Source organism: Cellulomonas sp. P1_C4, from assembly GCF_056406355.1.
Genome location: NZ_JBFUAI010000004.1, coordinates 56,582 through 219,366, shown reverse-complemented (window position 1 = coordinate 219,366; position 162,785 = coordinate 56,582). Strand labels below are relative to the sequence as shown.

Genomic DNA, 162,785 nt, shown 5'->3' with positions numbered 1-162,785 from the left:
TCCTCGCACCGACCATCGGCGCCCAGCTGCTGCTGGTGGGCTCGTGGCGGCTGATCTTCGTGTTCCTCGCCAGCACCGGCGCGATCCTGCTGGTGGTCGCCGCCTTCACGCTGCGCGAGTCGCTGCCCGTGGAGCTCCGTCGGACCGGGGGCACCACCGCGGCGCTGCGCACCTACCGCGACCTGCTCACACCTCGTCCGGCGTCGCAGCCACCAGCACGAGCGCGGTGCCGCCGGTGACCGGGTCGCGGCGCTCGAGGGTCCTGTCCCCTGCCGCGGGGACGCTCCGACCTGCGACGTAGTGCTCTGCGAGCCGCTGTCGCGAAGGCCGGTCGCGCCGGACGGCGGCAGTGGATGACGCGGCGAGAGTCATGGCGACAGCTCCGTTCCTTCGGCGGAGAAGCGGTTCAACGTGCGGCTCTCGGAGAAGTGCTTCACAGTGGCGAGCAGAAGGCGCCGAGAACCGAGCACCACTCATCGTGTGCAGAACACGCACGACTCTGGACCACCGATGAGAGGCCCGCCACTCATGCGCGTCCTGGGCATCAACGCGATCTATCACGACCCTTCTGCCGCACTCGTCGTCGACGGCCACGTGGTCGCCGCCGCCGAGGAGGAGCGGTTCAGCCGCCGCAAGCACGGCAAACGACCCGTGCCGTTCTCGGCCTGGGAGCTGCCCGAGCTGTCGATGCGGTGGTGCCTGGCCGAGGCCGGTCTGCGGCCCGCGGACCTCGACGCCGTGGCGTACGGGTGGGACCCCGCCCTCGCCAAGAACGCCGAGGACCTGGGGCTCGACGACCCGTGGGACCACCTGCGCACCACCTACGCCGAGCGCGTGCCCGGGTTCCTGACGAGCGCCCTGCCGGGCATCGACCCGTCGATCGTGCGGTACGTCCCCCACCACGTGGCTCACGCCGCGTCGGCGGCCCTCGCGTCCCCGTTCGACGAGAGCAGCGTCCTGGTCCTCGACGGCCGGGGCGAGCGGGCCTCCCACCTGGCGGGCCGCTACACCGGTGGGCGCCTCGAGATCTTCACCACGCAGGAGCTCCCGAGCTCGCTCGGCCTCGTCTACGAGTCGCTCACCGAGCACCTCGGATTCCTGCGCTCCAGCGACGAGTACAAGGTCATGGCGCTCGCGTCCTACGGGAAGCCGGCGTTCCTCGACGACCTGCGGCCGCTGATCTACGCGACGGGCGACGGCGGCTTCGTGGCCGAGGCACCCGACTGGGAGCGGTGGGCGCCGCGCCGGGTCGACGACGGCACGTGGGGCGGCGAGCACGCGGACCTGGCGTGCTCCGTCCAGGCCCGCCTGGAGGAGGTCCTCGTCGACCTCGCGCGGTGGTTGCACGAGCGTACGGGCGACCGGGTCCTCACCATGGCGGGCGGCATCGCGCTCAACTGCGTGGCCAACTCGCGGATCTGGCGCGAGAGCGGGTTCGAGGAGGTCTGGGTGCAGCCCGCGTCGGGCGACGCCGGGACGGCGCTCGGGGCGGCCATGCAGCTCGCCGCCGAGCTCGGCGACACCCCGCAGCCCATGCCGGGCGCCGCGCTCGGCCGGTCCTGGAGCGACGACGCCCTCGCCGACTGGCTCCGCGCGGCGGCCGTGCCGTTCAGCACCCCCGCCGACCTGGCGGGCGAGGTGGCCGACGTGCTCGCCGACGACGGGGTCGTGGCCTGGTTCGACGGGCGCAGCGAGTTCGGGCCGCGCGCCCTCGGGCACCGCTCGCTGCTGGCCCACCCCGGCCACGCCGAGAACCTGGAGCGGCTCAACGACGTGAAGGGGCGCGAGCAGTTCCGCCCGGTGGCCCCGATGGTCCTGCTCGACCAGGCGCCCGAGCTCTTCTCCGGCGGTCCCGTGCCCAGCCCGTACATGCTGTTCGTGCACGACGTCGACCCGACGTGGCGAAGTCGCATCCCCGCAGCCGTGCACGTCGACGGGACCGCCCGCATCCAGACCGTGGACCCCGCGACGCAGCCGCGCCTCGGCGCGACGATCGAGGCGTTCCGGGAGCGCACCGGCCTGCCGGTGGTGATCAACACCAGTCTCAACACCGCGGKCCGGCCCATGGTCGACGACCCGCGGGACGCGCTCGAGCTCTTCGGCTCGGCGCCCGTCGACCTCCTGGTGCTCGGCCCGCACCTCGTGCGTCGCGCGGAGCTCTTCCGGACGACCCGATGACCGGGACCCCGTCGTGGTCGGTCGTCGTGCCCACCGTGGGCCGCCCGTCGCTCGACGTGCTCCTGACCAGCCTTGCCGGGCAGGACTGGGCCGCCGCCGGCACCCAGCCGTCGGTCGTCGTCGTCTGCGACGACCGACCCCTGGCGTCCACGCTCCCGCTGGTCCTGCCGGACCTGCCGTGGCCGAGCCGGGTAGTCAGGACGGGCGGCCGAGGGCCGGCGGCCGCACGGAACGCCGGCTGGCGCAGCACCGACACGGCGTGGGTGGCGTTCCTCGACGACGACGTGGTGCTGCCCCCCGGCTGGGCGTCCGCGCTCGCCGACGACCTGCGCGCGGTGGCTCCTGACGTCGCCGGCACCCAGGCCCGCCTGCGCGTGCCCCTGCCGCCCGACCGTCGACCCACCGACTGGGAGCGCAACACCGCCGGGCTCGAGCACGCCCGGTGGGCCACCGCCGACATGGCGTTCCGACGCTCGGCGCTGCAGGAGGTGGAGGGGTTCGACGAGCGGTTCCCGCGCGCCTACCGCGAGGACGCCGACCTCGCGCTGCGCCTGCGGCAGGCGGGCTGGCGGCTGGTCGTCGGGTCGCGGACCACGCACCACCCGGTCCGCCCAGCCGACGACCGGGTGAGCGTCCGCGTGCAGGCGGGGGCCCAGGACGACGCGCTCATGCGCGCCCTGCACGGCCGGGCCTGGCGCGAGCTCGCCGGTACCGGTCGGGGCCGCTTCCCCTGGCATGTCGCGACGGTCGTGGCCGCCGGGACCGGCCTCGTGGCGGCGGTTGGCGGGCGCCGTCGGACGGCCGCCGCCGGGCTCGGCGCGTGGGCGCTGCTCACCGCCGACTTCGCCCGTCGCCGCATCGCCCCCGGCCCCGGGCCTGGTGAGCCGGGCGCGCTCGCCGAGTGGCGGCGCATGGCGTGGACCAGCGCCGTCATCCCGTTCGTGGCGGTGCGCCACCGTGTGCGCGGGACCATCACGCACCGACGTGCGACCCCCTGGCGCCCCGCGACGCGGGCGGTCCTCTTCGACCGCGACGGGACGCTCGTCCACGACGTGCCGTACAACGGCGACCCCGACCGCGTCGATCCGGTTGCCAAGGCGGACGAGGCGCTGGCCGCCCTTCGCGCGGCGCACCTGGCCGTCGGCCTGGTCACCAACCAGTCCGGCGTCGCGCGTGGTCTGCTCAGCCGGGGCCAGGTCGACGCCGTGAACGATCGGGTGGCCGAGCTGGTCGGGGCGTTCGACACCGTCCAGGTGTGCCCGCACGGGCCAGAGGCTGGGTGCGCGTGCCGGAAGCCGGCCGGCGGGATGGTGCTCCGCGCCGCGGAGGAACTGGGGATCGCGCCGTGGGAGTGCGCCGTGGTCGGCGACATCGGCGCGGACGTGGACGCCGCCCGGGCGGCCGGCGCGCGGGCCGTGCTCGTGCCCACCGAGGCGACGCGTCCCGAGGAGATCCGGTCCGCCGAGCTGGTGGCCGCCAACCTGCGCGAGGCGGTCACCCTCCTCGTCCCGGGGCGTGCGCGATGAGCGGCGTGCTCGCGGTGCGGCTCGACTCGGACGGCGACGTGCTGATCACGGGTCCGGCGGTGCGCGCCCTCGGCGCGCTCGGCGACGTGGACCTGCTCGTGTCGCCGGCCGGGCGGCAGGCGGCGGCCCTGCTGCCGGCGGTGCGGGACGTCGCGGTGTTCGACGCGCCGTGGAGCGGCCTGTCCCCCGCGCCCGTGGACGCGGCCGAGATCTCGGAGCTGGTGGGACGGCTCAGCGCCGCGCAGTACGAGCGGGCCGTCGTGTTCACGTCGTTCCACCAGAGCCCGCTCCCCATGGCGCTGGTGCTGCGGCTCGCCGGCCTGCCCTTCATCGCCGCCACCAGCGAGGACTACCCCGGCACCCTGCTCGACGTCCGGCACCGCCGACCCGACGGCCTGCACGAGGTCGAGGCCGCGCTCTCGCTCGCGCGCGCCGCGGGCGGCTCGCTGCCGCCGGGAGACGACGGCCGACCGGCCGTCCGGGYGCCGCTGCCGGACGTCAGCAGGCTGGTCCCCMGCGCGCGGTACGTCGTCGTGCACCCGGGCGCGTCCGTGCCGTCGCKCGCGCCGACGCAGGACCAGGCGCGCGAGATCGTCACGGGCCTGGCCGACGCCGGGTGGGCCGTCCTCGTCACCGGCGGACCCACCGAGACCGGCCTCACCGCCGACGTCGCCGGGGCCTCGCCCGCCGCCGTCGACCTCGGTGGCCGCACGAGCCTGGCCGAGCTGGCCGGCGTGCTGGCCGGCGCGGACGCCGTCGTCGTCGGCAACACCGGACCCGCCCACCTGGCATCGGCGGTCGGCACGCCCGTCGTCTCCCTGTTCTCCCCGGTGGTGCCCGCCGACCGCTGGGCGCCGTTCGGCGTGCCGCACGTGCTGCTCGGCGACCAGGCCGCCGCGTGCGCCGGGACCCGGGCACGCGTCTGCCCGGTCCCCGGCCACCCGTGCCTGACGTCGGTGACCACGGCGCAGGTCGTCGCCGCCGTCGACGCGCTGGCCCGGGCCTCCCGCGAGGAGGTCGTCGCATGAGGGTGCTCGTCTGGCACGTGCACGGCTCGTGGATGACCTCCTTCGTCCAGGGTCCCGACGACTACGTGGTGCCCGTGGACGCCGCCCGGTCGCCGGACGGCCTCGGGCGGGCGAGAACGTGGGACTGGCCGGCGTCCGCGCGCGAGGTGCCGCTGGAGCGCCTGCGCGACGAACCGGTCGACGTCGTCGTGCTGCAGCGGCCGCGTGACCTCGAGCTGGTCGAACGCTGGACCGGCCGGCGCCCCGGTGTCGACCTTCCGGCCGTGTACCTGGAGCACAACACCCCGGCGGGTCCGGCTGCGGCGACGCCGCACCTTCTGGCCGACCGGTCCGACATCGTGGTGGCCCACGTCTCCGACTTCAACGCCCTGATGTGGGACAGCGGGCGGGCCCCGACGGCCGTCATCGACCACGGCATCCCCGACCCCGGCTACCGGTACACCGGTGAGCGCGCGCGGGTCGCGGCGGTGGTGAACGAGCCGGTGCGGCGCTGGCGCGTGGCGGGGACGGACCTGCTGCTCGACGTCGCCTCGCGGGTGCCCGTGGAGGTCTACGGGATGGGCGTCGCGGGGCTGGCGGAGCACGCGGCCGACCTGGCGCCGTTCCTCCACGACGACGTCCCGCAGCACCGGCTGCACGACGACCTCGCCGGCGCGCGCGCCTACCTGCACCCGTTCCGCTGGACCAGCCTGGGCCTCTCGCTCATCGAGGCGATGACCCTCGGCATGCCGGTGCTCGCCGTCGCGTCCACGGCCGCCCCCGAGGCGGTGCCGCCCGAGGCCGGCGTGGTGAGCGCGCGGCCMGACCGGTTGGTGGACGCGGCGCGCCGCTGGCTGCACGAGCCCGAGGACGCGCGGGCGCACGGCCTCGCGGCGCGGGAGCACGCGCTGCGGGTGTTCGGCCTCGACCGGTTCCTGTCCGACTGGCAATCCCTGCTCAAGGAGGTGACGCGATGAGGATCGCGATGGTGTCCGAGCACGCAAGCCCTCTCGCCACGCTCGGTGGCGTGGACGCGGGTGGACAGAACGTCCACGTCGCCGCGCTCGCCGCAGCCCTGGCTCGCGGCGGCCACCAGGTCGACGTCTACACCCGGCGCGACGACCGCCACCAGCCGGAGTGCGTCGAGCTCGTGCCCGGCGTCACGGTCGTGCACGTCCCGGCCGGTCCGGCCCGACCCGTCCCCAAGGACGAGCTCGTGCCGTACATGCCGGCGTTCGGCGACCTGCTCGCGGAGCACTGGAGCGGACAGCGGGCGCCGGACGTGGCGCACGCGCACTTCTGGATGTCGGGGATGGCGGCCCTCCAGGCCGCCGCCGTGACAGGCACACCGGTCGCGCAGACGTTCCACGCGCTGGGATCGGTGAAGCGCCGGTACCAGGGCGACAAGGACACGAGCCCGGCTGGGCGCATCGCGACCGAGTCCTCGATCGGGCGGCGCGTCGACGTCGTCGTCGCCACCTGCTCGGACGAGGTGGCCGAGCTCGTCAGGCTCGGTGTGCCGACCGGCAAGGTCCGGGTGGTGCCCTGCGGCGTCGACGTCGAGCACTTCCGTCCGAGTGGCCAGGTCGCCGACCTTCCCCGGCGTGCCCGCTACCGCCTGCTCGGCATCGGGCGGCTGGTGGAGCGCAAGGGGCTCGAGACCGTGGTCGACGCGCTCACCGAGCTGCCCGACGCGGAGCTCGTCGTCGCGGGCGGCCCGGCGGCCGACGGGCTCGGCGCGGATGCCGAGGCCCGACGGCTGCTCGCCCTGGCGTCGTCGCGCGGTGTGCGCGACCGGCTCCGGCTGGTCGGACGCGTCGACCACGACGACCTGCCGGCGCTGGTGCGCTCGGCCGACGTCGTCGTCGCGACGCCCTGGTACGAGCCCTTCGGGATCGTGCCCATCGAGGCCGCCGCCTGCGGGGTTCCCGTCGTCGGCTCGGCGGTCGGGGGCCTGCTCGACACCGTGCAGGACGGTCGGACCGGGCTGCTCGTCCCGCCGCGCGACCCTGGTGCCCTGGCCGCCGCCCTGCGGTCCCTGCTCGACGACGCCGAGCGCCGCGCCGAGTTCGGCGCCGCCGCTCGGAGGCGCGCCGTCTCCCGGTACGGCTGGGATCGGGTCGCCGCGCAGACCGAGCTCGTCTACCGCACCATGACGCACCGCAGGGTGCTCTCGGAGGTGGCGGTCGGATGAGCGGCACCGGATGGCTCGAGGAGCACCTGGCCGAGCTGGCGGACTCGCTCGGGGCGGTCGAGGACCAGGCCGCCCTGGTCGACCGGTGGGGTCAGCAGCTGGCCGAGCGGTTGGTGGCCGGCGGTCGGCTGCTCGCGGCCGGGAACGGCGGCAGCGCGGCCGAGGCGCAGCACCTCACCGCCGAGCTGGTGGGGCGGTTCGTGGCCGAGCGGCGGCCCTACTCGGCGATCGCGCTGTGCGCGGAGACCTCGAGCCTCACCGCGATCGTCAACGACTACGGCGCCGACGAGATGTTCGCGCGGCAGGTCGAGGCGCACGGCCGCGCCGAGGACGTGCTGGTGCTCCTGTCGACCTCGGGACGCAGCCCGAACGTCCTGGCGGCTGCCGAGCGCGGCCGGAGCCTGGGCATGCGCGTGTGGGGGCTCACCGGTCCCGGTCCCAACCCGCTGGCGGAGGCGTGCGACGAGGCCGTCTGTGTCCCGGCCGCGTCGACGGCCGGCGTCCAGGCCGTGCACCTGGTCCTCGTCCATGCGCTGTGCGCGGCGGTCGACGCGCACCTCGACCGCCTGGAGCACGGCGAGCCCGCGGTGGACGGCACGCCCGACGACCGCCCGCACGTCGTGGTGGTCGGGGACACCGTGCTGGACCGCGACGTGGACGGCAGGACCGAGCGGCTCTGCCCGGACGCGCCGGCGCCCGTCCTCGACGTGACAGCCACGCACGACTCCCCGGGCGGGGCCGGCCTCGCCGCGCTGCTCTGCGCGGCGAGTGGCGCGCGGGTCACGCTGATCACGCCGCTGGCGTCCGACGCCGACGGCAGGTCCCTGCTGCGCGACCTGCGGCAGGACGTCGACGTCCTCGCGCTCGGTCACGACGGCCCGACGCGTCGGAAGGTGCGGGTGCGCAGCGACGGCCACTCGCTCGTGCGCGTCGACGACGGCGGACCGGGCAGTCCGACGGCACTGGCCGAGGACCGGGTCCGCGCAGTCCTGGCGTCGGCCGACGCCGTCCTCGTCGCGGACTACGGCGCGGGCGTCACCCGAGACCCCCGCCTCCGGGAGCTGCTCGCGGACGCCGCCGGGCGCCGCCCCGTGGTGTGGGACCCGCACCCGCGCGGCGGGCCGCCGGTCCCCGGAGCCACGCTGGTCACCCCCAACCTCGCCGAGGCCCGGCTCGCCGCGCCGGTGGACGCGTCGCCCGACGCCCTCGCCCAGGCCCTGCGGTCCGCCTGGGACGCGCGGGCCGTGGCGGTGACCGCCGGGGCGCAGGGCGCGTTCCTCGCCACGTCCGGCGACGAGCCGTCGTTCGTGCCGGCGAGCCCGGCCCGGGGCGGCGACACGTGCGGCGCCGGCGACCGGTTCGCCGCCACGGCGGCCGTGTCCCTGGCCCGCGGTGGGCTCGTCTCGGCGGCGGTGGGCGCGGCGGTCGCCGAGGCGTCGGCGTGGGTGGCCGCCGGTGGCGCCGAGGCGTTCCGGACGCGGCGTCGAAGCGCACCGCCCGAGCAGCCCTCCGCGCCGCCCGAGGAGGACGTCGCCACCCTGGCCGCACGGCTGCGGATGGGCGGCCGGACGCTCGTCGCCACCGGCGGGTGCTTCGACATCGTGCACGCGGGTCACGTCGCGACGCTCCAGGCGGCCCGCCGGCTCGGCGACGCGCTMGTCGTGGTGATGAACTCCGACGACTCCGTCCGTCGCCTCAAGGGCGCCGGTCGACCCGTGGTCGGCGCCGCGGACCGTGCGCGCGTGCTCGAGGCCCTGGACTGCGTCGACGCCGTCGTCGTCTTCGACGAGGACGACCCGCGCGCGGTGCTGGCGGCCCTGCGGCCCGACGTCTGGGCGAAGGGCGGCGACTACGGCGGCCGACCCCTGCCCGAGAGCGAGGTCGTGCGGTCCGCAGGGGGCCGCGTGGTCCTGCTGCCCTACCTGGACGGGCGGTCCACGTCGTCCATCATCGAGCGGACGGGCCGCGCCCGGACGCCTGTGCCCGAGGAGGTCGCATGACCGACACGTCGACAAGACCGTTCACCATCGAGACCCGGCGGCTCGGCACCGTCGTCGTCACCGGCGGCGCGAGCGGCCTCGGGGCCGCGGTCGTCGATGCCGTGGCCGCGGCCGGCGGGACGCCCGCCGTCCTCGACCGGGTGCCGCCGCGCGACGGGGTCGCCTACGTCCTGGTGGACCTGTCGGACTCGACCGCGGCCGCCCGCGCGGTCGAGGAGCTGGTCGACCAGGTGGGCGCGCCGAGCGGTCTGGTGACCRCGGCCGGTACCGACGCGTGCGGGCCGCTCGACCAGATCGACACCGAGACGTGGGAGCGCGTCGTGCGCGTCAACCTCTTCGGCACGGTCGCCGTCGTGCGCGCCTGCCTGCCCCACCTGGAGCAGACGCGGGGCACGGTCGTGACGGTGGCGTCGACGCTGGCGCTGCGCGGGATGAGCGACGCCACCGCCTACTGCGCGTCCAAGTTCGCCGTCCGCGGCTTCACGCACGCCCTCGCGGCCGAGCTCGCCGGCCGCGTCGGCGTCACGCTGCTCATCCCGGGCGGCATGCGCACACCGTTCTTCGACGGCCGCAGCGAGCAGTACCGGCCCGGACCGGACGCACAGCTCAACGACCCGGCCGCCACCGCGGGGGCCGTGCTCACCGCCCTCACCCAGCCGGTGGGCAGCGAGATCCGGGAGATGCTCGTGATGTCGTCCGGGGAGAGCTCCTGGCCGTGACCGGCGACGTGCTGGTGCTGCGMGCGCTCGGGCTGGGCGACGCGGTGACCGGCATCGCGCCCCTGCGCGGCGTGCGGCGGGCGTGGCCGGACCGGCGCCTGTGGCTGGCCGCGCCCGAGGCGGTCGGGCGCTGGCTGCAGGGCCTCGGGCTCGTCGACGAGGTCGTCGTGACCGCCGGTCTCGACGAGCCGCTGGCGTGGGGCCGCCGCGGGCACGTCGCCGTCAACCTGCACGGGCGCGGGCCGCAGAGCCACGCCCTGCTGCGTGCCACCCGTCMCGACCGTCTGGTGGCGTTCGCCGCGGTGGACCACCCCGACGGCCCGGCGTGGCGAGCCGACGAGCACGAGGTCGACCGGTGGTGCCGCCTGGTCCGCTCCGCGGGAGGCCGGTGCGAGCGCGCGGACCTGCGCGTGGACGTCGGCGTCGATGACCGGTCCGACGAGGTGCTGCTGCACCCGGGCGCCGCCTCCGCGGCACGTCGCTGGCCGCCCGGCCGGTGGGCCGCCCTGGCCCGGACCCTCGCGTCCGACGGAGCGCGCGTGACCCTGACGGCAGGACCGGACGAGCAGCACCTGTGCGCACGGATCCGCGCCCTCGCAGGCCCGGGCGTCGAGGTCGCGGGAGTGCTGCCGCTCGCCGACCTGGTCCGCCGGGTCGCGGCGGCGCGGTTGCTCGTCTGCGGCGACACCGGCGTCGCCCACCTGGCCACGGCGACCGCCACACCGTCCGTGCTGCTGTTCGGGCCGGTGCCGCCGAGCCGGTGGGGACCCGCGATCGACCTCGACGTGCACGCCGTCCTGTGGCACGGCGACGGGCTCCCGGCCGGCGACCCCCACGGCACCAGCATCGATCTCGCCCTGGACGCGATCGGTACGGACGAGGTGGTCGCCGCCGTCGACCGCCTGCTGAGCGTGCGGTCAGGCTGAGATGCTCTCGGCCTGACGGAACCACCGGACGGTCCGATCGAGCCCCTCGGCCCACGGGACCTCGGGCGCCCAGCCCAGCTCCCGGGACGCCAGCGACGTGTCCGGACGCCGCACCTCGGGGTCGTCCACCGGGCGGCCCACGAAGGTGATCCCCGACCGGGAACCCGTCGCGGCCAGCACGTCCTGCGCGATCTGGAGGACGGTGAGCTCGGTCGGGTTGCCGATGTTCATCGGCCCGGTGTGGCCGTGCGCCGCGAGCGCGAGGATCCCGCGCACGAGGTCGTCCACGTAGCAGACCGACCGCGTCTGGCTCCCGTCACCCGCCACGGTGACCGGCTCCCCGGCCAGCGCCTGCCGGATGAACGTGGGGATCGCGCGCCCGTCGTGCGGGCGCATCCGGGGACCGTAGGTGTTGAAGATCCGCACGATCGCCGTGTCGACGCCGTGGGTCGTGCGGTAGGCGGTGGTGAGCGCCTCCCCGTACCGCTTCGCCTCGTCGTAGACCCCGCGCGGACCCACGGGGTTCACGTGACCCCAGTAGTCCTCGGGCTGGGGGTGCACCTGCGGGTCGCCGTACACCTCAGACGTGGAGGCGAGCACGAACCGCGCGCCCTTCTCCTTGGCCAGGCCGAGCGCGTGACCGGTACCGATCGAGCCCACCTTCAGCGTCTCGATGGGCAGCTGCAGGTAGTCGACCGGAGACGCCGGCGACGCGAAGTGCAGCACCAGGTCCACCGGGCCCGGCACGTGCACGAAGTCGGTGACGTCGCAGCGGACCAGCCGGAACCCGCGCCGGTCCATCAGGTGCGCGACGTTCGAGGGCGCGCCCGTGAGAAAGCTGTCCAGGCAGACCACCTCGGCCCCACGGTCCAGGAGCTCGGTGCACAGGTGGCTCCCGAGGAAGCCTGCCCCGCCGGTGACGACGACGCGTCCCCGGGTCGGGTCGGACGAGGTGGGTCGGTTCACGGCGGTCGGCATGGGCACGCGTCCCCTCGTCGGGATCGTCCGCGTCGTCGGCCCCGTCTTCGCCGGCTGGTGGTTCCTGGGACAGTCCTACCGCCCTTTGCGGCAGCCCGCGCGCCGAGCCGGCTCCTCCGGGTTGCGACCGCCAGGACACGAATCAGCGTGGATATCGGTCAAGCAAGGGGTGGCGCCAGGCGCCCGATGGGTGAGCGCCGGCTCACCGCCCAGCCGGCCCGGCTCGTGTGGCACGTCCGACGCCACGTCCCTACGCTGACCTCCGGTCGAGCCGTGGCCGCTGACGACTCACGAAGGCGCGCGGCGATGACAGACTCGATCACGAAGCCCTCTGTGGACGACCCGACCGAAGGCCCCGGGCCCCGACGGGTCCTGGTGACCGGTGCCGACTCGGGCATCGGCAAGGCGTGCGCGGTCGCCCTCGCCGACGAGGCCGAGCACGTAGCGGTGACGTGGCACGCCGACGAGGACGGCGCGCGGCGCACCGCCGAGGAGATCGCCGCGCACGGTGCCACGGCGCACGTCCTGCACCTCGACCTGACGGACCCGACCACGGCGCCCGGCGTCGTCGACGACGCGGTGCGCGCGATGGGCGGGCTGGACGCGGTCGTGATCAACGCGGGGACCGGCACGGCCACTCCCCTGCTCGACGTCACGTGGGAGCAGTGGCGCGACGTCCTCGCCGTCGACCTGGACGGCGCGTTCCTGTGCCTGCAGCGCGGCGCGCGGCACCTCGTCGACCAGGGCACGGGTGGCCGCATCGTCGCGATCACCAGCGTGCACGAACACGCGCCGCGGGTGGGATCCGCACCGTACTGCGCGGCCAAGGGCGGCCTCGGCCTGCTGGTCAAGGTCGCCGCGCTCGAGCTCGCCGAGCACGGGATCACCGTGAACGCGGTGGCTCCCGGCGAGATCGCCACCCCGATGACCGGTCAGGAGGACGAGTCGGTCCTCGAGGGCAAGGAGCGGCCCGGAATCCCGCTCGGCCGTCCGGGCGACGCGCGCGAGATCGCCGCCGTCGTGCGCCTGCTGTGCCGCCCCGACGGCGGCTACGTCACGGGCGCGTCGTGGGCGGTCGACGGCGGCATGCTCACCATGGGCCCGATGGCGGGGTCGCACCTGCGGTCCGACGACTGGCGCCGACCGTGAGCGCCGCGTGAGCGCGACCCTCGAGGACGCCGCCCGGCGGGTGCTGGGGCCCGGTGCGCAGCTGCGGGACGTCCAGTCGGACGCCCTGCGCGGGCTGGCGGGCCACGACACGATGCTGGTGGCGCGCAGCGGCGCCGGCAAGACCGCGGTGTACGCCATCGCGACGCTCATGACGGGCCGGCTGACCGTCGTCGTCTCGCCGCTGCTCGCCCTGCAGCGCGATCAGGTCGACGCCCTGGCCGCGGCGGGCCTGCGCGCGGACGCCGTCAGCTCCGCCGTGTCGCCGGCACGGCGCCGAGCGGCGCTGGAGGACGCCGCGGAGGGCAGGCTCGACGTGCTCCTCCTGGCCCCCGAGCAGCTGGTCCGGGCCCAGGTTGCCGAGGCCCTGGCCCGAGGCGACGTGGGCCTCGTCGTGGTCGACGAGGCGCACTGCGTGAGCGAGTGGGGCCACGACTTCCGACCCGACTACATGGCCGTCGCCGAGACCGTCCGCCGGCTCGGGTCTCCCCGGCTCTTGGCCCTGACCGCGACCGCGTCCCCGCGCGTCCGCGCCGAGATCGTCGAGCGGCTGGGCATGCGCGACGCCCGCGTCCTCGTCCGCGACGCCGACCGCCCCAACATCTGGCTCGGCGTGCACCACGCACCGACTACCCGCGACCGGGACGACCTCGTCGTCCGCGCCGCCCTCGCCGAGGACGGAGCCGCGCTCGTCTACGCGCGCACCCACGGCCACGCCGACGCCTTGGCCAGAGCGCTTACCGAGGCGGGACGGCCGTGCGACGCGTACCACGCGGGCCGCGCCGCCAAGGTGCGGGAGAAGCTCCAGGACGCCTTCCTGGGCGGCCGCGCGGACACCCTCGTCGCGACGAGTGCGTTCGGCATGGGCGTCGACCGTGCCGACGTCCGCCTCGTCCTGCACGCCGGCCTGCCGCCGTCGCTCGACTCCTACTACCAGGAGGTCGGCCGAGCCGGTCGCGACGGCATGCCCGCGCGTGCCGTCGGTGCCGTGCTCCCGGGCGAGGTGGGCCTGAACCGCTTCCTCAGCTCCGCCGCCGGCCCGCGACCGGCGTCCGCCCGCGCGGTGCTGCGAGCCGTCGCCCGGGGCGCGACGACGCGGGCGGACGTGATGGCCGCGACCGGCCTGGCGCCGCGCACCGTCTCCCGGACGCTCGCCGCGCTGGTGGACGTCACGGCGCTGGACGCCGACGAGGGCGGGTACCGCCCCGGAGCGGTCGAGGAGGGCGCCGTGCTGCGCGCGCTGCGCGACCGGCGCGTCCGGCGGCAGGCGCTCGACCGGTCGCGCGTGGAGATGGTGCAGACGTACGCCGACTCGTCCGACTGCCGGCGACGCCTGCTCCTGGAGCTGCTGGGCGAGTCGCACCCGGACCGGTGCGGCGCGTGCGACAGCTGCGATGCCGGGACGAGCATCGACGTGCTCGACGCCCGGCTGCGGGGCGGCCAGCCGGTGGTCCATGCCGAGTGGGGGCCGGGCACGGTGAGCGCCGTCGAGGCCGACCGGGTCACCGTGCTCTTCGACGACCGCGGCTACGTCACGCTCGACACCGCCATCTCGCTCGACTCCGGGCTCCTCGTGCCGGGCTGACACCCGCCGAGCGGCTCGTCGTCGCGCGGTCCGACGTCGAGGTTGCGCAGGGCCGGCCGTCAGGTGGCGCCCGCACTCAGGCCTGGATGAGCGGGCCGTGCGCGTCGGGGTTGTCGGGGTCCTGGATCGCCGGCGGCGCGTTCGGCGGCTCCTTGTCGGGGATCCCGTCGAGCTCGTCCGGCAGGTCCGGGACGTCGTCCCGGGCCGGTGACTTGTCGTCCATGGCTGTCCCTTCGCGTGCTGTCGTGATCGTCGTGGTCGGGGATCTGTTCTCGATCGTGATCGTTGCTGCTCTGCTCGCTCAGAGCTGGAGCCGCACCCCTGCCTCGTGGGGCACGGCGACGAGCTGGCGCTCGGCGTCGCCCTCGAGAGCGGCCGCGCCCGGGCCGCGTCGGAGCAGCGGGAGCACGGTGCGGTGCTGCACGTCCTCGAGCTCGAAGGCCAGCGCGGCGTACAGCGCGAGCACGGCCAGTGCGATGCCCGTCCAGCCGGCGAGCTGCGTCCACGCGGCAGACCCGGTCAGCTGCACGACGCCGGTGAAGGCGAAGCGCACGGCGCTGAGGCCCATGACGGCGGCGGCGACGAGCTTGCCGGACGCGGACACCGCGGGCACGAGCATCGCCGCGGCCGCTGCCAGCAGGAGGACGCCGAGACCCGGCGAGTGCGCACCAGGAGCGGCCTGGACGGTCGTGACGCAGACCGCCGCCCACGTGCCGGCCAGCACGCCCATCCCAGTGCCGGCGACCGGATCCCGAGCAAGGAACCCGAGGACGCTGGCGAGCAGCTGGACCGGCACCGTGAACACCAGGACGCCGAGCGCGACGACCGCCCCCTGGTCCGCGGGGACCCAGCCGAGCTGCACGGCGGCGAACCCGGTGGTGGCCACAACCAGCCCGAGGAACCCCAGAGGCAGCGGCGTGCCCACGGGCCGCAGCACGACCCGGACACGGCTGCTGTCGACCGCGCTCATCGCAGGGTGGACCTGGCCTTCGTCGCCGTGGTCTGCACCGCGCGCAGGCCGCGCGAGCCGAGCGTCGGTCCGTCCTGCTGGCCCTCGACGCGCTCTGCGAGCCGGCGGGCGATCGACGCGACGACGGGGAGCAGGACGACGACCAGGACGAGGACCCGCAGTCGGCGGAAGAGCAGGAACCACATCGGTGCCTCCGAGGATCGGTCAGCCACCGACGCGCCTTCCCGACGTCGACCTCCATCGTCGGCCCGACCCGGCGCCGACGCACGTCGACGCGATCAGTCGCGCACGATCTGCGCAGCCGACTCCTTGCGCTTGGCGCGCAGCCACGTCACCTGGCGACGGTTCTGCGGGGCGCAGAGCTCCACGAGCTCCAGGAGCCCGTCGTCCCGGCGTGCCTTCGCCGCCTGGCCGAGCACGTCCCAGTCGGTGGCGAGCCCGCACGCCGTGCCGTAGACGTCGCGCAGGTCGGCCAGGAGGGCGGCGCCGGGATCGTCGCGCGCCAGCGACGGCGCGGAGACGTCGGGCAGGCGGAGGTCCGCGTGCTCGGCCAGGGCGGCCGCGTGGTCCTGCGACCAGCGGGCCAGGTCGCGCGCCACGAAGTGCACGTCCTGCTCGGCCCGGTGGGCGTCGGCCAGGGCGACCAGCCGGGCGGCGAGGTCCGCCTCCGCGTTCGCCATCTGCTCGAGCAGCCGCGCGATCTTCATGGCGTGCTCCCCTCGGGAAGGACCTCGTCGACCTCCGCCGCGGGACCGCCGCGGGTGGCCGGCACGCCGGGCACGACCGGGGCGGACGCCGTCGTGGTCGGCGCGGGGGCGCTCCGCCCGCCGCCGTCGGCGACCTTGCGCACCCGCGCCGCGCCCGACTTGAACAGCGGCTGCTTGGACACCGCGTCCCACTCGGTGGGGGTCAGCTCGTTGGCGGCGCGCCCGGCGTCGTCGGGACCGGAGCCCGACGGCGTGTCCCAGTATCCGTAGTGGAACGGCAGGAACACGACGCCCGGGCGGATCCCGGTGACCCGGACGCGCGCCTGGACGCTCCCGCGTGGCGTCGTGATCTCCGCCAGGTCGCCCTCCGCCAACGACAGCGCAGCGGCGTCGGGCGCCGCGAGCTCGACCCAGACGTCCGGTGCCGCCGCCTGCAGCTGGGGCGCGCGGCCCGTCTTGGTCCTCGTGTGGAAGTGGTACAGCGTCYGGCCCGTGAGCAGGGCGAACGGGTAGTCGCCGCCGGGTTCCTCGTGCGGCGGCCGGTACTCCGCACCCTTGAGCATCGCCTTCCCGTGCGGGTTGGTCGCGCGGTACTCGCTCGCCTCCACCGGCGCTCCCGTGACCAGGTCACGACCGTAGGTCTCGCACCGGTCGGGGTCGGCCCAGAACTCGCCGTCGGCGTAGAGACGCTCGGTGCCGCCGGGCTGCTCCGGGGTGCACGGCCACTGCACCCCGCCCGAGCCCCGGAGCGCCGCGTAGGAGAGCCCGCTGTAGTCGCACAGGCGACCGGCGCTGCACCGCTTCCAGGCCTCGAACGCCTCCTCGGGCGTGCGCCAGGGCACGAGCGGTGCACCGTCCCGGTCGACCAGCCCGAGGCGGTCGGCCAGGTCGACGAAGATCTCGAGGTCGGAGCGCGCCTCCCMCGGCGGGTCGGCGGCACGCTCCGAGAGGTGGACCGTGCGGTCGGCGTTGGTGAACGTCCCCGTCTTCTCGGCCCACGCGGCGGCCGGCAGCACCACGTCCGCCAGCTGCGCGGTCTCGGTGAGGAAGATGTCCTGCACCACCAGGAACAGCCCGTCCCCCGAGAGCACCGACCGGATCCGCGGCAGCTCGGGCAGCGACACCGCCGGGTTGGTCGCCTGGACCCACAGCATGCCGATCGAGCCTTGCTCGGCGTAGCGGAAGATCTGCATCGCGTGGGTGGGCGGCGAGTGGTGCGGGATCGCCGTGGTGTCCACGTTCCACACGTGCGCCAGCTGGGCCACGTGCTCGGAGTTCGCCCAGTTGCGGAACCCCGACAGGTCCCCGTCGGCGCCGCACTCCCGGGTGTTCTGCGCGGTGGGCTGCCCGTTCATCTGCAGCAGGCCGCAGCCGGGTCGGCCGAGCATCCCCCGCAGCAGGTGCACGTTGTTGACCTGCACGGCCGCCGCCGTGGCCTGGTTCGACTGGTAGAAGCCCTGCAGCACCGTGGAGAGCAGACGCTCGGCGGTGCCCAGCAGGCGGGCGCCCGCGCGCAGGTCGTCGACGTCCACCCCGCAGATCTCGGCCGCGCGTTCCGCCGGGTAGTCCTGCACGATCGCCTGCAGGTCCTCGAACCCGACCGTGTGCGCCGCGACGTACGCCGGGTCGATCCAGTCGTTCAGCAGAAGCTCGTGCAGCAGCCCGTTCATCAGCGCCAGGTTGGTCCCCGGTCGAGGAGCCAGGTGGACCGTGGCAGCACGCGCGACCGGCGTCGGGCGAGGGTCGACGCACAGGATCGCGGGCGGCCGGGGTCCGGCGAGCCGGTCGAGGATCCGCGACCACAGCACCGTCTGCGTCTCGGCCACGTTGTGCCCGTAGAGCGCGATGACGTCGGCGTGGTCGACGTCGGTGTACGACCCCGGCTGGCCGTCGCAGCCGAACGACTCCTTGAGCGCCTCGGCGGCCGTCGCGGTGCACAGCCGCGTGTTGCCGTCCAGGTGCGCGGTGCCGATGCCGCCCCGCGCCACCACGGCGAGCGTGTAGTACTCCTCGAGGAACAGCTGGCCCGACGTGTAGAAGCCGATGCTGCTCGGCCCGTGCTCGTCGAGCAGGTGCCGGGTCCGGGCGACCACGCGCCCCATCGCCTCGTCCCACGAGGCCTCGACCAGCCGGCCACCCTCCCGGACCAGCGGGCGGGTCAGCCGGTCGGGCGAGTGGTTGGCCTGCCACCCGAACAGGTCCTTCGGGCCGAGCCGCCCGTGGTTCACCCGGTCCTCGGCGCGGCCCCGCACCCCGACGATGCGCCCGTCCCGCACCGCGATGTCCAGCCCGTCGCCGTTGGAGTGCAGCACGGACGCGCTCTGCACCCAGGCGTCCACCTGGTCGCCCGTGGTCCCCTCCTCGAGGAACCTGTCCACCCGCACGGGCCAGGCGTCGCCGGCGCCGTACGGCGTGCGGGCTCCCCACGGCTCCGCGATCCGGTCGCGCGACACGTCGGGGCCGCCCCTCAGAAGACGGGTTTTCCGCCGGTGACCCCGATGACGGTCCCCGACACGTACGACGCGGTCGAGCTGGCCGCGAGGAACACGAAGGCGGGGGCGACCTCGGCGGGCTGTCCGGCCCTGCCCAGCGGGGTGTCGGAGCCGAACTTCTCGATCTTCGCCTCCGGCTGGGTGGCGGGCTGCAGCGGGGTCCAGATGGGCCCCGGCGCAACGGCGTTGACGCGGATGCCGCGCGGCCCGAGCTCGCCGGCCAGGTTCACCGTGAAGTTGTTGATCGCCGCCTTGGTCGAGGCGTAGTCGAGCAGCGACTCCGACGGCTGGTACGCCTGGATCGAGGACACGTTGATGATCGACCCGCCCGCCTCGAGGTGCTCGAGCGCCGTCTGCGTGACCCAGAACAGCGCGTAGAGGTTGGTCTTGAAGGTGCGGTCCAGGTCCTCCGTCGTGATGTCCGCGACAGACTCGCGCCGCGCCCACTGGTAGCCGGCGTTGTTCACGAGGATGTCCAGGCCGCCCAGCTCCGAGGCGGCGCGGTCCGCCGCGCCACGCGCCTCGTCCTCGTTGCGCAGGTCCGCCGCGATGAGCACGCACCGCCGCCCCGCGCGCTCGACCCACTCCGCCGTCTCGTCGGCGTCGGGCTTCTCCTCGGGCAGGAAGACGATGGCGACGTCCGCGTCCTCGCGGGCGTACGCGATGGCGACCGCCCGGCCGATGCCGGAGTCACCACCGGTGATCAGCGCCTTGCGGCCGGCCAGGAGGCCCGAGCCCTGATAGCTCGACTCGCCGTGGTCGGGCGCCGGGCGCATCGGGTCGGTGAGGCCGGGAGGCTGCTGCTGCTGGGCGGGGAACTGCTCGTCGGACTCGGACATGCGGGGCTCCTCGGTGGGTGCGAGCCGTCGACCGCCGACCTTCTTCAGCCCGTCGAGCCTCTCACCGGGCCGCCCGGCGCACCACCGCAGGGTCAGCGCTGCTGAGCGGCGCGGAGCACGTCGCGCGCCGCCTCCGTGAGGTGCGACCCGTTCGCCGACGAGCGTCGCAGCAGCTCGTCGTAGGCCTCGGCCATGTCGAGCGACAGCTGGAACGCGAGCACACCCTTCGCCTGCTCGACGACCACTCGCCCCGCGAGCGCCTCCGTGATGCGCTGGGCGAGCTCGTCGTCCTTCAGGCCGAGCGGCTGGACGATGGCCAGGGTCGCCAGGTCGGCGAAGCTCTGGGCCAGCAGCCGGGCGGCCGGGCTGAGCTCCTGCTCGGCGGCCGAGAAGAGGTTGAGCCCCCCGATGACGTGGTTGCGCCAGTGCATCGGGAAGGCGTGCACCGTGAGGAAGCCCTCGTCGACGATCTTGCGGCCCACCTGCCCCCAGCGCTCCACGATCTGAGCGGCACCGACGGCGTCCACGGTCTGCCCGTCGCGGGCCGCGTCGACGCACGGCCCGGCCACGTGCTGCGCCTGGTAGAGCTCGAGCTCGACGGCACGGTGCGAGGTGGCGCTGAGCAGCTCGAAGTCGCCCTCGCCCGTCCGCACGAGCAGGGCTGCGGCGTTCGCGGGCACCAGCTCGGCGCAGTCCTGCACCAGGCGCGCGAGCAGGCCCGTGACCTCGTGCTCACCGACGAGCGCGCTCGCCACGTCCGCGAGCGCCTGCGCCGACGTCCGTGCAGTCATGCGTCACCGTTTCCCGAGCCGTCGTCCATGGCCTCGCTGTGCGAGTCGCCCTGGTCCGTGTGTGTGAAGCCGAGCCGCCGCTCGACGACCTCCGCGGCGATCAGATCCAGGGTCGTCTCCTCGGCGTAGGCGTGCGCGCGCAGGATCGCGAGGGCGTCCTCGGGGCCGACCGCGAGCTGGGCGACGATCATGCCCGTCGCCTGGTGGACCCGGGCGCGGTCCGACCACGCGGCGAAGCGCCCTTCGACGCCGCCCCAGCGTTCGTCGAGGAGGGCCGCCCCCACGGCGTCCACGAGGAACTGCGCGTCGTCCAGGCTCTGCTCGAGCCCGCCGTCCGCCCGGTACAGGGTCACCACGCCGATCGTGCTCCCGCCGGGGTGCATCGGGATGGCCCAGACCGTCAACGGGCCCGCGATGTCGCCGGCCAGCTCGGTGAACATCGGGAAGGGGCCGCCGCGGTCGCCGTCGACGTGGGTGACCACGGTCCGTCCCTCGCGGAAGGCGTCCTGCCCCGGTCCCTCCCCGAGGACGTCCTGCAGGTCCTCGATGCGTGCGGACGTGCCGTTGGACGTGCTGACGGTGAGCCGCTCGGGCCGGGTGGACGAGAGCGTGATGGCGCCCCCGTCGGCGCCGAGGATCTCCACGCAGGCACGGCACAGGCGCACGGGGAGCGGGAGGTCGGGCGGACTCGCCGCGAGCGAGCCGGCGAGGCGCGCGAGCACGGCGCTCCGGTTGCTCACGGGCTGACCTCCTTCGCGCGCGCACGCCTGCTCCTGGCCCCATCATCCTCCCCGCGTGGAGCCGGCATCGGCGGAGCGCACCGTCGCGCCGGCGCGGAATCTGCACATTTCAGACGAACGGAACAGGGTGCTGTCACCCACGTTCGGTTCTACGCTCTTGACAAGAGCGAGACGGCGACGTAGCGGATCCTCTCCTGGGTTCAGGAGGGAGCCCACGACCGGGGGATCTCTCGTCGCCGGCGGGTGAGGAGGGACGATGACCGCACCGACGACCCGGGCGGGTCGCTTCCGGTTCACGCCGACCGCCGACCGGTGGTGGTGGTCGGACGAGATGTTCCGCATCCACGGCATGGAGCCCGGAGACGTGGTGCCGACCCGGGGACTGTTCCTGTCGCACGTCCACCCGGCCGACCGGCCGAAGGTCGCCGAGGCGATCGAGCCGCGCGGCGACCTCGAGGCGCGCAGCTGCGAGTACCGGCTGGTCGACCTGTCGGGCGTGGAGCGCCAGGTGCTGCTCGCACTGGCGCACGAGGGTCCCGGCGGCTCGGTGGGGAGCTCCGGCTTCCTCGTGGACTCCACCGGCTCGCGTGAGGCGGCCGTGGCCTGCCGGGTCAACGAGCAGCTCGACGTCGCCCTGGCCTCGCACGCCGTGATCGACCAGGCCAAGGGCGTCCTCATGCTCACCTACGGCGTCGACAGCGACAGCGCCTTCGCCATGCTGCGCGCGAGCTCGCAGCAGCACAACGTGCGCCTGCGACAGCTGGCCGCCGACGTCGTGTCGGCCGTCGAGTGCGGCCTGCCGCCGCGTGCGCGCGAGTGCGTCGACGAGTCGGTGGGCGCGGTGCTGGCGGGCGCTCGCGCCCCACGGTCGCCGTCGGGCGGCGTCGCGCCGCTCGGTCTGCACATGGAGKGCCACGCCGACGTGCCGACACTGCGCGTGGAGGGCTGCGTCGACGTCTCCACCGGGGACCAGCTAACGTCGGCGATCGCGATGCTGGTGCTGCGGGGACGTGAGGGTGGGCGGGCCGTCGTGGACCTGCAGCGCGTCCATCGCGTCAGCCCGGCCCTGGCCGAGGTCCTCACGACGGCGCTCCGGCGTGCGGCCGAGCAGGGCGTGGTGCTGACGGTCGTGGGCGGGCGGCCGCTCCCTCTCGCGCACGCCGGCGCTGTTCCCCGACCTGCGGGCGTGCGGGGCTGACGTCACTCGGGCGGGAGATGCAGCTCGCGCAGGATGCGCCTGGCGACGTCACCCAGGGCGAGGTGCTCCTGCGTGCTCTCCGCCCGGAGCATCGCGAGCGCCTGGGCAGCGCTGCAGTCGTGCTGCGCCATGGTCGCACCGACGGATCCGCGCGTCCCACTCGACGTGGCGACCCGCGGTGCCTTGGCGCGCCAGTGCGACGAGCCGTCGCCGCGCGCCTCGACCCGGTCCAGGTGGGTCATGAAGTCGGGCAGGTGGGTGAGGTCCGCCCAGTAGGCGAACACCTCGTCGATCGGTCGACGGACGGTGATCGCGGCATGCAGTGTCACGAGCTGCTCCTCGTGCCGACGGGCTCAGCCGCTCCTTGGCCGTCCTGCCGAGCGTGCGCCTGGGGACGGTGCCGCGCCACCGACGCGCGTCGTGCGTGGGCGAGCGAGCGCCCCTACGCTCGGGCCGTGCTCCAGCGCGGCGGATGGCGTCCGGCGGTCTGGCTCGCGGTCTGCGTCGTGGCCGTGGGCGGCTGCGGCGCGGCCCGGCCCGGTGCCACGGCGGCGGACGCCACGGTCGAGACGTTCTACCGCGCGGTCTCCGCCGACGACGGAACCGGTGCATGCGCCGTCCTCGCGCCGTCCACCGTCGAGAACCTGGAGGACGACGCCGACGAGCCCTGTGCCGAGGCCGTCCTGGACGGCGACGTGGGCGAGACCCTCACCGCGCGCGCCCAGGACCCCGGCGACCCGTCGGCGCGGGTCGCCGGCCGAGCGGCGCAGGTGACGCTCGCGACGGACGTGCTCTTCCTGACCGTCTCAGGCGACCACTGGCTCGTCACGGCCGCCGGGTGCGACGCCCGGCCCGACCGGCCCTACGACTGCGTGCTGGAGGGTTCGTGATGATGAAGCTGCTGTTCTGGACCTGTCTCGGCGGGGTGCTGCTGGGCCTGGGGTACTTCATGGCACTCGGGGTGCTGCACCGATGAGGCGACTGCGCGAGAACAGCCTGACGCTCTTCTTCGGCGCCATCTTCGTCGCGGCCCTGGTGGGTCAGGCCGTCTCCGGCGTCGCCCTGACGAACGAGGAGCAGGTGAGCGCCGGACTCGACCCGATCACGATCGGCGAGTACGTCACCACCTCGCAGTTCGCCGTGGACGTCACCGAGAACTGGCAGTCGGAGTTCCTCCAGTTCCTGCTCTACATCGTCGCGACCGTCTTCCTCCTGCAGCGCGGCTCGCCCGAGTCGAAGAAGCTCGACGAGGCCGGCCGGGAGAGCGACGAGGACCAGTTGGTCGCCGAGCACTCCACCGACGACTCCCCGGCCTGGGCGCGGGTCCGCGGGTGGCGACTGTCGGTGTACTCGCGGTCGCTCGGCCTGGTGATGGGGACGATCTTCCTGCTGTCGTGGCTCACCCAGTCCGTCACCGGGTCCGTCGCCTACTCCGAGGAGCAGATGCGCGACCTGGCGGACCCGGTCAGCTGGCCGCAGTACCTGCTGCTGCCCGACTTCTGGAGCAGGACGCTGCAGAACTGGCAGTCCGAGTTCCTCGCCGTCGCCAGCATGGTCGTGCTGTCCATCTACCTGCGCGAACGCGGTTCACCGGAGTCCAAGCCGGTCGGCAGCCCGCACGACGCCACCGGGGTCGAAGGCTGACCACCAGCGGGTGATCCGGGCGGGCGGACCCGCGTCCGGGTGGCGTGCGTCCCTCTTCCGGCTTAACGTCAAAAGCACCGGTCGGAAGGCTCGACCGGTTGACCGTCGCCCCGGCACAGACACGTCGCCGGGCACGGGACGGGTGACGCGCCGATGCGCTCCCGAACCCGTGCAGACGGTTGCGCGACAGAAGGTTCGCGCCCCTGCCGATCCCCGCCCGCAGCGTCTTCGCCGCTGCGGAGATCTTGTGCACCCCTCGCACGACACCCGAGAAGAGGCCGACACCATGAGCGACGACTACACCAGCAGCTATCCCGGCGACCAGAGCGGCACCGGCACCTTCGGCAGCACGGACGGCGACCAGCTGGGCGGCGCCGTCACCTTCAGCACGACGGACGCGGGCCAGCGGACCACCGGGACGACCAGTACCGGATCCGCCGGCACCACCAGCACCACCGGATCGGGCAGTACCGCCGACACCGCCAAGGAGCAGGCCGCCAATCTCAAGGACCAGGCCGCGGGGGCCGGTGGGCACCTGCTCGACGAGGCGAAGGGCGAGGCCGCCGCCGTGACCGACGAGGCGCGCCGCCAGCTCGGCGACCTCTGGTCGCAGACCCGCGACGAGATCTCCGCACAGGTGGGCACCCAGCAGAACCGGCTCGCCGGCGGACTGACGTCGTTCGCCACGCAGCTCAACCAGATGGCCGACGCACCTACCGAGCGCAACCTCGCGACGGACGTCGTCCGCGAGGTCGGCGACCGGGCGGACGCCCTGGGTCGCTGGCTCCAGGATCACGGTCCGGACGAGGTGCTCGACGAGGTGCGTCACTTCGCACGACGTCGTCCCGGCACCTTCCTGCTGGTCGCCGCAGGAGCCGGCGTGGTGCTCGGCCGCCTCACCCGCGGGCTGAAGGACGCGCCGTCCACGCCGTCGAGGCCGTCGGTCCGGACGCAGCCGACGGAGTCCCTGCCCGTCTACCAGGACGTCGTCGAGGAGCGCCCCCGGTTCACCGACGAGCTCGCGACCCCGGTGCCCAGCTCGAGCACGTGGGAGCAGCGATGAGCGACTCGTGGGACGCCCCGCCGCGCCAGTCGGTCGGTGACCTGCTCGGTGACGTCACCCGCGACATCTCGACGCTGCTGCGCCAGGAGGTCGAGCTGGCCAAGGCCGAGGTCCGGGAGTCCGCCAAGCAGGCCGCCAAGGGCGGGTCCCTGTACGCCGGTGCGGCGGTCGCCGGGCACTTCGTCCTGCTGTTCCTCTCGGTCGCCCTGTGGTGGGCCCTCGGCGACGCGCTGGACTCGCTGGCGTGGTCGGCCGTGATCGTGGCCGTCCTGTGGGCGGTGATCGGTGCGGTGCTGGCCGCACGTGGCCGCGCCGAGTCCAAGCGCGTGGCCGGCCTGCCGCAGACCACCGACACCGTCAAGAAGATCCCCAACGCCCTGCAAGGACACGAGGAGAAGAACTCATGAGCACCCATCCCGATCAGATCCGCGCCGACATCGAGCGCACCCGCGCCGAGCTCAGCTCGGACGTCGACGCCCTCAGCGACAAGGTCAGCCCGACCCAGGCCGCTCAGCGCCAGGCCGAGAAGGTCCGCACGAAGGTCGCCGACGTCAAGGACCGCGTCATGGGCGGCGTCTCGAGCGGTGCGAACACCGCCGGGTGGGCCACGTCCAGCGTGGGCGACAAGGGCTCCGAACTGCCGCACGCCGCGGCCGACAAGACCCGCGGCAACCCGTTGGCGGCCGGCCTGGTCGCGTTCGGCGCGGGATGGCTGATCTCCTCGCTGCTGCCCAGCACCCGGCAGGAGCAGCAGCTCGCCCAGTCGGCCAAGGACCAGGCCGCGCCCCTGGTCCAGGAGGCCAAGGAGGCCGCCCAGGGCGTGGCGGAGAACCTGCGCCAGCCCGCCCAGGACGCCGCCGCCGCGGTCAAGGATCGGGCCACGGAGGCCGGCGCCACGCTCCGCGACGAGGGCCGCTCGACCGCCGAGGACCTGCGCGCGCAGGCCAGCGGCGCCACCGAGACGGTCAACGGGGCGCACGACCAGTCCGTCGGCTACTAGGAACCCTCGCGGCGGGGCACAGCGCGGTGCCCCGCCGCGTGGTCGCAGTGCACCGACCACGAGCGGAGGACACGTCGATGACGCACGACACCCGCAGCACGCGCAGCACCGAGAAGGCCACCGCCCCGGCTCCCGAAGACCCGCGCAAGCCGGACTCGCCCGACGACATCACCAAGCGGTCCTGGCAGTACGTCGCCCGCAAGACACTGCGGGAGTTCGGCCACGACCAGTGCACCGACCTGGCCGCCGCGCTCACCTACTACGCGGTCCTTGCGATCGCCCCAGCCCTGTTGGCCGTCATCTCGGTGCTCGGCCTGGTGGGAGACCCGCAGAAGATGGTCGGCGACGTCCTCAAGATCGCCGGCGACGTCGGCGTCTCGTCCGTCGACGACACCCTGAAGCCGATCCTGACCCAGCTGACCGAGGCGCCCGCGGCCGGCTTCGCGCTCGTCCTCGGGCTGGTGCTGGCGCTGTGGTCGGCCTCCGGCTACGTCGCCGCGTTCAGCCGCGGCATGAACCGSRTCTACGAGATCGACGAGGGCCGCCCGATCTGGAAGCTGCGCCCCGTCCTGCTCCTCGTCACCGTGATCCTCGTCGTGCTCGCGGTGGCGATCGTCGTGGCCGTGGTCCTGTCCGGCGGCATCGCGCGKTCGGTCGGCGCCTCGATCGGGCTCAGCGACGTGACGGTCACCGTGTGGAACATCGTGAAGTGGCCGGTGATCGTCGCCCTCGTCGTCGTCGCGATCGCGGTCCTCTACTACGCGACCCCGAACGTGCGGCAGCCCAAGTTCCGCTGGATCAGCGTCGGCGCGATCGTCGCGCTCGTCGTGTGGGTGGTCGCCTCGCTCGGGTTCGGGTTCTACGTCGGCCACTTCTCCAGCTACGACAAGACGTACGGCTCCCTGGCCGGCGTCATCGTGTTCCTGCTCTGGCTGTGGATCACCAACCTGGCTCTCCTGTTCGGCGCGGAGCTCGACGCCGAGGTCGAGCGCGGACGCCAGCTACAGGGCGGCATCGAGGCCGAGAAGACCATCCAGCTCCCGCCGCGCGACACCCGCGCGAGCGAGAAGAAGCAGGCCAAGCAGGAGGAGGACGAGCGGATCGGCCGCGCCCTACGCGAGTCGCGCGGGTCGGACGACGAGCAGAACGCCTGACGAACGAGATTGAGCGCCGTACGGTTTGTCCCCCCTACGGACGAGGACAGTCACGACCAAGGCCAGGACGGTCCGACCGATGGCGATCGGCCACGGACCGCGGGCACCCGTCGAGGCGGCGCGGTGGTCAGGCGCGGGACCGGCTGCGGCCCACAAGCCAGCCGATGAGGCTGATGACGAGCAGTGCGATGCCGATCCACAGCAGTACCTTCGCCGCTGTCACGGCAACGCCGAGAACGATCATCACGACACCAACGATGATCAAGATCAGCCAGAGTGCCATGGGAGCATCTCCTCCTCGGGGCTCGGCCTGGAGCGTGAAGCAACCGGCCGGCGCGCCCTCGGGCCCAGGGTCACGTCTCTGAAACCCTGGACCGAGCGTCCCACCGAGTCGGGCACCGCGCGAGCGGACGCACGCAGAAGACCGGTCCCCCACCCCACGATCGGCCAGCACGTCCAGGACGGTCCGCGGCGAACACCCGATCGCCCTGGTGACTGTCGCCATCAGCGTGCCGGCTCCGCCGGGTCCCGGACGACCGTGCCGTACAGGTGCAGGTGGGATCCGCAGATCGCGGTGGATGCGACTCACACGATCGCGTCGTCCGGCGCCTCGATGCGCAGGTCCGGGACGGTCTCGACCCGGACGTCCTCGCGTCCTTGCCACGTGAGTGGTCGCACGTCGGTCCTCCTGGTCGTCAGTAGGGCGATGTCTCTGCACCTGACACGAATCGTGGCTCCCGCGTCCGGCACCGCGACCCGGCCGGTGCCGGCCGCGCTCAGTGCCCTCGGACGGTTCGATGCGGGAACGTCAGGCGAGCGCGTCGATCCGGGCCATCTCCTCGGCCGTGAGCTCGAACCCCAGCACGTCGAGGTTGGCGGCGATCCGGTCCCGGTCGGTCGACTTGGGGATCACGACGACCTCGTGCTGCACGTGCCAGCGGATCACCACCTGAGCGGCCGTGACGTCGTGCGCCGCGGCCGCGTCGGCCAGGGCTGGGGCGCGCAGGTCGGAGCGCTTCAACGGGCTGTAGCCCTCGACGACGATCCCCCGCTCGCGGTGCGCGGCGAGCAGTTCCGGGTCGTGGTCCGCCGGGCTGTACGGGATCTGGTTCACGGCGGGCGCTTCGCCGGTCGCGTCGATCAGCTCGTCGATCTGCGCGATCGAGTAGTTCGAGACGCCGATCGAGCGGACCAGTCCGTCGTCCCGGGCCGCACGGAACGCGTCCCATGTCCGCGGTGCTGGGGCGCCGCCGGGCGGCCAGTGGATGAGCCAGAGGTCCAGGTGGTCGAGATGGAGCGCGACCAGTGACTCGGTGAGCGTCTGCCGTTCGCGCCCGACGCGTTCGGGCGGGAGCTTGGTGGTGACGAAGACGTCGTCGCGGTCGATGCCGACCGTGGCGAGCGCGCGTCCGACCTCTGCTTCGTTGCGGTACATGGTGGCGGTGTCGATGTGGCGGTAGCTCAGCTGCAGCGCCGTGCTGACGGCTCGCTCGGCCGCACCACCTCCGGCCTGCCAGGTGCCAAGACCGACCACGGGTATCGCCCCGCCCGGCAACCTCAGCCTGGGCACGTCGACGTGGATCATCGACCCATGATGCGTCGCCGTGCTCCGGGGCGCGAGCGAACCCGGGACGCACGCGACCAGTTGCGCCGATCGGTCGGCCGGATACCGTGAATCTCGGTCGAGCAGCGGGCCGGCATGCAGGGCGCAGCGCCACGCGCGGGTTGCCCTCACGACGGACGGCACCGGAGCACATCGATGACTGCACGACCGCATCACCAGGTGAACGAGCCCCCTGGACCGCTGGTCGAGGGACGCGGTGACGGCACGTCGGCCGCCATCGCCCCCGCAGGCGACCGCCCGATCGCCGACGGACCGGCCGGCTCGTGAACGGGCCCGACCGCGCACGCAGCGGTGCACAGGAGCTGATCCTCGTCCGCCACGGCGAGAGCGTGGGCAACGTCGCAGCGACCGTCGCCGAGAGGGCAGGACGCGAGGAGCTCGAGCTCGAGACGCGCGACGCTGACACCCCCCTGTCGTCGCTCGGCGAGCAGCAGGCAGCCGCACTCGGGGCATGGCTCGTCGAGCGGGGCGCGCAGGACGGTCCCGAGGTGGTCTGGTGCTCGCCGTACGTGCGTGCCGTGCAGACCGCGACGATCGCGCTGCGTGCTGCCGGCTCCGAGCTGTCCGTGCGCGAGGACGAGCGACTGCGCGACCGCGAGCTCGGCATCCTCGACCGACTCACGACGACAGGTGTCGACGCCCGTTTCCCGGCCGAGAGCGCACGACGACGGCACCTCGGCAAGTTCTACTACCGGCCTCCGGGTGGGGAGTCGTGGGCCGACCTCGTGCTCCGGGTACGGGCGTTCCTCGCAGACCTCGACCGGGTCGAGGACGGGCGCCGCGTGCTCGTCGTCGCGCACGACGCGGTGATCATGTCCGTCCGCTACGTGTGCGAGAGCCTGTCGGAGCGGGAGGTGCTCGACCTCGCCCGCCATGCCCCGGTGCGCAACGCCGCCGTCACCCGCCTGGTCCGCGGCGCGAACGGCTGGCAGGCGCGCGAGGTCAACGAGGACGAGCATCTGGTCCGGCAGGACACGCCCGTCACCCTGCACGCCGGGGACCGCGATGCCCTCCCGCACTGAGACCMTCACGCCGGCGGTGCTGCGCGACTGGCCGCTGCCCGCGCCGGGGAGCTCGAAGTACTCCCGGGGAGAGGTCGCCGTCGTCGGCGGCGCTCGGTCGTCGCCCGGCGCGGCGCTGCTGGCGGGCACGTCCGCGCTGCGTGCGGGAGCCGGCCGACTGACGATCGCCGTGGCGCGAACGGTCGCCGTCCAGCTGGCGGTCGCGCTCCCCGAGGCGGGCGTGCACGGACTTCCCGAGACCGAGTCCGGCGCCCCGGACGGCACGGGCACCGAGATGCTCGACGACGATCTCGCCGCGGCCGATGCCGTGCTCGTCGGTCCCGGGCTCGACGACGCCGACCGGACGGTCGACCTCCTGCGTGCGATCACACCGCGCATCAGCAGGAAGGCACAGGTGCTGCTCGACGCCTTCGCCCTCGGCGTCCTGCCCCGGGTCACCGAGGTTGCCGAGCCCCTCGCCGGTCGCCTGGTGCTCACGCCCAACGCGACCGAGGCGGCGTTCCTGCTCGGGGTCGACGAGGCCGGGGACGACGCTCCCCGCCGCATCGCGGAGAAGTTCGGGGCCGTCGTGGCTTGTCGGGGCACGATCGCCGCACCGGACGGCCGCTCGTGGCAGATGGCGACGGGATCGCCCGGGCTGGCCACGTCGGGCAGCGGCGACGTCCTCGCGGGCGTCCTCGTCGGCCTGCTCGCCCGAGGCGCCGACGCCGAACAGGCGGCCTGCTGGGCAACCCATCTGCACGCCGCCGCAGGCGATCGTCTGGCAGTGCGTGTCGGGCGCGTCGGGTACCTGGCGCGCGAGCTCGTCGACGAGATCCCGGCACTCCTGACCGAGCTGTCTGCGTAGCCCCTCAGCCAGGCCGGCAGAACTCGCTGACCCGGTCCCGAGCTATCGGCTCCTGTGGCTGCCCGCGGTCGCGCGAGCGCCACGCGGATCACGCGTAGCGATCCATCCGCCCGCCAGGGTTTCTCCGACGGAGTGGGCGCCGACGACGAGATGCATGGGCACGCGGTGAGCGGCGCTACGACGTTTGGCGGCCGCTAGTGCGAATCGCGCGACGCCCCCGACGCTGTCGAGGCCTTGGACGTCGACCATCACGCCGTCGCGGTCCCCTGCGAGCATGAGCTTGTTCAATGCGGCGGTCAGCTCGCCCACGGTCGCCAGGTCGACCCGGCCCGTGACGCGCAGCGTCGGGATGTCCGCCTGCGTGTCGAACGACAGACTCACGGACCGACCCCCGGACCAGGGGAACGGGAATTGGGCATCGTCGAGGACGGCCAGGAACGTCTCGTCCACCAGCGCGCGCACCTGGGTGCCGAGACCGCCGGCGCACTGCAGGGCGGTGATCAGCCTCTCAGCGAGCGTGCGAAGCCGGACGTTGCGCTGCTGCGAGGCCCACCGCAAGAGCTGAAACGCACTCTCGCTGTCGACGCCGTAGACAGCCATGAGGGCGCCCTTGGCCTGGTCGATGGCGGCGTGCGATTCCAGCGCGAGCTGAAGTTCGGCGTTCACCCCGTGGGCGACCGCTTGACGGACCCGTTCGGTGTCATTGATGAGGAACCCCCGCACCGTTCCCGTCTCATCGACCGGGCTCAGTGCGAGCAGGACTTCCTTCGTCTCACCGGTGAGGTCGATCAGGCGGTAGGCACACACGGCCGGCTCGCCGGCGGTCAAGGTGCCGTCGAGCACGGCCTCGACGCCGCACCGATCCTCAGGATGGACATGGCTCACGAACAAGGCCCGCGTGGGTACGACTTCGCCGGGTGACATCCCGTGCAGCGCGAACATCCCGTCCGACCAGGACCATCGAGGTGCACTTGGGGAGAAGCCGAACTGGCCGACAGTCATCGTCGTTGAGGTAGTCACAAGGTCCTCCGGCACGTTCACACGTGGGCGGGTCACCGCGGCAGGCTTGACACTGAACCTGTGGCGATCCGCCAGGTCGGCCAGTGACCGAACCGACCAGTGCGGTTTGTGTGCCGAAAGACTAGGCCGACCCGAGGCCGCCTGCACCCGCTAAACCGCCACGCACCGAATGCCGTACCGAAGGTTGACCGCCGGTCGCGCGACCCGCGTCAGCGTCGCCTCAACGCCTACCTCGAGACACTCGCCGCCAACAGCTACACGCTGCACAACCACCGTCGGCCAGATAGAACTGAGAGATGCCGACAGTTCACGGCGAGGTCGAGTCGACGTACGAGGCGGACGGTGCGTTCGACGTGCCGAGCCTCGTCGCGCTGTTCGGGACGGCGCGCGGCACGAAGGATGCTCCTGCGGACGACGGGACCCCCTGGGCAGAGGGCGAAGCGGTAGAGCACCAGCTCAGCGCGACGTATTACGACACAGCCGAGCTCGACCTGTTGGCCGCAGGGACGTTCTCCAGATCGTCCGTCGCGGGCGGCGAGTCCTTCGGTTCATCGCGCGGCAGCCCGTCGGGCTCGTCGAGCAGATCGGGGACTTCGCGGAGCACGCGACAGCGCACACCCTCGGCGCGCCCGAGGCCGCTTTGCCGGTCAACGCGGGCGTCTTGACCTCCGAGCTCGGCCGCTCGACAACTGCCAGGTCGCCAACAGGTCCTCAGGCGGGGCGCTAGTTTCAATCCATGATGGGCCAGACGGAGGTGCCCGCTGGCGGGGGCCACGTGACCGTCCGCGTCGCCGACTTCGACGAGCACTCAGCTCCCCCGATCCCGACCGGCGATGAGCTCGGTCGGTTCGTTGTGGTGCTGCGACGCCAGGACGGTAGGCCCGTTCGCGTCACCACGGCGGACGGCGGACTCCTTGGGCACCTACCAATGGAGTGGAGCTGCGCCCTCGACTACGAGCTCGCCCGATGCGCGAGCAAGGGGCTCGAAGCCACGGCGCGTGCGTCGATAGCCGGGCCTCGGGACGAGCGGGATCTGTTCGTCTTGCTCGCGTGGCCCGGCCTTCGTCCTGGCCGCTAGCGCTTGTGCACGTCGGCGTCATCGAGCCCGCCGGGCCCGCCACCAGGACCTCGATGCTGTCCTGGGCGGTCGGAGCCCAGACCCGCTTCTTCGAAGAGCGGTCGGGGCTCTGTCGCCGAGGTCCGCAACCTTCGTGAGGCACTACGCCGCGAGATCAACAGTCGCGCTCGGGCGCTCCCGGGCCGCGTCAAGGACGAGGTGGCTCACAAGCTGGCGCTCGTTGCGTCGGAACTTGCGACAACGCGATCCGCCACGGGCGGCCGTCGAGCGCGATCCTCGGACGCGTGCCGTGACCACGTACGGCGGCCTCGTCACAAAGCCGGCGCAGTGCATCCACGACGGCAGCGCCCGAACCCAGCACCAGCGCTTCGACTCGATAGAAGACGCGCACTCGGCCCTGATCGGATTCCACTCGGTACTCGCGGTCGACAAACAGGACCTTCCTGACATGTACTAAGCGTGACACGCATGGCCTGCATGGGATGCATACATATTTGGCGCAGTCGGACCGAGACGCTGACAACGATGTCAATCGCACCGGCCGAATGTCGCCCACAGATACGGACGGGCAGCGACCGAGCGATGCTCCGTCCGACAGCAATCCTGTTGTCAGAGAGGACAACCGATGCTCAGCTCCTTGATCCCCCGACGCGGACCGGCGCGCCCCTCAGCGTCTCGTCTCGCCGTCTGCGCTGGGGCCGCCACGATCGCCCTGCTGGTCGGCGGCGTCGTCGTCCCGGGCGCAGCTTCTGCGGACCCCGCCGCAGATGTGCAGTCCCCCCCGACCGCGGCGGACGCACCATGGACGAAGACGGTCACGTGGCTAGTGTCCCAGCTCACGGTCGCTGAAAAGACGTCGCTGGTTCGCGGCACCACCGACCCTGACCCGCACGGCCAGGCGGGCTACCTGCCTGGTGTCGCGCGGCTCGGCATCCCGGAGATGCGCCACGTCGACGCCCTCGGCATCAACGTATACGCCGACGCAACCGGCCTACCCAGCCGCATCGGTCTCGCATCCTCGTTCGATCGGTCGGCCTACTCGACGCTCGGTGAGATCGTGGGCCAGGAGGGTCGCGCCCTCGACACGGACGTGATCTACGGCCCGCAGGTCGACATGTCCCGGTACCCGTCTTGGACGCGCAACCTGACGACCAACGGTGAAGACGCGTACGTGTCGGCACAGTTCGCTGCGACCGAGATCAACGGCATCCAGAGCCAGGGCCTCCTCGCGCAGGTCAAGCACGTGTCGATGTACAACGGTCAGGACCAGACCGTGCCGTCGTTGGTCAGCTCGCAGGCGGCGCACGAGCTGTACCTCAAGCCCGCGCAGGCGGCCATCGAGGACGGCGGCGTCAGCTCGATGATGTGCTCCTACGCCACGTTCCGCATCGTCGGTGAGCAGCCGGCCCCGCAGTTCTCCTGCAGCAACACGAACTTGCTCACCAACATCGTCAAGGGCCAGTTCGGGCTGAAGGGGTTCATCACCTCCGACTACTTCGCCGCGTCGAAGGCGACGTCCGACCTCATCGCCGGCATGGACCAGGAGTTCATCAGCCAGAGCCTCACGGCCGCCAAGCTGACGCCGCTCGTGACCGTCACGTCCTCGACGTACGACCCCGCCTACGCGAACGCGTTGGACAACGCGATCGCCCGGGCGATCTACGAGATGGAGCGCTTCGGTCTGCTGGACAACAGCAAGATCCCCGCCGCCTACCAGTCGGACGTCCCCCAGCACGGTGACGTGAGCTCGACATTCAACGGGACCCCGGTCGACAAGACCGCCGGCTCCGCCGTCGCGCTCAAGCTCGCCGAGGAGTCCGCCGTCCTGCTCAAGAACGACGCCAACACGCTGCCGCTCGCGACGGGCAGCAAGGTCGCCGTCGTCGGCCCGACGGGCTACCTGATGCCCTCGGCACCCGGTGGCGAGCGCTCGCGTGGCTTCGGTGACCGCAACAACTACACCCCGGTCAAGGCGATCAAGGCGGCGAACGGCACGAGCAACGTGCTCGCGGCGCCCGGGATCGACTGGATCGGCACGACGGTGCCGGCCGCCAACCTGAAGCAGGACGCGGCGGGCACCCTCGCCGGCCTGGTCCGTACGACCACGACCAGCGACGCGGTCCCGGTGGTCACGACCTCGACCGACACGATCGTGGACGGCAACCAGACGAACCTGGTCAAGGGCTACCGGTACTCCTGGACGGGCTACATCAACGTCCCGACGACGGACACATACACGCTGTACCTGCAGCGCCCGTACGGCACGGACTCCGGGGTGACCACCGCGTACAACAACGGGGTCCGCCCGGCCGCGGCCGGCACGGTTTCCCTGGCGGTCGACGGCACGACCAGGACGCTGGCTTCGCCGGCGTCGACGATCCTGCAGAACGACTTCCCGGACGGCCAGCTCGCGTCCAACGGGCAGTACCTCGGCAAGGACAACACCGGCGTCACGCTCGCGGGCCTGACCGCCGGTCTGCACCAGGTCACGTTCACCTACAGCCCGACGGCCAACTCCGCGCAGGCGCCGACGCTGCGCTTCGCGTGGGCGCCGCTCGCGGCGAACACCGCAGCGGCGGTCACTGCCGCCCAGACGGCCGACAAGACCGTCATCTTCGTCGGCTCAAACAACGCCGGCTCGGGTCCGAGCTCGTCGAGCTCCGCCGGTCTGTCGGTCATCCCACAGGACCAGATCGACCTGATCAACGCGGTCGCGCCTGCTGCTCACGCAGCGGGTCACAAGGTCGTCATCGTGCTCAACGCCGGTGCCGCCGTCGCGATGCCGTGGGCCAGCCAGGCCGACGCCATCCTCAACATGTGGTACCCGGGCCAGGAGGGTGGCACCGCAACCGCCAACCTCTTGTACGGCACGGCGAACCCGTCGGGCAAGCTGCCGATCACCTTCCCGGTGGATGACGCCCACACCATGTACACCGATTTCCCGGAGCGCACCACCGCCACCGTCAGCGGTGACGACCAGACGGTGTCCTCGTTCAAGTGGACCGAGGGTGTCAACGTCGGCTACCGCTGGTACACCAACCCGGCAGTGAACGTGAACAACTACCAGCCGCAGTACGCCTTCGGTTTCGGCCTGTCCTACACCTCGTTCGCATACTCGGGGCTGTCGGCCAAGGTCACGGCCGACAGCGGCCTGGACGTCACGTTCACGGTCGCGAACACCGGCGCCAAGGCGGGCGCAGATGCTCCTCAGGTTTACCTGGGCGCCTCACCCGATCTCGCCCCGCCGGTATACGACTCCAACGGGCTCGTGATCAGCGGGTTCGAGCAGTCGGCACAGAAGCTCGTCCAGTTCGACCGCGTCCAGCTCGAGCCGGGCGCTTCCAAGACCCTCACGCTGCACGTCGACCCGCAGGACGTCTCCGGGTGGGACACCGTCGCGCAGAACTGGGTCGTCGGTACGGGCAGCCGGACCATCAGCCTGGGCGCGGCGTCCAACGACATCAAGCTCACGGTCACCAAGAACGTGACGTCGTCGAACGTGGCACCTGAGATCACGACCGACATCGCCGCGACCTCCTCGGTCGCGGTCGGTGCGAACCTGACCCTGACGGCGGCGGCCTCCGGTTCGCCGGCCCCGACCGTGCAGTGGCAGAAGAGCACGGACGGCACGACCTGGAACGACATCGCCGGCGCAACGTCCCCGACCTACACGCTCACGGGCGCGGTGGCCGCGGACAACGGAATCCAGATCCGGGCCGTCTTCGAGAACGACCTCGGTCAGGCCACGACCACGGTCACCACCGTCTCGGTGACGCGGGCCGCGCTCAGCGCCCCCGTGCTCTCACTGACAACCGGTGTGGTCGTCGTCAACGCGCAGAACTACACCAAGGGCACGGTCGGTATCACCTGGACGGCGTCCGCCCCGGCGGCGTCGCTCAAGGAGTACCAGATCCTCGACGGGAGCACGGTCCTCCAGACCGTCGCCGCCTCGTCGACCTCGGCAACCCTGGTTCTCGCGGCGGGCACGCACACGCTCAGCGTGAAGGCGATCCCGGTCGACGCCCTGGTCATCGGTGGGGCGAAGACGTCGGCCAGCCAGGTCGTCATCGTCGACCAGACGCCACCCTCGACCACGGTCGTCCGTCCGGCGGGCAAGGCGAAGAACTGGACCGCCATCGGCGGCCAGTCGGTCGACACGGCCTCCGGCGCCGCAACCGTCACGGCCTACTTCGTCGAACAGCGAGGCTCGAACTACTACTACTATACGGGCTCCGTGTGGTCGAAGGGCACGAGCCAGTCCGACGCGGCCGCCAAGGCCAAGCGCATCACAGTCCAGGTCTCCTCGACCGGTACCTGGAACGTCCCCGTCACGGACATCAACGCCGAGAACCTCTCGGTCTCTTTCAGCGGCACCGATAAGGTCGGCAACACCTCGCCGGTCGTCACGGTGGTCTGGTCCGTGAAGTAGGCAGTTCCACCAGCACGAGTGCCCTGTCCCCGCTTCTGAGGGACAGGGCACTCGTGCGTGCCGTCGGCGTCCAGCAATTCGGACCGATACACGCCGATGCTGGATCCGTCGGCGCGGGGCGGTCGCCAGTTCCGTAGAGGACGTCTAGCGCACTCAGGGAGACTTCGACACGTCGGACACCAGCGCGCCCCGCACCCCTGAAGACTCAGCTCCGCGCCCTTGCTGTCGAGCAGCCCGATCCGTCCCTCCGGCATGATCCGTGCGGTCTCCGACCCCTCGACTACGTCGAAGGAGTCGGTCGCGTTGGAGATGGTGTACCGACCCGACTCCTTCGTCGGAGCGCTCGTCACCGGGCCGAAGAACACCGTGGTGCGGCCCGCATCCGGATGCAGGACCCGTCGTGCTCGAAGCCCCCAGCGCGCGCGACGTACCTCCCGGCAGTCAGGGTGGCGTAGGTCGGATCATCGTCGAGGTAATCCGACCCCACCTCGACGATCGGCCCAGGATCTGCGCATCCGGGCGGGGCTCGCCGAGTCCGCGGCGACGGGCTGCCCCTCATACCAGGGACCGTGGGAGCCCATCGGGGCCGCCCTCGCCGACGGTGCACACGTCAACCAGCGGGCAGCCGTTGGTCGGGCTCACGACCGACGACGTCGCCGCGTGGGAGACGCCGGATAGTCCCCGAGTCCGAATCGAGCCGTTCGGGTACGCCCGAACTCTCAGAGAGCACCTCGGACGACCGGCTCTTCGCGAAGTTCCGAGGTGCCCGTGTCGACCTCACGGGACGCCTTCAAGCGTGGAATCGCCAGCGCCACGACGAGCCCGACAGCAACGCAGCCCGCCAGAGCGAAGTACCCGTTCCGGTAGCTGGCATCGGTGTAGAACTGCGTCCCGTCCATCACGGTGCCCGAAGCGTTCAGCGCCGTGAACATGATCTGTGCAGACATGGCGGTGAAGACGCCCTGCAGGAGGGTGGCCATCCCGTTGGCCATCGCCTGCTCCTCCTGCGAGACGGCGGCCATGATCATGACAGGAACGCAGGACATCACCATCCCAGCCCCGAGTGCCGTGACCCCGCCGGTCAGGATGATCTGCAGCGCGCCGTGGTGGAAGAGGMCCTGCACCACCATGCCGGCGATGATGAGCGACGCACCACCGATGAACGGGAGCTTGGGGCTGATTCGGCGTGTCACGAACCCGGTGACGATCCCGGTGGCGAACATCAGCACACCGCCAGGGATCGCGACGAGACCACTCTTCGTCCCGCTCCAGCCCAGACCGTCCGAGACACCGGGAATCGATGGGTACAACGTGATGACGATGACCATCGTCGTGGCGGCGAAGATCGTCCCGAGCACGATCGATCCCGATGAGAGCACGGTGGCGACGCTCCGGCGGCCGAGCATGTGCACATCGACGAGCGGATCCACAGCGCGACGCTCGACGCGCACGAACAGGATGACCGCCACAGCGATGGCAGCGACCGAGCCGAGCGTCCTCAGGCTGGTCCAGCCCCACTCCCCTGCCCGCTCGATGACGTAGGCGAGGCCTGCGACCGACGCACCGATGAGGAGTCCACCGGCCCAGTCCAGCTGGCCACGCTTCGGACGGCCCGGCGTCGTGGGGACGAAGAGCCACACCAGCGCGAGGCCGACCGCCGTGATCCCGGCGAGGAACCACAGCGCACCCCGGAAGCCAACCGCGTCGAGCAGCGCGCCCGCGATGAGGGGGCACAGGGCGACGACGAAGCCGACGCTGGAACCGATGGTCCCGGAGACGGGTCCCACCAGCCGCGGCGGGAACACCTCTCGCACGGTGGCGAACACCAGCGCGACGATCGGCGCGTAGCAGGCGGCGAGGCCTCGGCCGATCAACAAGACCTGGAAGTTCGGGGCGAGAGCGACGATCACGTCACCGGCAAGGCCAATGGCGATGATGACGAGCATGACCTTCTTCTTGCCATGGATGTCGCCGAGCTTCGCGGCGAACGGCGTCAAGACCGTGCCAACGATCGAATAGATGAGGATGAACCACGCGATATGGACGGTCTGGAAGTGCTGGGCGATCGCGGCCTGCGACATCGAGGTCATCACGCCGGCGACCGTCATGATCTGCGCCGGCCACAGGAGCGCGAGGACGAGAACGGCGGCGCGGGCGCCCATGCGCTGCGGCGCATCTCCTGAGACGCGCGCGATGTCGGGCACGGATGGCATTGGTGACGAACTCAAGGCATGTCCTCTCAAATGCGACTCCGGGCTTCCCAAGCACGGTGCCGAAATCGCGTGACTATCGAAGGGTAGAAGTGGGGCGCGTGGCGACGCGAGGTCAGAGGCGGGCTGAGAAACTGTGGAGGCCGCCGGTGACCTCCGTGCGGTAGCCGTCAGGCAGAACCACGTCGGCAGTGACCCCTTCTGGCAGGCTGAGATCGAGGTCGAACCGTCCGTCGGCAACGCTCCACTGGACGCCCACGGGGCCCGCCGGTGTCTCGCGTTCGGCCTCAACGTGGTCCAGGCCAGGTCCCGGCACTGGCTCGATCCGCACGCGGCGGAAGCCGGCCTCGGCGGGGCGGATCCCCGCGACCACCTGGAACACCCAGTCCGCGACAGCGCCGAGCGCGTAGTGGTTGAAGCTCGTCATGTCGCCCGCATTGATGGACCCGTCGGGGAGCATGGAGTCCCATCGCTCCCACACCGTGGTCGCGCCCATCGTCGCGGGGTAGAGCCACGAAGGGCAGCGCTCTTCAAGGAGCAGGCGGTAGGCCTCGGCGACGTGGCCGGTCTCCGAGAGAGCCCACGTGACGTACGGCGTGCCTGCGAACCCCGTCGAGACGAGGAAATCTCGTTCGCGAACGATCTCCGCCAGCCTGCGTCCCGCGATCGCGCGTTGATCGCCTTCGAGCACCCCGAAGGCGATGGCGAGGGCGTACACGGTCGCACAGTCCGACCGAATCCGGCCCTGTTCCACGTAGTGCGTCACGAAGGCAGCGCGCGTGCGGGATGCGAGCGCGGCCCACCGTTCCTCGTCAGCCGCTCTCCCGAGCAGTCGCGCCGCCTGGCCGGCGAACGACGCGCTGCGGAACAGGCAGGCCGTTGCCACGACGCCTCGGTCGGCCTTGCTCATCCACGGCTGGTCTGGTGGTCCGTCGGGGTCGAGCCAGTCGCCCAGCTGAATTCCCGCGTCCCACAACCCGGTCTCGGAGACCGCAGACTCAACGGACTCTAGGTGCATGGCGATGAGCGGGTAGTGCCTGGCCAGTCGGTCGATGTCGCCGTAGGCGTTCCACAGGGCCTGCGGGACCCAGACCGCAGCGTCACCCCAGATCGCGGTGGCGCCGGGCCGGGGGAAGGTCGGTGGCAGGTCGGCCTTCTTGAGGATGTCCGGCACCGTGAGCGGGACGACGCCCTTCTCGCTGGCGCGCGACTCCGCCTCGACGTCCGCGAGCCACACGTGCAATAAGTCGGCGACATCGAACTGCGTCGCCGCCGTCGCGGCGTACACGGCTATGTCGCCAGTCCAGCCGAGCCGTTCGTCGCGCTGTGGGCAGTCCGTCGGGATGCCGAGGAAGTTCCCACGCTGGCCCCAGACGGAGTTGAGCATGAACCGGTCGAGCAGGACGTGCGAGCTGCTGAACTTGCTCGTGCGACGGATCCGGGAGTGGACTACCACGGCTTCGAGGGAGTCGAGCGACAACGCCCCTGGCCAACCTGTCACCTCGGCGTAGCGGAAGCCGTGGAACGTGAAGGTCGGCTCGAACTGGTCGTCGCCACCCGACAGCACGAACGTGTCAGTCGACGTCGCGGCGCGCAGCGGCCGGGTTGCGAGCTCACCGTGCTCGAGAACCTCGGCGTGACGGAGCGTGATCTCGGCACCCTCAGGACCTTGCACGGTGGAACGCACCCAGCCGACGAGGTTCTGGCCGAAGTCGACGAGCGTGCGCCCAGAGGGGGACTCCCAGATTCGCTGCGGTCGCAGGGACTCGTGTCGGATGACGTCCGGCCCCTCCTGGACGACGAGGGTGTGACGGTCGAACGGAACCCCCCGGACGGCGAGCGGCTCACGGGTCGCGCGCAGCCGGGCGTCGATGCGCTGGCCTCGGTAGAGCGAGTTCTCGGTGGTAGCGGAGCGGTGACCGACCCACGACGGGTTCGTCGAGACGCACTGCACGTGCCCGTCGTCGAAGGTGATCTCGAGAACGCCGATGACGCCGATGTCGGGGCCGTAGTCCACCTTCGCACCGTCGAATCCGAGCTCCCCCCGGAACCAGCCATTACCCAGCTCGAACGCAACCTCGACTTGTTGGCCCCCACTGGCGATGAGGTCGGTGACGTCGACATCCTGTACCGCGAGCCGCCACTCGTAGGCGCTCCATCCCGGGCTGAGGACGGCCTCGGACACCGGTTTGTCGCCGATCCGTGCTTCATATACGCCACACGCGGTCGAGGCGAGACGGGCGGAGCGCACTGCGGCCGCCGGCTGCTCGAGGGCGACAAGAGTGCTGACCACGACGGCGGCGGCCTTCGGCGCATCGGCTGTGATCATGTCTGCGTCGGCGAGCAGACATACCGCCGACGGCGGGGCGAGCGTGGGCATGGATCTCCTCGAGTTTGCGGTCCGGGTGCGCTCGGGGACGCGGGTGCTAGAGCCCCGCGTCCCAGTAGCCGCAGAACGGGTCGACGGGGCTTCGGCCGATGAAAGGGGCGTCCCCGACGAGGCGCTCGACGACCGCGCGGATGGTGGCCGGGTTCCCGGCGTACGCATTGACGTAGGTCTTGACGCGCGGCACGTCCTGGAGGTGGAAGGGGTTCGCGACCGACACGACGAGCGTGGGAACCTCGTGCGTGTAGCGCGGGAGGTTGGCGGCGGTCCAGAACGTCCACTCGAGTCGCGCTGTCGCGGCATTCGACGTTGGGGGCACGTCCGCCACGTAGATCACGGCGTCGAACCCCTCGACGAGCTCCGTGCCGGTGACGGCGCCCGCGGTACCGACGGGCTGGAACATCGTGGCCTCCCGCGGAGGGTCGTCATGAAGTGTGGCTGTGAACCCCCGCTCGCCCAGTTCCTTGCACAGCAGCTCCGCCGGCGTCGTCGTGGGAAGCGCGCCACCTCGCAGCGAGTAGACCAGGATGCGGGGTCGCTCCTCGGGCCTCAACGGAAGAAGGCCGGCCTCGAGGTCCTTCACGAGCGTGATCGCTGCACCGGCCTGCTCCATGGCCCACCGCTCGTGCGTTCCGCGGTCGATCTGGTCGAGCGAGTCCGGCACGAGCTCGGCAATGTCCATGGCATGCAGTCCGAGGGCTGCCTTGAGTGCCAGCACGCGCGTGACTGCCTGGTCGAGCCGGTCCGCTGTCACGACACCGGCGTGGAGGCCAGCCCGCATGTGCGCGAGATCCTGTGCGTAGTCCTGGGTGAACAGGAACATGTCGCAACCGGCGGCGATCGACTGTGGGACGGCTTGAGCCCGAGGCATGGACATCTGCATGCCTCCCATCAGCGTCGCGTCGGTCACGACGAGCCCGTTGAACCCGAGGTTGCCGCGAAGCAGGTCGGTGGTGATCTCGGGTGCAAGGCTCGCGGGAAGGATGTCCTCGTCGGCGATGCCAGGGCGCAGGACCCGGGAGTAGGCGGGAAGGGCGATGTGCGCCGCCATCAGCGTCAGCGCACCGGCCTCGATCATGGCCTTGTACACGGTCCCGAACGACGCATCCCAGTCCGGCACACTCATCGTGTTGACGGTCGTCACCACGTGCTGGTCACGGTCGTCGACGCCGTCGCCGGGCCAGTGCTTGACCGATGCGGCCACGCCGTTGGACTGCAGCCCTTCGACGAAGGCCGTGCCCATCCGCGCGACCCGCTCGGTCGAGTCGCCGAAGCCGCGGTTGAGGACGATGGGGTTGCGCCAGTTCGTCTGGATGTCGACGATGGGCGAGAACGCCCAGTTCACGCCCAGCGCGCGGCCCTGCACGGCGCAGACCTCACCCATCCGCCGCGCGTGCTCAGCGTCATCCGTCGCCGCCGCCTGGAGTGGCGATCCCATCGATGTCGCGTCGAACGCGACGCCATTCGCTCCTGCCTCGAGGTTGGCCGCGATGAGCAGCGGGACCCGCGCGCGTCCCTGGACAAGTGCGTTGAACTGCACCACTTCGCTGCTCATCGAGGGCCGCCGCATGTAGCCGCCGGGCTCCGCGACCTCGAAGTCGGCGTCGGCCTGCTCCAGGGTGGCGGGTTCGGCGAGCAGGCAGAAGAGCTGCCCCAGTTTCGCGTCCTCGTCCATCGCCGCGAGCGTGTCGTGCACCCAGCCCTGGGCTGCTGCATCGAGGTGAAAGGGTGCGTCGCCGAGTCGTACGGAGCCATGGCCAGCCGAGTCGATCTTCACCGAGTCGGCTCTGGACGCGCCCGCCACGGGAGACGTGAACGTCACTCCACGCTCCTCGAGCTGGCCGGCCTCGGCCAGCCCACCCAGGACCGTGTCGGCGCCCTGGAGCGCGTCAGGATCGCCGATGCCGACGACCACCATCCCCGCGGCGCGGGCACCAGCGATTCCGGCAAGAGCGTCCTCGAACACCACACAGTCGGCCGCGGCGACCCCCAGCAGCTCGGCTGCTGCGTCGAAGACCGCAGGGTCGGGCTTCGACTGCGTGACGGTGTTGCCGTCGACGACCGCGTCGAACAGGTCAGCGATGCCCAGTCGTTCCAGTACGCGGGGTGCGTTCCGGCTCGCCGAGGCGAGCGCGATGGGGATCCCGTGCCCGCGCAGCGAGCGCAGGAGAGCCTCCGCGCCAGGGAGCAGGTCGGAAGGCGTCAGTTCCTCGATCGACTCGACGTACTGGGCGTTCTTCAGGTCGGCGAGGCGAGCAGCTTCCACCTCGTCGATATCGAGCCCTCCGATCCCGAGGACCACCCGCAACGCGTCGGCGCGACCGACCCCCTTGAGGAGTTCCTCGTGCTCGTCGGCGAGCGCAAAGCCGAGCTCGGCTGCGATGGAGCGCCAGGCAGCGAAGTGGTGGGCGGCGGTGTCGACGAGGACTCCGTCGAGGTCGAAGATCGCGGCGTGGGCCGTCATCGGTGTGCTCCTTCGAACGCATGATTGCTGCGGCGGTCGTCGAGACCGCCGTACGGGGTGATGTCAGAGGGACGCTTGGAGGTCTGCTTCGTGCTGGGCGGCGAGCACCCGGTGTCGATCGGCCCGGTGCTGCGCCTGACGACGAGGGTGCGGCAACGGCGCCGCCATGAGCAGACGTTGGGTGTACGGGTGCTCCGGTCGGGCCGTGACGTCGTCGCAGTCGCCGCTCTCGACGATCGCGCCGCGGTACATCACCGCCACCCGGTGGCTCAGCTGCCGTACGACAGCGAGGTCGTGCGTCACGAACAGGTAAGCGACGCCGGTTCGCTCCTGGATCTCGATGAACAGGTCGAGGACTCGGCGCTGGGTCGTCACATCGAGGGCCGACACGGGCTCGTCGCACACGATCAGCGACGGTTCGAGCGCCAGCGCCCGGGCGATCGCGATCCGCTGGCGCTGTCCGCCCGAGAACTCGTTCGGGTAGCGCCCGAGCGAGTCGCTCGGCATGTGCACGGCGTCGAGCAGGTCCGTGACCCGGGTGCGCGCCGCGGCCCCCGACTCGCCGTGGGCGCGTAACGGCTCGGTCAGCGTCTGTTCGATGGTGAGGTTCGGGTTCAGTGACGTGTACGGATCCTGGAACACGACCTGAATGTCACGAGCCAGCTCGCGTCTGTCTTGGCGGCTCGCGTTGGTGATGTCACGACCGCGGAAGCGCACGGTTCCGCCCGTGATGGGAGCCAGCCCGAGGATCGCGCGCCCGAGTGTCGTCTTGCCCGAGCCCGACTCCCCGACGAGACCCACGGTCTCACCCGGCTGGATCTCGAGGGAGATGCCCTTGAGCACGGACTTCGGAGCGGCGCGGACTCCCCGTTGGGGGTAGGCGACCTCGAGGTCAGCGACCTTCAGCAGTGGCTCGCTCATCGGGAGCTCCTCTCGGGGGCGGACTCGAGCGACGGACGGACCGTGTCGTCGAGAATCGATGTCAGCAGCGACTTTGTGTACTCGTCCTGAGGTGCGTCGAAGACGTCCTCCACAGACCCGCACTCGACGAGCCGTCCGTTCCGCATGACCGCGACCCGATCGCAGATGTCCGCGACGACGCCGAAGTTGTGAGTGACGACGATCATCGCCATCTGGCGCTCGGCCTGAAGGTCACGCAGGACGTCGAGCACCTCGGCCTGGACGGTGACGTCGAGTGCTGTCGTTGGCTCGTCCGCGATGAGGACGTCGGGCTCGGTGGCGATCGCGCCGGCGATGAGGACGCGCTGGGCCATGCCACCCGAGACCTGGTGCGGGTAGGCGCGCATCACGGACTCGGGGTCGGCGATGCCCACGCGGGCGAGCAGCTCCACCGCGCGCTTCCGGGCGTCAGCCGCGCTCAACCCGATCACCTTTCGCAGGGGTTCCATGAGCTGGTAGCCGATCGTGAACGACGGGTCCAGGTTCGACATCGGCTCTTGCGGGATGTAGGCGACCGTGCGGCCACGCTCACGCGCACGGTCTGCTTGCGAGGCGATCCGCCCTCCCAGCGCGATGTGCCCGGCGCTGACGCGTCCGCCACCAGGGAGGACGTCGAGGATCGCGAAGGCCGTCTGCGTCTTGCCGGACCCTGACTCGCCGACGAGCCCCAGCACCTCGCCGGGGCGGACGTCGAAGCTCACGTCGGCGACGACGACCTTGGGCGCCTCGCCCGGGACGACGTACGAGACCTCAAGGCCGCGCACGCTGAGCGCGGCCTCCGGGTCGAACGGGACGGACGCCGTCGCGGACGGTGCCGTCGCGCGGCTACGCCGCGACGACGACGACCGCTCGAGCGCATCGCGCAGCGCGTTCGCGAACAAGGTGAGTGCGATGCTGATCAGCGCGATCGTGATGGCTGGCCACACGAGGAGCAGCGGTTGGCGGTAGATGGCTTGGAAACCGTCATTGAGCATCCCGCCCCAGGTGATGAGATCCCGGTCCCCGAGCCCGAGGAACTCGAGCCCGGCTTGGATCCCGATCGCGACGCCTGCGATCCCCGCGGCCTGGATGATCACAGGTGCACGGACGACGGACAGGATGTGTCGGCCGATGATGCGTACGTCTGAGAGCCCCGAGATCCGCGCGGCGTCGACGTAGAGCTCATTGCGGACGCCGGAGACCGTCGCGAACGTCAGCCGGTAGAAGGCCGGCGACACGATGACACCGAAGATGACCATCGCCCACCACATGCTCGGACCGATCACGGTGCGGGCGGCAAGCAGCACCACCATCGCGGGCATAGCCATCAGGAGCGACGCGACATAGGAGAACGACGTCTCGCGGAACCCCCGGTAATACCCGGCGACGAGACCCGAGGTCACGCCGATGACGGAAGAGACTGCGAGGACGATGAGCGCGCCGAGGAGGCTGTATCGCGTGGCGATGAGGAGCCGGGAGAGCACGTCGCGGCCGGACGGGTCGGTGCCGAGAAGGTGCTCTGCACTCGGCGGGAGCAGGATGCTCTGAAGATCGGCTGCATAGGCGTCGCCAGGCGTGATCCACGGGCCGATCACCGCGATCGCGATATATGCCGCGATCACGACTGTGGCGGCGAGGCCGAGCGGCTGACGACGCACCACCCGGAGGAGCGAAGGCCGTCGTCCCACGCTCTGCGGCACGGGAGCTGGGAGCGGAGTCGTCATCAGAGTCGAACCTTCGGGTTGAGCCAGGCCTGCACGAGGTCGATGAGAAGGTTGAGCACCACGACCAGAGCCACCGTGACGACGACGATGCCCATGATCACCGGCACGTCGCCGCTCAGCGTGGAGGAGACAGTGAGCTTGCCGAGGCCCGGCAGCGAGAAGATCTGCTCGATGACGATCGCGCCACCGAGCATGCCGACGAACATGAGAGCGAGCACATTGAGCGCCGGTCCGCCGGCATTCCGCAGCACGTGGCGGAAGATGATGGTCCGCGAGTCGAGCCCGCGACACTCCAGCGTGCGAACGTAGTCCTTGCGCTGTTCGTCGAGCATCGACCCGCGCACCTGCTGTGCGACGGCTGCGACACCTGCGACGGCCAGAGCGGCAATAGGCAGTGTGGCGGTGGCGAGCCAGCCGGTGATCGAATCGTTCGGCGCGACGTAGCCGGTCGGCCGGAACCAGCCGAGCTTGACCGCGAACACGAGCACGAACACGAGGGCGACGAGAAAGCCCGGGACGGCCGCGCCGACCAGAGACGCGACCTGCACGCTTCGGTCTGTCCAACCGCCGCGCGTCGCTGCGAGCGATCCCAGTGCGACCGCGAGAACACCGGAGACGAGGACGGCTACGGTCACGAGGGTCAACGTGACGGCTGTGCGGCCGGCCAGGACTGCAGAGACTGGGGCGTTCGACGCCCATGAGGTCCCGAAGTCGCCCGTGAGCGCCGAGCTGAGCCAGTCCCAGTAGCGGGTGAGCAATGGTTGGTCCAGGCCGAGCTGCACCGTCTTCGCAGCGACCTGCTGATCGGTCGCGGTCGCGCCGAGCAGGTTGCGCGCAACGTCCCCGCCACTCACGTAGAGCAGGACGAAGGCGGCGGACGAGATGACGAAGAGGAGAGAGACGCCCGCGCCTAGGCGTACTGCGATGAATCGACCCACGGGTAACTCCAAGACGGGTGCGGAGGGTTGTGCCTTGGTCGCGGATGACGGAGGGACGCTGCCCGGTCGGGGTGGCGCCCCTCCGTCCGCACGTCAGGACTTCGGAGTGATGTTCCAGAGGTACGGGAAGCTGTTTCCGACCTGCACCGTGACGTCAGTCGAGGCGTCCGTGAAAAACGTGGTGATGTTCCGGAACCACGGGTCGAACCACGCCTGGTCCACCAGATAGGCATTCAGTTCCGAGGCAGCCTTCGCGGACTCCTCGGGCGTACCCGTCTGGATCGTCTGGCCCCAGGCCGCGACCTTCTCGTCGGGCTGGTGCATGGGATTCCACGGAGCGTTCTGCGCGGCAACGAGGTTGTACGTCGCCCACTCGCTGCCCGGCTGCTCGAGACGGAATGCGGCGATCGGGTACGAGCCCGAGAGGAGCGAGCCCACGTAGGCCTGCGGTGCGACATCGACGAAGTTCGCCGTGATGCCCACCTCCGCCAGCTGCTGGCCGACAAGGTCGAAGGTCGCGGGCGGGACGAAGGAGACGGTCGGGAAGGTGATCTCCACACCATCGGCGTACCCCGCCTCGGCGAGCAGCGCGCGAGCCTTGTCCGGGTCGTAGGGGTAGGCGTCGTCGAGATCGGCGTCGAAACCGGGTGTGTCCGGCCCGAAGACCTGCGTGGTCAGGTCTCCGCGTCCGCCGGAGAGGCCTTTCAGGATGCCGGCCTTGTCGACCGCGTAGTTGATCGCCTGGCGCACCCGGACGTCGCCCATCGCCGGGCTCAGGTCGCCGGCACGGTCGAACAGCAGCAGCCCCTGCCAGTCGTTCGAGTACTCGTGTGCCGTGTATCCGGCACCCTTGATCTGATCGAACCCGTCATCGCCTGCGTACAGAGCGGCGTTCAGCTGGCCGCCGAGCAGGGCGTTCTGCATCGACACCGAGTCGTCGAAGACCGTCATGTCGACCTCGTCGTAGTGCTGGTACTCGGGCGCCCAGTAGTCCTTGTTTGCCGTGAAGACGTACTTGGAATCGGTGACGGTGCGAGCGGCGTCGAGGACGTAGGGACCGGTGCCGATCGGGTTGGGGTCGTCGAAGGACGCGGGAGACTCCTGGTAGCCGGCGGCACGCGACAGGTTCACCAGCAGTGACGGGTCGGGAGCCGAAAGTGTGATCTGGAGCGTGGCCGCATCCACGGCCTTGGCGTCAGTGACGCCTGCCAGCCAGTTCGCGTTCTCGGCCGAGCCGTCGCGGAAGCGCAGCACGTTCTGTGCCGCCACGGAGGCGTCGAACTTCGTGCCGTCGGTGAAGGAGACGTCGTCGCGCAGCTTCAGCGTGAGGACGGTGTTGGTGTCGTCGTAGGTCCACTCGGTGGCGAGGCTCGGCTGAAGCTCGTTGGTCGGGGTCGCGCGGACCAGGGTGTCGTAGACGGCCTGCCCGTAGGGGGCCTTGGTCGAGAAGGACATGTTCGCCGCGACGAGACCACCCTGTCCCGGTGCGTCCACCATGCCGAGGTTCAGCAGCGGCGCGTGGGACGACCCCTCGCTGGCTCCAGCGGTTGAGTTCCCGGACGCGTCGTCGGCCGGTGAGCAGCCCATGAGGCTGCCGAGCGTCAACGCGCTGGCAGCGGCGATCAGTACCGAGCTCTTGCGAAACCTCATCGTTTCCCCAATCCAGAACAGAGCGACGGCATCGGCGCCGTCCGGAGGACCCTAGCACCAAAACTGAGTGGGTAGTTAGTTTTGGCCTCTCGCGGGCCGTGATCGACGGGTGAAGGTGCTAACGTCGCTGGCCATGACCCCCAGCACCGCCGTACGCGGCAGCTACGCGAAGTCCGCCGAACGTCGTCGGGACATCGTGGACGCAGCCTTCGAAGTCTTCGCCGCAAACGGCTACACCAACGGCTCGCTGCGGGAGATCGCCGCTCGCGTCGGTCTGAGCCAGGCGGGCGTGCTGTTCCACTTCAGCTCGAAGACCGAGCTGCTCGCCGCTGTACTCGAGCAGCGAGACGCGCGCAGCAGGGAGGTCTTCGCCCGTGTGACGCAGCCGGGAATCGGCCAGTTGCGCGCGTTCCTCGAGATCGTGCGGATAAACACGCTGCAGCCCGGAATGATCGAGCTCTACGCGATCCTCTCCGCAGAAGGCACGACAGATGGCCATCCGGCACACGCGTACTTTCGCGACCGCTACCGCCTGATCACCGAGATGGCGAAAGAGTCGTTCGTCGCGATGCGCGAGGAGGGCATCCTGCGTGCCGGCGTCGAGCCCGGCCACGCCGCACGCTCCATGCTGGCTGTCGTCGACGGCTTGCAGTTCCAGTGGCTGTACGACCCGGAAAACGTCGACCTGCACGCCGAGGTCCGCGCCCACATGCAGTCCTTGGTCACGGTGCCGCTCTAGCAAAGCTGACAGCCCAGTCAGTTTTCGGCTCAGGATCCGCCCCGTCGACCGCTCTCGGTTTGTCCCCCTCCGACGCCGGGAGCGCCACGGGGCGGCCGCGGTGGGGATGGCGATGCCGGAGCTCCGGAGAGCGCGCCCAGGGCACGGTGGTCGGCGCGCCGGACAAGACGTCGGGTGGAGCGCGCCCACCCGATCGTCAGCCTCAAGCTCGGCGCCGCCCTTGATCCTGACGGGACAGCTCTCCATCCGTTTCATCCGAGTGCGACCTGGTATGGACACACCGAACGCCACCAGCTGGTGCGAGCGCACCTCGGATCCGGAAGTGGCACGGTCGACTCGCTCCCTCGTCAGCGAGTCCCTGACCAACCGCGCGCTCACGACGCTTGCGTCAGGACAGGATTACCGACCAAGGGGATGCCGCGTGCGGAGCTCGCCGTGCACTGCCCGAGTCCGTGGACTCGGGCAGTGCACGGCGTTTTGGCTGCTCCGAGCGCATGACACCGTCGGTCAGTGCACCTGGTCCTCCCGTTCCCGCCGCAGACGGATCGCCATGTACGGCTTCCCTGGCAACGGCACAAGGACGTGGCCCTCGTGCAAGCCTGGAATGGGTTCGACGGTCATGTCCCAGGTGTCGATGACGTCCACGCGGAAGCGACCGGCGGGCAAGAAGACGTTCCGGTAACGCGGTCGCGAGAACCCGGTGTATCCGACGAGGTACTCACCGGGCACACCACCCCACCGCATGTCCCACTCGGACGGGCATGGATCCATGACCCCCGTGGGTGACTCAGAGACGATCTGCTCGAGGAACGCGATCCTTGCCGGGCTTGATCCGGTGAGATCCCCGCCCTTCGACCACCACAACTCGTCACGGTCGTTGAGGTACGTCTCGCCGTGGCCGACATAGCCCCCGCGGACGGCGCCCTCCCAGAACCTGCGCACCAGCTCTTCGCCCGTCAGGTTGCCCCAGCCGTGCTCTAGGTCGCCCTCGTAGCCGCACTCGTCGATCACGACCGGCTTACCCCATCGAGTGCGCCACTCGTCGGTGTTCTCTGCCGTCAGGTACACATCGATGCGCTGCAGCGAGCTGTGCGTGATCCAAGGACGCGTCAGGTCGTAGAAGTCGAAGCAGTTGTGGATCGACAGCAGGTGGCCGTGGGGGTCCTCCGCCTGCACGACCTGTGCCAGGCGCTCCCAATCTTCGACGGTCTTGGTGACGACCAAGTCGTACTCGTTGGCCAAGGACCACCAGACGTTGCCATAGGCCGCCAACCGCCGCACGGTGTAGGCGACGACACGGTCGTCGACTGCCTGACCCATGTCGGCGAAGCCCCACCGGTCATAGGCGTGGAAGAGGATCAGGTCGGCCTGCACCCCGAGCGCCGCAAGCTGCGCGATACGGGACTCGAGAGCGTGGAAGGACGCAACATCGAACCGTGTGAAGTCGAACCCGTCCCCCGACCGCAGAAACGGGAATCGCTCGGGCTCCTCCGTGTTGAAGAGGTACGACTTTGGCATCAAGCACATGCGGACCTTTGTGAACGGCGATGCGGCGAGTGTCGCGAGGGTTCGCTCCTGGGTCTCAGCCGGCTGGTGCGTCCACGCGTAGGCGGTTGTCCCCCATGGTCGGTGGCGAGTGCCGTCCGCATGCAGGAAGTGGAATCCATCAGCGCGCACGGGACCGTGTTCGCCTGGCGTCGGCGGTCCGACGACGACCTCTCCCTCGATGCCGTGCAGAGAGCGGGCAGTGGATCCGGTCGTGAAACGCCACGTGCCCTCCTGCTCGGCGAGCATGCGGATCCGGTACACCCCGTCACCGTCGTAGAACCCTCCGACCCGCACTTCGCGGTCGCCGCACAGGAAAGTGGCCCAGAGGTCCACGTCAACGAACGGGTTGCCGTGCGACGGCCCATGCAGCTCGATCTCCACGACACCCCACCTCGGCGTCGGGCCGGGCGGCAGGCACGTCGCAGACGCGTGCGGGACCTCAACGCCTTCGTAGCCCGGGTCGGGTTCAATCCGCGGGGCATACACCTTGGGTGTGACGACGTGCTCAATGGCCGCCAGCTCCGCCCACAGCTTGGCCGTGAGCTCGGCGTCGTCCCGGAGCGCAGGGATCGTTCCGGCAATCACGAACAGCGGGTAGCCCGCAAGTTGTCCGGCTTGAGGGGTAGCGACGAAGCCCGGCAGGTATCGGTCGAGAACGGCGCGGGCGGCTGCGTTCTCGAGGGCCTCGCCGAAGCGGGTGGTGGGATTGAGCAAGGCACTGCCTCCTGGGTCGCGATTCTGGTTCAACCGTTGCTCGAAGCGTCTGCGCTGAGAGCCAGCTTGAGTCGGTCGGCGGCGCCTACCAACGCCTCCGCTTCGGGCACACGCGCCGCCACGGACATCCGTTCAGCGCTCAGGCCCCGGGTGCGACCACGAATGGATCTCGAGCACGCAGTCGCAGTCGTCGGCGACTAGGCCGACGTAGTGCGGCATGGGACCCGGCAGTCCGGCGCGTCCGAGCCCCTATCGGTAGCGCAGGAGCCTCCTGGTACATCGTCGTCACTTGAGGCGGACCCGAACTGGCGTCAGTAGGTCGGGATCCGTTGAACGAAAGGTTATCACGCGCTAACACTTCGCTGCCGAAACCCGAGTCCGCACGCCTCGCCGTCTGCGCTGCTCTTCGGGCTMGCCCCTACATACGCCCTGGCGAAGGTCGCGCGGCAGGTCCTCGTCAGACCGCCAGGACGCCGGTTCGGGCGGACCGTGCAAGAGTCATCGGCGCGAGCAGCACTGTCTCCGGCCATGCCGGTGTGCCCGCGTCACGGCACTGCGGCCAGTACGGCGAAGTTCGTCGTGCGAGGGGAGCGTGCACTCAATAGCGAATCGCGAACGGTTACTCGTCGTTCACTGTTCATGGACAACCACTCGATGGAATACTCCAGCCATGACAGCCCCGATCGCCGACAAGGGGACGGCGCCACGCGCAACGCGCGGGCCCTACCGCAACGGCGTGCGCACCCGGCAGCAGGTTCTGGACACCGCGGTACTGGTCTTCGGCCAGTACGGATATGCCGGCGGCTCCCTTCGCAGGATCGCAGAGATCGTCGGGGTGTCGACGCCGGCTCTTATCCGCCTCTTCGGTAGCAAGGAAGGCCTCTTCGAGGCAGTGCTCGAGCAGTCCGACCGCCTCAACAACAACGAGGTCGGCGGGAATTCACGCGGGCTCGAGTACCTACGACGCTGGGCCGATGTCGTCACAGCCAACGTGCAGAACCGCGGCATGGTGGAGCTTCTGCTCACGGTCGCGACCGAGGCATCGAACCCTGATCACCCGGCTCGGCCGTTCATCACGCGGCGCTATCGCTATGTCATCACGGGACTCTCCGCGGAGTTGCGGTACGCCAGCGACGCTGGGGAGATCAAGCCCATGACCGACGCGGAGATTGATGCCGAGGCGAGGGGCATTGCGGCACTGATGGACGGCCTCGAGTTGCAGTGGCTACTCGACGAGAGTGTCGATCTCGTGGCTCTGTGGCAGCACCACTTCGCACTGCTGGTCACACGTTGGCACGCAGTAGACGCCGAAGTGACGAGGAGCCGTAGTGGCCGCATTACGCCTGTCTCACTGGCTTGAGACGAGAACGGCCTGGCTCTGATCGAGAGGCTGGGGTGTCATTGGGTGCGCGTAGCTGCGCCCGCGCCTGGACGCCGAACGGTCCCCGGATTGCGTTACGCGACGGACGTCGCTGATCGCAAAGACCGACGTACGGGTCCATGGCCGATTCCCGTCTCGGTGAGTCCCCCGCCCGCGAACGAACCGGCCGTAGAGGACGAGATGGGCTGAAGCGCCACGACCCTGGACCGCTCACGGCGGACAACCGCGAGCGTGCACCCCGACGACGCGGGCCCGTCACCACGGCGGACAAGCCAGTGGCGCCATCGGCCTCGTCGTGTCCGCAATGAGCAGTTGACAGGTCGCGAAACCTCCGCGAACATGAGCCTCGCCTCCAAATTCAGCGTCGAATATTAATGCGAGGAGAAACAGATGACCCTTCCCACCACCAGGTCGCACACGAGCCGCTGGCGCCGAGCAGGCGCAGCCATAGCGGTGGCGTGCTGTGTCGGCCTTGCCGGCGCCACGACCGCCCAGGCGGCCCCAGGCAGCGACGGACAGACGCAGAATGGGCTCGCTGACAAGCCCAGGACTGTCGTCACGACAGACATGGAGCAGGACGACCTTGCGTCGCTGATCCGGTACCTCTTCTACACGAACGACATCGACACACAGGGCATCGTGTACTCGAGCGGGCGATACCACTGGGCCGGTGATGGGAAGGGCACGACGTTCTTCCTGCCAGGCCGGGAGTACAGCACCCCGCAGACGTCGTGGCGGTGGACCGGCAACACCACCATCCAGGACATCGTCCTGCCGGCCTATGCGAAGGTCTACCCGAACCTGCACCGTCAGGACGCCGGCTACCCCTCTCCCAAGGCGCTGCTTGCCACCGTCAAGCTGGGCAACGTGGACTTCGAGGGAGAGATGAGCCACGACACCGAAGGCTCTGACCTCATCAAGGGGCTGCTGCTGGACAACGATCCCAGGGCGCTCTACCTGCAGGCATGGGGCGGTACCAATACGATCGCCCGGGCCCTCAAGAGCATCGAAGAGCAGTACTCCGGCACCGCCGACTGGACGCAGATCCAGCAGAAGGTCACGACAAAGGCGGTCATCCTCGCCTCTGGCTTCCAGGACCAGACCTACCAGGACTACATCTCCAAGGCGTGGCCCCAGATCAAGGTCGAGCAGCTGTCCGCGGGCTACGCGACGTGGGGCTACAACTGCGCCCGAGGGACAGCAGGGAACACGCGGGGTCTCCCCGCAGATCGCGTCTACTTCTCCGGCAGCTGGATCAAGGCCAACATCCAGGTCGGTCCCCTGGGTTCGCTCTATCGGTCTTGGCTCGATGGCCAGGCGATGCCCGGTGACCAGCTCGACATCTTCGGCATTCCGGCGTTGGCACCCTCCGGCTGGTGCAAGCCCCTGGCGCCGTATGACTTCCTGTCCGAGGGTGACAACGTGGCGTACATGCCCCTCATGGACACCGGGATCGACGTCCCCGGCGATCCCACCCTCGGAAGCTGGGGAGGACGCGCAGTACAGGTGACCTCCTCGCCGAACCTGTGGACCCAGGTTCCCACGGAGCTCGACGCGTCCGGAACGGCTGTTCGCAACTTCACCACGCTGCGCTGGGCAGCCGCCGTGCAGAACGACTTTGCGAACCGAGTCAAGTGGAGCCTGGAGCCGACGAAGCGACCGGATGCAAATCACGCACCACGCGTGGCGATTCTCGCTCACAACCAGGTCGCCGTAACTCCTGGCGAGACCGTCACCCTGCGAGGGAAGGCGACTGACACTGATCACGACGCACTGTCTCTCCAGTGGTGGCAGTACCGCGAGGAGGGCACCTACCCCGGTTCCGTCAGTGTCGATGCACCCACGGCGGAAACGACGACGGTCACGATCCCGGCGGATGCGCAGCCGGGCCAGACCCTGTCCTTCATCTTCCAGGCGACCGATGACGGACAGTTCCCGCTCACTCGATACTCCCGGATCATCCTCGAGGTGAGTTAAGCACGTTCCGATGCGGGGGCCGCCGTCTCTTGTGGACCCGGCCCCCGCTTTCGTGCGCCGGGTGATCGAGGCGTCGCACTGGACTCGGGACGGTGCATCGGTGACAGGCAGCAGAGCGGAGGGCTTGACCGCCCGGTCGTGGGGCGGCGGCGCGCGGCAGGACGGCTGCGGTCGTTCGTTGAGACAATCCGAGTCGCCGCAACCCTCGAGCGCCGTTGCCTACGGGTTCCGTCGATGGATCAGGTCCCCCGCACTCGGTGCGCGGGCACCACGCCAACCCGTGGAGGTGCGGAGCGGCTGCCGCACGCTCACCGCGCCGCCCGATTGGGAGCAGCTGCGCCCGAAACACCTCCACGACGGAGGCCCCCACCACATCTCTGGAGTACCTGTCGTCACGGACGACAGCAGTCCGGCACGGCACCACGTGGCGCGAGCGGGGTTGCGGCGTGTGCGGCTCAACCGCTCGGTTCATGGAGGGGACTGCACGGGCGCCGGGTGACACCTGTCCACGGAGCGCGCTGGCCGGCCCGGCGAACGACGTCAAGACGTCGGCCCCGGCGGAGTTCGACATCCGCCGGGGCCGATCGCGTCGTGAAGGTGTCGAAGACCCTGCCGCACTCCATGAACAGCGACTATGCGCCGAGTCGATGTGAGAACTGCGACCCTCTGAGCCCAGCCCCACGGTAAGTAGCCAGCCTCAGACATCTTGTCGCGATGCAGGTGTCACCGTCGTCCGGCGTTCCAGCCGATCACCCCTTGACGGCGCCAGAAAGCGCTCCCTGCACGAAGTAGCGCTGGAACAGCAGGTACACGATCACGACAGGGATGGCGGACATGATGATGAACGCGTTCAAGGGCCCGTACTCGGTTCCGTGCTGGCTCGAGAAACTTTGTACGGCCAGGGGGATCGTGTAGTTGTTCTGCGACCGCAAGAGAGTCGTAGCCATGGCGTACTCGTTCCAGGTTCCGACGAAGTCCAGGATGAACAGTGCAGCGAGCGCGGGCTTTGCGAGCGGTAGGACTACCTGAAAGAACACGCGGAATGTCGACGCGCCGTCCATTCGGGCCGACTCCTCAAGCTCATCTGGGATCGCGCGAAAGAAGCCGTACAGGATGAAGACCGCGTAGGGGATTCCGAAAGCCAGGTACGGCAGCACCAGACCTGGCAACGAGTCCAGGAGCCCGAGCTTCAGCATCGTGTTGAACATCGGCCCGAGAGCGACCTGGATCGGGACCATCGAGCCGATGGCGATGACCAGCAGAACGATCCGATGACCCTTGAACCGCAGGCGGGCGATCGCGAAGGCAGTCGCCGCCGCCAAGAGGAGACCGATCGGGACCTTGACGATGGCCACGAGCAGGCTGTTCATGCCTGTCCTGGCAAGGTCACCCGTTATCCAGGCATCGTGGTAGTTGGCCCAGTTCCAATTCGTCGGAAGTGACCATGGCTCGGTCTGTGCGATATCCGCATTTGTCTTCACCGATGTCAGGAAGATCAGCAGGAACGGCACGAACCAGAGAAGCGTTGTCACCACCAAAGCAACCCAGAGAGCGATGCGTGTGAAGTCGCGGGCTGGCGTCGTGCGCTTTCCACCGGTGGCGCGACTGCTGTGCAGATCATCCGGGATGAACGCTGGTGTTGCGACCTGATCGCTCACTTGTCATCTCCCTTCATGGACCAGGAAAGGTACGGGACCACGAGGACCAATGACACGATGAGAAGTACGGTCGCGACCGCACCGCCACCACCGAAGTTGTGGTTGATAAATGACTGTGTGTAGGACCATAGAGCGAGGACCTGCGTCGACTGAGCGGGACCTCCACCAGTCATCCCCACAACGAGGTCGAAGACCTTCAATGAATTGATGATCGTGAGGATCACCACAACGACAGTCGTGGGACGCAATGCTGGCAGGGTGACGTTGCGGAACACTTGCCACGCACTGGCGCCGTCCATTCTGGCGGCATCCAGTAGCTCCTGCGACACGGACTGTAGACCGGCCAGGAACAAGACCATGGGGAATCCGACTGCCTGCCACACCGACGCGACGAATACCGAGTAGAGCGCAATCTTCGGATCCCCGAGCCACGCTTGAGTCCAGGAATCAAGACTGAGCGCCTTCAGTGTCTGGTTCACCAGACCGAGAGTCGGGTTGTAGATCCATCGCCACATCGCGGCGACGGTGATGGAGGCGAATACGGCTGGAATGTATATCACGGAGCGCATCGCGTTGCGCCCGGCAATCTTGCGGTTGAGGCCGAGCGCGAGAACGAGTCCGAGGACCATCGGGATCAGCAGGGACAGCGTGACCCAGATCAACGAATTGGTGAAGGCCTTCCAGAAGACCGGGTCTTGCGTGAACAGCCGCTTGTAGTTCTGCAGTCCAACGAATTCAGGCGTCTCAGTTCGAAAGCCTGACCACTTGTAGAACGACAGGCGGACGGACTCGATCATCGGGTACGCGATGAAGTAGCCGTACAGTGCCACCGCCGGCACCAGGTACGGCAGCGCGGCCAAGAAGGGACGCTTCTTTCGGGAACGGGCGGCCGGCTTCACTGCGTTCTGCTCGCCCGTCCGGCTGAGGACTGTCATGTGAACTCCTTGACGCGCCCTGGGGGCGGGGCGTTCCCGCCCCTCCCCCAGGGCTGCTCGGCTCAGTTGTTGGCGTCACGCCACTTCTGGAATTCGCCGCCTGCCTTCGCAGGGTCCAGATCGCCAGTCAGGACCGAGTTCTGGACTCGCCAGTACTCGGTGGTCTCGGCCGTCGAGAAGTTCTGGTCGTTGTTGACGAACAGACCCTTGGAGTCGCCGATGATGCCCTGCCAGTCCGACCCGAGCGGGGCGTCCGCGGCAGGTGTGACGTCCGGGTTGACTGAGATCGACGAGAACGCCGTGCCCAGGTCCTTCTGGCCATCGGCCGACACCATGTAGTCGAGGAACTTCGCGGCATCGTCCGGCGTCTTGGCGTTGGGCGTCAGGTACAGGAGCTCACCGAAACCATAGGTTCGGCCGGTACCTGTGGGGAACGTGAAGATTCCCATGTCGTCCTTGTTGAGGCCCCCGTCGATGGCCATGGGGCCGAACCAGTCGCCCTCGATCGTCATCGCAGCCTGACCCGAGTAGAACAGCTGCGAGGAGTCGTCGTTGCTGATCCCCATGAAGCCGTCGTTCAGGTAGTTCTTGCCCCACTTCTGCAGCTCGGTGAAGGCTTCAGTCACGCAGGGCTCGGTGCCCCAGTCGCCGTCGCCCGTGGTGAGGTCGTCGGCCGTCTTCGCCCCGCACTTGGTCTCGATGAGGTTGTCGAGAAGGCGCATCACGTGCCAGTTCACCGTTCCACCGAACTCCATCGGCGTGATGCCAGCGTCCTTGAGCTTCTCCGCGGCGGCCACCAGTTCGTCGTACGTTGTCGGCACCGCCGTGATGCCAGCCTGCTCGAACAGGGCCTTGTTGTAGTACACGGCCTCGGTCGCCTGGATGAAGGGGACGCCGTGGTGTCCGCCGTACTGCGTGGCGTTGGTCAACGCGGGCGGCGTGAGCTCCTTTTCCCAGCCGTACTGGTCGTAGTACTTCGAGATGTCAACGCTCTCCCCGGCCTTGACCAGCTCGCCACCCAGGCCCGGACCGCCCCAGTAGCGATAGATGTCCGGCCCCGTGTCGGTTCCGGTGGCCTGGCGCAGGGCATCCTTGTGCGCGTCGGTCGATCGCTCCTGCGTGTCGATCTTGATCGACGGATTCTTCGCCTCGAACCCCTTCACGAGCGCGTCCCACGCTGTCTTCTGCGCGTCCTGCTGGGTCAGGGTCCAGACAGTCACAGTGGAACCGCCGTCGGCGTTGCCGGTGGAATTGTCACTGCCGCCGCCGCCGCTGCAGGCAGCGAGTCCGAGCGCCACAGCTCCGACTCCCGCCATCATTGCCATCGCCTTGTTGTTCAGCACCTTTGCCTCCGTGTGCGTTGGGACTTGCGGGGGGATCAGACGTGCCGAGGTTCGGACGCGTCGGTGTTGACGAGCTGCGCTGCCTGCCAGCGGGAGAACTCGTCCAGCTTGAGAAAGAAGTCTTCGAACATGAGCCGCACGTCGAGCTGCGTGTAGATGCGCATGGGGCGCGAGTCGATGACCGGGCAGTAGGTGCCATCGGAAGCGATCTGTGGCGTCGGACGCTCCACGTAGTGCGACGACGAGGCGTCAGGTTCGAATGTCGAACGCAGGGCGGTGAGCAGCACCAGAGGCGAGTCACCGAGCGCATAGGACTCGGAGACCTCAAGCCCGTGGGCGTGCACGCGACGCTGTTCGTCGTCGATCTCGCCGTAGAGATAGGCGCCAAGCGCACCCCTCGAGGCCGTTCGCAGCCGCAGCTCGACGTCACTCACCAGGCACTGGCGGTAGGCGTTGCGCGGAACCTGCCAGATCGTCATGTCGCTGGCACCGAAGATGACCTGCGCTGCGGGGAGGTCGATCAGCAGGTTGTACTCGATAGGCATCGCGTTCGCCGGAGGAACGGCTAGGCCGTCGTGCTCGGGACCGCCGATCCAGATGAGCGTGATCCTGCTCGCGATGCGCGGCTCGAGCAGGTACGCGGAGGCCAAGTCCGTGAGCCCGCCGCCGGCCGCGTAGAAGAGGGGCGTCGTCACGTCATCCCGCATCGCCTCGGCGATGATCGCTTCCGCCGCGGCGGACTCCTGCGGAGTGCTCCTGTCCACGAGCGCGTCAGAGGCGCCCTGCCGAATTCGATCCACCGATTCGAGCCCCATCCGAGCGAACAGGTCGACGGCAACGGCATAGGCGTTCGCGGCGGTATCGGGCCCCAGGTCGAGAAAGTCTCCTGGACGAAGGTGCGACGCGACCACAAGGGGGATCTCGACCGCTGGCGAGAGCACGTGGTGGACGAGCTGAAACAGGTCGTCGGGATCCCCCGAGAAGTCGTTGTCGACGATTACTCGTGATCTGGGGGCCGGGAACGGTCGACCTCTCCACGGCGTCTCGCCGAGGCGCCAGCGCCCAGAATCCGGGATGCCGTAGTCGTGCTCGCCCGCCGGGACGCGCGTCACAGGGCAACCTGCCGATCGATACCGGCAGAAGTTTGGATGGCGCAGCCGGCCTGTGTCACGGGACCTCCATTGGCTCCGGTGAATGATCATGCAAGCACGAATACATCGGTAGGTTATCGTTAACCTACGAGGGCGGCAAGCGCCGTCATCACTCCTAGGCCAGATAGCATCCGAATCGTGACCTCGTCCCGCTCAGACACAGCAAGGCCCTCCATGGCGGATGTAGGCAGGGCCGCCCGGGTGTCCGCTCAGACGGTCTCGCGGTACTTCACGGGGACCGGGTACGTCAGCACTGAGACGCGCGCCCGTATCAAGGCAGCGATCGACGAGCTCGGATATCGGCCCAACTCCGCGGCGCGCACCTTGCGCTCCAACCGCACAGGCACGATCGGCGTCCTCACGATCGGTCCTCTCTACTACGGGGGCGCGACGATCATCACGGGACTGGCCGATGCAGCTCTCGGCGCGCGGTTCCCCCTGGTGATCTCTCACCTCGGCATCGACATGAACGACCCGCGGTTGCGCACTGAGATGCACCGGGCCCTGGACGCGTTCCTGTCGGCTCGCGTTGATGGACTCATCGTCTCGACGCCGTTCCTCGGCACTGAAGACCTGCTCGACCACATCTGGGAGACGATGCCGATGGTGACCATCTCCGGCCGCCCTCGAGACAGCACGGACACGGTTGACATCGACTCGCACGCAGCGGGACTGCTCGCCACCCGGCACCTGATCGAGCAGGGCCATCGTCGGATCCAACACATTGCCGGCCCAGCTGACCGCAACGAGGCGTACGAACGGACCCGCGGCTACCTGGACGCCCTCGCAGAGGCAGGGCTCGAGCCGCTCCCGATCGCGCGCGGCGACTGGTCGTCCGACTCCGGCCATGCACTCGGGCTGACCCTCGACCCTGCCGACTTCACAGCCGTCTTCGCGGGCAACGATGAAATGGCTCTCGGCTTCATGGCGGCTCTACGCCGGCGCGGCCGCGTTGCTCCCGACGACTACTCGATCGTCGGTGTGGACGACATGCCAGATGCCCGCTGGATCGATCCACCCCTGTCCTCGCTCTTCATGGACTTCTCTGCACTCGGCCGCGAAGCGTTCCACATGGTGCTTCGGCGCATGAACACCGGAGAGCGGCAACCTCGGCTGGTCATTGCGCCTGTCCTCGTCGCACGCGAGTCTGTGAGGCATCTCGCCCCGCCGCTAGCGCGAGACGCAGCGAACTGACCGCTGGGGACGGCAGGAGCCCAGGGGCATGACGGACGGCGCCCCAACGAGCCGAGCGATTCCACCGACGCGCCGAACCCAAACGCGCGGGAATGGACCTGTCTCGGTCGCCGAGCCTATGCCGGTGACGCGCCCCACGCGTCGCAGCAAGGCATGGCCCCGCCGTCCACACTGCCTGTGGCACGGCTCGGGCCTCCGGTCACGATAGGTCGCTAAGGAGGGCGGTCGCCGTCTCCGTGTCTGTCACCAGGACGGTGATCCATCCACCCAGCAGGGCCGCTCGGATCGACGCATGCTTCTCCCGGCCGCCAGCGACAGCGATCCGTCGCGGCACGCCCTTGAGGCGGAGCTCGTCGATCCCCATGACTCGGCTGTCGATCCCCGACGTCACGGTCGCACCGTCGGCCCCGTAGAACCGCAGGCAGACGTCGCCGACTGCGCCGACGTCGAGCAGGTGCTGCTGGTCCGCAGCCGAGAGTGCATTCCCGCTGTCGCGCAGGAGAGGTGAGGGGGCCAGCGCACCGATCCCGACCAGCACGAGCGTCAGCCGCTCCCACAACTTGATCACGTCCGTCACGGACGCGTCCGCCGAGAGAGCGTCTCGTGCCTGAGCGGTGCCCAGCATCCCCGGGGTCGGCATGAAGACAGGTACCGCTCCGGTGCTAGCGGCGAACGTCCCGAGCAACCTCGTGGCTTCGAGCTGGACACGCGGGTCGCCGATCCCTCCCACGATCTGGACGACGGTGTCGACCACCGGCTCGTTGAAGGGGCGCAGCGACTCCACCGTTGCGAGCAGGGAGGCCGACCACGACGAGATCCCGACGGTGTCGCCACCGGTGAGCGTGGTCTGGAGGTACGAGCCGGCGGCGGCACCCAGTGCCGGCGTCACTTCTTCGACATTGCCGGTGACATCGACGATCACGGCTTCGCCCAGCCCGTATGCCGCCTGAAGCGCATCCTCGAGCTCGGGGTAGACGCCGCTGGGCGGCAGCACGGTGGTCCTCACGACACCGACCTCCGTCGCGAACTTGAGCAATCGAGAAATCCGCGACGGCGAGAGGTGGAGCGCGACGGCGACCTCAGCTTGCGTCAGGCCACGCTCGTAATAGAGCAGCGCGACCTTGGTCGCGAGCCGCAGACGCACGTCGTCGGCGCCGTGTAGGACACCGGTTGATATGTCCGCCACGTGGCCCTCCGCTTGAAGCGTTGTGGTTCGTCTCCTGTGTCGCCTCGCAACCGCTCCCGCGGGCACGTCGCCGATGTCGCAGCGGACGTGCCCGCGAGGACACGCGTCAGTCGAGCAGTGAGTGCGCGGCGGCAGCGATCCCGGAGGCGCTGATCCCGAAGTGGTCGAGCAGCCACTGGACCGAGCCGGTCGGGGCGAAGGCGTCGTCGACGCCCACCATCCGCATGTGCGCCGGGTGGTGCCGGGCGAGGAACTCGGCGACTGCGCCGCCGAGACCGCTCACGAGTGCCTCCTCGACGGTGACGATGCCCTTGGTCTCAGAAGCCGCTGCGAGGAGCGCCTCCTTGTCGAGCGGCTTGATCGTCGGCATCGCCAGGACGCGCGCGTCGATACCTTGCGCTTCCAACAGCTCAGCTGCTTCGAGCGCCCGCGAGACGACCGTGCCTGTGGCGACCAGCGTGACGTCACCACCTTCCCTGAGCGTGGTGGCCCGTCCAGGGACGAACGTGTACCCGTCCGGGTTGACGTCCGGGACGCCCATGCGGCTGACGCGTACGAACACCGGGCCGTCGTGCGTCGCCGCCCAGCGAATGACCTGCCGAGTCTCCTCGGGGTCCGCGGGGACGACGATGGTCAAGCCGGGAATGGTCCGCAGCCACGCGAGATCTTCGATGGAGTGGTGAGTCGGACCCAGCTCCCCATAGGCCATGCCGGGGCTCTGCCCGACGAGAACGATGTGGCTCTGCGAGTACGCGGCGTCGACCTTGATCTGCTCCATGGCCCGAGCGGTCAGGAAGCACGCCGCGGCCGAAACGAAGGGAACCTTGCCACCGTTCGCAAGACCCGCCCCGACACCCACCATGTCCTGCTCGGCGATACCGACGTTGATGAGCCGCTCCGGGAAGCGGTCCTGGAACGGACCGAGCTTGCTGGAACCGACTGAGTCGTTGACGACTGCGACGACTCGCTCGTCCTGCTCAGCCAGCTCGACCAGGGTCTCTACCCAGGCATCTCTGCAGTCGTGCAGGGCGACCGCCGTTGCTGCCGTGGTCATCTCTGTGCCTCCAGTTCGGCGAGGGCCTGCTCGACCTGGTCCGCAGACGGGACCTTGTGGTGCCAGGCGACGTTGTCGGACATGAACGAGATCGGGTGGCCCTTGTGCGTGTGAGCGATCACGGCAGTCGGCTTGCCCGAGGCCGCGGGAACTGCAGCGAAGACGTCGACGAGAGCGCCATGGTCGTGGCCGTCGACCTCCACAACCTCCAGGCCGAACGCCGCGAGCTTGTCTGCGAGCGGCTCGAGGTCATTCGTGTCCGCGACCTTGGCTCCCTGCTGCAGACGGTTGCGGTCCACGACCACGCACAGGTGCTCGAGCCTGTGGTTCCCGGCCGTCATCAGGGCCTCCCAGTTGGAGCCCTCCTGCAGCTCGCCGTCTCCGACAACCACGAACGTGCGCCGGTCGGAGCGGTCGAGCTTGCCGGCGAACGTTGTCCCGACCGCGATCGGGAGGCCGTGCCCGAGCGGACCGGTGCTGGCCTCGACCGCGTCGATCTTCGTGCGTGCCGGGTGCCCGTTCAGCTGGGACATCGGCTGCATGAAGGTGTGGAGCTGCTCCGGGGGCAAGAACCCAGCGGTAGCAAGCGTGGTGTACAGCGCTGCCGCTGCGTGCCCCTTGGACAGTATGAACCGGTCGCGGTCCGGGTCCTCGAGACGTTCGGGCGACACGTTCATCGAGTGCAGGTACAAGGTCACCAGGATGTCGATGACCGAGAACTCACCGCCGATGTGGCCGAGCCCGGACGCACGGACCATCTGGATGTCGCACTGCCGGACTGCTCGGGCCGCATCAGTGAGGTGGGCGACGATCTCCTCTCGAGAGGCGCCGGCTGCCGTCCGGCCGAAGACTCGAAGGTCTTCGATCGGGACTGCGGTGACCTCGGGAACGAGGTCCTCTTCGACGGTCATGCCTCTCCCCTCATGCTGCTGAACAGAGCTTCCTGGACGAGCTTCTGGGCGCCCATCGCGTCCTGACGCGCCTGCGCAGCGCGCAGCGCGTCGATGTCGAGCTCGTCGAGTGCCCGGTGGATCGCCTTGAGGAACCGGATCGAGAGCTTGGCCGCCTCGACCGTGTCCTCGCGGAACGGGAACTGGTCCAGCTGCCACACGCCCTGCCAGTTGTTGATCTTGAGCGTGTAGAAGAACTCGAAGACCTCGACCGGGTGCACGGTGCCGACGACCATGTCGTCGTCCCAGCCGCGCAGGTTGTCGTTGACGTCCATGGCCCACAGCAGGCCGTGGTCGATCAGGAGCTGGGCGGACGCCGAGGGAGACTCGCCGCCGAACAGTGCGTGTCCGAAGTCGAGCAGGACGCCGACGTTGTCGACGCCCATCGCCTGGATTCCGAGGGTCGTCTTGGCGGCCGAGTCCCAGAACATCTTGTTGCGCGGCTCGCGCGGCTTGTACTCGATCACCATCTTGATGTCGGAGTTGGCCTGCGCGAGCTCACGCATGCCGGACACGGCAAGGTCCCACTGCGCCTTGTGGTCGACCTGGAACGGATAGTCCCAGCCGTCCTGGCCGGGCCAGACCTTCAGGTACTTGGCGTCCAGGGCCCGCACGACGTCGGCGGCCTCGTTGAGGAACTCGAGCAGGTCGGCCCGGACAGAGGCGTCCGGGTTCGTGAACGCCCCCTTCGAGTACTTGCGCATGTAGATCTCGGGGGTGACGCCGATGGCTCGCAGGCCGTGGGCCTTGAGTGCCGCCGCGACGTCGTCGACCGTGACGCCCTCGGTGAACGGGTAGGGCACGTCGACCCACGAGAGGTCGCCGACCTGCCCGGCTCGGTCAATCTGCTCGAGGGTGCTAACAGGCGGCGCATACCCGTCGGTGGCGTACCGATCTACGTACGAGGCAAAGTGCCACAGGCCGGCACCGAACTCGGGAGGCTGGGAAGGCATTTCTATTCAACTCCGATCATCGATGCAACGAGTATGCCACGGCGGGACAGCTCGACGCCACCGTGGTGGTGGCGGGGCCGGCCGAGCCGAGATCGGCTCAGCCGGCCCGCGACTGTCAGCTGCTGAGAGCGAAGGAGGTGTACTTGTCGACGTTGGAGGCGTCGATCAGCGTGCAGTCGATCGACTGCTTCTCGTCCTTGCCGGTGCTGCCCGTGCGGATGTACTCGTCGGCCTGCTCGACCGCCATCGCGGCGATGTCCACGGCCGGCTGCAGGCCCGTGGCGAGCAGCGTCCCGGACTTGATCGCCGCTGCGGCGTCGGGGCTGCCGTCGAAGCCGGCGATGATGACCTTTCCGGTCAGCCCTGCAGCATCCACCGCGGCCACAGCACCGAGGGCCATCGTGTCGTTGCCCGCGATGATGCCCTGGATGTTCGGGTCCTTCTGGAGGAGCGTCTCGACCTTCGTGAAGGCCTCCTGCTGGTCCCAGTTCGCGGTCTCCTGCGTGGTCATCTTCATGTCGGGGTACTGGTCCATGACCGCGTGGTACGCGTCGGAGCGGACGCCGGCGTTGGTGTCCGTGGCCTTGCCGGTCAGCTCGATGTAGTTGCCCTTGCCGTTCATTGCCTTCACGAAGGCTTCGCCGACGAGGCCGGCGCCCTGGGCGTTGTTCGACACGATCTGTGCCTTTGCCAGCCCGGTCTGGTTGATCTCACGGTCGATGAGGAACACCGGGATACCGGCATCGGTCGCCTTCTGTACGGCACCGATCGTCACGTCCGCGCCGGCGTTGTCAAGGACGATAGCCTTGGCGCCGTTCGAGATCGCCGTGTCGATCAGCTGGCTCTGCTTGTTCGGGTCGTCGTCGTGCGAGTCGGACTGTGCCGTGTATCCCAGCTCCTTGGCCTTGGCGACGGCACCGTCGGCCTCAGCCTTGAAGAAGACGTTGTCGTGGGACGGGGTGATCACCGCGATCAGGCCACCCGCTTCCCCACCAGCACTTTCGGACGCGGAGGCACTGGGGGCCGCCGAGTCGTCGTCGGACGAGCTGGAACAGGCGGCAAGCGCCATAGCCGAGACCGCGGCGATGAGCACCGCGCCATAGCGGAGATTGCGTCGCATCGAAATTCCTCCTGAGAGTTGGATCCAGCAGTTGTCAGTTGGTGCTGGGCTGTGCCGCCGCCAGTTCGCGCTTCACGCTCTGAGCGGCGACGGCTGCCGCTCGAGCGTTCTTCAACCTCTGCTGACCCTGGTCGAGGATCACGGCGAGGATGATGACCACGCCCTTGATGACCGTCTGCCAGAACGTGGAGACGCCAACCATGACGAGTCCGTCAGAGAGGAAGCCGATGACGAAGGCGCCGATGAGGGCGCCTTTCACGGTGCCTCGGCCGCCGGCCAGAGAGGCACCGCCGATGACGACCGCAGCGATGGCGTTGAGCTCGAACGTGTTGCCGGTCTGCGGTGCAGCCGACGTGAGCTCAGACGCGATGATCAGGCCGGCTGTCGCGGCGCACACGCCGGAGATGATGTAGACGCGCATCTTGACCGACTTGACCGGCACACCCGCCAGCTGTGCCGCGCGCTCGTTGCCGCCCGTCGCGTACAGGTGACGGCCGAACGGCGTGCGGGTGATCAGGACCCAGATGACGACCGCGAAGAGCACCATGATCCAGATCGCCGTCGGGACGCCCAGCGGCCGGGACACGCCGAGGAACGAGAACCCGGTGTTGCCGGTCGCGGGGTCGCCCTGCAGCCGCGGGAACGTCGAGCCGTCGGAGATCAGCAAGGCTGCCCCTCGGGCTATGTACAGCGTCCCGAGCGTCGCTATGAACGGTGCGACGTTGAACCTGGTCACCAGCACGCCGTTTAGCGTGCCGACCAGCGCGCCGACCGCGAGCGAGACGAGGATGACGACCCACACCGCCGGGTAGGCGGTGACGTCGAAGATCGACAGCTGCCAGCCTTGCAGCATCACGCCGGCGACCACCCCCGACAGCCCCACGATCGAGCCGATCGACAGGTCGATCCCGCCCGTGATGATCACGAGCAGCATGCCGAGAGCGAGGATCGCGTTGAACGCGACGTGCTTGGTCATCGTGATCAAGTTCGTCGGCGTCAGGAACGCGTCCGACAGGAACGAGAAGATGATGACCAGGACGATCAGCGCCACGAAGGCCCGCTGGTCGAGCAGGAACTCACCGATCCCGCGCTTGGAGGCCTGCGCGTCCGAGGGCGAAGCAGCCTGTTCTTTGGTGGTAGTGGTCGCCATCTCAGTTGTCCTCAGAGCTCGTCGGGGCGTCGGTCTGGATGCGGGCTGTCGCGCCCGCCGAGTCGTCGGGAACGCTGGCGTCGGAGTACGCCATCAGCTGCTCACGATCGGTCGTGCGGGGATCGAGCTCGGCGCTGATGCGCCCCCGCGACATGACCAAGATCCGGTCACAGGCGTGCAGCACCTCGCTGACCTCGCTCGTCGCGAACAGCACGCCGATGCCGTTCCGAGCCTCCTGCGCCATAAGCGCGAAGATGTCGGCCTTCGCGCCGACGTCGATGCCTCGGGTCGGCTCGTCCAGGACGAGCAGCCTGGGCCTGGTGAGCAGCGCCCGCCCGATGACGACCTTCTGCTGGTTGCCGCCGGACAGCGAACCGATCGGCGCGTCCTGGCTGGCTGCCTTGACGCGCACCTGCTTGGACACGTCGTCGACCGCCGACCGTTCCTCGCCACGCTTGATGAACGCACCCGAGACGAAGTGGCTCACCGCGGCGAGGGCCATGTTGCGGCCCACCGAGAGGGCCTGGACGAGGCCGTCGCGCTGCCGGTCCTCTGGCACGAGCACGAGACCGGCGTCGATCCGCTGCGCGACCGAAGCATGCGTCAGGTCGACGTCACCGAGGACGACGCTGCCTCCGAGAGCATGGTTGCGCCCGGCCAACGACTCGAGCAGTTCCGTGCGCCCCGCACCCATCAGTCCATAGACGCCGACGACCTCGCCCGCGTGCACCGTGAACGTCACACCGCGAACCGCCAGTCGCTCGGGCGCATCAGGATCGGCCACGATCAGGTTGTCGACCTCGAGGAGCGGTTCACCCGGGTCGTGGCTCATCGGCGCGAAGAGTGCGCTCTCGTCGCGACCAACCATCTGAGCGACGATCCACTTGAGGTCCACGTCGGCCATCGGCGCCTGGGCGACGACGTTGCCGTCGCGCAGCACGACCGCGGTATCGGCCAGCTCGAGGCACTCGTCGAGGTGGTGCGAGATGTAGATGATCGAGACCCCGCGAGCCGTCAGCTCGCGGATCACCCGAAACAGGACACGGACCTCGGTCGCAGACAGGGCCGACGTCGGCTCGTCCATGATCAGCACGCGCGTCTCCTCCGACAGTGCGCGCGCGATCTCGATCAGCTGCTGCTGCCCGAGGCGCAGGTCGCCGACGAGCGTCGTCGGTTCGAGCGGCTCCTCGAGGTGCTCGAGCAAGGCCTTTGTCGCGGCCTTCTGCGCAGCGAAGTCGACGAACATGCCCTTCTTCATCTCGCGCCCGGCGAAGATGTTGTCCGCGATCGACAGGTTCCCGCAGAGGTTGAGCTCCTGGTGGATGATCGCCACACCGTGCGACACGGCGTCCGCGGGTGACTCGAACGAGACGGGTTCGCCGTCGAGCTCGATCGTGCCCATGGTGGGCTGCTCGACCCCCGCGAGGATCTTCATGAGGGTCGACTTGCCGGCGCCGTTCTCACCGATCAGTGCGGTCACATGGCCCCGGCGCACCTCGAAGTCCACCCCACGCAGCGCATGCGTGCCGCCGTAGACCTTGGCGACTCCTCGCGCCCGCATCACGATGTCCTCGTCGACCACCGTGGTGGCACTCACGGCTGGACCTCGATCTTGACCGGGTAGATGGTGACGTGGGTGATGTCGCCGCCGGTCGTGGACGTCCAGGTGAACGCACCCGTGACGTCGATCGTCTTGCCCACCAGCGTCGGCGCATCGAGGTCGCCGTAAACGCTCTCGACGGCGCGGTTGTTCAGCTCGATGGCGACCTTCTGGAACTCGGTCTGGTTTTTGAAGTCACCGAAGGCCAGGTCCGTGCCCGCATCACGCAGCGCGGTGTTGGAGCCGAGCGGCGGAATCGCGACCCCGACAGTGATCCCCTCAGGCATCCCCTCGACCTGCAGCCCGATCTCCCCGAACTCGCCTTCGACGACGACGCCCGTGACGTTCGTCGCGAAGCCCCACGGCTTGCCCTCGGCCTCACGCTTGCCGAACTTCTTGCCGGCGGCGTCCGCGTCGGCCACCAAGGCGACCACGAGGGTGTCGAGGGGCTGCGCGTTCTCGATGATCGTCGGGACGACCACGGATTCGTAGTTGAGGTCCGCGTACTCGGCGGCGGTGTCGGCCGGCTGCGCGATCGAGCTGGTGGAGACGAAGGTCGTGCTCGCCACCGCTGCGACCGCCACGACGACGCCCACCGCACTCCAGATCACGGTCCGCCGACGCCACCAGGGCGCCTTCGTTGTGGCTGCTTTCTCGGGCATGCCTCTCCTTTGAGTTGCTGCTTGCTGCGTCGAGGTCGATCAGTCCTGAGCTGCGAGCCCCCGTGATCTGGCGACTGCTCGGACCCAGGCCCTTCGCGTTGGACCGAGGTCGCTCGACTCGGGGTCAAAACGGGTGGCGGGCTGTGCGGCATCGACGTGGTGGCCGAGCGTGCGTCGGGCGAGCGCCGCGGCACCGAGCGCGGAGGCCTCGGGCGCATCGCCCACCAGCACCGGTCGAGCGAGCAGGTCGGCCTGGATCTGCATCAGCAGAGGAGAGCGGGTGGCGCCGCCATCGGCCCGAAGGGCGTCGATGTGTACCAGGCCGTCGGACTCGATTGCCTCGACCACGTCGACGACCTGGTGGGCGACCGCGTCCAGCGCGGCCCGCGCCAGGTGCGCCCTGGTCGTCCCAGCCGTCACGCCGAGCAGCACGCCATCAGCGGAACGGTCCCAGTACGGTGCGCCGAGTCCGGAGAATGCCGGCACGAAGGAAACGCCGTCCGCATCGACGACCCCACCGGCGAGATCAGTCAGGTAGGCGCCACCGGATGCGCCCTCGGGCACGCCCAGCATCGTTGCCATCCAGTCCAGCGCAGAGCCCGCCGCGATGATGTTGCCCTCCCGGGCATACGTCGGCGAGCCCTCGATGTGCCAGGCGAGTGTCGTGGCGATCCCGGTCGCTCTGCCCTTGCTCGTCGCGACCGGTGCCATGACCGATGAACCGGTGCCAAATGTTGCCTTGCCAGTGCCCGGCTCCAGGCACCCCTGTTGGTACATCGCCGCGTGTGAGTCGGCCATCACCGCCAACACCGGCAGACCGACCAGCAGCGGGGTTCCCGGTCGCGTGCGACCGAAGCCCGCGTCCGATCCGCGAACCTCACCAAGGGCGCTCGCCGGGATCCCGAACAGGTCGAGCAGCTGGGGCTCCCACGAGCAGGACTCGAGATCGAGGAGCAAGGTGCGGGCCGCGTTTCCCATCTCGGTGAGGTGCTCACCTGTGAGCGACCAGATCAGCCACGAGTCGACGGTCCCCACCGCGATGTCCCGGATGTCTACTCCGGCGGCCCGCGCCTGGTCGAGCGCGGCGCGCATCTTCGGGGCGGAGAACATCGCGTCGAGCGACAAGCCGGTCCGTGTGCGCACGACCTGCGCGACATCCGGGCCGGAGGATGCGAGGTCAACGCACCACGCTGCGGTGCGGGCATCTTGCCAGCCGAGCACTGGGCCGAGGGGCTCGCCGGTCTGCTTGTTCCAGCACACCACCGACTCGCGCTGGTTGGAGATCGAGATCCCTTCGAGCGCGATCGAGTCGGTGACCCGTAGGCACTCGAGCGCCGCGGCGAACGTAGCGTCGCGCAGCTGGGCGGCGTCCTGCTCGACGAACCCCGGCGCTGGGAAGGAGATGCCGACGGGACGCGAGGCGGACGACAAGACGGCCCCGCTCGCGGAGTCAACAAGCAGGGCCTTGGTGTTCGTAGTCCCCTGGTCCAGCGCAAGGACGGCGCCACGACCGGCGGGCCGCATTGGGGCCTGCGTGCTGTGCTGGTTCATGCGTGCATATCCATTCCGCTCTGAATGAAGTAGCCCCAACCGTAAGAACGGGGGGCCCCGATGTCAACTACGGTTACCAAATCGTGTCAAAGGAGACCCCCATGCCTCACGACGTCGTCGTCGTCGGATCGATCAACGTGGACCTGATCGTGCAGGTCACACGCCATCCGCTCCCCGGTGAGACGGTTCTCGGTCGCGAGGGCGTCACTCTGCCCGGGGGCAAGGGAGCCAATCAGGCCGTCGCGGCGGCGCGGTTAGGTGCGTCGGTCGCGATGGTCGGGGCTGTCGGGTCCGATGCACACGCAGCTACCGCCCTGTCCGGGTTGCGTGAGGCCGGTGTCGGCCTGGATCACGTACGTCAGGTGGAGGGAGCCACCGGCCTGGCGGTCGTCACGCTCTCGGCCGACTCGCACAACTCGATCATCGTGATCCCCGGCGCGAACGGTGCTGTCACCCCCCAGATCGTCGACGAGGCCGAGGAGCTGCTGGTCCAGGCAAAGGTGTGTGTTCTACAGGCCGAGATCCCCTTACCGACGGTGATCCATGCTGCGGCACTCGCACACCGCCACGGCAGCCGTGTTCTTCTCAACGTCGCTCCGGCATCGAGGCTGCCTCACGAGACGCTTCGCCTGGCCGATCCCCTGGTCGTGAACGAGCACGAGGCCGCAGCGCTGCTCGGTCATCCCGTCCATCGGCCGCAGGACGCGGTCCTCGAGCTCGCCGAATTGGGCGTCTCTTCGGTGATCATCACCCTCGGCGCTTCGGGCGTCACGGGGTACGACCGGGGCTCGACGTGGTCCCACCCCGCTCGTCTCGTCGAGGCGCGTGACTCCACAGGTGCCGGCGACGCATTCGTTGGTGCACTAGCGGCCGAGATCTCGAAGGGGTCCGCGCTCGACTCGGCTGCCCTCTGGGCGACGAGGGTCGCCGCAGCGTCCGTGACGCGCCTGGGGGCTCAGGCGTCCTACCCCTGGGCGGGCGACTCATTGCCTTAACGCGGAGCGGCGTTCGCGCGTTTGTTGGGGCGCCGGACCGAAAGCGGTCGGGGTTCACATGCCGCGCGGCAGTGGAGTCCTTCTGGAGATGCCCGCTGAGGTGCTGGAGGGGAGCGACGGTCGCCCTAGAAGGGCACCCCGCATCGCAGGACCACATTCGCGTACGGAGTGTCCTCGCCGGTCCGGACCACCAGGCTCGCCTCGGAAACCATCCGCTTCAGCACGTGGTGCGGCACTCGGTCCACGGTCACCTCGAGCCGGCTCTCGATCCATCGCTCAGGCGCGCTACCCGCCACCTCTTCGCTGATCCAGGCATGTTCGACGACCAGCTCGGCAAGCAGAGCGTCGAGAACCACGTTGAAGCGCGGCTGGCCGTACACGAGCGCGAGGTCGACGACCCTGACACCGGTGGGGATCGGCAGGCCCGCGTCGGCCACCACGACGAGATCCGTGTGGCCGAGACGCGCGACGTGACCCGCCAGATCGCCGTGGATGATTCCGCTCCGCTTCATCTCGGGCGTCCCTTCGGTTCGGGTGACGGTCCGCGACAAGCCTGGGTCGCACGATCGTGCTCGTCGTGCGCGCTGTCAGGCTTCAGCAAGTCGGGTAGCTGTGTCGACGTCGGTGACCAGCACGTTCAGCCATCCACCGCGCACGGCACCCAGGATCGCCCCGTGCTTGCGTTCACCACCGGCGACTCCGATGCGCCGCGGAATTGTTCGGAATTGCTCAGGACCGATACCGACGACCCGATCGTCGAACCCTGACTTGACGACGGACCCGTGTGAATCGAAGTAGCGAAGGCAGATGTCCCCGACGGCGCTCGCTGCCCGCAGCTCGTCCTGGTCCCGCTCGGCCACTGAGTTGCCCGACTCAAGTAGCAGGCGAGAGGGTTTTAGTGACCCGATCCCGACGAGCGCAGTCGTCAGACCACTCCAGGAATCGATCACTGCTGACACAGCCGGGTCGTCGACAAGGACCCGGCGAGCCGAGGCCGAGCCGAGAACCCCTGGCGCCGGCATGAAGACCGGCTCAGCTCCGGTCGCATCAGCGAGCTGGCTGAGGAGGCGGGACGCCTGGACCTGAACCCGCGACTCGCCCACACCCCCGACGATCTGGATGACCTGGTCGACGACTCGACCAGAGGAACGCCTCATGGCGGAGGCGGCCGCAAGGAGAGTCGCCGACCACGACGAGATACCAACCACCTCACCGCCCGTGAGGGTCGCCTCGAGATACGTCGCCAATGCGGACCCGAGAGCCGCTGTGATCTCGGCATCGTCGCCCGACACATCAACGACGACCGCCTCCAGCAAGTCGAACTTGCGCTCGAGCTGCGTCTCAAGGTCGGTGTGTACGCCGGTCGGAACGGTGACGATCGTGCGCACGATGCCGACCTCAGCGGCGCGGGACAGCAGTCGGGAGACCTTCGACTGCGAGACGTGGAGCTCCTCAGCGATCTCGGTCTGTCTCGCCCCACGCTCGTAGTACATGAGCGCGATCTTGGCCATCAGGCGAGTCTGATCGCCCGGGCCCGCCGACCCGCGGGCGGCACCCGCCCTCCCGGAACTGCTACTCATTGAGAACCCTTCGAACCCCACCCGCTGCGACGGCTGGAAGCCGCCGACGGAGCGTATCGCGTCGATGCTTGCGAGCACCCCATCTCGCCAGGTCAAGCGTCACGCACGTACGCGTGCGGACCATCTAGCGAGCCCGGGATCGATCCGCCCCCTTTCCCGTGCGAGACTCCGGTCTCGTGGTTATTCGACGCATCGCGACAGAGGCTCGGCGCGAGCGCCCAGTCGGTCCTGCCAGGGTCGAGGCAGCGATTGCCGCGGTGCAGCAAGGGCGCTCAGTTGTTGTCACCGACCACCCGGGCAGAGAAGACGAGGGCGACCTCGTCATGGCCGCTGCGCACGTCCGACCGGCCGACATTGCGTTCATGATGTCCAACTGCCGAGGGTTGATCTGCGTCCCTCTAACAGCCGATCGCGCGCGCGAACTCATGTTGCCCCCGATGGTCGACCGGAACACGGAAGCACTCCGGACCGCCTTCAGCGTCTCGGTCGATGCGGCCGAGGGCGTCACCACGGGAATCTCCGCCGAGGACCGCGCTCGCACGGTTCAACTCCTCGCGAGTCCCGCTACGACAGCTGATGACCTTGTGCGGCCGGGCCACATCTTTCCCCTGATCGGCGTCGGCGGCGGTGTCCTGGAACGCCCGGGCCACACGGAGGCGGCACTCGATCTCGCGATACTTGCGGGCCTGCCGCCCGTCGGTGTCATCTGTGAGATCGCAGACCGCTACGGCGAGATGCTCCGGGGCGAACGGCTTCGCCGCTTCTCCCGACGTCACTCACTGCCCCAGATCTCCATCGACGAGCTCGCGGCGTACCTCCGCAGTCGGTAGCCGGGTCCGCCGCCCGACCAACGTAGACGTGGACAGGCTTGGACGACGGTCACGATCCTCCAGCAGGCGCAAGCGGTTCTGTCTGGGATGTGGATCCGTACTGCCCGGAGGGCAGCAGGCCCAGCCTCGGCTCCGGGGGCTGCCGGCTATTGCAGCGTCACGATCCGATGGGTGTGCGTGACGCGCGCAGCATGGTCAGCCCGACGAGCGCCGCAAGTACCGCGACCACTCCCACCGCCGTGGCAAGCCCGCCCGCGAGCGCGGTGAGCGCACCCATGATGAGCGGCGTGAGGAACTGACCCCCGAAGAACGCGGACTGCCACAGTCCCGTGGACCGGCCGCGCTCCTCGAAGCGCACGGTGGACAGTGCCCATGTCACCAGCGAGGGCAGGAGCAGTCCGGCGCCGGCTGACGCGATGACGGCGCCGACTACCACTGCGGGCAGGCCGTCGACCAGTCCGATGATCTGCTGATGAGCCGCAGCATCAGGCTTGATACGTCGAGCCGAAGTCGTCCGACCGGCGCCAGATCTGCCCCAGCGCCAGCCGGATCTCCTGCGGTGCGTCGCCGATGTCACCTCCGCTGCCGAGGCCCACTGCTGCCCACCAGAGAAGGCGCGAGCGACCAGGGACGCTCGCCCGCAACGGTGTCGGCCGACCGTCCAGATCAGGCAGGCACTCACTCCACGCCGTCGGCGGCAAGTCTCGCCACTCGACGTCTAGATGGATCGACGTGTGCTGCGCGAGGTTGCGCAGCGCCTGAGGGGGCAACGTCGCGGTGTAGGCCTCGATCTCGTCGCGTTCCCGTAGCGAGGACCAGATCGGCTCGTAGACGCCAGACGCCGCGAACTCGGTCCGCCGGGTAGTTGCGCGCGCGTCCAGGGCCACGTGCGCCACGAGTCGGCGCCTCGACCACTCGGTGACGGCAGACGGCGACGTCGAGCTCGTCGTCGCTCAGGGCGCGAAGCAGACGGGCGTAGTAGGCCTGCGCGGTCCGACCCTCCTGAGCGCTCGACATTGGCGCCGTATCCGACTGGATCCCCGAGCGCGCTTCGTGATGCTCGATAGAGCGCGGCCACTCCGTGATCACTCTCGGTGGGCCAGTCCGAGGCCCTCTCCCTCGGCCTCTGGGACCGGCCGCGTCGCGTCTTGATGGCTGGCTGTGCACACCCCTCCGTGACGGCGCCCGTCGCCCACAGACTCAATCCCTCGGGACCGAGATCAGAGCGGGGGGAGCGATCGTCGAGACGGCGCAGATCGCCTGTGCCCAAGTCGGAGCGGCGCCTGCGGGGCCACCAACCAGCTGACCGACCTGGCGACGTCCCCAGCGCGCAACCACTCATGGCGCTCCGAACGTGGATCGTCTTGGTCGTCCCGCCAAGCCACCATGACGTGCGTGGGCGTCCATCGCACCGCACGAGCGGGTCGCCACTCCTCGGCACCGTCCGACCAGACCACCCGCGCAATCACCGGGACGTCGCCCTGCGGCCGCATCGGCACGTGCTTGGGCAACTCCCTGCTCGACACCTCACGCCGACCGACACCGCTCACGGACGCAGCGTATCGAACACCTGTGCGACTCCCGCCATCGCTCAAAGGTCGCATCGCCGTGACCGCGAAACTGCGCTGGATGGCACCCGCAGGAGGAGGCTCGGCCCGGCCAAAGGGATCGCGCCGCGCACGTCGACCCGCGTTCGGGGAGCCTCGTGTCCACCGAGGTCCGGACCAATCCGCGGGCATCCAGCCGCCGCTCTTGCCCACATGTTGCCCACATCAACGCCAGAGGCCCTTTCGCTCCGCGGAGCGAAAGGGCCTCTGACCTGCAACTTCATTTGTAGCGGGGGCAGGATTTGAACCTGCGACCTCTGGGTTATGAGCCCAGCGAGCTACCGAGCTGCTCCACCCCGCGTCGGTGAGTACAACTTACCCCACGCCCCAGGGCCGACCAAATCGCGGACCCCCTGATCGGCGGTGGCGTACGTCACCACCGCCGATCGGGGGCACGGTCACTGGGCGAGTCGCGCCTCGGCGTCGACGGCGTTCTGCACGGCGGTCTCGAGCCGCTTCTGCGCGTCGCCGTAGGCCCCGAAGTCGCCGATCGCGAGGGCGGCCTGGCTCTCGGAGATGGCCTGCTTGGCCTGCTGCAGCGCGCGGTCGAGGTCGGCGCGGGCGGTCGCATCCGTGCCCGTGTCGGTCGGCGCCGGCGCGGGCGTCTCCGTCCCGGTGGGCGGCGGTGCGGTGCCCGTGTCCGGTGGCGTGCCGGCGTCGGGCGAGGTGCCCGCGTCGCCGGCGTCCGCCCCGGAGTCGCCGCCGAACACCTGGTCGAGGGCGCCGTCGAGCGTGTCCGCGAACCCGATGTCGTCGCCGAACGCCACGAGCACGCGCTGCAGCAGCGGGAACGTGGTCCCCGCCCGGGCCTGGACGTACACCGGCTGCACGTAGAGCAGCCCGCCGCCCATGGGCAGGGTGAGCAGGTTGCCGCGCACCACCTGGGAGTCGCCACGGCCGAGGATGTTGAGCTCGTTGGACACGGTCGGGTCGGCGACGAAGTTGTTGTTCACCTGGCCGGGACCGGGCACGGTCGAGTCGCGTGGCAGCTCGAGCAGGCGCATCTTGCCGTAGTCCGCCGAGGGTTTCCCGGCCTCGCTGCCCGCGTCCGCGTCGACCGCGAGATACCCCGTCAGCACGTTGCGCGCGTTGGTGCCGGTCGGGATGAACGTCGACATCAGCGAGAAGCTGGCCGCGTCCTGGTCCGGCATCTTGAGCGTCAGGTAGTACGGCGGCTGCTGCACGGCGACGCTGCTGGTGGGGTCGTTCGGGTTGGCCCAGAAGTCGTTGCCTGAGAAGAACTGGCCGGCGTCGGTCACGTGGTACCGGGCCAGGAGGAACCGCTGCACCTTGAACAGGTCCTCGGGGTAGCGGATGTGGCTCATGAGGTCACCGTCGATCGACGACAGCGGCTCGAGCGTCGACGGGAACGTGCGGTTCCACGCCTTGAGGATCGGGTCCTCGGCGTCCCACGCGTAGAGGGTGACCGAGCCGTCGTAGGCGTCGACCGTGGCCTTCACCGAGTTGCGGATGTAGTTCACGGTCTTGGGCTGCAGCGCCTGGACGGTCTCGGAGGACTCGGTGAGGGAGTCCGTCGTCGCCTCGTCCAGCGGGCGCGACGCCGAGTACGGGTACTGGTCGGACGTCGTGTAGCCGTCGACGATCCACTTGACGCGGCCGTCGACGACCGCCGGGTACACCCGGCCGTCGAGCGTCAGGTAGGGGGCGACCTTCTGGACGCGCTCACGCGGGTCGCGGTCGTAGAGGATCTGCGAGTCGCTGGTCACGCGGTCGGAGAACACGATCTGCTCCGAGCCGAACTTCAGGGCGTACAGCAGCTTGGTGAGCGGGTTGCCGATCGTCGGACCGGCGGACACCGTCTGCGTCGGGAACGTGCTGTTCACCGCGCCGCCGGAGGCGTCGTCCGGGTAGTCCAGCTCCCACGGCTTCGTGCCCTCGGGCGCACCGACGATCGAGTACGCGGGGGCCTTGGGGCTGAAGTAGATGCGCGGCTCGTACTCGCCCATCGAGCCCTCCGACGGGATGCCACCCTCCCAGAAGGCCGGCGCACCGCGGACGGCGGTGGTGTTGCCGTAGGCGGCGACGACGCCGAAGCCGTGCGTGTACACCGTGGAGTCGTTGGTCCAGTTGCGCTGCTGGGCGTCGAGGCCCTCGAGCGACAGCTCGCGCACGGCGATCACCGTGTCGCGGCTCTGGCCGTCGATCGTGTACCGGTCGACCGAGAGCGAGTCCGGGAAGTCGTAGAACGCGCGGATCTGCTCGAGCTGCTTGAACGACGGGCTGACGATCTGCGGGTCGAGCAACCGGATCGACGCCGTGGTGTCGGCGTCGGCCCGCAGCGCGCCGGCCTCGGCCGTGACCTTGGCGTCGTAGTCGGTCTTCTCGACGTCGTCGAGGCCGTAGGCGTCGAGCGTGGCGCCGATGTTGCGCTGGATGTAGTCGGCCTCCGCGTCCTGCTGGTTCGGCTGCACCTGGAAGCGCTGCACGACCGCGGGGTAGATGCCGCCGACGGCGATCGCGGCGACGACCATGAGGCCGACCCCGATGGCCGGCAGACGCCAGTTGCCGCGGACCGCGGTGACGATGAACATCGCGGCGACGAAGATCGCGATGCCCGCCAGGATCGCCTTCGACGGGATGACGGCGTGCACGTCGGTGAACGAGGCGCCCGCGAACTTCTGGTCGCGCTTCGTGTTCATGAGGATCGAGTACCGGTCGAGCCAGTAGCTCGCGGCGATGAGCAGCATGAGCACCGCGGCGATGATCGACAGGTGCACGCGAGCAGCACGCGTGGTGCGCGGCGCTCCCCCGCGCGGACCCCCCACGCGCAGGCCGCCGTAGAGGTACTGCGTGGCGAGCGCGCCGATGCCCGCGAGGACCGTGACGGCGATGAGGAACGAGACGACGAACCGCAGGCCCGGCAGCGTGAACAGGTAGAAGCCCAGGTCGATGCCGTACTGCGGGTCGGTCTTGCCGACGGGCGCCCCGTGCATCCACAGCTGGATCGTCTGCCACTGCTGCGACGCCGCGGCACCGGCGAACAGGCCGAGCACGGCGGGTCCGACGATCATCACCAGGCGCCGCAGCGGCTCGATCGCCTCGCGATACTGGTCGAGGTTCGCCTGCTCCTGCGTCGACGGCGCGTACACGGGCCGGGACCGGTACCCGAAGCTAAGGCTCCAGAACACCGCCCCGGCCATCACCACGAACCCCAGCACGAACAGGATGGCGCGGGTGCCCCACTCGGTCGCGATCACGTTGGTGAAGCCGAGCTGCCGGTACCAGAGCACCTCCGTCCACACCTGGGCGAGGATCAGCACGAGGATGACGATGGCCCCGAGGACGATCAGCGTCGGGGCGAGCGCCCCGCGGCGCCGCCGTGGCGCGGTGCGGGGTCGGGGCGGGCTTCCGAAGGTCACGGCGTGGCGGTCCTCGTCGTCGGCAACAGGGTGGACACGGTCGCGGACCGCGCCGAGTGCCGCGCACAAGACGCACACCACTCGCACGCTGAACGTGCCGGTCGAGGCACAGGTTCCCACACGGATGCGACGATGAGGCCGTGGCTGTGAACCCTGTGAACCCCCTGAACCCCGTGGCGTCTGCCTCCCCCGCACTCACCGCCCTGGCGGACTCCGTCCGGGAGATCGAGCACCACGTCGCGGCCGCGGGCTGGGACGGCCCGGTGCGCGTGTTCGCGCTGGTCCGCACGCAGGCGATGCTGACCACGGAGCCCGGCCTGGCTGCGCAGCTGGATCCCGCCGTGCTCGCCGCGGCCCGCGCGGAGCCGTGGCACCTCACCTCGGTCGAGCAGGAGGAGCTGCCGGAGGCGCCCGACCTCGAGACCCTGCTGGCCGGCCTCTCGTGGCCGGCGACGGTCGACGGCATGGCCGTCACGGTCGAGCGCGTGGTCCTGCCGCCCGCCGCCGAGGAGGCCATGCCGCAGGACACCGACGCGGCCCTGGACTACCTGCTCGGCCACCCCGAGCGCCAGGACGTGCGGCTCGTCGTGGGCGCGCTGCGCGACGGACCCTCGTGGTGCGCGGTCCGCACGCGCGCGAACGACACCGACGAGCAGGTCGGCCAGGGCCCGGACCTCGTGCCGGGGCTCGTCGCCGCGGTGCGCACGACCCTCGAGTAGCCGCTACCTCGTGCAGGTGGGCAGGTCAGCGGCGGTCCCCGCGCCGATCGCGGTGATGGCCTCGCGGGCCTCGTGCAGGGTCGAGATGCGCACCACCCGCAGCCCGTCCGGGACGTGCCCGACGACCTCGTCGCAGTTGGACGCCGGCGCGAGGAACCAGGTGGCACCGTCCCGGTCCGCCCCGGCGAGCTTCTGCCGGATGCCACCGATCGGCCCCACCTCGCCCGTGACGTCGATGGTCCCGGTCCCGGCGATGTCCTTGCCCTTCGCCTCGTCCTCGGGGGTCATCTTGTCGACGATCCCCAGCGCGAACATCGTGCCGGCGCTCGGGCCGCCGATGTCGTCGATGCTGATGGTCACGTCGACCGGCAGGTCGAAGGTCGGGTCGATGTAGACGCCGATCTGCGCACCGCCGTCGTCCTTGGTGGCGGTGACGATCGGCACGTCGACGGCCTGGCCGTGCCGGCGGACCGTCAGCGTGACCGTCGACCCGGGCTCGACCGCGTCGAGCAGCTCGATCAGACCCTGGTAGTCGGGCACCGGGGTGCCGTCGAGCGCGACGATGACGTCACCCTCCTCGACCTTGCCCGCCGCGTCGGTGCCCTCGACCGTGCCGGCGACGACGAGCGTGGCCGGCACCTCGTAGCCCAGCTCCGTGAGCGCGGCGACCGTCGCGTTCTCCTGCGACGACACCATCTCGGCGGTGTTCGACTTGTCGATCTCGTCCTGCGTCTGGTCGGGCGGGTACAGCAGCTCGACCGGCTGCACGACGACCGACTTCGAGAGCCAGCCCTGCAGCACGCCCACCACGCTGGAGGGGAAGCCGGGGCCGCCGGTGCCCGAGACCGTCGTGAGGCGCAGCTCGCCGGTCGAGTCATAGGTCTCGGCGCCGGAGATCTGGATGAGCGGCGTGCCGTCGTGCTCGCCCAGCACGTCGCGCGTCGGGCCGGGGCTGTTCACCGCGTAGGGCACCGGCAGCACGACCAGGAGGGCCAGGAGCAGCGCCGTGACCAGCATGCCGGCCGACAGCATGATCGATCGCGGACTGACGCGCTCGGGCTCGGCCAGGACCTCGTCGGAGCCGTCGAACGGGGAGGGGGGCTGGTCCAGCACGCCCACATCATCCCTTGCCGGGCTCATGGTCGACGACGCGCCGCCCGCGCCTGACGCCACACCGCGGCGGTGCCGATGAGCGCGACGGCCGCCCCCGCCGCGCCGAGCGCCGCGGCGTCGCGCGTGCCCACCCGCCGCCCGGCCACCGCCAGCCGACCCTGCACGCCCTCGAGCAGCACGTCGAGGCAGGCCGCGCTGGACCACCTGGGCTCCCAGCCCGCGGCCCGCAGCCGGTCGGCCGCGACGGTCCACGGATAGACGACGAACGCGAGCTCCGACGCCGGCGCCGGCAGCACGCCGACCCGGTGCAGCCGCTCGGCGGTGCCGAACGCCGTGGCCGCCGCCAGCTCGATCCGGCGCATCCCGGCCGCCGCCTCGACGTCTCCGGGCTCGAGCACGTCGGCCGCCCCCACGGTCAGCACGCCCGCCAGCGCGTGCTCCACCGCGAACCTCGCCGCCCCGGCGAGATCGTCGACGTGGACGAACTGCCACTGGCGGGACACCCCACGGACGGTCAGCAGCCGCGGCGCCTCGAAGTGGCGCGTGACGAACGTGTCGACGCCCGCGCCGACGACGGCCGCCGGCCGCAGCACGGTGACCCGTGGGGCTGTGCGGCGGCTGCCTCGCGCCAGCACCGCCTCGGCGGCGAGCAGGTCGCCGACCAGGCCGTCGCGGGYGGCCTCGTCGGCGGAGGGTAGCGGGTCGGCGTCCTGGATGACCGGCCGGTCCGGCCACGCCCCGTACACGACCGCCGACGAGATGGCCACGACGTGCCGCGCCCCGACGGCCCGCGCGGCGGCGAGCCCTCGCTGGGTGTGCGCGACGATCGCCGCCTCCCGCTCGCGTCGGCTCCTCACGGCGGACGCGACCAGGTCCCCCGGGTGCGCGACGAGCACGACGACCGTCGCTCCCGTGAGCACGTCGGCCGGGTCCTCCGCCGGCACCTCCTCGACGCTCCGCACCTGGCCGCCCCAGGCCGCGGCGATCGCGGCCGCGATCGGTCCGCGGCCGACGACGACGACGTCGTCGGCACGCTCCGGTGCCGTCGGGCGCCTGCTGCGCCCTGAGCGAATCTGCTCGCCCACCATCCCTCGTTCCTGTGCTGCGCGGTTACCGTGGTCCGCAGCCGGCCCTATCGTCGCAGGAGGTCCCCGTGAGCCCCGACAACTCCGCTGTCCCCGGAGCCGATGGTGGCGTGCCCGCCTGGGAACAGGTGATGCGCGCGATGCTGGGTGACAGCGCCGACGACGCGATCCGCGAGCTGCAGGAGCGCGGGTTCGACCCCGCCGCCATGGCCGCGGCCTCGGGCCTTCCCGACGACCCCGCCGCGCTCCAGCAGGTGTTCGCGCAGGTCCAGGCGTTGTTGTCCGCCTCGGGGGACGACCCCGTCAACTGGCAGATGGCCCACGATCTGGCCCGCCAGCAGGCCGCCGCCGGGGGCGACCCGTCGCTCACGACGGCGCAGACCCGGCAGGTGCTCGACGCGCTCGCCGTCGCCGAGCTCTGGCTCGACGCGGCCACGGATCTCCCGCCGTCGACCGGTGCCGCGCGCGCCTGGAGCCGGGCGGAGTGGGTCGAGGCGACCCTGCCGACCTGGCGGACGCTCACCGAGCCCGTCGCGTCGTCGCTGTCGATCGCCCTGGTCGGCGCGCTCGGCGGGGCCCTCTCGGGCGAGTCGGACGAGCAGCTCGCGCTCCCCGGCGGCATCGAGCCCGGCCAGCTGCTGCGCCAGCTGGGGTCCGCGGTGTTCGGCATGCAGGTCGGCCAGGCCGCAGGCACCCTCGCGCACGAGGTGTTCGGCACCACCGACATCGGCCTCCCCCTGCTGGACCGGCCCGCGCCGGCGCTCGTCGCGGCCAACGTGGACGCCTTCGCCGAGGGTCTCGATGCGCCCGCCGAGGAGGTCCGCCTCTTCCTCGCGCTCCGCGAGGCCGCTGCCACCCGGCTGTTCACCCACGTGCCCTGGCTGCGGTCGCACCTCCTGGCCACGGTCGAGACCTACGCGCGCGGCATCACCATCGACGCCGACCAGCTCGAGGAGGCCGTCCGGTCGATCGACGTCACCGACACCGCGGCGCTCCAGCAGGCGCTGTCCGGCGGCGTCTTCGCGCCGCACACGACGCCCGCCCAGGTCGCCGCGCTCGAGCGGCTGGAGACGGCCCTCGCCCTCGTCGAGGGCTGGGTCGACGAGGTCACCGCCACCGCCGCGCTCCCCCACCTGCCGCACACCATGGCCCTGCGCGAGATGATCCGCCGCCGTCGCGCCGCGGGCGGGCCCGCCGAGCAGACGTTCGCCAACCTCGTCGGCCTCGAGCTGCGGCCGCGCCGCCTCCGGGATGCCGCGGCGCTGTGGGCGCAGATCGGCCGCGACAGGGGCCCGGCCGCCCGCGACGCCGTCTGGGACCACCCCGACCTGCTGCCCGGGACCGAGGACCTCGACGACCCGTCCGGCTACGCCGCCCGCCGCGCGACGGCTGTCGACGACGCCGCCGAGGTCGACCGCGCCCTCGCTGAGATCCTGGGCGAGGACCCGGACGCCGGCCCGACGGCCCCATAGGGCGTCAGCCCGAGCTCGTCGGTCCCGCGCCGCTCAGTGGTCGGCGTCGGAGCCGACGTCGCCGAACCCGTGGTCCCGCGCCGCTGTGCGGATCCGACGGTCGCCGAGCCCGTAGACCCCCGCGCCGCTCAACGGTCTCGGTCGGCGTCCACGCGCCGAACCCGTGGCCCCGCCGCTGTGCGGATCCGACGGTCAGCGAGCCCGTAGACCCCCGCGCCGCTCAGCGGTCTCGGTCGGAGTCCACGTCGCCGAGCTCGAGCTCGAGCTGGCCGATCGCGTCGTCGTCGGCCGAGAGATCGTCCGTCGCGGGATCGTCGCCAGCCAGCTCCTCGGCCGTCAGCTCGTCGGTGAGGACGTCCTCCGGCTCCTCGAGGCCGCCGTCGTCGACCTCGTCCGCCGGGACGTCGGCACCCGGTTCCCCGTCGGACTCCTCGGGCTGGGACGCGCCCCGCTCCGCGGCATAGGCGTACCCCTCGAGGAACCCTCGCGCGCGCGCCGTGCGCGGATAGCCGTCCAGCTCGGCCCAGAAGTCCGGGCCGTGCCCGGCGTGCAGCAGGTGCGCGAGCTCGTGCAGGAGCACGTAGTCGAGCACCCACCTCGGCATGCCGCGGACGCGGTCGGAGATCCGGATGGTTCCGTCCGACGGCGTGCACGACCCCCACCGACGGCCCTGGTTGCTGGACCAGCGCACGCTGGTGGGCCGCGCCCGCCCGGCGAGATACCGGGCCGAGAGCTCGGCGGCGCGCGACGAGAGCTCGTCGTCGGACGGTCGACGGCGCCGTTCCTGGGTGTCGAGCCGGGCGAGCATGCGCCGCACCCACTCGTTCTCCTGCGCCCGCGTGAACCGCGCCGGGATGGCCACGATGGTCCGGTCGCCCTCGCGCCAGGCCGTCACCGTGCGCACGCGCTTGCGCGAGCGACGGATCTCGACCTGCGACAGGTCCTGCGTGGGCTGCACAGGTGCACGGTAGCGCGGGCCGCCGACGCACTCCGGTTCACCCATCGCCGCACGGCGCGTCCTGCACGATTCCGCGGGCTGTGGGCGGCTCGACTACTACTGTGTAGGTCGCGCGGGCGTTGTTGCACCACCACGCCCGGCCGCCGGCCGGCGGTTCCCCGGTCCGGTGCACGACACCGAGGGAGGGCCCCATGGCCGAGACGTATGCAGGCGAGTTCTACTGCGTGAAGTGCAAGGAGAAGCGCGAGGCCGAGGGCGACGTCGTGATCTCGGAATCCGGTCGAAGGATGGCCAAGGCCACCTGTCCGGTGTGCGGCACGAAGCTCAACCGGATCCTCGGCAAGGCCTGAGCCCACCAGCACCGCCACGGGGCACCGTCCGCCAGGACGGTGCCCTTCGGCATGCCCGGCGCCTGTGGACGACTCCCATCGGGGAGCGCGGCACGCTGCCAGAGTGACCGACATGCGACTGCGAGCCGGGCTGCGGGTGCTGCGCCGCACCGCCACCGAGGTCCAGGTGGGCACGGACCCGCGCTGGGCCGTCCGGCTGCCGGACCTCACGCGCGCCGAGACGGAGCTCCTGCTCGGGGTCGACTCGCGCACGGACCTCGCCGGGCTCGACGTCGTCGCGGCCGGCGTCGGTGTGGACCCGGCCCGGGTGCGGCACATCGTCGGCACCCTGGCGGCCGCCGGTCTCACCGAGGACCTGCCGCGACGACCGCTGCTGCGGGGTCCGGCGGCCGCCGACGCGGAGGTGTGGTCCCTGCTGCGCGCGGAAGGCGACGGCCCCGGCCTCGTGCGCGGGCKCGCGGACCGGGTGGTCGGGGTGCTCGGGCTCGGGCCCACCGGGCTGGGGATCGCGGTCGGGCTCGCGGCGGGCGGCGTCGGGACCGTGCTCGTCGACGACGGGCGACCGGTGCGTTCGACCGACGTCGGCGTGTGCGGATACCGGTGGTCCGACGTCGGATCGGTCCGCGAGCATGTGGCCGCCCGGCTCGTGCGCGACGTCGCCCCGCACGCGGCGACCGTGTCGGACCGCCGCCCCGATGCCGTGGTGCTCGTCGAGGACCGGGTCGCCGACCCGCTGCGCGGCCCGGTGCTGGTCGCGGGCTCCACGGCCCACCTCTCGGTCGTCGTGCGCGAGGCCGACATCGTCGTCGGCCCGTTCGTCGTCCCCGGAGCGGGACCGTGCCTGCGGTGCCTCGACCTGCACCGCGCCGACGCCGACGCCGCGTGGCCGTCGCTCACGGAACAGCTGCGTGCCGACCGGGTGGTCCCGGGCGAGGCCGGCGCCGTCTCCGCGGTCTGCGCGGGGATCGGCGCCGCGGCGGTGCTGGCGCACCTCGACCGCGAGCCGGGACTGGCACCGGGCGCCACCTACGAGGTCGGCCTGCCGGACGCGATCCCCCGCAGACGCACGTGGGCGGTGCACCCCGAGTGTGGGTGCACCGCCCTCCCGGCGTCGCTGGTGGGCGCGCAGGGACGTGTCACGGCCGGCTGAGTCGCGATCAGGCCGCCGGGACCGCGTTCTTTCGTGGGCGACCACGACCGCGCTTGGTCGCGACCACCACACCGCCGACGAACACCTCGCCACCCCAGACGCCCCAGGGCTCCGCGCGCTCGATGGCGCCGGCCAGGCAGCCCTCGATCAGCGGGCACTCGCGGCACAGGGCCTTGGCCCGCTCCACGTCTGCGGTCCGCTCGGCGAACCACAGCTCGGGGTCGCCCGCCCGGCACGGGATGAAGTCGGCGACCATCTGGTCGAAGGTCTGGCGGTCGTCAGTCGCCGAAGTGCTGTCGGTGAGGGGCCATGGACCGGATCCGCCGTGGTTCACCGTGTCGAGCAGCGTCGTGAGCCGCACGATGTCCTCCTGATGTCCTTGCTGGTGAGGGTGTTGCGTCGGTGCCGGACCGAACGCCCACCCGTCCACCCGACTCATCGGGAGAAACAGAAAGGCCGCGGGTCCGAGTTCGGACTCCGCGGCCTGAGGCCCTCTGTGGAGGGTCAGATCATGGGAGTCCGGATCAGGTGCTGACGGGGATCGGTCGCCGTACGACGCTTCGCAAGGCCCCCCGTGAGCTCCAGGGCGCTGCCGCCGATGGGCGCAGCGATCCCCTGGGACCGGAACGAGACGGGTGCGACGAGTCGCGGGAGGAACGCATAAGCGTTCGGCGTCGCGATCATCGTGATGCTCTCCATCAGTGCACCCACCCCCTCTCCGGCTCGGACCCTCGCAGTTTCTGCGCGATCCCTCTACAAGGACGTCGCCCACCCTAGGACAGGCGCAGAAACGCGGACAACCGATTTAACGAAGATTCGTCGACGAATTTCTGCCAAGCCGATTCAGGCTCACCGCGCGGGTGCCTGAAGCGCCGCCCGCACGGTCGCCAGGACGTCCTCACCGATGCCTGCGAGCGTCGTCGGCCCCACCCCGCGGACCGTGCCCAGCTCCTCGAGCGTGCCCGGGCAGCGCTCGGCGATGGCCCGGATGGTCGCCGTCGTCAGCACCGATGCGGGCTGCCGACGTACCTCAGCCGCGTGGGCGTCGCGCCAGACGGTGAGTCGGTCCACCACCTCCTGCTGGCGGTCGTCGAGCTCGCGTCGCGGGCCGGTGGGCCGGCGGCGCTCGTCGGGCCACAGGTCGGTGAGGAAGCGCGACACGCCTCGGCTGGCACGGGCGCGCGGGTGGCGGGCTCGCGAGTACGACAGCTGGAGGTGCTCGCGCGCTCGCGTGATGCCGACGTAGAGCAGGCGCCGCTCCTCGGCCACGGCCGCATCGGTCTGCGCCTGGACCGTCGGGAGCAGCCCGTCGGAGAGCCCGACCAGGAAGACCGCGTCCCACTCCAGTCCCTTGGCGGCGTGCAACGACGCGAGCGTCACGCCCTCGACCGTCGGCGCGTGCTGGGCGGCGGCCCGCTCGTCGAGCTCCGCGACGAGGTCGGACACCGTCGGCTCGCCCCCTCCCGCGGTGGGGGCCGCGGCCAGCGAGTCGGCGAGGGTGACCAGGGCCTGCAGCGCGTCCCAGCGCTCCCGGGAGGCACCGCGGCCCTCCGGCGGGGAGTCCGTCCAGCCGGCGCTGCGCAGGATGTCGCGCACCGACTCGGGCATCGGCACCCCCGGGTCGGCGGCCCGCGCGCCGCCGCGCAGCAGCACCATCGCCTTGCGCACGTCCGCGCGAGCGAAGAACCGGGCGTTGCCTCGGACCTGGTACGCGATGCCGTGGTCGGCGAGCGCCGCCTCGAAGGCCTCCGACTGCACGTTGGTCCGGAACAGTACGGCGATGTCGGCGGGCGACACCCCGCGCCGCACCAAGTCGGCGATGCCCTGCACGACGCCGGCGGCCTCCGCGTCGTCGTCCGGGTAGGCCACGTAGGAGACGTCCGGACCGTCGGGGCGCTGGGCGCGCAGCGCGAGCGGGGCGGGGCCGCCCGCCTTGCGCGCGGCGTCCATCACGTGGTTGGCGAGACCCACCACCTGGGGCGTGGAGCGGTAGTCGCGGACCAGCTCCACCGTCGTCGCCCGGGGGTACGTGGCAGTGAACGAGGTGAGGTGGTGGGCCGTCGCGCCGGCGAACGAGTAGATGGTCTGGCTCGGGTCGCCGACGACGCAGAGCTCCTGCCGGCCGCCCAGCCACTGGTCGAGCAGGTACTGCTGCAGCGGGCTGACGTCCTGATACTCGTCGACGACGAAGTGCTGGTACTGCTCGCGGACCGACTCGGCGACGTCGCGGCGCTCGGCCAGCATGGCCGCCAGCAGGAGCAGCACGTCCTCGAAGTCGATGACGCCCTGCTGGTCCTTGGCCGACTCGTACGCCGCCATCAGCCGCGCGACCGACTGCGGGTCGACGCCGCCGGGGCCGGGGCGGTCCGTCGCAGCCGCCGCCTTGGCGTAGTCGTCGGCGGTGACCAGCGAGACCTTGGCCCACTCGATCTCCGAGGCCAGGTCCCGCACGCTCTCCCGGTCCGTCTCGAGGCCCACCAGCGTCGCGGCGTGGGCCACCAGCTTGACCTTCTGCTCGAGGATGCGCGGCGGGGGGCCGCCCACGACCTTGGGCCAGAAGAAGCCGAGCTGGCGCAGCGCCGCGGCGTGGAAGGTCCGGGCCTGGACGCCCGACGCACCGAGCAGCCGCAGCCGGGTGCGCATCTCCCCGGCCGCACGGGCCGTGAAGGTCACCGCGAGGACGTTGGCGGGTCGGTACGCACCGACCTGGATGCCGTAGGCGATGCGGTGCGTGATCGCCCGGGTCTTTCCCGTGCCCGCCCCGGCGAGCACGCGCACGGGTCCGCGCAGGGTGGTCGCGACGGCGCGCTGCTCGGGGTCGAGCGCATCGAGGAGGGCTTCGGCGGACATCGGGCACAGTCTCGCAGCCCCCGCCCACAGCTCGTGCGCCCCTGTGCGCCTCGGGTACCGTCACCCGTCCGCGCGACCTCGGGAAGAGACCGGGCCGCGCGGGCGTTCACCCCGTGGGCGACGATCTCGCCCCGATGACCAGACGAGCGACCGAGGACCGATGACCACGCAGACCCTGCCCGACGCCGGCACCATCACGATGTACTCCACGACGTGGTGCGGGTACTGCCGCCGTCTCAAGACGCAGCTGGACTCGGCGGGCATCGGCTACACCGAGGTCAACATCGAGGAGCACCCCGACGCAGCGTCGCTGGTCGAGTCCCTCAACGGCGGCAACCAGACGGTGCCCACCGTCGTGTTCCCCGACGGGTCCGCCGCGACGAACCCGTCGCTCGCGCAGGTGCGCGACCGGCTCGTCTGACCCTCAGAGCGGTCCGCCGAACCACTCCTCCACCAGGGCGCGGGCTATCGACGCCCGCCCCGGCGGGATGACCTCGCCCGACTGCACCGCGGCGGCGAGCTCGTCGCGGGAGAACCACCGGGCGTCGGTGAGCTCGAGGCCGTCCACGGTTACCTCCGTCGACTCCGCCGTGGCGCGGAAGCCGACCATGAGCGACGCCGGGAACGGCCACGGCTGGCTGCCGCGATAGCTGACATCCCCGACGAGCACGCCTGCCTCCTCCGCCACCTCGCGCCGCACGGCGTGCTCGAGCGACTCCCCCGCCTCGACGAACCCGGCGAGCGTCGACCACCGGCCCGGCGCCCAGTGCGCCGCGTGCCCCAGCAGCAGCCGGTCGTGGGCGTCGACGACGGCCATGATCACCGCCGGGTCCGTGCGCGGGTAGTGCTCCGACTCGTCGACGACGCACACCCGCGTCCAGCCCGACTGGCGCACCCGCGTCTCGGCACCGCACCGCGGGCAGCGAGGATGCCGCGCGTGCCACGAGTCGAGCGCGACGGCCGTGGTCGCGAGGCCCGCCTCCTGCGCGGTCAGCCCGGCGCCGATGTCGCGCAGGGAGACCCAGCTCAGCCCGTCGGGCAGGAGCGGCTCCGGGCTCGGGTTCGGGGTGGACGGCGCGGCGTGGACAAGGACGTCGGCCGCGTCACCGACGCGCGGGGCGGGTCGCCGCTCCGGAACCCGCCGGGCCAGGAACACCTCGCCGGCGTCGGAACGCCCGAGCAGCAACCAGTCCCCGGGGTGCGGGAGGAGCGCGGCGACGTCCCCGGGCGAGAGGAGCGCCACCCGCGGTTCCGGGGTGGCGACGACCGCGCCGTCGCAGACGAGGAGCACGCGGGTCGCCTCGTCGGCGAGGGCCCGGGGCACCGCGTCGTCGTCGCCGCGCAGCAGTGCGGCTCGGTCGACACCGGCGCGGGACAGCGGAAGGTCATCCGAAACGATCACGCGGTCACGGTACGCGGAGGCCCGTTTCTGGACGATTCGGGCGGAGACACGCCGCGCCGCTCGGCCAGGAGCGCCCGGTGGCCCGCCTATCCTTGGCGCGTGGTCCGATCCCCTCTCGCCCTGGCCGCGCTGGCGACCGTCGCCGTCCCGGGACTCGATGCCTTCGACGTCCGACGGCCCGCCCAGCCCGGGTCCGACTTCGACACGGCTGTCGTCATCGACGCCCACCGCAACCGGTGGGTCGTCCGCGCGCCCCAGCACGCCGCCGCCGGCGCGGCGCTCGAGGCCGAGGTCGTCCTGCTCTCCGGGCTGGCCGATCAGGTCGAGCGCGGCAAGCTCCCGTTCGCCGTCCCCGCACCCGTCGGCTTCGCGCACCTGCCCGAGGGCGGGCGCGCGGCCGTGCACGCGGAGATCCCCGGCGAGCCCCTCCGTCTCGAGCGGCTCGTGCCCGGCCCTGGCCTCGCCGCCGCGCTCGGCCGCGCGATCGCCGCCGTGCACGAGCTGCCGACCGGCCTCGTCGAGGACGCCGGCCTGCCCGTGTACGACGCGGGCGAGTACCGCAAGCGCCGTCAGGCCGAGGTCGACGAGGCCGCCCGCACCGGCAAGGTGCCGCCCGCGCTGCTGCGGCGCTGGGAGGAGCGGCTGGAGGACGTCGCGCTCTGGCGCTTCCGGCCCACCGTCGTGCACGGCGACCTCACCAGCGACCGGGTGCTCGCCGCCGGGGACGACATCACCGGCATCCTGCACTGGGGCGACGTCTGCGTCGCGGACCCGGCCGACGACCTGGCCTGGCTGCTCGTCGCGGCGGCGCCCGACGTGACCGACTCGATCATGGAGGCGTACCAGCTGCGCCGGACCGAGCTCACCGACCCGCACCTCGCCGACCGCGCCCTCCTCGCCGGTGAGCTCGCGCTCGCGCGGTGGCTGCTCTACGGCGTGCGCAGCCAGGACGACGAGATCATCGACGACGCGGTGGCGATGCTCGACGACCTCGACGCCCACACCCGCCAGGACGCCGAGGCTACCTCGCTGCTCGCGTGACCGACCGGACCGTCGCGTGGGGCGGCCTGCACAACGCGCGCGACCTCGGCGGGCTGCCCGCCGGGACGTCGACGACTCGGTTCGGGCGCCTCTATCGCGCGCCACGCCTCGACGGTCTCGACCAGCAGGGCTGGGACGAGCTGCTCGACGCCGGGGTGCGCACGATCATCGACCTGCGCAACCCGCACGAGATCCTTCCCCTCGCGCTTCCCGCGGCTGTGACGCGGTACCACCGGCCCGTCGAGGTGTGGGACGACGCCGACTTCATGGCGCGGTGGCGCGCCGCGCTGAACTCGCCCGTCTACTACCGCGCGAACCTCGACGCCTGGCCGCACCTGGTGGTCGACGTCGTCCGGACGGTCGCCGACGCGCCCGAGGGCGCCGTCGTGATCCACTGCTCCGCCGGCCGGGACCGGACGGGGCTGGTCACCGCGCTGCTGCTCTCGCTGGTCGGCGTGCCGCTCGACGCCATCGTCGACGACTACGTGCGCAGCGTGGTCGCCATGGACGCGTTCGCGGCGGCCGGGCACGGCGACGAGGCGCCGCGGACCGCCGACGAGCTGACCGCGTGGCTCGCGGACGTGACCGGTCACCTGCGCGCGCTGCTGGAGGATCTCGACGTCGCCGACTACCTCACGAGCAACGGCCTGACGGACTCGGAGCTCACGCGGGTCCGGGCGCGGCTGCTCGACTGAGGCCCCGGCGCGAGCGCGTCCAAAGGCTCGCCGCCGCTTCTGACGAGCTGCCCGCCCTCGCGCACGACGTGGGGTCGGACTGCTCGTCGTCCGCTGACGCTTGGTTCGCACCTCTCAGTCAGCGTCGAACAGCGTGGGAGCCGCCGTCGGTGCCGCACGGCGAGCCGGTGCCGCGTTCGCCGTCTCCCAGTCGGGGCGACGACGTCCTTGAGGATTCGTCCGGGGGCCGCGCCGGTTGGGTCGGGGATCGTGGACCGGACCCGCCGCCTGCACCCCGTCCGCCGTGGTCGCCGAACGCAGCAGGGCAGTGATCTCGGCCTCGTCGAGCAGCCGCTCGGGGTACACGGTGACCCCCGCGCCGACGTAGCAGAACGCCGCCCGCACCCGGTCAACGGGGGTCCCGGTCCAGCGCGACCAGGCGAGCCGGTAGACGGCCAGCTGGAGCTCGCGGGAGGCCCGGGCGGCGTCGTCCTTCGGCGGGGCGCCGGTCTTCCAGTCCACGACGACGACACCGCCCGCGTCCGCACCGTCCGCGTCCGCACCGTCCGCCTCCGTACCGATCGTGTCCGGGAACACCGCGTCGATGCGGGAGCGCAGCACGTAGCCGTCGACCGAGATCTCGATGTCCACCTCGACCGCGACCGGCGACCGGTTCGCCCACTCCGTGGCCAGGAACGCTTCCCGCAGCGCCTGCTCGTCCAGGTCCAGCGACGCGTCGTCGTCGTCGGCACCGGGCAGGGCGTCGACGTCCACCAACGAGGCGCTGCCGTACCAGCCCTCGACCCACGCATGGAAGCGAGTGCCCCGGCGTGCCTGCGGGGACGGCTCGGCGGGCACCGGGCGGCGCAGGTGCTGGGCGAACTCGGCGGGGTCGCCCTCCAGGCGCACGAGCGCGGAGGCCGACAGGTGCGCGGGGAGCTCGACCTCGCCCGACGGCGTGCGTGCGCGCTCGCGCTCGGCGAGCAGGCGCTCGGCCAGCACCTCCCACGGGTGCTGCGGGTCGTCGCCCGCGACGCTGCCGATGTCGGCCACGCCCTCGATCTGGTTGGTTGAGCCGGAGGAGATTGACGCCGTCGGCACAGTCGAAGCCTCTGGTCGCACCGTCCCTGTCGGCACCGCGGTCGGCGGCACCGCGGTCGGCGGCACCGCGGTCGGCGGCACCGTGGTCGGCGGCACTGTGGTCTTCAGCGCCGCCGGCCTAGCCATCGCCGCTCGGACCAGCTCCGCGGCGGCCTCGACGTGCGGGCGACGCGTCGAGCCCGTCTCCGCGCCGAACGGGTCTGCGGGCCAGGTCGCCGTCAGGGTCAGCGATGCCCGGGGGTTGGTTCCTCCGTCGTCGGGCGCGGACTCCCAGCCTCCGGTCTCCACGAGGCCCGCCTCCGCCAGCTCGGTGAGGAAGGTGGAGACCTTGCGCACCCGCGTGCCGTCGCCCCACCACGCCGCGGTGAGCAAGAGGTCGGAGCGGGCGCGCGTCAGGGCGACGTACGCGAGGCGTCGCTCCTCGGCCACCTCGTGGTCGCCGGCGTCGAGCACGAAGCGCTTGCGGCGCTCCTCGAGGTCCTTGGGGTCCGCCGCGCCGGCGTACTCGAACGCGGGCAGGTCGTGCCGGTCGCCGCGCAGCGGGTAGGGCAGGGAGCCGAGCCCGGTCAGCCACGCGGAGTCCTTGGGGCCGTCCTTGCCCTGGGTCGGCGTTGCCGGCAGGCCGCCGTCGACCAGCCCGGCGACCGCGACGACGTCCCACTCCAGGCCCTTCGCCGCGTGCACGGTGATGAGCTGGACGGCGTCGGGGTCTGGCTCGGAGACCGGCATGTCCAGGCCGTTCTCGCGCGTGTCGGCGGCCTCGAGCCACGCCAGGAAGCCCCCCAGGTTGGGGTGGTCGGCGGACCGCGCGAACTCCACGGCCACGTCGCGGAACGCGTCGAGCTGCGCGCGCGCCCGGCCCGGTGACGTCCGCGCGCGTGCGGCGACCTCGATGTCGAGGCCGAGGAGTCGCTCCGCCTCGGCGACCAGCTCCGGCACCGACAGGTAGGTGTGGCCCCGGAGCACGCGGAGGGTCGACGCCAGCTCTCCCAGCCGCGTCCGACCGACGGCGCTGAGGGTCCGGCCGCCGCGGCTGGTCCAGCCGTCGGCCGGCAGCTCGGTGATCGCGTCGAGCGCGTCCACGATGCTGCGCTCGTCGACGGCGTCGGCCTCGACGACGACGTTGTCCACCGCCACCGGTCCGCCGTGGTCGGACGTCGTGCCGTCAGCCGTCGCGGTCGGGTCCGCGTACCCCCGGGCGCGTGACCGGCCGTCGTGCCGGGCAGCCAGCTCGCCGGACCACGCCGCCAGGGCGTGCAGGTCGGCCGCACCGAGCCGCGTCCGTGCACCCGTGAGCAGCCGCATGAGGGCGTCGCCGCGGGACGGGTCGTGCGCCGTCTGCAGCAGGGCCACCAGGTCGACCACCTCAGGCGCCGAGAGCAGCCCGCCGAGGCCGACGACCTCGACGGGCAGCCCCGCGTCGCGTAGGGCACGCCGGAGCGGCTCGAACTGGGACCTCTTGCGGCACAGCACCGCCGCGGTGACCCGCTCGCGTCCGGGGCCGGCCGGTTGCCACCGGTCGCGGACGAACTGGGCGACCGCGCGTGCCTCGTCCTCGAGCGTCTCGGCGACGTGCGCGCGCACCCGACCCTCGCCCGCGCCCGGCCGGGAGGCCAGCACCGGCACCGCGACGCGGGTGGTCGAGGCGCGCAGGGGGGCCGCCACGTGGTTCGCCGCCGCGAGGATCAGCCGGTCGTTGCGCCACGAGGTCGACAGCTGGTGGACGTCCGCCGGTGCGCGCGTGCCGTCGTCGCGCACCTGCGCGAACGACGTCGGGAAGCCCTCGAGCCCCCCGGCGCTCGCGCCGCGCCAGCCGTAGATCGACTGGTTCGGGTCCCCGACGGCCGTCACCGGGTGCCCCCCGCCGAACAGGGCGCCGAGGAGGGTCAGCTGGGCGTAGGACGTGTCCTGGTACTCGTCGAGCAGCACGACGCGGAACCGCTGCCGCTCGCCGGCACCGACCTCGGGCACGTCGAGCGCCAGCCGCGCGGCCAGGGCCACCTGGTCGCCGAAGTCGATCGCGTCGCCCGCGCGCTTGCGCGTCCGGTACTCGGCGACGAGGTCGAGCACCCGGACCCGCTCCCCCAGCGACCGCAGCAGCTTCTTGACCTCGGCATAGGGCTCACGCGCCGGCTCGCCCGCGGGCGTCGCGGCGATCGCCTCGAGGATGCCCTCGACCCCGGCGCGCGCACCGGCGGCGTCGAGCAGGTGCTCGTCCAGCCCGCCCGACAGGGTCAGCACCGCCTCGATCACCGTCGAGGTCGCGGCATCGGTGTCGAGGTCGTCGCTCCACGCCTCGACGACCTCGCTGGCCAGCTGCCACTGCGCGGCCTCGCCCAGCAGCCGCGCGGACGGGTCGAGACCCAGCCGCAGGGCGTGGTCGGCGACGAGGGACGCCGCGTAGGAGTTGTACGTCGAGATCGTCGGCCGGGACAGGCCGGCGAGCGCGTCCCCGCGTCCGGGGTCGACGGTGCCGTGCAGGACGACGCCCTCCGCCGCGGCGGCGCGCGCCAGCGTCCGCAGCCGCCGGCGCACCCGCTCGGCCAGCTCGCCCGCCGCCTTGCGCGTGAACGTCAGGCCGAGCACCTGGTCGGGTTCGACGATGCCGTTGGCCAGCAGCCACACCACCCGCGCGGCCATGGTCTCGGTCTTGCCGGAGCCGGCGCCCGCGACGACGAGGGAGGGCCCGAGCGGCGCCTCGATGACGAGCCGCTGCTCGGCGGTCGGCGGGGGCTGGCCGACGAGGGCGGCGATCTGCGCCGCCGAGAGGACGCCGGTCATGCGACCACCTGCCCGCCCTCGCCGCGGACCGGGCACGAACGCCGGACCGGGCACCGGTCGCACAGGTCGTTGGCGGTCGCCTCGAACGTGGACGCCGCCATGCGGTCGGCCACCTGGTCCACCATGGTCCGCGCCCAGCTGGGTCCGTCGACCTCCGGACCGAGCGGCTCCTGCGTCCGCAGCACGGCCGACGCCCCGGTGCCGAGGAAGACCAGCTGCGCGCCGCCGGAGGTCGCGCCGTCGGGCAGCCCGTCGAACGCGCCCGCGTCCACGGCCAGCTGGTAGGCGCCGAGCTGCGGGTTCTCGGCGGTCTTGCTCACGCTGGGCGGGCTCGCCCCGGTCTTCAGGTCGACCACGCGCACCACGGGACCCGTCTGGCCGGCGGTACCGTCGTTCACGAGCTCGATCCGGTCGGCCGAGCCGCGCAGGGTCGCCCGGTCGGTGTCGACCGAGAACGCACCCTCGACCAGCAGCGGCTCACCGGCGGTGCGCAGGTACACGGCGAGCCGATGCACCATGGCGTCCGCCTTGCGGCGCGTGGCCAGCGCCGGCCACCCGGCGCCCAGCCCCAGCTCGCCCCAGCGCTTGTCCAGGGCCTCCGACAGCTCCGCCTCGGTGCCGCGCGGGTGCTCCTGGGCGATCGCGTGCAGCAACGTGCCCAGGCTCTGGCCGCCGCTGCTCGACGCCGTGCCGCCCGCCGCCTCGAGGGCCCAGCGCAGCGCGCACCGCTGCGCGGTCTCGACCTTCGACGGCGAGACCGGCACGCGCTCGTCGTCCGCCCACAGCGGGGCGTGGCTGGACGGTGCCGCGAGGCCGTACCACTGCGCGGGGTCCGCACCGGGCACACCGGCGGCCGCCAGCCGCGCGAGCGTGCTCGCCGCCACGGGATCCGGCTCGGCGCCGTCCAGGGCGGCCTGCTCCAGGTGCGCGCGCAGCTGCGCGACCAGCCCGCGCAGGTCGAGCGGAGCCGGGACCGCGGTCCGGCGCGGGTCGACCTCGTCGTCCGACGGGTCCACCAGGTCGAGGAACGGTGACGGCTGGTGGTCCGCGTCGTCCACCGCGGTGACCACCAGCGAGCGGCGCGCGCGCGAGCACGCGACCACGAACGAGCGCAGCTCGTCGGCCAGCACGGCCTCGCGCGCCGCGGCGGCGTCGAAGCCCGCCGCCCCCACGCGTCCAGCCACCACGTCCACCAGCGCCTGGGCGCCCAGCAGCGAGTCGCGCAGCCGCAGGTCGGGCCACGACCCCTCCTGCACGCCCGCAACGACGACGACGTCCCACTCCCGCCCGGCCGCGCCGGCCGGGGTCAGCACCTGCACGGACGCGCGGCGGGCGCGTGCCGCGAGCGAGTCMGACGGCAGGTCCTGCGCCTGCAGCCAGTCGACGAACGCCGCCGGTGTCGAGCGCGGCATGCGGTCCACGAACGTCTCGGCCGCGCGGAACAACGCCAGCACGGCGTCCAGGTCGCGGTCCGCGCGCTCCCCCGCGGCGCCACCGGCAAGCGCCGAGCGACGCCACGGCTCGGCCTGGTCGGCGGCGTGCCACAGCGCCCAGAGCACGGTCTGGGCGTCGGCACCCGGGATCGCGGCGGCGCGGCGCCCCTCGGCGAGCACCCGGGCCAGCCGAGCGATGGGTCGGGCGGCGGCGGGGACCTGCTCGTCGGACCCCAGCGCCTCGACGAGCAGCGCATCGCTGGTGCGCCCGCCGCCCTGGGCGAGCTCCTGCGCGCGCAACGCCCGGCGGACGCGCCGCAGGCCGACCGTGTCGAGACCACCCAGCGGCGAGCACGCCAGACGCGCGGCCGCCGTGGCGTCGAGCTCCACCGCACCGACGCAGACCCGCATCGCGTCGAGCAACGGCCGGACCGCGGGCTCCTCGCGCAGCGGAACGTCGCTGCCCAGCACGCTGACCGGCACGGACGCGCCCGCCAAGGCTCGTCGCAGCGCCGTGACCTGGGCGCCCGACCGCGCGACGACCGCCATCTCGCTCCACGGAACCCCGCGCTCGACGTGGGCGCTGCGCAGCGTGTGCGCGACGAACGCCGCCTCCTGCGCGGTGCTGGGCAGGATCGCGGCGCGCGCCTCGCCCTCGCCGGAGCCACCGGGCTCCGCGCGCCGGTGCTGCACAGCGCCGACCGCACCCACCCGTTCCGCGATCCGCCCGACCACCGCGCGCAGGGCGGCGTCGTGCCGCCACGCCGTCCGCAGCACGACCGTGCGCGCACCGAGCTCGCCCGGGCCCGGGCCGTCGACGCCCGCCCGGCCCACCAGCGACGGCGTCGCGCCGCGGAACGTCTGCACCGCCGCGTCGGGGTCCGCCAGCAGCACCACGCGGGCTCCGTCGTCGGCCAGCGCCCGCAGCAGGCGGGCCGTGGCCGACGTGCTCTCCTGGTGGTCGTCGACGACGACGAGCCGCCACCGCGGACGGACCGCACCCGGGACCTCGACGTCCCACGACGCGAGGGCCTGGGCGGCCTCATCGACGACGACCGCCGGGTCGAGCCGGGCGCCGAGGTCGGGGGTGCCCGTGCGCAGCTGGACGACGTCCAGGTACTCCTCGTACAGCCGGGCGGCGCTGGCCCAGGCCGGCCGGCCGTGCACGTCCGCGAGCGCGGCGAGCTCGACCGGGGTCAGGCCGCGCTCGGCGGCACGCATCAGCAGGTCGCGCAGCTCGTCGCGGAACGGGCGCAGGCCGAGCACGTCCGGGCGCACCTCGGGCGGCCACGCGAGCGGCACGCCCTCGCCGGCCGCGTGGCCGGCCAGCAGATCACCGATCAGCAGGTCCTGCTCGGCACCGGACACGAGCGTCGGGGCCGGCTCGCCCAGCAGCGAGGCCCGCGCGCGCAGGATCGAGAACGCCGCGGCCGCCGCGGTCTGCACCAGCGGCCGGCCCGAGGTCCGGCGGAGCCGCGCCGACAGCCGGTCCCGCAGGTCCGCCGCCGCGCGACGCCCCGACGCCAGGACGAGCACGTCCTCCGCCGAGAGCCCGTGCTCCACCGCGGCCACGACCGCCTCGAGCGCGACCGTCGTCTTGCCGGTGCCGGGGGCGCCGAGGACGAGCAGCGCCCGGTCCGACGTGGCCGCCACGGCCGCGACGACCTCGGCCTGCTCGGCGTCCAGCGCGACGAGGGCGCCGGGTCCGGCGGCCGGGACGTCCGCGAACGCCGGGCGCACGAGGCGCAGGGCGGTCGTGGAGGTGGTCACGCGGAAGATCCCATCACGAGCCACCGACACCGCCGCGCACGACCCGCTGCCGGAGGTCACGTCACGGAGAACGGCTCAGAACGTGGTCAGAACGTGGTCACGGGGTGGTCAGGGGAACGGCCACGCGTTCGGCACGCACGGGGCCGCCCGGTAGGACTGCTGCTGCATGACCGGGGCCACCTGACCGGCCCCGGGGCACCGCTCGTGCGCGTGGCCGAGCAGGTGTCCCACCTCGTGGTTGACCAGGTACTGCCGGTACAGCGTCTTGTCCGCGGCGAACTCGTCGGTCGCCTCGACCCACCGCCGAAGGTTCAGTGCGGCGTGACCGGCCCGTCCGCAGGACACCTCGCCGTCGGTCCGCAGCGGCGCGCAGAGGGCGTCGATCGTCGTCGGCGAGGCCAGCAGCACCCGCATCTCGGCATCGCCGTCCGTGCGCGCGAACGACAGCGACCCGTCGGCGCCCCAGCTGCGCTGGTCGTTGAGCGTGGCCATCACGGTCGCGGCGAACAGCGCCCCGTCCACCGCCAGGCCGTCCTCGACCTCGACGCGCACGGTCCGGACGGTGCCGACGCCCGGCCCGGGGTCGCTGCCCGCGACCACCGTGAACGTGCCGGCGGCCGACTCGGGCACGTCCGAGGACAGCAGCCCCGCGGCGACGTCCTGCGCGGTCAGCCCCGGGGGCAGGGCGAACACGGTGGGCGGAGGCTCCGTGGGAAGCATGCCGAGCGGCGCCTCCACCGGGTCCGCGAGGGCCGGCTGGCGGCCCCCGGACATCCGGCTCTGCGACCCGTCGCGGTCGAGCAGCTCGGCGTCGGGCGCACCGGTCGACGCCGGGCCGGACGAGTCCCCGAGGACCGTGTCGAGCATCGCGCCCGCGTGCGGCGAGCCGGTGGTCCACCACGCCCCGCCCGCGCCGAGCACGAGTCCGACGACGACCGCCGCGACCGCTGCGAGCACGGACGCCAGGCTCCGGCGCGCCCGGTGGGGTCGACGAGGACGAGCTGGCGAGCGTCTGCGCGCACGCCCTCGTCCCTGGCCCGTCGGGCGCGCACGCGGAGCCGTCACCCGGTCATCGTCGCACTCCTGACACATCCCGTCGCTACCATGCCGGAATGACGGACGGGACGGACGACTCGACCCCGAGGGCGCGCAGCCCCCGGATGGCGCGCGACGAGCGTCGCGCCCAGGTCCTGCGGATGGCCCAGGAGCTCTTCTCCACCGAGGGCTTCCACCACGTCTCGATGGACGACATCGCCGACCGCGCCGAGGTCAGCAAGCCGGTCCTCTACCGCCACTTCCCGTCGAAGCTGGACCTCTACCTCGCGGTGGTCGACCAGAACGGCGCGGACCTGCTCGTCGCCGTCGACACGGCCGTCTCGGGCATCGAGCAGGGGCCGGTGCGCAGGGGCGACGGCCGCGACGTCATCGCCGCGATCGTCAAGGCGTACATCATGTTCGTCGAGGGCGCAGGAGAGTCGTCCGCGCTGCTGTTCGAGTCCGACGTCACGCACGACGCCGACGTGCGCGCCCGGGTCGAGCACGCGTCCTCGGAAGCCGCACGCCGCATTGCCGTGGTGCTGTCGCAGGTCACGGCGTTGTCGATCGACGACGCGGGAATGCTGGCCGTCTCGCTCATCGCCATGGCGCAGGGCGCCGCCACCCACCGGCTGCGCCAGCCGACTGACGTCGGACCCGAGCGCACCGTCGAGCTGGTCTCCCAGCTGGCGTGGGGCGGGGTGTCCGCGCTGATCCGGCCCGACTTCGAGTACGAGGACGCCTAGGATCGGACGACGTGCCACGGCCCACCGGGCTGATCGAGGCGCGGGAGGACCCCGAGAACCACAGCGTGGAGTAAGGACGTGAAGGAGATGACGGTGGAGATCACCATCGGCGTGCAGAACCTGCCTCGGGAGATCAACCTGGAGTCCGACCAGACGCCGGACGAGGTCGCCGCCGCCGTGGCAGCCGCCCTGAGCGGCCGGCCGGCCCTGGAGCTGGTGGACGTGCGTGGCCGCCGGGTCATCGTGCCGACGGCGAGCCTCGGCTACGTCGAGATCGGCTCCGAGTCGAAGGGTCGCGTCGGCTTCGGCAACATCTGACGACGCAGCAGAGAGCCCCGCACGGAACTTCCGTGCGGGGCTCTGTCGTGCTCAGGCGGTGAGGCCCAACCGGCCCATCCGGCGCGTGTGCTGCGCGGTGAGCTCGCCGAAGAGCTTGGTCGGGGGGTTCGGCGGCGCGGCGTCCGCGGTGCCGGCGGAGCCCTGGGCGACCAGCCGCACGAGGGCCGGCCGCTGCACGAGCAGCCGCTGGACCACCCCGAGGGCCTCCCCGACGAGGCGCCGGCCCCACAGCGCGAGCCGCGCGGTCAGCACGCCGTCGGCGGATCCCGCAGCGTCCAGCTCCGCCACGGCGAGCTCGGCGTGCGAGGCGTCGTCGAGGACCTCCAGCACGACCGCGCGCGAGCCCTCGTCGAGACCCTCCGCGGCCAGCCGGCAGAAGTCGTCGGCCACGCCGTAGCCGACGTAGGCCTTGAGCAGGCGCTCCCACCACGAGCTGGGCTGCGTGCGGGCGTCGAAGTCGTCGAGCACGTCGTGGTACTGGCGCACCGCGGACACCGGGTCGCCGCCGATCGCCGTGATGCGGGCCAGGACGCGGTCGCGCCGCTCGACCGCGGCGGCGGCGAAGCGGCTCAGCTCCAGGCTCTGCTCGATGGTCGGGGCGAGCGACGCGTCCGCGGCGAGGCGGGCGAACGCGACGTGCTCGAGCTGCGCGACCAGGCCGAGGAGCTCGACGGCGTCGTCGTGCTCGAGCGTGCCGACGGCGGGAATGGCCTCGACACCGGTCCGTGCGTGCGTCGTCGTCATCCGAGGATCGTAGCCCCGGCGGGGCAGCGACCGGCCTGCGGGAGCGGTCGGATAGACTGTGCAGGTAATTCGGTTGCCCGGTCGTCTCGGTTCTCCTTCTCGTTCGACGATCACCCCTTTTCTCGCGCAGCCCCGGACCCGTCCGGAAGACGCGCGCGAGTCGACTTGCACGATCGGCTGCCGGCCAACCCGCGTGGTGATCTCCGCTGTCGCCCGGGACGCTCCGACACCCGTCGGCCCCGGCAGCGCGCGGCCCACCACCCTTCGCAGTGAAGAGTCCTCGTGACCACCACCGACGAGACGCCGGAGCAGGTCTCTGCTCTGGCCGAGCCCATGACCCGTCCCCTGAAGAACACCTGGTCCTCCGTGCAGGCGGTGGAGGCCTCGTTCGCGGACTTCGACGTCCGCCCCGAGATCGTCCAGGCGCTGGCCGACGCCGGCATCACGCACCCGTTCCCCATCCAGGCGATGACCCTGCCGGTCGCGCTGTCGGGCCACGACATCATCGGTCAGGCCAAGACCGGCACCGGCAAGACCCTCGGCTTCGGCGTCCCGCTGCTGCACCGCGTCGTGGCGCCCGGCGAGGAGGGCTACGAGCAGCTCGCCCACCCCGGCAAGCCGCAGGCGCTCGTCGTCGTCCCCACCCGCGAGCTCGCGGTGCAGGTGGCCGGCGACCTCGCCACGGCGAGCTCCCGCCGGTCCGTGCGCGTGCTGCAGGTCTACGGCGGCCGCGCCTACGAGCCGCAGATCGCCGCGCTGAACAGCGGCGTCGACGTGGTCGTCGGCACGCCCGGCCGCATGATCGACCTGCTCAAGCAGAAGCACCTCGACCTCTCGCACGTGAAGGCGGTCGTGCTCGACGAGGCCGACGAGATGCTCGACCTGGGCTTCCTGCCCGACGTCGAGACGCTGCTGGCCGCCACCCCGGCGAGCCGCCACACGATGCTGTTCTCGGCCACGATGCCGGGCGCCGTCGTCGCGATGGCGCGCCGCTACATGACGCAGCCGACGCACATCCGCGCCGCGGACCCGGACGACGACGGCCAGACCGTCAAGAACATCAAGCAGGTCGTCTACCGCGCGCACGCCCTGGACAAGGTCGAGATGCTCGCCCGCATCCTCCAGGCGCGCGACCGCGGCCTGACCATCGTCTTCGCCMGCACCAAGCGCACCGCCGCCAAGGTGGCCGACGACCTGGTCGAGCGCGGCTTCGCGGCCGGCGCGCTGCACGGCGACCTGGGCCAGGGCGCCCGCGAGCAGGCCCTGCGCGCGTTCCGGCACGGCAAGGTCGACGTCCTCGTCGCCACCGACGTCGCCGCGCGCGGCATCGACGTCGAGGCCGTCACGCACGTCATCAACTACCAGTGCCCCGAGGACGAGAAGACCTACCTGCACCGCACCGGCCGCACCGGCCGCGCGGGCGCCAAGGKCACCGCCGTCACGTTCGTCGACTGGGACGACATCCCGCGCTGGGGTCTCATCGACAAGGCGCTCGGCCTGGGCATCCCGGCGCCGATCGAGTCCTACTCCAGCTCCCCGCACGTGTACGAGGACCTGGACATCCCGGCCGGCACCAAGGGCCGCCTGCCCAAGGCGCAGCAGACCCGCGAGGGCCTGGGCGCCGAGAAGCTCGAGGACCTGGGCGAGACCGGCAAGCGCGGTGGGGGCCGCCCCGCCGGCGGCTCGCACTCCGACGCGATCCGTGGCAACCGCTCCGGTGACTCGCGTCGGGGCGACGCCCGCACCAGCTCGGCGCCGCGCAGCTCCGGCCCGCAGACCGAGCGTCCCGCCGACGAGTCGGGCGAGGCCCGCGAGGGCGGCAGCCGTCGTCGTCGCGGCGGCCGCGGTCGCGGTCGCGGCGAGGGTGGGGTCGAGAACGCGAACCCGTCCCCGGAGGGCGGCGCGACCGTCGAGCAGGGCACCGAGGGCGCGGGAACCGGCACCAGCCGCCGCAGCCGCAACCGTCGTCGCACGCGCAGCGGCGAGGCGTCCGAGGGCGGCGCGGCGCAGGCGTCGGCCACCGAGGGCTGACCCAGACACACCGAACGGGGTGCGGGCTCGAGCCCGCGCCCCGTTCGTCGTCTACGCAGCCTTGATGAACGCCTCCACCGCGTCGGCGACGAGCTGGACGGCGATCGCGGCGAGCAGGAGCCCCGCGATCCGCGTGACCAGGATGGTGCCGGAGTCGCCGAGGATGCGGTGGATGACGTTGGCGAACCGCATCGCCAGGTAGAGCGCGAGGTGCACCGCGACGACGCCGAGCGCGATGGCCACCCAGTCGGCGACGGTCTTGTCGGACTGCTGGACGAACACCATGGTGGCGACGATGGCGCCGGGGCCGGCCAGCAGCGGCGTGCCCAGCGGCACCAGGGCGACGTTGACCTTGCCGTTCCCGGACGGCTGAGGCTCCTCCATCTTGCCGGTGAGCAGCTCCATCGCGATGAGCAGCAGGAGAAGGCCGCCCGACGCCTGCAGCGCGGGCAGGGTGATGTGCATGTAGTTGAGCAGCGACTGCCCGAACAGGGCGAACGCCACGATGACGCCGAGCGCCACGAGGATGGCCTGGCGCGCGGCCCGGTTGCGCTGGTGACGGGTCATCGCGCCCGTGAGCCCGAGGAAGATGGGCACCACGCCGGGTGGGTCCATGATCACGAACAGCGTGATGAAGACGGACGCGAACAGGTACGCGTCGAACACGTTGCTCACGGCCGCACCACCGTCGTCGTCCCCTGGTCCTCGATCGCCGCGAGCACCTCGGGCGCGGTGAGGTTCTCGCCCAGCCGGTTGGCCTTGCCCTCGCCGTGGTAGTCGCTCGAGCCCGTGACCAGCAGCCCCAGGCGCTCCGCGATCGCGGTGAGCCGGGTGCGCTGGGCGGGCGAGTGGTCGCGGTGCTGCACCTCGATGCCGGCCAGACCTGCCGCGGCGAGGCGGTCGAAGACGCGGTCCGGCACGATGTGACCGCGGGCGTCGGCGCCCGGGTGCGCGAAGACGGGGACGCCGCCGGCGGCCCGGATCGCGCGCACGGCGTCGGGACCGTCGGGGGCGTAGTGGGGCACGTGGTACGGACCGTTCGACGCCAGCAGGTGCGAGAACGCGGTGTCGCGGTCGGGCACGACGCCGCGCGCGACCAGGGCGTCGGCGATGTGCGGGCGGCCGACGACGACCGCGTCGCGGGACTGCGCGAGGACGTCCTCCCAGGTGATCGGCACGTCGACCGCCAGGAGCTCGACGATCTGCCGCGCGCGGTTCAGGCGGGCGTCGCGCGTGCGGTCGAGCTCGTCCGTGAGCGCGGGGTGCGTCGGATCCTGCAGGTAGGACAGCAGGTGGATGCTGATGCCGTCCGCTCGGGCGGAGACCTCGGTCCCGCGCACCAGCGCGATGCCGTGCTGCGTCGCAGCGGCCGTTGCCTGCGCCCACCCCGCCGTCGTGTCGTGGTCGGTCAGGGCGACGACGTCGAGCCCGGCGGCCGCCGCGGCCGCCACCACCTGCGCGGGTGCCTCGGTCCCGTCCGACGCCGTCGAGTGGGTGTGGAGGTCGATGCGCACGGCCTCACGGTAGTGGGCGTCGATGGGAGGATGACGCCATGAGTGAGGACCAGACGCCCGAAGCCGCCCCCGCCCAGCCGCTCGCCGACCGCGGGAGCAACAGGTCGCAGCGACCGGGATCCCCGGAGTTCGTCCGGTGGATCACGTCCGGCTGGGGCGCGCGCCCGTCGTCCACCCTCGAGCGCAGCCCGGCGGCCGACCACACCGCCGCCCGCCGCTCGGCGCTGTCCGCGCGGTTCCCCGGCGACCGCCTGGTGATCCCGGCGGGCACGTTCCGCGTCCGCTCCAACGACACGGACTACCGCTTCCGCCCGCACTCCGCGTTCGCGCACCTCACCGGCCTGGGCGTCGAGCAGGAGCCCGACGCGGTGCTCGTGCTGCACCCGGTCGCGGACGGCACGGGCGACGACGGCAGCGGTCACAAGGCCGTCCTCTACATCCGCCCGCTGGCCGGCCGCGACACGGTCGAGTTCTTCTCGGACTCCCGGTACGGCGAGTTCTGGGTGGGCGCGCGCCCGACCCTCGAGGACCTTGAGGCGCTCACGGGCATCGCGACGGCGCACGTCGACGACCTGCGCGACGGGGTAGCCAAGGACGTCGGTGAGGACGGCGTGCAGGTGCGCCTGGTGGCCGACGTCGACAAGGCCATCGACGACCTGGTCGAGGAGATCCGCGCGACCGAGGCCGCGGGCGAGCGCGACGAGCGGCTGGCCGAGGCGCTGAGCGAGCTGCGGCTGGTCAAGGACGCGTACGAGATCGAGCAGATGCGCCTCGCCGTCGACACCACGATCGACGGCTTCGAGAAGATCGTCCGCGCCCTGCCGCAGGCCATCGCGCACCAGCGCGGCGAGCGCGTGATCGAGGGGACGTTCGTCGGGCACGCGCGCCAGGAGGGCAACGCGGTCGGCTACGAGACCATCGCCGCGTCGGGCGAGCACGCGACCACGCTGCACTGGACCGACAACGACGGCCAGGTGCGGGCGGGCGAGCTCGTGCTGATCGACGCGGGCGTCGAGGTCGACTCCCTCTACACGGCCGACGTCACGCGCACCCTGCCCGTGGACGGCACGTTCACCGAGGTGCAGCGCCGCGTGTACCAGGCGGTGCTCGACGCCGCCGACGCGGGCTTCGCGGCCGCCGTGCCGGGCGCCCGGTTCCGGGACGTGCACGACGCCGCCATGAAGGTCATCGCCGAGCGCCTGGCCGAGTGGGGGCTGCTGCCGGTGAGCGCGCAGGAGGCGCTGCTGCCCGAGAACCAGCACCACCGCCGCTGGATGGTGCACGGCACCAGCCACCACCTGGGCCTCGACGTGCACGACTGCGCGGTGGCGCGCGCCGAGCTGTACATCGACGGGGTGCTGGAGCCGGGCATGGTGTTCACCATCGAGCCGGGCCTGTACTTCAAGTCGGACGACCTGCTGGTCCCCGAGGAGTACCGCGGCATCGGCGTGCGGATCGAGGACGACGTCCTGGTCACCGCCGACGGCAACGAGAACCTGTCGGCGGCGCTGCCGCGCGAGGTCGACGCCATCGAGGCGTGGATGGCGGGACTGCTCGACGGCTGACGTGTCGATCTGGTCTGCCTGTCGGCGTCACTCCTGCGAGGAGGGACATCACCGACACAGGAGGCAGACATGGATCCGAACCTCGCACTGTTGTTCTCGAGGGCCGCGACGCTCGCCGAGGTGCACAGCGCACTGCCCGGCGCACCGCAGGTCGAGCCGGCACCGACGCGTCGCGAGCGCCGGGCCGAGCGGCTCAGGGCGCGGTCGGCGGCCCGCTCGGCGGCACAGGCGGCCCGAGCCGGTCGGCAGGCGGTCCGCTCGGCGGAGCAGGTGGTGCGGGCGGCCCGACCGGAGGGACGGTCGGGGAGCCCCACGGCTGGGACCCCGCACCCGGCGGGTACGTTGCCGACGGATCCGAGGGACTTGTGGTGGTGAGCGGTGCGGGTGGCCGCGCGGGCCAGCCGGACTGCACGCCGCCGATCTCGCGCAGCAGCTCGCGCGCCTTGTTCGCCTGCTCGGCCAGGCACAGCACGGCGTAGGACGACGCGACGATCTGGCTGGTCGAGGTGAAGTCCCGCCGCCCGCGCGAGAACGAGTACGTGATCACGGAGAACAGCAGGCCGAACGCGCCACCGATGAAGATCGCGGGCACGAGCGGGCTCTGTGCCTCCGGCGCGGAGAACAGGCTGAGCAGCAGGCCGACGAAGAGGCCGAACCAGGCCCCCGACAGGAACCCGCCGAGTGCCGCCCGGGGGTAGGACAGCCGCCCGGTGACTCGTTCGACCATCCGCAGGTCGGTGCCGACGATCGTCACCATCTGCACCGCGAAGGCCTTGTCGGCCAGGTGGTCGACGGCCTTCTGCGCCTCGAGGTACGTGGCGTAGGCGGCGACGGTCTCGCCCTGGGGTGGCGTGGGCGTGCGCGGCGGGCGGGCATTGCCGGAGAACGACATGCCGCGATCCTCTCCCAGCGGCGGGAGGATCGCCAGGGTCGGGCGGCCGGCAGGTGACGCTCAGCCGAACAACCGGCGGGGCGGCGGCCGTCGAGCGGGGCCCGGTCTAGGCTGACCGACGTGAGCAGCGTCGGGACCAGGGTGTTCGTCGCGCGCCTTGCCGGGACCAACGTGTTCGACCCCCTCGGTGACCAGGTGGGACGAGTGCGCGACGTCGTCGTGCTGGTGCGTCCCAAAGGGCTGCCCCGGGCCGTCGGGCTCGTCGTCGAGGTGGCGGCCCGCCGGCGGGTGTTCCTCCCGCTCACGCGGGTGACCTCCATCGACTCCGGGCAGGTCATCTCGACCGGCCTGGTGAACATGCGCCGGTTCGAGCAGCGCGCGTTCGAGACCGTCGCCGTCGGCGAGCTGCTGGACCGCACCGTGGAGTTCGTCGACGGCTCCGGGTCCGCGGTCATCGAGGACGTCGCCATCGAGCTGCAGCGCAACGGCGACTGGGTGATCTCGAAGGTCTTCGTGCGCCGGCTGCCCGCGGCCGGGCGGGGCATCCTGCGCCGGCGCGGCGAGACGCTGCTGGTGTCCGTCGACGAGATCACGGGACTCGGTCAGGCGTCGGCCGCACAAGGCGCCGAGCTGATGCTCGCGCAGTACGAGGACCTCAAGCCGGCCGACCTCGCCGACGTCCTGCACGACCTCGGGCTCACGCGCCGGCTCGAGGTGGCCAGCGCGCTGGACAACGAACGCCTGGCCGACGTGCTCGAGGAGCTGCCCGAGGACGACCAGGTCGGCATCCTGCAGGGTCTGGCCCGCACGCGCGCCGCCGACGTCCTCGAGGCCATGCAGCCCGACGACGCCGCCGACCTGCTGGGCGAGCTGCCGGACGACCAGCAGGCCGAGCTGCTCGAGCTCATGGAGCCCGAGGAGGCCAAGGACGTCCGACGCCTGCTGGCGTACGAGGACAACACCGCCGGCGGTCTGATGACGACCGAGCCCGTGATCCTCGGACCGGAGACCCCCATCGCCGCGGCGCTCGCGCACGTGCGCCGCCAGGACCTCACGCCCGCGCTCGCGTCGATGGTGTTCGTCGCGCGCCCGCCCCTGGAGACGCCGACCGGCCGCTTCATCGGCGTCGTGCACCTGCAGCGGCTGCTGCGCGAGCCCCCGCACGAGGCGATCGGCTCGATCGTCGACACGGACATCGAGTCCATCCCCGTCGACGCCCCGCTGCTGTCCGTGACCCGCAACCTGGCCACCTACAACCTGCTCGCGCTGCCCGTCGTGGACAGCGAGAAGCGCCTGCTGGGCGTGGTCTCGGTGGACGACGTGCTCGACCACCTGCTGCCCGAGGACTGGCGCGAGACCGACGACGAGGGCAACTACTCCGACACGAGCGTGCTCGGCGGCACACCACGTCCGGGGGTGAGCCGTGGCTGACCGCCTCGACACCCCGCTGGAGTCGCGGCGACGGTTCATCCGCCGGCCGCAGCTCGACGAGGACGCCTCGGGCAAGATCTCGGAGAGCATCGCCCGGTTCCTGGGCACCCCGCGCTTCATCATCTACCTGACGCTGTTCTGCCTGCTCTGGATCGCCTGGAACGTGTACGCCCCGGAAGACCTGCGCTTCGACCAGGCTGCCAACGGGTTCACCGCCCTGACGCTGGTGCTGTCGCTGCAGGCGTCCTACGCCGCGCCCCTCATCCTGCTCGCGCAGAACCGCCAGACCGACCGCGACCGCGTGCAGGCCGAGCAGGACCGGCAGCGGTCGGAGCGGAACCTCGCGGACACCGAGTTCCTCGCCCGCGAGATGGCCGCGCTGCGCATCGCGCTGTCCGAGGTGGCCACCCGCGACTTCGTCCGGTCCGAGCTGCGCAACATGCTCGAGGATCTCGTCGCGGAGCGGGAGGGCAACGACGACCGCGACCGCGAGCGCTCGGACAAGAAGGCCGACCGCGGCGAGAAGAAGCGCCAGCCGCGCGGGCCGTCGGACAAGGCCGCGCGGGGCTGACCCCGAGCGCGACCTACGATGGGCCCCATGCCGGAGCCCCTCGACCCGCTGACCGACGCCATCCGCGAGGCTCTCTCGCACGTGCTCGACCCCGAGATCAAGCGCCCGATCACCGAGCTCGGCATGGTCCGGTCGATCGAGGTCGTCGGCTCGCGCGCCACCGTCGGCATCGACCTGACCACACCGGGCTGCCCGCTCAAGGACACGCTCACCCGCGACGTCAGCGCCGCGGCCGTCGCCGTCGACGGGGTCTCCGAGGCGTCCGTGGTGTTCGGGGTCATGTCGGCCGAGCAGCGGAACGAGCTCAAGACGCTGCTGCGCGGCACGTCCGCCGAGCCGGTGATCCCGTTCGCACAGCCGCAGTCGCTGACCAAGGTGTTCGCGATCGCGTCCGGCAAGGGCGGGGTCGGCAAGTCCTCCGTGACCGCCAACCTCGCCGTCGCCATGGCAGCCGACGGTCTCAAGGTCGGCATCGTGGACGCGGACATCTACGGCTTCTCGATCCCCCGGATGCTCGGCGTCACGCGACAGCCGACCCGCGTGGACGACATGCTGCTGCCGCCCGAGGCGTTCGGGGTCCTCGTGGTCTCGATCGGAATGTTCGTGCCGCCCGGCCAGCCCGTCGTGTGGCGGGGGCCGATGCTGCACCGGGCCCTGCAGCAGTTCCTCGCGGACGTGTTCTGGGGCGACCTGGACGTGCTGCTCCTCGACCTGCCGCCCGGCACCGGCGACATCGCGATCTCGGTGGCGCAGCTGCTGCCTTCGTCGGAGATCGTGGTCGTGACCACCCCGCAGGTCGCCGCGGCCGAGGTGGCCGAGCGCGCCGGGTCCGTCGCCGTGCAGACGCGGCAGCACGTGGTCGGCGTCGTGGAGAACATGTCCTGGCTGGAGCAGCCCGGCGGGTCGCGGCTCGAGCTGTTCGGGTCCGGCGGCGGCTCCCGGGTCGCCGAGAACCTCACGCGCCTCACCGGTTCCGACGTGCCGCTGCTCGGGCAGATCCCCCTCGACGTGCGGCTGCGCGAGGCCGGCGACGACGGCACCCCGGTGGTGCTCAGCGACCCGGACTCCCCCGCCGCGCACGCCCTGCGCGAGGTCGCGCGCTCCCTGGTGTCCCGCCGCCGCGGTCTCGCCGGCCGCTCACTGGGCCTGACGCCTGCAGGTCGCTGACCGGCTATCTCGCCGCGCGGCGGCTCAGGACCAGGTGAACGACGCCGGAGGGCGACGGGGTCGCTTCGATGTCGAAGCGGTCCTCGAGTCCTTCGAGCCCGTCCCAGAGCCGTTCGCCCCTGCCCAGGACGATCGGCACGAGGACGACGTGCAGGTGGTCGATCAGATCGGCCTCGAGGAACTGCCGGACCGTGCTGACACCGCCACCGATCCGGACGTCGAGGTCGCCGGCCAGGGCGCGAGCCTGCTCGAGCGCGGCGACGGGGTCGGCATCGACGAAGTGGAAGGTCGTCCCGCCGTCCATCTCGAGCGCCGGCCGGGGATGGTGCGTCAGGACGACGACGGGGGTGTGGAAGACGGGGTTCCCGCCCCACCATCCCTTCCACTCCTCGTCCTCCCACGGACCGCGCTGGGGGCCGAACTTGTTGCGCCCCATGATCTCCACGCCGATGCCGGGCCCCCACCCGCTGGCGAACGCCTCGTCGACGCCGAGGGATCCCTCCGTCTCCCCGTGGATGCCCATCTCGCGGAAGGTGCGCGTCTCGAAGGCCCACTCCAGGAGCCGTGTCCCCGCATGTCCGAACGGAGCGTCGAGCTGCTGACCCTCCCCGGCGCCGAAGCCGTCGAGGGAGACCGAGAAGTTGTGCACGCGGACGCGGGACATGTCATCTCCTTCGCGGGTCACCGACGACCCAGGTCTGACCTTGGAGGACATCCGCCGCGATGTGCAAGACGAGCCCCTGTGTTGGGGTTTGTTTGGTTTCGTGCGAAGATGTTCAGGTGCTCGCCTCCCAGCGTCAGGACCGGATCCTGGCAGCCGTGCGCTCCAACGGGGCCGCCCGCGTCGCGGACCTGGTCGAGAGCCTCGACGTCTCGGACATGACGGTGCGGCGCGACATCGCGGAGCTGGCGCGTGCCGGACTGGTCCGGCGCGTGCACGGCGGAGCGGTGGCCCCGGACGCGCCGGGCAGGCCCACCGACGAGCCCGGCTTCGAGGCCAAGCGCTCGTGGGCCGGACCGGAGAAGGCCGCGATCGCCCGGGCGGCGCTGGCCACGATCGAGCCCGGTCAGTCGGTCGCGCTGTCCGCCGGCACGACGACCTACCTGCTCGCCGAGCTGCTCGCCGGCGCCGGCATCGGCCCCCTCACCGTCGTGACCAACGGCCTGCGGATCGCCGACGTCCTGCACGGCGCACCCGGCGTCGAGGTCATCCTCACGGGCGGGGTCAGGACGCCGTCCGACGCGCTCGTCGGCCCCGTCGCCGACGCCACCCTGGCGAGCCTGCGCGTGGACCGCACCTACCTCGGCGTGCACGGGCTCGACGCGACCGGCCTCACCACGCCCAACCTCGCCGAGGCCGCCACCGACCGCGCGCTCATGGCGTGCGCCGCGGCGACCACCGTGCTCGCCGACCACACCAAGTGGGGAGTCGTCGGCCTGGCCCGCATCGCCCCCCTCGACGACGTCGACACGCTCCTCACCGGCGACGCCCTGCCCGCCGACGCCCGACCCCACCTGACCGCGACCACCCTGGTCACGGTCGCCACCACGGGAGCCACCACGTGAACGTCCGCCTGACCACGACCACGCTCGCCGACGGTCGGGAGCTGCTCTACTTCGACGACTCGGAGCCCTACGTCTCGGGCACCGCGACGAGAGAGCTGCACGACGCCCGCCCGCTGGTGGACCGGTTCGCCCCAGTGCCCGACGCCGACGGCGTCCCGCAGCCGGTGACCGGTCCGGAGCTGCGCCGCGACCCGCTCACCGGTGACTGGATCCCGATGGCCGCGCACCGGATGAACCGCACGTTCCTGCCGCCTGCCGACGCCAACCCGTTGGCCCCGGCCAAGCCGGGTGCGGTCTACCAGGACGGCGAGATCCCGGCGCAGGACTACGACGTCGTGGTGTTCGAGAACCGGTTCCCCTCGCTCCTGGCCGTCCCGGGCATCCCCGACGCGCCGGTGCAGCGGGACGGCGAGCCGCTCTGGACCGTCCGCCCGGCCGCCGGGCGCTGCGAGGTCATCTGCTTCTCGTCCGACTCCACGGCGTCGCTGAGCACCGTCACGCCGCGCCGCATGCGCACGATCGTCGAGGCGTGGGCACAGCGCACCGAGGCCCTGAACGCGCTGCCGGGCATCGAGCAGGTGTTCGTCTTCGAGAACCGCGGCAAGGAGATCGGGGTCACGCTGCACCACCCGCACGGCCAGATCTACGCGTTCCCGTACCTGACGCCGAAGACCACGGCGATGCTCGCCGAGGCGAGGGCCCACCGGGAACGGACCGGCCGGCTGCTCGGCCGCGACGTGCTCGACGCCGAGCTGGCCCACGGCGAGCGGATCGTGCTGGAGTCCGAGCACTGGGTGGCGTACGTGCCGTTCGCGGCGCGCTGGCCCGTCGAGGTGCACCTGGCGCCCCGTCGCGACGTCCCCGACCTGCCGGCGCTGACCGACGCCGAGCGCGAGGACCTCGCGACGACGTACCTGACGCTCCTGCAACGGCTGGACCGGTTCTTCGTCGGCCCCGACGGCGAGGCCATCCCGCTGCCGTACATCTCCGGCTGGCACCAGGCGCCCGTGCGCGAGGGCCGTGAGGACTCCCGGCTGCACCTGCAGCTATTCTCGGTGCTCCGAGCGCCGGGCAAGCTCAAGTACCTCGCCGGTGTCGAGTCCGGCATGGGCGCCTGGATCAGCGACACCACCCCCGAACGCATCGCGACCCGACTGAAGGAGCTGGCATGACCCCCGAGTGGCTCGAGGCTTGGACTCCCGCCGAGGGGACCGACCGTGCCCGCTCGCTGTTCGAGGCCCGGTTCGACGAGTCGCCGGACGGCACGTGGTCGGCGCCCGGCCGGGTCAACCTCATCGGCGAGCACACCGACTACAACGGCGGCCTCTGCCTGCCCATCGCGCTCCCCCACCGCACCTACGCGGCGGTGCGGCGTCGCGACGACGACACCGTGCGGCTCGTGTCCGCCCAGGAGCCGGACGGCATGCGGACGATCGACCTGGCCGACGTCGGGCCCGGCACTGTCGACAGCTGGGCGGGGTACGTCGTCGGCGTCGCGTGGGCCATGCACCAGGCCGGGTACGCGGTGGGCGGCTTCGACGTGGCGATCGACTCGTGCGTGCCGTACGGTGCAGGGCTGTCGTCGTCGGCGGCGCTCGAGGCGTCGGTCGCGGTCGCACTCGACGCGGTCTTCGCACTGGGCCTTGCGGGTTCCGACGAGGGCCGAGCGACGCTCGCGACGCTCTGCGTGCGCGCGGAGAACGAGATCGCCGGCGCGCCGACCGGGGGCATGGACCAGGCGGCCGCGCTGCGCACGAAGGCCGGCAACGCCCTCCTGCTGGACTGCCTCGACGGCTCGGTCCGGCACGTGCCGTTCGACCTGGCCGCGCACGACCTGGCGCTGCTGGTCGTCGACACCCGGGCTGAGCACTCGCACGTCGACGGGCAGTACGCAGCCCGCCGCGCGTCGTGCGAGGCAGCGGCCGCGCGCCTCGGCGTCGGCACGCTGCGCGAGATCTCCGACGACCCCCGCGGTCTGGAGTGGGCGCTGGACAAGCTCGACGACGAGGTCGAGGTGCGCCGCGTCCGGCACGTCGTCAACGAGATCGACCGCGTGACCTGGTTCGTCGCGCTGCTCGACGCCGGCGAGATCGGCTCGCCGGTCGGGACCCTCATGAACCAGTCGCACGCCTCGCTGCGCGACGACTACGAGGTGTCGTGCCTCGAGCTCGACCTCGTCGTCGAGTCCGCCCGCGCGGCCGGTGCCGTCGGTGCCCGGATGACCGGCGGCGGGTTCGGGGGGTCGGCGATCGCCCTGGTCGACGCGGGCGAGGTGGACCGCGTGGCGCAGGCCGTGGCGGACGCGTTCGCCGACGCCGGCCTGCGCTCCCCGGCGTTCCTCGTCGCGACGGCGGCCGCCGCGGCGAGCTGAGCAGGGCTGCGGGTTCGGCACGAGGTCGACGTCGGTCCTGACGTATGAGACGCCGGAATGGTTGTGCTACCTGAGGCGGATGTGTCGAGCGACCACGCTCTCTAGCGTCATGGGCGTACAGCACCGCGCAGGGGATGACGAGCGCCGGGCGACCGCGGAGGGGCGGGAGCCCGGCGTTCGTCATGCGGACGCGCGGCGGGTGACGTCCTCGTGCAGGGCCCAGAAGACCGAGTAGGGCGTGCCGGTGGGGTCCGGCGTGCGGGCGGCGAAGTCCTGGAACACGTCGTTCACCCGGGCCACCAGCTCCTCGAAGCCGGCCGCGTCCAGGCGCAGGCCGAGTCGCGAGGTCAGCACCGTCGCGGGGTCGACCAGCGCGACCTCCTCGAGGAAGGTGTCGATGAGGATCTGGCTCATCCCGGGTCCGCCCGGCGTCCGCCACGATTTCCCCGTGGACTTGTACGGCACCTCGCGGGACCCGCGGGCACCGCGCCGGACCGGCTGGGCCGCCAGGAAGCCGCGATCGACCAGGGTGCGGACGTGGTGCAGCACGGTGGCGGGGTTGCGCTCCAGCCGGTCGGCGATCTCCCGGTTGGTCAGCGCCTCGTCGAGGCAGAGCCGCAGGATCCGCATGCGCACGGTGCTCGCCAGGGCGCGGGCGTCGGCGTCGATCTCAGAGGTGCTGTCCACGGGCGCGCTCTCCGTCATGTGTCGATGTTCCCACGAGTGATTGACTTTTCCCAATCAGTTGTCGATGCTGGTCGCCGTGAGCACCGAGACACCCACCCGATCGCTGATCCACCACCCGGACTTCCGCCGGCTGTGGACCGGCGACGCCCTCGGCCAGCTGGGCGCCCAGCTGACCGCGCTCGCGCTCCCCATCTTCGCCGTCCAGCAGCTCGCCGCCACCGAGTGGCAGATGGGTGTGCTCAACGCGGCCGAGTACGCGGCGTTCTTGGTGATCGGGCTGCCGGCCGGGGCGTGGGTGGACCGGATGCGCAAGCGGCGCGTGCTCATTGTGGCGGACCTCGTGCGGGCCACCGTGCTCGCGGTCGTCGTCGCGACCGCCGTCACCGGGCACGCCTCGATCCCTCTGCTCATCGTCGCCGGCCTCGTCATCAGCGTCGCGACCGTCTTCTTCGACGTCTCCCACCAGAGCTACATCCCAGGCCTGGTCGGGCTCGACCACCTGGTCGAGGGCAACTCGAAGCTGCAGGCCACGGCGTCGGTCGCGCAGGTCGCCGCCCCCGCGATCGGCGGCCTCGCCCTACGGGTGATCACCGCACCCGCGCTCATCGCCGTCACCGTCGTCACGTACCTCGCGTCGGCCTTCGCGGTCGGCCGCATCCGGCACCAGGAGACCCCGCCGCACCCCGACACGCGCCGCCCGCTCAAGGTCGAGATCGCGGAGGGTCTGCAGTTCGTCGTCCACGAGCCGTACCTGCGCCGCATCGTCGCGTGCACGTCGCTGGGGAACTTCGCGGGCGCGATCGCCGGCGCCGTGACCGTGATCTACGTGCTGCGGACCCTCGGCCTGGGCACCGCGGCGTACGGCGCGATCCTGTCGGCCGGGTCGATCGGCGCCCTGCTCGGCGCGCTCGCCGCGGGCCGGCTCGCCCAGTGGGTGGGCGAGGGACGCATCATCCCGCTGTCCGCGCTGGTCATGGCCCCCGCGTTTGCGCTGACGCCGCTCGCCTCCACCGGCACGTTCCCGGCCGCGGCGCTGCTCATCGCCGGCGGTGCGCTGTTCGGCTTCGCCGTCATCGTCTACAACGTGGGGCAGGTCAGCTTCCGCCAGCGGGTGTGCCCGCCGCCGCTGCTCGGGCGGATGAACGCGTCCGTGCGGTTCATCGTGTGGGGCACGATGCCGATCGGCGGGCTGCTGGGCGGCTGGCTCGGCACCCACCTCGGCGTCCTGCCGACGCTGTGGGTATCGGTCGCGATCATGGCCGTGTCCGCCCTGCCCGTCGTCATCTCGCCGCTGCTGCGGATGCGCGACCTGCCGGGAGCCCCGGTCGCCGACGAGCCCGCGACCGCCGCGACCGACGCCTGAGCGGCTCGGCCCCGGTCGCGGCGGAAGCGTGGGTCAGCCGCGCGGGGCGTCCGCGGCGAGCAGGACCTCGAGCCGGGCGCGGTACTCGCTCTCGTCGATCTCCCCGCGGGCGTAGCGCTCGGCGAGCACGCTGCGCGCGCCACCGGTCCCGCGGGGGCCCTCGCCCTCCCAGTAGCGGCGCCGGCGGCGGGCGCCGAACGTGAAGAACAGGGCGATCACGCCGAACCAGAACAGCGGGATCAGCAGGAACCAGGGACCGGGTCCCCAGCCCCACCCCCAGCCGTAGCCGACGGGGTGGGACAGGAGCGTGGTGAGCATGACGACCTCCGACGATGCGCGGCGGCCGACCGTCGACCGCACCACCACCCTCGCCCCGCTACCCCTTCAGAGTCGTCGTCCAGCGGGACCGTCCTGGTCGCTCCGATCGGAGTCAGCCGGCCCATCCAGGGCGCACCAGCCCCGACTCGTAGGCGAGCACCACCATCTGCGCCCGGTCCCGCGCGCCCAGCTTCGTCGCGGCACGCAGCACGTGCGTCTTGACGGTCAGCGGGCTGAGGAAGAGCCGCTGCCCGATCTCGTCGTTGGACAGACCCTCCGCGACGAGCACGAGGACCTCCCGCTCCCGGGGCGTGAGGTCTCCGAGTGCCGACGAGGGCGGCGCCTCGCGCGTCGCCCGCGCGACCGTCGCCAGCAGCCGCCGCGTGACGGTCGGTGAGAGGAGCGCGTCACCGGCGGCGACCACCCGCACGGCCCGCAGCAGGTCCGCCGGCTCGGTGTCCTTGACCAGGAAGCCGGACGCGCCGCCGCGGATCGCCTCCGCCACGTACTCGTCCAGCTCGAACGTGGTCACGACGACCACGCGGACGCCGGCCGCCCGCGGTTCGTCGACGATCCGGCGCGTCGCCACGAGCCCGTCGGTCCCCGGCATCCGGATGTCCATGAGCACCACGTCGGGCAGCAGCTCGAGCGCGAGGCGGACGGCGTCGCCGCCGGTCGCCGCCTCCCCCACCACGGTCATGTCGGGCTCGGCGTCGATGAGCGCGCGGAAGCCGCCACGGACGAGGCCCTGGTCGTCGGCGAGGAGCACCCGAATCACCGCGGGACCTCCAGGCGGACGTGGAACCCGGTCGGGCCCGAGGAGGCCGTCAGCGACCCACCCACCGCGGCGGCCCGCTCCCGCATCCCGCGCAGCCCGTAGCCGTCGACCAGCGGGGCGACCGGCGGCCCGTCGTCCTGCACCTCGAGCACGATCGTCTCCCCCACCACCATGGTGACCTGCACGGATGCACCGGGCGCGTGCCGGCGGACATTGGTGAGCGACTCCTGAAGGACACGGTGGAGCACGGCCGCCGTCTCCTCGGGAACCGCTGCGTCGAGGCCCACGTCCTCGATGACCAGGCCGTCGGCCCGCGCCCGCTCGACGAGTGCGCCGAGACCGCCCGCGGGAGTTCGTGGTGCCTCCCCGTCGGCGCGCAGGACCCCGAGCACGTCCCGGACCTCGTCGAGCGCGTCGCGGCTCGCCTCGCGGATCTCGACCAGCGCGCGGCGCGCCGCCTCGGGCTCGCGGTCCATGAGGTGCAACCCGACGCCGGCCTGCACGGTGATCCCCGACAGCGAGTGCGCGAGCACGTCGTGCAGCTCGCGGGCGATGCGGAGCCGTTCGGCGGCCACCGCCGACTCCTCGCGCGAGACCCGGGCGGCTCGGACCGCCTGCATGCGCTCGGTACGACCGCGAGCACCCTCGCCCAGCAGCATCGCGATCGCCAGCCCGGTGACAGTCAGCGTCGTGTACACCGGGCTCGGTCCGTCCGGGGAGAGCGCCAGCAGGACGACCGCGAGCGCACCGGCGACCCCCGCCGCGAGCGACAGGAGCCGTTGCCGCGTCGCACCGAGGGCCACGACGACGAAGCCCAGGGGAACCAGCGCGGGTCCGGGCTCGTACCCGAGCGCGAGGTACGCGACGGGCCCGACGACGGCGAGCGTCGCGCCGACGACCGCGGACGCACCCCGCCGGACCACGAGGACCAGCGAGGCCGGGGCGACGAGCAGGAGCAGCACGGCGAGGGCGTCGAACGCGCGGGCGGCCGGGTGCCAGGCGTTGGCACCCGCGCAGCCGAGGACGGTGAAGAGCGCGAGCAGTGTGGCCGGGACCGCGATCCAGCCGGACCCCCCGCGGCCCCACGGCGGACCCGGCCACGGGGCGGGCGCGGGCGTCATCCGACCACGGTAGCGACGGGCGCAGCCGTGGCGCGTGCTCCATGGGGAGCGTCGCAGCCGCTCCGGTCGGACTACGCCCCGCGGCGGCGCAGGAGGACGAGCAGGCCGCCGGTCAGCACGAGCGCGAGGCCGAGCAGCCCCACCGGGGCCGAATTCGCTCCGGTCGTCGCCAGGACGCCGCTGTTGTCGATCGGGGGGCCGGGCGTCGGTGGCAGCGGGGTCGGAGGCAAGGGCGTCGGCGGCAGGGGCGTCGGCGTGGGTGTCGAGCCCGCGGTCACCGTCACGGTCACCGTCGTCGTGGCGCACAGGTCGTCGGCGATCGCGGCGCAGATGGTGTACTCGAAGGTGTCCGTCCCGGTGAAGCCGGCCTCCGGCACGTAGTGGGCCGTGCCGCCGTCGATCGTGACGGTCCCGTGCGACGGCCCGCTCGTCACGGTCGGGGGGGCGACGGCGCCGCGGTCGTTGCCGGACAGGTCGATGTCGACGCCAGTTCCCTCGGTCGTCGTCGCGGTGTCCGGCTCGGCGACCGGGGACACCTCCACGGTGACCCGGGCTGTCGCGCACAACCGGGGCGCGCCGTCGTCGCAGACGATCGCGCCGTAGAAGTCGCGGCCCGCAAACCCGTCCTGCGGCGCGTACGTGGTCGAGCCGTCGAGCTGCACGCTGGCGTTCCCGCTCCGAGGCGGGATCCCGCGCAGTACCACCAGGGTGTCGCCGGCGTCCGGGTCCGCGACCACCAGCGTCCCCGTCACCGGCGTCCCCGTGGTCGTGACCAGGGTGAGCGGCTCGATGGTCGGCGGGGCGTTGGGCGGGTCCACGGTGACCGTCACGAGAGCCGTGTCGCAGAGCGGAAGCGGCGGCGGAGTCGTCGCCGGCGAGCAGATTCGATACGTGAAGGTGTCGGTGCCGGTGAAACCCTCGGCCGGTGTGTAGGTCGCGTCGCCGGTCGTGGGGTCGAGGGCCACCGTGCCGCGGGAGGGTGCGGACACGGGCGCGGCGTCGAGCGGGGCGCCGTCGCTGTCGTTGGAGAGCACGGGGATGACGACCGGGGTGTCCTGCGTCGTCGTCGCGACGTCATCGTTCGCTCGCGGGTACACGTTGATCGTGACCGTGCCGGTGTCACACGCCGGGACGGGTGCGGCGTTGTCGCAGACCTGGAACCCGAAGCCGTCGATCCCGGCGAAGTCGAGGTCGGAGTGGTACACGAACCCGCCGCCTGCTGTGAGGTCCAGTACGCCGTCCGCCGGCCCCGCGATCGCCTCGTAGGTGAGCCGCTGGCTGTCGCCCTCCGGGTCCGAAGCTGTGACGCTCCCGGGGAGCAGGTCCCCGGTGACCGTGTCCAGCACGAGATCGTCCGCCACCGGCGGCCGGTTTGCCGGCGGCGGGCGATCCACTACCTGCGTCGAGACCCGGGCCGCGTCCGCCGACCCGTCGTTGTTCGCGGGCACCGTGTCGATCGTGCTGGAGGTCGAGCTCGCCACGTTCAGCAGGGTCGAGCCGGCCCCTACGGTGACCGACCCGGCGAACGACAGGTCCCTGACCTCCCCCGCCGCGAGGGTGCCCACCGACCATGACAGGACGTTGCCGTCGAGGGTGCCGGTCGTCGATTTCGGGTCGAGCGTGAAGCCGACAGGGAGGGTGTCGCTGACCACCACGTCCGCCGCGGGCGACGGACCCAGGTTGTGCACATGGAGGGAGTACTGGATCGTGCCGCCCACCAGCACGGTGGCCGGGCCGGTCTTGCTCACCTCGACGTCCGCGTTGTCCGGGGCGGGCGCGCCCAGGCAGATCGGGGTGGCCGCGAGCACCGCGACCGACGTGCGCATGACGTTGTCGATCGTCCCGGTCTCGACGTCGAAGATCTGGCCGGACGGCGCCATCGTCTGCACACGGATCGGGTCGGCGGCCGAGCTGCCGACGAACCTGCCCTGGACCCGGGTCGTGCCCGAGAACTGGTACCCGCCGAATCCTCCGACCGATCCGTCGTCCGCGAGCTCGACCGCGGTGGTGAGGCCGCTCGAGCTCTGCTCCCAGATGCCGTTGTTGGTGAAGTTCTGGCCGACCTGCACGAGACCGGCGTTGCTCGACGTCCTGCCGTTGTTCATCAGGGAGCCCGTGGCGGTGACGGCGCACGAGTTCTGCAAGGCACCCGAGCCGTTGATCGTCAGGCCGCCCCCGACCTCCACCGACCCCGAGTTGCGCAGCAGGCTGTTGACGGTCGTCTCGCCGTGCACCGTCAGCGTCCCCGCGTTCTCGAACGTGACGCCGGAGTTGAGGTTCATGGCGCCCTCGACGACGAACGTCCCCTCGTTGACGTACGCGCCCGCCGACGGGCTGAACCCGCTCCCGATGGTCATCGAGGCGTCGGGGGCGACACGGACGTCCGACGACCCGTTCACACCTAGGCCGGCGAACGACGCCGTGCCCTCGACGTCGAGGGAGAAGCCCGCCGCCACGACGACCGATGGCATCACCAGCGACCCGCCCGCGGCGACGACCATCGCCCCCGCAGCGTTGTTCATGTAGAAGCCGACCAGGGCCGCGCCCGGCCCGACGCACAGCGTCCCGCCCGCGGGCAGTGCGTCGATGCCGCCCGTGAAGCTCGTCGCGACGAGGACGACCTCCCCCGCGTCGACCCTGATCTCGCTGGCGGTGGGATCCTGCGTGCGCGTCGGCGCCGCGCACTGCGTGGCGAAGTCCGCCCGCGCTGCGGACGCCTGACCGGCGACCAGGGCCGCGACGGCGAGGAACAGCACGAGGAGCATGGCTCCCGGGCGCATCGCCAGCCTCTGCACGAGCTCCCCGTTCGTCGGCCCCTTGTCCTGACACACCGTACATGGCGGTACGAACCGGACGTCAGAGGTCGTACACGACCACCACCGGGGCGTGGTCCGAGAAGCGCTCGGCGTAGGTGGCGGCCCGGTCGACCGTCGCGCTCACGGCGGCGTCGGCGAGGTCGGGCGTGGCCAGCTGGTAGTCGATGCGCCAGCCGGCGTCGTTGTCGAACGCCTGCCCGCGCCAGGACCACCACGTGAACGGCCCGGGACCCTCGCCGCCGAGCTCGCGCCCGAGGTCGTGCCAGCCTAGGTCGTCGAACCACCGGTCCAGGTAGGCGCGCTCCCGCGGCAGGAACCCCGCCGACTTCAGGTTGCCCTTCCAGTTCCTGATGTCCGCCTCGCGGTGCGCGATGTTCACGTCCCCGGCGACGACGGCGTACCCGCCCTGCTCGGCGATGTCCGCCAGCCGCCCGGTCACGTGGTCGAGGAACGCGTACTTCTCGTCCATCGACGGCGTGCCGACCGTGCCCGAGTGCAGGTACGTCGACACGACCGTGATGCTGCGCGGCGGTGCACCCTCGTGCGCCGGCAGGGCCAGGTCCGCCTCGACCCAGCGGCCGGAGTCGCCGGTCACGCCGGTCTTCAGCCCGATCCGGATCGCCGTCATCGGCAGCCGGCTCGCGATGGCGACCCCCGCCCGACCCTTGGTCTCGCTGGCCTCGTGCGCCAGGTGCCACTCGCCCGGCGGCAGGTGGTCGGCCAGGATCTCGTCGGACGCCCGGACCTCCTGCAGGAGGATCACGTCGGGCTTGCGCGCATCCAGCCAGGTCCCCATCCCCCGCTTGTAGGCGGCCCGGATCCCGTTGACGTTGACGCTCGCGATGGTCAGCACCGGACCATCCAACCTCACTGCAGGGACGACTCCCCGCGGTAGGCCGCTTCAAGGACCGCGACGTCCAGCTTGCCCATCGTGAGCATGGCCGCCATCGCGCGCGCGACGCCCTCGGCGTCGGGTCGCGACATGATGTCGTCCAGCTGCACGGGCACCACCTGCCACGACACGCCGAACTTGTCGACGAGCCAGCCGCACTGGCTCGGTCGGCCGCCGTCGGCGGTCAGGGTCTCCCAGTAATGGTCGACCTCCGCCTGGTCCTGACAGTCGAGGACGAACGAGAAGGCCTCGTCGAGGACGAACACCGGGCCGGCGTTGAGGAAGGTCGCGCGCATGCCGTCGATCGACAGCTCGACGATGAACTCGGCGCCCTCGGCGACGCCCGGCGTGCCCGGCGGCGCCGTCACGACCGAGTGGATGGTCGTGTTCGGGATCACCTCGGCGTAGAACCGTGCGGCCTCGGCGGCCTGGTGGTCGAACCAGAGGTGCGGACGGACGATGCCCATGACTGATCTCCCTCCGACGACCGGGGCCGGCCGCCACCGCACCAGCCTGGCCCCGATCGTGGAAGTTCTCAGCCCAGCAGGCGCTCCGCCGTGTCCACGACGTTGCTGAGCAGCATCGCGCGCGTCATCGGCCCGACGCCGCCCGGGTTGGGCGACACCCACGACGCGACGTCGCGGACGCTCGGGTCGACGTCGCCGACGACCCGGCTCTTGCCGGTCTCCGGGTCGGTCGACCGCGAGACGCCGACGTCGATCACGACGGCTCCCGGCTTGACGATGTCGGCCGTGATGATCCCCGGGACCCCGGCCGCAGCGATGATGACGTCGGCGTTGCGGGTGTGCTCCGCGAGGTCCTCCGTGCCGGTGTGGGTGAGCGTGACGGTCGCGTTGATCTCCCGGCGCGTGAGCAGCAGGCCGATCGAGCGCCCGACGGTCACGCCCCGCCCGACGACGACGACGTCCGCCCCGTGCAGGTCGATGTCGTGCCGCAGCAGCAGGTCGATGATGCCCCGCGGGGTGCACGGCAGCGGCGACGTGACCGGCTCGTTGACCCGCAGCACCAGGCGCCCGAGGTTGGTCGGGTGCAGGCCGTCGGCGTCCTTGTCGGGGTCGACCAGCTCGAGCACCCGGTTGGCGTCGATGCCCTTGGGCAGCGGCAGCTGCACGATGAACCCGGTGCACTCCGGGTCCTCATTGAGCCGGCGCACGGCCGCCTCGATCTCGTCCTGCGTGGCCGTGGCGGGCAGGTCCTCACGGATCGAGGCGATGCCCACCTCGGCGCAGTCCTTGTGCTTGCCGGCGACGTACCAGCGCGAGCCGGGGTCGTCGCCGACGAGCAGGGTGCCGAGGCCCGGCGTCACGCCTCGCGCTGCGAGGGCGACCACCCGCTCGGTCAGCTCCGCCTTGATCCGGGCCGCCGTGGCGGTCCCGTCGAGAAGCCGAGCCGTCATCAGTACTGCTGCAGGTCGGAGTACAGCGGGAACGACTCGGTGAGCTTGAGCACCCGGGCCTTGAGCGCCTCCACGTCCGTGGCGGCGCCGTTGATCAGCGCGTTCGCGATGATGTCCGCGACCTCCGTGAACTCGACGTCCCCGAAGCCCCGGGTGGCCAGCGCCGGCGTGCCGATGCGCAGGCCGGACGTGACGCGCGGGGGGCGCGGGTCGAACGGCACCGCGTTGCGGTTCACCGTGATGCCGGCCGCGTGCAGGAGGTCCTCGGCCTGCTGGCCGTCGAGGTCCGAGTGCCGCAGGTCCACGAGCACCAGGTGCACGTCGGTGCCGCCCGTGAGCACCGAGACGCCGGCCGCGGCGACGTCGGGCGCGGAGAGGCGCTCGGCGATGAGGCGGGCGCCGTCGAGAGTGCGCTGCTGGCGGTCCTTGAACTCCTCGGTGCCGGCCACCTTGAACGCGACGGCCTTGGCCGCGATCACGTGCATGAGCGGGCCGCCCTGCTGACCGGGGAACACGGCCGAGTCGATCTTCTTCGCGAACTCCTCGCGGCTCAGGATGAAGCCCGAGCGCGGGCCGCCGATCGTCTTGTGCACGGTCGACGAGACGACGTCCGAGTGCGGGACGGGGCTCGGGTGCAGGCCCGCGGCCACCAGGCCCGCGAAGTGCGCCATGTCGACCCAGAGCTTGGCGCCCACCTCGTCGGCGATCGAGCGGAACGCCGCGAAGTCGAGCTGGCGCGGGTATGCGGACCAGCCGCCGATGATCACATCGGGACGCTGCTCGAGCGCCTTCTCGCGCACCACGTCCATGTCGACCAGGAACGTCTCGGGGTCCACGCCGTAGGCACCGACCTGGTAGAGCTTGCCGGAGAAGTTGATCTTCATGCCGTGCGTGAGGTGGCCGCCGTGCGCCAGCTCGAGACCGAGGATCTTGTCGCCCGCGTTGATCAGGGCGTGCAGCACCGCGGCGTTGGCCGTGGCGCCCGAGTGCGGCTGGACGTTGGCGTGCTCGGCGCCGAACAGCGCCTTGGCGCGGGAGATCGCGATGTTCTCCGCGATGTCGACCTGCTCGCAGCCGCCGTAGTAGCGGCGGCCCGGGTAGCCCTCAGCGTACTTGTTGGTCAGGACGGAGCCCTGCGCCTGCAGGACGGCGCGGGGGACGAAGTTCTCGCTCGCGATCATCTCGAGCGTGCCCTGCTGGCGGGCGAGCTCACCGTCGAGGACGGCGGCGATCTCCGGGTCCAGCTGGGAGATGTTCTGGTCCATCAGGGGGATCTGGTCGGCGCTCATGGCACTCCTGTCGGCAGTCAGCGTGTACGCGCGCACCGGCACCCGCACACTCGTGTGTGGTGACCGGGGGCCCAGGCGTCCGACCCGTTGGTCTGCTGCTGCGTCGCTCCCCGGTGGTGACCCACCCGTTTCGCCAGTCGCGACGGGCACAGACTAGCAACCCGGGTCGGGCCTGTGTCGCCCCGTCTCAGGCGACGTCAGTCGTCGCTCTCACCGTCGCCCAGGATCTTGCGCAGGTAGGCGTAGGTGAGGTCACCGGCCGTCTGGTCGTGCTGGTGCTCGTACCCGTGCTTGGCGTACAGCGCGAGGTTCTGCACCGAGTCCCGCCCCGTGAACACCCAGACCTCCTCGATGCCCTCGGGCAGGAACGGCAGGATCGCCATGAGCATCTGGGTGCCGAAGCCCTGCCCCTGCAGGTCGGGGGCGACCGCGAAGCGGCCCAGCGTCGCCTTTGGGCCCTCGATCAGCACGCGGATCGACCCGACGAGTCGGTGCCCGTACCAGCCGCCGAGCGTGATGACGCCGTCCCTCTCGAGGTCCTCCTGGAGCTCCTCGAGCGTCTGCGTGAGCGGCGGGATGTGGGGGTCGCCGTACTGCTGGGCCTCGGTGACGAACGCGGCACGGCGCAGCGTGAGCAGCTCGCCGGCGTCGTCGCGGGTCACGGAACGGATGTCGAGGTCGGGCTGCGTCATGCGGCCCATCGTGTCAGCCGATCCGCACGACCACTACTCTCGGACCTCGTGTCCTCCGACTCACTCGACAGCACTCGGCCCGACTTGCCTGACGGCACCCATTGGGTCCTCACCCTCTCCTGCCCCGACCGCCCCGGGATCGTGCACGCGGTCGCCGGGCTGCTGGCGGAGCACGGGGGGAACATCACCGAGTCGCAGCAGTTCGKGGACCCCCTGTCCGGCCTGTTCTTCATGCGCGTGCAGGTCACCGCGTCCACGCCGCGCGACCAGCTCGAGGCGGCGTTCGCGCCGGTGGCCGAGCGCTTCGCGATGGACTGGTCGCTCGACGTCGTCGGCCGGCCGGTCCGCACGCTCGTGATGGGCTCGACCGCCGCGCACTGCCTCAACGACCTGGCGTTCCGCCAGCGGTCGGAGAACCTGCCGATCGACCTCGTCGCCGTGGTGTCCAACCACACCGCCCTCGAGCCGCTCGCGCAGTTCTACGGCATCCCGTTCCACCACGTCCCCGTCACGGCGGCGACCAAGGCGCAGGCCGAGGCGCGGCTGCTCGAGCTGGTCGAGGAGCTGGACGTCGAGCTGGTGGTCCTCGCCCGCTACATGCAGATCCTGTCCGACGACCTGTGCCGGGCGCTGCAGGGCCGGGTCATCAACATCCACCACTCGTTCCTGCCGTCGTTCAAGGGCGCCCGCCCGTACGCGCAGGCCCACGACCGCGGGGTCAAGCTCATCGGTGCGACGGCGCACTACGTGACCGGCGACCTCGACGAGGGCCCGATCATCGAGCAGGACGTCGAGCGCGTCGACCACTCCCGCCACGTCGACGACCTGGTGGCACTGGGGCAGGACGTCGAGCGACGAGCTCTGGCCCGCGCGGTGCGCTGGCACGCGGAGCACCGGGTGCTGCTCGACGGGCACCGCACGATCGTCTTCCGCTGAGCCGCGGTCTCCGCACACCGGCACGGACGAGGGGCCCGCAACCTCACCGGTCGCGGGCCCCTCGTTCGGGCGCGGTCAGTGCAGCGCGCCCATCCGGCGCAGCATCGCGCTGTTGTCCAGGCTGGTCGCCCCGGTGATCGCCGCGAGGACCGCCTCGTAGGTGGCGCTGCTGGCGTCGAACGAGCCGTTGTTGCGCCCGTGCCGCAGCACCACGATCCGGTCGGACACGGCGCGGACGTCGTTCATGTTGTGGCTGATGAGGATGACCCCGTGGCCCAGGTCGCGCAGGCGCTCGATGTACGTGAGCACCTCGGCGGTCTGCGCGACGGACAGCGCAGCCGTGGGCTCGTCGAGGACGACGAGGCGCGGGGAGCCGATGAGCGTCCGGGCGATCGCGACCGCCTGGCGCTGCCCCGCCGAGAGCTCGGACAGCGGCGTCCGCACCGAGGGGATGCGCAGGGTGAGGTCCCGCAGGATCCCGCGGGCGATCTGCTCCATCTTCCCGTCGTCGAGCAGCGCCCCCTCGGTGAGCTCGCGCCCGAGGAAGATGTTTGCCGTCACGTCGAGGTTGCCAGCCAGCGCAAGGTCCTGGAACACGGTGGCGATGCCGAGCGCGTGCGCCGCGGACGGCGACGGGATTGTCACGGGCTCGCCGTCGAGCTCGATCAGCCCGGAGTCGGGCGTGAGCACGCCGGAGATCACCTTGGCCAGCGTCGACTTGCCCGCGCCGTTGTCCCCGACGAGCGCGACCACCTGGTGGGCGAACACATCGAGGTCGACGCCGACGAGCGCCTCGACCGCACCGAACCGCAGGCTGATCTGTCTGAGAGACAGCAGCGGCACCCGGGGGGATGCGCTCATGACCTCACCTGCTCCTCGTTGGGCCTGTACCAGCAGTGAAACCTCGCCAGGTTCACGCGTCAATTGTCGCCCTCCCGCTGGGTCGCCGAGCGCGCCTGCTCGTCGGACCGCTGGACGAAGTCTGTCGACCGCAGCACGAGCTCGAGCGCGCCGATGACCTCGGCGCGCTGACCCAGCTCGGCGGGCACGACCTCGAGCGGGGCGATCTGGTTGAGCAGCACCCGGTGACGGATCGCCTCACGCAGCGGGCCGAGCAGGAGCTCGCCGGTCTCCGCGAGCTCGCCGCCGACCACGATGCACTCCGGGTTGACGGCCATGGCCAGCCCGGAGACCACCTCGCCGATGGTCGAGCCGGCGTCGGCGATCACGCGCGCGCAGCCCGGGTCGCCGTCGATCGCGCGCTGGATGACGTCGCGCAGCGCGAGCGAGCCGTGGCTGGATCGCAGCGGCTCGAGCAGGGCGGCAGCGCCCACGACCGTGTCGAGGCACCCGCGGCTGCCGCACCGGCAGATATCACCCTGCGGGTCCACCTGCACGTGGCCGATCTCGCCGGCGGTCCCCGCAAAACCGCGGTGCACCTGGCCGCCGAGGACGATCCCCGCACCGGTGCCGTACGACGCCCGCACGTACACCGAGTCCCGGTAGATGCGGGACGCGCCGTGCACACTCTCGGCGAGTGCCCCGAGGTTCGCGTCGTTGTCGACGAACACCGGGCTCGCGAGGCGCTTGGACAGCACGTGGGCCACGTGGACCTCGTCCCAGCCGCGCATCATGCCGCGTACCGAGATCATGCCGGTCGCACTGTCGACGGGGGCGGGCAGGCCGACCCCGATGCCGACGACCTCGTCACCCGTCGAGCCCACGCGCTCGAGCAGGTCCGCGACGAGCAGCGCGGCGCGATCGAGGCTGGTGTCCACCCGGTGATCGTGGGGCAGCGGGAGGGTCTGCTCGGCGACGACCTCGCTGGTGACGTCGCCGAGCGCGACCCTCAGGTGTCGCTGGCCGATGATGATGCCGACCGCGAGACCCACCCGGTGGGCGATCGTGACCATCTGGGCACGTCGCCCGCTCCGGGTGGTGTTCCGCGTCTCGACGACGCCGGCCCCGAGCAGCTCCTTGACGATCGTCGAGACGGTCGCGGCCGACAGCCCGGTGGCACCGGCGAGCTCGACCTGCGTGAGCCCGCCGTGCCGGTGGACCGTGTCGACGATCAGCGCCCGGTTGGCCTCACGGAGCGACGACTGAGAGCCCGACATCGTCAGCCGCCCTCTCACGCCCGTGAGCGTAGTACCGAGCCGGTTGCTCGTGACCTTCAGCGCGCCGCGCCCGCGCGACGCTTGTTGTAGATGTCGAACGCGACGGCCAGCAGCAGGACGAGGCCCTTGACCATCTGCTGCACGGACTGGTCGATGCCCATGAGCTGCATGCCGTTGCTCATCACGGCCATGATCAGTCCACCGACCATCGCGCCGGTGATCCGGCCGACGCCGCCGGTGGTGGAGGCGCCACCGATGAAGCAGGCGGCGATCGCGTCGAGCTCGAACATGTTGCCCGCGCCCGGCTGGGCGCCGTTGGACCGGGACGAATAGACGACGCCGGCGATGGCGGCGAGCACGCCCATGTTCACGAAGATCCAGAAGTTGACCCGCTTGACCTTCACGCCGGACAGCTGCGCGGCGGAGAGGTTCCCGCCGATCGCGTAGACGTGCCGGCCGAACACGGTCTTCGTCGTGACGATCGTGTACGCGATGACGAGGAAGCCGAGGATGATCAGCACGATCGGCAGGCCGCGGCTGCGGGCGAGCTGGTACGCGAACGCCATGCTCACCAGGCCGACCAGGGCGATCTTGGTGACGAAGATCGGCATCGACTCGACGACCTGCTGGTACTTGATGCGGCCCTGACGGGTACGCACCTGGCTCACGGCATAACCCAGCACGGCGATCGCCGCGATGACGAGGGTGAAGACGTCGATGCCGTTGCCGCCGAGGAACCCGTTGAGGAACCCACCGGCGATGCGCTGGTACTCCGCCGGGAACGGGGAGAGCGAGACGTTGTCGAGCACGCGAAGCGTCATGCCACGGAACAGCAGCATGCCGGCCAGCGTCACGATGAACGCCGGCACGCCGACGTAGGCGACCCACATGCCCTGCCAGAACCCGACCAGGACGCCGACCACGAGACCGGCGACCACGCCCATCCACCAGGGGTGACCCTGCTTGATGACGACCACCGCGGAGACGGCGCCGGTGAGCGCGACCACCGACCCGACCGACAGGTCGATGTGACCGCCGATGATGACGATCATCATCCCGATGGCGAGGATGAGGATGTACGAGTACTGCAGCACGATGTTGGTCACGTTGCCCGGGGAGAGCAGCACGCCGTCCGTGAGGAACGTGAAGAGCCCCACGATGACGACGAACGCGACGACGATCCCACTCTGACGAAGGTTCCTCGTGAAGAGTTCCCTCAGGCCTGCAATGGCGGTCATCGGACCTGGTCCCTTTCCTTGGTCATGAGCTCCATCAGGTTCTCCTGAGTCGCCTGCTCGCGTGGCAGCACACCGGTGATCCGGCCGGCCGAGAGCGTGTAGATCCGGTTGCAGATGCCGAGGAGCTCGGGAAGCTCGGAGGAGATCACCAGCACGGCCTTGCCCTGCTCAGCGAGGCGGTTGATCAGCGTGTAGATCTCGTACTTCGCGCCGACGTCGATCCCGCGGGTCGGCTCGTCGAGGATCAGCACCTGGGGATCCGTGAAGAGCCACTTGCTCAGCACGACCTTCTGCTGGTTGCCGCCCGAGAGCTTGCCCGCCAGCGCCAGCACCGTGGGCGCCTTGATGTTCATGCTCTGGCGGTACTCCTCGGCGACCTTGATCTCCTCGTTCGCGTTCACGAACCCGCCGCGCGAGACCTGCGCGAGGTTCGCGGCGGAGATGTTGCTCCGGATGTCCTCGATCAGGTTGAGGCCGTACTTCTTGCGGTCCTCGGTGGCGTAGGCGATGCCGTGAGCGATGGCCTCGCTCACCGTGTTCGCCTTGATCTCCTTGCCGTGGAGGAAGAGCTTGCCGGTGATGTTGCTGCCGTAGGACCGGCCGAACACCGACATGGCGAGCTCCGTGCGACCCGCGCCCATCAGTCCGGCCAGCCCGACGATCTCGCCCGCGCGGACCGTGAGGTCGGCGCCGTCGACCATGACGCGGTCGGGGTCCGTCGGGTGGTGCACGGTCCAGTCCTCGATCCGCAGCACCTCCTCGCCGATGTGCGACTCGTGCGGGGGGAACCGGTGGCCGAGGTCACGGCCGACCATGCCGCGGATGATGCGCTCCTGCGTCACCTCGTCGGTGACCATGTTGAGCGTCTCGACGGTGCGGCCGTCGCGGATGATCGTGGTGGTGTCGGCGATCTCGGCGATCTCGTTGAGCTTGTGCGAGATCATGATCGACGTGATGCCCTGCGCCTTGAGCTGACGCAGGAGCCCGAGCAGGTGCTCGGAGTCGTTGTCGTTCAGCGCGGCGGTCGGCTCGTCGAGGATCAGCAGCTTGACCTCCTTGGAGAGCGCCTTCGCGATCTCCACGAGCTGCTGCTTCCCGACGCCCAGCTGGCCGATCGGGGTGACCGGCAGCTCGTCCAGGCCGACCCGGGCGAGCAGTGCTGCCGCCTCGGAGTTGGCGCGGTTCCAGTCGATGAGGCCGCGGCTCGACCGCTCGTTGCCGAGGAAGATGTTCTCCGCGACCGACAGGTAGGGGACGAGCGCGAGCTCCTGGTGGATGATCACGATCCCCTTGGCTTCGGAGTCGTTGATCGACCCGAACTGCACTTCCTCGCCATCGAAGAGGATCTTGCCCTCGTACGTGCCGTGCGGGTACACACCCGACAGCACCTTCATGAGGGTCGACTTGCCAGCGCCGTTCTCACCGCAGATGGCGTGGATCTCGCCACGCTCGACCGACATCGACACGTCCTGCAGTGCCTTGACGCCGGGAAAGGTCTTGGTGATGTCTTGCATCTCGAGAATGGGATTGGCCACGCGGCCACCGTCCTTCGTCGTACCGGGCTCCGTCGCCGGGCCCTCCGCTGTGGGGTTGACCCGGCCGACCGGCCGGCGAGCTCCGAGGGAGCCCGCCGGCCGGCGGCAGGTCAGGACGGGTCGATCAGGCCTGGCCGGAGGCCACCTGGTCGGCGGTCCAGTAGCCCGAGTCGATCAGGAGCTTCTGGATGTTGTCCTTGACGACGATGTCCGAGTCGAGGAGGTAGGACGGGACGACCTTGACGCCGTTGTTGTACGTCTTGGTGTCGTTCGCCTCGGGCTCGTTCCCCGCGAGGAAGGCCTGCGCCGACTTGATCGCCTGGTCGGCGAGCTTGCGCGTGTCCTTGAAGATCGTCGAGTACTGCACGTCGTCGTTGATCAGCTTGACCGAGGCGATCTCGGCGTCCTGACCGGTGACGATCGGCATGCCGCCGGAGATGGCGGGGCCGTAGCCGGCGTTCTGCAGCGCCGTGATGATGCCGCGCGACAGACCGTCGTACGGCGACAGGACGCCCTGGACCTTGGTGCCGTCCGAGTAGGTCGACGTCAGGAGGTCCTCCATGCGCTTCTGCGCGGTCTCCTGCAGCCAGCGGAGCGTGGCGACCTGCTCGATGTCGGTCTGGCCCGACTTCACGACGAGCGTGCCGTTGTCGATGTACTCCTTCAGGGTGTCCATCGCGCCCTGGTAGAAGAAGTGCGCGTTGTTGTCGTCCAGCGAGCCGGCGAACAGCTCGATGTTGAACGGACCCGCCGCGTCACCCTTCGAGCCGTCGGCCTTGAGGATGCCCAGGCCGGTGAGCAGCGAGGTCGCCTGCTGGACGCCGACCTTGTAGTTGTCGAACGTGACGTAGAAGTCGACGTTCTCGCTGTCGCGGATGAGGCGGTCGTACGCGATGACCGGGATCTTCGCGTCGGCTGCGGTCTGGAGCTGCGTCGCCAGGGCGGTGCCGTCGATCGAGGCGAGGATCAGCAGGTCGGCGCCCTTGGTGATCATCTGGTCGATCTGCTGCTGCTGGGTAGGGATGTCGTTGCCCGCGTACTGCAGGTCGACCTTGTAGCCGGCCTCCTCGAGGCCCGCCTTGACGGCGTTGCCGTCGGCGATCCACCGCTCGGACTCCTGCGTCGGCATGGCGACGCCGACCGTGAGGTCGGCCGGGTCCTTCGTGGCGCCACCGGAGGCGTCGTCGTCGCTGCCCGCGCCGCTGCCCGAGCACGCGGCCAGGCCGAGTGCGAGGACCGCACCTACCGCCGCGATCGTGATCCGTCGCATTGTTGTGCTCCTTCTCGTCGTTGAGGGCCCGGTGACTCGGGCCTGGGAGTGCTCGGGTTCGTCGTCCGGGCAGCGTCTGCGCTGACCGTCCGGTGTCCCGGCTGCGACCGACGGGAGTGCTTCCGTCGGCTGCAGCAGCCCTACCTTGTTTCATTCGTTTCTCGAAGTCAAACAACGATTGAGCGTACGAACGTCACGAACTCATCACGATGTGAGCACTGACCCGGCCGATTCGGGACAGATCTGCCGTCATTGGCTTCGTGACACGAAGTCAGGCCCGCGACGATGAGATGTCGAAGGGCCCGCGACCGAGGTCGCGGGCCCTTCTCCGAGCAGGCCTCAGCGGCGGCTCATCGCGTGCTCACGCCGTGCGCGAGTCCCACCACCCCCGGAACGACTGCCACCAGCCGCCGTCGTGGCCGTGGCCCGTCGACGCCTTCTCCACCAGCACGGCGACCGTGCGCGGCGGGACGGTGACCGTGCCGGTGGCCTTGTCCCACGCCGTGCCCTTGACGACCGCGTCGCTGCCCTTGGCCTGGACCGGCGACAGGGCCAGCTTGTGCCCGCTGAGCGAGGAGACCGTCTGGGTGGTCGCCTCGTCGGAGGCGTTGACCACCACGAGGACGCCGTCGAGCTCCTTGTCGACGTCCTTCGCCCACGTCTTGGTGGTCGAGTCCCAGCCCGGGGCGTCGTCGATCGTCATGACGACCACGCCCGGGTCGGCGTCCGGACCGGAGCCCGGGAACCCGACCTTCTGCTCGATCAGCTGGGCCGAGCCGAGCCGGAACAGCGGCGTCGAGAAGCGGAGCCGCAGCAGGTCGTCGGCCGCCTTGGACGCGGTCGCGATGTCGGCCGGCGTCGGCTTGAGGGCCGCGTCGGCCAGCAGCGGCCGCTGGTACGGCCACTTGGTCTCGTTGTCGGCCTTCGGCGGCAGACCGCGGCCGAAGCCGTTGTCCTGGCCGGACAGGTCGAGGCCGTTGAACCAGTCGCCCGAGTTGAAGCTGTTGCGGTCGAGCGACTTGCTGCGCAGCAGGTCGGCGCCCGCGTGCCAGAACGACGGGGTCTGGGCCAGGGCGGTCGTCGCCAGCGAGACGGTGTTCATGCGCACGCGGTCCGCCATCGGGGTGTCCGTCGGCAGCTTGTACGTGAGCGAGTCCCACAGGGTCTCGTTGTCGTGGGCGTCGACGTAGGTGATGACCTCCTCCGGGGAGTCGGCGTACCCGGCCGGCTGGCCGTTGTAGTCGATCTCCGACCCCTTCTGGACAGTCCCCGAGCTCGTCTCGAAGGCGAAGTCCCGCAGGTTGCCGGCCATGCCGAGCCGGACCAGGTCGGCGTCGTGCGCGGCCCGGGCCAGCTGTTGGGCCTCCGTGCCGTTGATCGGGTCCCCGTTCGCGTCGGTGCCGCCGCCGGAGCCGAAGCCCTGGACGCGCGGGTTCTCGTCGAACGGTCCCCCACCGCGCACGGCGTCGCGCAGCCGGTCGGAGAACGTGCCGATGCCCGTGCCGCCCAGCTGACCCTGCGTGGCCTGCGTGAACAGGGCGTTGTTCGCCACCTCGCCGAAGTTCCAGCCCTCGCCGTAGAGGTAGACCTTCGACCCGTCGACGCCGTCCTTCTTCGTGGTCAGCGCGTCGAGCGCCGAGCGGACCGCCGTCATGGTCTCCACCGAGTGGTGGCCCATGAGGTCGAACCGGAAGCCGTCGACCTTGTAGTCGCGAGCCCACGTCACCACCGAGTCGACCATCGCCTTCTGGGCCATCGCGTGCTCGGTCGCCACGTTCTGGCAGCACGTCGAGGTCTCGACGCCGCCGAGCTTGTTCAGCCGCTGGTAGTAGCCGGGCACCACGCGGTCGAGGATCGACTGCGGCGCCTGTCCGCTCGCGGTGGTGTGGTTGAACACCTGGTCGAGCACCACCTGCAGGCCGTCGGAGTGCAGAGCGCCKACCATCGTGCGGAACTCGGCGACGCGCGCGCCACCGTCGGGGTTCACGGCGTAGGAGCCCTCGGGCGCCGACCAGTGCAGCGGGTCGTAGCCCCAGTTGAAGCCGTCGGCGTCGGCCACGGCCGTCACACAGGCCTGCTGCTGCTCGGAGGCCGGGCCGAACGACGCGAGGTCGCAGGCCGGCGTCTTCTGCAGGGTCCGGTCCTCCTGGATCGACGCGATGTCGAACGTCGGGAGCAGGTGGATCGTCGTCAGCCCCGCCTTCTCCAGCTCCCGCAGGTGCGTGCGCCCCGCGCCGTTGGTCGCGAACGCGAGGTAGGTTCCCCGCTTCGCGGCGGGCACGGTCGCGTCATTGATCGAGAAGTCCCGCACGTGCAGCTCGTAGATCGTCTGGTCCACGGGCCGCACCACCGGCTGCTTCGTCTTCTCCCACTGCGACGGCCGGAAGGCCTTGTCGGCGAGGTCCACCAGGACCGATCGGGTCGAGTTGGTGGTCAGCGCCACCGAGTACGGGTCGGTGACCTGGTTGACCTCGACCTTGTCGGTGGTCGGCGCGTAGACCGTGACCTCCCAGAGGTACTGCGCACCGGCCCAGGACTTCTTCCCGGCGACCGTCCACGAGCCGTCGGACTGGCGCTCGGCCGTCACGCGCTGCTCGGTCGACGCGCCCCCGGGCCAGACGAGCAGGTTGACCGCCTGGGCCGTCGGGGCCCACACCGCCAGCGACGGGGCACCCTTGCTCCAGGTGGCCCCGAGCGCCCGCTTGCCGGCCCGCGCCGCGTACAGGTCGTCGAGCACGCCCGGGATCTGCACCCCGGTCGCGGCCTGGTAGGTGCCGTCCGCGGCCTGCTGGGTGACCAGCAGCGCGCCGCGCAGCAGCGCCGCGGCCTGCGCGTCGTCCCGGACGTGCAGAGCGATGTAGCCCTTGGCGAGCGCAGGGAACCGCTTCAGCTGCGCCGCCGTGAGGCCCGCCGGGTCGTAGGTCAGCGGCACCGTGACGCCGTCGTCGCCGACCAGGACGCCGTCGGTGACCGCGAGGCCGCCGGTCGGCGAGGCGTGCAGCGCGAACGTCGACCTGGTCGGGTCCGGAGCCCAGGCCGACGGCCACGCGATCGTGCCGCGGTCGATCCACTGCGCCTGGTCCTCCCCCGTGCCKGGCAGCGCCGGGTCACCGACGGTGAGGATGTGCGTCGCCAGCACGTAGGAGAAGGTCACGGGCTCGTCACCCGGGGCGGTGAACGAGATGTTCGCACCGCCGGGCGCACCACCGGCGCCGTAGTTCTCGTCCCAGCCGAGGTTGTGCGCCACCTTCACCTCGTACGTGCCCGCAGGCAGGTCGGCCGTGAACGTGTACGTGCCGTCACCGTCGAGGTCCTGCAGCCAGCTCTTCATGCAGCCCGGCTGCCAGTCCTCCGGGCAACCCAGCTCGCTGTTGTCCGAGCCCGGCACCGTGAGGATCGGGCCCTGCGCCGTCGACGAGAAGTAGTGCGTCACCGGGTCGTAGTAGAACGTCACCGGGCCCGCGGTCTTCACCGAGAACGCGACGTTCGCGCCGTTGTTCACGCCGCCCTTGCCGTAGTTCTCGTCCCAGCTGCCGTTGATGGCGACCTTGTACTCGTAGTCACCGACCGGCAGCGTGAGCGTGCCGGACCAGATGCCGTCCGGGCGCGCCGTCAGCTGGACCGCGTCGCAGGCCGGCTGCCAGTCCCCCGCGCAGCCCGCCTCGCTGTTGTGGCTGCCGGGCACGGAGACGGACGTCGGCGGGACGGGGCCTGTCTCGGGCACCACCCCGTCGATCGCGCCGCCGACGCCGGCGAAGGTCGACGCGGCCGACTTGTGGCCCGCGGCGTCCACCGTGACGGCGCGGTACTCCACGACGGCGCCGTCGGGCAGCCCCGTGACCTTGTGGAACACGCGGGGCGACGTCGTCTCCGACGTGCCGAGCGGCGTCCACGTCGTGCCGCCGAGCACCCGGTAGGCGAAGGACGTCTGGCTCCAGACGTCGTCGGCCACGTCGGCGCTGACCGGCACCAGCCCGGAGAGCCCGGCGCCCGCGGAGGGCACCGTGAGGCTGATGCTGCCGGCGGTCGCGGGGGCGCCCACCGTCGCCCCGGCCTTGAGCACGATCGCGCTCAGGGCGGGGATCGTCACCGAGACCTTGCCGTCCGCGGCGGCGGTCACGCTGGTCGACGTCCCGTACAGCGGGGCGAACGTGGCCCCCGGGGTGAGGGTGTCGATCGTGACCGTGGCCGGGGTGGCGCCGTTGTTCGTCGCGACCAGGTGCTCGATCTTCTCGGTCGCGTCGACCCGCGAGAACGCGTAGACGGCGCCGCTGGCGTACCGCTCGATCTGCGCACCGTCCTGCAGCGCGGGCGAGCTGCTGCGCAGGGCGGAGAGCCCGGCGATGTGCTCGTACAGTGCGGAGTCGGTGTCGTACCGGTCGACCGAGCCGGCGAGCGTGCCGTCGAGCAGGTTCTGGTTCGCGTACTCGGACACCTGCGTGGCGAACAGGGACTGCCGCGCGTTCTTGTCCGCGCCGTCGCCCGTGTTGCCGACGAAGCCCTGCTCGTCGCCGTAGTAGACGACCGGCTGGCCGCGCGTGAGGTACATGAGCGAGTGCGCGAGCTCCGAGCGCTGCTCCGGGCTGGCGGCGTTGTTGACGAAGTGCCCGATGCGGCCCATGTCGTGGTTGCCGAGGAACGTGGGCAGCGCCTGGGCGTTCGTCGTCGGCGTCGTGTACATGTCGTCGCCCGCGTACAGCGACTTCAGCGCCGCCGCCGAGGACGAGCCGTTGGAGTAGCCGCTCGCCGCCGCCTGGAACGTGAAGTCGAGGACCGCGTTCATGTCGCTGTCGCGCAGGTACGGGGAGAGCTTGGCCGGGTCAGCGTCGTACACCTCGCCGAACAGGAAGAAGTCCGGGTTGCCGACGGAGGTCGCGTGCGCCCGGACCGCCGTCGTGAACTTCTGCCAGAACTCGAAGTTGACGTGCTTGGCGGTGTCGATGCGGAAGCCGTCCACGCCGAGGTCGACCCACTGGTCGTAGACGTCCACGAAGCCGTTCACCACGGCCGGGTTCTCGGTCATGAGGTCGTCCAGGCCGGAGAAGTCGCCGTACGTCGTCGACTCTCCCGTGTAGGTCGAGTCACCGCGGTTGTGATAGAGCGTCGGGTCGTTCAGCCACGCCGGGACCTTGGCGTTCGCGTCGGCCGGGGCGATCACCGGGGTGTACGGGAAGCTCGTCGCCGGGTTCAACGCCGGGAAGGTGTCGGTGCCGGCGTACGTGGCCGGGTCGAAGGCCTTGCCGCTCGCGTCCTTGTACGGCTTCGTCTTCTGGTCGATGTACGTGTACTTGTTCTCGGCGTACGAGATCACGTCGGCGGTGTGGTTCGTGATGATGTCGAAGTAGACCTTGATGCCGCGCGCGTGGGCGTCGGCGATCAGGTCCTGCAGCTCCGCGTTCGTGCCCAGGTGCGGGTCGATCTGCGTGAAGTCCGTGATCCAGTACCCGTGGTACCCGGCGGAGGCGTCCGCGCCGGTGCCCTGGACGGGCTTGTTCTTGAACGAGGGGGTCAGCCAGATCGCCGTGGTGCCCAGGCCCTGGATGTAGTCGAGCTTGTCCTGCAGGCCCTTGAGGTCGCCGCCCTCGTAGAAGCCCTTGTCGGTCGGGTCGAAGCCCGTGGTGAGGCGGTCACCCGTGAGGCCACCGGTGTCGTTGGACGTGCCGCCGTCGGCGAACCGGTCCGTCATGACGAAGTAGAACTGCTGGTCGGCGCCGGGGTCGCGCACGGGGGTCGAGACGAGGGCGTCGTCGGCGGGGGTGTAGCCCCCGCCCAGGTTCACCGGCGTCACCGCGATGCGGTGCGTGGCGTCGTCGTAGGTGAACCGCAGGGTCGACGGTCCCGCGATGACGAGGGGGATGTTGTTCCCGTCCCCCGTCGTCCCGTTCTTGCCGTACGCCTCGGCCCAGCTGTCGTTGATCGCGACCTTGTACTCGAACGACCCCGCGGGGACGGAGAAGTCGGCGGAGTACACCCCGGGCGTCGCGGTCGCGGCCAGCTCGGTCGCCGCGCACGCGGGTTGCCAGTCGTCCGAGCAGCCGAGCTCGCTCTGCAGGCTGCCGACAAGGGCAACCGTGCGGTCGGCGGCGTGAGCCGGAGTCACGACGGCGGCGAGCCCGACGCCGGCGACCCCTAGGGCGGTCAGCGCGGCGAGGACGCGAGAGGGATGACGGACGGGGGCGTCGGCGGGCGACATGGCGACTCCTTCGTCTCCCCGCACGTCGATGTGCGGGGCAGGTGTCGCGACCGTATCGGCTTGCAGCAAGTTGCAGCAAGCGATCCGGACGAACTTGCAGCGATCGGATGGAACGGACGGACGTCCTGCCGACGTCGGCGGCCACGCGGCTAGGTCCCGCGCAGCTCCTCGAGGCGCGCCGCGACCGCCGGCTCGTCGCCGTCGATGTCCACCAGCTTGTCGCGGCTCGTCGCGCCCGACACCAGCGTGACGTGCCGCGGTCGGACCCCGAGGGCCGCGGCGAGCGCCTCCAGCGCCGCCTGCGTCGCGGCCCCGTCGACGGCCCGGGCGCTCACCGCCACGACGAGCCGGCCCGCGTGCACCCCGCCGACGACCGTGCGGGACGCCCCGGGCCGCACCCGGATCGCGACGCGCACCTCACCCTCGCCGGGTGCGCACGAACAGGACCACGCTGACGACCACCAGCGCGACCCCGACCAGAGCGAAGGGCCACGGGCTCCACTGCGTGACGCACGCGGTCCCGGTCCCGGTGCTGGTGCAGTAGGCCCCGGGTCCGTGCCGGTTCAGCCACGCGATGGTCAGCGGCAGCGCGCCGAGGCCGGCGATCATGCCGAGCTGGGCGGGCCGTAGCCCCTGCCGCACGACGAGCACGCCGGCGACCGCCAGCAACGCGAGAGCGACCACGAGCCCGGCCACCAGCACGGCGCCGAACCCGAAGCCGACGCCCGCGCCGAGCAGCACCCAGCCGAGGAACGCGCCGAGGCCGCTTCCCGGGCGTGGGACCGTGACCTCCTCGGCCCACACCGTCAGACGAGGCCCAGCGCCCGCACCGCGTCGCGCTCCTCGACCAGCTCCGCGACGGACGCGTCGATCCGCGCGCGGGAGAACTCGTCCACATCGAGGTCGGGCACGATCTGCCACTCGTCGCCGCTCGAGGTCACCGGGAACGACGAGATGAGCCCCGCCGGCACGCCGTACGAGCCGTCCGAGACGATGCCCGCCGACGTCCAGTCGCCCTCGGGCGTGCCGTGGACCCAGGAGTACACGTGGTCGATGGCCGCGTTGGCCGCGGACGCCGCCGACGACGCCCCCCGCGCCTCGATGATGGCCGCGCCGCGCTTGGCGACGGTCGGGATGAAGGTGTCGCGGACCCAGGTGTCGTCGCGGACGACCTCGAGCGCGGGCCGCCCGCCGACCGTGGCGTGCGACAGGTCGGGGTACTGGGTCGCGGAGTGGTTGCCCCAGATGGTCAGTCGCGCGATGTCGGCGACCGGCGCGCCCGTCTTGGACGCCAGCTGCGAGACCGCGCGGTTGTGGTCGAGCCGGGTCATCGCGGTGAAGCGGTGTGCCGGCACGTCGGGCGCGTGGGACGACGCGATGAACGCGTTCGTGTTGGCCGGGTTGCCGACGACGAGGACCCGGACGTCCTCGGCCGCACCCGCGTTGATGGCCTCGCCCTGCGGCTTGAAGATGCCGCCGTTGGCCGCCAGCAGGTCGCCTCGCTCCATGCCGGCCGTGCGGGGGCGGGCGCCGACGAGCAGGGCCACGTTGACGCCGTCGAAGGCCGCGGTGGCATCGTCGTAGATCTCGACGCTGTCCAGCGTGGTGAACGCGCAGTCGTCCAGCTCCATGGCCGTGCCCTCGGCCGCCTTGACGGCCTGCGGGATCTCGAGCAGTCGCAGCCGGACGGGGGTGTCGGGGCCGAGCAGCTGGCCGGACGCGATCCGGAAGAGCAGCGCGTAGCCGATCTGCCCGGCGGCTCCGGTGACGGTCACGGTGACGGGCGAGCTGGCCACGGAACAGGCTCCTTCGATCGGCGACGACGGCGCCCTCACGCTACCCCGCAGACGACCGACGGCGCCCACCCCGGTGCGGGGTGGACGCCGTCGGTCCGAGCGCGCTCAGGCGAGCTTGGCCGCGAGGTTCGCGTCGAGGGTCGCGAGGAACTCCTCGGTCGTCTGCCAGGCCTGGTCGGGTCCGACGAGGGCCGCGAGGTCCTTCGTCATGGCGCCGGACTCGACCGTCTCGATGACGACCTGCTCGAGCGTCTCCGCGAACTGCGTGACCTCGGGGGTGTTGTCCAGCTTGCCGCGGTGCTTCAGGCCACCGGTCCAGGCGTAGATCGACGCGATCGGGTTGGTCGACGTCGGCTTGCCGGCCTGGTGCTGGCGGTAGTGCCGCGTGACCGTGCCGTGCGCCGCCTCGGCCTCGACGGTCTTGCCGTCGGGCGTCATGAGCACGGACGTCATGAGACCCAGCGAGCCGAAGCCCTGGGCCACGGTGTCGGACTGCACGTCGCCGTCGTAGTTCTTGCAGGCCCAGACGTAGCCGCCCTCCCACTTCATGGCCGCGGCGACCATGTCGTCGATGAGGCGGTGCTCGTAGGTGAGGCCGGCCTCGGCGAACTGCGCGGCGTACTCGGCGTCGAACACCTCCTGGAAGATGTCCTTGAACGCGCCGTCGTAGGCCTTGAGGATCGTGTTCTTCGTCGACAGGTACACCGGGTAGCCGCGCTGCAGGCCGTAGGCGAACGAGGCGCGCGCGAAGTCACGGATCGAGTCGTTGAAGTTGTACATGCCCATGGCGACACCGCCGCCGTCGGGGTAGGTGACGACCTGCTGCTGGATCGGCTCGGAGCCGTCCGCGGGCGTGTAGGTGAGGGTCAGCGTGCCGGCGCCGGGGACCTTGAAGTTGGTCGCGCGGTACTGGTCGCCGAACGCGTGACGGCCGATGATGATCGGCTTGTTCCAGCCCGGCACCAGGCGCGGGATGTTGGAGATGATGATCGGCTCGCGGAAGACGACGCCGCCGAGGATGTTGCGGATCGTCCCGTTGGGCGAGACCCACATCTTCTTCAGGCCGAACTCCTCGACGCGGGCCTCGTCGGGTGTGATCGTCGCGCACTTGACGCCGACCCCGTGCTCCTTGATGGCGTTCGCGGCGTCGATGGTGACCTGGTCGTCGGTCGCGTCGCGGTGCTGGATCGACAGGTCGTAGTAGCGCAGGTCGATGTCGAGGTACGGGTGGATCAGGCGGTCCTTGATGAACTGCCAGATGATGCGCGTCATCTCGTCGCCGTCGAGCTCGACGACCGGGCCGACAACCTTGATCTTCGCCATGCGGGGATCTCCTGTGCTGGGGACGGGTGGGGGCACGGCACGTTGCTGCGTCTGCCGGCGCGGGTCCGCGGACAAGATTACTCGACGTCGAGAGATCTTGGTGAGCGAGCCGAGCGGTCCGCCCCGCGCCGTATGCCGTGACCGATGGCACCGGGACTGGCATGCTGGCCCCACCAGGGGGCAAGGCGCCGACTCACACGTCGTCACGACCGCACAGCCGGACGTGGCAGGCTCCGCGCGCACCCGCCCTTTCACCCGACGGTTACTCACGACAGGATCGACATGTCACAGGACAACCCCGACAAGGCCGCCGGCTCCCCGGAGCCCGACGAGACCACGGTCGCCGGATCGCCCGCACCCGAGGAGGCGACGGCCGCGGCCGCCGCCGACGCACCCGCCGCTCCGGTCGTCGAGCCGGTCGCCGCGCCCGTCAGCGAGCCGGTCGCCGAGCCCCAGGAGGACGAGGACGTCGTCGTCGAGGAGGTCGACGCCTACGTCGTGCCCGCCGGCACGGTCGTCGTCACCGGCCCGAGCCTGGTCGCCCGCCTGGGCGCCGAGGCGTTCGGCACGTTCGCGCTCGTCTTCGTGGGCGTCGGCATCGCGCTGTACTCGAGCTTCAGCGGCGTGGGCGGCACGCTGGCCGTCGCGCTCGGCTTCGGCCTCGCGGTGCTCGCGGGCATCATCGCCGTCGGCCACATCTCGGGCGGCCACTTCAACCCCGCCGTGACGCTCGGCGCCGCCATCGGTGGCCGGACGTCCTGGAAGGACGTCCTGCCCTACTGGCTCGCCCAGCTGGTCGGCGGCATCCTCGCCGCGGCGATCCTGTTCATCACGATCCCCTCGAAGCTGCCGGCCCTGCTCGACACCAGCGGCAGCGCCACGACCAAGTCGTTCTTCTCGGGCGTCTCCAACGGGTACGCCGCGCACTCCCCCCTGGCCAAGCTCTCGACCGGCCAGGTCGAGTTCTCGCTGGTCATCGCCCTGCTGGTCGAGATCGTCGTGACCGCCGTGTTCGTCGGCGTCATCCTCGGCGCCACGGACCGCCGCTCGGCCAACAAGCAGGCGCCGTTCGCCATCGGCCTGGCGCTCGCCGTGCTGATCCTCGTCGCCCTGCCGGTGACCAACGCGTCGCTCAACCCGGCCCGCTCGACCGCGACGGCGATCTTCTCCGACAGCTGGGCGCTCAGCCAGCTGTGGCTGTTCTGGGTGGCCCCGCTGGTCGGTGCCGCGCTGGCCGGCCTGGTCTACCGCGCCTTCGCCGCCGAGCCGGCCGAGGACAACCTGCTCGAGGAGGACGACGCGTACGTCACGACGGACGACGTCCTCGTGGTGACGGAGCGCTGACCCGCTCCTCCTGAACGACGAAGGCCCGGGCCCGCGGCGACGCGGTCCCGGGCCTTCGTGCGTCCGGTCAGCTCGGCAGGATCTGCGCGAGGAACGCCAGGCCGACGCCGAGCACGCAGAGCACCGCGACGTCGATCGACTTGGCCCGCACCGCGAGGGCTGCCGGACCCGGCGACGGCAGCACCGCGCGCACGACGGCGCACACGAGGGCGACAGCCGCGAGCACGAACGCCCCGGCGCGGGTGCCGACGGCGAGGGCGACGACCGTCGCGACGACGATCCCCGAGCTGGTCCACCACAGCGACACGTTGCGGCCGGCGTCGAGCGACGCGCGGGCGATGGCGCGGGGATCCAGCGGCGCCTGCTCGACCGGGATCGAGCCGGTGCGGACGGGTTGGGGCTCGGGGCCGACCTCGGCGGCGACGGGCTCGACGGCGGGCTTCGGGTGCGCGGGATCCGCACGGCGCACCCCGGCTCCCCCGCTCATCTGCTCCTCACCCATCTCCGACCAAGCCTCCCGACGGGAGACTACCGTTGCGTGGTGAGCGACCGGACCGACGACGAGCCGCTGGATCCGTCACACCTGCGGGAGATCGTGGTGGCCGGCGCGGGCCTCGCGGCCACACAGACGGTGGCGGCCCTGCGCGAGCGGGGTTTCGACGGACGCGTCGTGGTCCTCGGAGCCGAACCGATCGCCCCCTACGACCGGCCGCCGCTCTCCAAGCACCTGCTCGACCGTCCCGAGCCCACGTGGCTGACGGACGAGATCGGCGTGGACCTGCTCGCCCTGGCCGACGACGTGCACCTGGGTACGCCTGCGCGCGGGCTCTCGCTGGTCGACGGTCGGCCGGAGGTTCTCACGACCGACGGCTCGTTCGTCGCCGACGCCCTCGTGGTGGCCACCGGGGCGCACGCCGTCCGACCGCCCGGCTGGGAGGCCGCACTCACCCTGCACACGGCGGCCGACGCGCAGCGGCTGCGCGAGGCGCTCGTGGCGGGTGCCCGGCTCGTGGTGATCGGCGCGGGCTGGATCGGCGCCGAGGTGGCCGGTGTCGCGGCGGCCGCGGGCGTCGAGGTGGTGGTCCTCGAGGCCACCGGCGCCCCCCTCGCCGGCGCGCTCGGCGCGGCGGTCGGCGAGCTCACGGCCGGCTGGTACGCCGCTGCCGGCGTGCGGCTGCTCACGGGTGAGCACGTCGTCGAGGTGGGGACCAACGGCGTCCTGCTGGCGGACGGCAAGATGGTCCCCGCCGACGTCGTCCTGGCCGCGGTGGGCGCCCGCCCGACCACGGACTGGCTGGCCGGGGCGCTCCCGCGCGAGGCCGACGGGTCGCTGCGGGTGGACGAGCACCACGCCGTGATCGGCGTACCTCGCTCCGTGCGGGCGGTCGGCGACGTCGCCCTGCGCCGGTCCCCCCGGCACGGCTGGGTCCCCGGCGGGCACTGGGACGGCGCCCTGCGGGCACCCGCCGGGCTCGTCGCGGACCTGCTCGGCACGCCGCGGGAGGCCGTGGACGTCGCGCCCTACGTCTTCTCCACCCAGCTCGGGCACGAGCTCGCGCTCTTCGGGCAGCCGCACACCGACGACGAGGTGGTCCTGCGCGGCGACCCCGCGGGCGACGGCTGGGCCGCCCTGTGGTTCCGGCACGGGTCCGACGAGGTCGCCGCGATCCTCACCGTGGACCGACCGCGCGACGTGGGCGCCGCGCGCCGGCTGTTCACCGGCGCGCGGCTGCCACGGCTCGACCGCACGGTCACGCGCGACCCCGGGCGACCGCTGCGCGAGGCCGTCGTCGCCTGACCCTCAGTGCGCGAAGTGACGCGTGCCCGTCAGGTAGAGCGTCACGCCGGCGGCCTCGGCCGCCGCGACGACCTCCGCGTCGCGGACCGAGCCGCCCGGCTGCACGATGGCCCGCACGCCGGCGTCGATCAGCACCTGGGCGCCGTCGGCGAACGGGAAGAACGCGTCGGAGGCCGCGACGGCACCGCGCGCCCGCTCGACGTCCCCGGTGTTGGCGCGCTCGACCGCCAGCTTGCACGAGTCGACGCGGTTGACCTGACCCATCCCGACGCCGACCGAGGCGCCGTCGGCGGCGAGCAGGATCGCGTTCGACTTCACGGCGCGCACCGCCCGCCACGCGAACTCGAGGTCACGCAGCGTCGCTTCGTCGGCCGGGGTGCCCGACGCGAGCGTCCAGGCCGCCGGGGCGTCGCCTGGCGCGTCGACCTGGTCGAGCTCCTGGACCAGCAAGCCGCCGCTGACGGCCCGGCGCTCGGTGCGCACGCCGTCGACGGGCGTGACCTTGAGCAGGCGGATGTTCTTCTTGCGGGCCAGGATCTCCAGCGCCTCGGGCTCGAAGTCCGGCGCGACGACGACCTCGGTGAACACCGGCGCGATCTGCTCGGCCGCCGCGGCGGTGAGCGTGCGGTTCGTCGCGATGACCCCGCCGAACGCCGAGACCGGGTCGCACGCGTGCGCCTTGGCGTGGGCGTCGGCGACGTCCGCGCCGACCGCGATGCCGCACGGGTTGGCGTGCTTGATGATGGCGACCGCGGGGGCGGTGTGGTCGTGCGCGGCCCGCCAGGCGGCGTCGGCGTCGACGTAGTTGTTGTAGCTCATCGCCTTGCCGTGCAGCTGCTCGGCACCGGCCAGCCCTCGTCCCGCGACGCCGTCCGGCGTGAGGTACAGGGCCGCCTGCTGGTGCGGGTTCTCGCCGTAGCGGAGCACCTCGCCCCGCACCCAGGTCGAGCCCGTGAACACGGGGAAGCCGGAGTCGGTCGCCTCCTCGTCGGGGGCGTACTCGGACGCGAACCAGCTGGCCACGGCGGCGTCGTAGGAAGCCGTGTGCGCGAAGGCGTCGGCGGCGAGCAGGCGGCGCGCGGCCAGCGTGAAGCCGCCGGCACCGACCGCGGCGACGACCTCGTCGTACCGCGCGGGGTCGACCACGACCGCCACGCTGGGGTGGTTCTTCGCGGCCGCCCGGACCATCGACGGGCCGCCGATGTCGATCTGCTCGACGCACTCGTCGGGCCCGGCACCGGACGCGACGGTCGCGGTGAACGGGTAGAGGTTGACCACCACCAGCTCGAACGGCGCGATGCCGAGCTCCTCGAGCTGCGCGAGGTGCTCGGGGCGCCGCGTGTCGGCCAGCACGCCCGCGTGCACCCGCGGGTGCAGCGTCTTGACGCGCCCGTCCAGGCACTCGGGGAAGCCGGTGAGGTCCTCGACCCGGGTCACCGGCACGCCGGTGGCGGCGATGGTCGAGGCCGTCGAGCCGGTGGAGACGAGCTCGACGCCGGCGGCGTGCAGCGCGGCGGCCAGCTCGGTCAGGCCGGTCTTGTCGTAGACGCTGACGAGGGCGCGACGGACGGGTCGGCGGTTTTCGGAGGACATGGCGGCTCCCGGGGATGCAGGGTCGGCTAGGGCGGACCCATGCACCCAGGCGGGCGGTGCGTGGCGGGGCACTGCGGCCGCTTCCCGGTGGTTGAACCCACCTGCGCCAGTCACGACCGTGGCCGAGTCTAGCCGCACACGCCGGGCGTCAGCCGACGATCGCGTGCCGGCCCTCCACCCGCAGCCCGTCGCGGGCGATGCGGCCGACCCAGTCGACCAGGAGCGTCCGCTCGACCGCCTTGATGCGCTCGTGCAGCGTGGCCTCGTCGTCGTCGGGCTCCACGGGCACCGTCGCCTGGGCGAGGATCGGGCCGGTGTCGACGCCCTCATCGACGACCATCACCGTGCAGCCGGTGACCTTGACCCCGTACGCCAGCGCGTCCCGGACCCCGTGGGCCCCCGGGAACGACGGCAGGAGCGCGGGGTGGGTGTTGACGATGCGGCCGCCGAACCGGCCGAGGAACGTAGCGCCGAACAGCTTCATGAAGCCGGCGAGGACCACGAGGTCGGGCGAGAACACCGCGACGGTCTCGGTGACGGCGGCGTCCCAGGCCGCACGGTCGTCGAAGTCCTTGAGCGAGACGACGGCCGTCGGGATCCCCGCGTCGCGCGCGATGTCCAGCGCGCGGATCCCGCTGCGGTCGGCGACCACCGCGACGACGCGCGCGCCGTAGGCGGGGTCGTCGTGGGCCGCCAGCAGGGCCGCGAGGTTCGAGCCCGTGCCGGAGACGAGGACCACGAGCCGGCCCGTGCTGCGGGTGGCCGGGGCGGGGCGGGGCGGGGTCTCGTGCGTCACGCAGCGACCCTATCCGCGGTCGGCGGACGCGCCGTCCGCGGACGACCGATCGTGGGCGAGAATGCTGTGGTGAGCAATCCCTACGCACCCCCCGAGGACCGTCCGCGCACGCCGGACGGCGACCGGGTCGATGCGCCACCTGCTCAGCACCCGTGGCCCCCGCCAGCGGCGCTCCCGCCCGCCGTCGGTCCGGGCGCCCCCGACCGCCGGCCGCCGGACCCGGAGCAGACCGCCCGCGCCCAGCGCCTCACGCGCCTGTTCGGTGTCCTCATCCTCTCGTCGGTGCTGGTGGCCACCCTCCCGCTCCCGTGGCAGGCGGCCGGTCTGGTCTTCGCCCTGGGCGCGCTCGTGGTCGGTGTGTGGGCGCTCGTCGTGTCGGGCAAGGCACGGTCTCGCGGGCTCACGCCGATGATCGCCGCGGGCGTCGCCATCGCCCTGTTCTGGTCGCTGCTCCTCGGCGTCCAGCTGGCGCTGTGGCCGGTGCAGCAGGCCAAGCAGGAGTGCCTCGAGGGCGCCCTCACGGTCACCGCGACGAACGCCTGCGACGCGCAGTACACGCGGGACCTCGACAAGCTGCGGAACTCGCTCGAGCAGACCGGGTCCTAGACCTCGGACGGCTCGCGCCGGAGCAGCACCCCGACCCACCGGCGCACCTCCGCGCGCAACGGCCCGTCACCGGGCAGCGCGACGAGCAGCGACCCGACGAGCACGCCCGCGCCCGCCAGGAGCCCGACGACCATCCCCTGCGCGCCCACGTCGGCCAGCCGGTCCGGCCCGATGCCGCCGCTCGCCATCGTCACCAGGGTGGCGACCGCCAGGCTCGTGACGACCGCGGCGGACGCGCACGCGGCGGGTGCGTCCCACCACCGCAGCGACACGAGCCGACGGTGCACGTACCAGCCGACGAGCGCGCCGACGACGACGAGCACCAGGGGCACGACGCTCGTGGCCGGTCCCGCGACGTCCGGCGTCGGGAGCGCGCCGAGCATGGGGACGGCCGGCAGCGGTCCGCCGACCACCCCGTCGGGCGCGAAGTGCGTCCCGGAACCGACCGCGAAGCCGGCGCCGGTGAGCCACGCGAGGGCCCAGACGACGAGGTTGGGCAGGTACGCGAGCTCGGCCACCGCCAGCACGACGCCGCCAACCGCGTCCAGTCCGAGGCCGCGCACCACGTCGCCGATGGTCGCCCGGCCGGCCACGACCCAGAGCGTCGTGACGAGCGCCGCGAGGAGCACCAGGCAGGCCGTCCCCAGCACGCCGCCGGCCGCTCCGGTGCGCAGCGGGGCCGGGCAGCGGGACCAGGCCGGCCGGGTCAGCGCTCGGAAGGTCGGCGCCTCGGGCCGAGCCAGCAGGCCCGCGCCGAGCCCGACGGCGGACACGGCCGCACCGCCGACGATCGCCCGCAGCAGACCCGCCCCGGAGATGCCGTCGAGCAGCGCCAGCAGCACCGTGACCAGCGTGTACGTGCCGACACCGGCGGCGTACGCGGACCACGTGGCGAGCCCGGAACGGCGCGCGGAGGCGTAGCAGGAGAACAGCGCGAGGATCGTGACGCCCAGCGGGACCAGCGAGACCGTGACCGGGCCGACCTCCGCCGGGACCCCGTGCCCGAGCAGCCAGAGCGACGACCCGACCCCCACCGACCGGAACCAGCCGACCCCGCTGTTCGACGGGTCCGCGGACGTCGCGACGTAGGCGGCCACGGCCGGGAGGGTGAGGACCAGCAGCGAGAGCACCGCGGCCTGCAGCGCGGACAGGATCCCCGAGACCCAGCGGGGGGCACCGTCGAGCGCGGACACGAAGAACGTCGGCGCGGCGTCGTCGGTCATGGTGCGACGACGTCCGCGGTCGATGACGGGGGTGCCGCCCGTGCGGGGACCGGTGGAGCTCACCGTGCCATGGTCGCCGCCGGGACACCCGCACGCGCGAACCCCGCCCGGCGCGTCGGCTGTCGGGTAGAACACGACGACCCCGGCGAGCGCAGGCTCGCCGGGGTCGTCGCGAAAGCGGTCAGGACAGGAGCTGGCGCGCGAGGGCGGCCGTCTCGGACGGCGTCTTGCCGACCTTGACGCCCGCGGCCTCGAGGGCCTCCTTCTTGGCCTGGGCGGTGCCCGACGAGCCGGAGACGATGGCGCCGGCGTGGCCCATGGTCTTGCCCTCGGGCGCCGTGAAGCCGGCGACGTAGCCGACGACCGGCTTGGTGACGTGCTCGGCGATGTAGGCGGCCGCGCGCTCTTCGGCGTCGCCACCGATCTCACCGATCATCACGATGACCTCGGTCTCGGGGTCCGCCTCGAACGCCGCGAGGGCGTCGATGTGCGTGGTGCCGATGATCGGGTCACCGCCGATGCCGATGGCCGTCGAGAACCCGAAGTCCCGCAGCTCGTACATCATCTGGTAGGTCAGCGTGCCGGACTTCGACACCAGGCCGACGCGGCCGGGGCCCGAGATGTCCGCCGGGATGATGCCGACGTTGGACTTTCCGGGGCTGATCAGGCCGGGGCAGTTCGGGCCGATGAGCCGCACGCCCTTGTCCACCGCGAGCGCGAAGAACTCGGCGGTGTCGGCCACCGGGACACCCTCGGTGATGATGACGACCAGCGGGATGCCCGCCTCGATCGCCTCGACGACCGCGGCCTTGGTGTGGGCGGGTGGCACGAAGATCACGGAGACGTCCGCGCCGGTCTCGTCCATCGCCTCGGCGACGGAGCCGAACACGGGGACGTCGGTCGCTGTCCCTCCCGCAGTGAACGTCACCGTGGTGCCGGCCTTGCGGGGGTTCACGCCGCCGACGACGGCCGTGCCGGACGCGAGCATGCGGGTGGTGTGCTTCTGCCCCTCGGAGCCCGTCATGCCCTGGACGATGACCTTGGATGCCTCGGTCAGGAAGATCGCCATGGTGGTGTCTGCTTCTCTCTACGTCAGGGGGTTCAGGCGGCGGCGTGGGCGAGCTCGGCCGCCTTGTCGGCGCCGCCGTCCATCGTGTCCGCGATCGTGACCAGCGGGTGCCCGGCATCGGCGAGGATCCGGCGACCCTCGAGCACGTTGTTGCCGTCCAGGCGCACGACCAGCGGCTTGGAGGCCTCGTCGCCGAGGATCTCGAGCGCCGCGACGATGCCGTTGGCGACGGCGTCGCACGCCGTGATGCCACCGAAGACGTTGACGAACACCGACTTGACCTGCGGGTCCGTGAGGATGATGTCCAGGCCCGCGGCCATGACCTCGGCGCTGGCGCCGCCGCCGATGTCGAGGAAGTTGGCCGGCTTCACGCCGCCGTGCGCCTCGCCGGCGTACGCGACGACGTCGAGCGTGCTCATGACAAGCCCGGCGCCGTTGCCGATGATGCCGACCTCGCCGTCGAGCTTGACGTAGTTGAGGTCCTTCTCCTTGGCGCGCGCCTCGAGCGGGTCCGCCGCAGCGGCGTCCTCGAGCTCGGCGTGCTCCGGGTGGCGGAAGCCGGCGTTCTCGTCGAGCGTGACCTTGCCGTCGAGCGCGACGATGTCGCCGTCCTCGGTCAGCACCAGCGGGTTGACCTCGACGAGCGTGGCGTCCTCGTTCTGGTAGACCGACCACAGCGTCTGCAGCACCGCGGCGACCTTCGGGGCCAGCTCGGGGGTGAAGCCGGCGGCCGCGACGATCTCGTCGGCCTTCTCCTGGTCGATGCCCGTGCGCGGGTCGACCGCGACCTTGGCGAGGGCGTCGGGACGCTCCACCGCGAGCTGCTCGATCTCCATGCCGCCCTCGACCGAGCACATCGCGAGGTAGCGGCGCTCGGCGCGGTCCAGCAGGAGGGAGAAGTAGAACTCCGTCGCGATCTTCGCGCCCTGCGCGATCATCACGCGGTGAACCGTGTGGCCCTTGATGTCCATGCCGAGGATCTCGCCGGCCTTCTCGGCCGCGTCGTCCGCGGACCGGGCGAGCTTGACGCCGCCCGCCTTGCCGCGGCCGCCGACCTTGACCTGCGCCTTGACGACGACGACGCCGTCCTGGCCCCCCAGGAGCTGCTCCGCGCCGGCGCGGGCCTCCTCGGGAGTCGTGGCGACGACGCCGCCCAGGACGGGCACGCCGTGCTTCTCGAAGATGTCACGTGCCTGGTACTCGAACAGGTCCACCTGGTCTGGGTCCTCTCATCACCGGCGTTCGACGGCCTCTGTGCGGCCGAAACGCCCCGGTCGATCGTAGCGGCCGGTCGGAGATCTCTTCACATCGAGAGATGTGGCGTGCGCGACGATCCGCTGGCCTTCCGTGAGTCCTTCCGGTGAACCGGCCCGTCCGCTACGTTCCCGGCATGGATCCGGTGACGCCCGTCGCTGCACCTCTCGCTCCTGGCCGCACCCCGGGTCGGCAGCGATGAGCGCCCCCGCCGACACCGCCCCCCTCGCGTCGGTCGCGCGCCTCGCCGTGCTGCGCGCCGTCGCGGCCCGCGTTCCCGACCCGCGGACGCTCGGCCGACCCGTGCTCGTCGGCGTCGACGGCATGGACGGTGCCGGCAAGACGACGTTCGCCGACGAGCTCGCCGCCCAGCTGCGCCGCGCGGGCCGATCGGTCGTCCGGGTGGGCGTCGACGGATTCCACCGCCCGCGCGACGAGCGCTACCGCCAGGGCCGGCACTCCCCCGAGGGCTTCTGGGCCGACTCCTACGACTACGACGCCCTGCGCACAGAGGTGCTCGAGCCGTTCGCGCCGGGCGGGAGCCGTCGCTACCGGCGGGCCGTGCGGGACGTCGCCACCGACACCGCCCTGCAGCTGCCCCGCGAGGCCGGCACCGACCGCACCGTGCTCGTCGTCGACGGCATCTTCCTGCACCGCGACGAGCTCGCCGCCTGGTGGGACTTCTCGGTCTACCTCGACGTCGACTTCGCCGAGACGTTCGCGCGGATGTCCGTCCGCGACGGGTGCCCCCCGGACCCGACGCACCCCGCGAACGCCCGCTACGTCGAGGGCCAGCGCCGCTACCTCGCCGCCTGCCGACCGGCGTCCCGCGCCACGGTCGTCATCGACAACCGCGACCTGCGCCGCCCGCAGGTCATCCGCGAGGACTGACCCGCACTCCGACCAGACCACCCCGGGACGCGGCCGTCGCTGCAGAACGTCCGAGCAGATGCAGCCCTGAGCATCGTTGTGCTCGGACGTTGCGCTCCACTCCCTCCGGACGTCCGCGTAGATGCAGCCCCTGGGCTCGATCCGCTCGGACGTTGTTCGTTCGGCATCCGACTGATCGCGTCAACTTGGGTTGACATCCGTGGCACTGTCAACGTAAGTTGACGGCATGTCCGATGAGCTGATGACCGCGGCCGCCAGTGCCGCCGAGCCTGCCGAGGGCCTGCGGGCCGTCCGCGCGCTGCGGGCGCTGGCCGACCGGCTGGAGGCCCTGCACGTCGAGCGCGCCCGCGGGCTGGGGTGGTCCTGGCAGCAGGTCGCCGCCGCCCTCGGCGTCTCACGGCAGGCGGTCCACAAGAAGTACGGGAAGAGGTTCGACTGATGTTCGAGCGATTCACGAAGGACGCCCGCGAGGCGGTCGTGCAGGCACAGGAGGAGGCACGCGCGCTCGGTGCCGAGCGGATCGGGACCGAGCACGTGCTGCTCGGCGCGATCCGGGAGCCGGACGCCATCGCCGCCCGGGCGCTGAGCAGCCTCGGCGTCGACCATCGCGCGGTGCTCGCCGGCGTGCGCACGCTGCCCGGGCACGCGATCGACGCCGATGCCCTGGCCGGCGTCGGCATCGACCTCGACGCGGTCCGCGCGCAGGTCGAGGCGACGTTCGGCCCCGGGGCTCTGGACTCGGTCACCGCGGCGCCCGCGGCCGGCAAGGCGGGACACCGACCGTTCGATGCGGAGGCGAAGAAGCTGCTCGAACTCTCGCTGCGCGAGGCGATCCGGTACAAGCACCGCAGGATCGACTCCGGTCACCTGCTGCTCGCGATCGTCCGCCTCGACCGCTCGACGGCGCACCGCGTGCTCGACGCGCTCGGTCTGTCCTCGGACGACGTGTGCGCCTCGGTCGACGCAGCGTGGGCCGACGTGCCGGTCGGATGAGCGTGGCCGCCGGGGTCTCCCTCGCTCAGATGCTGCGGATCCGGGCGTCGGCCACCCCGATCCGGCCGTCGCCGCCAGGGCGACACGGAACGGCAGCCGGTCGGGACCTGTCCGAGCCTCAGCTCGGCGACGCCAGCCTGACGGGTATGTCGAGCACGACGGCTCAGAGCTTGGTGACCGGCGAGAACCGGAGCAGCAGCCGCTTGGTGCCGTCGGTGCCGAAGTCGACCTTCGCCACAGCGTTCGGGCCGGCCCCCTCGAGCGCGATCACGGTGCCGAGGCCGTACGAGTCGTGCGTGACCCGGTCGCCGATCGCGAGCTGCGGGATCGCGGAGTCGGGCCGCGGCGTCGCCGACCCGAACGTGGCCCCGGTGGACGGGAGAGCCTTGCGGGTCTCCACTCGGGGCGCCGAGCGATACCCACCGCCGCCGCCCGACGAGCCGTAGCCCGACCCGTACCCCGAGCCGTAGCTGCTGCGGAGCTGCTGGGTCGACGACTCTCGCCGCCGCCAGTCGATGAGCTCGTCCGGGAGGTCATCGAGGAACCGGCTGGCGGGGAACTCGTTGGGCACGCCCCACGCCGTCCGGACCGCCGCGCGCGAGATGTACAGCCGCTCGCGCGCCCGGGTCAGGCCGACGTAGGCGAGCCGGCGCTCCTCCTCCAGCTGCTGCGAGTCGGACAGCGACCGCAGGTGCGGGAACGTGCCGTCCTCCATGCCGGTGAGGAACACGACGGGGAACTCGAGCCCCTTGGCGGTGTGCAGCGTCATGAGCGTGACGACGCCCTGGTCGGGCCGCGCCTCGCCGCCCTCGTCCCCGCCGTCGTCGTCCGGGATCTGGTCCGAGTCGGCCACCAGCGAGACGCGCTCGAGGAAGTCGGCCAGGTCACCCTCGGGATCGCTCTGCTCGAACTCGGACGCCACCGCGTGCAGCTCGGCCAGGTTCTCGACGCGGGAAGCGTCCTGCGGGTCCTCGCTCGCGCGCAGCTCCGCCAGGTAGCCGGAGCGGTCGAGCACGGCCCCCAGCACCTCGGCCGGACCCGCGCCGGAGCCGGCCAGGACGCGCAGGTCGGTCATCATCGCGGCGAACGCGGACAGGCCGGTGATCGCTCGGGTGCCCAGGCCCGGCACCTCGTCGAGCAGCTCGAGCGCGGCCCCGAACGAGATGCGCTCGCGCTCCGCGAACCCGGCGACCATCGCCTCGGAGCGGTCGCCCAGCCCGCGCTTGGGCACGTTGAGGATGCGGCGCAGGTTGACGTCGTCGTCGGGATTGGCGATCGCGCGCAGGTAGGCGACCGCGTCCTTGATCTCCTTGCGCTCGTAGAACCGGGTGCCGCCGACCACCTTGTAGGGCAGCCCGACGCGGATCAGCACCTCCTCCAGCGCCCGGGACTGCGCGTTCGCCCGGTAGAAGATGGCCACGTCGCCGGGCCGCACGTTCTCGGCGTCGCCGAGCCGGTCGATCTCCTCCGCGACGAAGCGGGCCTCCTCGTGCTCGGTGTCCGCGACATACGCCACGATCTGGGCGCCCGCGCCCGAGTCGGTCCAGAGGCGCTTGCCCTCGCGCCCGGGGTTGCGGCTGATCACGGCGTTGGCGGCCGACAGGATGTTCTGGGTGGAGCGATAGTTCTGCTCCAGGAGGATGGTCCTCGCGTCGGGGTAGTCGACCTCGAACTCGAGGATGTTCCGGATAGAGGCGCCGCGGAACGCGTAGATCGACTGGTCCGCGTCACCGACCACCGTGAGCTCGCCGCGCGGGAGCTCCATGTCCGTGGAGTCGTCGACGATCCCCCGCGACGACCCGACGAGCTCGCGCACCAGCACGTACTGCGCGTGGTTGGTGTCCTGGTACTCGTCGACCAGCACGTGGCGGAACCGGCGTCGGTAGTGCTCGGCCACGGCCGGGAACCCCTGCAGCAGGTGGACCGTGGTCATGATCAGGTCGTCGAAGTCGAGGGCGTGCGCCTGCTTCAGCCGCGCCTGGTAGCGCGTGTAGACCTGCGCCAGCACGGTGTCGAACTCGTTGGCCGCCCCACCGCCCGACGTCGCCGCGAACGTCTCCGGGTCCACCAGCTCGTCCTTGAGCGACGAGATCTTGGACGCCAGGGCCTTGGCCGGGTAGCGCTTGGAGTCCAGGTCGAGCTCGCGCGCGACCAGGGTGAGCAGACGCTGGGAGTCCGCGGAGTCGTAGATCGAGAAGCTCGACCGCAGGCCGAGCGTCGCGGCCTCGCGCCGCAGGATCCGCACGCACGCGGAGTGGAACGTGGACACCCACATGCGCCCCGCGGCCGGCCCGACCAGGTGCTCGACGCGCTCGCGCATCTCCGCGGCGGCCTTGTTGGTGAACGTGATCGCGATGACCTCGCCCGCCCGGGCCCGGCCCGTGGCCAGCAGGTAGGCGATGCGGTGCGTGAGGACCCGCGTCTTGCCCGAGCCGGCGCCGGCGACGATGAGCAGGGGGCCGCCCTGGTGCAGCACGGCCTCGCGCTGCTGAGGGTTCAGCCCGACGACCAGGGCGTCCGCCTCGGCCTGTCGGCGCGCGCGGCGCTCGGCGGATCCGGCGTCGTCGGGACCGCCCGCGGGGACGCCGGGCAGGGGCAGGGAGAGGTTCTCGAAGAGCGACGTCATGGCCCCTCCAGGATAGGCGCCGGCGCCGACATCACCGTCCTGGCGCTGTGGACGCGTGGGGTCAGGTCGCGGCGAGCGCCGCGAGCCAGGCAGCCGTGGTGACGAGCGCCGCGGCAAGCTCCACGAGGATGGTCAGGCCGGTCGCCTGCAGTGCCGCGACGGTGGCCCGCCAGGCCGGCCGGGCCTCGCGGGCGCGGAACAGCTCGGCCAGGTAGATGCCGAGGACGAACCCCACGAACAGGCCGACGACGGGGATGGCGAAGAAGCCGACGACGCCGGCGACCCCGCCCCAGACCAGCGTTGAGGACGGCACGCCCGCACGCTTGAGGTGCCGGCCCGCCAGCAAATACTTGCCGATGGTCGCCAGCACGACGAGCACCACCGCGATCGCGACGACGGTCCAGCCGGCGACACCCCCGGTGACCACGCCCCACACGGTGACGGCTCCGGCGACGAGGAGCCCGCCCGGCAGCACCTGCACCACGACGCCGACCAGCCCGGCGAGCACGACGAGCCCGACCAGGAGGTCACCGACGGAGTTCACGCGCTGGACAGTACTGCCCGACGTGACGACGAGCGCGCCGACCGGCTTCGCCGGTCCGAGAGCAGCGGAGGATCGTGCGCTACCCTCACACATACCGAACGGTCGGTATCGAGGAAGGTGCCATGCGCAGGTTCGAGGGCAGGATCGCCCTGATCACCGGCGGCAGCCGCGGGATCGGGCTGGCCATCGCGGAACGTCTGGTCGCCGAAGGTGCCACGGTGGTGCTCACCGGGCGCAAGCCCGAGTCGCTGGAGGCGGCGGTGACCCGGCTGAACGCCATCGAACCGGGCCGCGCGGTCGGCGCGGCGGGCAAGGCCGACGACGCGAACCACCGCGATGAGGTGTTCGCGCTGGTCCGCGACCGGTTCGACGGGCTCGACCACCTGGTCAACAACGCAGGCATCAACCCGGCCTATGGCCCGGCGCTCGAGATCGAGAGCTCCGTGGTCCGCAAGATCCTCGAGGTCAACGTGGTCGCGGCCCTCGACTGGACCCGGTCGGCGGTGGACGCGGGCCTGCGGCGCTCGATCGTCAACACCGCCTCGGTCGCGGGCCTGTCGGCGAGCCCGGGCGTGGCGTTCTACGGCGTCTCCAAGGCCGCCCTGATCAATCTCACGCAACAGCTGGCCGTCGAGCTCGCGCCCCGCATCCGGGTCAACGCCGTCGCCCCCGCCGTGGTGCGCACCCAGTTCGCGCAGGCGCTCTACGCGGGTGACCGCGAGGCCGCGCTCGCCGCGGCGTACCCGCTGGGCCGGATCGGAGAACCCGAGGACGTCGCCGGGCCGGTCGCGTTCCTGCTCTCCGACGACGCGGCGTGGATCACCGGCCATACCCTCACCATCGACGGCGGCGCCAGTGCCGTCGCCGTCGGCTAGCAGAAGGAGTCCAGAACAGATGGCCACCTCCAGCGTCGTCGACGACATCACGCGCGCGGCGGTCGGGCTGTTCGCCGCCCAGGGGTACGCGAACACGTCGGTGCAGCAGATCGTCGAGGCCGCCGGCGTCACCAAGGGCGCGATGTACCACTACTTCGAGTCGAAGGACGACCTGCTCTTCTCGGTCTACGAGCGGATGCTGTCGCTGCAGACCGAGCACCTCGACGAGATCATCGCCCGCGGCGCGGCGACGGCCCAGACGCTGCACGACGTGTGCGTCGACGTCATCGAGACCTCGATCGACTTCCTGCCCGAGGGCACCGTGTTCTTCCGCAGCGTGCACATGCTCTCCGAGCCGCGCCAGAAGGAGGTCACCCGCCGCCGCCGGCAGTACCACGACGTGTTCGCGGGGATCATCGAGCGGGGCCAGGAGGAGGGCCTGTACCGGACCGACATCCCGCACGCCGTGCTCGTGGCGCACTTCTTCGCGGACGTGCACTACCTGTCGACCTGGTACTCGCCCGACGGCGCCGAGGACAAGACGATCCTCGCGGAGCAGCTGACGGACCTTTTCCTCGTCGCCATCAAGGCCTGACGCGGGTGCCCGCCTGGCACGTGGTCCGCCACGGCGAGCCGGCCGAGGTCATCAAGGTCACCTGAGAGGGAGTCGCATGGACACCAGGCTCGAAGGTCGCGTCGCGATCGTGAGCGGAGCCGCGGGCGGGCTCGGGGCCGCGTTCTCGCGCGCCCTGCACGCCGCGGGGGCGAGCGTCGTCGTCGCCGACCTGGCCGACGAGGCCGCGGCCGCGCTGGCCGCCGAGCTGGGCGACCGGGCCCTCGCCGTGCACCTCGACGTCACCGACGAGCAGAGCTGGGCCGACGCCGTCGACGCCACGCGCGCCGCGTTCGGCACGGTCGACGTCCTGGTCAACAACGCGGGGATCGCCAACGCCGGCCCGATCGACCACTACCCGAAGGCCAAGTGGGACGCGGTCATCGCGGTCAACCTCACGGGCGTCTTCCTGGGCGTGCAGGCCGTGGTGCCGACGATGAAGGCGGCCGGGCGTGGCTCGATCATCAACATCTCGTCGGTCGAGGGCATGCTCGGCGGCGCGCACCTGCACGGCTACGTCGCGTCGAAGTTCGGCGTCCGCGGCCTGACCAAGTCGCTCGCGGTCGAGCTGGGGCCCGACGGGATCCGGGTCAACTCCGTGCACCCGGGGTTCGTGCAGACGCCGATGACGGCCCGCCTCGACCCGACCGCGGTGCCGATCCCGCTGGGCCGCCCGGCCCTCCCGGACGACGTCGCGGGCACCGTGGTGTTCCTGGCGAGCGACGACTCCGCCTACACCACGGGCACCGAGCACGTGGTCGACGGCGGCATGATCGCGGGCGTCCCGCACTCCTGACCGGCCCGGCCCCTCAGGCCTCCACGGGTACCGTCGAGAACTGGGCCACCAGCTCGCGCTTGAGCACCTTCCCGCTGCCGCCCAGGGGCAGGGCGTCGACCAGGTGCACCACGCGCGGGAACTTGTACGCGGCGACCCGCTCGCGCACGAACGCCACGATCTCGTCGGGGGTCGCCGTGTGCCCGTCGAGCAGCACGACGGCCGCGTGCACCTCCTGTCCGCGGGTGTCGTCGGGAATCCCGAACACCGCCGCGAACGCGATCGCAGGGTGCCGCATCATCACGTCCTCGACCTCGCTCGGGTACACGTTGTAGCCGTTGCGGACGATCATGTCCTTCTTGCGGTCGACGATCGTGATGACGTCGTCGGCGTCCTTGGTGCCCAGGTCGCCGGTGCGGAACCAGCCGTCGACCACCGCGGCGGCCGACGCCTCGGGGTTGTTGAGGTAGCCCTTGAACAGGGCGTGCCCGCGCACGACGATCTCGCCCAGCTCGCCCAGCGGCAGCGGCACGATGCGGTCGTCGATGTCGGCGTCGGCGATCTCGATGTCCACACCCCACAGCGGGCGGCCGACGGTGCCGGGCCGGATCGGCTCGCCGACGTAGTTGAACGACACCGCGGGCGACGTCTCGGTGAGCCCGTAGCCCTCGTGCACCTGGGCGGAGAACTCCCGCGAGAACGCCTCGAGCACCGCGACCGGCAGCGCAGCGCCGCCCGAGACCGCATACCGCAGGGGCGGCCGCTCGGTGCTGCGGGCCGCCGCCTGCAGGAGGCCGATGTACATCGTCGGCACCGCCGTGAACACCGTCGCCCGGTGCTTCACCATCTGCGCGAGCGCCTGGTCCGGGTCGAACTTGGGCAGCAGCACGACGGCGGCGCCCACCCGGAAGGCGGTGTTCATCACGCAGACCTGGCCGAACGTGTGGAACAGCGGGAGCCCGCCGAACACGATGTCGTCGCGCTTCATGTCGAACGTGTCGATGAGGGCCACGTTGACCTGCTCGATGATCGCCATGTGCGAGCCCACGGCCCCCTTGGGCCGACCCGTGGTGCCGCTGGTGTACAGGATCGTCGCCGCGCTGATCGGGTGGACGGATGCGTACAGGTCGATGGACTCCGTCGCGGCGGCCTCGTCCTCGAGGCGCGGGAACGGGACGTCCATGCCGTCCGGCACCAGCACGGTGAGCAGCGGGATGCCCTCCGTCGCCGCGGCCGGGCCGGCCTCGGCCAGCAGCGGCGCGGCGGCCACGAGCAGCTTCGCGCCCGAGTCGTGCAGGACGAACGCGATCTCCTCGGCCTTGAAGAGCAGGTGCACGGGCACGACGACCGCGCCGAGCGCCAGCACGCCGTAGTAGACGCGGGCGAAGTCGGGCACGTTCGGCACGAGCATGGCGACGCGGTCGCCCGGCCCGATGCCGCGGGCGCGCAGGGCGCCGGCGTACGCACGCGTCTGCTCCCACAGCTCGCCGTACCGGACCACCTGGTCGCCCATGAGGAACGCGGTGCGGTCGGGCCTGCTGTGGGCGGTCTCGGCGAGGATCGCCGCGACGGACATGCTTCCGTAGCCCGCACCGTCGAGGGCTTCATCGTGTGTCATGTCGGTTCACTTTCCCTTCGTCGTGTCGAGCTGGGCTCGCCCCAGGGA

136 protein-coding genes, 1 tRNA gene, 3 pseudogenes and 2 riboswitches (1 of these 142 cut by a window edge) are annotated in these 162,785 nt (G+C 71.4%); of the genes and pseudogenes, 56 read left to right on the top strand and 84 right to left on the bottom strand.

What is annotated here, in order from left to right:
• The 9 genes and pseudogenes from AC1DYZ_RS04720 to AC1DYZ_RS04680 form a co-directional block, all read left to right on the top strand.
• Positions 1–239: pseudogene (locus tag AC1DYZ_RS04720) on the top strand (hypothetical protein); the annotation flags it as partial.
• A gap of 271 nt (positions 240–510) precedes the next feature.
• Positions 511–2,178, top strand: a complete 1,668-nt coding sequence (locus AC1DYZ_RS04715; protein ID WP_477064045.1) for a carbamoyltransferase family protein — start codon at positions 511–513, stop codon at positions 2,176–2,178.
• The gene (locus tag AC1DYZ_RS04710) at positions 2,175–3,704 is read left to right on the top strand and encodes an HAD-IIIA family hydrolase (protein ID WP_477064044.1); all 1,530 of its coding nucleotides are present in this window, start codon (positions 2,175–2,177) and stop codon (positions 3,702–3,704) included. Before AC1DYZ_RS04715 ends, AC1DYZ_RS04710 begins: the two co-directional genes overlap by 4 nt.
• On the top strand, positions 3,701–4,732 hold the full coding sequence (locus tag AC1DYZ_RS04705) for a glycosyltransferase family 9 protein (protein WP_477064043.1): 1,032 nt from the start codon (positions 3,701–3,703) through the stop codon (positions 4,730–4,732). Before AC1DYZ_RS04710 ends, AC1DYZ_RS04705 begins: the two co-directional genes overlap by 4 nt.
• Positions 4,729–5,688 carry a glycosyltransferase gene (locus AC1DYZ_RS04700; RefSeq protein WP_477064042.1) on the top strand — a complete coding sequence of 320 codons (960 nt, stop codon included), beginning with the start codon at positions 4,729–4,731 and terminating at the stop codon, positions 5,686–5,688. The genes AC1DYZ_RS04705 and AC1DYZ_RS04700 overlap by 4 nt, the downstream gene beginning before the upstream one ends.
• The gene (locus AC1DYZ_RS04695; protein WP_477064041.1) at positions 5,685–6,905 is read left to right on the top strand and encodes a glycosyltransferase; all 1,221 of its coding nucleotides are present in this window, start codon (positions 5,685–5,687) and stop codon (positions 6,903–6,905) included. Before AC1DYZ_RS04700 ends, AC1DYZ_RS04695 begins: the two co-directional genes overlap by 4 nt.
• Positions 6,902–8,905 (top strand): PfkB family carbohydrate kinase, encoded by a 2,004-nt coding sequence (locus tag AC1DYZ_RS04690; protein WP_477064040.1) that lies wholly within the window; start codon positions 6,902–6,904, stop codon positions 8,903–8,905. The genes AC1DYZ_RS04695 and AC1DYZ_RS04690 overlap by 4 nt, the downstream gene beginning before the upstream one ends.
• Positions 8,902–9,624: an SDR family oxidoreductase gene (locus AC1DYZ_RS04685; RefSeq protein WP_477064039.1), complete on the top strand. Its 723-nt coding sequence runs from the start codon at positions 8,902–8,904 to the stop codon at positions 9,622–9,624. Before AC1DYZ_RS04690 ends, AC1DYZ_RS04685 begins: the two co-directional genes overlap by 4 nt.
• Complete coding sequence (locus AC1DYZ_RS04680; RefSeq protein ID WP_477064038.1) at positions 9,621–10,550, top strand: glycosyltransferase family 9 protein; 930 nt, start codon at positions 9,621–9,623, stop codon at positions 10,548–10,550. The genes AC1DYZ_RS04685 and AC1DYZ_RS04680 overlap by 4 nt, the downstream gene beginning before the upstream one ends.
• Here the strand turns inward: AC1DYZ_RS04680 and AC1DYZ_RS04675 are convergent.
• Positions 10,542–11,528, bottom strand: a complete 987-nt coding sequence (locus tag AC1DYZ_RS04675) for a UDP-glucuronic acid decarboxylase family protein (RefSeq protein ID WP_477064052.1) — start codon at positions 11,526–11,528, stop codon at positions 10,542–10,544. The two genes, AC1DYZ_RS04680 and AC1DYZ_RS04675, sit on opposite strands and share 9 nt — an antisense overlap.
• 333 nt (positions 11,529–11,861) lie before the next feature.
• Between AC1DYZ_RS04675 and AC1DYZ_RS04670 the strand changes: the two genes are divergently transcribed.
• Together AC1DYZ_RS04670 and AC1DYZ_RS04665 are read left to right on the top strand one after the other, a co-directional pair.
• Complete coding sequence (locus AC1DYZ_RS04670; protein ID WP_477064037.1) at positions 11,862–12,677, top strand: SDR family oxidoreductase; 816 nt, start codon at positions 11,862–11,864, stop codon at positions 12,675–12,677.
• Positions 12,678–12,684: 7 nt separating this feature from the next.
• Positions 12,685–14,280 (top strand): RecQ family ATP-dependent DNA helicase, encoded by a 1,596-nt coding sequence (locus AC1DYZ_RS04665; protein WP_477064036.1) that lies wholly within the window; start codon positions 12,685–12,687, stop codon positions 14,278–14,280.
• 76 nt (positions 14,281–14,356) lie between these two features.
• Here the strand turns inward: AC1DYZ_RS04665 and AC1DYZ_RS04660 are convergent, their stop codons facing one another.
• The 8 genes from AC1DYZ_RS04660 to AC1DYZ_RS04625 form a co-directional block, all read right to left on the bottom strand.
• On the bottom strand, positions 14,357–14,503 hold the full coding sequence (locus AC1DYZ_RS04660) for a hypothetical protein (RefSeq protein ID WP_477050277.1): 147 nt from the start codon (positions 14,501–14,503) through the stop codon (positions 14,357–14,359).
• 78 nt (positions 14,504–14,581) lie between these two features.
• The gene (locus AC1DYZ_RS04655; RefSeq protein ID WP_477064035.1) at positions 14,582–15,250 is read right to left on the bottom strand and encodes an acetate uptake transporter family protein; all 669 of its coding nucleotides are present in this window, start codon (positions 15,248–15,250) and stop codon (positions 14,582–14,584) included.
• The gene (locus tag AC1DYZ_RS04650; protein WP_477064034.1) at positions 15,247–15,462 is read right to left on the bottom strand and encodes a hypothetical protein; all 216 of its coding nucleotides are present in this window, start codon (positions 15,460–15,462) and stop codon (positions 15,247–15,249) included. The genes AC1DYZ_RS04655 and AC1DYZ_RS04650 overlap by 4 nt, the downstream gene beginning before the upstream one ends.
• Before the next feature lie 66 nt (positions 15,463–15,528).
• Positions 15,529–15,957 (bottom strand): hypothetical protein, encoded by a 429-nt coding sequence (locus AC1DYZ_RS04645; protein ID WP_477064033.1) that lies wholly within the window; start codon positions 15,955–15,957, stop codon positions 15,529–15,531.
• Positions 15,954–18,410 carry a molybdopterin oxidoreductase family protein gene (locus tag AC1DYZ_RS04640; RefSeq protein WP_477064032.1) on the bottom strand — a complete coding sequence of 819 codons (2,457 nt, stop codon included), beginning with the start codon at positions 18,408–18,410 and terminating at the stop codon, positions 15,954–15,956. Before AC1DYZ_RS04640 ends, AC1DYZ_RS04645 begins: the two co-directional genes overlap by 4 nt.
• Before the next feature lie 14 nt (positions 18,411–18,424).
• Positions 18,425–19,288: an SDR family oxidoreductase gene (locus AC1DYZ_RS04635; protein WP_477064031.1), complete on the bottom strand. Its 864-nt coding sequence runs from the start codon at positions 19,286–19,288 to the stop codon at positions 18,425–18,427.
• Between the two features lie 92 nt (positions 19,289–19,380).
• Positions 19,381–20,079 carry a GAF and ANTAR domain-containing protein gene (locus AC1DYZ_RS04630; RefSeq protein WP_477064030.1) on the bottom strand — a complete coding sequence of 233 codons (699 nt, stop codon included), beginning with the start codon at positions 20,077–20,079 and terminating at the stop codon, positions 19,381–19,383.
• A complete protein-coding gene (locus AC1DYZ_RS04625; protein WP_477064029.1) occupies positions 20,076–20,819 on the bottom strand; it encodes a GAF and ANTAR domain-containing protein in 744 nt (247 codons plus the stop codon). The genes AC1DYZ_RS04630 and AC1DYZ_RS04625 overlap by 4 nt, the downstream gene beginning before the upstream one ends.
• A gap of 256 nt (positions 20,820–21,075) precedes the next feature.
• On the opposite strand from AC1DYZ_RS04625, the gene AC1DYZ_RS04620 reads away from it, so the two are divergent.
• A complete protein-coding gene (locus AC1DYZ_RS04620) occupies positions 21,076–22,017 on the top strand; it encodes an ANTAR domain-containing protein (RefSeq protein ID WP_477064028.1) in 942 nt (313 codons plus the stop codon).
• 2 nt (positions 22,018–22,019) lie between these two features.
• Here AC1DYZ_RS04620 and AC1DYZ_RS04615 read toward each other — a convergent pair whose 3' ends face one another.
• Complete coding sequence (locus AC1DYZ_RS04615; RefSeq protein ID WP_477064027.1) at positions 22,020–22,346, bottom strand: ANTAR domain-containing protein; 327 nt, start codon at positions 22,344–22,346, stop codon at positions 22,020–22,022.
• Positions 22,347–22,472: 126 nt separating this feature from the next.
• Between AC1DYZ_RS04615 and AC1DYZ_RS04610 the strand changes: the two genes are divergently transcribed.
• From AC1DYZ_RS04610 to AC1DYZ_RS04585, 6 genes are all read left to right on the top strand, one after another.
• The gene (locus AC1DYZ_RS04610) at positions 22,473–22,907 is read left to right on the top strand and encodes a hypothetical protein (protein WP_477064026.1); all 435 of its coding nucleotides are present in this window, start codon (positions 22,473–22,475) and stop codon (positions 22,905–22,907) included.
• An 82-nt stretch (positions 22,908–22,989) separates the two neighbouring features.
• Positions 22,990–23,661, top strand: coding sequence for a DUF6766 family protein (locus tag AC1DYZ_RS04605; RefSeq protein WP_477064025.1), 672 nt, complete (start codon positions 22,990–22,992; stop codon positions 23,659–23,661).
• A gap of 286 nt (positions 23,662–23,947) precedes the next feature.
• A complete protein-coding gene (locus AC1DYZ_RS04600) occupies positions 23,948–24,724 on the top strand; it encodes a hypothetical protein (RefSeq protein ID WP_477064024.1) in 777 nt (258 codons plus the stop codon).
• Complete coding sequence (locus tag AC1DYZ_RS04595; RefSeq protein WP_477050289.1) at positions 24,721–25,131, top strand: phage holin family protein; 411 nt, start codon at positions 24,721–24,723, stop codon at positions 25,129–25,131. Before AC1DYZ_RS04600 ends, AC1DYZ_RS04595 begins: the two co-directional genes overlap by 4 nt.
• Positions 25,128–25,724: a DUF3618 domain-containing protein gene (locus tag AC1DYZ_RS04590; RefSeq protein ID WP_477064023.1), complete on the top strand. Its 597-nt coding sequence runs from the start codon at positions 25,128–25,130 to the stop codon at positions 25,722–25,724. Before AC1DYZ_RS04595 ends, AC1DYZ_RS04590 begins: the two co-directional genes overlap by 4 nt.
• Before the next feature lie 77 nt (positions 25,725–25,801).
• Complete coding sequence (locus tag AC1DYZ_RS04585) at positions 25,802–26,878, top strand: YihY/virulence factor BrkB family protein (RefSeq protein WP_477064022.1); 1,077 nt, start codon at positions 25,802–25,804, stop codon at positions 26,876–26,878.
• Positions 26,879–27,005: 127 nt separating this feature from the next.
• On the opposite strand, the gene AC1DYZ_RS04580 is transcribed toward AC1DYZ_RS04585, so the two are convergent.
• Together AC1DYZ_RS04580 and AC1DYZ_RS04575 are read right to left on the bottom strand one after the other, a co-directional pair.
• Complete coding sequence (locus AC1DYZ_RS04580) at positions 27,006–27,161, bottom strand: hypothetical protein (protein WP_477064021.1); 156 nt, start codon at positions 27,159–27,161, stop codon at positions 27,006–27,008.
• Positions 27,162–27,686: 525 nt separating this feature from the next.
• The gene (locus AC1DYZ_RS04575) at positions 27,687–28,463 is read right to left on the bottom strand and encodes an aldo/keto reductase (protein ID WP_477064020.1); all 777 of its coding nucleotides are present in this window, start codon (positions 28,461–28,463) and stop codon (positions 27,687–27,689) included.
• A 174-nt stretch (positions 28,464–28,637) separates the two neighbouring features.
• Between AC1DYZ_RS04575 and AC1DYZ_RS04570 the strand changes: the two genes are divergently transcribed.
• From AC1DYZ_RS04570 to AC1DYZ_RS04560, 3 genes are read left to right on the top strand one after another with little or no spacing between them, the layout of a single operon-like run.
• Positions 28,638–28,769, top strand: a complete 132-nt coding sequence (locus tag AC1DYZ_RS04570) for a hypothetical protein (RefSeq protein WP_477064019.1) — start codon at positions 28,638–28,640, stop codon at positions 28,767–28,769.
• A complete protein-coding gene (locus AC1DYZ_RS04565) occupies positions 28,766–29,524 on the top strand; it encodes a histidine phosphatase family protein (RefSeq protein ID WP_477064018.1) in 759 nt (252 codons plus the stop codon). Before AC1DYZ_RS04570 ends, AC1DYZ_RS04565 begins: the two co-directional genes overlap by 4 nt.
• A complete protein-coding gene (locus AC1DYZ_RS04560) occupies positions 29,508–30,371 on the top strand; it encodes an NAD(P)H-hydrate dehydratase (RefSeq protein WP_477064017.1) in 864 nt (287 codons plus the stop codon). The genes AC1DYZ_RS04565 and AC1DYZ_RS04560 overlap by 17 nt, the downstream gene beginning before the upstream one ends.
• Before the next feature lie 42 nt (positions 30,372–30,413).
• On the opposite strand, the gene AC1DYZ_RS04555 is transcribed toward AC1DYZ_RS04560, so the two are convergent.
• Positions 30,414–31,373 carry an ANTAR domain-containing protein gene (locus AC1DYZ_RS04555; RefSeq protein WP_477064016.1) on the bottom strand — a complete coding sequence of 320 codons (960 nt, stop codon included), beginning with the start codon at positions 31,371–31,373 and terminating at the stop codon, positions 30,414–30,416.
• A 1,922-nt stretch (positions 31,374–33,295) separates the two neighbouring features.
• Between AC1DYZ_RS04555 and AC1DYZ_RS04550 the strand changes: the two genes are divergently transcribed.
• Positions 33,296–36,898, top strand: a complete 3,603-nt coding sequence (locus tag AC1DYZ_RS04550; protein ID WP_477064015.1) for a glycoside hydrolase family 3 C-terminal domain-containing protein — start codon at positions 33,296–33,298, stop codon at positions 36,896–36,898.
• A gap of 719 nt (positions 36,899–37,617) precedes the next feature.
• Here the strand turns inward: AC1DYZ_RS04550 and AC1DYZ_RS04545 are convergent.
• From AC1DYZ_RS04545 to AC1DYZ_RS04515, 7 genes are all read right to left on the bottom strand, one after another.
• Positions 37,618–39,006 (bottom strand): MFS transporter, encoded by a 1,389-nt coding sequence (locus AC1DYZ_RS04545; RefSeq protein WP_477064051.1) that lies wholly within the window; start codon positions 39,004–39,006, stop codon positions 37,618–37,620.
• 217 nt (positions 39,007–39,223) lie between these two features.
• Positions 39,224–41,488 (bottom strand): family 78 glycoside hydrolase catalytic domain, encoded by a 2,265-nt coding sequence (locus tag AC1DYZ_RS04540; RefSeq protein ID WP_477064014.1) that lies wholly within the window; start codon positions 41,486–41,488, stop codon positions 39,224–39,226.
• A gap of 46 nt (positions 41,489–41,534) precedes the next feature.
• Positions 41,535–43,958, bottom strand: coding sequence for a beta-phosphoglucomutase (gene pgmB, locus AC1DYZ_RS04535; RefSeq protein ID WP_477064013.1), 2,424 nt, complete (start codon positions 43,956–43,958; stop codon positions 41,535–41,537).
• Positions 43,959–44,021: 63 nt separating this feature from the next.
• The gene (locus tag AC1DYZ_RS04530; protein WP_477064012.1) at positions 44,022–44,879 is read right to left on the bottom strand and encodes an ATP-binding cassette domain-containing protein; all 858 of its coding nucleotides are present in this window, start codon (positions 44,877–44,879) and stop codon (positions 44,022–44,024) included.
• A complete protein-coding gene (locus AC1DYZ_RS04525; RefSeq protein ID WP_477064011.1) occupies positions 44,876–46,558 on the bottom strand; it encodes a dipeptide/oligopeptide/nickel ABC transporter permease/ATP-binding protein in 1,683 nt (560 codons plus the stop codon). The genes AC1DYZ_RS04530 and AC1DYZ_RS04525 overlap by 4 nt, the downstream gene beginning before the upstream one ends.
• A 62-nt stretch (positions 46,559–46,620) precedes the next feature.
• Entirely contained in the window at positions 46,621–47,559 is a 939-nt protein-coding gene (locus tag AC1DYZ_RS04520; protein WP_477064010.1) for an ABC transporter permease, read from the bottom strand.
• Between the two features lie 93 nt (positions 47,560–47,652).
• A complete protein-coding gene (locus tag AC1DYZ_RS04515; RefSeq protein ID WP_477064009.1) occupies positions 47,653–49,209 on the bottom strand; it encodes an ABC transporter substrate-binding protein in 1,557 nt (518 codons plus the stop codon).
• Between the two features lie 133 nt (positions 49,210–49,342).
• Here AC1DYZ_RS04515 and AC1DYZ_RS04510 point away from each other — a divergent pair, with 133 nt between their 5' ends.
• Complete coding sequence (locus tag AC1DYZ_RS04510; RefSeq protein WP_477064008.1) at positions 49,343–49,948, top strand: TetR/AcrR family transcriptional regulator; 606 nt, start codon at positions 49,343–49,345, stop codon at positions 49,946–49,948.
• A gap of 507 nt (positions 49,949–50,455) precedes the next feature.
• Here AC1DYZ_RS04510 and AC1DYZ_RS04505 read toward each other — a convergent pair.
• Positions 50,456–52,210 carry a DUF5605 domain-containing protein gene (locus AC1DYZ_RS04505; protein ID WP_477064007.1) on the bottom strand — a complete coding sequence of 585 codons (1,755 nt, stop codon included), beginning with the start codon at positions 52,208–52,210 and terminating at the stop codon, positions 50,456–50,458.
• Between the two features lie 670 nt (positions 52,211–52,880).
• Here AC1DYZ_RS04505 and AC1DYZ_RS04500 point away from each other — a divergent pair.
• Positions 52,881–53,570, top strand: a complete 690-nt coding sequence (locus AC1DYZ_RS04500) for a TetR/AcrR family transcriptional regulator (RefSeq protein WP_477064006.1) — start codon at positions 52,881–52,883, stop codon at positions 53,568–53,570.
• 411 nt (positions 53,571–53,981) lie between these two features.
• Positions 53,982–55,568 carry a DUF1593 domain-containing protein gene (locus tag AC1DYZ_RS04495; RefSeq protein WP_477064005.1) on the top strand — a complete coding sequence of 529 codons (1,587 nt, stop codon included), beginning with the start codon at positions 53,982–53,984 and terminating at the stop codon, positions 55,566–55,568.
• Positions 55,569–56,317: 749 nt separating this feature from the next.
• Here AC1DYZ_RS04495 and AC1DYZ_RS04490 read toward each other — a convergent pair.
• The 4 genes from AC1DYZ_RS04490 to AC1DYZ_RS04475 form a co-directional block, all read right to left on the bottom strand.
• A complete protein-coding gene (locus tag AC1DYZ_RS04490; RefSeq protein ID WP_477064004.1) occupies positions 56,318–57,226 on the bottom strand; it encodes a carbohydrate ABC transporter permease in 909 nt (302 codons plus the stop codon).
• Positions 57,223–58,161 (bottom strand): carbohydrate ABC transporter permease, encoded by a 939-nt coding sequence (locus AC1DYZ_RS04485; protein ID WP_477064003.1) that lies wholly within the window; start codon positions 58,159–58,161, stop codon positions 57,223–57,225. Before AC1DYZ_RS04485 ends, AC1DYZ_RS04490 begins: the two co-directional genes overlap by 4 nt.
• A gap of 62 nt (positions 58,162–58,223) precedes the next feature.
• Positions 58,224–59,504 (bottom strand): ABC transporter substrate-binding protein, encoded by a 1,281-nt coding sequence (locus AC1DYZ_RS04480; protein ID WP_477064002.1) that lies wholly within the window; start codon positions 59,502–59,504, stop codon positions 58,224–58,226.
• A gap of 35 nt (positions 59,505–59,539) precedes the next feature.
• Positions 59,540–60,616, bottom strand: a complete 1,077-nt coding sequence (locus tag AC1DYZ_RS04475; protein WP_477064001.1) for a nucleoside hydrolase — start codon at positions 60,614–60,616, stop codon at positions 59,540–59,542.
• A gap of 177 nt (positions 60,617–60,793) precedes the next feature.
• On the opposite strand from AC1DYZ_RS04475, the gene AC1DYZ_RS04470 reads away from it, so the two are divergent.
• A complete protein-coding gene (locus tag AC1DYZ_RS04470; protein ID WP_477064000.1) occupies positions 60,794–61,849 on the top strand; it encodes a LacI family DNA-binding transcriptional regulator in 1,056 nt (351 codons plus the stop codon).
• Positions 61,850–62,048: 199 nt separating this feature from the next.
• On the opposite strand, the gene AC1DYZ_RS04465 is transcribed toward AC1DYZ_RS04470, so the two are convergent.
• From AC1DYZ_RS04465 to AC1DYZ_RS04425, 9 genes are all read right to left on the bottom strand, one after another.
• Entirely contained in the window at positions 62,049–63,101 is a 1,053-nt protein-coding gene (locus AC1DYZ_RS04465; protein ID WP_477063999.1) for a sugar-binding transcriptional regulator, read from the bottom strand.
• 40 nt (positions 63,102–63,141) lie between these two features.
• A complete protein-coding gene (locus tag AC1DYZ_RS04460; RefSeq protein WP_477063998.1) occupies positions 63,142–64,089 on the bottom strand; it encodes a transketolase family protein in 948 nt (315 codons plus the stop codon).
• Positions 64,086–65,000, bottom strand: coding sequence for a transketolase (locus tag AC1DYZ_RS04455; RefSeq protein ID WP_477063997.1), 915 nt, complete (start codon positions 64,998–65,000; stop codon positions 64,086–64,088). Before AC1DYZ_RS04455 ends, AC1DYZ_RS04460 begins: the two co-directional genes overlap by 4 nt.
• Positions 64,997–65,992 carry a sugar phosphate isomerase/epimerase family protein gene (locus AC1DYZ_RS04450; RefSeq protein WP_477063996.1) on the bottom strand — a complete coding sequence of 332 codons (996 nt, stop codon included), beginning with the start codon at positions 65,990–65,992 and terminating at the stop codon, positions 64,997–64,999. Before AC1DYZ_RS04450 ends, AC1DYZ_RS04455 begins: the two co-directional genes overlap by 4 nt.
• A gap of 115 nt (positions 65,993–66,107) precedes the next feature.
• The gene (locus AC1DYZ_RS04445; RefSeq protein ID WP_477063995.1) at positions 66,108–67,112 is read right to left on the bottom strand and encodes a substrate-binding domain-containing protein; all 1,005 of its coding nucleotides are present in this window, start codon (positions 67,110–67,112) and stop codon (positions 66,108–66,110) included.
• Positions 67,113–67,146: 34 nt separating this feature from the next.
• Positions 67,147–68,262, bottom strand: coding sequence for an ABC transporter permease (locus AC1DYZ_RS04440; RefSeq protein WP_477063994.1), 1,116 nt, complete (start codon positions 68,260–68,262; stop codon positions 67,147–67,149).
• Between the two features lies 1 nt (position 68,263).
• The gene (locus tag AC1DYZ_RS04435; RefSeq protein WP_477063993.1) at positions 68,264–69,859 is read right to left on the bottom strand and encodes a sugar ABC transporter ATP-binding protein; all 1,596 of its coding nucleotides are present in this window, start codon (positions 69,857–69,859) and stop codon (positions 68,264–68,266) included.
• Positions 69,856–70,524, bottom strand: a complete 669-nt coding sequence (locus AC1DYZ_RS04430) for a DUF2291 family protein (protein WP_477063992.1) — start codon at positions 70,522–70,524, stop codon at positions 69,856–69,858. The genes AC1DYZ_RS04435 and AC1DYZ_RS04430 overlap by 4 nt, the downstream gene beginning before the upstream one ends.
• A gap of 39 nt (positions 70,525–70,563) precedes the next feature.
• The gene (locus AC1DYZ_RS04425; protein ID WP_477063991.1) at positions 70,564–72,075 is read right to left on the bottom strand and encodes an FGGY family carbohydrate kinase; all 1,512 of its coding nucleotides are present in this window, start codon (positions 72,073–72,075) and stop codon (positions 70,564–70,566) included.
• A gap of 101 nt (positions 72,076–72,176) precedes the next feature.
• Between AC1DYZ_RS04425 and AC1DYZ_RS04420 the strand changes: the two genes are divergently transcribed.
• On the top strand, positions 72,177–73,070 hold the full coding sequence (locus AC1DYZ_RS04420; RefSeq protein ID WP_477064050.1) for a ribokinase: 894 nt from the start codon (positions 72,177–72,179) through the stop codon (positions 73,068–73,070).
• 125 nt (positions 73,071–73,195) lie between these two features.
• Here the strand turns inward: AC1DYZ_RS04420 and rbsD are convergent, their stop codons facing one another.
• Both rbsD and AC1DYZ_RS04410 read right to left on the bottom strand, forming a co-directional pair.
• Complete coding sequence (gene rbsD, locus AC1DYZ_RS04415) at positions 73,196–73,621, bottom strand: D-ribose pyranase (protein WP_477063990.1); 426 nt, start codon at positions 73,619–73,621, stop codon at positions 73,196–73,198.
• Between the two features lie 36 nt (positions 73,622–73,657).
• A complete protein-coding gene (locus AC1DYZ_RS04410) occupies positions 73,658–74,581 on the bottom strand; it encodes a sugar-binding transcriptional regulator (RefSeq protein WP_477063989.1) in 924 nt (307 codons plus the stop codon).
• Between the two features lie 245 nt (positions 74,582–74,826).
• Here AC1DYZ_RS04410 and ribB point away from each other — a divergent pair, with 245 nt between their 5' ends.
• Entirely contained in the window at positions 74,827–75,480 is a 654-nt protein-coding gene (gene ribB, locus AC1DYZ_RS04405; RefSeq protein WP_477063988.1) for a 3,4-dihydroxy-2-butanone-4-phosphate synthase, read from the top strand.
• A gap of 157 nt (positions 75,481–75,637) precedes the next feature.
• On the opposite strand, the gene AC1DYZ_RS04400 is transcribed toward ribB, so the two are convergent.
• The 4 genes and pseudogenes from AC1DYZ_RS04400 to AC1DYZ_RS04385 all read right to left on the bottom strand — a co-directional run bounded on the left by AC1DYZ_RS04400 (position 75,638) and on the right by AC1DYZ_RS04385 (position 80,467).
• Positions 75,638–75,916: a hypothetical protein gene (locus AC1DYZ_RS04400; RefSeq protein WP_477063987.1), complete on the bottom strand. Its 279-nt coding sequence runs from the start codon at positions 75,914–75,916 to the stop codon at positions 75,638–75,640.
• A 49-nt stretch (positions 75,917–75,965) separates the two neighbouring features.
• A pseudogene (locus AC1DYZ_RS04395) lies at positions 75,966–76,406 on the bottom strand (maleylpyruvate isomerase N-terminal domain-containing protein); the annotation flags it as partial.
• A gap of 908 nt (positions 76,407–77,314) precedes the next feature.
• A tRNA-Met gene (locus tag AC1DYZ_RS04390) sits at positions 77,315–77,388 on the bottom strand.
• Positions 77,389–77,485: 97 nt separating this feature from the next.
• The gene (locus AC1DYZ_RS04385) at positions 77,486–80,467 is read right to left on the bottom strand and encodes a UPF0182 family membrane protein (RefSeq protein ID WP_477063986.1); all 2,982 of its coding nucleotides are present in this window, start codon (positions 80,465–80,467) and stop codon (positions 77,486–77,488) included.
• 140 nt (positions 80,468–80,607) lie between these two features.
• Here AC1DYZ_RS04385 and AC1DYZ_RS04380 point away from each other — a divergent pair, with 140 nt between their 5' ends.
• Complete coding sequence (locus AC1DYZ_RS04380) at positions 80,608–81,186, top strand: PPA1309 family protein (RefSeq protein WP_477063985.1); 579 nt, start codon at positions 80,608–80,610, stop codon at positions 81,184–81,186.
• Positions 81,187–81,189: 3 nt separating this feature from the next.
• On the opposite strand, the gene AC1DYZ_RS04375 is transcribed toward AC1DYZ_RS04380, so the two are convergent.
• The gene (locus tag AC1DYZ_RS04375; RefSeq protein WP_477063984.1) at positions 81,190–82,299 is read right to left on the bottom strand and encodes a YlbL family protein; all 1,110 of its coding nucleotides are present in this window, start codon (positions 82,297–82,299) and stop codon (positions 81,190–81,192) included.
• Positions 82,300–82,322: 23 nt separating this feature from the next.
• Positions 82,323–83,387, bottom strand: a complete 1,065-nt coding sequence (locus tag AC1DYZ_RS04370; protein WP_477063983.1) for an NAD-dependent epimerase/dehydratase family protein — start codon at positions 83,385–83,387, stop codon at positions 82,323–82,325.
• Positions 83,388–83,452: 65 nt separating this feature from the next.
• Between AC1DYZ_RS04370 and AC1DYZ_RS04365 the strand changes: the two genes are divergently transcribed.
• Positions 83,453–84,856, top strand: coding sequence for a zinc-dependent metalloprotease (locus AC1DYZ_RS04365; protein WP_477063982.1), 1,404 nt, complete (start codon positions 83,453–83,455; stop codon positions 84,854–84,856).
• A 379-nt stretch (positions 84,857–85,235) separates the two neighbouring features.
• Here the strand turns inward: AC1DYZ_RS04365 and AC1DYZ_RS04360 are convergent.
• A pseudogene (locus tag AC1DYZ_RS04360) lies at positions 85,236–85,814 on the bottom strand (YgjP-like metallopeptidase domain-containing protein); the annotation flags it as partial.
• Between the two features lie 191 nt (positions 85,815–86,005).
• Between AC1DYZ_RS04360 and AC1DYZ_RS04355 the strand changes: the two are divergent.
• Positions 86,006–86,164 carry a DUF5679 domain-containing protein gene (locus tag AC1DYZ_RS04355; RefSeq protein WP_370504085.1) on the top strand — a complete coding sequence of 53 codons (159 nt, stop codon included), beginning with the start codon at positions 86,006–86,008 and terminating at the stop codon, positions 86,162–86,164.
• Positions 86,165–86,267: 103 nt separating this feature from the next.
• Positions 86,268–87,314: a thiamine biosynthesis protein ThiF gene (locus tag AC1DYZ_RS04350; protein ID WP_477063981.1), complete on the top strand. Its 1,047-nt coding sequence runs from the start codon at positions 86,268–86,270 to the stop codon at positions 87,312–87,314.
• A 7-nt stretch (positions 87,315–87,321) separates the two neighbouring features.
• On the opposite strand, the gene AC1DYZ_RS04345 is transcribed toward AC1DYZ_RS04350, so the two are convergent.
• The gene (locus AC1DYZ_RS04345) at positions 87,322–87,675 is read right to left on the bottom strand and encodes a WhiB family transcriptional regulator (RefSeq protein WP_456824886.1); all 354 of its coding nucleotides are present in this window, start codon (positions 87,673–87,675) and stop codon (positions 87,322–87,324) included.
• 488 nt (positions 87,676–88,163) lie between these two features.
• Positions 88,164–90,164: an ATP-dependent helicase gene (locus tag AC1DYZ_RS04340; protein ID WP_477063980.1), complete on the bottom strand. Its 2,001-nt coding sequence runs from the start codon at positions 90,162–90,164 to the stop codon at positions 88,164–88,166.
• Between the two features lie 160 nt (positions 90,165–90,324).
• Between AC1DYZ_RS04340 and AC1DYZ_RS04335 the strand changes: the two genes are divergently transcribed.
• Positions 90,325–90,585: a mycoredoxin gene (locus AC1DYZ_RS04335; RefSeq protein ID WP_456824883.1), complete on the top strand. Its 261-nt coding sequence runs from the start codon at positions 90,325–90,327 to the stop codon at positions 90,583–90,585.
• 3 nt (positions 90,586–90,588) lie between these two features.
• Here AC1DYZ_RS04335 and nudC read toward each other — a convergent pair whose 3' ends face one another.
• On the bottom strand, positions 90,589–91,566 hold the full coding sequence (gene nudC / locus AC1DYZ_RS04330) for an NAD(+) diphosphatase (RefSeq protein WP_477063979.1): 978 nt from the start codon (positions 91,564–91,566) through the stop codon (positions 90,589–90,591).
• A gap of 99 nt (positions 91,567–91,665) precedes the next feature.
• Here nudC and AC1DYZ_RS04325 point away from each other — a divergent pair, with 99 nt between their 5' ends.
• Positions 91,666–92,607: a phosphotransferase gene (locus AC1DYZ_RS04325; protein WP_477063978.1), complete on the top strand. Its 942-nt coding sequence runs from the start codon at positions 91,666–91,668 to the stop codon at positions 92,605–92,607.
• The gene (locus AC1DYZ_RS04320; protein ID WP_477063977.1) at positions 92,604–93,302 is read left to right on the top strand and encodes a tyrosine-protein phosphatase; all 699 of its coding nucleotides are present in this window, start codon (positions 92,604–92,606) and stop codon (positions 93,300–93,302) included. The genes AC1DYZ_RS04325 and AC1DYZ_RS04320 overlap by 4 nt, the downstream gene beginning before the upstream one ends.
• Before the next feature lie 114 nt (positions 93,303–93,416).
• On the opposite strand, the gene AC1DYZ_RS04315 is transcribed toward AC1DYZ_RS04320, so the two are convergent.
• The 3 genes from AC1DYZ_RS04315 to AC1DYZ_RS04305 all read right to left on the bottom strand — a co-directional run bounded on the left by AC1DYZ_RS04315 (position 93,417) and on the right by AC1DYZ_RS04305 (position 101,323).
• Positions 93,417–97,163: an ATP-dependent DNA helicase gene (locus AC1DYZ_RS04315; RefSeq protein ID WP_477063976.1), complete on the bottom strand. Its 3,747-nt coding sequence runs from the start codon at positions 97,161–97,163 to the stop codon at positions 93,417–93,419.
• Positions 97,160–100,366 carry an ATP-dependent helicase gene (locus tag AC1DYZ_RS04310; protein ID WP_477063975.1) on the bottom strand — a complete coding sequence of 1,069 codons (3,207 nt, stop codon included), beginning with the start codon at positions 100,364–100,366 and terminating at the stop codon, positions 97,160–97,162. The genes AC1DYZ_RS04315 and AC1DYZ_RS04310 overlap by 4 nt, the downstream gene beginning before the upstream one ends.
• A gap of 108 nt (positions 100,367–100,474) precedes the next feature.
• The gene (locus AC1DYZ_RS04305; protein WP_477063974.1) at positions 100,475–101,323 is read right to left on the bottom strand and encodes a DUF3152 domain-containing protein; all 849 of its coding nucleotides are present in this window, start codon (positions 101,321–101,323) and stop codon (positions 100,475–100,477) included.
• 155 nt (positions 101,324–101,478) lie between these two features.
• Here AC1DYZ_RS04305 and AC1DYZ_RS04300 point away from each other — a divergent pair, with 155 nt between their 5' ends.
• Together AC1DYZ_RS04300 and AC1DYZ_RS04295 are read left to right on the top strand one after the other, a co-directional pair.
• A complete protein-coding gene (locus AC1DYZ_RS04300; protein ID WP_477063973.1) occupies positions 101,479–102,147 on the top strand; it encodes a TetR/AcrR family transcriptional regulator in 669 nt (222 codons plus the stop codon).
• 87 nt (positions 102,148–102,234) lie between these two features.
• Positions 102,235–102,465: a DUF3107 domain-containing protein gene (locus tag AC1DYZ_RS04295; protein ID WP_456824926.1), complete on the top strand. Its 231-nt coding sequence runs from the start codon at positions 102,235–102,237 to the stop codon at positions 102,463–102,465.
• A 51-nt stretch (positions 102,466–102,516) separates the two neighbouring features.
• Here the strand turns inward: AC1DYZ_RS04295 and AC1DYZ_RS04290 are convergent, their stop codons facing one another.
• The gene (locus AC1DYZ_RS04290) at positions 102,517–103,230 is read right to left on the bottom strand and encodes a ferritin-like fold-containing protein (RefSeq protein ID WP_477063972.1); all 714 of its coding nucleotides are present in this window, start codon (positions 103,228–103,230) and stop codon (positions 102,517–102,519) included.
• Positions 103,231–103,563: 333 nt separating this feature from the next.
• Here AC1DYZ_RS04290 and AC1DYZ_RS04285 point away from each other — a divergent pair, with 333 nt between their 5' ends.
• Positions 103,564–105,261, top strand: a complete 1,698-nt coding sequence (locus AC1DYZ_RS04285; protein ID WP_477064049.1) for a DEAD/DEAH box helicase — start codon at positions 103,564–103,566, stop codon at positions 105,259–105,261.
• Between the two features lie 51 nt (positions 105,262–105,312).
• Here AC1DYZ_RS04285 and AC1DYZ_RS04280 read toward each other — a convergent pair whose 3' ends face one another.
• A complete protein-coding gene (locus AC1DYZ_RS04280) occupies positions 105,313–105,936 on the bottom strand; it encodes a MarC family protein (RefSeq protein WP_477063971.1) in 624 nt (207 codons plus the stop codon).
• Complete coding sequence (locus AC1DYZ_RS04275; RefSeq protein WP_477063970.1) at positions 105,933–106,775, bottom strand: PHP domain-containing protein; 843 nt, start codon at positions 106,773–106,775, stop codon at positions 105,933–105,935. Before AC1DYZ_RS04275 ends, AC1DYZ_RS04280 begins: the two co-directional genes overlap by 4 nt.
• A gap of 38 nt (positions 106,776–106,813) precedes the next feature.
• On the opposite strand from AC1DYZ_RS04275, the gene AC1DYZ_RS04270 reads away from it, so the two are divergent.
• Positions 106,814–108,340: an aminopeptidase P family protein gene (locus tag AC1DYZ_RS04270; protein ID WP_477063969.1), complete on the top strand. Its 1,527-nt coding sequence runs from the start codon at positions 106,814–106,816 to the stop codon at positions 108,338–108,340.
• Positions 108,341–108,533: 193 nt separating this feature from the next.
• Here the strand turns inward: AC1DYZ_RS04270 and AC1DYZ_RS04265 are convergent, their stop codons facing one another.
• Positions 108,534–109,232: a YflT domain-containing protein gene (locus tag AC1DYZ_RS04265; RefSeq protein WP_477063968.1), complete on the bottom strand. Its 699-nt coding sequence runs from the start codon at positions 109,230–109,232 to the stop codon at positions 108,534–108,536.
• Positions 109,233–109,352: 120 nt separating this feature from the next.
• On the opposite strand from AC1DYZ_RS04265, the gene AC1DYZ_RS04260 reads away from it, so the two are divergent.
• Genes AC1DYZ_RS04260 through AC1DYZ_RS04250 form a run of 3 tightly spaced genes read left to right on the top strand, consistent with a single transcriptional unit; the run spans position 109,353 to position 112,401 of the window.
• Entirely contained in the window at positions 109,353–110,663 is a 1,311-nt protein-coding gene (locus AC1DYZ_RS04260; protein WP_477063967.1) for a magnesium transporter MgtE N-terminal domain-containing protein, read from the top strand.
• Entirely contained in the window at positions 110,656–111,234 is a 579-nt protein-coding gene (locus AC1DYZ_RS04255; RefSeq protein WP_477063966.1) for a DUF1003 domain-containing protein, read from the top strand. The genes AC1DYZ_RS04260 and AC1DYZ_RS04255 overlap by 8 nt, the downstream gene beginning before the upstream one ends.
• 27 nt (positions 111,235–111,261) lie before the next feature.
• Entirely contained in the window at positions 111,262–112,401 is a 1,140-nt protein-coding gene (locus AC1DYZ_RS04250) for an Mrp/NBP35 family ATP-binding protein (protein WP_477063965.1), read from the top strand.
• A gap of 4 nt (positions 112,402–112,405) precedes the next feature.
• Here AC1DYZ_RS04250 and AC1DYZ_RS04245 read toward each other — a convergent pair whose 3' ends face one another.
• A complete protein-coding gene (locus AC1DYZ_RS04245) occupies positions 112,406–113,065 on the bottom strand; it encodes a dihydrofolate reductase family protein (protein ID WP_477063964.1) in 660 nt (219 codons plus the stop codon).
• 116 nt (positions 113,066–113,181) lie between these two features.
• Between AC1DYZ_RS04245 and AC1DYZ_RS04240 the strand changes: the two genes are divergently transcribed.
• From AC1DYZ_RS04240 to galK, 3 genes are read left to right on the top strand one after another with little or no spacing between them, the layout of a single operon-like run.
• The gene (locus AC1DYZ_RS04240; protein WP_477063963.1) at positions 113,182–113,967 is read left to right on the top strand and encodes a DeoR/GlpR family DNA-binding transcription regulator; all 786 of its coding nucleotides are present in this window, start codon (positions 113,182–113,184) and stop codon (positions 113,965–113,967) included.
• A complete protein-coding gene (galT, locus tag AC1DYZ_RS04235; protein WP_477063962.1) occupies positions 113,964–115,139 on the top strand; it encodes a galactose-1-phosphate uridylyltransferase in 1,176 nt (391 codons plus the stop codon). Before AC1DYZ_RS04240 ends, galT begins: the two co-directional genes overlap by 4 nt.
• Positions 115,136–116,338 (top strand): galactokinase, encoded by a 1,203-nt coding sequence (galK, locus tag AC1DYZ_RS04230; protein WP_477063961.1) that lies wholly within the window; start codon positions 115,136–115,138, stop codon positions 116,336–116,338. Before galT ends, galK begins: the two co-directional genes overlap by 4 nt.
• Positions 116,339–116,518: 180 nt before the next feature.
• On the opposite strand, the gene AC1DYZ_RS04225 is transcribed toward galK, so the two are convergent.
• On the bottom strand, positions 116,519–117,043 hold the full coding sequence (locus AC1DYZ_RS04225; RefSeq protein WP_477063960.1) for an ArsR/SmtB family transcription factor: 525 nt from the start codon (positions 117,041–117,043) through the stop codon (positions 116,519–116,521).
• Between the two features lie 58 nt (positions 117,044–117,101).
• On the opposite strand from AC1DYZ_RS04225, the gene AC1DYZ_RS04220 reads away from it, so the two are divergent.
• A complete protein-coding gene (locus tag AC1DYZ_RS04220) occupies positions 117,102–118,388 on the top strand; it encodes an MFS transporter (protein WP_477063959.1) in 1,287 nt (428 codons plus the stop codon).
• Positions 118,389–118,421: 33 nt separating this feature from the next.
• On the opposite strand, the gene AC1DYZ_RS04215 is transcribed toward AC1DYZ_RS04220, so the two are convergent.
• The 9 genes from AC1DYZ_RS04215 to AC1DYZ_RS04175 form a co-directional block, all read right to left on the bottom strand.
• Entirely contained in the window at positions 118,422–118,706 is a 285-nt protein-coding gene (locus AC1DYZ_RS04215) for an SHOCT domain-containing protein (protein WP_456824861.1), read from the bottom strand.
• 112 nt (positions 118,707–118,818) lie between these two features.
• On the bottom strand, positions 118,819–119,484 hold the full coding sequence (locus tag AC1DYZ_RS04210; protein ID WP_477063958.1) for a response regulator: 666 nt from the start codon (positions 119,482–119,484) through the stop codon (positions 118,819–118,821).
• Positions 119,481–120,605, bottom strand: coding sequence for a sensor histidine kinase (locus tag AC1DYZ_RS04205; RefSeq protein ID WP_477063957.1), 1,125 nt, complete (start codon positions 120,603–120,605; stop codon positions 119,481–119,483). The genes AC1DYZ_RS04210 and AC1DYZ_RS04205 overlap by 4 nt, the downstream gene beginning before the upstream one ends.
• 71 nt (positions 120,606–120,676) lie before the next feature.
• Positions 120,677–123,436 (bottom strand): Ig-like domain-containing protein, encoded by a 2,760-nt coding sequence (locus AC1DYZ_RS04200; RefSeq protein WP_477063956.1) that lies wholly within the window; start codon positions 123,434–123,436, stop codon positions 120,677–120,679.
• A 25-nt stretch (positions 123,437–123,461) separates the two neighbouring features.
• A complete protein-coding gene (locus AC1DYZ_RS04195; protein WP_477063955.1) occupies positions 123,462–124,274 on the bottom strand; it encodes an exodeoxyribonuclease III in 813 nt (270 codons plus the stop codon).
• 14 nt (positions 124,275–124,288) lie between these two features.
• A complete protein-coding gene (locus tag AC1DYZ_RS04190) occupies positions 124,289–124,780 on the bottom strand; it encodes a VOC family protein (protein ID WP_477063954.1) in 492 nt (163 codons plus the stop codon).
• A gap of 68 nt (positions 124,781–124,848) precedes the next feature.
• On the bottom strand, positions 124,849–125,730 hold the full coding sequence (locus AC1DYZ_RS04185) for a bifunctional methylenetetrahydrofolate dehydrogenase/methenyltetrahydrofolate cyclohydrolase (RefSeq protein ID WP_477063953.1): 882 nt from the start codon (positions 125,728–125,730) through the stop codon (positions 124,849–124,851).
• Complete coding sequence (glyA, locus tag AC1DYZ_RS04180; protein ID WP_477063952.1) at positions 125,730–127,019, bottom strand: serine hydroxymethyltransferase; 1,290 nt, start codon at positions 127,017–127,019, stop codon at positions 125,730–125,732. Before glyA ends, AC1DYZ_RS04185 begins: the two co-directional genes overlap by 1 nt.
• 62 nt (positions 127,020–127,081) lie before the next feature.
• A riboswitch (ZMP/ZTP riboswitch) is annotated at positions 127,082–127,170 on the bottom strand.
• 46 nt (positions 127,171–127,216) lie between these two features.
• The gene (locus AC1DYZ_RS04175) at positions 127,217–127,711 is read right to left on the bottom strand and encodes a GNAT family N-acetyltransferase (RefSeq protein ID WP_477063951.1); all 495 of its coding nucleotides are present in this window, start codon (positions 127,709–127,711) and stop codon (positions 127,217–127,219) included.
• 48 nt (positions 127,712–127,759) lie between these two features.
• Between AC1DYZ_RS04175 and purU the strand changes: the two genes are divergently transcribed.
• The gene (gene purU / locus AC1DYZ_RS04170) at positions 127,760–128,647 is read left to right on the top strand and encodes a formyltetrahydrofolate deformylase (RefSeq protein ID WP_477063950.1); all 888 of its coding nucleotides are present in this window, start codon (positions 127,760–127,762) and stop codon (positions 128,645–128,647) included.
• Positions 128,648–128,722: 75 nt separating this feature from the next.
• Here the strand turns inward: purU and AC1DYZ_RS04165 are convergent, their stop codons facing one another.
• The 10 genes from AC1DYZ_RS04165 to AC1DYZ_RS04120 all read right to left on the bottom strand — a co-directional run bounded on the left by AC1DYZ_RS04165 (position 128,723) and on the right by AC1DYZ_RS04120 (position 144,119).
• Positions 128,723–129,508, bottom strand: coding sequence for an ATP-binding cassette domain-containing protein (locus AC1DYZ_RS04165; protein WP_477063949.1), 786 nt, complete (start codon positions 129,506–129,508; stop codon positions 128,723–128,725).
• A 59-nt stretch (positions 129,509–129,567) separates the two neighbouring features.
• Complete coding sequence (locus AC1DYZ_RS04160; protein WP_477064048.1) at positions 129,568–130,764, bottom strand: ROK family transcriptional regulator; 1,197 nt, start codon at positions 130,762–130,764, stop codon at positions 129,568–129,570.
• Between the two features lie 56 nt (positions 130,765–130,820).
• Positions 130,821–132,002 (bottom strand): multiple monosaccharide ABC transporter permease, encoded by a 1,182-nt coding sequence (gene mmsB / locus AC1DYZ_RS04155; protein WP_456824850.1) that lies wholly within the window; start codon positions 132,000–132,002, stop codon positions 130,821–130,823.
• Positions 131,999–133,516 (bottom strand): multiple monosaccharide ABC transporter ATP-binding protein, encoded by a 1,518-nt coding sequence (mmsA, locus tag AC1DYZ_RS04150; protein ID WP_456824923.1) that lies wholly within the window; start codon positions 133,514–133,516, stop codon positions 131,999–132,001. Before mmsA ends, mmsB begins: the two co-directional genes overlap by 4 nt.
• 145 nt (positions 133,517–133,661) lie before the next feature.
• Positions 133,662–134,807, bottom strand: a complete 1,146-nt coding sequence (chvE, locus tag AC1DYZ_RS04145) for a multiple monosaccharide ABC transporter substrate-binding protein (RefSeq protein ID WP_477063948.1) — start codon at positions 134,805–134,807, stop codon at positions 133,662–133,664.
• 361 nt (positions 134,808–135,168) lie between these two features.
• Positions 135,169–141,000: a pullulanase-type alpha-1,6-glucosidase gene (gene pulA / locus AC1DYZ_RS04140; protein ID WP_477063947.1), complete on the bottom strand. Its 5,832-nt coding sequence runs from the start codon at positions 140,998–141,000 to the stop codon at positions 135,169–135,171.
• A gap of 149 nt (positions 141,001–141,149) precedes the next feature.
• A complete protein-coding gene (locus AC1DYZ_RS04135; RefSeq protein ID WP_477063946.1) occupies positions 141,150–141,416 on the bottom strand; it encodes a DUF167 domain-containing protein in 267 nt (88 codons plus the stop codon).
• 1 nt (position 141,417) lies between these two features.
• Positions 141,418–141,804 (bottom strand): hypothetical protein, encoded by a 387-nt coding sequence (locus AC1DYZ_RS04130; protein ID WP_477063945.1) that lies wholly within the window; start codon positions 141,802–141,804, stop codon positions 141,418–141,420.
• A gap of 2 nt (positions 141,805–141,806) precedes the next feature.
• Positions 141,807–142,796: a malate dehydrogenase gene (locus tag AC1DYZ_RS04125; RefSeq protein ID WP_477063944.1), complete on the bottom strand. Its 990-nt coding sequence runs from the start codon at positions 142,794–142,796 to the stop codon at positions 141,807–141,809.
• A gap of 105 nt (positions 142,797–142,901) precedes the next feature.
• The gene (locus AC1DYZ_RS04120; protein ID WP_477063943.1) at positions 142,902–144,119 is read right to left on the bottom strand and encodes an NADP-dependent isocitrate dehydrogenase; all 1,218 of its coding nucleotides are present in this window, start codon (positions 144,117–144,119) and stop codon (positions 142,902–142,904) included.
• A gap of 282 nt (positions 144,120–144,401) precedes the next feature.
• On the opposite strand from AC1DYZ_RS04120, the gene AC1DYZ_RS04115 reads away from it, so the two are divergent.
• Positions 144,402–145,463: an MIP family channel protein gene (locus AC1DYZ_RS04115; protein WP_477063942.1), complete on the top strand. Its 1,062-nt coding sequence runs from the start codon at positions 144,402–144,404 to the stop codon at positions 145,461–145,463.
• Positions 145,464–145,530: 67 nt separating this feature from the next.
• Here AC1DYZ_RS04115 and AC1DYZ_RS04110 read toward each other — a convergent pair whose 3' ends face one another.
• On the bottom strand, positions 145,531–145,965 hold the full coding sequence (locus AC1DYZ_RS04110; protein WP_477063941.1) for a DUF3017 domain-containing protein: 435 nt from the start codon (positions 145,963–145,965) through the stop codon (positions 145,531–145,533).
• Between the two features lie 39 nt (positions 145,966–146,004).
• Here AC1DYZ_RS04110 and AC1DYZ_RS04105 point away from each other — a divergent pair, with 39 nt between their 5' ends.
• On the top strand, positions 146,005–147,261 hold the full coding sequence (locus AC1DYZ_RS04105; RefSeq protein ID WP_477063940.1) for an NAD(P)/FAD-dependent oxidoreductase: 1,257 nt from the start codon (positions 146,005–146,007) through the stop codon (positions 147,259–147,261).
• Between the two features lie 3 nt (positions 147,262–147,264).
• Here AC1DYZ_RS04105 and purH read toward each other — a convergent pair whose 3' ends face one another.
• Entirely contained in the window at positions 147,265–148,854 is a 1,590-nt protein-coding gene (gene purH, locus AC1DYZ_RS04100; RefSeq protein ID WP_477063939.1) for a bifunctional phosphoribosylaminoimidazolecarboxamide formyltransferase/IMP cyclohydrolase, read from the bottom strand.
• A 36-nt stretch (positions 148,855–148,890) separates the two neighbouring features.
• Positions 148,891–148,978, bottom strand: a riboswitch (ZMP/ZTP riboswitch).
• A gap of 24 nt (positions 148,979–149,002) precedes the next feature.
• The gene (gene purN / locus AC1DYZ_RS04095; protein ID WP_477063938.1) at positions 149,003–149,650 is read right to left on the bottom strand and encodes a phosphoribosylglycinamide formyltransferase; all 648 of its coding nucleotides are present in this window, start codon (positions 149,648–149,650) and stop codon (positions 149,003–149,005) included.
• 69 nt (positions 149,651–149,719) lie between these two features.
• Here purN and AC1DYZ_RS04090 point away from each other — a divergent pair, with 69 nt between their 5' ends.
• A complete protein-coding gene (locus AC1DYZ_RS04090) occupies positions 149,720–150,256 on the top strand; it encodes a hypothetical protein (protein WP_477063937.1) in 537 nt (178 codons plus the stop codon).
• On the opposite strand, the gene AC1DYZ_RS04085 is transcribed toward AC1DYZ_RS04090, so the two are convergent.
• The 3 genes from AC1DYZ_RS04085 to sucC all read right to left on the bottom strand — a co-directional run bounded on the left by AC1DYZ_RS04085 (position 150,253) and on the right by sucC (position 153,762).
• Positions 150,253–151,542, bottom strand: a complete 1,290-nt coding sequence (locus AC1DYZ_RS04085; RefSeq protein WP_477063936.1) for a cell division protein PerM — start codon at positions 151,540–151,542, stop codon at positions 150,253–150,255. The two genes, AC1DYZ_RS04090 and AC1DYZ_RS04085, sit on opposite strands and share 4 nt — an antisense overlap.
• Before the next feature lie 118 nt (positions 151,543–151,660).
• Positions 151,661–152,548: a succinate--CoA ligase subunit alpha gene (sucD, locus tag AC1DYZ_RS04080; RefSeq protein ID WP_477063935.1), complete on the bottom strand. Its 888-nt coding sequence runs from the start codon at positions 152,546–152,548 to the stop codon at positions 151,661–151,663.
• 32 nt (positions 152,549–152,580) lie between these two features.
• Positions 152,581–153,762, bottom strand: a complete 1,182-nt coding sequence (gene sucC, locus AC1DYZ_RS04075) for an ADP-forming succinate--CoA ligase subunit beta (RefSeq protein WP_477063934.1) — start codon at positions 153,760–153,762, stop codon at positions 152,581–152,583.
• Positions 153,763–154,000: 238 nt separating this feature from the next.
• Between sucC and AC1DYZ_RS04070 the strand changes: the two genes are divergently transcribed.
• The 3 genes from AC1DYZ_RS04070 to AC1DYZ_RS04060 all read left to right on the top strand — a co-directional run bounded on the left by AC1DYZ_RS04070 (position 154,001) and on the right by AC1DYZ_RS04060 (position 155,686).
• A complete protein-coding gene (locus tag AC1DYZ_RS04070; RefSeq protein WP_477063933.1) occupies positions 154,001–154,693 on the top strand; it encodes an AAA family ATPase in 693 nt (230 codons plus the stop codon).
• 226 nt (positions 154,694–154,919) lie between these two features.
• Positions 154,920–155,132: an RNA polymerase subunit sigma-70 gene (locus AC1DYZ_RS04065; protein WP_456847650.1), complete on the top strand. Its 213-nt coding sequence runs from the start codon at positions 154,920–154,922 to the stop codon at positions 155,130–155,132.
• On the top strand, positions 155,132–155,686 hold the full coding sequence (locus AC1DYZ_RS04060) for a Clp protease N-terminal domain-containing protein (RefSeq protein WP_477063932.1): 555 nt from the start codon (positions 155,132–155,134) through the stop codon (positions 155,684–155,686). The genes AC1DYZ_RS04065 and AC1DYZ_RS04060 overlap by 1 nt, the downstream gene beginning before the upstream one ends.
• Positions 155,687–155,849: 163 nt before the next feature.
• Here the strand turns inward: AC1DYZ_RS04060 and pcrA are convergent, their stop codons facing one another.
• Positions 155,850–158,312 carry a DNA helicase PcrA gene (gene pcrA, locus AC1DYZ_RS04055; RefSeq protein ID WP_477063931.1) on the bottom strand — a complete coding sequence of 821 codons (2,463 nt, stop codon included), beginning with the start codon at positions 158,310–158,312 and terminating at the stop codon, positions 155,850–155,852.
• Between the two features lie 61 nt (positions 158,313–158,373).
• Positions 158,374–158,856, bottom strand: coding sequence for a DUF456 domain-containing protein (locus AC1DYZ_RS04050; protein ID WP_477063930.1), 483 nt, complete (start codon positions 158,854–158,856; stop codon positions 158,374–158,376).
• Positions 158,857–158,978: 122 nt separating this feature from the next.
• Between AC1DYZ_RS04050 and AC1DYZ_RS04045 the strand changes: the two genes are divergently transcribed.
• From AC1DYZ_RS04045 to AC1DYZ_RS04035, 3 genes are all read left to right on the top strand, one after another.
• On the top strand, positions 158,979–159,731 hold the full coding sequence (locus tag AC1DYZ_RS04045; protein ID WP_477063929.1) for an SDR family oxidoreductase: 753 nt from the start codon (positions 158,979–158,981) through the stop codon (positions 159,729–159,731).
• Between the two features lie 19 nt (positions 159,732–159,750).
• The gene (locus AC1DYZ_RS04040; RefSeq protein WP_477063928.1) at positions 159,751–160,326 is read left to right on the top strand and encodes a TetR/AcrR family transcriptional regulator; all 576 of its coding nucleotides are present in this window, start codon (positions 159,751–159,753) and stop codon (positions 160,324–160,326) included.
• 76 nt (positions 160,327–160,402) lie between these two features.
• Positions 160,403–161,140, top strand: coding sequence for a glucose 1-dehydrogenase (locus AC1DYZ_RS04035; protein ID WP_477063927.1), 738 nt, complete (start codon positions 160,403–160,405; stop codon positions 161,138–161,140).
• Between the two features lie 13 nt (positions 161,141–161,153).
• Here the strand turns inward: AC1DYZ_RS04035 and AC1DYZ_RS04030 are convergent, their stop codons facing one another.
• Positions 161,154–162,737, bottom strand: coding sequence for a long-chain-fatty-acid--CoA ligase (locus AC1DYZ_RS04030; protein WP_477063926.1), 1,584 nt, complete (start codon positions 162,735–162,737; stop codon positions 161,154–161,156).
• Positions 162,738–162,743: 6 nt separating this feature from the next.
• A protein-coding gene (locus tag AC1DYZ_RS04025) for an acyl-CoA dehydrogenase family protein (protein WP_477063925.1) crosses the window boundary here: on the bottom strand, positions 162,744–162,785 show its 3' portion. The gene runs 1,164 nt beyond the window's last position; only the last 42 of its 1,206 coding nucleotides appear in the window; its start codon lies beyond the right edge, outside the window; it ends in the stop codon at positions 162,744–162,746.

Bases quoted from the DNA above. Each gene is read 5' to 3' on its own strand.
- AC1DYZ_RS04710 (WP_477064044.1), top strand. From the start codon at position 2,175: ATGACCGGGACCCCGTCGTGGTCGGTCGTCGTGCCCACCGTGGGCCGC.
- AC1DYZ_RS04695 (WP_477064041.1), top strand. From the start codon at position 5,685: ATGAGGATCGCGATGGTGTCCGAGCACGCAAGCCCTCTCGCCACGCTC.
- AC1DYZ_RS04675 (WP_477064052.1), bottom strand. From the start codon at position 11,528: ATGCCGACCGCCGTGAACCGACCCACCTCGTCCGACCCGACCCGGGGA.
- AC1DYZ_RS04660 (WP_477050277.1), bottom strand. From the start codon at position 14,503: ATGGACGACAAGTCACCGGCCCGGGACGACGTCCCGGACCTGCCGGAC.
- AC1DYZ_RS04655 (WP_477064035.1), bottom strand. From the start codon at position 15,250: ATGAGCGCGGTCGACAGCAGCCGTGTCCGGGTCGTGCTGCGGCCCGTG.
- AC1DYZ_RS04645 (WP_477064033.1), bottom strand. From the start codon at position 15,957: ATGAAGATCGCGCGGCTGCTCGAGCAGATGGCGAACGCGGAGGCGGAC.
- AC1DYZ_RS04635 (WP_477064031.1), bottom strand. From the start codon at position 19,288: ATGTCCGAGTCCGACGAGCAGTTCCCCGCCCAGCAGCAGCAGCCTCCC.
- AC1DYZ_RS04630 (WP_477064030.1), bottom strand. From the start codon at position 20,079: ATGACTGCACGGACGTCGGCGCAGGCGCTCGCGGACGTGGCGAGCGCG.
- AC1DYZ_RS04605 (WP_477064025.1), top strand. From the start codon at position 22,990: ATGAGGCGACTGCGCGAGAACAGCCTGACGCTCTTCTTCGGCGCCATC.
- AC1DYZ_RS04600 (WP_477064024.1), top strand. From the start codon at position 23,948: ATGAGCGACGACTACACCAGCAGCTATCCCGGCGACCAGAGCGGCACC.
- AC1DYZ_RS04595 (WP_477050289.1), top strand. From the start codon at position 24,721: ATGAGCGACTCGTGGGACGCCCCGCCGCGCCAGTCGGTCGGTGACCTG.
- AC1DYZ_RS04590 (WP_477064023.1), top strand. From the start codon at position 25,128: ATGAGCACCCATCCCGATCAGATCCGCGCCGACATCGAGCGCACCCGC.
- AC1DYZ_RS04580 (WP_477064021.1), bottom strand. From the start codon at position 27,161: ATGGCACTCTGGCTGATCTTGATCATCGTTGGTGTCGTGATGATCGTT.
- AC1DYZ_RS04575 (WP_477064020.1), bottom strand. From the start codon at position 28,463: ATGATCCACGTCGACGTGCCCAGGCTGAGGTTGCCGGGCGGGGCGATA.
- AC1DYZ_RS04570 (WP_477064019.1), top strand. From the start codon at position 28,638: ATGACTGCACGACCGCATCACCAGGTGAACGAGCCCCCTGGACCGCTG.
- AC1DYZ_RS04555 (WP_477064016.1), bottom strand. From the start codon at position 31,373: ATGACTGTCGGCCAGTTCGGCTTCTCCCCAAGTGCACCTCGATGGTCC.
- AC1DYZ_RS04540 (WP_477064014.1), bottom strand. From the start codon at position 41,488: ATGCCCACGCTCGCCCCGCCGTCGGCGGTATGTCTGCTCGCCGACGCA.
- pgmB (WP_477064013.1), bottom strand. From the start codon at position 43,958: ATGACGGCCCACGCCGCGATCTTCGACCTCGACGGAGTCCTCGTCGAC.
- AC1DYZ_RS04530 (WP_477064012.1), bottom strand. From the start codon at position 44,879: ATGAGCGAGCCACTGCTGAAGGTCGCTGACCTCGAGGTCGCCTACCCC.
- AC1DYZ_RS04515 (WP_477064009.1), bottom strand. From the start codon at position 49,209: ATGAGGTTTCGCAAGAGCTCGGTACTGATCGCCGCTGCCAGCGCGTTG.
- AC1DYZ_RS04510 (WP_477064008.1), top strand. From the start codon at position 49,343: ATGACCCCCAGCACCGCCGTACGCGGCAGCTACGCGAAGTCCGCCGAA.
- AC1DYZ_RS04500 (WP_477064006.1), top strand. From the start codon at position 52,881: ATGACAGCCCCGATCGCCGACAAGGGGACGGCGCCACGCGCAACGCGC.
- AC1DYZ_RS04495 (WP_477064005.1), top strand. From the start codon at position 53,982: ATGACCCTTCCCACCACCAGGTCGCACACGAGCCGCTGGCGCCGAGCA.
- AC1DYZ_RS04485 (WP_477064003.1), bottom strand. From the start codon at position 58,161: ATGACAGTCCTCAGCCGGACGGGCGAGCAGAACGCAGTGAAGCCGGCC.
- AC1DYZ_RS04460 (WP_477063998.1), bottom strand. From the start codon at position 64,089: ATGACCACGGCAGCAACGGCGGTCGCCCTGCACGACTGCAGAGATGCC.
- AC1DYZ_RS04455 (WP_477063997.1), bottom strand. From the start codon at position 65,000: ATGACCGTCGAAGAGGACCTCGTTCCCGAGGTCACCGCAGTCCCGATC.
- AC1DYZ_RS04450 (WP_477063996.1), bottom strand. From the start codon at position 65,992: ATGCCTTCCCAGCCTCCCGAGTTCGGTGCCGGCCTGTGGCACTTTGCC.
- AC1DYZ_RS04445 (WP_477063995.1), bottom strand. From the start codon at position 67,112: ATGCGACGCAATCTCCGCTATGGCGCGGTGCTCATCGCCGCGGTCTCG.
- AC1DYZ_RS04440 (WP_477063994.1), bottom strand. From the start codon at position 68,262: ATGGCGACCACTACCACCAAAGAACAGGCTGCTTCGCCCTCGGACGCG.
- AC1DYZ_RS04430 (WP_477063992.1), bottom strand. From the start codon at position 70,524: ATGCCCGAGAAAGCAGCCACAACGAAGGCGCCCTGGTGGCGTCGGCGG.
- AC1DYZ_RS04425 (WP_477063991.1), bottom strand. From the start codon at position 72,075: ATGAACCAGCACAGCACGCAGGCCCCAATGCGGCCCGCCGGTCGTGGC.
- AC1DYZ_RS04420 (WP_477064050.1), top strand. From the start codon at position 72,177: ATGCCTCACGACGTCGTCGTCGTCGGATCGATCAACGTGGACCTGATC.
- AC1DYZ_RS04410 (WP_477063989.1), bottom strand. From the start codon at position 74,581: ATGGCCAAGATCGCGCTCATGTACTACGAGCGTGGGGCGAGACAGACC.
- AC1DYZ_RS04355 (WP_370504085.1), top strand. From the start codon at position 86,006: ATGGCCGAGACGTATGCAGGCGAGTTCTACTGCGTGAAGTGCAAGGAG.
- AC1DYZ_RS04340 (WP_477063980.1), bottom strand. From the start codon at position 90,164: ATGTCCGCCGAAGCCCTCCTCGATGCGCTCGACCCCGAGCAGCGCGCC.
- AC1DYZ_RS04335 (WP_456824883.1), top strand. From the start codon at position 90,325: ATGACCACGCAGACCCTGCCCGACGCCGGCACCATCACGATGTACTCC.
- AC1DYZ_RS04315 (WP_477063976.1), bottom strand. From the start codon at position 97,163: ATGACCGGCGTCCTCTCGGCGGCGCAGATCGCCGCCCTCGTCGGCCAG.
- AC1DYZ_RS04300 (WP_477063973.1), top strand. From the start codon at position 101,479: ATGACGGACGGGACGGACGACTCGACCCCGAGGGCGCGCAGCCCCCGG.
- AC1DYZ_RS04295 (WP_456824926.1), top strand. From the start codon at position 102,235: ATGACGGTGGAGATCACCATCGGCGTGCAGAACCTGCCTCGGGAGATC.
- AC1DYZ_RS04290 (WP_477063972.1), bottom strand. From the start codon at position 103,230: ATGACGACGACGCACGCACGGACCGGTGTCGAGGCCATTCCCGCCGTC.
- AC1DYZ_RS04270 (WP_477063969.1), top strand. From the start codon at position 106,814: ATGAGTGAGGACCAGACGCCCGAAGCCGCCCCCGCCCAGCCGCTCGCC.
- AC1DYZ_RS04265 (WP_477063968.1), bottom strand. From the start codon at position 109,232: ATGTCGTTCTCCGGCAATGCCCGCCCGCCGCGCACGCCCACGCCACCC.
- AC1DYZ_RS04250 (WP_477063965.1), top strand. From the start codon at position 111,262: ATGCCGGAGCCCCTCGACCCGCTGACCGACGCCATCCGCGAGGCTCTC.
- AC1DYZ_RS04245 (WP_477063964.1), bottom strand. From the start codon at position 113,065: ATGTCCCGCGTCCGCGTGCACAACTTCTCGGTCTCCCTCGACGGCTTC.
- galK (WP_477063961.1), top strand. From the start codon at position 115,136: ATGACCCCCGAGTGGCTCGAGGCTTGGACTCCCGCCGAGGGGACCGAC.
- AC1DYZ_RS04225 (WP_477063960.1), bottom strand. From the start codon at position 117,043: ATGACGGAGAGCGCGCCCGTGGACAGCACCTCTGAGATCGACGCCGAC.
- AC1DYZ_RS04215 (WP_456824861.1), bottom strand. From the start codon at position 118,706: ATGCTCACCACGCTCCTGTCCCACCCCGTCGGCTACGGCTGGGGGTGG.
- AC1DYZ_RS04205 (WP_477063957.1), bottom strand. From the start codon at position 120,605: ATGACGCCCGCGCCCGCCCCGTGGCCGGGTCCGCCGTGGGGCCGCGGG.
- AC1DYZ_RS04190 (WP_477063954.1), bottom strand. From the start codon at position 124,780: ATGGGCATCGTCCGTCCGCACCTCTGGTTCGACCACCAGGCCGCCGAG.
- AC1DYZ_RS04185 (WP_477063953.1), bottom strand. From the start codon at position 125,730: ATGACGGCTCGGCTTCTCGACGGGACCGCCACGGCGGCCCGGATCAAG.
- glyA (WP_477063952.1), bottom strand. From the start codon at position 127,019: ATGAGCGCCGACCAGATCCCCCTGATGGACCAGAACATCTCCCAGCTG.
- AC1DYZ_RS04175 (WP_477063951.1), bottom strand. From the start codon at position 127,711: ATGACGCAGCCCGACCTCGACATCCGTTCCGTGACCCGCGACGACGCC.
- AC1DYZ_RS04165 (WP_477063949.1), bottom strand. From the start codon at position 129,508: ATGAGCGCATCCCCCCGGGTGCCGCTGCTGTCTCTCAGACAGATCAGC.
- AC1DYZ_RS04160 (WP_477064048.1), bottom strand. From the start codon at position 130,764: ATGTCGGGCTCTCAGTCGTCGCTCCGTGAGGCCAACCGGGCGCTGATC.
- mmsB (WP_456824850.1), bottom strand. From the start codon at position 132,002: ATGACCGCCATTGCAGGCCTGAGGGAACTCTTCACGAGGAACCTTCGT.
- mmsA (WP_456824923.1), bottom strand. From the start codon at position 133,516: ATGCAAGACATCACCAAGACCTTTCCCGGCGTCAAGGCACTGCAGGAC.
- chvE (WP_477063948.1), bottom strand. From the start codon at position 134,807: ATGCGACGGATCACGATCGCGGCGGTAGGTGCGGTCCTCGCACTCGGC.
- AC1DYZ_RS04120 (WP_477063943.1), bottom strand. From the start codon at position 144,119: ATGGCGAAGATCAAGGTTGTCGGCCCGGTCGTCGAGCTCGACGGCGAC.
- AC1DYZ_RS04115 (WP_477063942.1), top strand. From the start codon at position 144,402: ATGTCACAGGACAACCCCGACAAGGCCGCCGGCTCCCCGGAGCCCGAC.
- AC1DYZ_RS04110 (WP_477063941.1), bottom strand. From the start codon at position 145,965: ATGGGTGAGGAGCAGATGAGCGGGGGAGCCGGGGTGCGCCGTGCGGAT.
- purH (WP_477063939.1), bottom strand. From the start codon at position 148,854: ATGTCCTCCGAAAACCGCCGACCCGTCCGTCGCGCCCTCGTCAGCGTC.
- sucD (WP_477063935.1), bottom strand. From the start codon at position 152,548: ATGGCGATCTTCCTGACCGAGGCATCCAAGGTCATCGTCCAGGGCATG.
- AC1DYZ_RS04070 (WP_477063933.1), top strand. From the start codon at position 154,001: ATGAGCGCCCCCGCCGACACCGCCCCCCTCGCGTCGGTCGCGCGCCTC.
- AC1DYZ_RS04065 (WP_456847650.1), top strand. From the start codon at position 154,920: ATGTCCGATGAGCTGATGACCGCGGCCGCCAGTGCCGCCGAGCCTGCC.
- AC1DYZ_RS04060 (WP_477063932.1), top strand. From the start codon at position 155,132: ATGTTCGAGCGATTCACGAAGGACGCCCGCGAGGCGGTCGTGCAGGCA.
- pcrA (WP_477063931.1), bottom strand. From the start codon at position 158,312: ATGACGTCGCTCTTCGAGAACCTCTCCCTGCCCCTGCCCGGCGTCCCC.
- AC1DYZ_RS04045 (WP_477063929.1), top strand. From the start codon at position 158,979: ATGCGCAGGTTCGAGGGCAGGATCGCCCTGATCACCGGCGGCAGCCGC.
- AC1DYZ_RS04040 (WP_477063928.1), top strand. From the start codon at position 159,751: ATGGCCACCTCCAGCGTCGTCGACGACATCACGCGCGCGGCGGTCGGG.
- AC1DYZ_RS04035 (WP_477063927.1), top strand. From the start codon at position 160,403: ATGGACACCAGGCTCGAAGGTCGCGTCGCGATCGTGAGCGGAGCCGCG.
- AC1DYZ_RS04030 (WP_477063926.1), bottom strand. From the start codon at position 162,737: ATGACACACGATGAAGCCCTCGACGGTGCGGGCTACGGAAGCATGTCC.